At 47.5% G+C, this 230,686-nt stretch carries 176 protein-coding genes, 3 tRNA genes and 1 pseudogene (2 of these 180 cut by a window edge); 110 read left to right on the top strand and 70 right to left on the bottom strand.

Annotated features, from left to right (window positions below):
* The 5 genes from carB to ACESPU_RS05695 all read left to right on the top strand — a co-directional run.
* Positions 1–3,036 carry the 3' portion of a carbamoyl-phosphate synthase (glutamine-hydrolyzing) large subunit gene (gene carB, locus ACESPU_RS05715; protein ID WP_008772472.1) on the top strand. The gene continues 192 nt to the left of window position 1, outside the view, so 3,036 of the gene's 3,228 nt are visible here — the last part of the coding sequence; its start codon lies beyond the left edge, outside the window; the stop codon is at positions 3,034–3,036.
* Positions 3,037–3,108: 72 nt separating this feature from the next.
* Positions 3,109–3,690, top strand: a complete 582-nt coding sequence (locus ACESPU_RS05710) for a Crp/Fnr family transcriptional regulator (RefSeq protein WP_005857857.1) — start codon at positions 3,109–3,111, stop codon at positions 3,688–3,690.
* Positions 3,691–3,751: 61 nt separating this feature from the next.
* Positions 3,752–4,492 carry a (Fe-S)-binding protein gene (locus tag ACESPU_RS05705; RefSeq protein WP_008772470.1) on the top strand — a complete coding sequence of 247 codons (741 nt, stop codon included), beginning with the start codon at positions 3,752–3,754 and terminating at the stop codon, positions 4,490–4,492.
* A complete protein-coding gene (locus ACESPU_RS05700) occupies positions 4,489–5,856 on the top strand; it encodes a lactate utilization protein B (RefSeq protein WP_373133190.1) in 1,368 nt (455 codons plus the stop codon). Before ACESPU_RS05705 ends, ACESPU_RS05700 begins: the two co-directional genes overlap by 4 nt.
* A complete protein-coding gene (locus ACESPU_RS05695) occupies positions 5,856–6,434 on the top strand; it encodes an LUD domain-containing protein (RefSeq protein ID WP_036614996.1) in 579 nt (192 codons plus the stop codon). Before ACESPU_RS05700 ends, ACESPU_RS05695 begins: the two co-directional genes overlap by 1 nt.
* A 58-nt stretch (positions 6,435–6,492) precedes the next feature.
* Here ACESPU_RS05695 and ACESPU_RS05690 read toward each other — a convergent pair whose 3' ends face one another.
* The 8 genes from ACESPU_RS05690 to trpB form a co-directional block, all read right to left on the bottom strand.
* Positions 6,493–7,635 (bottom strand): iron-containing alcohol dehydrogenase, encoded by a 1,143-nt coding sequence (locus tag ACESPU_RS05690; RefSeq protein WP_048928681.1) that lies wholly within the window; start codon positions 7,633–7,635, stop codon positions 6,493–6,495.
* A 42-nt stretch (positions 7,636–7,677) separates the two neighbouring features.
* The gene (gene trpA / locus ACESPU_RS05685) at positions 7,678–8,451 is read right to left on the bottom strand and encodes a tryptophan synthase subunit alpha (protein ID WP_048928682.1); all 774 of its coding nucleotides are present in this window, start codon (positions 8,449–8,451) and stop codon (positions 7,678–7,680) included.
* A 25-nt stretch (positions 8,452–8,476) separates the two neighbouring features.
* On the bottom strand, positions 8,477–9,142 hold the full coding sequence (locus tag ACESPU_RS05680) for a phosphoribosylanthranilate isomerase (protein ID WP_158532511.1): 666 nt from the start codon (positions 9,140–9,142) through the stop codon (positions 8,477–8,479).
* Positions 9,139–9,933, bottom strand: a complete 795-nt coding sequence (gene trpC / locus ACESPU_RS05675) for an indole-3-glycerol phosphate synthase TrpC (protein ID WP_008779672.1) — start codon at positions 9,931–9,933, stop codon at positions 9,139–9,141. Before trpC ends, ACESPU_RS05680 begins: the two co-directional genes overlap by 4 nt.
* 13 nt (positions 9,934–9,946) lie before the next feature.
* A complete protein-coding gene (gene trpD / locus ACESPU_RS05670; protein ID WP_022192169.1) occupies positions 9,947–10,945 on the bottom strand; it encodes an anthranilate phosphoribosyltransferase in 999 nt (332 codons plus the stop codon).
* Between the two features lie 169 nt (positions 10,946–11,114).
* On the bottom strand, positions 11,115–11,681 hold the full coding sequence (locus ACESPU_RS05665; protein ID WP_008772464.1) for an aminodeoxychorismate/anthranilate synthase component II: 567 nt from the start codon (positions 11,679–11,681) through the stop codon (positions 11,115–11,117).
* Between the two features lie 122 nt (positions 11,682–11,803).
* Complete coding sequence (locus ACESPU_RS05660; protein ID WP_122145759.1) at positions 11,804–13,207, bottom strand: anthranilate synthase component I family protein; 1,404 nt, start codon at positions 13,205–13,207, stop codon at positions 11,804–11,806.
* 10 nt (positions 13,208–13,217) lie between these two features.
* Complete coding sequence (gene trpB, locus ACESPU_RS05655) at positions 13,218–14,411, bottom strand: tryptophan synthase subunit beta (protein ID WP_122369237.1); 1,194 nt, start codon at positions 14,409–14,411, stop codon at positions 13,218–13,220.
* 451 nt (positions 14,412–14,862) lie between these two features.
* On the opposite strand from trpB, the gene ACESPU_RS05650 reads away from it, so the two are divergent.
* Together ACESPU_RS05650 and ACESPU_RS05645 are read left to right on the top strand one after the other, a co-directional pair.
* Positions 14,863–16,296 carry an aspartate ammonia-lyase gene (locus ACESPU_RS05650; protein WP_005863095.1) on the top strand — a complete coding sequence of 478 codons (1,434 nt, stop codon included), beginning with the start codon at positions 14,863–14,865 and terminating at the stop codon, positions 16,294–16,296.
* A gap of 118 nt (positions 16,297–16,414) precedes the next feature.
* Complete coding sequence (locus ACESPU_RS05645) at positions 16,415–17,350, top strand: sugar phosphate isomerase/epimerase (protein ID WP_005857832.1); 936 nt, start codon at positions 16,415–16,417, stop codon at positions 17,348–17,350.
* Between the two features lie 50 nt (positions 17,351–17,400).
* Here the strand turns inward: ACESPU_RS05645 and ACESPU_RS05640 are convergent, their stop codons facing one another.
* The 3 genes from ACESPU_RS05640 to ACESPU_RS05630 form a co-directional block, all read right to left on the bottom strand.
* The gene (locus ACESPU_RS05640; protein ID WP_005863093.1) at positions 17,401–17,973 is read right to left on the bottom strand and encodes an RNA polymerase sigma-70 factor; all 573 of its coding nucleotides are present in this window, start codon (positions 17,971–17,973) and stop codon (positions 17,401–17,403) included.
* Between the two features lie 66 nt (positions 17,974–18,039).
* Positions 18,040–18,786, bottom strand: coding sequence for a 2,3-diphosphoglycerate-dependent phosphoglycerate mutase (gene gpmA / locus ACESPU_RS05635; protein WP_005863091.1), 747 nt, complete (start codon positions 18,784–18,786; stop codon positions 18,040–18,042).
* Positions 18,787–18,800: 14 nt separating this feature from the next.
* A complete protein-coding gene (locus tag ACESPU_RS05630) occupies positions 18,801–19,169 on the bottom strand; it encodes a DUF488 domain-containing protein (RefSeq protein WP_005857809.1) in 369 nt (122 codons plus the stop codon).
* 160 nt (positions 19,170–19,329) lie between these two features.
* Between ACESPU_RS05630 and ACESPU_RS05625 the strand changes: the two genes are divergently transcribed.
* The 11 genes from ACESPU_RS05625 to ACESPU_RS05575 all read left to right on the top strand — a co-directional run bounded on the left by ACESPU_RS05625 (position 19,330) and on the right by ACESPU_RS05575 (position 37,289).
* The gene (locus ACESPU_RS05625) at positions 19,330–20,349 is read left to right on the top strand and encodes a FecR family protein (protein WP_036615587.1); all 1,020 of its coding nucleotides are present in this window, start codon (positions 19,330–19,332) and stop codon (positions 20,347–20,349) included.
* A 165-nt stretch (positions 20,350–20,514) separates the two neighbouring features.
* The gene (locus ACESPU_RS05620; protein ID WP_373133189.1) at positions 20,515–23,697 is read left to right on the top strand and encodes a SusC/RagA family TonB-linked outer membrane protein; all 3,183 of its coding nucleotides are present in this window, start codon (positions 20,515–20,517) and stop codon (positions 23,695–23,697) included.
* Positions 23,698–23,726: 29 nt separating this feature from the next.
* Positions 23,727–25,391, top strand: coding sequence for a SusD/RagB family nutrient-binding outer membrane lipoprotein (locus ACESPU_RS05615; protein WP_005863085.1), 1,665 nt, complete (start codon positions 23,727–23,729; stop codon positions 25,389–25,391).
* 172 nt (positions 25,392–25,563) lie between these two features.
* On the top strand, positions 25,564–28,869 hold the full coding sequence (locus ACESPU_RS05610; protein WP_158532514.1) for a SusC/RagA family TonB-linked outer membrane protein: 3,306 nt from the start codon (positions 25,564–25,566) through the stop codon (positions 28,867–28,869).
* A gap of 4 nt (positions 28,870–28,873) precedes the next feature.
* On the top strand, positions 28,874–30,469 hold the full coding sequence (locus ACESPU_RS05605; RefSeq protein ID WP_057326479.1) for a SusD/RagB family nutrient-binding outer membrane lipoprotein: 1,596 nt from the start codon (positions 28,874–28,876) through the stop codon (positions 30,467–30,469).
* Between the two features lie 89 nt (positions 30,470–30,558).
* A complete protein-coding gene (gene nikR, locus ACESPU_RS05600; RefSeq protein ID WP_057326478.1) occupies positions 30,559–30,960 on the top strand; it encodes a nickel-responsive transcriptional regulator NikR in 402 nt (133 codons plus the stop codon).
* Between the two features lie 91 nt (positions 30,961–31,051).
* Entirely contained in the window at positions 31,052–32,935 is a 1,884-nt protein-coding gene (locus tag ACESPU_RS05595; RefSeq protein ID WP_057326477.1) for a TonB-dependent siderophore receptor, read from the top strand.
* A gap of 131 nt (positions 32,936–33,066) precedes the next feature.
* Entirely contained in the window at positions 33,067–33,462 is a 396-nt protein-coding gene (locus ACESPU_RS05590) for a response regulator (RefSeq protein WP_005863076.1), read from the top strand.
* 123 nt (positions 33,463–33,585) lie between these two features.
* Positions 33,586–35,700, top strand: coding sequence for a KamA family radical SAM protein (locus ACESPU_RS05585; RefSeq protein ID WP_057326476.1), 2,115 nt, complete (start codon positions 33,586–33,588; stop codon positions 35,698–35,700).
* Between the two features lie 71 nt (positions 35,701–35,771).
* The gene (locus ACESPU_RS05580) at positions 35,772–36,314 is read left to right on the top strand and encodes a ferredoxin domain-containing protein (protein WP_057326475.1); all 543 of its coding nucleotides are present in this window, start codon (positions 35,772–35,774) and stop codon (positions 36,312–36,314) included.
* A gap of 6 nt (positions 36,315–36,320) precedes the next feature.
* Positions 36,321–37,289: a hypothetical protein gene (locus ACESPU_RS05575; RefSeq protein ID WP_005857787.1), complete on the top strand. Its 969-nt coding sequence runs from the start codon at positions 36,321–36,323 to the stop codon at positions 37,287–37,289.
* 151 nt (positions 37,290–37,440) lie between these two features.
* On the opposite strand, the gene ACESPU_RS05570 is transcribed toward ACESPU_RS05575, so the two are convergent.
* From ACESPU_RS05570 to mfd, 7 genes are all read right to left on the bottom strand, one after another.
* Entirely contained in the window at positions 37,441–38,736 is a 1,296-nt protein-coding gene (locus tag ACESPU_RS05570; RefSeq protein ID WP_005863068.1) for a Na+/H+ antiporter NhaC family protein, read from the bottom strand.
* Between the two features lie 56 nt (positions 38,737–38,792).
* Positions 38,793–41,381 carry a DUF5686 and carboxypeptidase-like regulatory domain-containing protein gene (locus ACESPU_RS05565; RefSeq protein ID WP_170078689.1) on the bottom strand — a complete coding sequence of 863 codons (2,589 nt, stop codon included), beginning with the start codon at positions 41,379–41,381 and terminating at the stop codon, positions 38,793–38,795.
* 179 nt (positions 41,382–41,560) lie between these two features.
* The gene (locus ACESPU_RS05560; protein ID WP_373133188.1) at positions 41,561–42,388 is read right to left on the bottom strand and encodes a DUF6261 family protein; all 828 of its coding nucleotides are present in this window, start codon (positions 42,386–42,388) and stop codon (positions 41,561–41,563) included.
* Between the two features lie 352 nt (positions 42,389–42,740).
* On the bottom strand, positions 42,741–43,355 hold the full coding sequence (locus ACESPU_RS05555; RefSeq protein WP_146374805.1) for a porin family protein: 615 nt from the start codon (positions 43,353–43,355) through the stop codon (positions 42,741–42,743).
* Positions 43,356–43,364: 9 nt separating this feature from the next.
* Positions 43,365–43,964 (bottom strand): hypothetical protein, encoded by a 600-nt coding sequence (locus tag ACESPU_RS05550; protein WP_146374804.1) that lies wholly within the window; start codon positions 43,962–43,964, stop codon positions 43,365–43,367.
* A gap of 191 nt (positions 43,965–44,155) precedes the next feature.
* The gene (locus tag ACESPU_RS05545) at positions 44,156–46,075 is read right to left on the bottom strand and encodes a long-chain fatty acid--CoA ligase (protein WP_373133187.1); all 1,920 of its coding nucleotides are present in this window, start codon (positions 46,073–46,075) and stop codon (positions 44,156–44,158) included.
* 27 nt (positions 46,076–46,102) lie between these two features.
* Positions 46,103–49,465, bottom strand: coding sequence for a transcription-repair coupling factor (mfd, locus tag ACESPU_RS05540; RefSeq protein WP_373133222.1), 3,363 nt, complete (start codon positions 49,463–49,465; stop codon positions 46,103–46,105).
* A gap of 637 nt (positions 49,466–50,102) precedes the next feature.
* On the opposite strand from mfd, the gene ACESPU_RS05535 reads away from it, so the two are divergent.
* The 23 genes from ACESPU_RS05535 to ACESPU_RS05425 all read left to right on the top strand — a co-directional run bounded on the left by ACESPU_RS05535 (position 50,103) and on the right by ACESPU_RS05425 (position 82,476).
* Entirely contained in the window at positions 50,103–50,591 is a 489-nt protein-coding gene (locus ACESPU_RS05535) for a Dps family protein (protein ID WP_005863058.1), read from the top strand.
* A gap of 135 nt (positions 50,592–50,726) precedes the next feature.
* A complete protein-coding gene (locus tag ACESPU_RS05530) occupies positions 50,727–51,410 on the top strand; it encodes an outer membrane beta-barrel protein (RefSeq protein ID WP_034531327.1) in 684 nt (227 codons plus the stop codon).
* Positions 51,411–51,564: 154 nt separating this feature from the next.
* A complete protein-coding gene (locus tag ACESPU_RS05525; RefSeq protein ID WP_008772444.1) occupies positions 51,565–52,053 on the top strand; it encodes a Dps family protein in 489 nt (162 codons plus the stop codon).
* Between the two features lie 165 nt (positions 52,054–52,218).
* Positions 52,219–53,016, top strand: a complete 798-nt coding sequence (locus tag ACESPU_RS05520; protein ID WP_287565336.1) for an IclR family transcriptional regulator — start codon at positions 52,219–52,221, stop codon at positions 53,014–53,016.
* Between the two features lie 17 nt (positions 53,017–53,033).
* Positions 53,034–54,809 carry a YncE family protein gene (locus tag ACESPU_RS05515; RefSeq protein ID WP_122380015.1) on the top strand — a complete coding sequence of 592 codons (1,776 nt, stop codon included), beginning with the start codon at positions 53,034–53,036 and terminating at the stop codon, positions 54,807–54,809.
* An 11-nt stretch (positions 54,810–54,820) separates the two neighbouring features.
* Positions 54,821–55,915 carry an endoribonuclease L-PSP gene (locus ACESPU_RS05510; protein ID WP_122144209.1) on the top strand — a complete coding sequence of 365 codons (1,095 nt, stop codon included), beginning with the start codon at positions 54,821–54,823 and terminating at the stop codon, positions 55,913–55,915.
* A 34-nt stretch (positions 55,916–55,949) separates the two neighbouring features.
* A complete protein-coding gene (locus tag ACESPU_RS05505; protein ID WP_008779695.1) occupies positions 55,950–56,708 on the top strand; it encodes a hypothetical protein in 759 nt (252 codons plus the stop codon).
* 110 nt (positions 56,709–56,818) lie between these two features.
* Positions 56,819–60,805 carry an SUMF1/EgtB/PvdO family nonheme iron enzyme gene (locus ACESPU_RS05500; protein ID WP_022192620.1) on the top strand — a complete coding sequence of 1,329 codons (3,987 nt, stop codon included), beginning with the start codon at positions 56,819–56,821 and terminating at the stop codon, positions 60,803–60,805.
* Positions 60,806–60,921: 116 nt separating this feature from the next.
* Entirely contained in the window at positions 60,922–63,369 is a 2,448-nt protein-coding gene (ccsA, locus tag ACESPU_RS05495) for a cytochrome c biogenesis protein CcsA (RefSeq protein WP_057326469.1), read from the top strand.
* 18 nt (positions 63,370–63,387) lie between these two features.
* Positions 63,388–63,702: a hypothetical protein gene (locus ACESPU_RS05490; RefSeq protein ID WP_373133186.1), complete on the top strand. Its 315-nt coding sequence runs from the start codon at positions 63,388–63,390 to the stop codon at positions 63,700–63,702.
* Positions 63,703–63,743: 41 nt separating this feature from the next.
* A complete protein-coding gene (locus ACESPU_RS05485) occupies positions 63,744–64,760 on the top strand; it encodes a dihydroxyacetone kinase subunit DhaK (RefSeq protein ID WP_057319654.1) in 1,017 nt (338 codons plus the stop codon).
* A gap of 9 nt (positions 64,761–64,769) precedes the next feature.
* Positions 64,770–65,384: a DAK2 domain-containing protein gene (locus ACESPU_RS05480; RefSeq protein WP_005863034.1), complete on the top strand. Its 615-nt coding sequence runs from the start codon at positions 64,770–64,772 to the stop codon at positions 65,382–65,384.
* Positions 65,385–65,452: 68 nt separating this feature from the next.
* The gene (gene lsrF, locus ACESPU_RS05475; RefSeq protein ID WP_005863031.1) at positions 65,453–66,325 is read left to right on the top strand and encodes a 3-hydroxy-5-phosphonooxypentane-2,4-dione thiolase; all 873 of its coding nucleotides are present in this window, start codon (positions 65,453–65,455) and stop codon (positions 66,323–66,325) included.
* 147 nt (positions 66,326–66,472) lie between these two features.
* Positions 66,473–67,357 carry a WD40 repeat domain-containing protein gene (locus tag ACESPU_RS05470; protein ID WP_005863029.1) on the top strand — a complete coding sequence of 295 codons (885 nt, stop codon included), beginning with the start codon at positions 66,473–66,475 and terminating at the stop codon, positions 67,355–67,357.
* 52 nt (positions 67,358–67,409) lie between these two features.
* Positions 67,410–68,729 carry an MFS transporter gene (locus tag ACESPU_RS05465; RefSeq protein WP_373133185.1) on the top strand — a complete coding sequence of 440 codons (1,320 nt, stop codon included), beginning with the start codon at positions 67,410–67,412 and terminating at the stop codon, positions 68,727–68,729.
* Positions 68,730–68,748: 19 nt separating this feature from the next.
* Positions 68,749–69,747 (top strand): glycoside hydrolase family 130 protein, encoded by a 999-nt coding sequence (locus ACESPU_RS05460; protein WP_005857736.1) that lies wholly within the window; start codon positions 68,749–68,751, stop codon positions 69,745–69,747.
* Between the two features lie 119 nt (positions 69,748–69,866).
* Positions 69,867–70,208, top strand: a complete 342-nt coding sequence (locus ACESPU_RS05455) for a hypothetical protein (RefSeq protein ID WP_044544864.1) — start codon at positions 69,867–69,869, stop codon at positions 70,206–70,208.
* A 149-nt stretch (positions 70,209–70,357) separates the two neighbouring features.
* On the top strand, positions 70,358–72,034 hold the full coding sequence (locus ACESPU_RS05450; RefSeq protein ID WP_197735326.1) for a sodium:alanine symporter family protein: 1,677 nt from the start codon (positions 70,358–70,360) through the stop codon (positions 72,032–72,034).
* A gap of 136 nt (positions 72,035–72,170) precedes the next feature.
* Positions 72,171–73,889, top strand: coding sequence for a phosphoethanolamine transferase (locus ACESPU_RS05445; protein ID WP_057326468.1), 1,719 nt, complete (start codon positions 72,171–72,173; stop codon positions 73,887–73,889).
* A 17-nt stretch (positions 73,890–73,906) separates the two neighbouring features.
* Entirely contained in the window at positions 73,907–76,393 is a 2,487-nt protein-coding gene (locus tag ACESPU_RS05440) for an ATP-binding protein (RefSeq protein WP_122144213.1), read from the top strand.
* Between the two features lie 370 nt (positions 76,394–76,763).
* Positions 76,764–77,936: a DUF418 domain-containing protein gene (locus ACESPU_RS05435; RefSeq protein ID WP_373133184.1), complete on the top strand. Its 1,173-nt coding sequence runs from the start codon at positions 76,764–76,766 to the stop codon at positions 77,934–77,936.
* Positions 77,937–77,986: 50 nt separating this feature from the next.
* Entirely contained in the window at positions 77,987–79,306 is a 1,320-nt protein-coding gene (locus tag ACESPU_RS05430; protein WP_373133183.1) for a sigma-54-dependent transcriptional regulator, read from the top strand.
* Between the two features lie 926 nt (positions 79,307–80,232).
* Entirely contained in the window at positions 80,233–82,476 is a 2,244-nt protein-coding gene (locus ACESPU_RS05425; protein ID WP_121961210.1) for an LruC domain-containing protein, read from the top strand.
* Between the two features lie 67 nt (positions 82,477–82,543).
* Here ACESPU_RS05425 and ACESPU_RS05420 read toward each other — a convergent pair whose 3' ends face one another.
* Together ACESPU_RS05420 and ACESPU_RS05415 are read right to left on the bottom strand one after the other, a co-directional pair.
* On the bottom strand, positions 82,544–83,506 hold the full coding sequence (locus ACESPU_RS05420; protein ID WP_122369415.1) for a GNAT family N-acetyltransferase: 963 nt from the start codon (positions 83,504–83,506) through the stop codon (positions 82,544–82,546).
* Between the two features lie 3 nt (positions 83,507–83,509).
* Positions 83,510–84,427 carry a DUF2156 domain-containing protein gene (locus ACESPU_RS05415; RefSeq protein WP_005863009.1) on the bottom strand — a complete coding sequence of 306 codons (918 nt, stop codon included), beginning with the start codon at positions 84,425–84,427 and terminating at the stop codon, positions 83,510–83,512.
* Between the two features lie 376 nt (positions 84,428–84,803).
* Here ACESPU_RS05415 and ACESPU_RS05410 point away from each other — a divergent pair, with 376 nt between their 5' ends.
* From ACESPU_RS05410 to ACESPU_RS05305, 22 genes are all read left to right on the top strand, one after another.
* Positions 84,804–86,183 carry an FAD-dependent oxidoreductase gene (locus ACESPU_RS05410; protein ID WP_373133182.1) on the top strand — a complete coding sequence of 460 codons (1,380 nt, stop codon included), beginning with the start codon at positions 84,804–84,806 and terminating at the stop codon, positions 86,181–86,183.
* A gap of 10 nt (positions 86,184–86,193) precedes the next feature.
* A complete protein-coding gene (gene gnd / locus ACESPU_RS05405; protein WP_008772422.1) occupies positions 86,194–87,654 on the top strand; it encodes a decarboxylating NADP(+)-dependent phosphogluconate dehydrogenase in 1,461 nt (486 codons plus the stop codon).
* Positions 87,655–87,658: 4 nt separating this feature from the next.
* The gene (zwf, locus tag ACESPU_RS05400; RefSeq protein WP_373133181.1) at positions 87,659–89,125 is read left to right on the top strand and encodes a glucose-6-phosphate dehydrogenase; all 1,467 of its coding nucleotides are present in this window, start codon (positions 87,659–87,661) and stop codon (positions 89,123–89,125) included.
* 4 nt (positions 89,126–89,129) lie between these two features.
* Positions 89,130–89,831: a 6-phosphogluconolactonase gene (gene pgl, locus ACESPU_RS05395; RefSeq protein WP_008778414.1), complete on the top strand. Its 702-nt coding sequence runs from the start codon at positions 89,130–89,132 to the stop codon at positions 89,829–89,831.
* A 249-nt stretch (positions 89,832–90,080) separates the two neighbouring features.
* On the top strand, positions 90,081–90,605 hold the full coding sequence (locus tag ACESPU_RS05390; protein ID WP_036615697.1) for a nucleoside 2-deoxyribosyltransferase domain-containing protein: 525 nt from the start codon (positions 90,081–90,083) through the stop codon (positions 90,603–90,605).
* 88 nt (positions 90,606–90,693) lie between these two features.
* Entirely contained in the window at positions 90,694–91,569 is an 876-nt protein-coding gene (gene rfbA / locus ACESPU_RS05385; protein WP_005863000.1) for a glucose-1-phosphate thymidylyltransferase RfbA, read from the top strand.
* A 25-nt stretch (positions 91,570–91,594) separates the two neighbouring features.
* On the top strand, positions 91,595–92,671 hold the full coding sequence (locus tag ACESPU_RS05380; protein WP_008772417.1) for a GDP-L-fucose synthase: 1,077 nt from the start codon (positions 91,595–91,597) through the stop codon (positions 92,669–92,671).
* A 25-nt stretch (positions 92,672–92,696) separates the two neighbouring features.
* Positions 92,697–93,848, top strand: a complete 1,152-nt coding sequence (gene gmd / locus ACESPU_RS05375) for a GDP-mannose 4,6-dehydratase (protein ID WP_005862995.1) — start codon at positions 92,697–92,699, stop codon at positions 93,846–93,848.
* Between the two features lie 107 nt (positions 93,849–93,955).
* Positions 93,956–95,101, top strand: a complete 1,146-nt coding sequence (locus tag ACESPU_RS05370) for an OmpA family protein (RefSeq protein ID WP_005857701.1) — start codon at positions 93,956–93,958, stop codon at positions 95,099–95,101.
* Between the two features lie 96 nt (positions 95,102–95,197).
* Positions 95,198–96,595, top strand: coding sequence for an undecaprenyl-phosphate glucose phosphotransferase (locus tag ACESPU_RS05365; RefSeq protein WP_005857699.1), 1,398 nt, complete (start codon positions 95,198–95,200; stop codon positions 96,593–96,595).
* 69 nt (positions 96,596–96,664) lie between these two features.
* The gene (ruvX, locus tag ACESPU_RS05360) at positions 96,665–97,087 is read left to right on the top strand and encodes a Holliday junction resolvase RuvX (RefSeq protein ID WP_008772415.1); all 423 of its coding nucleotides are present in this window, start codon (positions 96,665–96,667) and stop codon (positions 97,085–97,087) included.
* A gap of 3 nt (positions 97,088–97,090) precedes the next feature.
* Positions 97,091–97,648 carry a peptide deformylase gene (gene def, locus ACESPU_RS05355; protein ID WP_005857695.1) on the top strand — a complete coding sequence of 186 codons (558 nt, stop codon included), beginning with the start codon at positions 97,091–97,093 and terminating at the stop codon, positions 97,646–97,648.
* 20 nt (positions 97,649–97,668) lie between these two features.
* Positions 97,669–99,216: an acyl-CoA carboxylase subunit beta gene (locus ACESPU_RS05350; protein WP_005857693.1), complete on the top strand. Its 1,548-nt coding sequence runs from the start codon at positions 97,669–97,671 to the stop codon at positions 99,214–99,216.
* 12 nt (positions 99,217–99,228) lie between these two features.
* The gene (locus tag ACESPU_RS05345) at positions 99,229–99,561 is read left to right on the top strand and encodes an acetyl-CoA carboxylase biotin carboxyl carrier protein subunit (RefSeq protein WP_005857691.1); all 333 of its coding nucleotides are present in this window, start codon (positions 99,229–99,231) and stop codon (positions 99,559–99,561) included.
* A 41-nt stretch (positions 99,562–99,602) separates the two neighbouring features.
* Positions 99,603–101,726: a tetratricopeptide repeat protein gene (locus tag ACESPU_RS05340; protein ID WP_005862989.1), complete on the top strand. Its 2,124-nt coding sequence runs from the start codon at positions 99,603–99,605 to the stop codon at positions 101,724–101,726.
* A 90-nt stretch (positions 101,727–101,816) separates the two neighbouring features.
* Complete coding sequence (gene thrS / locus ACESPU_RS05335) at positions 101,817–103,772, top strand: threonine--tRNA ligase (RefSeq protein ID WP_005857688.1); 1,956 nt, start codon at positions 101,817–101,819, stop codon at positions 103,770–103,772.
* A gap of 33 nt (positions 103,773–103,805) precedes the next feature.
* Entirely contained in the window at positions 103,806–104,432 is a 627-nt protein-coding gene (infC, locus tag ACESPU_RS05330; protein ID WP_008779711.1) for a translation initiation factor IF-3, read from the top strand.
* A gap of 55 nt (positions 104,433–104,487) precedes the next feature.
* The gene (gene rpmI / locus ACESPU_RS05325) at positions 104,488–104,685 is read left to right on the top strand and encodes a 50S ribosomal protein L35 (RefSeq protein WP_005857684.1); all 198 of its coding nucleotides are present in this window, start codon (positions 104,488–104,490) and stop codon (positions 104,683–104,685) included.
* A gap of 106 nt (positions 104,686–104,791) precedes the next feature.
* Positions 104,792–105,136, top strand: coding sequence for a 50S ribosomal protein L20 (gene rplT / locus ACESPU_RS05320; protein WP_005857682.1), 345 nt, complete (start codon positions 104,792–104,794; stop codon positions 105,134–105,136).
* A 604-nt stretch (positions 105,137–105,740) separates the two neighbouring features.
* Positions 105,741–105,986 (top strand): RNA-binding protein, encoded by a 246-nt coding sequence (locus tag ACESPU_RS05315; RefSeq protein WP_005862983.1) that lies wholly within the window; start codon positions 105,741–105,743, stop codon positions 105,984–105,986.
* A gap of 127 nt (positions 105,987–106,113) precedes the next feature.
* Positions 106,114–108,291 (top strand): family 20 glycosylhydrolase, encoded by a 2,178-nt coding sequence (locus tag ACESPU_RS05310; RefSeq protein ID WP_048928231.1) that lies wholly within the window; start codon positions 106,114–106,116, stop codon positions 108,289–108,291.
* A gap of 40 nt (positions 108,292–108,331) precedes the next feature.
* Positions 108,332–110,575, top strand: coding sequence for a GH92 family glycosyl hydrolase (locus ACESPU_RS05305; RefSeq protein WP_008772411.1), 2,244 nt, complete (start codon positions 108,332–108,334; stop codon positions 110,573–110,575).
* Between the two features lie 94 nt (positions 110,576–110,669).
* On the opposite strand, the gene ACESPU_RS05300 is transcribed toward ACESPU_RS05305, so the two are convergent.
* Both ACESPU_RS05300 and ACESPU_RS05295 read right to left on the bottom strand, forming a co-directional pair.
* Complete coding sequence (locus tag ACESPU_RS05300; RefSeq protein WP_005862977.1) at positions 110,670–111,596, bottom strand: magnesium transporter CorA family protein; 927 nt, start codon at positions 111,594–111,596, stop codon at positions 110,670–110,672.
* A gap of 325 nt (positions 111,597–111,921) precedes the next feature.
* Positions 111,922–113,109, bottom strand: coding sequence for an immunoglobulin-like domain-containing protein (locus ACESPU_RS05295; RefSeq protein WP_373133180.1), 1,188 nt, complete (start codon positions 113,107–113,109; stop codon positions 111,922–111,924).
* 90 nt (positions 113,110–113,199) lie between these two features.
* On the opposite strand from ACESPU_RS05295, the gene dnaB reads away from it, so the two are divergent.
* The gene (gene dnaB / locus ACESPU_RS05290) at positions 113,200–114,717 is read left to right on the top strand and encodes a replicative DNA helicase (protein ID WP_008772408.1); all 1,518 of its coding nucleotides are present in this window, start codon (positions 113,200–113,202) and stop codon (positions 114,715–114,717) included.
* A gap of 129 nt (positions 114,718–114,846) precedes the next feature.
* Positions 114,847–116,844 carry a type I pullulanase gene (gene pulA, locus ACESPU_RS05285; RefSeq protein WP_373133179.1) on the top strand — a complete coding sequence of 666 codons (1,998 nt, stop codon included), beginning with the start codon at positions 114,847–114,849 and terminating at the stop codon, positions 116,842–116,844.
* Positions 116,845–116,935: 91 nt separating this feature from the next.
* Here pulA and pgk read toward each other — a convergent pair whose 3' ends face one another.
* Together pgk and ACESPU_RS05275 are read right to left on the bottom strand one after the other, a co-directional pair.
* Positions 116,936–118,207 (bottom strand): phosphoglycerate kinase, encoded by a 1,272-nt coding sequence (pgk, locus tag ACESPU_RS05280; protein WP_009017258.1) that lies wholly within the window; start codon positions 118,205–118,207, stop codon positions 116,936–116,938.
* Between the two features lie 97 nt (positions 118,208–118,304).
* Positions 118,305–118,766, bottom strand: a complete 462-nt coding sequence (locus ACESPU_RS05275) for a hypothetical protein (protein ID WP_005862967.1) — start codon at positions 118,764–118,766, stop codon at positions 118,305–118,307.
* Positions 118,767–118,866: 100 nt separating this feature from the next.
* On the opposite strand from ACESPU_RS05275, the gene ACESPU_RS05270 reads away from it, so the two are divergent.
* On the top strand, positions 118,867–121,182 hold the full coding sequence (locus tag ACESPU_RS05270; protein WP_373133178.1) for an ATP-binding protein: 2,316 nt from the start codon (positions 118,867–118,869) through the stop codon (positions 121,180–121,182).
* Here the strand turns inward: ACESPU_RS05270 and nrfA are convergent.
* From nrfA to ACESPU_RS05245, 5 genes are all read right to left on the bottom strand, one after another.
* Positions 121,179–122,639: an ammonia-forming cytochrome c nitrite reductase gene (gene nrfA / locus ACESPU_RS05265; RefSeq protein ID WP_373133177.1), complete on the bottom strand. Its 1,461-nt coding sequence runs from the start codon at positions 122,637–122,639 to the stop codon at positions 121,179–121,181. The two genes, ACESPU_RS05270 and nrfA, sit on opposite strands and share 4 nt — an antisense overlap.
* Before the next feature lie 139 nt (positions 122,640–122,778).
* Positions 122,779–122,852: transfer RNA gene (locus ACESPU_RS05260), tRNA-Arg, on the bottom strand.
* A 28-nt stretch (positions 122,853–122,880) separates the two neighbouring features.
* Positions 122,881–122,954, bottom strand: a tRNA-Arg gene (locus ACESPU_RS05255).
* Positions 122,955–122,981: 27 nt separating this feature from the next.
* Positions 122,982–123,058, bottom strand: a tRNA-Arg gene (locus ACESPU_RS05250).
* A gap of 76 nt (positions 123,059–123,134) precedes the next feature.
* On the bottom strand, positions 123,135–125,453 hold the full coding sequence (locus ACESPU_RS05245; protein WP_005857656.1) for a patatin-like phospholipase family protein: 2,319 nt from the start codon (positions 125,451–125,453) through the stop codon (positions 123,135–123,137).
* Between the two features lie 112 nt (positions 125,454–125,565).
* Here ACESPU_RS05245 and ACESPU_RS05240 point away from each other — a divergent pair, with 112 nt between their 5' ends.
* The gene (locus ACESPU_RS05240) at positions 125,566–125,889 is read left to right on the top strand and encodes a co-chaperone YbbN (RefSeq protein ID WP_005857654.1); all 324 of its coding nucleotides are present in this window, start codon (positions 125,566–125,568) and stop codon (positions 125,887–125,889) included.
* Positions 125,890–125,946: 57 nt separating this feature from the next.
* Here the strand turns inward: ACESPU_RS05240 and htpG are convergent, their stop codons facing one another.
* The 11 genes from htpG to ACESPU_RS05185 all read right to left on the bottom strand — a co-directional run bounded on the left by htpG (position 125,947) and on the right by ACESPU_RS05185 (position 139,694).
* Positions 125,947–128,001, bottom strand: coding sequence for a molecular chaperone HtpG (htpG, locus tag ACESPU_RS05235; RefSeq protein WP_122297270.1), 2,055 nt, complete (start codon positions 127,999–128,001; stop codon positions 125,947–125,949).
* 170 nt (positions 128,002–128,171) lie between these two features.
* Complete coding sequence (locus ACESPU_RS05230; RefSeq protein ID WP_250788413.1) at positions 128,172–129,776, bottom strand: MFS transporter; 1,605 nt, start codon at positions 129,774–129,776, stop codon at positions 128,172–128,174.
* Positions 129,773–130,843, bottom strand: coding sequence for an HlyD family secretion protein (locus ACESPU_RS05225; protein WP_057316940.1), 1,071 nt, complete (start codon positions 130,841–130,843; stop codon positions 129,773–129,775). Before ACESPU_RS05225 ends, ACESPU_RS05230 begins: the two co-directional genes overlap by 4 nt.
* A 15-nt stretch (positions 130,844–130,858) precedes the next feature.
* Positions 130,859–132,178: a TolC family protein gene (locus ACESPU_RS05220; RefSeq protein ID WP_195205823.1), complete on the bottom strand. Its 1,320-nt coding sequence runs from the start codon at positions 132,176–132,178 to the stop codon at positions 130,859–130,861.
* Positions 132,159–132,599, bottom strand: coding sequence for a MarR family winged helix-turn-helix transcriptional regulator (locus ACESPU_RS05215; RefSeq protein ID WP_005857644.1), 441 nt, complete (start codon positions 132,597–132,599; stop codon positions 132,159–132,161). The genes ACESPU_RS05220 and ACESPU_RS05215 overlap by 20 nt, the downstream gene beginning before the upstream one ends.
* 324 nt (positions 132,600–132,923) lie before the next feature.
* Positions 132,924–133,427 carry a flavodoxin gene (locus ACESPU_RS05210; protein ID WP_005857641.1) on the bottom strand — a complete coding sequence of 168 codons (504 nt, stop codon included), beginning with the start codon at positions 133,425–133,427 and terminating at the stop codon, positions 132,924–132,926.
* A gap of 33 nt (positions 133,428–133,460) precedes the next feature.
* On the bottom strand, positions 133,461–135,494 hold the full coding sequence (locus tag ACESPU_RS05205) for a thiamine pyrophosphate-dependent enzyme (protein WP_122369407.1): 2,034 nt from the start codon (positions 135,492–135,494) through the stop codon (positions 133,461–133,463).
* Positions 135,495–135,517: 23 nt separating this feature from the next.
* Complete coding sequence (locus ACESPU_RS05200; RefSeq protein WP_005862953.1) at positions 135,518–136,852, bottom strand: dihydrolipoamide acetyltransferase family protein; 1,335 nt, start codon at positions 136,850–136,852, stop codon at positions 135,518–135,520.
* A 103-nt stretch (positions 136,853–136,955) separates the two neighbouring features.
* Positions 136,956–137,699, bottom strand: a complete 744-nt coding sequence (locus ACESPU_RS05195) for a lipoate--protein ligase family protein (RefSeq protein WP_005862951.1) — start codon at positions 137,697–137,699, stop codon at positions 136,956–136,958.
* Positions 137,700–137,727: 28 nt separating this feature from the next.
* The gene (gene lpdA, locus ACESPU_RS05190; protein WP_010183358.1) at positions 137,728–139,077 is read right to left on the bottom strand and encodes a dihydrolipoyl dehydrogenase; all 1,350 of its coding nucleotides are present in this window, start codon (positions 139,075–139,077) and stop codon (positions 137,728–137,730) included.
* A 14-nt stretch (positions 139,078–139,091) separates the two neighbouring features.
* Positions 139,092–139,694, bottom strand: coding sequence for a nitroreductase family protein (locus ACESPU_RS05185; RefSeq protein ID WP_036615787.1), 603 nt, complete (start codon positions 139,692–139,694; stop codon positions 139,092–139,094).
* 234 nt (positions 139,695–139,928) lie between these two features.
* On the opposite strand from ACESPU_RS05185, the gene rpmB reads away from it, so the two are divergent.
* The 10 genes from rpmB to ACESPU_RS05135 all read left to right on the top strand — a co-directional run bounded on the left by rpmB (position 139,929) and on the right by ACESPU_RS05135 (position 148,369).
* Entirely contained in the window at positions 139,929–140,168 is a 240-nt protein-coding gene (gene rpmB, locus ACESPU_RS05180; RefSeq protein WP_005857630.1) for a 50S ribosomal protein L28, read from the top strand.
* 19 nt (positions 140,169–140,187) lie between these two features.
* Positions 140,188–140,376, top strand: a complete 189-nt coding sequence (rpmG, locus tag ACESPU_RS05175; protein ID WP_005857628.1) for a 50S ribosomal protein L33 — start codon at positions 140,188–140,190, stop codon at positions 140,374–140,376.
* Between the two features lie 16 nt (positions 140,377–140,392).
* Positions 140,393–140,545, top strand: a complete 153-nt coding sequence (locus ACESPU_RS05170) for a DUF4295 domain-containing protein (protein ID WP_005638125.1) — start codon at positions 140,393–140,395, stop codon at positions 140,543–140,545.
* Between the two features lie 219 nt (positions 140,546–140,764).
* On the top strand, positions 140,765–141,889 hold the full coding sequence (gene dnaN, locus ACESPU_RS05165; RefSeq protein WP_005857626.1) for a DNA polymerase III subunit beta: 1,125 nt from the start codon (positions 140,765–140,767) through the stop codon (positions 141,887–141,889).
* A 10-nt stretch (positions 141,890–141,899) separates the two neighbouring features.
* On the top strand, positions 141,900–142,670 hold the full coding sequence (locus ACESPU_RS05160; protein WP_005857624.1) for a 3'-5' exonuclease: 771 nt from the start codon (positions 141,900–141,902) through the stop codon (positions 142,668–142,670).
* A 4-nt stretch (positions 142,671–142,674) separates the two neighbouring features.
* Positions 142,675–143,826 (top strand): iron-containing alcohol dehydrogenase, encoded by a 1,152-nt coding sequence (locus ACESPU_RS05155; protein WP_158532524.1) that lies wholly within the window; start codon positions 142,675–142,677, stop codon positions 143,824–143,826.
* Positions 143,827–143,875: 49 nt separating this feature from the next.
* Positions 143,876–145,081: a bifunctional phosphopantothenoylcysteine decarboxylase/phosphopantothenate--cysteine ligase CoaBC gene (coaBC, locus tag ACESPU_RS05150; RefSeq protein ID WP_158532525.1), complete on the top strand. Its 1,206-nt coding sequence runs from the start codon at positions 143,876–143,878 to the stop codon at positions 145,079–145,081.
* Entirely contained in the window at positions 145,078–145,989 is a 912-nt protein-coding gene (locus tag ACESPU_RS05145; protein ID WP_008772391.1) for a DUF4835 family protein, read from the top strand. The genes coaBC and ACESPU_RS05145 overlap by 4 nt, the downstream gene beginning before the upstream one ends.
* 7 nt (positions 145,990–145,996) lie before the next feature.
* Positions 145,997–147,661, top strand: a complete 1,665-nt coding sequence (gene recN, locus ACESPU_RS05140) for a DNA repair protein RecN (RefSeq protein ID WP_057326450.1) — start codon at positions 145,997–145,999, stop codon at positions 147,659–147,661.
* A gap of 75 nt (positions 147,662–147,736) precedes the next feature.
* Positions 147,737–148,369: a hypothetical protein gene (locus tag ACESPU_RS05135; protein WP_005857615.1), complete on the top strand. Its 633-nt coding sequence runs from the start codon at positions 147,737–147,739 to the stop codon at positions 148,367–148,369.
* On the opposite strand, the gene ACESPU_RS05130 is transcribed toward ACESPU_RS05135, so the two are convergent.
* Genes ACESPU_RS05130 through ACESPU_RS05110 form a run of 5 tightly spaced genes read right to left on the bottom strand, consistent with a single transcriptional unit; the run spans position 148,366 to position 155,589 of the window.
* On the bottom strand, positions 148,366–149,145 hold the full coding sequence (locus ACESPU_RS05130; RefSeq protein ID WP_057326449.1) for a LytTR family DNA-binding domain-containing protein: 780 nt from the start codon (positions 149,143–149,145) through the stop codon (positions 148,366–148,368). The genes ACESPU_RS05135 and ACESPU_RS05130 overlap by 4 nt on opposite strands.
* Positions 149,138–150,178, bottom strand: coding sequence for a sensor histidine kinase (locus ACESPU_RS05125; RefSeq protein WP_057326448.1), 1,041 nt, complete (start codon positions 150,176–150,178; stop codon positions 149,138–149,140). Before ACESPU_RS05125 ends, ACESPU_RS05130 begins: the two co-directional genes overlap by 8 nt.
* A gap of 3 nt (positions 150,179–150,181) precedes the next feature.
* Positions 150,182–151,492, bottom strand: coding sequence for a TolC family protein (locus ACESPU_RS05120; RefSeq protein ID WP_044544955.1), 1,311 nt, complete (start codon positions 151,490–151,492; stop codon positions 150,182–150,184).
* Positions 151,493–151,501: 9 nt separating this feature from the next.
* Positions 151,502–154,543, bottom strand: coding sequence for an efflux RND transporter permease subunit (locus ACESPU_RS05115; protein WP_158532526.1), 3,042 nt, complete (start codon positions 154,541–154,543; stop codon positions 151,502–151,504).
* 5 nt (positions 154,544–154,548) lie between these two features.
* Positions 154,549–155,589: an efflux RND transporter periplasmic adaptor subunit gene (locus ACESPU_RS05110; protein ID WP_158532527.1), complete on the bottom strand. Its 1,041-nt coding sequence runs from the start codon at positions 155,587–155,589 to the stop codon at positions 154,549–154,551.
* Between the two features lie 283 nt (positions 155,590–155,872).
* Between ACESPU_RS05110 and ACESPU_RS05105 the strand changes: the two genes are divergently transcribed.
* The 3 genes from ACESPU_RS05105 to ACESPU_RS05095 are packed head-to-tail and all read left to right on the top strand — an operon-like array spanning position 155,873 to position 157,667.
* Positions 155,873–156,463 (top strand): thymidine kinase, encoded by a 591-nt coding sequence (locus ACESPU_RS05105; RefSeq protein ID WP_005857603.1) that lies wholly within the window; start codon positions 155,873–155,875, stop codon positions 156,461–156,463.
* Between the two features lie 49 nt (positions 156,464–156,512).
* Complete coding sequence (rlmB, locus tag ACESPU_RS05100; protein WP_036628747.1) at positions 156,513–157,259, top strand: 23S rRNA (guanosine(2251)-2'-O)-methyltransferase RlmB; 747 nt, start codon at positions 156,513–156,515, stop codon at positions 157,257–157,259.
* A gap of 27 nt (positions 157,260–157,286) precedes the next feature.
* Positions 157,287–157,667 carry a RidA family protein gene (locus tag ACESPU_RS05095; RefSeq protein ID WP_005862903.1) on the top strand — a complete coding sequence of 127 codons (381 nt, stop codon included), beginning with the start codon at positions 157,287–157,289 and terminating at the stop codon, positions 157,665–157,667.
* Positions 157,668–157,793: 126 nt separating this feature from the next.
* Here the strand turns inward: ACESPU_RS05095 and ACESPU_RS05090 are convergent, their stop codons facing one another.
* On the bottom strand, positions 157,794–159,644 hold the full coding sequence (locus tag ACESPU_RS05090) for a YgiQ family radical SAM protein (protein ID WP_122144226.1): 1,851 nt from the start codon (positions 159,642–159,644) through the stop codon (positions 157,794–157,796).
* A 154-nt stretch (positions 159,645–159,798) separates the two neighbouring features.
* Between ACESPU_RS05090 and ACESPU_RS05085 the strand changes: the two genes are divergently transcribed.
* On the top strand, positions 159,799–160,800 hold the full coding sequence (locus ACESPU_RS05085) for a malate dehydrogenase (RefSeq protein ID WP_005862899.1): 1,002 nt from the start codon (positions 159,799–159,801) through the stop codon (positions 160,798–160,800).
* Positions 160,801–160,884: 84 nt separating this feature from the next.
* Here the strand turns inward: ACESPU_RS05085 and ACESPU_RS05080 are convergent, their stop codons facing one another.
* The 7 genes from ACESPU_RS05080 to ACESPU_RS05050 all read right to left on the bottom strand — a co-directional run bounded on the left by ACESPU_RS05080 (position 160,885) and on the right by ACESPU_RS05050 (position 171,322).
* Positions 160,885–162,039, bottom strand: coding sequence for a carboxymuconolactone decarboxylase family protein (locus ACESPU_RS05080; RefSeq protein WP_087345009.1), 1,155 nt, complete (start codon positions 162,037–162,039; stop codon positions 160,885–160,887).
* A gap of 198 nt (positions 162,040–162,237) precedes the next feature.
* Entirely contained in the window at positions 162,238–164,730 is a 2,493-nt protein-coding gene (locus tag ACESPU_RS05075) for a prolyl oligopeptidase family serine peptidase (protein ID WP_158532528.1), read from the bottom strand.
* A gap of 11 nt (positions 164,731–164,741) precedes the next feature.
* Positions 164,742–165,323 (bottom strand): class I SAM-dependent methyltransferase, encoded by a 582-nt coding sequence (locus tag ACESPU_RS05070; RefSeq protein WP_146374881.1) that lies wholly within the window; start codon positions 165,321–165,323, stop codon positions 164,742–164,744.
* Positions 165,320–166,135: a 4-(cytidine 5'-diphospho)-2-C-methyl-D-erythritol kinase gene (gene ispE / locus ACESPU_RS05065; RefSeq protein ID WP_158532529.1), complete on the bottom strand. Its 816-nt coding sequence runs from the start codon at positions 166,133–166,135 to the stop codon at positions 165,320–165,322. Before ispE ends, ACESPU_RS05070 begins: the two co-directional genes overlap by 4 nt.
* A 387-nt stretch (positions 166,136–166,522) precedes the next feature.
* A complete protein-coding gene (locus tag ACESPU_RS05060) occupies positions 166,523–167,776 on the bottom strand; it encodes a DIP1984 family protein (RefSeq protein ID WP_306439183.1) in 1,254 nt (417 codons plus the stop codon).
* 790 nt (positions 167,777–168,566) lie between these two features.
* A complete protein-coding gene (locus tag ACESPU_RS05055) occupies positions 168,567–169,982 on the bottom strand; it encodes a nitrate/nitrite transporter (RefSeq protein ID WP_373133175.1) in 1,416 nt (471 codons plus the stop codon).
* A gap of 23 nt (positions 169,983–170,005) precedes the next feature.
* Positions 170,006–171,322: a folylpolyglutamate synthase/dihydrofolate synthase family protein gene (locus ACESPU_RS05050; protein ID WP_158532530.1), complete on the bottom strand. Its 1,317-nt coding sequence runs from the start codon at positions 171,320–171,322 to the stop codon at positions 170,006–170,008.
* Positions 171,323–171,405: 83 nt separating this feature from the next.
* Here ACESPU_RS05050 and ACESPU_RS05045 point away from each other — a divergent pair, with 83 nt between their 5' ends.
* A complete protein-coding gene (locus ACESPU_RS05045; protein WP_005862879.1) occupies positions 171,406–171,663 on the top strand; it encodes a TIGR03905 family TSCPD domain-containing protein in 258 nt (85 codons plus the stop codon).
* On the opposite strand, the gene ACESPU_RS05040 is transcribed toward ACESPU_RS05045, so the two are convergent.
* The 5 genes and pseudogenes from ACESPU_RS05040 to ACESPU_RS05020 all read right to left on the bottom strand — a co-directional run.
* Positions 171,653–172,336 carry a response regulator transcription factor gene (locus ACESPU_RS05040; RefSeq protein WP_005862877.1) on the bottom strand — a complete coding sequence of 228 codons (684 nt, stop codon included), beginning with the start codon at positions 172,334–172,336 and terminating at the stop codon, positions 171,653–171,655. The two genes, ACESPU_RS05045 and ACESPU_RS05040, sit on opposite strands and share 11 nt — an antisense overlap.
* Positions 172,337–172,360: 24 nt before the next feature.
* On the bottom strand, positions 172,361–173,881 hold the full coding sequence (locus ACESPU_RS05035) for a HAMP domain-containing sensor histidine kinase (RefSeq protein ID WP_347171964.1): 1,521 nt from the start codon (positions 173,879–173,881) through the stop codon (positions 172,361–172,363).
* A gap of 83 nt (positions 173,882–173,964) precedes the next feature.
* Positions 173,965–176,346 carry a response regulator gene (locus ACESPU_RS05030; RefSeq protein ID WP_121962080.1) on the bottom strand — a complete coding sequence of 794 codons (2,382 nt, stop codon included), beginning with the start codon at positions 176,344–176,346 and terminating at the stop codon, positions 173,965–173,967.
* Positions 176,347–176,441: 95 nt separating this feature from the next.
* On the bottom strand, positions 176,442–177,323 hold the full coding sequence (locus ACESPU_RS05025; protein ID WP_036612620.1) for an AraC family transcriptional regulator: 882 nt from the start codon (positions 177,321–177,323) through the stop codon (positions 176,442–176,444).
* A gap of 295 nt (positions 177,324–177,618) precedes the next feature.
* Positions 177,619–177,696, bottom strand: a pseudogene (locus ACESPU_RS05020) (cysteine hydrolase); the annotation flags it as partial.
* A gap of 186 nt (positions 177,697–177,882) precedes the next feature.
* On the opposite strand from ACESPU_RS05020, the gene ACESPU_RS05015 reads away from it, so the two are divergent.
* Positions 177,883–180,249 (top strand): outer membrane beta-barrel family protein, encoded by a 2,367-nt coding sequence (locus ACESPU_RS05015; RefSeq protein ID WP_259009601.1) that lies wholly within the window; start codon positions 177,883–177,885, stop codon positions 180,247–180,249.
* A 76-nt stretch (positions 180,250–180,325) separates the two neighbouring features.
* On the opposite strand, the gene ACESPU_RS05010 is transcribed toward ACESPU_RS05015, so the two are convergent.
* Positions 180,326–180,937 (bottom strand): MarC family protein, encoded by a 612-nt coding sequence (locus ACESPU_RS05010; RefSeq protein ID WP_005862832.1) that lies wholly within the window; start codon positions 180,935–180,937, stop codon positions 180,326–180,328.
* Positions 180,938–181,105: 168 nt separating this feature from the next.
* On the opposite strand from ACESPU_RS05010, the gene ACESPU_RS05005 reads away from it, so the two are divergent.
* A complete protein-coding gene (locus ACESPU_RS05005; RefSeq protein ID WP_005857480.1) occupies positions 181,106–182,431 on the top strand; it encodes a PhoH family protein in 1,326 nt (441 codons plus the stop codon).
* Between the two features lie 74 nt (positions 182,432–182,505).
* Here the strand turns inward: ACESPU_RS05005 and ACESPU_RS05000 are convergent, their stop codons facing one another.
* Positions 182,506–182,895 (bottom strand): putative quinol monooxygenase, encoded by a 390-nt coding sequence (locus ACESPU_RS05000; RefSeq protein ID WP_005857478.1) that lies wholly within the window; start codon positions 182,893–182,895, stop codon positions 182,506–182,508.
* 163 nt (positions 182,896–183,058) lie between these two features.
* Between ACESPU_RS05000 and ACESPU_RS04995 the strand changes: the two genes are divergently transcribed.
* Complete coding sequence (locus ACESPU_RS04995; protein ID WP_005862830.1) at positions 183,059–184,063, top strand: DUF4925 domain-containing protein; 1,005 nt, start codon at positions 183,059–183,061, stop codon at positions 184,061–184,063.
* Positions 184,064–184,154: 91 nt separating this feature from the next.
* Here the strand turns inward: ACESPU_RS04995 and ACESPU_RS04990 are convergent, their stop codons facing one another.
* The 4 genes from ACESPU_RS04990 to ACESPU_RS04975 are packed head-to-tail and all read right to left on the bottom strand — an operon-like array spanning position 184,155 to position 188,957.
* Positions 184,155–185,240, bottom strand: a complete 1,086-nt coding sequence (locus ACESPU_RS04990; protein WP_022192194.1) for an LptF/LptG family permease — start codon at positions 185,238–185,240, stop codon at positions 184,155–184,157.
* A 12-nt stretch (positions 185,241–185,252) separates the two neighbouring features.
* Positions 185,253–186,383, bottom strand: a complete 1,131-nt coding sequence (tgt, locus tag ACESPU_RS04985) for a tRNA guanosine(34) transglycosylase Tgt (RefSeq protein ID WP_005862826.1) — start codon at positions 186,381–186,383, stop codon at positions 185,253–185,255.
* Positions 186,384–186,419: 36 nt separating this feature from the next.
* Positions 186,420–188,018: a 4Fe-4S dicluster domain-containing protein gene (locus ACESPU_RS04980; RefSeq protein ID WP_005862824.1), complete on the bottom strand. Its 1,599-nt coding sequence runs from the start codon at positions 188,016–188,018 to the stop codon at positions 186,420–186,422.
* A gap of 6 nt (positions 188,019–188,024) precedes the next feature.
* Positions 188,025–188,957 carry a DUF362 domain-containing protein gene (locus ACESPU_RS04975; protein ID WP_005862822.1) on the bottom strand — a complete coding sequence of 311 codons (933 nt, stop codon included), beginning with the start codon at positions 188,955–188,957 and terminating at the stop codon, positions 188,025–188,027.
* A 237-nt stretch (positions 188,958–189,194) separates the two neighbouring features.
* Here ACESPU_RS04975 and ACESPU_RS04970 point away from each other — a divergent pair, with 237 nt between their 5' ends.
* Together ACESPU_RS04970 and ACESPU_RS04965 are read left to right on the top strand one after the other, a co-directional pair.
* Entirely contained in the window at positions 189,195–189,974 is a 780-nt protein-coding gene (locus ACESPU_RS04970; protein WP_373133174.1) for a hypothetical protein, read from the top strand.
* A 3-nt stretch (positions 189,975–189,977) separates the two neighbouring features.
* On the top strand, positions 189,978–190,859 hold the full coding sequence (locus ACESPU_RS04965) for an aldose 1-epimerase family protein (protein ID WP_121772626.1): 882 nt from the start codon (positions 189,978–189,980) through the stop codon (positions 190,857–190,859).
* A gap of 69 nt (positions 190,860–190,928) precedes the next feature.
* Here the strand turns inward: ACESPU_RS04965 and ACESPU_RS04960 are convergent, their stop codons facing one another.
* Together ACESPU_RS04960 and ACESPU_RS04955 are read right to left on the bottom strand one after the other, a co-directional pair.
* Entirely contained in the window at positions 190,929–191,615 is a 687-nt protein-coding gene (locus ACESPU_RS04960) for a TrkA family potassium uptake protein (protein WP_005862816.1), read from the bottom strand.
* A gap of 12 nt (positions 191,616–191,627) precedes the next feature.
* Entirely contained in the window at positions 191,628–193,448 is a 1,821-nt protein-coding gene (locus ACESPU_RS04955; protein WP_005857461.1) for a TrkH family potassium uptake protein, read from the bottom strand.
* 240 nt (positions 193,449–193,688) lie between these two features.
* Here ACESPU_RS04955 and ACESPU_RS04950 point away from each other — a divergent pair, with 240 nt between their 5' ends.
* The 4 genes from ACESPU_RS04950 (at position 193,689) to xylE (ending at position 198,934) form a co-directional block, all read left to right on the top strand.
* Entirely contained in the window at positions 193,689–194,429 is a 741-nt protein-coding gene (locus ACESPU_RS04950; RefSeq protein WP_005862814.1) for an NUDIX domain-containing protein, read from the top strand.
* Positions 194,430–194,441: 12 nt separating this feature from the next.
* A complete protein-coding gene (locus ACESPU_RS04945) occupies positions 194,442–195,926 on the top strand; it encodes a xylulokinase (RefSeq protein WP_005862812.1) in 1,485 nt (494 codons plus the stop codon).
* Positions 195,927–195,961: 35 nt separating this feature from the next.
* Complete coding sequence (gene xylA / locus ACESPU_RS04940) at positions 195,962–197,290, top strand: xylose isomerase (RefSeq protein WP_008779754.1); 1,329 nt, start codon at positions 195,962–195,964, stop codon at positions 197,288–197,290.
* 96 nt (positions 197,291–197,386) lie between these two features.
* Positions 197,387–198,934: a D-xylose transporter XylE gene (gene xylE, locus ACESPU_RS04935; protein ID WP_008779755.1), complete on the top strand. Its 1,548-nt coding sequence runs from the start codon at positions 197,387–197,389 to the stop codon at positions 198,932–198,934.
* 74 nt (positions 198,935–199,008) lie between these two features.
* Here the strand turns inward: xylE and ACESPU_RS04930 are convergent, their stop codons facing one another.
* Positions 199,009–201,456, bottom strand: a complete 2,448-nt coding sequence (locus tag ACESPU_RS04930; protein ID WP_373133173.1) for an ABC transporter permease — start codon at positions 201,454–201,456, stop codon at positions 199,009–199,011.
* Positions 201,457–201,801: 345 nt separating this feature from the next.
* Between ACESPU_RS04930 and hypD the strand changes: the two genes are divergently transcribed.
* Together hypD and ACESPU_RS04920 are read left to right on the top strand one after the other, a co-directional pair.
* On the top strand, positions 201,802–204,234 hold the full coding sequence (hypD, locus tag ACESPU_RS04925; RefSeq protein ID WP_195284002.1) for a trans-4-hydroxy-L-proline dehydratase: 2,433 nt from the start codon (positions 201,802–201,804) through the stop codon (positions 204,232–204,234).
* Positions 204,235–204,237: 3 nt separating this feature from the next.
* On the top strand, positions 204,238–205,143 hold the full coding sequence (locus ACESPU_RS04920) for a glycyl-radical enzyme activating protein (protein ID WP_158532539.1): 906 nt from the start codon (positions 204,238–204,240) through the stop codon (positions 205,141–205,143).
* Positions 205,144–205,156: 13 nt separating this feature from the next.
* On the opposite strand, the gene ACESPU_RS04915 is transcribed toward ACESPU_RS04920, so the two are convergent.
* Genes ACESPU_RS04915 through ACESPU_RS04905 form a run of 3 tightly spaced genes read right to left on the bottom strand, consistent with a single transcriptional unit; the run spans position 205,157 to position 206,812 of the window.
* Entirely contained in the window at positions 205,157–205,564 is a 408-nt protein-coding gene (locus tag ACESPU_RS04915) for a HEPN domain-containing protein (RefSeq protein ID WP_005862800.1), read from the bottom strand.
* Positions 205,561–205,875: a nucleotidyltransferase domain-containing protein gene (locus tag ACESPU_RS04910; RefSeq protein WP_005862799.1), complete on the bottom strand. Its 315-nt coding sequence runs from the start codon at positions 205,873–205,875 to the stop codon at positions 205,561–205,563. The genes ACESPU_RS04915 and ACESPU_RS04910 overlap by 4 nt, the downstream gene beginning before the upstream one ends.
* Positions 205,876–205,933: 58 nt before the next feature.
* Positions 205,934–206,812 (bottom strand): AraC family transcriptional regulator, encoded by an 879-nt coding sequence (locus ACESPU_RS04905; protein WP_122379986.1) that lies wholly within the window; start codon positions 206,810–206,812, stop codon positions 205,934–205,936.
* Positions 206,813–206,957: 145 nt separating this feature from the next.
* Between ACESPU_RS04905 and ACESPU_RS04900 the strand changes: the two genes are divergently transcribed.
* From ACESPU_RS04900 to ACESPU_RS04820, 17 genes are all read left to right on the top strand, one after another.
* Positions 206,958–207,989 (top strand): efflux RND transporter periplasmic adaptor subunit, encoded by a 1,032-nt coding sequence (locus ACESPU_RS04900; RefSeq protein WP_121962091.1) that lies wholly within the window; start codon positions 206,958–206,960, stop codon positions 207,987–207,989.
* On the top strand, positions 207,986–211,066 hold the full coding sequence (locus tag ACESPU_RS04895) for an efflux RND transporter permease subunit (RefSeq protein ID WP_373133172.1): 3,081 nt from the start codon (positions 207,986–207,988) through the stop codon (positions 211,064–211,066). The genes ACESPU_RS04900 and ACESPU_RS04895 overlap by 4 nt, the downstream gene beginning before the upstream one ends.
* Positions 211,067–211,108: 42 nt before the next feature.
* Complete coding sequence (locus tag ACESPU_RS04890; RefSeq protein WP_373133171.1) at positions 211,109–212,404, top strand: TolC family protein; 1,296 nt, start codon at positions 211,109–211,111, stop codon at positions 212,402–212,404.
* A 52-nt stretch (positions 212,405–212,456) separates the two neighbouring features.
* Entirely contained in the window at positions 212,457–213,266 is an 810-nt protein-coding gene (gene cysQ, locus ACESPU_RS04885) for a 3'(2'),5'-bisphosphate nucleotidase CysQ (RefSeq protein WP_036612678.1), read from the top strand.
* A 246-nt stretch (positions 213,267–213,512) separates the two neighbouring features.
* Positions 213,513–215,066: an SLC13 family permease gene (locus ACESPU_RS04880; RefSeq protein WP_005862792.1), complete on the top strand. Its 1,554-nt coding sequence runs from the start codon at positions 213,513–213,515 to the stop codon at positions 215,064–215,066.
* Positions 215,054–215,665 carry an adenylyl-sulfate kinase gene (cysC, locus tag ACESPU_RS04875; protein WP_005862790.1) on the top strand — a complete coding sequence of 204 codons (612 nt, stop codon included), beginning with the start codon at positions 215,054–215,056 and terminating at the stop codon, positions 215,663–215,665. The genes ACESPU_RS04880 and cysC overlap by 13 nt, the downstream gene beginning before the upstream one ends.
* Positions 215,666–215,673: 8 nt before the next feature.
* On the top strand, positions 215,674–216,582 hold the full coding sequence (gene cysD / locus ACESPU_RS04870) for a sulfate adenylyltransferase subunit CysD (protein WP_005857432.1): 909 nt from the start codon (positions 215,674–215,676) through the stop codon (positions 216,580–216,582).
* Positions 216,583–216,594: 12 nt separating this feature from the next.
* The gene (gene cysN / locus ACESPU_RS04865; protein WP_005857430.1) at positions 216,595–218,037 is read left to right on the top strand and encodes a sulfate adenylyltransferase subunit CysN; all 1,443 of its coding nucleotides are present in this window, start codon (positions 216,595–216,597) and stop codon (positions 218,035–218,037) included.
* A 3-nt stretch (positions 218,038–218,040) separates the two neighbouring features.
* Positions 218,041–219,144, top strand: a complete 1,104-nt coding sequence (locus ACESPU_RS04860) for a sulfotransferase (RefSeq protein WP_005857428.1) — start codon at positions 218,041–218,043, stop codon at positions 219,142–219,144.
* A 36-nt stretch (positions 219,145–219,180) separates the two neighbouring features.
* Positions 219,181–220,164, top strand: a complete 984-nt coding sequence (locus tag ACESPU_RS04855) for a PCMD domain-containing protein (protein ID WP_008772341.1) — start codon at positions 219,181–219,183, stop codon at positions 220,162–220,164.
* Between the two features lies 1 nt (position 220,165).
* The gene (gene ligA, locus ACESPU_RS04850; protein WP_005857423.1) at positions 220,166–222,160 is read left to right on the top strand and encodes an NAD-dependent DNA ligase LigA; all 1,995 of its coding nucleotides are present in this window, start codon (positions 220,166–220,168) and stop codon (positions 222,158–222,160) included.
* Positions 222,161–222,682, top strand: coding sequence for a hypothetical protein (locus ACESPU_RS04845; protein WP_048928418.1), 522 nt, complete (start codon positions 222,161–222,163; stop codon positions 222,680–222,682).
* 52 nt (positions 222,683–222,734) lie between these two features.
* Positions 222,735–223,628 carry a 4-hydroxy-tetrahydrodipicolinate synthase gene (gene dapA / locus ACESPU_RS04840; protein WP_005857419.1) on the top strand — a complete coding sequence of 298 codons (894 nt, stop codon included), beginning with the start codon at positions 222,735–222,737 and terminating at the stop codon, positions 223,626–223,628.
* Between the two features lie 214 nt (positions 223,629–223,842).
* Positions 223,843–228,153: a CusA/CzcA family heavy metal efflux RND transporter gene (locus ACESPU_RS04835; RefSeq protein WP_373133170.1), complete on the top strand. Its 4,311-nt coding sequence runs from the start codon at positions 223,843–223,845 to the stop codon at positions 228,151–228,153.
* 18 nt (positions 228,154–228,171) lie between these two features.
* Positions 228,172–229,098 (top strand): efflux RND transporter periplasmic adaptor subunit, encoded by a 927-nt coding sequence (locus ACESPU_RS04830; protein WP_158532545.1) that lies wholly within the window; start codon positions 228,172–228,174, stop codon positions 229,096–229,098.
* Positions 229,095–230,156, top strand: coding sequence for a sensor histidine kinase (locus tag ACESPU_RS04825; protein WP_008772336.1), 1,062 nt, complete (start codon positions 229,095–229,097; stop codon positions 230,154–230,156). The genes ACESPU_RS04830 and ACESPU_RS04825 overlap by 4 nt, the downstream gene beginning before the upstream one ends.
* Positions 230,153–230,686: the 5' portion of a LytTR family DNA-binding domain-containing protein gene (locus ACESPU_RS04820; protein WP_009017290.1), read on the top strand. Its footprint extends 231 nt past the window's final position; 534 of the gene's 765 nt are visible here — the first part of the coding sequence; its start codon is at positions 230,153–230,155; its stop codon lies off the right edge, out of view. The genes ACESPU_RS04825 and ACESPU_RS04820 overlap by 4 nt, the downstream gene beginning before the upstream one ends.

The raw sequence follows: 230,686 nt of genomic DNA, 5'->3' as shown, positions 1-230,686 counted from the left end.
CTGCCCGTTACTCCTTTTTTTGTGGAAAAGGTGATCGAGAAGGAACGTCCGGAAGGTATCTTGCTCGCTTTCGGCGGGCAGACGGCGTTGAATTGTGGCGTGGCTCTTTACCAAAGCGGCGTGCTGGAGAAGTATGGCGTGAAGGTATTGGGTACCCCGGTGCAGGCTATCATGGATACCGAGGATCGGGAGTTGTTCGTACGCAAGCTGGATGAGATCGACGTGAAGACGATCAAGAGCGAGGCCGTGGAGAACGCCGCTGACGCTCGTCGTGCGGCCGCTGAGCTGGGGTATCCGGTCATCGTCCGTGCCGCTTATGCGCTGGGGGGCTTGGGTTCCGGTTTCTGCGACAATGAGGAAGAATTGGACGTGTTGGTAGAGAAGGCTTTCTCTTTCTCTCCGCAAGTATTGGTGGAGAAAAGCTTGAAGGGCTGGAAAGAGGTAGAGTACGAGGTGGTGCGCGACCGCTTCGATAACTGCATCACGGTATGTAACATGGAGAATTTCGACCCGCTGGGAATCCATACGGGAGAGTCTATCGTGATTGCCCCCTCGCAGACCTTGAGCAATACGGATTATCATAAATTACGTGAGTTGGCGATCCGTATCATTCGCCATATCGGTATCGTGGGCGAGTGTAACGTGCAATACGCTTACGATCCGGAGAGTGAGGATTACCGGGTGATCGAGGTGAACGCCCGCTTGAGCCGTTCTTCGGCCTTGGCTTCTAAGGCGACCGGTTATCCGTTGGCTTTCGTGGCCGCTAAATTAGGCTTGGGCTACGGTTTGTTCGACTTGAAAAACTCCGTGACGAAAACGACTAGCGCTTTCTTTGAGCCGGCTCTCGATTACGTGGTATGTAAGATCCCTCGCTGGGACTTGGGTAAGTTCCACGGCGTGGCTCGTGAGTTGGGTTCCAGCATGAAGTCGGTTGGCGAGGTGATGGCGATCGGACGTACCTTCGAGGAGGCTATCCAGAAGGGCTTGCGTATGATCGGGCAGGGTATGCACGGTTTCGTGGAGAATAAGGAGTTGGTGATCGAGGATATCGATAAGGCTTTGCATGAGCCTACCGACCGCCGTATCTTCGTTATCTCGAAGGCATTCCGAGCCGGTTATACGGTAGACCAGATTCATGAGCTTACCAAGATAGACCGATGGTTCCTACAGAAACTATATGGAATCATGCAGACCTCCAAGGAGCTTCACGCTTTCGATATGAAGGGGATCCAACGTTGGCGCATCAATCCGGAGTTGATCCGCCGGGCGAAGATACAAGGTTTCTCTGATTTCCAGATCGCCCGTGCGATTGGTCTCGACGGGGATGTGGAGAAGGGTATGATGTTGGTTCGCCAGTTCCGTAAGGAGCATGGCATTCTTCCGGTGGTGAAACAGATCGATACCTTGGCCGCCGAGTATCCGGCGCAGACGAATTACCTGTACCTGACGTATAGCGGTACGGAAAACGACGTGACGTATTTGGGCGATCATCGCTCGATTGTCGTGCTGGGTTCCGGCGCTTACCGCATCGGTAGCTCGGTGGAGTTCGACTGGTGTGGCGTGCAGGCCTTGAATACGATCCGTAAGGAGGGTTACCGCTCCGTGATGATCAACTACAATCCCGAGACGGTATCTACCGACTATGATATGTGCGACCGCCTTTATTTCGACGAGCTTACCTTCGAGCGTGTGATGGATATCCTTGAGCTGGAGAACCCCCACGGCGTGATCGTCTCCACCGGTGGCCAGATCCCGAATAACTTGGCGATGCGTCTGGACGAGCAGCATGTGAATATCTTGGGGACATCCGCCAAGAGCATTGATAATGCCGAGGACCGTGAGAAGTTCTCCGCCATGTTGGATCGTATCGGCGTGGATCAGCCCCGCTGGAAAGAGCTTTCTTCCATGGAGGATATCAATGGTTTCGTGGCGGAGGTAGGCTTCCCCGTATTGGTTCGCCCGAGTTACGTACTGAGTGGCGCCGCCATGAACGTCTGCTCGAATCAAGAGGAGTTGGAGCGTTTCTTGAAATTGGCCGCCAATGTCAGCCAAAAGCATCCGGTGGTGGTAAGCCAGTTCATCGAGCATGCGAAAGAGGTGGAGATGGATGCCGTGGCCGATCATGGCGAGATCGTGATGTATGCCATCAGCGAGCATATCGAGTTTGCCGGGGTTCATTCCGGCGACGCTACGATTCAGTTCCCGGCCCAGAAATTATATGTGGAGACGGTTCGTCGTATCAAGCGTATCAGTAAGCAGATCGCTAAGGAGCTGAATATCTCCGGCCCGTTTAATATCCAATATCTAGCGAAGGGCAATGAGATCAAGGTGATCGAGTGTAACCTTCGTGCCAGCCGTTCTTTCCCGTTCGTGAGCAAGGTGCTGAAGATAAACTTCATCGAGTTGGCTACCCGTGTCATGCTGGGCTTGCCGGTAGAGAAACCGAATAAGAATGAGTTCGATTTGGATTACGTGGGTATTAAGGCCTCTCAATTCTCGTTCAATCGCTTGCAGAAAGCCGATCCGGTATTAGGGGTCGATATGGCTTCCACGGGCGAGGTGGGTTGTCTGGGCGACGATGTATCCGAGGCGGTGTTGACGAGTATGCTCGCTGTCGGGCAACGGGTTCCGGAGAAGAATATCCTCCTGTCCACCGGTACGCCGAAGCAGAAGGTAGCCATGCTGGATGCCGCTAAGATGTTGGCGGCGAAAGGCTACAATCTATTCGCTACGGGAGGTACACACCGTTTCTTGGCGGAGAATGGCATTCCGAGTACGAAGGTGTACTGGCCGAGCGAGAAGGGAGAACCGCAGGCGCTTAAGATGCTTCATGAGAAGCAGATCGATATGGTCGTGAATATCCCTCGTGACCTTTCCGCCGGCGAGCTTGACAACGGCTATAAGATCCGCCGTGCCGCCATCGACCTGAATATCCCGCTAATCACCAACGCCCGTCTGGCCAGCGCTTTCATTCAAGCTTTCTGTACCTTGAGCGTAGATGATATCTGCATCAAGAGTTGGCAAGAATATAAATAAAAGGGGACTTGACGTAAATCAAGTGGTATTTATTTCGTAAGTTTGCGGAAACAAACAAAAACAACCATGAATATGGATACAGCGATATTTATAGCTCGCAGGATCGCGGCGCAATCGATTCTACTCAGTGAGGAAGCCGCCCAGAAACTGGCCTCTATCTTAATCCGGACAGAATTGAAAAAAGGCGCCCTGTTTTTGAGCGAAGGAGAGGTTTGTACGCAACTCGGTTATGTCTATAAGGGAATGGTTCGCCAGTTTTACTTCAAGAATAAGAAAGAGCTGACCGAGCATTTCGCTAGCGAGGACAACATCTTCATTTGCATCGAGAGCTTCTTGCGCCAACGTCCCGCTAATCTGTTGGTGGAGGCCTTGGAGAATACGGTACTGTATGGTATTCCTCATGATCCTTTATTGGCATTGTGCGCCGAGGATTACGAGATCGAGGTCATGTATCGCCGCCTGTTGGAGAATTCGCTGATCCTGTCTCAACGGAAAGCGGATTTCCTTCGTTTCGAGACCGCTAATGAACGTTATGCCCGCTTATTGAAAGAACACCCTGAGATCGTGCAGCGTGCCCCCTTGTCCCATATCGCTTCTTATTTGTTGATGACTCCCGAGACGTTGAGCCGGGTTAGGGCAAATATGCAGTTGTGATGGGCCTTTAGGTGTTAATTATATACGGTGTCGTATATAAGGATATAAAGATATAATTAGTATGAAGGTAGGATTATTTATCCCATGTTACATTAACGCGGTGTATCCCGAAGTGGGTATCGCCTCGTATAAATTGTTGAAGCATGTGGGTGTGGATGTCGATTATCCGATGGACCAGACCTGCTGCGGACAACCCATGGCGAACGCTGGCTTCGAGGATGAGGCGGCTCGCTTGGCCCTCCGGATGGAGGAACAGTTTAAGAACTATGACTACGTGGTAGGCCCCTCGGCCAGTTGCGTAGCCTTCGTAAAAGAGAACCATCCCCATATATTGGGAAAGCGGGATCACGTTTGTATGAACAGTAAGAAGATTTATGATATCTGCGAGTTCTTGCACGACGTGGTGAGACCGGAATCCCTGCCGGCCGTTTTCCCGCATAAGGTGAGTATCCATAATAGTTGCCACGGGGTGCGTGAGTTGCATCTCTCGTCGCCCAGCGAGCGTAATATCCCGTACTATTCCAAGTTACGTGATCTTCTTTCCTTGGTGAAAGGTATCGAGGTGTTCGAGCCGAGGCGGGTGGACGAATGTTGCGGTTTCGGCGGTATGTTCGCCATCGAGGAGCCTGAGGTCTCTACTTGCATGGGACAAGACAAGGTAAAGGATCATATGAGTACCGGCGCCGAGTATATCACCGGTGCGGATAGCTCTTGCCTGATGCATATGGAAGGGGTTATCAAGCGGGAGAAACTTCCGATCAAGACTATTCACATCGTTCAAATATTAGCGTCCGGATTATGAGTACGAAACATGCTATAGCAGCGGCCCGTTTCCTAGAGAATAAGGAGAATGAGGCTTGGCACGACCATACGCTTTGGATGGTACGTACCAAACGGGATAAGATGAGCCATTCGCTTCCCGAGTGGGAGCGGTTGAGGGAGTTGGCCTCGGAGATCAAGCTTTACTCCAACAGCCATCTGGACACGCTTCTGGAGGAGTTCGAGAAAAACGCGATCGCCAACGGGGCTATCGTGCATTGGGCGAAAGATGCCGAGGAGCATAACGAGATCGTCTTGCGGATCTTGCGCCAGCATGATGCCCGGAACCTGATCAAGAGCAAATCGATGCTGACGGAGGAATGCCATATGAATGAGTTCTTGATGTCGAAAGGAATCGATGTGGTGGAGAGCGATTTGGGTGAGCGTATCTTGCAATTGATGCATTTGGCCCCGAGCCATATCGTGATGCCGGCGATCCATATCAAACGGGAGCAGATCAGCGAGATGATGGAGCGTGAGATGGGAACGGAGAAAGGGAATATCGACCCTACCTACCTGACGCATGCCGCCCGTAAGAATCTGCGTGAGAAATTCCTGCATGCCGACGTGGCGATGACGGGCGCTAACTTCGCCGTCGCCTCTACGGGCGAGATCGTGGTTTGTACCAATGAGGGAAACGCCGATATGGGAACCTCCTTCCCGAAGGTGCATATCGCTACGATGGGGATGGAGAAGATCGTACCGAATCTGGAGGCATTGGGCGTATTCATTCGTTTGCTGGCTCGTTCGGGTACGGGGCAACCCATCACGTCTTATACTTCCCATTATCGCCGTCCGTCCGAGGGACAAGAGTTCCATATCATTATCGTGGATAACGGGCGTAGTGATATCTTGGCGAAACCGGATCATATTCGTACGTTGAATTGCATCCGTTGTGGCGAGTGCATGAATACCTGTCCGGTATATCGCAGGAGTGGTGGCTATTCGTATACGTATTTCATTCCGGGACCGATCGGGATCAACTTGGGTATGCTGAGGAATCCGGAGGAATATTCGGATAACGTATCGGCTTGCTCCTTATGTCTTTCTTGCTCGAACGTTTGTCCGGTAAAGATCGATTTGGGCGAGCAGATTTACCGTTGGCGACAAGATTTGGATAAGATCGGTAAGGCGAGCAAGGAGAAGAAAGTGATGTCTTTCGGCATGAAGTTCTTGATGGAACGTCCGGGATTGTTCAATACGGCGTTGAAGTTTGCTCCGGTAGTGAATCATTTGCCCCGTTTCATGGTCTACAATGGCTTGAACGCTTGGGGCAAGGGACGTGAGCTTCCGGCTTTCGCCAAGGAGTCGTTTAATGATATGTGGAAGAATAATAAGGTGAGATAATGAGTAGTAAAGATTCTATATTGGCGAGTATCCGTCGTCATACGGGTGCACGCCACGAGATGCCTGAGCTTACGTTGGAGGCGATTACCTATGCGGATAAGTTGGCTACGTTCTCGGAGGTGTTAGCCGGGGCGGGTGGCAAGGCCATCGAGTTAAAGCCCGGCGAGGATGTGAATGAGGTGATCCGCCGTGAGTTTCCGGAGGCGAAACGTATCGCCTCGAATTTGAAGGAGATTACTTGCGCTACCTTTAACCCGGATGGGCTGACCGATCCCCGGGAGTTGAACGGAACGGACGTATCTGTGGTGGAGGGTAGTTTCGGCGTGGCGGAGAATGCCGCTGTCTGGTTACCCCGTCAGGTACGTTATAAAGGTCTGTACTTTATCTCGAACGCTTTGGTGATCTTGTTGGACAAGACTCAATTGGTTCATACGATGAATGAGGCTTACCGCCGTACTGCCACTATGGATTATGATTACGGAGTCTTCATGTCCGGTCCCTCAAAGACTGCTGACATTGAACAAGCCTTGGTATTCGGGGCGCATGGCCCGATCCAAGTAGTAGTCCTGTTAAGATAAAATCTATACCCTTTTGAGGGGATGAGACGGGGCACGCCCCGTCTCTACAAGTTGTACGTTATTTACAGCTCTCCAATATTTCCCGTGCCACGCTACCCGTTACATTCTTCGCCTCCCCGAAGGCGGCGTTTCGTTCATTGAAGCGATTCTCGATCTCGGTGATTGTCGTATCGCCGATCTTCTCTTGGCTGAGGCGGGTAGATAAACCGAGGCTTTGGAAAAATTGCTCGGTCTTCTCGATGGCTTGGCTTACCCGTTCCTCTGTCGTTCCACTATGGATACCCCATACCCGTTCGCCGTATTGCAGGATCTTGCCCTCTTTCTGCTTGCGTAGGGTGCGTAAGGTTCCGGGGAAGACGATCGCTAAGGTCGCTCCATGCGTCAATCCGTGAAGGGCGGTTAGCTCGTGTCCGATCATATGGGTAGCCCAGTCCTGCGTTACGCCCATAGCGATAAAGCCGTTCAAGCCCATCGTGGCGGATAGCATGAAATCTGCCATCAGGTCGTAATTCCTCGGATCTTCCTTAATCTTCGGGGCGATCTCAACCAAGGTGCTTAAGATGCTTTCCGCCCAATGATCCATCAAGCGGGATTGGTCGGTCGTAGTCATATATTGCTCCATCACGTGGACGAAGGTATCGGCGATACCGCAAGCCACTTGATACGGGGGTAGACTGAAGGTCGTCTCCGGATCCAAGATCGAGAATACGGGGAAATTGCTGTAGAACGGGAATTTCTCTTGCGTCTCTTTCCGGGAGATCACGGCCCCGCTATTCATCTCGGAACCTGTGGCGGGCAGGGTCAGTACGGTACCCATGGGCACGGTATGATAGTAATACCCTTTCTGTACCAATTCCCAAGGATCACCGTCGTACAGGATGCCGGCGGAGATTAGCTTCGTCCCGTCTATGACGGAGCCACCGCCTACCGCCAATAGAAAATCCACCTGCTTGCCTTTCGCTATCTGGATAGCTTCTCGCAAGGTCTCGATGGTGGGGTTAGGCTCGATGCCCCAGAACTCGATATAGTCACGATCCTTTAGCGCCTTGATCACTTGGTCGTACACACCGTTTTGCTTTACGCTACCTCCTCCGAAGGTGATCATGATGCGATGCACCATCGGGATGGCCGTACTCAGTTTCTCAATCATGCCCTTACCGAATAATAAACGGGTTGGGTTGTGAAAAGTGAAGTTATTCATAGGACTATTTACTGTTTTTATATGTAAACATGAATAGGGTTCCTATTGTTTTAGGGCTTCCAGTAACTTATCGACCGCCTCGGCGGGAGTAGCTTCGCTCTTTAGTAACTGGACGAACTTGCTACCGATGATGGCACCGGAAGAATGGGCTGTCGCCGCCTCGAAAGTGGCTTTATTGCTGATGCCGAAACCTACCAAGCGGGGATTCTGTAGGTTCATGGCGTTGATACGACGGAAATAGGCCTGCTTTTGTTCGTTGAAGTCTTGTTGGGCTCCGGTCGTGGCGGCGCTGGATACCATATAGATAAATCCGCTGGTATGGGCATCGATCTGCCGGATTCGTTCCTCGGAGGTCTCTGGGGTGATCAGCATGATCATTTTTAGGTCATGGCGATCGGCGATCTCCTTGTAGTCGGAGATATAATCGGCATAAGGCAGGTCGGGGATGATCATTCCGTCTACGCCGGCCTCTATGCAACTCTCGCAGAATTTCTCGAAACCGTATTGCATGATGGGGTTCAGGTAGCCCATTAGGATGATCGGGATCTGTACTTCGCTCCGGATCTCTTTCAATTGCTCGAATAGGAGGTGCAGTGACATCCCGTTACGCAACGCTTGCGTGGCGGCCTCTTGGATGACAGGGCCGTCTGCCATCGGGTCGGAGAAGGGGATTCCTACTTCTACCATGTGGATACCTTTAGCCTGTAAGGCTTTTAAGATGCTTGCCGTATCGTTTAAGTTCGGATAACCGGCGGTGAAATAGACGGAGAGTATTCCGTCTTTCTGGGTCTGGAATAAGTTTGTGATGCGATTCATTTTGAATTCTATTTTAAAAATACTATCAGACGGTGGGAGACGGGGCACGCCCCGTCTCTACAGCTGGATGTAAAATTTGTTGGATGAAATTCTTTAGTTTGTCGATGTCTTTCAATCCCGGCTCAATCTCGAAGCCACTGTTGAGGTCGATACCTGCGAAACGGGGATGCCGGAAGTTCCGGATCGCCTCCGCGTTTTCCGGACGGATGCCTCCGCTGAGCAAGAAGGGAGTCTCTCCTTCATATTCGGTTAGGATGGACCAATCGAAACGTTTGCCCGAGCCTCCATAGCCCTCGCATCTCGTATCGAAAAGGAAATAATCCACCCGGCCCTCATATTCCCTTGTTTTTTCGAAGTCCTCTTTCGTAGCGATGGGGAAAGCCTTGATCAAGGAATAGCCCCTTTTTTGCAAGGTGTGGCAATCTTCCGGCGATTCGTTACCGTGAAGTTGGAGATAGTCTAGCTTGTAGGCGGAGGCTTTCTCCATCATGGACTCGATGGTAGCGTTGACGAAAACGCCCACTTTCTTAGGGGACAATTGTTCACTGTCCGTTACCTGTTGCTCCGTCGGGCATCGCTCGACAAAGCGCTTGGAACGTTCGTAGAAGATAAAGCCGATCCAGTTGATGGCTAGGGCGGCTACTTCCCGGATATTCTGAGGTTCCCGCATTCCGCAAACTTTGATGATCATGCCAGTCCTCCTATAAAATCGGCTAGGGTATCGCCCGGCCTCTCGGTTTTCATGAAGGTCTCTCCGATCAGGAATCCACGGAAACCGGCCTCACGCAATTGGCGTACGGTATCGGTCTCGGAGATTCCGCTCTCGGACACTAAAAGAGGGGAGAAGCCTCGCATCTTATCGACCAACTTGAATGAGTTGTTTACGTCCGTATGGAAGGTGCCGAGATTGCGGTTGTTCACGCCGAGCATATCGATATCCGCGTTCAGGTATTTGAGCTCGTCCTCGCTATGGACTTCCAGCAAGACTTCCAATTGCAGGCTATGGGCGGTCTCGGCGAGTATCCGGCATTCTTCTTCCGTAAGGGCGGCGGCGATCAACAAGACAGCGTCGGCACCCATCACCCGGGCTTGGAAGAGTTGGTAGGTATCGATGATGAAGTCCTTGCGAAGTAACGGGAGATCCACCAGCTTGCGGGCCTTTTGCAAGTCGCCCAAGGAACCTCCGAAGAAATCCCCGTCCGTAAGGATCGAGCAGGCGGAGGCTCCTCCGGCCTCGTAAGCGGGCACCACGTCGGCGATATTCGCACCCGGATGCAGCCAGCCCTTGGAGGGGCTTTTACGCTTGAACTCGGAGATAATACCGGAGGGGGATGATTCCAGCGCCGCACGCATGGAACGTGTGTCACGCTCCATACGGTCGCTACCTAGAGCCAATAAGGTCTGTAAGCTTACGGCCTGTTTTTGCCGGGCTACCTCGATGCGCTTATTGGCGATAATATCTTGTAAGATGTCCTTTTTCATAGGATATGTTTCTTTATCTTTGGTTCAAAGATATAAATTTACGGAATGTGGCCAATGCTTTTCCGCTTTCCAATGATTCACGTGCCTCGGCGATACATGTCTCGATCTTCTTCTCTGGACAGATCACTTGGATGGCGAAAGCGGAGTTGGCGATCACGCAGCTCTTTTGGGCCTCGGTAGCCCTGTTCCCTAATACGGCGTCGAAGATACGGGCCGCTTCCTCCGGGGTCTCTCCGCCATCGAGGTCCGCTTCCGTGCAACGTTTGAATCCGAGCATCTCCGGGGTATAAAGCTTCTCTTTCTCCGGCATGGCTACCTTGAAATCGGCCGTGAGGGAGATCTCGTCGTAACCGTCCAAGCTATGTACCACGGCGAAACGGGTACCACTCTCTTGATACGTATAATTATATAGGCGGAGTAGCGGGAGGTTATATACGCCTAACAATTGGTAAGTAGGCATGACCGGGTTGACCAGCGGGCCGAGCATATTGAAGAAGCTGCGCACGCCGAGGCTCTTCCGTACCGGAGCTACCGCTTTCAGCGCCGGGTTGAACAAGGGGGCGTGGAGGTAGGCGATATGGCAGGTATCCATGGAGGTACGTAGCTTATCGATATCGTTCGTGAATTTTACGCCGTGTTGCTCCATCACGTTGCTGGCACCGCTCACCGAGGTAGCCCCGTAGTTACCGTGCTTTACGACATGGTAACCGGCACCGGCCACTACGAAACAGGAACAGGTACTGATGTTGAACGTGTTTTTCCCGTCGCCTCCGGTACCTACGATATCGATCGGCTTGTATTCGCTTAAATCTACCGGTACACGCATCTCCAGCAAAGCTTCCCGGAATCCGGTCAATTCCTCTACGGAGATACTGCGCATCAGGAATACGGTGATCAGACTGGCGATCTGGGAATCGTTGTAGCGTCCCTCCGCTATATTCTGGAGGATATTCCGGGCTTCTTCCCGACCTAGATATTGGTGCTCGAATAATCTGTATAATATTTGCTTCATGTCTGTAATGTGTTGAATGATAAAATATTGCAGTTTTGCGATATTTCTTTATCGAAAAACTTTTGTTTCTCTAGGGGAAAACTCTTGTTTCTTGCTTGAGAAACATTAGTTTCACCATAGAGAAACTGATGTTTCGTTAGGAAGAAACTATAAGTGCCTTAGGAGGTAATTAGCGTTTCAGCCAGTTCTCTATAATTGTCTTCCCTTTGGGTGTCAACACGGATTCCGGATGGAATTGGATACCTCGTACATCGTACTCACGATGGCGCAAGCCCATGATCTGTCCTTCTTCCGTATCGACCGCCGTGATTTCCAGACAATCCGGGAAGTTTTCCTTGGAGACCGCCCAAGAATGATAACGCCCAACACGTATACCCGGTTCCAGTCCCTCGAAGATAGGATCTTTAGCGACAATCCGTATATCGGAGCAAACGCCGTGATGCACGTCGGTAAGGTTTATCAATGTGGCGCCGAATGCCTCGCCGATGGCCTGCTCGCCTAGGCAGACACCTAGGATGCTCTTTGTCGGGGCGTACCGGCGGATCAAGGGGAGGAGGATGCCGGCTTCCTCGGGGATGCCCGGTCCCGGGGATAGTAAGATCTTATCGAAACGCTCTATCTCTTCCAAGGAGATCTTGTCGTTGCGGTGTACCTCTACATCCGCACCCAGTTCCTTCAATATATGTAGCAAATTGTAGGTGAAGGAATCGTAATTATCAAATAATAATATCTTCATTTTATATATATTGTTGTTGTTGTAGAGACGGGGCGTGCCCCGTCTCATCCTTTCAAAATGGTAACTTAAAATACTATCAGACTGTGGGAGACGGGGCACGCCCCGTCTCTACAACCGGATAATCAATTGATTAATTTCTCCGCTAGATCTATCGCCTTCTTCAAGGCTCCCAGCTTATTGTTTACCTCTTGTAATTCACGCTCATCGTTGCTCTTAGCCACGATCCCGGCTCCCGCCTGATAGTAAAGTACGTTGCCACGGCTGACGAAGGTACGGATCGTGATCGCTTGGTTCAAATCACCGTCCAGACCGATAAAGCCGATACAGCCGCCGTAAGCGCCCCGGTTATGATGCTCGATGTCGGTGATCAATTGCATGGCCCGTACTTTGGGGGCTCCGCTCAACGTGCCGGCGGGGAAGGTATCGACGTAGGTCTTTACCGGGTCGCTATCGGTGTTGATCTCGCCGTTCACACGGGATACGAGGTGGATGACGTGGCTGTAGTATTGTACCTCCTTATAGAAATCCACTTGCACGTCGTGGGCGTTCCGGCTGAGGTCGTTGCGGGCGAGGTCTACCAGCATCACGTGCTCGGCGTTCTCCTTGGGATCGGCAAGCAGGGCCTCGGTACGCTGCTTGTCTACCTCGATATTACCGGTACGGAAAGCGGTCCCGGCGATCGGGTCGATGCTGGCGTGTCTGCCCGTTACCTTGCAATGCGTCTCGGGGGAAGAGCCGAAGATACGGAAACCTCCGAAATCGAAATAGAACAAATAAGGAGAGGGGTTGATGCTGCGAAGAGCCCGGTACACCTTGAAGTCGTCTCCCTTGAACGGTTGCTCGAAGCGACGGCTCAATACGATCTGGAAGACATCCCCCCTGAGGCAGTGCTTGATGCCTTGGCGGACCATCGCCTTGTATTCCTCGCCGGTGATCGGGGAGGTCTCGGGACCCGCTGTCTGGAAGTTATAGGAGGCGAAGTTACGGTTCTCGATCAATGTCTCGATTTCTTCCAGCCGGCTAGCCTCGTCCTCTTGGAGCATCTCCACTAGGGTCAACTCGTTCTTGAAATGATTGAAGACAAGGATATACTTATATAATATGTATAGCATATCGGGGGCGTCGTTCTCCTCGTGATGAACTTCCATGACCGGGATGTTCTCGAAATAACGGACGGCATCGAAAGCCGTGTAGCCGAATAATCCGCAGACCTTCTTGTCCGCTCCCTCCACCTTGAAGCAGCCGAGGAAAGCGTTCATCGCCTCGGGTACGTTATAGTCTTCGGTGAGCGGGGTAACCTCACGGGTCTCGTCCGGGAAGGTAGCCGTGCATTCTCCGTTGTTGATACCGATGCTCGCCAAGGGGCGGAGCGCTATAAAGGAAAGGCTATTCTCGTTTCCGTGGAAGTCCGAGCTTTCCAACAGGGCCGATTCCGGGTAGATATCCCGCACCTTCAGATAGATGCTTACGGGCGTATGAAGGTCGCCCATCACCTTCTTGCTTATTGTCCTAAAGGTATAATCCATCATATAATTTTCAATTTTCAATTCTCAATTTATAATTAATGTAAGTGTCCATATCTTTATCGCCACGGCCCGAGACAGTCAGTACCACCACGTCTTCCGGCTTGAAGTTTACCTTGGCCAAGGCTCCCAAGGCATGGGCGCTTTCCAAGGCCGGGATGATTCCTTCCAAACGGGTCAACTCGAAAGCAGCCTCCAACGCCTCGTCATCATCGACCGCTAGGATTTGCGCACGGTGCTCTACGGAGAGGTTCGCGTGGATCGGGCCGATGCCCGGGTAATCCAAGCCGGCGGAAACAGAATAAGGTTCCTCGATCTGTCCGTCCTCGTTCTGCATGACCAAGGTACGTGCCCCGTGGATGATGCCCTCTTTACCCAATTGGATCGTGGCGGCGCTCATGCCGGAGTGGATGCCCTTGCCGCCGGCCTCGGCCAAGACGATCTTCACCCGCTCGTCGTCCACGAAATGATAGATCGTACCGGCGGCGTTACTTCCCCCGCCTACGCAGGCGATCAGGTAATCCGGGTGATCCCTTCCTTCCTTCTCCAGCAGTTGCTTCTTGATCTCCTCGCTGATAACGGATTGCAGCCGGGCTACCATATCCGGATAAGGATGGGGTCCTACCGTAGAACCGATAATATAATACGTATCCGAAGGATGACAGCACCAGTCACGAATCGCCTCGTTTGTGGCGTCTTTCAAGGTCATGTTTCCCGAGGTCACGGGCACGACGGTAGCTCCCAGCATCTCCATCTTCTGTACGTTGGCATGTTGGCGTTCCACGTCTGTCTTCCCCATATAAACGATACATTCCATATTCATCAAGGCACATACCGTAGCCGTAGCCACTCCATGCTGTCCGGCACCCGTCTCGGCGATGATACGGGTCTTCCCCATGCGGCGAGCTAGGAGGATCTGTCCGATCGTATTGTTGATCTTATGTGCTCCGGTATGGTTCAAGTCTTCCCGTTTCAAATAGATCTTGCATCCGTACTTCTCGCTCAACCGTTTGGCCAAGTAAAGAGGGGAGGGGCGGCCTACATAATCACGCAATAACTGATCGAACTCTTCCTTGAAGCTATCGCTCTCCAACACTTGCAGATAGGTATTCTGTAAATTTTCCACGCATTGATGAAGGATCTCGGGAACATAGGCCCCGCCGAACTCACCATAGTAACCATTCTTGTCAACTTGATACGTTTTCATCTTTTATCTATTTTAGTTATTTTCCTTTTGAATTTGCCATAAAAAGAAAAGAGGCCTGCCGCAAGTGCGACAGACCTCTTTATATCTTTATGTAGTGTTTATATATACATACGAGTCTTCGTTCCTTACGACCTTTTGAGTTGTACGGAGCGCCACCACCAATATGTATTTACTACGAATGTTCTCATGACTCTGTTTTGTTATTACGGCAGCAAATATATGGAATCTTTGACAAACAGCAAATAAAATCGTACTTTTTTTATGAATGAGATAAAAAAGATCAGAAGGTCTATTAAAACTGCTCTATTGACAAATTGTAATTCATTGAGCCTTGTGTAGACGTGTATTGGCGTTTTTGGTATTTGTTTTTATTATTTCGAAGAATAATTTGCTTTCAAAATAATAGTTTCTACCTTTGCGGAAACAATAAAAAACGATTAATATTTCTAATATGGATACTAAATTAACTGGAAAAACTCGCATAGAGAGCGATTTGATCGGCGCTCGTGAAATCCCCGCCGAAGCATTATACGGAGTTCAAACCTTGAGAGGAATCGAGAATTTCTCAATCAGTAAATTCCGTTTGAGTGAATATCCTTTATTCATTAAAGGATTAGCTATAACAAAAATGGCGGCTGCCATGGCTAACTTTGAATTAGGCTTGCTTACCGTAGAGCAAAAAGACGCTATCATCGCCGCTTGTGGGGAGATTCTCGATGGTAAACATCACGACCAGTTCCCGGTGGATATGATCCAAGGCGGAGCGGGTACCACTACGAATATGAACGCGAATGAGGTGATCGCCAACCGTGCCTTGGAGCTGATGGGGCATGAGCGGGGTGAATACCAATACTGCTCACCGAACGACCATGTGAACTGCTCGCAATCCACGAACGACGCATATCCGACCGCTATCCATATCGGTATGTATTTTAAGCATCTTCAATTGCTTCCCCATTTGGAGGAATTGATCGCCTCTTTCCGTAAGAAAGGAGAGGAGTTCTCGCAAATTATCAAGATGGGACGTACGCAGTTGGAGGATGCCGTACCTATGACGTTGGGGCAGACCTTTAATGGCTTCGCCAGCATCTTGCAGGATGAGATCGCTCACTTGAATGAGGCCGCCGCCGATTTCTTGGTGGTTAATATGGGAGCTACCGCTATCGGTACGGGTATTTGTGCCGAGCCGGGATACGCGGAGAAATGTATCGCGGCTTTACGTGAGATAACCGGATGGGATATCCGTCTCTCCTCCGATTTGGTAGGAGCTACCTCGGATACTTCTTGCTTGGTAGGCTATGCTTCCGCCATGAAGCGGGTTTGCGTGAAGATGAATAAGATATGTAATGACCTTCGCTTGTTGGCAAGCGGCCCTCGTTGCGGTTTGGGTGAGTTTAACTTGCCTGCTATGCAGCCGGGTTCTTCTATCATGCCGGGTAAGGTGAATCCTGTGATCCCGGAGGTGATGAACCAGATCGCTTATAAGGTAATGGGTAATGAATTATGTGTGACCATGGCCGGGGAAGCCGCCCAGATGGAGCTGAACGCCATGGAGCCGGTGATGGCACAATGCTGCTTCGAGTCCGTGGATTTGCTGATCAATGGTTTCGATACCTTGCGTACCCGTTGCGTGGACGGTATTATCGCTAACGAGGATCGTTGCCGTGAGGAGGTACATCATAGCATCGGCGTGGTGACGGCCTTGAATCCGGTAATCGGCTATAAGAACTCGACCAAGATCGCGAAGGAGGCGTTGGAGACCGGTGTTAGCGTTTATCAATTGGTACTGGATCATGGTATCTTGACCAAGGAGGAATTGGATACGATCTTAAGCCCGGAGAATATGATCAAGCCGGTGAAGTTGGATATCAAGCCTCGCCGTTAATCGAGTCCTATTATATAATGTATACCATTTGTGGACCGTATAGGTGGATTTTTCCATCCTATGCGGTCTTTTTTTAGATTATAATCTCTATCTTTGGACTGACTTAATTCTAATAATCATGATAAATAGACGAGATTTTTTAAAGAATGCGTCCCTTTTCACCTTGGGTGGCCTGATGGCCGGAAAGGTCGGGAGCGCAGATGCGGCTAAACCTGTCACTTCTGAAACGATGGCCGCTAAGACAGTTGGTTTACAAATCTATTCTTTAGGCAAGGAACTTTATGCGGATGTACCCGGTGGATTGAAAAAGATCAAGCAAATGGGGTACACGAATCTGGAATTGGCCGGTTACAAGGAAGGTAAGATCGGCGGTGTAGACATGATGGAATTCAAGAAGATGGTGGATGATGCCGGATTGAAGATCACCAGTTCCCACGTGAATCCTCCGGTACGTGAGTACACGAAGGCCAATCGCTCTCAGATCTCCGAGTATTGGAAGAAGACGGCTGATGACCATGCCAAACTAGGCGTGAAGTACTTGATCCAGCCCGGGCAACCGAGTACCCGTAGCACCGAGGAAACCGCTTTCGTCTGCGAGATTTTTAACGAGGCGGGTAAGATCGTGAAAGCGGCCGGTATTCCTTTCGGCTATCACAACCATGAGATGGAGTTCGCCAAGGTAAATCCGGGCAGTACGGAGGCCAAGCTGGGAAGGCGTGTGAAAGGAGATTGCATCTATGAGTTGTTCTTGAAGAATACTGATCCTTCGCTTGTATTTTTCGAGATGGATGTTTATTGGGCCGTGATGGGACAACAAGATCCGATAGAGTGGTTGAAGAAATATCCGAACCGTATCAAGGTATTGCATATCAAGGACCGTGCTATTCTAGGCGAGTCCGGGATGATGAATTTCGAGAATATATTCCGGCAAGCTTACGCGAATGGAATCAAGGATTATTTCGTGGAGTTGGAGGGTATGCCTGACGGACGTTCCCAGTTTGAGGGCGTGAAAGGCTGCGTGGATTATTTATTGAAAGCACCGTTCGTGAAATAAGTCTTTTGACTCATTAAAAAAACGCTCATGGCGGTAGGATGCTTCCTCCGTTATGAGCGTGTTTGTTCGTAAAGCAGCCATACCAATAAAGGGATATAGTCCTTTAATTCCGTCCGTAATATCTTGAGCGCTTGAGAGATGCGGTATGCGATTGTTTTGGGGGATACGCCTGTCCGCTCGGCGATCTCGTTGTAAGTCATTTCCTCGAAACGGTTCATCTCGAATGCCTTACGGTATTCATCCGGGAGCTCCCGGATGGCCTTGGAGGCCAAGGCCATCAGTTCTCCTATATAAAAATCAGGATTCTCGAATTGCTCTTGGAACTTGGCGTACAATCTCTCGTGCACTTGTTGCTTAACCTGTATGTGGCTGATCGTATTGAGGCATTTATTGCGGACAATCGTGAAAAGGAGTGATTTCAGGGACATGTCCGCTACTAGGGATTTTCGGTTTTCCCACAGCCACATCATCACGTCTTGTACGATCTCCTCTGATTCTGGTACTGTTACATATTGGGAGGCGAAGGCGCACAATCCCCGGTAATATTGTTTGTACACGGTGTCGAACGCTTGTTCGTCTCCTGCGATAAGTTCTAGTGAAATTCGTTCTGCGTTCTCGTCCACAATAGTGTTTAAGTTTGTTTGGTTGCAAACTTAATGAATAATTCCGGATAAGAGGCATGAATCCCGCTACTTTTTCTTTCCTTGGTTGGCTACGGCTTCCATGAGTTTCTTGATTTCCTCCGGGTCGCCAAGGAAATAATCATTCACGAGTTTCAAGTCATCATCGAACTCGAACACGTATGGAACGGCTGTCGGGAGATTCAGATGAACGATCTCTTCATCGGAGATGTTTTTTAAATATTTGATGATTCCCCGCAAGCTGTTTCCGTGAGCGGCGACAAGGATCTGGTCGGCGGTCCGGAGCGTCGGGAAGATAACCTCTTTCCAATAAGGGAGAATCCGCTCAACCGTATCTTTCAAGGATTCCGTACGGGGCAACTCTTTATCCGGCACGTCTTTGTAGCGGATATCGAAGCGAGGGTTACGAGGGTCGTCTTCCGATAGGGGAAGCGGGGCTATATCGTAACTGCGACGCCAGATCAAGACTTGCTCGTCTCCATACTTTTGGGCGGTCTCGCTCTTGTTCAACCCTTGTAGCGATCCGTAATGTTTCTCGTTCAGCCTCCAGCTCTTCTCCACCGGGATCCAGTCTTGGTCCATGCGATCCAATACACAATTCAAGGTTTTGACGGCCCGTTTTAAATAAGAGGTATAGGCTTTATTGAACACATATCCTTTTTCTTTCAATAGGTTGCCGGCCCTATAAGCTTCGGCCACGCCTTTTTCTGTCAAATCCACATCGGTCCAACCGGTGAACCGGTTCTCTTTATTCCATACACTTTCGCCGTGGCGAAGCAATACGATACTTTTCATAGGTCTTTTTATTTTTATGATTTGTTTTTCTCGAAATCCTCGATGACTTCTTTTAATATAGGTAGATGACTATGTTGTACATCCTTCGCTGCCGTGAGGAAAGTGACAACCGGATGCTTCTCGATCTCTCGTAAGAAAGGAATGAAATCCGGGTTCTGCTTGATCTCCATCCCGTAGCGACCTTGGAATACTTCCCAATGCCTGTCTTTATCCTCGTGGAACCATTGGCGTAACTCCTTAGATGGAGTGATGTCTTTTCTCCATTCGTCAAACTTCGCATCCTCTTTCTTCAGTCCTCTGGGCCATAGCCTGTCGAGAAGAATGCGATAACCATCCGCCTCACTTGGCTCCTCATAAATCCGTTTTAAAAGAATCTTTACCATAAGAAGTCTCATTTTGTGGTAAAACAGTAGAAAGAGGGATATTGTTGAGCCTTTCTTTAGGAACGGTATTTTTGCCATTATTCAATTTTCTTGAAAAAAATCGTTTTTTTGTTTAGTACATCTTTTGTCTCAACTGTATTAATTATAGAAACAAGAAAAAATGGAAATAAACGAAGACATATTGATCCGATACATCGATGGGATGTTGACCGAGGAGGAAGCTGTGGAGGTGAAAAACTGGCGGGCCGCCTCTCTAGAAAACGAGAAACTGTTGGAGCAGGTCTATTTTACAGCTCAAGTGGCAAGTCGCCTAAAAGTCATGCGGACCGTGAACCCGGACGAGGCGTTGTCTCGTTTTAAATCAAGAATCCATAAGAAAGAGAAAAGATTAGCTTTAAGACAAGTGTTAGGTGTTATTCAACGGGCTGCGGCCGTGTTATTCATTCCAGTCTTTCTTTTATCCGCTTATTTGTTCATACAGCAGGGTCAAGGGAACGTGCGTACGCTAGCCGTACGCACGAATCCTGGGGTGGTTTCGGCATTCGATTTACCTGACGGTTCTAAGGTTTGGCTGAATGCCAATAGCGAATTGAGATATCCTTCGGATTTCAATGCGGATACCCGTACGGTGGAATTAACCGGACAAGGATATTTCGAGGTGACGAAGAATGCCCATAAGCCTTTTATTGTGAAAGCGGATAAAGATTACTCGGTAGAGGTGTTGGGTACTTCTTTCAATGTATCCGCTTACAAAGACGAGAGTATGATAGAGACCACCTTGGTAGAGGGATCGGTAAAGTTGAACGTCGTGTCCGGAGGAAAGCGAATGACACAGATGTTGAAGCCAAACGAGAAAGCTGAGTATCAAAAGGGTGCTGACAAGATCAAGGTGTTCGACGTGAATACCGAATATGACACGGCTTGGAAGAACGGGGAGATTATCTTCAGGAACCATCCGATGGATAAAGTATTGAAAACGCTGGAACGTCATTATCACGTAGTATTCGAGGTAAAAGATAACGAGATACTCAAGTCCATAATAACAGCCCGTTTCAAGGACGAGCAATTGCCTCAAGTATTGGAATACCTGAAATTGGCGTCGGGAATCCAGTATGCGATACATAAACCTACCGTTAAGGACAGTGGATCGGGAACCTCAGTCGTGGAAATATCAAAATGAGAAATAATGTGTAACCTTCTAAAATACGTCTGCCCATGAAGAAAGAATAAACAAGGATTAAAAACATACGGAAGAATATTGGCGTATTCTCCCGTACGAAAAGTCAAGAAGAGCTGTTGGCGCAGCTACAAATAACTTTATTATAAATAGTAACACTACAAAAATATGAATAAAATTGTAACCTTAAATGCTTTAAGGGGGAATAGTTATTCTCTTTTTCGAAAAATTCCGTTAATGATTAACATGGGGGTATGCGCATTCTGTTTGGTACCGGCCATGGTTTTCGCAGAGAACACGCATGAAGTCACAGTCTTAAACGCTCAACAACAGACACGAAAAGCAGTCGGTGTCGTTACGGACAAAACGGGCGAGGCTATTATTGGTGCTAACGTAATTGTTAAAGGAACTACCAACGGTACCATCACGGATATGGATGGCCGTTTCGAGTTGGATGTTCCTAACAATGCGACTTTACAAGTTTCCTATATCGGTTTTAATACGCAAGAGATCGTCTTTACCGGACAACCTTCTATCGAGGTTCAATTGGTCGATGATACGCAAGCCTTGGATGAAGTCGTGGTAACCGCTTTGGGTATCAAGCGAGAGAAAAAGGCTTTGGGATATTCTATGTCTGAATTGAAAGGCGAGTCCCTGACGCAAACCCGTGATGCTAACGTGGCCAACGCTTTGGCTGGTAAGGTAGCAGGTTTGCAGATCAAGCAAAATGGTACCGGTGTCGGTGGTTCCTCTCGTATCGTGATTCGTGGTAATAACTCTATTACTGGTAATAACCAGCCGTTGATCGTTGTGGACGGTGTACCTATCGATAACTTTAGCGGTGGTACGGATGACTATTGGGGTAACGGTAACGTGGATAAAGGTTCCGGTATCTCTGATATCTCCCCGGATGATATCGAGAGTATGTCCGTATTGAAAGGCCCGGCAGCCGCGGCGTTGTATGGTAGCCGTGCAGGTAACGGTGTCGTGATGATCACGACTAAGAAAGGTAGCCAGAATAAAGGTTGGGGCGTAAGTATCAACTCGAATTTCACGGCTGAGAACCCGATGCAAACCCCGAAGTTCCAAGATGTATACGGACAAGGTATCGACGGCGCTTTCGATAATAATAAAGCGACGAGCTGGGGTGCCGCTATGGACGGTTCTTCTAAGGATATGGCGATGGGTTCTTACCAGTATGCGGCGAGAGACAATGATTTATATAAGGATTTCTTGCGCACTGGTACCACTTGGACAAACAGCGTGGATTTGAGCAAGAGTTCCGAGGATATCACTTTCCGTGCCGGCGTGACACGCTTGGATAATAAGGGTGTTGTTCCGAATAGCGGAATGGATCGTACGTCTATCAACTTGCGTTCTACGGCTAAACTGTCTAAATGGTTATCGGCCGACGTGAAGGTTAATTATGTAAGCCAGCATACGAACAACCGTGTGAAATTAGCGGGCGACCCGGATAATATCTTCCTTAACTATTTAAGTATGCCCCGAAGTGTGGGCTTCTCTGACTATGACGCCTATAAAGATAATGATTGGAAACGTGCGGACGGAAAGCCCGCTGGTTATCTGATCGACACGGGAGCCAACGCCAATAACCCGTATTGGTCCGCTTACCGCAATACGAACAAGGATAAGAAAGACCGCTTTATCGGATTCGCGGCCTTGGATTTCACGTTTACGGATTGGTTGAGCTTGAAGCTTCGCTCTGGTATGGATAATTACACCATCCAGTATGAGACAATCCGTGCGACAGGTAACCCGTATTGGGAGAACAACGGTAGCATGACAGCCAATATGGAGAAATTCACCGAGATCAACTCCGATTTCTTATTGACAGCTAAAGGCAACTGGGATCGATTCGGTATCGTAGGTACGGTAGGTGGTAATATGATGTACCGTAATTCTACATGGTACAAGGAATCATCCGGTGAGTTTGTGATTCCCGATTTCCATGCGATCGCCAACGGTAAGACACATGGTGGTGAGTATACTCGCAACCGTAAACAAATCAACTCGCTATATGCTACGGCATCATTGTCTTGGGACGACTATTTGTATTTGGACTTAACTGCTCGTAACGACTGGTCTTCAACACTTCCAAAAGACAATGACTCTTATTTCTACCCGTCGGTAGGTGTTAGCTGGATTTTCACCCAAATGTTGAATAAGATGGGGCATAACACGGGTATTCTTTCTTTCGGTAAGATCCGTGCGTCTTGGGCTCAGGTAGGTAATGATACGGACGCTTATATGTTGCGTGACTATTATAATATCAGTTATGATATTAAAGGGGGTATTTTTAATGCCAGCAACGAGGATTGGATGGCAAATCCAAATTTAAAGAATGAGACGATCAACTCTTGGGAGTTAGGCCTTGAGTTGAAGGCGTTTGAGAATAGGGTTGGTGTCGACGTAGCGTATTATAAGAAGAACGCCAAAGACCAGATCTTAAAGATCGATGTTCCTTCCGCTACAGGGTTCAAGAAAAAGATGATCAACGCCGGTAATATTGAGAATAAGGGTGTAGAGGTTGCGTTTAACGCTACTCCTTATATCTCCGAGAGTGATTTCCAATGGGATACTCAGTTGAACTGGTCAAAGAATATCAACAAGGTAATTTCATTGACAGATGATACGAAAGAGCAGATCCTTAGTGACGCATCAGTAAGTTTCTTGAAGATCGTCGCTCACGAGGGTGGAGCCTATGGAGATATTTACGGTTACGCTTATCAACGGGATGATAACGGCAACATTATTATCGGTGCCGATGGTGTTCCTTTGAGAACGGACGATATGGTATTGTTGGGTAACAACCAGCCGAAATGGATGATGGGTTGGAGCAATACCTTGTCATATAAGAATTTCGTGTTGAACTTCATGTTCGATATGCGTTATGGTGGTGATGTGTATATGGGATCTATCCGTGCGGGTGCTTCATCCGGTAATTTAGAGATGACGTTGGATGGTCGTGATGGTATGGTTGTTCCGGGGGTATTGGCCGATGGTACTCCCAATACGAAGAGTATTACGGCTCAAGCTTATTGGAATGGTCTTTCTAGCAATAACGTGACAGAGGCTTATATGTACGATGCGACAAACATCCGTTTACGTGAGTTGAGTTTGGGTTATAATTTCCCGAGAACGATGTTGGCGAAGACTCCATTTACTTCCGCTCGCTTGAGTTTCGTGGCTCGTAACTTGTTCATGATTTATAGTAAGACAAAGGGATTCGACCCGGAGGCTGCTTATACATCTGGTAACGCCCAAGGTATCGAGTACGGTTCTATGCCTACTATGAGAAGCTTAGGTTTCAATATTAATTTGGCATTTTAATGAAACATAAATCTAAAAATGGAATTATTATGAAAAGTAATATAAAGATATTAGCAGCTTGTTCGTTTATGATGGCGAGTATGGCCAGTTGCGACCTGACAGGTATAAATGATAACCCGGATAAGCCGACGGATGATGTAAATTACAATATGAGCGAACCTCGATTGGCCTCTACGCTACGTGGTGGGATGATTATCGATGGTGATGTGGAACAACGCTTGAAACCTTTGCAAATTGATTTCTACTCTCAAATGTTGGTCGATGGCGGTGGTTGGGCAACTAAGAATTATATCCAAAATGACGAGTGGAACAATTTAACATGGCAAGCGTATCTGACACAGATTTCTTCTATCAATATCGTGATCCGTAGTTTGATGGAAAAAGATAAGGACTTATACGCTAATACGATCGCTTTCGCTCGTATCTGGCGTGTGTATATCCATAGCCTGGCTGCGGATAAGTTTGGTCCGATGCCTTTCCCGGCCTATGCTACCGTAGAAGATAATCCTCCTTATAAATCGGTGAAGGATATCTATTATGAATATTTCACGGAATTGGATGAGGCGTTGAATAGCTTTAGCGATAGCGCTGAGCCTATATTCTCGGATGCAGGTATCGACTTGGTCTATAAGAATGACGTTTCTCTTTGGAAAAAATTTGGAAACTCCTTGCGTCTTCGTTTCGCTGTTCGTCTATCTGAGGTGGATCGAGAGAAATGTGTCGCTGAGGCAAATGCCGCTTTGACATCTCCTTGTGGTTTGATCTCAAGCAAGGCTGATAATGCTTATATGCCTCCAAAAGCGGATGGTTCTTGGGGACAGGACTATAACTATACGATGTTCCAGATTACTTGGAGCGGTCCGATCTGTATGTCTAAGTCATTTGAGAAATTAGTGACTAATATCGGTAATATCGATTGGCCTGCCGGCGTGGTAAACCAGACATCCGGAGTTGCCGTATCGAATGTACATCCCGCTAAGGTAGACCCTCGTGCCCCGAAGATGTTCCAGCCGGGTATTGAGAATGGTGATTGGAAAGGTTTGGTATACGGTGCGAAAGCAGAGGAGGCGAATACTGGTATTTATCAGTCTAAGCAATGTGCAGAGATGGGCTTTATTATTAAAGATGGCGCTCCGTATAAATCTCGTCCTTATGATATGTTCCTTTCTGAGGAAGTTGATTTCTTGAAAGCTGAGTTGTTCGCCCGTAATTTGGTCGCCGGTGATGCTAAAGCTGCTTATGAGGCAGGGGTACGTGCTTCCTTCGAGACTTGGGGTGTATCGGGTGATGTTGAGGAGTATTTGGCTTCCACGGAAAAGAATGAGGCTGGTACCAGCGCGAAATATGACGATCAACAAGGCGCAGGCAATACGGCTTTAGAGAAGATCATCACGCAGAAATATATCGCCGGACTTCCAGATTTGGCGCAGGAAGCTTGGAATGACAAGCGTCGTTTGAACTTGCCTCGTTTGGATGTGGCTGTTTATCGAGATCAAGCTGTATATAATAATAGTGATACAAATATCTTGAATCCTCAAAATTTTATCAAACGTATGAAATACCCGATGAAAGAGCAATTGGTAAATGCTGCTGAATATGAGAAAGGCAAATCCATGTTAGGTGGGAAAGGTGATGTGGTTTCGACCCCGATTTGGTGGGATAAGAATTCCAACTATTGCACATCTTCAAAATAAATAAACAGACAGATTGATTATATTGAGCTTTAACAGAAGCTGATGGTTATTCTCGTTTGGAGATACTTCTCTGTGAAGAACAGTACTCCAAGCGAGAATTTTTTGTCATAATTGAATAGTATTAGATAATAATTCTTACATTTACCCATGATAAATTGTGCGTGTGTAAATTATGAGATTATATATTTATATCTTCATTCTACTATTATTATGTATATTCCCGCTGGGCGCCCAACAGGAACGTTCGGAATCCTATATTCGTATCTCTCCCCCGGTTAGCTTGGCTGGCGCTCTGGATGAGATTGAGAGTCAAACCAATTATTCTTTTATTTATGACGCTCAGGTGATCAATTTATCTGAGAAAGTGCGTAAATCTTTATCCGGACGTACGGTTTTCGAGATTTTAAATTTATTATTTAAGAACACGGAGATCGTCTATACGGTCATGAATGACCAGATCATCTTGAATAAGAAAGAGGCGATAATCCAAATGCAACAAAAGCTGGATGGTAAGGTAAAAGGCATCGTGACCGATCACAAAGGAGAGCCTATTGCCTGCGTGAATGTGGTGGAAAAAGGAACGAGAAACGGTACGATTACGGATATGGATGGCAGCTTTGTATTGGAGCTTCCCGAGGAGGCTACTTTGGTTTTTTCTTATATCGGTTATCGTTCACGGGAAATTGAGTATGAGGGGCAATTGTCATTGAATGTGCAGTTGGAGGATGACGCCCAGATTTTGGACGAGGTAGTTGTTACGGCTCTTGGTATCGAGAAGAAAGAATCTTCCTTGCCTTATGCCACCCAGTTAATCACAGGTGGGGAATTGGTAAGGGCCAAGGATTTTAATTTTATGAGTACGCTTTCCGGAAAGATGGCTGGACTCCAGATTAACCGGACTTCCGCCGGTCTGGGTAGCTCGTCCCGGGTGATTATTCGAGGTAGTCGTTCCGCATCCGGAAATAACCAGCCTTTGTATGTGATAGACGGTGTTCCGATCTTGAGCATTAGCAGTGAGCAAGCCTTGACAACGATCGGTGGTACGGCCGATGCCGGTAACCGGGATGCGGGCGATGGTATCTCTAATCTAAATCCTGATGATATAGAGAGTTTGAGTGTCTTGAAAGGGGCTTCGGCCTCTGCGTTGTATGGGGGACAAGCGGCGAACGGTGTGATCTTGATCAAAACGAAAAAAGGTAAGGCCGGGGTACGGAATATTCATTTCTCCTCGTCGCTGACTGTTGATCAAGCGATCAGTCTCCCCAAGTTTCAGAATGAGTTCGGACGGATGGAAGGGGCGGAAACTTGTTGGGGAGACCGGGCTTCTCTTCCGGTCTATGACCCTGTCGGCGATTTCTTCCGGACGGGTATTACCGCTATTAACTCATTGATATTTACGGCAGGGAATAGCCATGTGCAAAATTATTTTTCGTATGCCAATACGACCGCACGGGGCATCGTTCCTAAGAATAATTTAAGCAAGCATAATTTTAATCTCCGTGAAAGTTCTTCTTTCTTTGATGATCGTTTGATCTTGGAGGGGCAGGTAAACTTGATACTCCAAACAATCAAAGGAAAACCTACGGCCGGGGGATTTTATATGAACCCGTTACAAGGTTTATACACGTTTCCTAGAGGGATGGATATGGCACCTTATAAGGAGAACTTTGAGGTATATAACGAGAAACGGAATATGAACGTCCAGAACTGGTATACTACGATTACTGATTTTGAGCAAAATCCTTATTGGTTGGTCAACCGTACGGAAAACGAGGACAAACGTGCCCGTGTGTTGGCGTTGGCTTCCGCTAGTTTCAAGGTGACAGATTGGCTTACATTACAGGGCCGTGGAAATATCGATTATGTGAATGATAAGTATCAGCAGGAAATATACGCTTCTACCTCTCCGGGTATCGCCGGTGAGAACGGGCGTTACATTTATTACACCTACCAGACTACGTTGCTCTATGGGGATTTGATGGCTAAATTGAATAAGAGCTGGGATGATTTCTCCTTGAACGCCGCTATCGGTACGAGCATAACGGACACACGCACCAGTGCGTTGAGGCTGGATTCGAAAACGGCTTCCTTGTATTATCCGAATGTCTTTACGATCGCTAATATTAACATGTCGTCCAGTGCCTACATCGAGGAGTCGGATGACGCACGCCGGCAAATGCAATCCTTTTTTGCTATGGCGCAGTTGGGATATAAGGAAAGCCTTTACTTAGATGTGACCGCACGTAATGACTGGTCATCTACCCTTGCGTTTACGGAACGTAAATCAAGAGGTTTTTTCTATCCTTCAGTCGGTCTTTCTTGGATTATCCCTAAATCCTTTTCGATGCCTTCCTTGATATCTTTTGGGAAAGTACGGGCTTCTTGGAGTAAGGTGGGTAATGATATACCCTTATTCGTTAGCAATACGGTAGGCCATATCGCTGCGGGCGGGATTCCCCAGCCGAATGATACGGCTCCGTTCGGTACCTTGAAGCCGGAGATGAGCAGTTCTTTTGAGATAGGTACCGAATGGAAATTCTTTGATTATCGTATGGACGTGGATCTTACGTTCTATAAGACCAATACGAAAAATCAACTCTTCTCTTTACCTTCTTCCGCTGGAGCCGCATACAAGTATTATTTTGTGAATGCGGGAAATATACAGAATATGGGAGTGGAATTGACGTTCGGTGCGGTTCCTATCTTAACGAATCAGTTTAAATGGAATACGACACTCAACTTTTCCCGGAATAAAAATGAAGTAAAGAAACTACATGATGATTTGGCTAGCTTTATTCAAGGAGATGAAGGATTCTCCTCTAGCTATACGATGCGTTTGGTGGAAGGTGGCTCGTTTGGTGATATCTATGGGAAAGCTTTTGAGCGGGATAAATATGGTGCGATCGTGTATGGTCGGGACGGCTTGCCCCAAGAGATCGGCAGCGGGAATACGGCTAAGGTGGGGAATTGCAATCCGGCGTTCTTATTGGGTTGGGGAAATAGTTTCACGTATAAGGATTTTTCGTTCTATTTCTTGATTGACGGGCATTTTGGGGGAGATGTGCTGGCCCAGACTCAGGCTGTGCTTGACCAAACGGGAGTGAGTAAGGTTTCCGGAGAGGCCCGTACGATGGGGTATGTGGATTTGGAAGGGCATCATATTTATAACATAAAAGGATTTTATGAGCAGGTGGGAGGACGAAACGGTGTGACTGAATATTATATGTACGATGCTACCAATATCCGTTTGCGGGAGTTATCTTTGGGATATACGCTACCGAAGAGATTGCTGGGGAGAAAACAATTTCTCAAAAAGGCGGAACTGTCTTTTGTCGCCCGGAATCTATTCTTTATTTATAAAAAGGCTCCATTTGATCCGGATGCCGTGCTTTCGGCGAGCAATAGCAATCAAGGGATTGATATATTCGGGATACCGACTACGAGAAGTGTCGGCTTTAATGTGAAACTTTCATTCTAAGCGTATGAAGACGAGATTTCTGAATAAGATGGCAGCTCTGTTGGCTGTATTACTCCTTTTTTCCTGTACGGGTAAATTCGAGGAGTATAATACCGATAATACGGGTTTTACCGATGAGCAGAAAACGTATGATTATAATACGTTCGGTGTCTGGCTAAAGGTAGTCCAGATGGGGATTTATTTTAATTATGATTGGGGGAGTGGCAAGAACTGGCATTTCCAGACGATGCAAAATCTGAATGCGGATATGTTTTCCGGTTATATGCATGATTTTAAACCCTTCAACGCAGGATTGGGGAATACGGTCTATAATTTGCAGGATGGCTGGAATGGTACGATGTGGGATAATACGTATGGATATATCATGACGGAGATAAAGCAGACGGAAGATCATTCCCGTGATAAATATCCGGCTTTCTATGCGATCGCTAAAATACTGAAAGTAGAGATCATGCATCGGATCTCGGATTATTATGGCCCGATTGTGTATACAAAGTTTGGGGAGTCGGATGCCGGGGTAATGCCGGATTCCCAGAAAGACGCTTATTATGCTTTTTTCCAAGATTTGGGGGAGGCTATTCACCTGCTGTCTGAATATGATGGAGAAGAAACCTTTTCTCGTTTCGATATGATTATGCCGGAGAATTACAGGACGTTTGGGGAATGGATGCGTTTCGCCAACTCATTACGTTTGCGCTTGGCGATTCGTATCGCTATGGCTGACCCTGATAAGGCAAGGGATGAGGCGCATAAGTCGCTGACACATCCAGCCGGTTTGCTGGAGGAGGCTTATGAGGTCGTTGCGGTTTCTACCGCCGGAACCGGCTACTCGAATCCGCTGGGGGAGATCAATAAGGCGTGGGGAGAGGTTTTTATGAACGCTAATATGGAATCGATCCTTAAAGGATATAAAGACCCTCGATTATCCCGTTATTTTGAGCCTGCTACCGGACAGGGATATTCCGGGGAGTACCGTGGAATCCGGCAAGGGACAGGATTTAATCATTCCCGCTATAGTGAGCATTCGAGAAGCACGATTACCCAGAAAACGGACGCTATCTTAATGACGCCTGCGGAAGTTTGGTTCTTACGTGCGGAGGCAGCCTTGCGGGGCTGGTCCGGGGAGGACGCCGGGACTTGCTATGAGCAAGGCGTACGATCATCGTTCAATCAATGGAGGGTAGGAGAGGCGAACGCTTATTTACAAAGTGATCATGTAGCCGCCGATTTCGTGGATACGTTTACTCCCGACTATTCTGCGAAGGCGCTTTGCTTGGTGTCTCCGGCATGGGATGAAGAAGCCTCTAGGGAGACCAAGCTGGAGAAGATCATTACCCAAAAATGGATCGCTTGTTACCCCGAGGGCTGTGAGGCTTGGGCGGAGCAGAGGCGTACCGGTTATCCCCGTTTGTTCCCGGTTTTGGTGAATAAAAGCAATGGAAAGATCGATATGCGAACGATGATTCGTCGTTTGAATTTCCCGGTTAGCATTATTTCCGGTAACCCGGCTCAATATTCCGCCTTGTGTGAGTATTTGGGAGGTCCGGATACCGGAGGTACTCGCTTATGGTGGGATACCGGAGTGAATTTTCGTGATTAGCGACTAATTTTTCCTCTTCCTGCCGATAGAATACCGAGATTCTTGAAAAAACACTACCTTTGGCACCGAAAATTATAAAAAAAGGGTTTATGTCTTTAAAACGTTTTGGTGTCTCTTTGGAAGACAATCTGTTGGAATCATTGGATCAATATGTGAATGAGAATGGCTTCGCCAATCGTTCACAGGCGATTCGTTTTCTGATAGAGAAGAATGTAGCCGAACGTAAATGGCAATGCAACCATATCGTAGCCGGGACGATCGTGATCATGTATGACCAAGTCAAGAAAGAGATCTCCTTGAAAATCACGAGTATCCAACAAAATTATAAGGATGTGATCTTGTCGTCTTCCCAGTATTATATCAATCAGAATTTTTGCTTGCATATAGTGACGGTGATGGGAACGGCCCACCGCTTGACGGAATTGTCGGATAAGTTGACGACAATCAAAGGCATTAAGCATGGTAAGTTGGTGATGAGCCGGGCGGATTAATGCTTTTTTTTGCGGGTTTGGTAACACGTTTTTTAGTAGACGTGCTACTAAGGGATGTTTAAAATGATAAATATTATAGATGTAGTAGTATATGAGAAAAGAACTTTTACTGGTTTTCGGACTGTTGATAGGCTCCATGGCATTTGCGATAGATCCGGCAGAGATTGACAGTCTGATCAATTTGAAAGGGGTGGTGGTTTCCGCCAACAAAATCCATGTGAACCGGAACAGTGTGCCGTTATCTATCTCGGTCATCGAACGGGAGGAGATTGAGGCTAGCAGTGAATCGGCGTTGCTTCCTGTATTATCGGAGTATGTGCCGGGATTATTTGTGACACAAAAAGGAATCACAGGATTTGGTGTTTCGGAAGGAGCGGCTGGAACCGTAAATATTCGTGGCGTAGGGAGTGGAAATAAGGTTTTGATGTTGTTTGATGGACAACCGCAATGGGCAGGTGTGTTCGGACATGCATTACCTGATACATATGTTGCTTCGGATGTTGAGCGGGTAGAAGTTATCCGTGGACCGGGTTCTTTATTATATGGCTCAAACGCTATGGGAGGAGTTGTTAATATTATCACTCGTCATCATAAACAAGAAGGAAGGCGTACGCAGGCCCGTGTGATGTATGGTTCCTATAACACACAAAAATATATGGTGAATAATGGTTTTAACGTTGGGAAGTTCAGTAGTTTTGTCTCAATTAACCATGATCGTACTGACGGACATCGTCCGAATTCGGATTTTAATATTACTAATGGTTTTGCTAATTTGGGATATACATTCAATGAACATTATAAGATAACAGGAGATGTTAGCTTAGCTAAATCTAAATTTCAAAATCCAGGGAAGACCTCGGCTCCTGTATTAGATAATAAGATGGATATCCTGCGTGGTACGGCATCTATGGCTTTGGTAAATAATTATGGGAAAATGAGCGGGGCTTTACGTTTGTTTTATAATTGGGGAAATCATAAGATTAATGATGGCTACGATCCGGGAGAGAAACCATTGACTTATTTATTCCGATCTGATGACCACAACGTCGGTGTCTTATTATATGAGTCTTTTCGTTTGTTTAAAGGGAATAACTTTACCGTAGGTATTGATTATAAAAACTGGGGTGGACATGCTTGGAATGATAATAACGATGGCTCTGAAAAAGAATTGGTTGACAAAACTGTGAATGAAACGGCTGGATATGTCATTATGCAACAGGATTTGTTTGATATGTTAAGTTTGAATGCCGGCGTTCGTTATGAGCACAGCAGTACTTATGGTGGAGAATGGGTCCCTCAAGGGGGAGTGACTGTTCGTCCTTTTGAGGGAAATATGATTCGGGCTTCTGTTTCTAAAGGTTTTCGTAGCCCCAATATTCGTGAAATGTATATGTGGGGAGCTGCAAATCCAGATTTGAAACCGGAGAGTATGTTGAATTATGAGGTGGCTGTCGGACAATCTTTTTTGGGTGGTGATTTATATGCTGAGTTAACCGCATTTTTTATTGATGGGAAAGATATGATTTATTCGGTGAGCGTAAATGGGGATAATAGGCCTCCTTTCAAGAATCTAAATACGGGTACCTTTACAAATAAAGGTATTGAGTTTGAAACTCGTTATCAAATTTGTGAGAATTTAAGTATGAACTTAAATTACAGTTATCTGCATATGAGTAAGCCTATTCCTGGTGCCCCCGGTCAAAAATTTTATGTAGGGGCTGTTTATAAACCGGGACGTTTTACTTTAAATGTAAATGTACAATCTATCTTTGATCTATATACCAATGAAGGTTGTACAGAGAAGGAAGATTTTACAACCTTGAATGCGAAGGCAGCCTACCGTTTCGGTACACGTGATAAAGGCTTGAATCTATTTGTCAAAGGAGAGAATTTAACGGCTACCCGTTATTCCATCAACGAAGGATTCCCGATGCCGAAGGCGATATTTATGGGAGGTATAGACGTAACTTTCTAGCATGGGTGGAAAAAGAACTTCCCCGAATACTCATATCTCCTTGAATTTTATGTCTACTTTCTAATATTTGTTTTATCTTTGCTTCATCAGAGTTTATTTGATTTTGATTAAAAGAATAAAACGTTATATATATGGATGTGAAAAATGATTTGAGTGGAGGAAAGCCCACGTTGCTAATCGCGGAGGATGAGGAAAGTAATTATTTACTTCTGAAGACCATTTTACATAAATATTGTAATTTGATCCGTGCTAAAACTGGTTTGGAAGCTTTGGCTCTCTTTAAGGAAAACGAGGTGGACTTGATCTTGATGGATATAAAGATGCCTGAGATGACGGGTATCGAGTCTTTGAAAGAAATCCGTAAGCTATCGAAAGATATCCCCGTAATCATGCAGTCGGCTTATGTATTCGACTCTGATATGGAAGCCGCTAAAGAAGCCGGGGCTTCCGGTTTTATCACGAAGCCGATCAATCTAAAGGTATTGAAAAATACGATATCGCAGTATTGTCCGTCGATCGTATGGTAAGGATTTATTAAGATGTTTTAGATTTGTATAAACGGCATTTTGCCGTATTTTTTGTTATTTTTGTAGAAAATCGTCAAGAGGGCGCTTTACAAATGTATTCTAATCTACAAAAATGACATGCTTATGATAAAAAAAGAACATCTTGTATCCGACATTTCTAAACTAAAAAAAGTATATAATCAGAGCTTCCCTTGGTTGGTGACCTTAGCGGAAGAAAGTGAGAACGCAAAGTATTTTAAGGATGCTTTGCGTTCTCTTATTTTATCCCGGCTCACGGAAAAGGAAAGTACCCAAGAAAACGTAGGAATGGCGGTGGCGAGACGTATCCTTCTTTTGATTGAGCATGATGATACTTTCGTGGACGAGCTGTCTACGGGCGAGCGTCTTCCGGTGCGGACGGTCACTTATCTTTGGCAGTTCCTGATCGGCCATTTGGAAAATGAGGTCTCTCCTGATTTATTCATTGACCTATACCATCAGTTTGATTTATTGGAATATCCGGTTGAGATCCTACCGGACCGGGCATTGGTGAAAAGGCAGATGAGCCGTTGGCCGACCGGGCTTGACCCGGAGGTAATCGCTATCCGTGAGAGGAACAAGGAGCGTATCATCTCTTGCTTGATCAAGAAGATAGAAAGACGCCATAGCCCTTCGTCACGTTTTCAGTTCGCCGAGGGCATCTCCTATGAGGAGAAAGAGGCCCGGGTACGTGAATGGTGGAATACCGCTCGTTTCCATTTGTCGATGGCGATCAAGAGTCCTACGGAATTGAACTTCTTTTTGGGATATTCCCTGTCGGACGAGACGATGAGCTTATTGGCCCGTGCCAAAAAGAAGGGGATGCCCTTTTTTGTGACTCCTTATTATCTTTCCCTATTAAATATAGAACATGAGGGGTATGACGACGCTACGGTGCGATCGTACATCATGTACTCGAACGAGCTGGTAGATACGTATGGAAGCATTAAGGCGTGGGAAAAGGAAGACATGGTCGTTGCCGATGAGCCGAACGCGGCGGGTTGGCTATTGCCGGAGGGACATAATATACACCGGAGGTATCCGGAGGTGGCGATCTTGATCCCCGATTCGATGGGGCGTGCCTGCGGTGGATTGTGCGCTTCTTGCCAGCGCATGTATGATTTCCAGAGCGAGCGGTTGAATTTCGATTTCGAGGCCCTGAAGCCTAAGGAGAGTTGGGACCGGAAGTTACGTCGTCTGATGCGTTATTTCGAGGAAGACGCCCAGCTACGGGATATCCTGATAACGGGCGGGGATGCCTTGATGAGCCAGAACGCTACCTTGCGTAAGATATTGGAGGCGGTATATAAGATGGCGGTGCGGAAACGGAAGGCGAACGAGAGCCGTCCGGAGGGCGAGAAGTACGCCGAGCTGCAACGGGTACGGCTAGGTTCCCGGTTGCTGGCTTATCTTCCGCTGCGTGTGACCGATGAGTTGGTCGGTATATTGAGGGAGTTCAAGGAGAAGGCTTCCGCTATCGGCGTGAGCCAGTTCTATATACAAACGCATTTCCAGTCTCCACTAGAGGTGACACCGGAGGCGAGGCACGCTATCGAGGCGATCTTGGCGGCGGGCTGGACGATCACGAATCAGTTGGTATATACGGTTTCGGCTTCCCGTAAGGGACATACGGCGAAATTACGGCAGACCTTAAACGCCCTTGGGGTGGTTTGCTATTATACGTTCTCCGTGAAAGGATTCCTGGAGAATTATGCGGTTTACACCCCGAATAGCCGCTCGTTGCAAGAGGCTCGTGAGGAGAAGATCTTCGGGCAGGTGCCGGAGGAGAAACAGGCGGAGTTGTATGATATGATCCGTAACCAACGTCCTTTAGGCAAGCGTTTGGTTCGTTTCCTGAAGGAAAACGGGTTGTTGTTCGCAGGTACGGATCGTAATGTATTGAACTTGCCCGCTATTGGTAAGAGCATGACTTTCCATACCATAGGCCTGACTTCCGAGGGAAAGCGGATTCTTAAGTTCGATCACGACGGGAGCCGTCGGCATAGCCCGATTATCGATCAAATGGGTGAGGTTTATATCGTGGAGAATAAATCCGTGGCCGCTTACCTTAGGCAATTGAAGGAGATGGGCGAGGATGTCAATGAGTACCGTACGATCTGGAATTATTGCGAGGGAGAGACGGAGCCTCGCTTCAGTATTTATGAATACCCGGCTTATCCCTTTAAGGCCACGGACCGAATGACTAATCTTGAATTATGAATTCTATCCTCATATGTTTGCCTTGGTTTCGTATATTTTGCTTAATTTTGTTTCACTGAATTTAGAAGGATATGATACAGAACGAAAGAGAAATCAGGCATGAGCTTGTGTTACAGGCCGCACGCCGTATGATGACAGCCGCTCGCACGGCTCCTAAAGGCAAGGGTATTGATATCATAGAGATAGCGATGGTGACGGATGGGGATATCTTGCGCTTGTCCGATGAGATGATCCAGATAGCGGCCGAGACCGGATTCAAGTTCCTGCTCCGTGACGCCGAGAATATAAAGAGTGCCGACGCCGTGGTGATTATCGGTACCTCCCAGAAAGTACAAGGCTTGAACTGCGCCCATTGTGGTTTCGATACCTGCGTGGAGAAGCCGGACTTGGTTCCGTGCGCTATTAATTCCGTCGATCTGGGTATCGCTATCGGCTCGGCTTGCGCTACGGCGGCGGACCTGCGTGTGGATACTCGTGTCATGTTCAGCGCCGGCTTGGCGGCCCAACGACTGGGGCTGTTGGGAGACTGTAAATGCGTGATGGCGATACCGGTCAGCGCCTCGTCGAAGAACCCGTTTTTTGATCGTAAACCGAAAGAAGAACCGAAAAACTAGAAACAAATGAGTGACTCTATTCTAAAATTCGCGAATAAGCTGGAGATACGTTATTCCTTTAATAATAAATCCAATTATATGGATGCCATGACCAAGCACCGGTGTGAGAAGGAGATTCTTACGCTGATACGTTCCTTGGCGGATATGCTGGACGTGAAGCTGACGGTTTACAACGAGCCTTACGATAAGGAGGGTGGTTTCCGTGAGAAGCTGGGCGTGGCCGGGGAGAGTAGCCGCTCTATCTCCATCGTGTTGAACTTGGTGATGCAGATATTGACCCGTCCTTCCTTGTCGGTAGGTGGACAACCGCTGATGGATCGTACGCCGGCGGACGAGGAGGAGATGCAGCGTGAGCTGTTCAAGTTACGCCGTGAACTACGGCTGAAGACTCCGGGGGCTACGCCTTCACACCGCTTGATCGACCTGTTGAACGCCTCGCCCCGTTTCTGTAAGTGTAAGTCTAATTTCTACGAGGCTTTGAAAGGGTATCCGAAGGTGACGAAAATCTCGGTACGTGAGTTGAACGAGAAGGATCGCAACCGTTCCGGTTCGCTGGAGGTGAAACGGGACCAGTTCGATTATTTTATCTTGCGTAGCGACGATCTGCCTACGGTCAAGGATAATAAGGCCACGATAGAGATCATCTCGCCGGTACTGAAAGATAGTAAGTATCGGTGGAAAGGTATCTACAACAAGGGAGGCGAGACGATCGATTTCTATATGCAAGATGAGGATTTCAAGAAACAGATGTTCGAGGACAAGATCTCGTTCACGAGCGGCATGTGCATCGATTGCGTCTTGGAGATCGCCCGCCGTCTGTCGGAGCTAGGAGAGGTGGTCAACGTGAGCTATACCGTGACTACGGTGATACGTACCCGTTTCGATAAGATGGAGATCGTCACCCCTCAAGGCAAGCGGCATCTTCGTAAACTGGAAGCCGCGAAGAAGCAGCTTACGCTGGATTTGTTCGGCTAATCCGACAGCGGTATTCCCATCGCTCCCAAACACTACCGTGTTCCCACCTGAACACAGTAGTATTCATCAGCGAACACAATAGTATTCAATCCCGGACACAATAGTCTTTTTGCTTTGAATACTATTGTGTTTTTTCGTAAGGACGGGCAGCCTATACGAGTGTATATTTCCTCGGGTAATTGAATAAGATCGCCAATAAGGCGCCTGCTCCCAATAGATACGGGTAGTAAAGATATTGCATGATCTCGATAGGGGAGACATGCCCGAGTCCGGCGGCCATCAACATCTGGGCGCCGTAGGGGATGATTCCCTGTACGAAGCAAGAGAAGATATCCAATAGGCTGGCGCTGCGGCGGGGATCTATCTTGAACCGGTCCGCTATATCCTTGGCGATCGGGCCGGCCATGATGAGGGCGATCGTATTGTTGGCCGTGCAGAGGTTGGCGAAGCTCACCAAGGCCGCTATGCTCATCTCGGCCCCCTTGGAGGAATGGATGCGGGAGGTAAGCTTGCGGATGATCCAGTCGATACCCCCGTTATAACGGATCATCTCCAACATGCCTCCTGCCAGAAGCGTCACGATAATCAGCTCGCCCATATTGGTGATACCTAATCCCATGGAGGCGTTCCAGCCCCAGATATCAAAGCTACCGGTCCACAGACCTACTATACCGGACAGGACGATCCCGATGAATAGCACCAGCATGACATTGATCCCGCAAACGGCGGTTACCAATACCACTAGATAAGGGATCACCTTGACCCATTCGATCGGGGCCGGAGCGTAAGCGTTCTCCACGCCGCTTCCCACCAGCACGTATATCAATCCGGTCAGGATCGCTATCGGGAGGGCGATACGGATATTCACCTTGAACTTATCGGACATCTGGCAACCCTGCGTGCGGGTAGCTACGATAGTCGTATCGGATATGAACGACAGGTTATCGCCGAACATGGCGCCGCTCACCACGACACCCAGCATAAGGGCGTCCGGCATCCCCGTCTTGTCCGCTATACCGACGGCTACCGGGGCCAAGGCCACGATCGTGCCCACCGACGTACCTACCGAGATGGATATGAAGCAAGCGGCTAGGAAGATTCCGGCCGCCAACAGGTTACCGGGCAGGATGGACATCGCCAGATTCACGGTAGCGTCTACGGCACCCATCGCCTTGGCGGTCTGCGCGAAGGCACCGGCGAGGATGAAGATCAATACCATCAGCATGATATTGCTGTTGGCCGCCCCCCGGCAGAACTGCTCGATGCGGTTGCTTAATTTGCCTCCCTTGGAGATCGCTATCGCTACGATCGAGGAGATGACGAAGGCTACCGTTATCGGCATTTTATAGAAATCTCCCGCCACGATAGATACCACCAAATAAGTCAATAAGAATACCACCAGCGGTGTCAACGCCCAAGCGTTCGGTCTGCGTTCCAACTCCCCCATTTTTTCTTATCTCTCTTAAATTAACTGTCAACTGTCAATTCTCTACGTCCCTTCTCTTAGAAGGAGAACCGCAGCGCTATACGCACGCCCCCCTTCTTGATATTCGGTTGATCCAGATACGTCAACCGGCGGTAATAATCGATCCGTAATATCTTGAAGATGTTCTCCAGACCTACGCTGGCCTCCAGGTAAGGCGTACGGCCCATCGGCGAGGTTCCCTCGGGGAAACGGTATAGTCCCGTCGGGTCCAAGGCCGGGTTATTCTTATCGGTCAGTCCTCCGTAGAAACCGCTGAACGATATCACCTCACGCAAACGTAGCCACTTCACGCCGGGAATACGGTTTAAGATCCATCCCTTCATATAATACGTGAAGTAGAACGAAACATACTGGTCGCTTACGAACTCCAGCGCACGCATCATGTTGAAGGCTTGCGGCTGGATCGTGATGGACTGGTTGGTATTCGGCATGATGAGTAAGGGGAAAGGAACCTTGTCCCATACCTTGCCCGCCGTCACCAAGGCGTCGATATGTCCGAAGGAAGAGAGCCAGATCCGTTTCTCGGCGCTGATCTCCGTATGGTTGTAGTTGAAGTCGCCCCCCAACACGTTCTTCAATCCCATCTGATGGGATAGCTTGAATACGGGAGCGTCTTTCGAGAGGTTGAAAAGCGAGTTCTTACCCTCTCGTCCGTTATAGGCACGCTCGCCCGGGGCGAAACGAAGCTGGGCCCCTAGCTCCGTGTTGGTGAAACTCTTTAGGTTCGTCAATGTCCCGTCGGCGTTGTAACGGTCGTAGCGGAGCGTTCCGGCCGCCTCGTTGTTCTCGTTCCGCACCCAAGTGGTAAGGGTCAGGCCATTCAGCCATTCCTTCTGGTACTGGAGCATGGTCTTGCGGATGTATTGCATCATGGTGACGGGCTCGCCCACCTTCCATGCCACGAACATATTATCCTTGCTGGTGAAGAGGAAGTCCTGACCGGGCGTATATACGTCGTACTCTTGGATCGCGGAGATGTTGTTCACCGGGCTTTCTCCCTCGTGATATTTCTTCTTGTTCACGCTATACGTCAGCTTGGCGTTATACTTTAGCTTACGGTCGTTTACGCCATAGGCCAGATAACCGCTACCGAACCAGTGCGGGTTGAGGTTTGCCGTCGTCATACCTCCCACACGCATGCGGAAGCCCTCCAGATGGTTGGCGCTGAACGTGGTATTCATCGGTCCGAAATCGAACTTGCTCTTATCCTTGTCCGCCGTGGTCGGGATATAACCGGTGATCAATATCTCGGCGGTCTTGATGATCACGTTGAAAGCCGGTACCTTGCGAAGTTGCGCCAGCAAGTCGTCCAAGGCGCTCTCTTTCTCTTTCAAGGGGACATGGCGGTTGTGTATCCAGAAGGTGTCGGTCTGGGCGGTGGCTTCGGGCAACTCATGGATCGGGCCGAGAAGACCGAAGATCGAGTCGGCGTTCTGCACGTCGAACTGATACTTATCGAAATTCCTTAGCTGGTGGGCGTAGAGCTGTTGCGCCCCTTTTACGATATAGAAATTAACGTAAGTATTCTCATTGGCGAGCACCCAAGTGCTATCCGGCATCCGCTTGAACTCTTGCTCGATCCGGAGCTTGTCCACCCAGTTGAGGTTGATGTTCGCCGGGGTGTTCAAGAGGAATTTCTTGACGGCGTAATTACCGTCCAGCGTGATGTACAAGCGGCCCGTGAAGCCGTAACTCTGGCTGTTTACGGGCACGAAGGCGAGATCCACACATTTATCTCCGGCAACGTCCACCGTATCCATGATATAATATTTGTAATAGGAGACGGCCAGCGTGGAAGACAGCGGGCTCACGAAACGGTTCAACAAGATATTGATATTGTTGTCGAAGATATTGACGCCCTTGAATATCTCCTCAAGGTTGGCGGTGATGGCGCCTCCATCGTCCAAGGTCTTGTCGATACCCTGCTGGCGCTTGGCCTTGGTGATCGTCTTCTCCGCCTTGGGATGTTTGCGGTAGTATTGGTCGGAGATCGTCTCACGGACGGAGATCGTCAGGATCGGTTTCCCGTTGAACTCCGAGGTATCCAGATAGTTCTTGATGAACTTGAATTTCTTCAGGAACTTATTCTTCTCTAGATTGGGGTTGAAGTCGTCCAGCGACATGCTGAGCTTCTCGTACACCTCGCTTTGGTACTCGTCCTTCGCCTCGATGCGGTTGTCGTTCTTATGCTCTATGACTTTCTTGATCAGTTCCACGGCGGGGTTGTCCTTGCGGGAATATTTCTCACGTTTAGGCTTGACGACTACCTCGGCAATCTCGAACGAGGTAGGCCGGAGGAGCACGTTGAGGGCGTTGTTCTTTTGCCCCGCCTTTAGGTTTACGACCTTATTGTCATATCCAAGCGAGGATACGACCAGCCGGGTAAGCCCTTTGTCATTCTGGAGGCTGAAAGCCCCGTCATCGTCGGTCATCGCCCCGATCGTCGAGTTCTCGAACATGACGGATACGTAGGATAGGGGTTCCCCGCTTACGGAGTCTCTCACGATTCCGGATGCGGAAGTTATGCTCTGGGCGTATAGGACGGAAATGCCGGTCACGAATTGTAACAGGACTAGCAAAGTGATATAGCGAATAGATCTTATCATGTAAATGTCTCGTTATTCCTTCACGGATAATACTGTTGGCAAAGGTATGTTTTTTTCGTGGGAGGGAGGGGGGAGAGGCTATTAATAATCATTAATCACCGGGTTTCCCACCGCTCGATGGGAAACCCGGCGGTAGAAAATGCGAGCTTCATTATTTAACGAAAAAGATCTTCATTATTTTATATCTCTGATGGCGAGTCGCTGTCGGTAGCGGGCTTGTCGCCTTCTTGTTTCTTGGCGGCTGCGGCCCTCGCTTGCGCTATGCGTTGGTTGTAGAGGGCGTTCGTCTCGTCGACCAGCGCGTTGAGGCGGTTGATGAAGGCGGCGGTCTCTTGAGTGGGCTTCACCACGCTTTGCGCGAAGGCGTAGGTGGTCATCTCGTCGTATTCCTCGTCCATGCGGAGGCGGATTTTCTTGGCGCTCTCTACGGGGTCGTCCGCCTTGGCGTTGGCGCGTTGCTCGGTGAGCGTGGCGTATTGCTTGTTCTTCTCTTTCAGCGCTGCTACTACCTCGGTGAGGTTGATCGCCGCCAGCGCCTCGGGCATCCCGGCCTTGTCGAGGTCTACCAGCAAGCCCTCGATGGCGGCCGTCTCCTGCAAGTTGGCGAGGCGTGCGGCGCCGATGTAGGGCTTCACGGGAAGGTATAGCTTCTCGGCCGCCGTGCGTTGCGCCGCCAGCGGGCTTTTCGTCATTTGGGTAATAGTGGAAGTAATGAAGATCAAGAGATCATCCCTCTCCTTGTCGAGGGCGGACATCTGCGCGGTCTCCTCGCTGGCCGAGGATTGGTTCACGGCGTCGGTCAGCAGGGCGAAATCGGCGGCGAAGGCCGTACGAAGTTCTTGGGGGATGCCCAGCGGGTCGTTCGGGTCGAAGCTGATCTCGTCGGGAGATTCTGAGTCGCCTCCGCCACCCGCGAGCAGGTTCCCGTAGCGGGCCATGAAGGTTCGGTACTCGGCGTTGTTCAATCTCTGTAAATAAATAATATTCACCTTGGTTATTTTTTCCATATCAGAAAATTTTAGGAGGATCGCTAGATCCGGTTTGCAGTGCTAAAGGTATGATAATTTTGGGATCCAGCCACCAAAAACTATCGCATTTTTCATATATTCGGGCTTACATCGGGCATGAAATGGAATTTCAAGTTTGAAATAGGGCCTACATTGGGTGCGAAACGGAATTTCAATTTTGAAACTGGGCTTGCATTGGACGCGAGGTGGAATTTCAAGTTTGAAATGGGGCTTACATCGGGTGCGAGGTGGAATTTCAAACTTGAACTTAGGCTTACATGGGATGAGAGATGCGATTTAATTTTTTCATACTTACTCAAGAGCAGAAATTGGTTGTAGATTCTGTTAATTTCTAGAAAATATAAGCTAATGAAGTGTTAAATGACAAATCTTTTGGATTGATAGCATTCCATTCTCCTTTTGTCGGCTTTAATAGACTAAAGCTAACTCCCATTCCTATTTGCCAATGGTGGTTGATTTCGATACCTATATTTGCCCCTATCCCATAGTCGAAACGTTTATATACTTGATCAGAAAAAATATTGTTTATGTTAAAATCTTCATAATCTTTCAATGTGCTATTTCCAAAGAGACCTAGGGCGATATATGGCCCGAAACTACCAAAGATGGAAAAATTGTCTTTTATGCTATATTTATAGCCAAAGTGTAAGGGCAGCTCTAAATAATATGCATTACAACTCCATTCTTGCTTATTAGACATTGAATAATAAATATCATCTTTCCATCCTTTCGATATAAATTTTAATTGTAATTCGATAAAGCTTTTATTTGGATTTTCTGAAAGAGAAAAAATACCTTTCATCCCTATATTGAAGCCTATATGAGTATGATAATCCTTAGGATGGGATAATACGACCCCGGAGGTAATGCCATAACTCATATTTTGAGCATATGAGTTATGGCAGAATAGTAATAAAACAAATAAAATTTTGAATGCTTTATTCATAATTACTTTTTACTGAAGATTTATTAAATCGTAATTCCATTTTAAATCTGAAGGTTTGCAAGGATACCATCTGTCATAGTTTCTTCCGGACATATCGGATTTAATATGTGCTATTATCGTAACCATCGTAACAACATCTCCATGGCGCGAGTCGGAATATCCTCTCTTAGCAAGATCGTTTGGATCAAAACCGCAATTGGGAGATGCGGCAGAAGAGTAGAAGCATGTTCTATCTTCAAGACCTTTAATAGTAAGAGTTTGATAACAAGTTACATTCTCTACGATATATATTTGGTTAGGTATACCTAAGGCGCTTGCCCAAATTGGTCCTATAAGGCGTTTATAGTTTCCCCCTCCGGTTTGTGAAGTGCACCCAGTTAATGTAGTAGTAGTTACTGAGCTACGAGTTTGTATCGCATCTTCTATTTTAGGACTAGGAGTCCATGAGGCAAATTTTTCATTGTCAATAGATAATAAACTGTCTACAATTACAACATCTTCGTAGGAATTGATGTTATTTGAGATTTCAGACTCAATAAGATCTTCACTATTGCAACTTGAAAGAAGTGAAAATCCGAATAATAAAGATAAAAAATAATTTAGTTTCATACTACTATGATTTATTGGTTTATTATAATGTTTGGGCAAAAGTATAAAAAAAAATTGACTTGGATACTAAAACGTGAAAATAAATAAAAAATAACAGTTCGTAATACAAACTTCCTTCGGAAAGAATCTGGAGGAAGCATGATTTGAAATGTGATAATTAAGATTTGTGAGAGATTGCTTATTTTAGAACTTTATGAGCCTAAATTTTGATTCAACGCCTCCTTGTTCCACTTGTTCAGCGGGTTCTTCCCCTCGGGGGTATAGAGCTGGGCGATACGGGCGGCGTAGGCTTTCTCTACCTTGCCCCGGACGATCTTCATGGTGCTGTTTACCATGCCGTTTTGCTCGGTGAAAGGCTCGGGGAGGATGGCGAAGGTGGTCGGCAACCAACGATCCGGGAACATACTAGACAGGTCGCCTCCCTTGCGGAAACGGTCGATCTGGCGCTGGATGATACGGATGGCCTCTTCTCGGCCTTGATCGCTCGTAAGGTCCAGATTCTGGTGGGCCAGATGCTTCCTCAACCGTTCTTTGTTAGGGACCAACAGGGCGGTCGTGTACGGACTCTGGTTATTGTACAGGATCAGCTGGTCGATGCAAGAGGAATGCTCTACCAAGGCTTCCTCTATACCCTCCGGACTGTATTTCTCCCCGTCGCTTCCGATCAGCAGGCTCTTGAAACGCCCCAACACATAAAGAAGCCCGTCACGCATATATCCCATATCCCCGGTGTACAGCCAACCCTCCTTTACGGTATCGGCCGTCGATGCCGGGTTCTTCCAGTAGCCGGCCATCACGTTCTCTCCCCGGATGACGATCTCGCCTTTCTCCCCCGGAGGAAGTACGTTGCCGTCCATGTCGCAGATCTTTAGGTCGAGGGGCTGCACCAATACGCCGCTACTGCCGAAGGTATGGCGGCGGGGGCCGTTGGTCGAGATGATCGGTGTCGCCTCGCTCAGCCCGTATCCTTGGTACATCGGGATTCCCAAGGCGTAATAGAACTTCTGCAAGTCCTTATCCAGCAAGGCGCCCCCTCCGATAAAGAACTTCAGCTCGCCCCCGAAGTTCTCACGGACTTTCGCGAACAATAGCTTGTCGAACAAACGGACCAGTGGCTTCAAGAGGACGCGGAAACCTTTTCCTTCCTCCTCGTCGCTATCCCCGTTATAGATATAACCGATCCGTAAGGCTAGGTTGAAAAGGCGGACGGCGTTCTTGCCTCGCGCTCGGATACCTTGCTCGATATTCTTCTTGAAGTTCTTCGCCAAGGCGGGGACGCTCAGTATCAGGTACGGCTTGAACTCCTTTATATTGATAGGGATATTCTTCAAGGTCTCCATACCGGTACGCCCTACCTGCACGGTAGCTACCGAGGCTCCCTTCGACATGAAGATGTAGAATCCTACCACGTGGGCGAAGCAATGGTCCAGCGGGAGTATCACCAACGTACGCCACGTATCGTCTATATCCACGCAAGTGAGCGCTTGCTCCACGTTCGCCGTATAGTTGCGGTGGGTGAGGATCACGCCTTTCGGATCGGCGGTCGTGCCGGAGGTATAGGTGATGGTGGCGTAATCATCGTTGCCCAGCGATTGCCCGATCGCCAAGAACTCCTCTAGCGGATGAATACCCAGATAGACCTTCCCCATCCGGCGTATCTCGGACAGCGGCATCTCACGGTCTTGGTATTCCGCTTGCTCGTCGAGTACGATGATCTTCCGTACGGCGGGGAGCTTATCCTTGATCGCCCGGATTTTCTTGAGTTGCTGGCCCGATACCATGATATATTTTACGTCGGCGTGGACGAGACGGAACAGGAGGTCGTTCGCCTCCTCCAGCTTGATCGATAGGGGCACGTTCGTCGCCCCGGCGTAGAACATGGCCAGCTCGCCGATGATCCACGCGTTGCGCCCTTCGCTCAGTAAAGCCATATTATCCCCCTTTCGCACACCCAGCGATATGAGGCCGGCGCCTTCCTCATAGACGAGGTCGCGAACCTCGGCGTAAGTGGTTGGCTCGAATCGCTTGCCCGTCTTCTCCCATAAAAAAGGATTACTCGGGAATCGCTTGGCTGAACTCTCAAAAAGGTCTATAATCGTTTTCTTTTCCATATCTTTTCGTGTTTGTAAGAGGATGTGTCAAAAGTTGGTTGAGTTTATTTTTTCCATCTCTTGCAGGTAGCCGCATGCCGCTTCCACCGTAGGGACGTTCTTGATCACGATGCTTCGCTTGCCATTCTGCTCCCGGAGGTTGCATTCACGGGGATGCTTTTGGATGAAGCCCAGCAGCTTGCCGAACGCCTCGCTTTGGTAATACGGGCTGTCCGGGTTATTCACCAAGAAGAGGCTCATCTGCCCTTTCTTCAGGATCACCTTCTCCATACCCAGTTTCTTGGCCATGCGACGGAGGCGCACGATCCGGATCAACTCCTTGCCCTCCTTCGGTATCTTGCCAAAGCGGTCTTTCAGGCGCTCCGTAAAGGCGAGGATGTCACGTTCCTCCTCCATATTATCCAACTCCCGGTATAGGGAAATACGTTCCGAGTCGTTGGGGATGTAGGTGGGAGGGAACATCAATTCCAGATCGCTCTCGATATAGGTCTCCCGGACGTACTCGCTGCCCGTATCCCGGTGCCCTTCGGTGTTATCGGCGTAAAGATCGGCGAATTCCTCGCTTTTCAACTCGTCTACCGCCTCCTCCAAGATCTTCTGGTACGTCTCGTAACCCAGATCCGCTATGAAACCGCTTTGCTCAGCCCCCAACATATTGCCGGCCCCCCGGATATCGAGGTCTTGCATGGCGATATGGATACCGCTACCCAGCTCGGAGAAGTTCTCGATCGCCTGCAATCTGCGCCGTGCCTCCTGCGTCAGCGAGGTGAGGGGCGGGGAAAGGAGGTAGCAGAAGGCTTTCCGATTGCTTCGTCCCACCCGTCCGCGTAGCTGATGGAGGTCGCTAAGCCCGAATTGCTGGGCGTTGTTGATGATGATCGTATTGGCGTTAGGCACGTCGATGCCGCTCTCCACGATACTGGTGGCTATCAATACGTCATACTCATAATTCACGAAATCGAGGATGATCTTTTCCAGCTTCTCCGGCTCCATCTGCCCGTGCCCCACGGCTACCCGTGCGTCGGGGACTTCCCGCCGTACCAAGGCTTCCATCTCGTAAATGTTCTGGATACGGTTGTTGATGAAGAATACCTGCCCGTTCCGGCTCATCTCGAAATTGATCGCTTCCCGGATGATATCGGGATTGAAACGCTCCACCTCCGTCTGCACGGGATAACGGTTGGGCGGTGGCGTGGTGATGCTGGAAAGATCCCGGGCCCCCATCAAGGAGAACTGTAGGGTACGGGGGATCGGGGTGGCCGTCATTGTCAAGGTGTCCACGTTCACCTTCAGCTGCCGAAGCTTCTCCTTGACGGATACCCCGAACTTCTGCTCCTCGTCGATGATAAGCAAGCCCAGATCCTTGAAACGTACATCCTTGCCGACGATCCGGTGGGTGCCGATCAAGATATTCACCTCGCCCTCTTTCAGCTCTTTCAAGGTAGCCTTGATTTGCGCGGCCGTACGGGCCCGGCTGATATAATCGATCTTGCAAGGGAAATCCTTCAAGCGCTCACAAAACGTCTGGTAATGCTGGAAAGCCAGTACGGTGGTGGGTACCAACACGGCCACCTGCTTATTGTCCGATACCGCCTTGAATGCCGCGCGGATAGCCACCTCGGTCTTTCCGAAACCAACGTCTCCACAAATCAACCGATCCATCGGACGGGTACTTTCCATATCCGCCTTGACCTCGGCGGTAGCCTTCATCTGGTCCGGCGTGTCCTCATAGATGAAGCTGGCTTCCAGCTCATGCTGCATGAAGCTGTCCGGCGTGTAGGCGAAACCCGTCTCTTGCTTGCGTTTGGAATAGAGGAGGATCAAGTCCCGGGCGATATCCTTCACCTTCGCCTTGGTACGTTCCTTCATCTTTTCCCAAGCGCCTGTGCCGAGCTTACTCAACTTAGGCGGCTCGCCGCTCTCTTTCCCCTTGTATTTCGATAATTTATGCAGGGAATGGATGCTGACGAATATAATATCGTTATTCTGATAAATCAATTTGATGGCCTCTTGCATCTTACCGTTCACCTCGGTGCGTACCAAGCCTCCGAACTGTCCTACGCCATGGTCGATATGTACGATATAATCCCCTTGCGAGAACTGGTTCAGCTCCTTGAGCGAAAGGGTAATCTTTCCGCTTCGTGCCTTATCGCTCTTCAAGTTGAACTTGTGGAAGCGGTCGAACAATTGATGGTCGGTGAAAAAGCAGATGCGTAGCGTATCGTCGGCGAATCCCTCGTGTATCGTGCGGTTTACGGCGGTGAAAGGGATATTGTCGCCCCTATCCTCGAAAATCATCCGGATACGGTTGGCTTGTTTCTCTTGATCGCTCAATATATATAATGTATAGCCCTCGTCGAGGTATTTATGGAACGACTCGCTCACCCGGTCGAAATTCTTATGATAGATCGGCTGCGTTTGCGTAGAGAAATGGATGGTAGCGTCCGCCGTTCCCATCGGCCGTGCCCCGAAATGAATGCGACGGAAATCCAAGACCTCCCGTAGGAAGTCCTCGCCCCGGACTAATTTCTTCCGCATCTGGTCGATATCGGCGAGGGATTCCTCGTCGGCTACCACCGGATCGTCGTTCCATACGCTTCCGATGCGCTCCTTGCACCATGCGAGATCTCTCGCCGCTATGCAGGTGTTCCGGGGAAGGGAGCCTAGCAAGGAAGTACTATCCATGGCGTTCTTGCTCATCTCCGGTACGATATAGATGCTGTCCAGTTTCTCCTTGCTGAGTTGCGTCTCCACGTCGAACGTACGGATGGTCTCCACCTCGTCGCCGAAAAAGTCGATACGGTAGGGAAACTCGTTGGAGAAAGAGAAAACGTCGAGGATACTGCCACGGAGGGCGTACTGCCCCGGCTCATATACATAATCGACCTGCTCGAAGCCATACTCGTCCAGCACGTCGGAGACAAACATATTATCCAGCTTCTCGCCCACGCTGATCTTTAAGGTATTCTCCTTCAATACCTCCCGGGCCACGACTCGTTCCGCCAAGGCGTCCGGATACGTGACGATCACGAAAGAGGCGTCCGGGTCTTGCAACCGGCTGAGTACCTCGGTGCGCAGGATCTCGTTCGCCGGATCGACATGCCCGTACTTGATGGCCCTCCGGTAAGCGGATGGGAAGAAGTATACCTCATTGCTGGCGGTAAGTTGCATCAAGTCGTGATAGAAATAGCCGGCTTCCTCTTGGTCGTTCAACACGCACACATAACTTCCCCTTCCTTTCGTAAAAAGAGAGGCGATCGTCATTGCCGGACCCGAGCCATTCAGTCCCTTTAGGAATATATTGCGGGACGTATCGTTTTTCAGTAAGGTGTCCAGCGCCGTCACTTGCGGGTGAGCGGCATATAGTTTCAATAATTCTTGTACTTCCAAAGCGAAATCTTGTTTCCGCAAAGGTAACCTTTTTGCTTAAGTTTTTATAGGTGTTCGTCCGGTTTCTTTCTTTATCAAGTAACTAATCCTTGATAAAGACGACTATTGATATTGGTAAATCCGTAAATGTGGTAAGAGAATCTGTAAATTTGCTAAGTGGCTATAGAACGGACTCATCTATCTTTGCCATCCTCTGCGCAAGAAATTTTCTGATAGACGGAGGCGCAACGGCTTCATTCTTTTACGGCTCTCTAAAACCACAGCGATAATTCGAGTAGGGGATTTTGGGGGAAATGCTTTTGGGCCCCCTGAAAAAGGGAGACTTATCGTATATTTTTATGTATGTTCTAGTTCCTTGCCGTATGATTCTGTAAAAAGTCGTACGTGTTTCCCGAAAAACATGTACGACTTTTCAAAAAAACACGTACGTGTTTTTCGAAAATGATAATCGTCTTTTTAAAATGTTAGTATCCAATTATTTATGTATTCATGTCATTTGCATACTTATTGTATGGAATAGTTTAATAAATTTCCTCTATCTTGATATAAAAATTATCTGTTTGACAGCTACTTATACTTGCCGTATCTTTGTGGTACAAGAAAAGCAAAAAGTATAACAAATTAAAAAGTAGCAATTATGAGAACATTAGATTATATCCACTTAGACGCATCAGCGGTAAGTAACGTAGTAGCAAGCTTGAAACAATTATTGGCGGACTACCAAGTATTCTATACGAACCTTCGTGGTTTCCACTGGAATATCAAGGGACACGGTTTCTTCGTTCTTCATGGTAAATTCGAGGATATGTACAACAACGCTGCCGAGAAGGTTGACGAGTTGGCGGAACGTATCCTGATGTTGGGAGGCGAGCCGGAGAACAAGTTCAGCGAGTACCTGAAAGTAGCCCGTGTAAAAGAGGTATCAGGCGTATCCTGTGGTGACGAGGCGTTAAAGAATATTCTTGATACGTATGGTCATTTGATCGATGAGGAACGTAAACTTCTTTCCTTGGCATCCGGGGCGGGAGATGAGGCTACGGTCGCTTTGATGAGCGATTATCTGAAAGAACAAGAGAAGTTGGTTTGGATGTTAGTAGCATATTCAACTTGCGATTGCAAGAAGTAAAAAAGGTGATTCATTGCGTTTGGAGAAGGTCGGAAGTGATTCCGGCCTTTTTCTGTTGGTGCCAATAGGGGTTTTTTATTGTTTCATGTCTTATTCATATATGTCGTTCGATTATTTTATCAAAATAAAAAGTATATGAAAAGAGTTGTATTATTTGCGATGGTGTTAATGTTGGGTGTAATATCGGTACAAGCCCAGTGGTCGGTAGTTCCGGAAGCGGGTATGACAGTGATGAAGGCGGGTCCAATGGTTGATTGGAAACCGAGTTGGAAGATTGGGGTAGGAGTGGAATATCAGTTGAAGCCGGAATTTCTCTCTCTGAAGTCAGGTTTGTATTATACGCAAAGGGGATATAGTAATGACAAATTTCCCGGATATGGATATGGGTGTTATTGGTGGGCAGTGCCGGGACCTACTTATGATCCGTATGGATATGCGTATGATTACTCAAATAAGGTGACACGAAATTTCTTGCAATTACCGATTATGGCTAATTTCTCATTCAAATTAGCTGAGGATATTCGTTTGAATGTTGGAGTAGGCCCTTATATAGCCGTAAGCGTATTGGATAAAGGAATGTTCGGGGGATGGTCTGTCGCTTCGGAAGAATCCGCTAAGTTTTATACCCATGATCCCTGTGAAGGGCTTCGTGCTTTTGATTGGGGGATAAGTGCCACTGTAGGTGTGGAAATAAAACAATGCTTTATCAATTTTGGCTATGATGTATCGTTAGGTAAAGAGTATAAGGGAGGATCGATCGAGGCGAATTACCATACTTTGGCTCTTACCGCAGGATATAAGTTTAAATTGGGTAAATAGAAACCCAAGTTCTATCGCAAGTCTTCTTGCTGATCGTTTAAATATAGATTTTATCTATATATATATAGGAATTATCTGTTTGACAGTTGTTTATATTTGCCATATCTTTGCAATATAAGAAAAACGAAAAGTATAACAATTAAAAAATAGCAGTATGAAAACATTAGATTATCTTCATTTAGATGCGTCAGCGGTAAGTAACGTAGTAGCAAGCTTGAAACAATTATTGGCGGATTACCAAGTATTCTATACGAACCTTCGTGGTTTCCACTGGAATATTAAGGGACACGGTTTCTTCGTTCTTCATGGTAAATTCGAGGATATGTACAACAACGCTGCCGAGAAGGTTGACGAGTTGGCGGAACGTATCCTGATGTTGGGAGGCGAGCCGGAGAACAAGTTCAGCGAGTATTTGAAAGTAGCCCGTGTAAAAGAGGTATCAGGCGTATCTTGCGGTGATGAGGCGTTAAAGAATATTCTTGATACATACGGTCATCTGATCGGTGAGGAGCGTAAACTTCTTTCCTTGGCATCTGAGGCAGGCGATGAGGCTACGGTCGCTTTGATGAGCGATTATCTGAAAGAACAGGAGAAGTTGGTCTGGATGTTAGTAGCCTACTCAACTTGCGATTGCAAGAAATAATAATAGTAGATTCATTGCGTTTAAAGAAGGCCGGAAGAGATTCCGGCTTTTTTGTTCTATGATATTTATGCTCTGCAACATACTTAACACCTTTTTACATATTTCGTATCTTGTTTAAATTCATCACTGCTATATTTGATTCAAATCTGAAACGCAATTTCAAATATGGAAAACACGCTACCAAATATGGAAAAAGTGGATGAGAACTATAAAGTGCCTAATTTAGAGAAGGGCATTGCAGTTCTTGAGTACCTTTCCTTGCGGTCGGCGGGGGAAACATTGCAAGATATTAAGTCGGCGCTCGATATATCGCAGACCACGGCTTACCGTATTTTGAATACATTGGTGCGGCTGGAATATCTTAATTTTAGTGAAGACACGAAACGCTATAAACTTTCCCGAAAATTATTGACTCTTGGTTTCAGATCCTTGAATGAACACAATCTTTTAGAGACCGTCTTGCCACATTTGCGTGATTTACGTGATCAAGTGAAAGAGACCGCTTGCTTTGGTGTCTTGGGAGATGAGAAAGGGATTTTTATCGAACAAGCGCAAGGACATCATACGTTCCGCTTCGTCCTGTCGCCGGGAAAGCCGTTTGAGTTGCATTGTTCGGCTCCCGGAAAGGCGATTATGGCTTATTTGCCGAAGACGGTGCGAGATCGCTACCTGTCCTACATGACGTTTACACGGTATAATTCCCGGACGATCACTTCTCGTGAGGCCTATCTGGAGGAATTAGAAAGGGTTGGCAAACTGGGGTATGCCATGGATAATGAGGAGGAGCTGAGCGGCGTGATATGCGTAGGCGCCCCGATCTTTAATTATACGGGATATCCTTGTGGAGCGATTTGGATCTCCGGCCCGAAAGACCGCTTATCGAAAGAGGTGGTGAAAAATACGGTGAAGGTGATCAAGGAGGTTGCCGGGGTGATCTCGAACGAACTAGGATTTAGAAAATAAGGAATACAAAATATACCATGAACACACGAAAATACTTGATAAAAAACTCATTGGTGGCTTGTCTTGTCGGCTGTTGCGTTTCTCTCGCTTCAGCCGGCAACCCACCTTTCTTTACTACGGATGCCGTATTAAACGCGAAGGGGGAGCTATTAATGACACAGAAAGGAACGAGACATCTGGATATCTTTTCAGCGGACGGTAAGAGCTTGCTTCATTCGTTTCCGTTTGATGAGATCCCGACCGGATTGCTTCCGGATGGGGATAAGGTGTATGTGACGACCTTCGAGAAGACTGGCCGTTTACAAGTGCTTTCCTTGGAATCGGGTAGGGTGGAATCGGCCATACCGACAGGATCGGGAGCCTGCCATCCGATGTTCGGACCGGATAAGAAACATATATATGTATGTAATCAGTTCGATAATTCGGTGGTCGAGGTGGATCCGGTGATGCGCAAGGTAGTCCGGAGCGTGAAAGTGTTGCGTGAGCCTAAATCGGCGGTATTCAGCAAGGATGGTAAATACATGTTTGTCACGAATTTCTTGCCCTCGCAGCGGGCGGACGTAGATGTGGTGGCCGCTTGCGTATCGGTAATCGAGATGGATGGGTTTACGAAAGTGAAAGATATCCAATTGGCGAATGGTAGCAATGCCTTACGGGGGATGTGTATCACGCCGGATGGGAAATATATATACGTGTCTCATAACTTGGGACGATTCACGGTACCTACTTCCCAACTTCAACAAGGTTGGATGAACACGAGTGCTTTCAGCGTGATCGATGTGGCGAAGCAGGAATTCGTTGGGGCGGTATTGGTGGACGAGCCGGATCGTGGCGCTGCCGGTATCTGGAGTATCGCTTGCGATGACAAGCATATCTTTATCACGCATAGCGGTACGCATGAGGTAAGCGTGATCGATCATCCGGCGATGTTGGCGAAGTTTGAGTCTTATAAGGATAAGAGCCGTCTGGATTACGACTTGAATTTCTTGTATGGACTTCGTGAGCGAGTTCCCTTACAAGGAAACGGTCCTCGAAATTTTATATTTTCGGGAGATAAGTTGATAATCCCTACTTATTTCGCCGATATTTTGAATATCGTCGATATAAATACATTGGAGGTAACGGCTACCGACATGAATCCGGGTCGTACGGAAACGCCGGAGAACAAGGGCGAGAAATATTTTAACGATGCGAATCATTGTTATCAAGGCTGGCAGAGTTGTAATGGTTGCCATCCGGGGGATGCCCGTACGGACGGGATGAACTGGGACTTGATGAATGATGGAGTTGGTAACTCGAAGAATTGTAAGAGCATGTTGTATTCGCATGTGACTCCCCCAAGTATGATCTCGGGTGTTCGTGAGAGTGCGGAATATGCGGTACGTGCCGGTTTTAAGTTCATCCAGTTTTTTGAGCCAGAAGAGGAAATGGCGAAATGTGTGGACGCTTATATGAAATCCTTGCGTCCGGTGCCTAGTCCGTATTTAGTAAATGGGGAATTATCGGATAAGGCGAAAGAGGGAAGAAAGGTGTTTGAGAAACTGAAATGTGGCGAGTGTCATAGCGGTCCTTATTATACGGATATGAAGATGCACCGTATCGGCGAGGATATCGAATTTGAGAAAGGGTGGGACACTCCTACTTTGATTGAGGTTTGGCGTACGGCTCCTTATCTGTTTGATGGGCGTGCGGCTACCATGGAAGAGGTGTTCGAGGTCCATAAGCATGGTATCGATAAAAAGGTCTCCAAGAAAGATGTCGAGGCATTAACGGAATATGTAAACTCCCTGTAAAATAAAAGGATATGAATTATTGTGAGAAAATACATTATACGATATTAAACACTGAGCCGGCTGAGTTCGCGGTTATGGTGGACGATCTATTGTCTCAATTACCTCAAAACGAGGTGATCATGAGACTGGCCTTTTTCGGTACTCCGGGTACGAATGAGGAATACGTGGCACGCCGGGTTTTGCTGCGGGAGAAAATCCGTCGGTATTATGGGGATTGCGAACCGGCTTTGAGCTATGTCTCCCAACCGCCGCTGAACGCTCCTTTGCTGATGGAGGTACATAGCTATGTGCCCGATGCGCAGGATCGGATTACTTTCCGTCATTATCAAGGTGTTCCTTATGTCTTGTTGGAGAATGTCTCGGGACGTTTCCTTTTTGCCGGCGGTTTTCAAGGGGATGTACTCCATTTTGGTATAGAGCCTCAGTCGGTGGAAGCATTCCGGTTATTGGGGGATGTGCTCCGTCGGGAGGGTTTTCCGTTGAATAGCATTATCCGTCAGTGGAATTATATCGAGCGTATAACAGCTTTCGACGGTCAGGATCAGCATTATCAAGCGTTTAATAACGCCCGGTCTGATTTTTATAGTAAAACGGAATGGACGAATGGTTATCCTGCCGCTACGGGTATCGGGGCGAATCTGGGAGGTATCTTGATTGATGTGGATGCTGCCGTATTTACTACGCCGGACGCTTTCGCTACGCCGATCGATAATAAGTTGCAGGTGGCTGCCCATGCGTATTCGGAACAAGTACTGGAAGTTGCCCGACAAAAGAAGACGACCCCTAAGTTCGAGCGTGCCAAGAGTATGTCTTTTCAGGATCGTAAATTGATTTATATCTCCGGTACAGCCGCTATCCGTGGTGAGGAGAGCTTGAAGGGAGTAGGTCTGGAACGTCAGCTACGGATCACGATGGAAAATATAGCGGAACTGATCGCTGACGCTAAATTGGTTAAGTTACGAGTCTACTTGAAGAATAAATCCGACTACGAGGAGGCTGAGCGTTTGATGAATACCTACGGATTAAATATCCCGATCTCTTATATGTGGGCCGACGTTTGCCGGGATGAGTTATTGATCGAGATCGAGGGAATAGCGATACGTTGAAACAGATAGTACTAACAAATATACACAGAAACAAATGAGAAAAGGTTTGAACATGAAAATGGCGGCTATGGGATTGGCGTTGGCATCTATGGTCGCATGTACGGGAAAGACAACGACAGACGCTACTTGTTGCGCCGCTAACGGGGAGGGTAATTGTCCGGAAGGAACTTGCCGCAAAGAATGCACGAACGCATGTAATACTAACAATCAAAAAAATAAAACAATGGCTTATTCAAAGAAGTACACGAACGCCGATTTTTATAAAGACGGCAAGTTCCAACAAGATGTCGCTATGGAAGCGATGAAAGATATGTTTGCTTTCTACGATGTTCCTTTCACGGAGTTGATGGCGAAAGATATGTGGGTGACAGACTTTGGTTTGGGTGATTTCGAGAATGTAGGTATGGGGGGTATTTTCTGGATCAACGATCCGGAGTATAAGTATTTCGCTCACGCTATCTATTTGTTGCCGGGCCAGATGATTCCGGAACATGCTCACGTAAAGACTGACTTCCCGGCTAAACATGAGTCTTGGATGGTAGAGAAGGGTTGGGTATACAACTTCTCTGAGGTAGGTGACGAGACTCCGAACGCACCGGCTATCCCTGCTGGACACGGACCGATCAAGAGCAAGAATTTCGTGGTTCAGAAGGTCGGCGACGTATTACGTCTGAAGAAATTGGAGACATTCCACTTTATGATGGCAGGTCCGGAAGGCGCTATCGTAGATGAGTGGGCATGCTATCACGACAACGCTGGCTTACGTTTCACGAACCAGAAGGCCGCTTTATAAAAACCTCTAGGGTTATGCTTCGTAATTCTAAGGGTTGCCGATCGTGATCCTTAGGGTTTCAATAAACAACCTTCTAAATTTAAATTTAATACATGAATAAATACTATATAATGGTATCACTCTTGTTGTCGACCTCTCTTCTTGTTTCGGCAGGTCCGAAGCAAAAGAAGGTGGATAACTGGATTGACGCCTCAGTAAAACAAAAGTCTGAGCTTCGTGCCTCTTTGGTGAAGGCGAACATGCCGATCATGTCGGCTTGGATCAAGGCGAAGCAGAAGGCTGTCCCGATGTCCGCCGATTTGACGGGGCTGGATCAGTTGGTGCTTGTTACGGCCGCCGGACCGGATGGTACGGATTGGGATTGGGGTACATGGGCGAATGCCCGTTTAATCAAGGCGGACGGTAGTTCGGTTTGGTTGGATGAGTTAGATCCTGATTATTGGGTTTCTGGCTCGGGCAGTATCCGCAAGAATACGGATTTATACGGGAATCCTTTGTTGATCGGCGGTAAGAAATACGATCATAGTGTATTATGCCATGCCAATGGCGTGATGGTGTACAATATCAATAAGGAATATGTACGCTTCGAGGCTGAGGTGGGTTTGGCCGATCAGTCGACGGTAGGTAGTGTATTCTTCCGTATCATGAATGTTTTCCCGAAGGAGGAGGCCGCACGTTTGCTAGCCGCTTATCCGAAGGAATTGGGGGCCTTAAACGCTAATATCGATGGGTTGGAGAACTGGTTGACTGCCAGTGACGCTTCCGCCGAGCGTGATATTGTCTTGAATCTGGCTTCTCGTCTGAAAGACGCTGCGTATGTAAAGAACGCTGTTAAGCAGATCGAGACGGAAAAAGATATTGATACTCAGATCCGTGAGTATTTGAAACTTTATGAGAAAACTCAACGTATCTGTAATTTGCAGAGCGACTTGAGTTGGTTGAATATGGAGGCGATTCGTTTGGCTTTCAACGATATGAAAAAGTTGAAAGGCTTCGACGCCACTAAATATCAACCGGTTCTGGATGAGTTGGAACAGCAGGTAAAGAAAGGTTTCGATGGCATTTATAGTGGTGATGAGGCCGCTTTGGTTAATGCCGAGAAAGCGATCGCGAATAAACGTACGATCTTGCTGGCGAACCCGTTCTTGGATGGTGATAAAGTCTTGGCTGCCCGCTTTAAATTAGGTGTAAACGCTCATAAGGCAATGGCTCCGGATTTGGGTACGCAGGGTAATAACTGGAGTAACCAAGAGTCCGCCCGCCGTATGGGCTTCGACGCCGATATCGTGGAGTTGAGTAATTTACGCGGGGAGGATGTACAGGTACGGTCGATCTATAAACCGGAAAACGGTTCCTCTGTCGCCGACTTGCGGATGCATTGGGATGGCGATCGTGCTATGTTTACCCAGACGATGCCCGATAAGCGTTGGAACGTATTCGAGGTGAAATTGGATGGCTCGGGCTTTAAGCAATTAATACATAACGAGGAACCGGATCTGGAGTTTTATGATGGAACCTACTTACCGGACGGACGTATCATCGCCAACTCGAATATCGGTTATCAAGGCGTGCCTTGTGTAAGCGGTGATGACCCTGTCGGTAATATGGTACTTTATACGCCGGATACGAAGAACTTGCGCCGTCTGACTTTCGATCAAGACGCAAACTGGAACCCGGTAGTGATGAATAACGGTCGTGTGATGTACACTCGTTGGGAGTACACGGACTTGACGCACTATTATTCCCGTATCGTGATGAACATGAATCCGGATGGTACGGAGCAGAAAGCGCTGTATGGTAGCGGATCGATGTTCCCGAACAGTACGTTCGATATTCAGCCGTTGCCGGGCCACGGTTCCGCTTTCGTGGGAATTATCTCCGGTCACCATGGTATTGCCCGTTCCGGTCGTTTAATCGTGTTCGATCCGGCGAAAGCCCGTAAAGGCGCCGCTGGTATGGTACAGGAGATACCGTATCGTAACCGGCCGATCGTGGAGGAGATTAAGGATGAGTTGGTAAATGGCGTATGGCCGCAGTTTATCAAACCGACTCCGCTGAATGATAAATATTTCTTGGTGGCCGCTAAATTAGATCCACAGGATTTATGGGGTATCTATTTGGTGGACGTATTCGATAACGTGACTTGTTTGCGTAAGGTAGAGGGTGAGGGCTATATCAGTCCGGTTGCCGTACGTAAGACACAGACTCCTCCGGCTATTCCGGACCGTGTGAAATTGAATGACAAAGAGGCTACGGTCTTTATTCAGGATATTTACGAGGGAGAGGGTTTGAGAGGCATTCCCCGGGGTACGGTTAAGTCTCTTCGTCTGCACGCTTATGAGTATGCTTACGTGAAGACTACCTCCGATCATAACTGGCATGGAATCCAGTCCGGTTGGGACATCAAACGTATGTTGGGTACAGTACCGGTAGAAGAGGATGGCTCCGCTATCTTCAAGATTCCGGCGAATACGCCGATCTCTATCCAGCCGTTAGACAAAGACGGAGTGGCTATCCAGTGGATGCGTAGCTGGTTGACCGGTCAGCCGGGCGAGGTGGTATCTTGTATCGGTTGCCATGAGGACCAGAACCAGATTCCTATTCCGAAACGTGTGATGGCTTCGCAGAAAGCCCCGCATGCGTTGACTCCGCCGGAAGGGGGGACCCGTTCGTTCACGTTCGATCTGGAGATCCAACCGATCTTGGATCGCGCTTGTATCGCTTGCCATAATGGTGAGGGCAAGGCTTTCGACTTGCGTGGGGGCAAGAAGGATAAATTAGGTTATGGCACTTCTTACTTGAATCTGCATCCGTATGTACACCGTCAAGGTGGCGAGGGTGATATGGTGGTTCTTCAACCGTATGAATATCATCCGAACACGAGTGAACTGGTTCGTATGTTGAAGAAAGGGCACTTTAACGTGCAACTGACGGATAAAGAGTGGAAAACCCTTTATAACTGGATTGATTACAACGCTCCGGATAAGGGTTATTTCAATGCGAATGTGCTTTCGAAGGATATCATCCCGTATCAAGGCTTCGACCAGATCAAGCGTCGTAAAGAGTTGACGGATAAGTATGCGAATGGCGCAGGCGTGGATTGGAAGAAAGAGATCTCCGATTATGCCGCTTACTTGAAGGGTAAAGGTGAGATCAAACCGGAGATGCCGGAGAAATTGGCTCCTGTCAAGGAAAAAGAGTTGAAGGTGAAAGGTTGGCCATTCGATGCGGACCGTATCAAGGCTATGTTGGCCGACGAGAAGGAAACCCGTAAGGAGATTGAGTTGGCTCCGGGTATCAAGATGACATTTGTTCGCGTTCCGGCCGGACAATTCGTGATGGGTAGCTATCGTGGGCAATCCGATACTCGTCCGACGGCGAAAGTGAAGATTGACAAAGCTTTCTGGATGGGTGAGTTGGAGGTTACGAATCAGCAATTCAACGTGATTTTCCCGGATCACGACAGCCGTTTCGTGGATCAGCAATGGAAGGATCACGTGGTTCAAGGATATCCCGCTAATAAGCCAGAGCAACCGGTAATCCGTGTAAGTTACAATGACGCTATGGATTATTGTAAGAAGCTGAGTGAGAAAACAGGCTTGAACATCACGCTTCCGACCGAGGCGCAATGGGAATGGGCTTGTCGTGCCGGCAGCGATCAAGATTTCTGGTATGGCGATATGAATGCGGACTTCGGCAAAAAGGATAACCTAGCCGACGTAACCACGCTTCTGCTTGCCGTAAGCGGTATCGACCCGCAACCGATGCCTAAGACTTCTTATTGGTACAAGTACTATACTTACTTACCGAAAGAGGAAGGCGTGGATGATGGCAATTTGGTTCAGGTGGGTGGTAAGCAATATGAAGCGAATCCGTTCGGTTTGTATTGCATGCACGGTAACGTGGCGGAATGGACTCGTTCAGATTACTTGCCTTATCCTTACAACGAGAAATCGAAAGAGGTTTCCGAGTATAAGGTGGTTCGTGGCGGTTCTTATATCGAGCGACCGAAATTCTCGACGGCTTATACCCGTAAAGGATATTATCCGTACCAACGTGTATTCAACGTAGGCTTCCGGGTAATTATTGAGGACTAATAGACAAGGTCTATTTATAGATAGATAACATGGATGCGGCAAATTAATCGCCGATTCTTTCAAAAATGATTAATCTGCGTACATTTGTCGCATCAGTGTTATTAATAAATGAGCAAATGAAAACTCTAGAAAGATTTATCTCTTCTTCTGTGACGACTATCGTCCTTCTATTGATCTACGCCTTTGGCTTGGCTATCGCTACTTTTATAGAGAAGTATCATGGTACTGCCGCCGCTAAAGCGATGATTTACTATTCTCCTGTATTTTTCTTACTCCAATTCTTATTGGTAGCCAATTTCGTGGCTATCGTTATCAAGCACCAGTTACTTAAGCGGCGTAGATGGGGATTGATGGTCACCCATGCCGCCTTTATTGTCATCCTTCTGGGTGCCCTTATTTCCCACCTTTTCGGCGAGGAAGGAATCCTTCACCTGCGTGAGGGAGAGGCTAGCGATCGTATCATGATCCGTACCTCGGACCAGACTCTCTATCATACGCTTCCTTTTAGCGTAGAACTCGTGAAATTTACCTTAACCCGCTATCCCGGCTCTGCCAGTCCCTCTGCTTATGAGAGTGAGTTGCTGGTACATGTAGATGGACAGACTCGCCATGCCCGGGTATATATGAATAATGTATTAGACGTGAAAGGCTATCGCTTCTTCCAAGCCTCCTATGACCCGGATGAGCAAGGAACGGTACTTTCCGTGAACCGAGATGTGGCCGGAAGGAATATTACGTATACCGGCTACGTGATTTTAGTGATCGGCTTTATACTTTGCTTGGTAGGTAAAAACTCCCGTTTCATGAAATTAAGCCGACAGTTGAAAGATTTAAGATCGGGCGCTCGTAAAACGACCCTGTTAGTAGCGATTCTTCTTTCCGTAGGGGGCTTGCGGGCGCAAGGTGCGGCCGCTCCCGAGATGAAGGAGGCCATACAGAAATATGCGATAAGTCCGGAACATGCCGCTAAGTTCGGTGCGTTGCCGATCCAATCGGTAAGCGGACGTATGTTGCCGATCAATACATTTTCTTCCGAGGTACTGCGAAAGTTGCATAAATCGGATCAGTTCGGTTCCTTGAACTCTGATCAGTTCTTGTTGAGTGTCTTGGCTATGCCGGATATGTGGGTCCGGGTGCCGTTTATTGCCTTGTCTAATAGTGAGCTGGCTAATTATTACGACCTTACGGATAAGGATTGCGCCTATATAGAGGTATTCGATAGTAACGGACGCTATAAATTGCAAGAGAAGCTGGAAGAGGCCTACAATAAAATGCCAGCGGAGCGTACCCGCTTCGATAAAGACTTGATCAAGCTGGATGAGCAGGTAAATATCTTCCATCAATTGATCAATTACCAGATGTTAAACCTTTTCCCGAAAGAGGACGACCCGGATCACAAATGGTATGCACCGGGCGATGATTTATCGGCGTTTTCCGGAAAGGACTCCATGTTCGTTACCCACATTATGGGCTGGTATTTATCGGAGGTACAGGAAGGATTGAAGAATGGTGATTGGGAGAAAGCGGACGAGGTGATCGGAATGATCCATACGTATCAGCAAGCCAAGAATAAGACGGTAGACATTCGCCCTGAGAAAATACAGGCCGAGATTAAATATAATCAAATGGATGTATTCCGGCAATGTAAGAAAGGGTACTTGATTTTGGGAGGCTTGTTGCTGGTCTTCGCTTTCGTGGCCTTATTCAAGAAGGATAAATGGGTTACCTATACGACTTGGGTATTGAGTCTGGGCATTTTGGCCGTATTCGTTTTCCATATGTATGGGATGGGAATGCGGTGGTATATCGCAGGTTACGCCCCTTGGAGCAATTCGTACGAGACGATGGTTTATGTGGCTTGGGCTACGGTGTTCGCCGGGTTGTTGTTCGTACGCAAGAGTACGCTTACGTTTGCGTTGGCTACTTTATTCGGGGGGATCATCTTGTTCGTGTCCGGCTTGAGTTGGATGGACCCGCAGATCAATCCGTTGGTTCCGGTCTTGAAATCCCCGTGGTTGATGTTCCATGTGGCGGTTATCGTGGGAGCTTACGGTTTCTTCGGTATTAGCTGTCTGATCGGCTTGACGAATCTGGTGATGATGAGCGTAAGCGGGGAGAAGAACAGCGTGATGCTCAAAGAACGGGTACGAGAATTGAGTATCGTGAACGAGATGTCACTTTGGATCGGATTGGCCCTGATGACGATCGGTACTTTCTTGGGAGCGGTCTGGGCGAATGAGTCGTGGGGACGTTATTGGGGCTGGGACCCGAAGGAGACGTGGGCGTTGATTACGATGGTGATATATGCGATCGTGACGCATCTCCGCTTGATACCGAAATGCAATAACCTGTGGTTGTTTAATTTTACGTCTATCTTGGCCTTCTATTCGGTGTTGATGACCTTCTTCGGCGTGAATTATTTCTTGAGTGGCATGCACTCTTATGGCCAGAATGATAACGTGAACGGGATATTTATTTATCTTTATCTGTCGATCATCCTAGTATTGGGGGCTGGCTTTATATCCTATCGGAAGAGAACGAATTTTAATAATATAATTGTCTAACTATAAATTGAATAGATCATGAGAATATTTAATCACGTAGGAATTGTCACTACGGAAAGTAAAGAAGGGGCGGTTTATAACGAAGGCCTGAGTGTATGGTTGACGGATTACAGCAAGAGTCCGAACCGGATCGAGTTCTTGAAATTCGAGAAAGGCAGCTGCCTACCGGAGTTGGTACAGACCAATGGCCATATCGCTTATACGGTTCCTTGTTTGGAAAAAGAGTTGGAAGGTAAGAAGGTAATCTTCGGCCCGGCTGTTTGCGACGAGCACTTGACGATCGCTTTCATCGAGGAAGAAGGTATCGCTATCGAGATCATGGAACTAAAATAATTCGTAAATCAAAATTTATAAATCTAAAGGAGGATAATACCATGTCAGACATCAAGACAAAATTCATAAATGATCCTGAGAATATTACGGCTGAGTTATTGGAAGGCTATGTATTAGCGTATCCGAATCAGGTAAAGTTGGCGGCTGAGAATATCGTCGTACGTGCTAACCCGAAAGGCAATGATAAAGTAGCGATCGTTACCTTAGGCGGTTCCGGTCATGAGCCTGCCTTGAGCGGTTTCGTAGGAGAGGGCATGTTGGATTGCTCCGTCGTGGGTGACGTATTCGCCGCTCCGGGTGCCCAACGTTTGTTTCAGGCACTGCAATTGATGGATCGTGAGGCCGGGATCTTGCTGGTCGTATTGAACCATTCCGGCGACGTGATGAGCGCTAATATGGCTTGCCAGTTGGCTGCTCGTAAGGGTATCAAGGTGAAGAAATTACTTACGCATGATGATATCAGCGCAGGTATCGGGGCGAATGTAGATGATCGCCGTGGCTTGGCCGGTTGTGTTCCTTTGTATAAGATATTAGGTGCCGCCGCCGAGGAAGGGAAGTCTTTAGACGAGTTGATTGAGATAGGTGAACGCTATAATAAGAACGTGGCTACCTTGGCTGTCGCTATGCGTTCTTGTACGCATCCCCAAAATGGAGGTACGATCACGAATCTTCCCGATGGAATCATGGAGATCGGTATGGGCCAGCATGGCGAAGGCGGTGGTGGACAGAAACCGTTGGTATCCGCCGATGATACGGCAGCGGAGATGGTAGACCTACTTTGCCAGCAGTTACAGCCAAAAGCCGGTGATAAGATGTTATTGATCATTAACGGCGTAGGTGCTACTACCCATATGGAATTGAATATCATCTTCCGCAAGGCTTATAAGGAATTAGAGGCTCGTGGCTTGCAGGTTGTGGTAAGCCGTATCCAAGAGATCTTGACCGTACAGGAGCAAGCCGGATTCCAGATGATCATGGCGATCTTGGATGAGGATCATATCGATTATTTGAATAACAAACGTGCGGACGCACCTTATTGGACAACCCTAGGTAAATAAATAATATACATGAAACAACTTACTATCGAGGCCTTCAAGGCCATGTTAGACAATGCGCTGAAACAGATCAAGGCACGTGAGGAGGAATTTTCTAAATTGGATGCCGTAATCGGGGATGGAGATCATGGTACCGCTATCGTTGCCGCTATGACTGCCGTGAATAAAAGCGCTCAGTCTGGAACGGAGTTCAAGCAAATGCTTGGTGATATGGGTATGGACGTGATGATGGAAGTGAGCGGATCGACAAGTACCTTGCTCGGCGCTTTCTTCTTGGGTATGAGCGATCATGCAGAGGGAACCGAGTTGGATGCCGCAGGCGTGAAAGCTATGTTCGCCGGTGGCTTGGCGAATGTGCAACAACAAACCCAAGCGAAACGAGGCGACAAGACGATGATGGATGCCTTGATCCCGGCGGTGGAGGCTATGCAGGCTTGTACGTCGGATGATATCAAGGAAGTCTTGAATGCTGGCGCTAAAGCGGCGCTTGAGGGAGCGGAGGCTACGGTACCGATGAAAGCTAATTTTGGCCGTGCCCGTAATTATGGCGAGCGTTCGATTGGTTTCGCTGATAGCGGGGCTACTTCTTGGAGCTGTATGTTCGCTTCTTTTGCTGAGGCGCTATAAAATAATACACAGCGTGAGACGGGGCGTGCCCCGTCTCTATAAAATATAATAATAAACGAATAATAAATATGGCAGATTTAGATGATTTAAGAGAAGGTGCGGACTTCGGTTTAGGCATCAATTGTGAGAACCAGAGTTTCCATGTGAAGGGAGCCGAGAACTTACCTTGGGGTATGAAAGACCGTTTATCCCGTATCTTCAACCCGAAGACAGGCAAGGCGGTTATGCTTGCTTTTGACCATGGTTTCATCATGGGGCCGACTTCCGGTCTGGAGCGTATCGACTTGAATATCGTTCCTTTGATTGAATATGCGGATTGCTTGATGTGTACCCGTGGTATCCTGCAATCTACGATCCCTGCGAATACGACGAAACCGATTTGTCTTCGTTCGGACGCTGGAACGTCTATCCTTACGGATTTGAACGATAATGTATTGATCGATATAGAGGACGCTATCCGTATGAACGTTTCCGCCATGGCGGTTATGTTGGCTATCGGCGACGAGGCGCATGAGGCTAAGACTGTGGCTAACTTATATAAGGCGGTCGATAAGGCCAGCCGTTACAATATCCCAGTAATGGGTGTTACCGCCGTTGGTAAGCAAATGGCTCGAGACGCTCGTTATTTCGGTCTGGCTTCCCGTATCTGTGCGGAGAATGGCGCTAATATCGTGAAGACCTACTATTGTGAGGGCTTCGAGAAGGTAGCCGCCGCTTGCCCGGTTCCCGTGGTAATCGCCGGTGGTAAGAAATTACCGGAGAAGGAGGCGTTGGAATTATGTTATAATGCGATTAACGACGGTGCGGCCGGCGTGGATATGGGACGTAATGTATTCCAGAGTACTTCTCCTGTCGCCATGATCCAGGCGGTTCATGCGGTCGTGCATCAAGGTATCACGCCTGATCAGGGATATGAGTTGTTCCGTGACTTAGCGAAATAAAGAAGAATGAACCAATGTGTCGTTTCGCTAAATGTGTCAATATGCCAATGCGAATACAACACACATGATCTTTTTTTGCAGGGTGGATCCCATGTGTCCATCCTGCTATAATTGGCATATTATCTAATTAGTACATTATTATATACCATGAAAATCTATACTTTTATATTATCCGCATGCCTGCTACTCGTATGTTCCGCATGTCATGAGGCGTCGCATCATCTTTTATTAGGCGGTTCCGGCTGGGACAAGATCGCCATCGTAAACAAGAACACGAAAGAAATTGAATGGGAGCATCCCTTGGAAAAAGGATGGGAATGTAATTCCGTAGCTGTTACTCCCGATCGGAATATCCTTTTTTCCTATTCGAAAGGGGCGAAGCTAATCACACGGGATCATGAGGAGGTCTGGAATATCTCCGCTCCGGAAGGGTGTGAGATGCAGACAGCCCGTGTACTTTCCAACGGTAATTATTTATTGGCGTGGTGTGGAAACCCGGCTACGATCATGGAAGTGAACGCAAAAGGAGAGATCCTGTCGAAAACAGATTTCGATACCCGAATTGAGCAACCCCATGCACAATTCCGTCAAGTAAACAAGAATAAGCGGGGCAATTATCTAGTGCCCTTGTTCGCTACCTCCGAGATCCGGGAAATATCCCCGTCCGGTCAATTGCTGAAAAGCGTGAAAGTAGACGGTAACCCGTTTAGCGTGGCTGCGTTGGATAACGGTAATTATCTGGTCGCTTGCGGTGATGCCCATTGCTTCATAGAGCTGAATTTCGAGACAGGAGATATCGTTCGCAAGATGAATGCGAACGATATCGAGGGAGCCCAGCTTTTCTTTGTTGCCCAGTTGCTCCCTAAACGGGACGGTGGTTTGTATATCTGTAACTGGCAAGGCCATGACGGAGAGGCTGCGAAAGGACATTACCCGCAGTTGATCGAGATAAACGGAGCCGGAAAGATGGTCTGGGATTTGAATGATAACGCTACCTTCGGGATGATCTCCTCTATTTGTCCGATCGATTAAAGATATATCCGGATTATTAATTATATTTGTACACCTAAATTCTAAATAAAGCATGGAAGAGAAAAACACGAATGCTACTAAACGTCGAAACCCTGTGACTTGGGTCCCTAGTGTCTATTTTGCTATGGGATTGCCTTTTGTAGTGCTGAACATGGTTACCGTACTCATGTTTAAGGGATTGGATATATCGGATGCCCAGATTGCGTTATGGACCTCGGTTATCATGTTACCTTGGACCTTAAAGCCTTTATGGAGCCCGTTTTTGGAAATGTATCGTACTAAGAAATTCTTTGTCGTATTGACCCAGTTGTTATCCGGTTGCTTATTCGGTTTAGTGGCCTTGGCGTTAAACTTGCCGAGTTTCTTTGCTCTATCTATCGCATTATTAGGTATTATAGCGCTTAGCGGGGCTACGCATGACGTGGCAACGGATGGCGTTTATATGAAAGAGCTCTCGCCGGAGGATCAAGCCAAATATATCGGTTGGCAAGGTGCGTTTTACAATTTGGCGAAGATCGTAGCCACGGGTGGTCTGGTTTATCTGGCGGGTTATATGATGCAATATTTTACCGGGATAGGATTGGAGAAAGAGGCCGTGATATACGCTTGGATGATCGTTATGCTGCTTTGCGGTACGATCATGATCCTGCTTGGTTTTTATCATATGAAGATGTTGCCTTCGGGTGGGAAAGCCGCTACCGGAGAACATTCGTTGGAGGAAAGTATGGCTGAGTTATGGCTGGTCTTCAAGGAGTTCTTCACGAAGAAGTATATCGTGTGGTATATCTGTTTCATCATATTGTATCGTTTTGCCGAGGGTTTCGTGATAAAGATCGTACCTTTGTTCTTGAAAGCTCCGATAGCTGATCAAGGATTAGGACTAACGGAGCAAGAAATCGGTTTGTATTATGGTACGTTTGGAGCGGCGGCGTTCGTGCTGGGTTCTTTGCTCGGTGGATATTATATCTCGGCCAAGGGGTTGCGAAAGGTATTGTTTACGCTTTGTTGTTGTTTCAATATACCGTTTTTGGTATACACGTTCTTGGCGTGTTTCCAGCCTGATAATGGTCTCATTATCGCTTCCGCCATCGTATTCGAGTATTTTGGCTATGGATTCGGTTTCGTGGGCTTAATGCTGTTTATGATGCAACAGGTAGCTCCGGGCAAGCATCAGATGGCGCATTATGCGTTCGCTTCAGGTATCATGAACCTTGGCGTAATGCTTCCGGGAATGATGAGCGGTTTCGTGAGCGACTGGCTAGGTTATAAGTATTTCTTTATCGTGACCTTGCTGGCGATGATCCCTTCATTCTTGGTAGCCTATTTCGTACCGTTCACGTATGACGATAAAGGTAATAAGTTAGTACAGTAATATTTTAATAGGATTAGTTATGGATAATTTGAAAATCGTAGGCGCTCCGCTGCCTGATATGCCTTGGGAAGATCGTCCCGAGGGTAGCAAAGAAGTATTGTGGAGATATTCGAAGAACCCGGTGATTCCTCGTGATATCCTTCCGACATCGAACAGCGTGTTCAACAGTGCTGTTGTCCCTTTCAAAGGTGGTTATGCCGGTGTGTTCCGTTGCGACGATACGAATCGCCGGATGCGTTTGCACGTAGGTTTTAGCGCAGATGCCATTCATTGGAGTATCTCCGAGACAAAACTCGAGTTTGAGTGCGACGACAAGGAGATCGGCGAGTTTGTTTACGCCTACGACCCCCGTGTATGTTTTATCGAGGATCGTTATTATGTGACTTGGTGTAACGGTTATCATGGCCCGACGATCGGCGTGGCTTACACGTTCGATTTCGAGACCTTCCATCAGCTGGAGAACGCTTATCTGCCTTTCAACCGTAATGGCGTGATGTTCCCTCGTAAGATTAACGGAAACTTCGCCATGTTAAGCCGTCCGAGCGACAACGGTCATACTCCGTTCGGCGATATATTCTATAGCGAGTCTCCGGATATGTGTTTCTGGGGTAAACATCGCCACGTGATGTCTCCGGCTGCGTTCGAGGATAGCGCTTGGCAGTGTACGAAGATCGGTGCGGGCCCTATCCCTATCGAGACTTCCGAGGGCTGGTTATTGATTTACCACGGCGTGCTTCGTTCTTGCAACGGGTATGTGTATAGCTTCGGTTCCGCTATCTTGGATTTGGAGCAACCTTGGAAAGTGAAATTCCGCTCCGGACCTTATTTGTTATCCCCGCAAAAGGATTACGAGTGCATGGGAGACGTTCCGAACGTAGTCTTTCCCTGTGCCGCCTTGCATGATCCGGAGACGAAACGTATCGCTATCTATTACGGCTGCGCGGATACGGTAACAGGATTGGCTTTTGGCTATATTGATGAGATTTTGGACTTTACGAAGAAGAATTCTATCATTTAACAGACTCGAGAAGAACAATATACTTTTGTTGTCGAAACAATATACTTTTACACACGAAAGTATATTGTTTTAGAACAAAAAGTATATTGTTTTTTTTATTAGGTAAAAGAGTAAGAGTTATGACAAAGATACAACAGTTTTTGGCAGATCTGCCCGAGGAGAAGAAAGCCTTGTTTGTCCCTGTTTTCGGGAGCATGGAGAAATTTTATACGGTAGTTTACTTGATCGCCCGGAATGAGCACGTCACTGATCAGGAGAAGCCAGATCGTTATGAGGATCGTTTACAGGTGATTCGCCAGATACGTAACCGGGTGGAGAAACTAGTTTCCTCGTATGGCTTGGACGGAGGGGAGATCGTAGCCGATATCGCCAGCGACTATTTTGAGGATTATGTCAATTACAAAGAGCCGGAGCTAGACATTACGAATGATGAGTTTATCGCTATCCTCCAGAAAATATAGGAGATAAATATAATTTTATTGTGTGATAGTATCTTTTTGATTGTGAAAAAGCAATCTTGTAAGTCTAAAATGAAAAACAAAAGCTTGTAAGGTTGCTTTTTGTTTTATTATTCTTAACTTGCGGCATCATTATTTAAAAATGTAGGCAGATGATGCAAGAGTTGAATAACTTACTATCCCTTATTGACGCTCATTTTGGAGGATCACAATGGTTTGTTTTTCTATTACTGGGAACCGGATTGTTCTTTACGGTCTATCTTCGGTTTCCGCAATTGCGCTTTTTCGGGCATGCGATCAAGGTCGTGCGGGGGAAGTACGACAATAAGCAAGACATAGGAGATACCTCCCATTTCCAAGCGTTGGCAACTGCTCTTTCGGGTACGGTGGGGACCGGTAATATCGCCGGTGTCGCTCTGGCCATACATCTAGGTGGTCCTTCTGCCTTGTTTTGGATGTTGATGACGGCGTTCTTGGGTATGACTACCAAGATGGTAGAGGTCACCCTTTCCCATAAGTATCGTGAGCAGACGGAAGATGGTACGATTTCCGGCGGTCCGATGTATTATATGAAGCATCGTTTGCATATGCGTTGGTTGGCAGGACTTTTTGCGGTCGCTACTATTTTCTCCTCTTTCGGTACGGGTAGTCTGCCACAGGTAAATAGCATCTCGAACGCCATGTTTTCGGCGTTCGGTATTCAGCAATATATTACCGGGGCGGTTTTATCGGTCTTGCTGGGATTGATCGTGATCGGGGGAATCAAGCGTATAGCGCAGGTTACCGAGAAGTTGGTGCCTTTTATGGCGGTCGTCTATCTGCTCGGTGCCTTCAGCATATTGGCCTATAATTACCAGCATATCCTACCTTCGTTTATCTCTGTTTTCTCGAATATCTTTTCCGGTACGGCGGCTACGGGTGGTTTCTTAGGAGCGACGGTTGTCTGGGCTTTTAACCGAGGTGTGAACCGTGGATTATTCTCGAATGAGGCGGGGCAAGGTTCCGCTCCGATCGCTCATGCGGCAGCCAAGACGGAAGAGCCGGTATCCGAGGGTATGGTCGCTTTATTGGAGCCGTTCATCGATACGATCGTGATTTGTTCGATAACCGGCTTGGTTCTATTGTCATCCGGTACTTGGCTGAAAAAGTTTGAGAATAAGTTTCAGCAGGCGGATACGGTAGTCTTGTCCGGTGCTTATCATGAATCGGACCCGGACGGTAAATCCGCAGTGTCGGAGCATGTACTAGGGAATAAGCCCCTGCCTTTTTATACAGGCTCCTTGGAGGTCCGGAACGGACAGATCCTAAATACGGATATAACGTTACTACACGCACGTTCCTTTGCGGATAGCGTGCGGGTCAAGGAAGGGAAGGAGGTGTTGTTTAGTGGTACGCTCTCTGTACGTGACGGACGTATCGAATTACCTATGAATAAAGAGCGTGCGGTGTATTTAACCGGTAAGTCGCTGCTTCATTCCGCCCCCTTGTCTACGGAGGCGTTTAAGAAAGGTTTTTTAGGGGATTGGGGGCAGTTTATTATTCCGTTTTCCCTGTTGTTGTTTGCGTTTTCTACAACGATAGCATGGTCTTACTACGGTGATCGGGCGGTGACCTACCTTTGGGGAACGAAATATGTCCGTATTTACCACGTAATCTATATTGTCGGATTTTTCTTGGCCTCGTTCACGGATACTACTATTGTTTGGACATTATCCGGTATCACCGTGGCTTTGATGACGCTCCCGAACTTGATTGGTATCTTGCTGTTACATAAGGAAGTGAAAAGCTCTGTCAATGAGTATTGGCGACGGATGAAAGAGAAGTTATGAATGTCAATAACATTTTTTGTGTATAATACGCTTTGTATGTGTTTAATAACGCCTATCTTTGCCAATTGCCGGAATTTCAGGTTCTGGGTATTCGTTGAGAAGAGTAATGATTGAGAGTTGGCAAAGTTTTGATTGAATGAAGTATTTTACAAGGTTAATACGCTGGATATCTTCACAGGAGCATTTATATTTCTTATTTGCCCTGTTATTTATCATCCCAAACTGTGTGTTCTTTTTTACGGAACCGCTTCCCGTCACGGTCGGTATCGCCTCGTTGCTGATACCTTTGGCCTTTTGGATGTGTGTTTTATTAGTGGCCCGTAAACCGGGGATCGTGGTTTGGTGCCTGTTGCCGAAGGTTATATTAGATGGGGGGCAGTTGGTGCTTCTGTATCTTTTCGGACAGTCCGTGATAGCGGTTGATATGTATTTGAACCTTACCAGCTCGAACGCTTCCGAGGCTAGTGAGTTATTGGGGAATATCATTTTGGTGATCGGTTGCGTATTCTTTTTCTATACATTACCTACGCTGGTGCTCGCTTGTCGTTCGATACGGCAGAAAGAGAAACTGCGAAATCCTTTCCGGAAGAAATGGGCCAAGATCAGCCTAGGCATGTTTGTCGTGGGTTTGCTCCTTTGCTTCCTGTCTCCTTCGCAAGATCACCGGTTCTCATGGAAGGACGATGTATATCCGGCTAACGCCCTATACAATTTATATTTCGCCATAAATAAGGCGGAGAGGAACAGCAAGTATCATATTACTTCCGCCGACTTTAAGTTCGACGCCACTAAGCCGGAGCAAGCGGAGGGAAAACGGGAGATCTACGTCTTGGTAGTGGGAGAGACCTCCCGTGCTATGGAATGGAGCCTTTACGGATACGAGCGCAAGACGACTCCCCGTATGGAGGCTTTAGACGGATTGGTGCATTTCACGGATGTGGTGACGCAATCGAATAATACGCATAAAAGTGTCCCCATTATCCTGTCCGCTGCCAGCGCCGAGAATTATGGAGTCCTTTACGACGAGAAAAGTATCGTGACCGCTTTCAAAGAGGCTGGTTTCCGTACGCTCGTGATCGCCAACCAGAAACTAACGACCTCGATGATCGGCGCTTTTTACCGGGAGGCAGATACCTTTATCGATATGAGCGCATTTAATACGGGTTCTACGCTAATCTCCTTGCACGATGCGGCGATCCTGCCTTATCTAAAGAAGGAACTGGATAAAGAGGACGGTAATCTTTTCGTAGTACTTCATACTTATGGCTCGCATTTTAATTACCATGAACGTTATCCGAAGGAGTTCCGTTTCTATACACCGGATAAGGCGGAGGGAATTCGTGCCTCGTATAAAAAGGAGTTACGGAACGCTTATGATAATTCCATCCACTATACGGATTACGTGCTGGGGGAAATCGTGGATATGTTGGCGAAGACAAATGCTCCGGCATCCATGCTTTACTTAAGCGATCATGGAGAGGATATCTTCGATGATTCCAGAGCCCGTTATCTGCATGCTTCTCCGATACCGACCTATTACCAGTTGCATATCCCGTATGTGATCTGGTTCTCGAAGGCTTACCGGGAGTCATATCCCCAGAAATATCTGGAAGCGCAGGCACACGAGACTTATCCGGTTAGCACGAACAGCGTATTCCATACGATGCTTGATATAGCTGGCGTGCGGACTCCGGTGGCCGATTCCACGTTTGCCTTAACGAATCGTGCCTTCAAGGTACGTGACCGTATGTATCTGGGAGACCATGACGACCCGATCCCATTTTGGAAAGTCGGCTTAAAAAAGCAGGATTTTGAGATGATGGATAAATGGGATATCGCTTATGATAGGAATTAGACTGATCTCAACCGTATATGAAAGAGCAAAGCGGACATATTACTAGCAAGGTGATATTAGGCTATATTTTGCTGATTACCATTGCGGTCTGCTCGGTCGCTTACATTTATAATATAGTAGAGAAAGTGGCCGAGGAGGACGAGCCGGATCATCAGGCACGCCGGAAGGTGTACTTGGTCACTAATACGCTCTCCCTGCTCTATGAAAGCGAGGCGTTGGGGCAGTTGGTAGGCATGCCCCAGAACGAGTTCCGCCACTTCAATCGTACGTTGAATAAGGCCCATAATAACATGGATTCGTTGAGGACCTTGGTGACGGACTCCATGCAACTCCTGAAAATAGATACGATCGACATACTGCTGGAGCGTAAGCGATGGAATACCCGTCGTTTGCTTGAGACTTGGCAGGAAGCGAACACGGAGCGTCTTTATACGGAGAATATCGAGAAAATAATTGCCGTCCGGGATACAATCGTAAACGAGGTGCAGGTACAAGAGCGGGTAGAGGTCAAGCAAGATACGGTGGTAGTTCCCCGTAAAAAGAAGGGATTCTTCAAGCGTTTGGCCGACGTGTTCTCTCCCGGCAAGGAAGATACCAGCATCGTGGTGAACACGACCCGGGAGATCGTTACCGATACGTTGGTGAACGCTTATAATCCGACCGATACGATTGTCAGCGTGCTGAAAAGCATCCAAGACAGTGTGGCTTGGCAACGGCAACAACTGATGGATCAGTTGTTGGAAAGGGCCTCTAACTTACGGTATAACAATAGCGTGATTACCCGGGAGATCAACCAGATGCTCCGTAATATAGAGGAGGAGGAGATGGAGGCGTCGCTGGAAAGGGTCTATAAGAAGCAGGTACTATTAAGGGAGACCTCCCATTTGATCGCCGGAATCGCGATCGTCTCCGTGGTAATCGCCTTTCTGTTCCTCTTCTTTATCTCACGGGATATCTCACGAAGTAAATATTACCGTATGCAACTGGAAAAGGCGAAACAGGTCGCCGAGAGCTTATTGCGAAGCCGTGAGAAGCTGATGTTGACGATCAGCCACGATATACGGGCTCCGCTCTCTTCCATCATCGGATATATCGAGCTTTTGCTACGCCGCCATCCAGACGAGCGTCAGCAATATTATCTGGAGAACATGAAAGGTTCCTCGGATCATATCCTTTCCTTGGTGAACGACCTGTTGGATTTCCAGCGGTTGGAGTCCGGCGAGATGGAGGTGCATAGCGTTCCCTTCCGTGTCCCAGTCTTGTTCGATGAGATCTATACCAGCTTCCAGCCGATAGCGGAGGCGAAAGGCTTACGGTTTGTCTTGAACCTGGAACCGGAGGAGACTGGGCAAGTCTATATGGGCGACCCGATCCGTATCCGGCAGGTCGTAGGAAACCTCTTATCCAACGCTATCAAGTTCACGGAAGCGGGACGAGTTGTCCTCCTCGTCTCCCTCCAAAAACTTTCAATTATCAATTATCAATTATCTATTACCGTAAGCGATTCCGGTCCGGGCATCCCGAAAGAGGAACAAGAGCGGATATTCGGGGAGTTTACCCGCCTTGCCGATACGGAAGAGGCGGAAGGTTTCGGTCTGGGCCTCTCCATCACCCGTAAGCTTCTGTCCTTGATGAACGGTACGCTTGCTTTGGATAGTACCCCGGGGAAAGGCAGTGATTTCACGATCTTGCTACCTCTTCCCTTGGCCGATAATCAATCTTTGCCGGACGTAACGGCGGAGGCTCCGGATGCTGGTGAGGCCGAGGCTTTACCCTTGTTTGAGGGGCAAGATGTCTATTGTCTTCTGGTTGATGATGATCCTCTACAACTGGCCTTGACGGAGGAACTCTTGAAGCAGAGTCACGTGCAGGTGGTAGGTTGTACGAATCCGCATAACGTCCTCGAGCTATTGCGGAACACCGTATTCAACGCCATTATCACCGATATACAGATGCCGACGCTGGATGGCTATCATTTACTGGAGCGGATACGTACGTCCGGTATCCCCGGAACGGATGAGATCCCGGTGATCGCCCTATCTGCCAGTATCGCCAAGGAGCACGAGCATTATCTGGAGGCTGGTTTCACGGGTTTCTTGAACAAGCCGTTTACCGCCGCCCAATTAATCTCCTTGCTGAATGAGTTGCTGACACTCCATCTGGAGGCAAGGAGCGAGTTGAATTTCTCTTCGTTGACCGCTTTTGCCGGAGAGGATCCGGAGGCCTCAGCCTCTATACTGAAAACCTTCTCGGAGGAAACCCGCAAGAGCATCGACTTACTTCGGGATGCGTTAGAGGGAAAAGACCGGGAGGAAGCCTCCCGGATATCTCATAAGTTGATTCCCCTGTTCACGATGCTGGGGGCCAATTCTTTGGTACAACACCTGCGGATCTTGGAGAAGAATGATGAGGAACTGACCGATTCCGGCTGGTACCACCTGCTGGGCGAGGTAATCGAGCAAGCGCTTGCTATCGTGAAGGATGCGGAGTCCGCCATCGGGTAATCTTGTGGAATCCGGTGTGGAATAAATACCCATCCGTGGAATGCCTTTCCCCATGCTTTTGAAATAAAATTCCACTTTATAGAAACAAAATTTATCTATTACTTGTTAAAGGATAAGTAGTTAGATATTCATTATCGTGCGTTTCGCTGGCTTTGGCACGATATTCGCTATCTATTTAATGAAATCGCAAGTGGGCGTTTCTACATTTAAACCGTTAAAAACAAAAGTCATGAATTTATTCATGGCGAAAGATTAAGTCCTGAGTATTCAATTTAAGTCTGCAAAAGAAAAAGGCATCCTTTCGAGGATGCTTTTTCTATTTAGTTTCGTTACTTTTGCCACGAAATAATAAAATCTACTGAATCATATCATGGAACACGCACTACAATCCCGACCTCGTATCGAGGTGGTCGACGCATTACGAGGATTTGCCGTTATGGCTATTATCCTATTGCATAATATCGAGCATTTTAACTTGTATAATTTTCCGGAGGCTACTACCGATTTTATGAAAGCCTTGGATAAAGGGGTATGGGATACCTTGTTCTTCCTCTTTTCCGGGAAGGCATACGCTATTTTCGCCCTGCTGTTCGGTTTTAGCTTCTTTATCCAGTTTGATAACCAAGCGAGGAAAGGGAAGGACTTCCGGCTTCGTTTCTTCTGGCGGTTGGTGCTCCTATTCTTTATCGGTTGCTTCAACGCATCGTTCTTCCCGGGGGAGATCTTGGTGCTTTATTCGATCTTGGGTATTGTGTTGATACCGGTTTGCAAGTTGAGTAATAAGGTGGTATTAGCGATCGCCGTGGTCTTGATGCTACAGCCTATGGAGTGGGGTAAATTCATGTATGCCCTGATGCATCCGGAATCTGTGGCATCCAAGGAACAATGGCTGGTGCACTGTATGCGGATCTATCCGTATATGGAAGGTACCAGCTTTTGGGAAATGGTCAAGTCCAATCTGTGGGACGGGCAGCTGTATAGCCTTCTCTGGGCTTGGAGCTATGGACGTTTCTTCCAGACATCGGCTCTCTTTATGCTGGGCATGTTGTTGGGACGCAAGGGATTGTTTGTCGATCTGGAGAAGCACCGGACGTTTTGGACAAGGACCTTTGTTATCGGGGTAGTTTGTTTCATTCCCCTCTATTATCTGTCCCTTTCCCTACCCGGTTTGCTGGAGCGTACCGAAGAGCTTCGCCCGATGAGCACGATCGTGTCTTCCTTGCGTAATTTCTCGTTCATGTGCGTATTGGTATCCTCCTTTATCTTCTTGTGGCAGTGGAAAGCGCCGCATAAGGTGCTTCACGGGCTTGTGCCTTACGGGAAAATGAGCTTGACGAATTACCTCACGCAATCGATGGTAGGCTCTTTCATCTATTTCGGATACGGTTTATCCCTGTATGACGATCTGGGGACGACCGCCAGCTTCGCCGTAGGAATCCTTCTTTTCATTCTCCAGCTAGGTTTTTGCCACTGGTGGTTAGCCCATCATAAACAAGGTCCTTTCGAGGGAGTATGGCGTAAAGCTACGTGGATGTTTTCTTGATTCGTTTTATTTATTTACCTTTGTGGTTACTATAAATAATCTGAGTGGGTATGTTGTCGATTCTAATCGTTGAAGATGATATAACTTTTTCCTTGATGCTTACCACATGGCTGGGTAAGAAAGGGTTTGTCGTAAGATCCTCGTCCTCTGTTTCCGATGCTAAACGGAGGCTGGGGGAGGAAGCGTTCGATTTGGTTATATCGGATTTACGCCTGCCGGATAGTGACGGGATCGACTTATTGAAATGGCTGAAGAATACCCATCCTTCCTTACCCCTTATCATGATGACCAGTTATGCGGAGATACAAACGGCGGTTCAGGCGATGAAGCTGGGAGCGGCGGATTATATCGCTAAGCCGTTGAACCCGGATGAGTTGCTGGGAAAGATCAAGGAACTTGTGTACGTGGAGGAGAAGGCTCCGGCGAGAGTCCCGGTTTCTTCGGCCCCGGATCTTTATATCGAGGGGCAGAGCCAAGCGGCCCGCCAGCTTTATGAGCATGTGCGTTTGGTGGCTCCGACGGATATGTCGGTATTGGTGACCGGCGCTAGCGGTACCGGTAAGGAGTATATCGCCCGTCGGATCCACGAGCAAAGTAATCGTAGCAAGGCTCCGTTTGTCGCCGTGGATTGCGGCGCTATCCCCAAGGAATTGGCGGCTTCCGAGTTCTTCGGCCACGTGAAAGGTTCTTTTACGGGGGCGATCGAGAACAAGACTGGGGCGTTTGTGGCGGCTCAAGGCGGTACGATATTTTTGGATGAGATCGGGAACCTGACGTATGAGGTACAGGTTCAGCTATTGCGTGCCCTACAGGAGCGCAAGGTAAAGCCGATCGGGAGCAATCAGGAGATCGCTATCAACGTGCGCTTGATATCCGCGACGAACGAGAACTTGCGGCAGGCGATCGAGAAAGGAGATTTCCGTGAGGACCTGTACCATCGTATCAATGAGTTCACGATCCGTATCCCGGACTTGAAAGAGCGAAAAGAGGATTTGCTCTTGTTCGCCAACCACTTCCTCGATCTGGCGAATAGCGAGCTCCGTAAGGATATCATCGGTTTCGACAACGATACCATGCAATTGTTCCAATCCTATTCTTGGCCGGGTAACCTGCGGCAGATGAAGAACGTTATCAAGTACGCTACCTTATTGGCGACCGGTCGATACATCACCCGCAAGGAACTTCCGGAGGAACTGACGGAGAACCTCTCTTCGCACACCAACATCCAGCTTAAGAACGTGGAGCATGAACGTGACCTTATCCGTAAGGCCCTCCAAGAGTGCGGCAATAATAAGACTCGTGCGGCCCAGTTATTGGGCATCGACCGGAAGACGCTTTACAATAAGCTGAAGATTTATCAGTTGGATTGAAAATTCCGTGTTTTATGTGAGTGCTTAAGGCGTATTGGGAGCCTCTGGCTTGTATGATGGGTCTGTTGCGAAATAGAAGCTTATTCTGACTATTTGCTTCATATTATACGAATATGTTGACATACCCTTCGTGCGAAAGTGACAAGATAATGAGATAGGCGTGGCAATAAACACGCTTTTTCTTGAAAAAGGGGCCGATTTTGTACACGATAGGTGGCGAAACCTGTTGCGATAGGTCGTATTGCCCAATGCCGATACTCGCGTTAGGCATTATGAGCGGTCGTGCATAGGGTTATGAGTACTCATGAATGGGCATTCTTACCGTGCTATAACCCTATCGTAACACTGCTTTTACCCTTTTCTTGCCTCAAAATATGAGATATGATGAATTAATTTCTCTGGAGCGAAAGGCTATTTTTCAGTATTCGTCTATCAACGAGACGAATGCTGTTTTTTCTTCTCGTATTTGGGAGCAATCCGTACCTTTGCCCGAAAAAATCGATTCTCCGAGACTTTGGTTTTCATTTTGTCAAATTGCCAGATGGCATGTTATTGCCAAGAGAAAATCGCTAGGGGCCTTCTCCACATCGGCACCAACCACCTTTGCCGGGAACAACAGTAACTTTGGCTGATAAGCTGATTGAATGGTTGGAGTAGGGTGAATAGTCTTTTATTGTTCTTTTTTAACATGGCATGAAATAAATATTGTCTATTTATCAAAGGTGTTTTCTTTGGGGCATTATTAATTATAGTTAATTGATGTGATAATATTTGTGCGTTTAAGAACTTCGCATTATAATAAAATCTACCTTTGCTGTTGATAATACTCAATAAGTTGATTAAAATATACAACTTCTTTTTTAAACGGTGTTATAGGGTAATACTTAAATGTTTACAGGATTAGGGAACAATACAACTTTAATAATATGAGAAGAATGATTCAATCAACAATGAAATGTGTCGCTATCGCGCTTTGCGTTCTATTGGCGGCGTGTACTACCGATGTGTACGAACCTAAGCCGGATCCGGTTCCGCCTACTCCGGAGAAGCCGGATCCGTCTTTGCCTAATGATTTCAATCAATCGACAGCTACTATTCGTCAAATGACTTTAACCGTAGAGGTGAATGATGAGTTCAATGGCCAGTATGATTACCAAGTATGGGTATATGACGTGAATCCTTTCTATGCCGATGATGCTAAACCATTATATGGTGGTGTGGCCAACGGGAATAAGCCGTATGTTCGCACGATGACATTGCCCCAAGCTTTAGAAACAATTTACATTATGCAGATTGATCCCCGAAAAGGAAAATCGGTGAAGACCGTATTAGTAGATCCCTCAATGAAGGATCTGGCTTGCGATTTTAAGCCAGCTTCTGCCGTTGGTACAACAACTAAATCTTTATTGAGAAGTGGAGAAGATAATTATAATTCAGGAAAAGCTAGATTGATTTCTGCCCAGGAGTTTTTTAATATGGCTTCTAAGGATAAAGGTTCTATTACTTTGTATGAAGGGGAGTATAAGCTTGTCGGAGAAGGTTATGAGGCAAAGGCCCTTACTCTGGTCGGAAGTGTGACATTATATGTAGAAGGGGCATTGTCTGTCTCAACTCTTATAGGAAGCAGTGGGGCTACTATTGTTTTGGACCAGAAGGGTAGTTTGAAAATCCTTGAAGCTGATGGACAATCACAAGGTAACGGCGCTAGGCTGGTTGTGAAAAGTGGAGCGAAGTTTGGAGAGCCGGATGATAGTTTTAAACCCGCTTACAAATTAGTTGATTATGATCTTGAGAACTATGGAGAAGTAATTCTTTCGGGATATAGATCGAAAAATCATGCTGTTGAGCTAATAAATTATGGTACGATTAAGGCTACTAATATTAATATGACAGCAGAAAATAGTGGCAATGGTGGACGGATAGAGAATCATTGTAAGATTAATGTTGAAGCCGGACTTTCGCTTTACAATGTTGGTATGTTCTTGGGTGCTTCTACTCTGCTTGAAGCAAGATATATGGATGCGAAAGAGATTGAGTGTGAAATGGAAAAATACTCGATTTTCAGAATTACGGATACAGATGATGTGTCAGGGCAGAATTTGGCATCTTTTAAAAGTTGGAACAAGATAGAGTGTAAGGATTCAGATTATGCCTTATTGGATTTCACGCAAATTAATTTATCGGGAGGAACGCTTTCGTTGGATGGGAATTTGGAATTGTTGGGAGACTTATGGAAAGGGAATGAACTTTCGAAAAATCTAACGTTGTCTGGTGGAAGTAAGCAGGTTGATAAAAACGCTTCAATTGCAATTCCTGCGGGCGATTGCACGGGTGATGGTAATCAAGGTTCGACAAATCCTCCTTCTAATCCTAATTATCCGATAGAAGTTCCCAATGGTCCCTACTATACATTCGCCATGGAAGATAATTGGCCTGCTTTTGGTGATTATGATATGAATGATTTGGTGTTGGGCATACAGAGTCAATTGGTTATGGACGGCGCAAACAATGTAGAAAGTATGATCTTAACTGTCAACTTGATTGCGGTAGGAGCTACAAAGACATTGGGAGCAGGTATCCAGTTTGATAGATTAACGACCGCCAAGATAACGAAAGCTTCTGTGCCGAATGGCGTGTTTGCCAATAATGGATATTTTGAATCGGCAAATGAAATAGAGTCGAATCCTTCTGCTGCGGTGCTACCTTTGTTTGATGATGCGCATAGGATTATGGGTAATGTGGATAAGCGAGTGCCCGTGAATACATTTAATAATGCTAACGATTATGGCATAAGAACTTTGCAATATGAGGTCGAATTCAACAGTCCTGTTTCATCAGATGATCTGGATATGTTCTATTTGAATTTCTTTATAGTAAATGGTGGTAATGCCCAGAATCGTTCAGAAGTCCATTTGGCTGGTTATAAACCGACTGATCGGGTTAAAGCTGAGACAAATAATTATGTTGCTAATGACCCTGACAATTCAGATAAGACAATGTGGGGATTTATTATCCCGATGAGTGATTTTAAATATGCGTCAGAAGTCGTTTCTATTGATCAAGCATACCCGGCATTTAAGGAATGGTCTGCTTCATCAGGCACAAGCCAGAAAAATTGGTATATGAATCCGGAAGAGAAATATGTTTATCATAAGCCGGTAAAGAAATAATAGTAGTTATATATTTATATATAAAATCCCCTAGCCAAAAATCGTCTTAGCTAGGGGATTTTCTTTGTCAGTCCAGCATCAAACTCATATAAGCCGTCCTCCCTTGGTACCCCATCAACTGTCGTGTTAGCGTTTGGTTATCCATTTGTTCCAAGTCTTTTTTGGAGACGGGGCTTTCGTGTTGTTTGGATAGCCAGAGGTGGATCATGCGTTTCGTGTCGATGATGCGGGCCATACCCATAGGTAAGGTACCCGGAGGGGTGGGAGGGGTATTGACCGTCGCTTGCGATATGTTATTTTGCAGGGTAAGCTCTTGCAATAGTAATTCCTTGATCTCTTCCGAGTCGTAAAGAAGTTCCTTGATAAAAAGCTTTTTGTCGGACGGCGCTGTACCCGCCTCAAGAGGCAGTGCGAAAGCCATGCCAACCACCTTCTCGTTCTCGTCCAAGGCTGTGTACATTCCTCCGTTATCTAATTGCAGATCCCGGAGTATTGTGATGAAATCATCCTGCGAGTGCAAGATACAGGAAGGGCGTTCACGTAATTTGCGGTTGAAATAAGCGAACAATTCGTCGGTTGTCGGTACCTCCGGTTGGATAACCGTTATCTTCGGGAGTTGAACCGGCGTATTCGGGCGGATATATGTCTCTACGGAATAATCGAATGCCTCGGTATAACCCTGTTCCCTATAATAGTCGAATAACCAAGGATCGGCAGGGATTAAGGCGGAGATAGCGATCTCACGCCGTTCCATTTCCTCGAATGTCTCTTGCAAGAGTTGTCGCATAAGCCCTTGCCCTCTTTCTTCCGGAGTCGTGCATGCCCCAGAGATATAGCCTACCGAGATCTCGGTACCCAAATAAGTCATCGTATAAGGAACTATCTGCAAGGCAGATACTATTTTACCGTCCTTCTCGATGGTCATTGCGTTCTCGTCCTTGTAAACACGATCAAAATAAAGGCTGATAAATGCCTCGGAATCCCCGAAGCAGGTACGCCATAAGTTTACGATTTGTTGTTTCTTGTCCATAATTTATTTAGTTTGCGTAAGTTGCTTTTTTATTGCGGCACTCTTCTCTAATAGTATGGTAGGCTGATAAGAAAGCTTCGCTTGGCGCAACCCCGGTATGCCGAGATCCTCCTCCCGGTTCACGTAAGTATACTGTTCCGGAAGGTGAGAAGCGAACTCTTGGTTAATCACCGTATAGGCACCGTCGAAATTCACATCCGCTTTCTCCACGTGAACCCCGAATGTATTATGGTTGATAGGGGCCCCGAAAGAGAAAGCGATAATCTCGTTATCCACCCGGAGAGCGCCACCGATCAGGCCTAGGCTGTCAAAATGATGCAAGGCATAGGTAAGGGAGCGACGTTCGTCATTAAGCTCTTCCTCGTCATTATCTCCATTATTTGCCTTATACCATTTACATTCCAGTTTCAGGCATTGCGGTACGATATCCGGCGTGATAGGGACATACTCGTACGAATAACGTTTCTTGAAATTATTGATATGATTACGCTTGGATTGATATTTCTTACCCCGTAAGGTAGCTAAATCCTCCCGTAAATAAATATAGTCGAAATAATCCCGCTCCGGGATATAGAAAAAGCTTCCGGGAAGTGCGCCTTCCAGTTGCTCCTTGGCGTCGGGGGTGATACCCAGCATACAGAGCGGATGTCCATATTTTAAGGAATCCTCTTCTAGCAAACGAACGGCACCCGCTAAATCTCCATCCCCGACAGGCATCATATAGGCGAAACGGCTCTTGTCCTCGATCATGAAACGGATTAATAAATAGCCATCCACGATAGCGAATTCGCTGTCATATAAGAAACGCCAACTGCACATGTTCGCGAATGAGAAATCACAATTGCGATAATCGCTGGGAAATGTAAATGAGGTTATGATCTCTTTGTCTTCTAACCTAATCGGTTTAAACGGTATATCCATAAATTTTCTTGTACTGTTTTACAACTGCAAATATAAAACTAAAATGCATGTGCGAATGTTTAGAATGGGAATAATAAAGGTGATATAAATACCATCACGATTCCCATCACGATTTGTAAAGGTAACCCTACCTTTACATAGTCCATAAATGTATATTTTCCGGTGGACTTAACGAGTGCGTTAGGTGGCGTAGAGAAGGATGAGGCGAAGCATATTGTCCGTTATTTTGTTGTTTCGGGAAAAATGGCTAAACTTATAGGTTGAACAGCCATTTTGTAAAATAGGGGCTGGAGCTATTTTTGCAATATGAAATTCGCAACAATTAGGTTAAAACGAATGTTATTTTAATGTCTAACGAAAAGAAGATAAATCAGAGATGAAAAAGTACGATGCGATTATTATTGGTTTTGGGAAAGGTGGAAAAACCTTGGCGGCGGATTTGGCCAACCATGGATGGAATGTAGCTGTGGTGGAGCGTTCGACGGGTATGTACGGAGGTACTTGTATCAATATCGGCTGTATACCGACGAAAGCGCTTGTACATTACGCTCAAGTGACAGGGTATCGCAGACCTTCTACCTTCGAGCAATATGCGGAGGAGTTTAAGCAGGCGATCCTCGCCAAGGAGAAACTGACCTCTTTGCTTCGTGAGAAGAATTTCAAGAATCTGGATGATCGGGAGACCGTAACGGTCTATACCGGAGAGGCTTCTTTTCGTTCCCCTTATGAGATTGTCGTGAAAACGGATACGGACTCTTTCTTGCTGGAAGGCGAGAAGATATTCATCAATACCGGAGCCACGACGATTATTCCTACGATAAGCGGTATCGAGGATAATCCTTACGTATATACAAGTACTTCCATTATGGAATTGGAGAAACTGCCACGGCATCTGGTTATTGTCGGAGGCGGATATATCGGGCTGGAATTCGCTTCCATGTTCGCCGGTTTTGGGTCGAAGGTAACGATCTTGGAGGCAGGGGAGGTGTTCATCCCTCGTGAGGACCGGGACATCGCCGATTCGGTGAAGTCCACGCTAGAGAAAAAAGGGATCACCATTCATTTGAACACGGTTGTGCAGACGATTGAGCAGGATGTTGAGCGGGCTGCGGTGATCTGCCGTAACGCTATCTCGGGAGATACCTTGCGACTGGAAGCCGAGGCGGTGCTTTTGGCTACCGGTCGTAAACCGAATACGGAAAGCCTAAATCTGCAGGCCGCCGGAATACAGACGACTAATCGTGGCGCTATCGAGGTGGATAGTAAGTTGCGTACCAATATCCCTAATATCTGGGCGATCGGGGATGTATATGGCGGATTACAATTCACCTATCTGTCTTTGGATGATTACCGTATTATCCGGGAAGAGCTGTTTGGTAATGGTTTCCGGAGCTTGGACGATCGGGAAGCAGTGGCTTATTCCGTATTCATCGATCCTCCGTTGGCCCATGTCGGGTTGAACGAGACGCAAGCCCGTAAGATGGAGAAAAATATAAAGGTGGCCAGCCTGCCTGCCGCCGCTATGCCTCGTACCCGTACCATCGAGCAGACGGATGGCTTGCTGAAAGCCGTGGTAGATGCGGATACCGGGAAGATCCTAGGATGTACCTTATTCTGCGCCGAGTCCAGCGAAGTCATAAATACGGTTAGCTTGGCGATGCGTCTCGGGCAAGATTACACATTCCTTCGGGATTCGATATTCACCCATCCGTCGATGAGTGAGGCTTTAAATGATTTATTTGGATTAATAAAATAAAAACATAAATATGAAAACATCAAATATTGGATTAATCGGCTTGGCTGTGATGGGCGAGAACCTTGCGTTGAATATGGAAAGTAAGGGGTTCGCCGTATCCGTTTATAATCGTACAGCGCCGGGAGAGGAAGGCGTGGTAGACCGCTTCATGAGCGGTCGTGGAAAAGGAAAGAATTTTATAGGAACCCATACGATACAGGAATTTGTTGAGTCTATCGAGCGTCCTCGCAAGATTATGCTGATGGTAAAAGCGGGTGCCCCGGTGGATGAGCTGATGGCTCAATTGATTCCTTACTTATCACCCGGCGACGTGATTATTGATGGTGGTAACTCGGATTTCCATGATACGGAACGCCGGGTGAAGGAGATGGAGGCGCATGGGATGTACTTCGTAGGTACCGGAATCTCCGGAGGCGAGATCGGAGCCTTGTACGGGCCTTCCGTGATGCCGGGTGGTTCGCCTGCCGCTTGGCCTTTGGTGAAGGATGTCTTGCAAAGCATCGCCGCCAAGCTGGACGACGGGACGCCTTGTTGCCAATGGATTGGTCCGGGTGGAGCCGGCCATTTCGTGAAAATGGTACACAATGGTATCGAGTATGGAGATATGCAGTTGATTTCCGAGGCGTATTCCTTATTGAAGAATCGTCTGGATCTGGACAATGAGGCCTTGGCTCGTATCTTTGAGGATTGGAACACGGGAGAGCTGGATAGCTACCTGATCGGTATTACGGCCGATATTCTCCGCTTCAAGGACGAGGCGGGGGAGGGCTACCTGCTAGATAAGATATTGGATGCCGCCGGCCAGAAGGGTACCGGTAAATGGAGCGCTATCGCCGCTATGGACGAGAATGATCCGCTGACATTGATTACCGAGGCTGTTTATGCCCGTATGCTTTCTTCCATGCAGGAAGAACGGAAAAAAGCGTCCTCGCTTTATCCGAAGAGTGGCGTGCTGGGGCAGACCTTGATCTCGGAGAAAGAGATCAAGCAGGCTTTGTATGCCGCTAAGTTGGTTTCCTATGCGCAGGGATTCTCTTTGTTGTACCAAGCCTCCAAGCGATATGATTGGCAGTTGGATTACGGTACGATCGCCAAGATTTGGCGGAAGGGATGTATCATACGCTCTGTCTTTTTGGAGAAAATTACGCAGGCTTATGAGAAGAACCGGAATCTGGAGAACCTCTTATTCGATGAGTTCTTTATTCAAAAGATCGAGTCTTCCTTGTTGGCTTGGCGGCAAGTGGTAGCCGAGGGTGCCTTGCATGGAGTGGCTTTGCCGGCGATGAGCTCGGGGTTGAGCTATTTCGATGGACTGTCTACCCCGCATTCCGCCGCTAATTTGATTCAGGCCCAGCGGGATTATTTCGGGGCTCATACTTATGAGCGGGTCGATTGGGAGCGTGGTAAGTTTTTCCATACCAACTGGACGGGTGAGGGAGGAAAGACGGTTTCTGGAACTTATAACGTATAAAGACATGAAGAAAGCAGATAATCAATTATTAGTTATATTCGGGGCGTCGGGCGATCTTACCAGTCGCAAGTTGCTTCCCTCTTTGTTCGAGTTATATGTTCGTGGCTTGCTACCCGACCGCTTCTGCATCTTGGGAGCCGCCCGTACCGCTTATGGCGATGAGGAGTTCCGTGCGGAGCAACATACGCATATCTTGGAGGCACAGAAGGGAAAGACCTACGACGAGGGCTTGATCGATGACTTCTTGGAGAATGTTTATTACCTCGCCTTCGATTCCACCAACGCCGATGAATACTACAAATTGCGTGAGCGCATCGAGTTCTTGCAAGAGAAACATGACTTGCCGGATAAGATCATCTATTACTTGGCTACCCCGCCGGTGATGTACGAGATCGTCCCGCAATGTTTGCTGGAGAGTGGTTTGAACAAGACCGAGTCTCCGGATGGTTTCCGGCGGATCATCGTGGAGAAGCCGTTTGGCACCAGCTTGGAGTCTGCCCGCCAGTTGAACGATCATTTACGACATATCTTCCATGAGGAGGAGATTTATCGTATCGACCATTATCTGGGGAAAGAGACCGTGCAGAATATCTTGGTATTGCGTTTCTCGAACGGTATTTTCGAGCCATTGTGGAATCATAATTATATCGATTCCATCGAGATCAGCGCTACTGAGACCTTGGGGGTGGAGAATCGAGGGAAATATTATGATGGAGCCGGGGCGATGCGGGATATGATCCAGAATCACTTAATGCAATTGATGTCGTTTATCGCCATGGAATCTCCCTCTATATTCGAGCCGGAACCGATTCGTGACGAGATCGTGAAAGTATTCCGCTCCATACGCCCGTATACGGTGTTGGATATGGATAAGATGGTTGTCCGTGGACAATATATCGGTTATCGGGAAGAGAAGAACGTAGCTCCCGACTCGAATACCGAGACGTATGTGGCGATGAAATTCTTTATCGATAACTGGCGCTGGAGCGGTGTGCCTTTCTATTTCTATACGGGAAAGAAGTTGCCGGAGAAGTCATCGGAGGTAGTGATCCACTTCAAGTCTACGCCCCATCAACTGTTTGTCGGTCAATGTTCGGGAGGTTCCTGCAATAAATTGACCATCCGTATCCAACCGGACGAGAGTATATCCTTGAAGTTCGGGCTGAAAATGCCGGGAGCCGGTTTCGAGGTGAAGCAAGTCAGCATGGACTTCCGCTACGATTCCCTTTCGAAGAGCTATCTTCCTGACGCTTACGAGCGTCTGTTGCTGGATGCCATGCTGGGCGATTCCACCCTGTATGCTCGTAGCGACGCTTTGGAGGCTAGTTGGAAATTTATCGATCCGATCTTGCTCCATTGGAAAGAGGAGGGTTCGAAGAACTTATTCTTCTATGAGCCGGGCGAGGACGGACCGGAGGAAACTGTTATTTTAGGTGCGGAAAAGAAAGTCTGCGCCTGCCAAAGAAGATAATTTTATGGAAATAAAGAGATATAATGAGATGAAAGAGGCGCTTCGGTCGATGACGGAGGACATGATGGCGATGATTCGCCGAAAAGACTTCGCTCCGTTTAACCTAGCGCTCTCGGGAGGGGAGACGGCGAAGCATATGTTTTCCCTCTGGGTAGATGAGTATAAGGATAAGATTGACTGGAATAACATCCGTTTCTTCTGGGTGGACGAGCGTTGCGTTCCACCAACGAGTCCGGATAGTAATTACGGTCATGCGAATCATTTGCTTTTTAAGCCTTTGTGTATCCCGGCGGATCATATCCACCGGATCAAGGGCGAGAACGAGCCGGGTACCGAGGCGATGCGTTATTCATGGGTCGTAAAGGAATTCTTGCCGTTGTTCAATCAAATGCCTACGTTCGATTGCATCATCCTCGGCGTAGGTGAGGATTCCCATACGGCATCCATTTTCCCTACCACCATGGAGCTATTGTCGGATAGCCGTAACTATGCGGTATCCCAGCAACCTTCTACCGGCCAATACCGGATCACCATGACGGGACCGCTTATCTTGAACGGCGCCCCCTTATTGGTCCCGATACTGGGCACGAACAAGGAACCCGTAATCCAGAGGCTCTCCAAGGGTTATTCTCCTTCAAACGACACGCCTGCCGCTTATATCTTATCGCATGCCGTACAGGCTACGATTTATGGGCTGAACCCATGATTTTGCTACATGCCGAGCCCTTCCCAAAAACATGTACGTGTTTTCGAAAAAACACGTACATATACTCCTCTCCTTGGAGAAGATATACTGCAAGTACCCTAGGAGATATACTTCACCGTCCAAGTAAGTACAACTTCTCGTGATATCCTATTAGTATATACAAGACTGTTGCCCACATTTAAAGTGAATGTATTTGTTGGATTCATGTTTTTTTGCGAAGTTTGTTGCCTGAAAAGTAAGCTTTGAGACATGAATATGAGAAATATTGTACTGTGTATATTATATTTGTTTTTGGTGCCGATGGGAGGGTTTGCCCAATCTGAGGTCGTTGTCTTGTATCCCGATACTGAAAATAAGGATTTGGATGAAGCTGTATACCAAAAAATCTTTTTGGCCGGCACGATCGATATGGGGAAAAGTGTGGATTGGCAGAAGGCTACCTGTGACTGGTTCCGGGCGCTTCCGGAGGGACGGTATCTCTTGTTCAATCCTCGTAGGGATAAAGGGTTGAGCGGGGAAATGTCCGATTTTGAGCATCAAGTGAATTGGGAACTGGAGCATCTGGAGAAAGCCGATCTGATTATCATGAACATTCTGGCGAGCAGCAAATCCCCGATAACTTTATTGGAGATGGGGCTGTTTATGCGCTCCGGAAAGTTGCGGGTGATTTGCGAGCCCGGCTTTTACCGGTATGATAATGTGCGCTTAACTTGTGTGCGCTATGGCGTCCCATTGTATCAGAATATGGACGATTTTTTGAAAACCATGCGCTAATCTATTATTATTTGTTTAACTTTGTATAGTTTTAGGGACGGTGTGGAATCGATCCTAAGCGAATATTGTCGAACAAAATGGAAAGAATATGAAAGGTATAGTTTTAGCCGGAGGATCGGGTACCCGCTTGTATCCGATCACTAAAGGAGTTTCCAAGCAACTTCTACCTATTTATGATAAGCCGATGATTTTTTATCCGGTATCCGTGCTCATGCTGGCGGGGATACGGGAGATTCTTATTATATCGACCCCGCAGGATTTGCCGGGCTTTCGTCGTTTACTGGGCGATGGCTCCGATTATGGCGTTCGTTTTGAATATGCCGAGCAGCCTTCGCCGGACGGATTGGCGCAAGCTTTCATCATTGGAGAGCGCTTTATTGGCGATGACTCCGTTTGCTTGGTGCTTGGCGATAATATCTTTTACGGACAGAGCTTTACCCGTATGTTAAAAGAGGCCGTTGACAAGGCGGAGAACGAACAAAAAGCGACCGTGTTCGGTTACTACGTAAACGATCCGGAACGCTATGGCGTGGCCGAGTTCGACGCGGATGGGAACGTCCTCAGTATCGAGGAGAAACCGAAGGAACCGAAATCGAATTACGCCGTGGTAGGATTGTATTTCTATCCGAACAAGGTGGTGGACGTGGCCAAGAATATCAAGCCTTCCGCCCGTGGAGAGCTGGAGATCACTACCGTGAACCAGTGGTTCTTGAAGGATGGGGAGTTGAAAGTGCAGCTATTGGGACGTGGATTCGCTTGGTTGGATACCGGGACTCACGACTCGTTGTCTGAGGCATCTACTTTCGTGGAGGTGATCGAGAAGAGACAGGGACTGAAGGTGGCTTGTCTGGAGGAGATCGCTTTCAAGCAAGGATGGATTGATGAGAAGCGACTTGAGCAAGTGGCTTTGCCGATGATTAAGAATCAGTACGGCCAGTATTTGATGAGGTTGATTAATAAGTAGAAGTAGTTCAGAATACGAGATATCGATGGAAAAAGACAGTAAAATATTTGTTGCCGGTCACCGGGGCTTGGTAGGCTCCGCCATTCTGAATAATTTGCGTAGCAAAGGGTATACGAACTTTCTGCTTCGTACGCATGCGGAACTGGATCTGACGGATCAAGCCGCTGTGAACGAGTTTTTTGCCGCTGAACGGCCGGACTATGTGTTCTTGTCGGCGGCGCACGTCGGCGGTATCATGGCGAACAGTCTGTACCGTGCCGATTTTATCTACAATAATTTGATGATCCAGAATAATGTCATTCATGCCTCTTGGAAAAACAATGTAAAGAAATTATTATTCTTGGGAAGCACCTGCATCTATCCTCGTGAGGCTCCGCAGCCGATGCCGGAGGATTGCTTGCTGACATCTCCCTTGGAATATTCCAACGAACCTTATGCGATCGCCAAGATAGCGGGTATCAAGATGTGCGAGAGTTACAACCTGCAATACGGTACGAACTATATCGCCGTGATGCCTACTAACCTCTACGGGCCGAATGATAATTTCAATCTGGAGACCTCGCATGTGTTGCCAGCCATGATCCGTAAGATCCATCTGGCGAAATGCCTGCATATGGGAGATTGGGAGGCCTTGCGTAAGGATATGGACATTCGTCCGGTAGAGGGCGTGTCTGGGAAGGCCTCCGAGCCGGAGATACTCTCCGTATTGGATAAACAGGGTATCCGTCCGGGCGAGGTGGAGCTGTGGGGAACCGGCAAGCCGCTTCGTGAGTTTTTATGGAGCGAGGAGATGGCCGACGCTTCTGTTTATATCATGGAACACGTGGATTTCGAGGATGTCCGCCAGAAGGAGGGCGAGGTCCGGAATACACATATTAATATAGGTACGGGTATCGAGCTTTCGATCCGTGAGGTCGCCGAACTGATCCGGCGAGAGATCGGGTTCGAGGGCGAGTTGAGGTTTAACTCGTCCAAGCCGGACGGTACGCTTCGTAAGCTGACGGATGTAAGCAAGTTGCATGCCTTGGGTTGGCGCCATACGATCGAGATCGAGGAGGGCGTGAAGCGACTCTATGAATGGTACTTGGGAATTGAAAAATGAGAATTGAAAATTGAAAATTAGAGAAATGGGCAAAGTAGCGTTAATAACGGGTATTACGGGACAGGATGGGGCTTATCTTACTGAGTTCTTGATTAAGAAAGGATATACGGTACATGGTATCAAGCGTCGTTCTTCCATGTTCAATACGGATCGTATCGATCATTTGTATCAAGACCCGCATGTGGAAAACCGTAATTTGATTCTGCATTATGGCGATTTAACGGATAGTTTGAATCTTACACGTATCATTGGCGAGGTTCAACCGGATGAGATCTATAATCTGGCCGCCATGAGCCATGTAAAAGTAAGTTTCGACACTCCCGAATATACGGCGAATGCGGATGGTTTGGGCGTATTGCGTATCCTAGAGGCGGTCCGCTTGCTGAACTTGATCCCGAAGACGCGTATTTACCAGGCATCTACATCCGAGTTGTATGGCTTGGTGCAAGAGGTGCCGCAGAGGGAGACTACTCCTTTCTATCCGAGAAGCCCTTATGCGGTAGCGAAATTATACGGTTACTGGATTACGGTGAATTACAGGGAAGCCTATCATATGCACGCTTCCAATGGCATCTTGTTTAATCACGAGTCTCCATTAAGGGGAGAAACATTCGTGACCCGTAAGGTAACCCGGGCGGTTTCACGTATCGTTTTGGGTATGCAAAAAAAGGTTTATATGGGTAATCTTTCCTCCAAACGGGATTGGGGACACGCAAAAGATTACGTGCGTGCCATGTACGCTATTTTGCAACAAGATGAACCCTCGGATTATGTCATAGCTACCGGGATTACTACCACGATTCGGGACTTTATCCGTATGGCTTTTGAGGAAATTGGCGTGGGAATCCGCTTTAAAGGAGAAGGGATAGACGAGGTCGCTATCTTAGAGTCGATAGACGAGGGATTGTTCGTCAAGAAGGTTGGTGATGCCTATCTGGAAAACTTTAAGAAACGTGTGGGTGAGGAAGTTGTAGGAGTAGATCCGCAGTATTTCCGCCCTACGGAAGTAGAGTTGCTGATCGGTGACGCTACGAAGGCACGTACTCGTTTAGGGTGGGAACCGGAGTATTCATTAGCGGCTTTAATTGAGGATATGATGAAGAACGATATAAAACTAATGAAGAAGGAGTCTTATCTGAAAGAGGGGGGCTATAAAATTTTGAACTATTTCGAGTGAGTTCGAAACAATTTGAAGATTTTATTTGTTGTAATTACAAAAAGAGTTAATTTTGTGCCAATTTTAAGATATTAGGTAATTGATTGTTTAATTAAAATGTTGAAAATATGAAGACTAAGGTTTTACTTTTAGCTTTGTTATCAGGTTTTGTATTCTCTGTGGCAGCACAGGAATATCAACCGCAGGTGGGGTTCAGCAATGAGGCTGGTTATAAGACTAATTTCAAGAAGAATAAAGCTCGCGACAATTGGTTTATTTCAATTGCGGGTGGAGCCAGCGTATTGTTAGGAGACCAAAATGGAGAGGCTGATTTCAAGAATCGTTTAAACTTCGCTCCACAAGTATCTTTTGGTAAGTGGTTTAATCCGTATTTAGGATTCCGTACCCAGTTAAATGGTGGTATTATCCACGGTTTTGAAGGTGATGGCGCACAGTTTATGCAACATAATAAATATGTAGCCGCTCACGTAGACTTGTTGTGGGATGTTACTAACTTCTGGGCTCCTTACAGAGAATCTAAAGTGTTCCGCTTGATTCCTTGGGTCGGTTTTGGTTATGCGCAGCGTTTCAAGACTACAGAGTCTTATGATCGTCCAAGAACGGAGTCTCCTACGTTGAACGCTGGTATCTTAACCGCTTTCCGTTTGAGCAAACGTGTTGATTTGAACGTTGAGATCCAAGGTTCTTTGTTGAACGAGCAGTTTAACCGTGTCGAGATGAATCACCTGACAGATGGTATCGTTCAGTTGAGCGCTGGTTTGACATTCAAATTGGGTAAGACAGACTTCGAGGTATTGGAGCCGATGGATTACGCTTTGTTGAACGACTTGAACGGCCAGATCAACTCTTTGCGTGCTGCTAACGATGAGTTGAGCAAACGTCCGGTTTCTTGCCCTGAGTGCCAAGAGACAGTTACTGAAGTTGTAAATAACTACGTTGACAATGTGGTTTACTTCCGCATCAACAGCGCTAAGATCGACAAGAACCAGCAGATCAATATCTATAACACAGCTGAGTTCATGAAGAACAACAATGCTCCGATCAAGGTAGTTGGTTACGCTGACAAGAAGACGGGTACTTCTGATTATAACATGGGTCTTTCTGAGAAACGTGCTAGAGCGGTCGCTAAGGAACTTATCGATAAATACGGTATCTCTTCTAGCCAGATCACTATCGAGTGGAGAGGTTCGGACGAACAACCTTATGGCGAAAATAGCTGGAACCGTGTAGTAATTATGAGCGCTAATAATTAATTTACGAATTAATACTTTAAAAAGGCCGTACTTCTAAGTGCGGCCTTTTTTTTGCGCCGAAAAATACTTACTTTTGTGAGAATTTATCGAATTGCTATGATATTGAACAAAAAACATGGTTATTTAATCCAATGGCTGATTGGTGTAGGAGATTTGATCGTATTGAATCTTTTGTTTATGGCCGTTTTTCATCTGCTTGGCCCGAAATACACGGAAGCGATATCCTATAATTTGAGAGAGGTTATTCTGTTATTGAACTTCTGTTATTTCTTCTCTTTATATTTTATCCCGATTCAATTGCATCAGGCGGTCGTGTTTATCGACAAGATCGTGCAACGGGCGTTCGGATTGGTTACCGTACTTATCTTTTTATTCGCTACTTGCTTGATCTTCTTGAATGTAGGGGATATTCTGGCTACCTTCCTCTTGGTCTATTACGGGGTTTCTATCATCTTGTTTTCGCTTTGGCGGGTTTTTGTGCGCTTATCCTTAAAGTTTTATAGGCGAAAAGGCTATAACTTTAAGAAGGTGGTGATTGTGGGTGCGGGAAAGAATGGTATGGAGCTTTACCAAGTTATGAAAGATGATTTGAGCTATGGGTTTAGTGTAAAGGGGTTCTTTGATGACAATGACTCGTTGAAAGACGTTTTACCTAATTATTTGGGTAAGACGAGTGAGGTGGAAGCGTATGTGCTGGAGCATGATATCGATGAGATTTATTGTACCTTGCCGGGTACGAACAACGGAAAGATCGTACGGCTTCTGAATTTCGCCGAGAAGAAGATGGTGCGCTTCTATATCGTGCCCGAGTTTTACCGGGATGTAAAGAAGAGTATGGTGATGGAGGTGATGGAATCGATCCCATTGCTGACGGTCCGCCGAGAGCCTTTGCAATCCGCCTATAACCGGTTCTTGAAACGAACGTTCGATATATTTTTCTCTTTGGTGATTTTGCTCACGATTTATCCGATCCTGTACATCGTGGTCGGTATAATGATCAAGTTAAGCTCACCCGGCCCGATTTTGTTTAAGCAGAAACGTACGGGATTGTATGGGCATGACTTCGAATGTTTTAAATTTCGTACGATGAAGGTGAACGCGCAGGCCGATACCTTGCAGGCCGTCAAGGATGATCCCCGGAAGACCCGGATCGGCGATTTCTTGCGCCGGACGAATTTGGATGAGTTCCCTCAGTTCGTGAACGTCTTGCTGGGCGATATGTCCGTGGTAGGCCCTCGTCCGCATATGCTGAAGCATACCGAGCAGTACTCGGCGTTGATCGATAAGTATATGGTGCGGCATTTGGTGAAACCGGGAGTAACGGGGTGGGCGCAAGTCACCGGTTACCGAGGTGAGACCAAGACGCTGGAGCAGATGGAAGGACGTGTGAAGAGAGATGTGTGGTATATAGAGAATTGGACGTTCTTCCTTGATTTAAAGATTATTGTGGTTACGGTACTGAATATGTTCAAGGGAGAGAAGAATGCATATTGATCCGATTTGTTGCACACTTTTTGCGGATTTGTGTAATCTGTATTTATATTTATGCTATATTCGCGCTCGATGGGAAGAATAATTGCAATAGATTACGGCCGGAAACGTACGGGGATAGCCGCTACGGATATTTTACAAATGATCGCTAACGGCGTGGCGACAGTCCCAAGTGGAGAGGTTGTGAAATACCTGTCGGATTACATATCGCGGGAACCGGTGGATTTATTTGTGGTCGGGCTTCCGAAGCAAATGAACAATGAGCCTTCTGAGAACATGAAGTATGTGGAGGCGTTCGTGACCCATCTGAAAAGGACGATACCAAGTATCCCGGTAACTTATTACGACGAGCGGTTCACGTCGGTCTTAGCTCATAAGGCCATGTTGGAAGGCGGTTTAAAGAAAAAGAAACGGCAAGATAAAGGATTGGTCGATGAGATTAGCGCCGTTATTATTTTGCAAGCTTATTTAGAAAGTAAAAAATATCAGTTATAACTTATGATTTTACCCGTATTTTTATATGGTCAGCCCGTACTAAGAAAAGAGGCTGAGGATGTACCTAAAGATTATCCCGACTTGAAACAGTTGGTTGCCAATATGTTTGAAACGATGTATAATGCTGATGGGGTAGGGCTTGCCGCTCCTCAGGTGGGCTTGTCTATCCGTTTGGTGGTTATAGACGGTGATGTGATGGGAGATGACTTCCCTGAATGCAAGGGTTTCAAGCGTGCGTTGATTAATCCCGAGTTTTTGGAACGTAGCGAGGAGGAAATAGCTATGGAGGAAGGCTGCTTGAGCCTGCCGGGTATACACGAGAAAGTGTCTCGCTCGAAAACGGTTCGTGTGAGATATTGGGATGAGAATTGGGAGGAACACGAGGAAGTGGTGGAAGGTTTCGCCGCCCGTATCGTGCAGCATGAGTGCGAGCATCTGACGGGGCATGTCTTTATCGACAATGTCTCCGCTATTCGCCGTCAATTGAACAAAGGCAAATTAAATAGTATTATTAAAGGGACGGTTCGTTGCTCTTACCGGGCAAAAGCCGTTGGTAAATAATAAATCTATAAATAATCAATATGACAGATTTAAGTAAAAACATTGAGGCCCTCAGGGAAAAGAAAGCCGTTATCGAGATGGGCGGTGGTGAGGCTGCTATCGAAAAGCAAGTGGCGATGGGTAAGCTTACTGCCCGGGAGCGTATCTTGGCTTTGTTGGATAAGAACTCTTTCCATGAGTATGACATGTTCGTGAAACACGATGGCCGTGATTTCGGTATGGAGAAGAAGGTTCTGCCGGGTGATGGTGTGGTTACCGGTACGGGTACGATCTTTGGTGCCCCGGTTTGCATCTATGCACAGGACTTTACGGTTGCCGGTGGTTCGTTAGGTTTGCAGCATGCTCGTAAGATCACCAAGATCATGGATCATGCGTTGAAGATGAAATGTCCGATCATCGGAATCAATGACTCGGGTGGCGCGCGTATCCAAGAAGGTGTTGGTGCTTTGGCTGGTTATGGTGAAATATTCTATCGCAATACGATCGCCTCGGGCGTGATCCCTCAGATTTCCTTGATCCTCGGTCCTTGTGCCGGTGGTGCCGTTTATTCTCCGGCGTTGACGGACTTCGTGTTTGTGGTTGAGAACATCTCTAAGATGTTTATCACGGGACCGAACGTTATCAAGACCGTGCTGGGTGAGGATATCTCTATGGAAGACCTTGGTGGCGCACGTGTTCATGCGGAGACTACAGGTAACGCTCATTTCTATGCCTTGAGCGAGCAAGAATGTTTCGATCAGGTGAAACGTTTGGTTAGCTTCATCCCTTGGAATAATCAGGAGCGTGCGAAAGTGGTTGAGCCGAAAGAGCCGTCCGCTATGCTGAATATCGAGCAAGTAGTTCCGGCGGACCCGAAACAACCGTATGATGTGCGAGACGTTATCAGATGTATCGTCGATGACTCGGACTTCTTGGAGATTCAAGAGTTGTGGGCCGCTAATATTGTGATCGGTTTTGGCCGTATGGCAGGAGAAACGGTAGGTTTCGTTGCCAATCAACCGATGGTTCTGGCTGGCGTGCTTGATTGTGATAGCGCTGACAAGGCCGCTCGTTTCATCCGTTTCTGCGACTCATTCAATATTCCTATCATCACGTTGGAGGATATGCCGGGTTATCTGCCGGGCGTAGATCAAGAGCATGCGGGTGTGATTCGTCATGGGGCTAAGGTTCTGTATGCGTATTCGGAAGCTACTGTTCCTAAGATCACGGTTATCTTGCGCAAGGCGTACGGTGGAGGTTATATAGCTATGAACTCCCGTCACTTGGGCGCTGACTTCATGTTCGCTTGGCCGAGCGCGGAGATCGCTGTTATGGGTCCGGAAGGTGCAGCTAACATCATATTCCGCAAGGAGATCATGGAGGCGGAAGATCAGAACGCTATGCGTCAGGAGAAGGTGAAAGAATATATCGAGAAATTCGCGAACCCGTACGTGGCGGCTTCCAAGGGATTTATCGACTCTGTGATCGAACCGAAAGAAACCCGTTCATTATTGCTACACGCACTGAAGCTTTCCATTCTAAAAGAGGAATACAGACCGGCCAAGAAGCACGGTTTGCCTCCGTTCTAAATTGATGAGAGTATGGAAAAGAAACACCAGCAAGAAGAATATGTAGACTTTGTGGTGACGGCACGTAAATATAAGACGTTGCTGACAGCGAAGTATAAGAGCCGACCGATGTGGCATAAGCCGTCGGCTGGTGACGTGGTTTCTCATCTTCCCGGAACGATTATCAAGATTATGGTAGAAGAAGGACAGGCTGTGGAGGCTGGGCAACTTCTGCTAATCCATGAGGCGATGAAAATGCAGAACCGGGTGGTCGCTCCCATATCGGGAGTCGTTGTCGAGCTCAATGTAAAAGAGGGCGATAAGATAACGAAGAATCATTTAATGGTAAAAATAGAGTCTAAGTAAGATAATTTACTTATTTTTGCCTCTCAATCATTTTTAATAGGATGAAGAAGGCAACACTCTTTTTGATATTACAGATATTTACGATTTCGCTTTTTGCGCAGATTAATACGGACCGTGTATTGGCCATTGGCAGGAACGCCCTTTATTTTGAGGATTATGTTCTTTCCATTCAGTACTTCAATCAAGTTATCAAATCCAAACCTTGGTTGGCGGAACCCTATTTTTACCGTGCGGTGGCGAAGATAAATCTGGACGATTTTAAGGGGGCCGAGGAAGACTGTACTTTATGTCTTCAGCGGAACCCTTTTTTAACGCAAGCGTATTACGCTCGCGGCATCGCCCGTCAAAGTCAGGAGAAATACGACGAGGCGATCGACGATTACCAGAAAGGACTTGAGTTCAAACCCGAGGACCGCCAGATGCTGGTGAATATGGCGGTGGCTTTTATCCAGAAAAAAGACTACAACGGGGCGGAGAAGACATTCGATGATTTAATGACCGCCCATCCGAAATATTCCATGAATTATATGACACGGGGCGCTATGTATCTGGAGAAAGGGGATACGTTGAAAGCCTTGGCCGATTATAATAAGGCGATCGAGATGGATCCTTATTATGCGCCGGCGTATGGCAATCGTGCGATCCTTCATTATCAAATGGATGATTATAAGGACGCTCTGGCCGATTTGAACGAGGCTCTACGTCTGGATACCCGTGAGAGCGGATATTATATTAACCGGGGGCTAGTTCGTTATCAGATGAATGACTTGAGAGGTGCGATGGCCGATTACGATCAGGTGATCAGCATGGATAGCCGGAACTTGATCGCACGGTTTAACCGGGGGTTGCTTCGGTTCCAAGTCGGGGATAATAACCGGGCTATCGAGGACTTCGATGTCGTTATCCAGCAAGAGCCAGATAACTATATGGCTTATTACAACCGTGCGTTGCTCCGTTTCGAGACGGGCGACTACCGGGGGGCCGTGCAGGATTACGACGTGGTCTTGAAGCAATATCCTACTTTCCTGCCAGGCTTTGTGAGCCGTTCGGAAGCAAAGCGTAAGCTAGGTGATAACGTGGGGGCAGACCGTGATTATTGGGCAGCCATAAAGATGGAGGAGCAGGCCAAGAACGGACAGCTCCCGAAGACATCGTCTTCTGGCTCCAATACAGCGGTGAACGGAGATGCCAAGACGGACGATTCGGAGGAGAATACTCGTGAGCAATCCGATAAGAATATCAATAAGTTCAACCGCTTGGTGGTATACGATAAGGAGCAGGAGCGTAAAAGTAAATACCAAAGTGAGGTCCGTGGGCGTGTACAAGACCGGAATGTCCATGTGGATCTGGAACCCCAGTTTGTCTTGACCTATTACGAGAAGGCGGATCCCGTAAAGAAACTTGTTTATTACGACAAGATGGTGGAGGATTACAATGGCCAGATGGTCTTGAAGCGTAAATTGCGTATCACGAACGAGGAGGCCGCTTTGACTGAGGACCAAATCGCCGTGCATTTCGCCTCCATCGACGAGTATTCGGCGGAGATCGAGCGTGATCCGAACAACGCTAACGCTTATTTTGGCCGTGCGATGGACTTCATGTTGGTGCAGGATTTCTCGGAGGCGATCAAGAATTTCTCGGAAGCGATCGAGCGAGACCCGTCGTTCACGATGGCTTATTTCAATCGTGCCGTGGAACGTTATAAGCAATTGATGTACACCCAATCCCAGCAGGCTAGCAAGGATACGTACGACTTGAGTGGCTCGGGAATGAACTTGAATATTGGTAAGTCCGCACAGTCGCAGGTAAACGCCAACACCTCGGTGGACCTCCGGAGCGCTATGCTGAAGGATAATAAGCGAGCCTATGAGCATGAGCAGATCATGAGGGATTACGATATGGTGATCAAGCTGAACCCGGGTTTTGTGTACGCTTACTTTAACCGTGCGAATCTGCGTTGCGCCCAGCGTGATTTCCGTGCCGCTATCGTTGATTACAACGAGGCGATCGAGCGGGACCCTGAATTTGCCGAGGCTTACTACAACCGTGGGTTAGCCCGTCTGTCGCAAGGTGACGTGAACCGGGGCATCGCCGACTTGAGCAAGGCAGGGGAATTGGGTATCTACAACGCCTATAGTATCATCAAGCGAATGACAAGCCGGTGATAACGCAAATTATTCGAGTTAAATGTTTCGCTGATAGAAAAGAAATATTAACTTTGTGGGCTGAATATAAAGAATTTTAGAGAATAGAATATGATAAAGATTACATTTCCGGACAATTCCGTAAGAGAATATGCAAAGGGAACGACTGCTATGCAGATAGCGGAAAGCATTAGTTCTCGTTTGGCACAGGAAGTCCTAGCCGCAAGCGTGAATGGGGAGGTTTGGGACTTAAGCCGTCCTATCAACGACGACGCTACGGTGAAACTTTTGAAGTGGGAAGACGAGGAAGGTAAACATGCGTTCTGGCATTCCAGTGCTCATCTTATGGCAGAGGCTTTGCAGGAATTATATCCGGGTATTAAATTCGGTATCGGTCCGGCGATCGAGAACGGTTTCTATTATGACGTGGATCCGGGTGAGGCCGTGATCAAAGAGGGTGATTTCGCTGCTATCGAGGCTAAGATGCTTGAGCTGGTAGCCAAGAAAGAAGAGATCAAACGTCAGGACATTACCAAGGCGGATGCCATGAAGATGTTCGGCGATAGAGGTGAAGAGTATAAAACAGAGCTTATCAGTGAGTTGGAAGACGGTACGATCACTACCTATACGCAGGGTTCTTTTACGGACTTGTGTAGAGGGCCGCACTTACCGAATACCTCTTATCTGAAAGCTGTCAAGATATTGAGCGTAGCCGGCGCTTATTGGCGTGGCGATGAGAAACGCAAGCAATTGGTTCGTTTGTATGGTATCACTTTCCCGAAAAAGAAGATGTTGGATGAGTATCTGACATTGTTGGAGGAGGCCAAGAAACGTGACCACCGTAAGATCGGTAAGGAGATGGACTTGTTCATGTTCTCCGATACGGTAGGTAAGGGCTTACCGATGTGGTTGCCGAAAGGTACCGCCTTGCGTTTGCGTCTGCAAGAGTTCTTGCGTCGTATCCAAGCTCGTTATAATTATCAAGAGGTAATGTGTCCGCCGATCGGTAATAAATTATTGTATATTACCTCCGGCCACTACGCTAAATACGGAAAGGATTCTTTCCAACCGATCCATACACCTGAGGAGGGTGAGGAATACTTCTTGAAACCGATGAACTGTCCTCATCACTGTATGATCTATAAAAACTCTCCTCGTTCGTATAAGGACCTGCCGTTGCGTCTCGCTGAGTTCGGTACGGTTTGCCGGTATGAACAGAGCGGAGAGTTGCACGGATTGACCCGTGTACGTAGCTTTACGCAGGATGATGCTCATATTTTCTGCCGCCCCGATCAGGTAAAGCAGGAATTCTTGAACGTAATGGACATCATCTCGATCGTATTCAAGACGATGAATTTCGAGAACTTCGAGGCTCAGATCTCCTTGCGTGACAAGGTGAACCGTGAGAAATATATCGGTAGCGACGAGAATTGGGAGAAGGCTGAGCAAGCGATTGTAGAGGCTTGTGAGGAAAAAGGCTTGAAAGCTAAGATCGAATATGGAGAGGCCGCTTTCTACGGTCCGAAACTCGACTTCATGGTGAAAGACGCTATCGGCCGCCGTTGGCAGTTAGGTACGATTCAGGTAGACTATAACTTACCGGAACGTTTCCAATTGGAATATACGGGTGCCGACAACCAGAAGCACCGTCCGGTTATGATTCACCGTGCGCCGTTCGGTTCCATGGAACGGTTCGTTGCCGTATTGATCGAGCACACCGCCGGAAAGTTCCCGTTGTGGTTGACTCCGGAGCAGGTATGTATCATGCCGATCAGCGAGAAGTTTAATGATTACGCTTGGCAAATCGCACGTGAGTTGGGTAATCAGGAAATTCGTGCTATCGTAGATGACCGAAATGAGAAGATCGGTCGTAAAATTCGTGACAATGAATTGAAAAGAATCCCTTATATGCTCATCGTTGGAGAAAAAGAAGCAGAAAATGGTGAAGTTTCTGTAAGAAAACAGGGCGAAGGTGATAAAGGTTCGATGAAAATTGCTACCTTTGCAGCGCTTTTGAATGGCGAGGTAGAGGAAATGATGAATCGCTGGCAAAAAAGTAATGATTAAATAACTAATAACGAGGAGAATAAATCTTTTTGAATGAAGAATGACAATCTGAAAGAACAGTATAGAATCAACGAACGTATTCGTGTTCGTGAAGTTCGTTTAGTAGGTGACAATATTGAGACGGGTGTTTATCCGATCGCTCAAGCGCTGAAAATAGCGGAAGAGCAGGGGATGGATCTAGTCGAGATTTCACCAAATGCTGCGCCCCCCGTTTGTAGAGTAATCGACTACCAGAAATTCCTCTATCAGCAAAAAAAGCGTCAGAAAGAGCAAAAAGCGAAATCTGTGAAAGTGGTCGTGAAGGAGATTCGTTTCGGGCCTCAGACTGATGATCATGATTACAATTTTAAATTGAAGCACGCTAAGGGATTTTTGGAGGAAGGTTCGAAGGTCAAAGCCTACGTGTTCTTTAAAGGCCGTTCTATCCTTTTCAAGGAACAGGGAGAAGTCCTGCTGCTTCGTTTTGCCAACGATTTGGAGGATTATGGAAAAGTAGAGCAGTTGCCGGTATTGGAGGGAAAACGTATGATTATCATGCTTACTCCGAAGAAAGCGGGCACTGGTTCAGCCCCGGCTGCGGCCGCAGCTCCGAAAGTTGTAAAGAAAGTGATCACGACACCTAAGCCTAAAAGCGAGGGTGATAAGAAAACAGAAGAATAAAATCCGTCCCTGATAGAAGGGAGGTTAAGTTTAATAATTAAAATATAATTGGAAAATGCCTAAGATGAAGACTAATTCCGGTGCCAAAAAGAGGTTCGCCCTTACCGGATCAGGAAAGATCAAAAGAAAACACGCTTTTAAGAGTCATATCTTAACAAAGAAGACTAAGAAGCAAAAGAGAAATCTTACTCACACGGGTTTGGTAGCTAGTGTTGACGTAAGCAACGTAAAGCAGATGCTTTGCATGAAGTAATCTTTATTCATTAAGCGAGTTTTATAACGATTTTTATTAACCGAATGCATTTAGCAATCAAGTTCATCCTAAGAGATGACGCTAACATTCAAAACAGATTAGAATTATGCCTAGATCAGTAAATCATGTTGCTTCAAGAGCAAAAAGAAAACGGATTTTAAAACTAACCCGTGGTTATTATGGTGCACGTAAGAACGTTTGGACCGTAGCGAAGAATACATGGGAAAAAGGTTTGACTTATGCTTTCCGCGACCGTCGTAACAAGAAACGCAATTTCCGTGCTTTGTGGATTCAGCGTATCAACGCTGCCGCTCGTATGGAAGGTTTGTCTTACTCTCGCCTAATGGGTGCTTTGCACGCTGCCGGTATCGAGATCAACCGTAAGGTTTTGGCAGACTTGGCCGTTAACCATCCGGAAGCATTCAAGGCTATCGTAGCTAAAGTAAAATAAGATTTTTGCTATATAGTTAATAAAGAGCCTCCCCGAAAAGGAGGCTCTTTTTTTGTTGTTTTTGTTTGGTTATGTCGATACGATTACATATCTTTGTAACAAGAAAAAGATAAACAGGGAATGAGTTAAGCCGCACTTGTTCGATTGGGAAACTCATCAGTTTATTTTAATTCCGAGACATAGCTCTTGTCGCCAATGGCGGGCCGCGCCCTTCGGGGTATGCTTAGCACGGCGGATTACAAAGGTGGCAAAGCACTCAAATCCTGTCATACGGAGTTTGTTCACATCTACAGTGCGGCTTTTTCAAATAGGGAAGAGGATCTTTAATTAGATTCTCTTCTTTTTTATGCGGTTCACGCAGGTAGTCTCGTTAGCTCATATAAGTAGTCTTCTGAGGATAAAGTGAATTATTTTGAAAATAAATTAGGTTTTATAGTTGGTAATCCAAAAAGAATGCTTTCCTTTGTACCAACAAACAAAAGATAGTTTGTCTTGCTCTTTATCTTCGAGTTTCTATTCTCAGTAATGATAATATATTCTTCTAGAAATCGATCTTCACTAACATCACTTGTTTTATTATTAATTTATTTTTAATTTTTTTCGTATGAATATTTACATTGGAAACTTGAGTTATCGAGTAAGAGAGTCTGATTTGCAACAAGTATTAGAAGAGTATGGTGTTGTTGATTCAGTAAAGTTAATTGTTGATCGTGATACTAGACGTTCTAAGGGTTTTGCTTTCGCTGAAATGCCTAACGTAGACGAGGCTCAAAAAGCTATCGAGGAATTAAACCAAGCTGAGTACGAAGGTCGTCAGATGGTTGTAAAAGAAGCAATTCCTAGACGTTAATTTTAGAAGATATACATCTTAAAATAACTCTGAAGCGGGGAGACGATAGTCTTTCCGCTTTTTTGATATTGTCTATTATTGTTGTATATTTACGCACCAAGAATAACACAACTAAAAAATAAGTATTATGACGTTGCCAAAACGGTCTTACATGAAAGTAACCGGACTTGCTCTCGCTTGCTCCTCGCTACTTTTTTCCTGTGTTCCCAAGGAGGTTCCGCAGGTGAATTTAATCCCTAAGCCGGCCCATATCGAGGTGACTGGCGGTTATTTCAAAGTAGATAGTAATCTCATATTCGGGAATGATCAATCGGGTACGATCCGTTACGTGGTCGATGAGTCTTTCAATGGCGGAAATCCGGAGGGATATGCGTTGAACGTGACCAAGAAGGGGATCGAGTTGAGAGCCGCCTCTAAATCCGGATTGTTTTACGGGGAACAAACGTTGCGCCAGCTGTATACGTCGAAAGGGATTCCTTGCGTATCGATCCAAGATAATCCCCGTTTCCCGTATCGTGGCTTGCATCTGGATGTCTCCCGTCATTTCTTCCCGAAAGAGGAGGTGATGAAGTTATTGAACGTCATGTCTTATTATAAATTGAATACGCTTCATATGCATTTGACGGATGCCGGTGGTTGGCGTATCCAGATGGATAAATACCCGAAACTGACTACGGACGTGGCTTTCCGTACGGAATCCGATTGGCAGAAATGGTGGGATGGAAAGGATCGCAAGTATCTGCCGGAAGGAACTCCGGGGGCATATGGCGGTTATTTTACGAAAGAAGATATCCGTGAGATCGTGGATTACGCTACGGCCCGGCATATTAATATAATACCGGAAATCGAATTCCCGGGGCATTCGGACGAGGTGTTCGTGGCGTACCCGGAGTTGAGTTGTGCCGGCAAACCTTATACGACGGGTGATTTCTGCATCGGCAACGAGAAATCGTTTACGTTCATGGAGGATGTATTGTCCGAGGTGATCGAGTTGTTCCCTTCCGAATATATCCATATCGGGGGAGACGAGGCCGGGAAGGGAGCTTGGAAGACCTGCCCGAAATGTCAAGGCTTGATGCGCCGGAATGGGATGAAGGACGTGGATGAGTTGCAGAGCTATATGATTCATCGTGCCGAGGAATTCCTGATTTCCAAAGGCCGCAAATTGATCGGTTGGGATGAGATTCTGGAAGGGGGCTTGGCTCCGGAGGCTACCGTCATGTCTTGGCGGGGCGAGGAAGGGGGAATCAAGTCCGCCCGCATGGGACACGACGTGGTCATGACACCGGGTGGTTATATGTATTTCGATTTCTATCAAGCCGATCCGAAGACACAGCCGTATGCCATCGGCGGTTATACGCCGATCAAGCGGGCGTACAGTTATAATCCAGTGCCTGTGGATTCGTTGACTGCCGAGGAAAGTAAGCATATCCTAGGGGTACAGGCGAATACATGGACGGAGTATATCAAGGATGAGAAACATTTGGAGTATATGATGTTCCCTCGTGCCTTGGCGGTCGCCGAGATCGGATGGACTCCGCAAGAGGATCGTAGTTGGGAGGATTTTAAGCCTCGTATGAACGCGAATATCCCGGTTCTGCAACGGATGGGTATCAATACGTTCACGCTCTCGGACGAGATCGAGACCACGATGGAGGTAGATACCTTGCGGCGAGAGATCAAGGTCATGTTGGATGCGGAGAAATATCCGGCGGAGATACGTTACACGACAGACGGCTCTATTCCCGCCGCCTCTTCCCGGGTCTATAACGGCCCGATCGTGGTGAAAGACTCCGCTGATATCAAGGCCGCTATCTTCCGTGACGGGCAGCTTCAAGGAACGCCTACCGAGAAGAAGGTGGATTATCACCGGGGTATCAATAAGCCTATACATTATAATAGTAAGCTGTATAGCGGTTATATGGCGGGTGGCATGAACGCCTTGCTGGACGGCTACAGGGGAGGCTTGACTTATCTGGACGGTCGTTGGCAGGGTTATTTGAATGACTTGGATTGCGTGGTGGACATGGGCGAGGTGACGGATATCCATAAGGTATCGTCCCGCTTTATGCAATTGATCGGCCCGGGCGTGTACCAACCGGGAGAGGTGGAGTTGCTGACATCGGAAGACGGGGAGAGCTATATCTCGCAGGGAGTTATCCCTACTACGATATCCAATACGGATAAAGACCTGTCTTTTCAGGAATATACGTTTAACGGCGATTGGAAAGCCCGTTATATCCGTATCAAGGCAAAAGAGGCAAATAAGGGTTTCATCTTCACGGATGAGATCGTGATCTGGTAAGTATGAATCAATTAATTATCAACTAAAATACATTTATCAAATGAAGAAACAGTTAATGACCTTCCTGTTGTGTGGCAGTCTGTTCGCTACGGCGCAGCAACCGGTAGATTATGTGAACCCCTTCATCGGTACGAGCAATTACGGTACGACGAATCCCGGTGCGGTTTGTCCACAGGGTATGATGAGCGTGGTTCCTTTCAACGTCATGGGGTCGGAGAAGAACCGTTTTGACAAGGATAGTCAATGGTGGTCTACTCCTTACTCGGCAGACAATAAATTCTTTACGGGATTCGCCCACGGCAGCTTGAGCGGTGTGGGATGCCCGGAGCTGGGAGGTTTGCTATTGATGCCGACGACGGGCGAGTTGAACGTGGACTATAAGGCTTACGGCAGTGAGTACAAGGACGAGGTGGCTCACCCCGGTTATTATAGCAATACCTTGACCAAGTATAATATCAAGGCGGAGGCTACTGCCAGCATGCGTACGGGCTTGAGCCGTTTTACCTTCCCGAAAGGGGAGAGCCATATCCTCTTGAACCTAGGCGAGGGCTTGACGAACGAGACCGGCGCTACGGTACGTATCGTGAATGATACGGAGATCGAGGGGAGTAAGCTTTTAGGTACGTTCTGCTATAATCCACAGGCCGTATTCCCGGTTTACTTCGTGATGAAGGTAAACAAGGCCCCGAAGAAGATGGGTTATTGGAAGAAACAACGTGAGATGAAGGGGGTAGAGGCCGAATGGGATATCTACTCCGGCAAGTATAAGTTATATACCAGTTATACCCGTGAGATGAGCGGAGACGATGTCGGCGTATGGTTCGATTACGATACGGACGAGGGCGAGGCTATCGAGGTGAAGATGGGTATCTCGTACGTGAGCATCGAGAACGCCCGCCTGAACATGAATACGGAGCAGCCCGGCTTCGATTTCGACAAGGTCCGTACGGCGGCTAGTACGATGTGGAACAAGGATCTTTCCAAGGTACAAGTGGAAGGGGGTACGAAAGACGAGAAAACGATATTCTATACCGGTATGTATCATTTGCTGATCCATCCGAATATCCTGCAAGACGTGAACGGCGAGTACCCGATGATGGAGAGCCTGAAAGTAGGCCATACCACCGGAAACCGTTATACGGTCTTCTCCTTGTGGGATACGTACCGTAACGTAAGTACCTTGATGACCTTGCTCTATCCGGAGCGTCAATTGGATATTATCCGTACGATGCTGGATATGTATCGGGAAAACGGTTGGTTACCGAAATGGGAGCTTTACGGACGTGAGACCTTTACGATGGAGGGCGATCCCTCGATCCCGTATATCGTAGACGCATGGATGCGCGGCTTGCGTGACTTTGATGAGCAAACCGCTTATGAGGCGATGCGTAAAGGCGCTACTACCCCGGGAGAGTTCAACCTGCTTCGTCCGGACGCGAACGATTATTTCAGCAAGGGCTATGTTCCTTTGCGTGAGCAATACGATAACTCCGTATCTCATGCGCTGGAATATTATATCGCCGACTGGAACTTGGCTAATTTCGCTCAAGCCTTGGGTAAGAAAGAGGATGCCAAGTTATTCCGTGACCGTTCTTTAGGTTACAAACATTATTATAGCAAGGAGTTCGGAACGCTGCGTCCTATCTTGCCGGATGGCACTTTCTACTCTCCGTTCGATCCGAAACAAGGCGAGAACTTCGAGCCTAGTCCCGGTTTCCATGAAGGCAACGCATGGAATTATACGTTTTATGTTCCTCACGATATCAAGGGACTGGCCAAATTGATGGGAGGCGATAAGAAATTTGTCGATCATTTGCAGAAGGTATTCGATGACGGCAATTATGATCCCGCCAACGAGCCGGATATTGCTTATCCTTATTTGTTTAGCTATTTCAAGGGAGAGGCTTGGCGTACTCAGAAGTTGGTCCGTCAGTTGTTGAAGGATTGCTATCATAACGCCCCGAACGGTGTCCCGGGTAACGAGGATACAGGCACGATGTCCGCTTGGGCTATTTTCTCCATGATGGGCTTCTACCCAGCTTGTCCGGGCGACGTGAACTATGTATTGACTTCCCCGACTTTCGATAAGGTTACGATCCAGCTCGACAAGAAATTCTATCCTAAAGGCGAATTGGTAATCGAGTCTAAGCATAGTAATCCGGAAGCGATCTATATCAAGGACGTTTTCGCCGGCGATAAAAAGCTAAAGGGCTACACCATCTCGCAAGAGGACTTGGTAAATGCCGGAACCTTGCGTTATATCCTCGAGGATACGCATAAGTAAGCCAAGATAAAGATATACCGAATTTGATATTTACCGGACGCAGATGACACCGACAAGCACGGGTGATCTGCGTCCGGTTTATTTATTTGATATCCTAGAACCATTTGATCTTCCTGAATATAAAAAAGGCCGTAGCGGATAGCAAGATCGAGAGCAAGATGATAACCACGAAACCATGCGGCATATCCTCCATGTAGATCGGGACGTTCATCCCGTAGAAGCTAGCGATTAATGTCGGAACCATTAAGATAATGGAAAGTGATGTCATACGTTTCATGATCGTGTTTACGTTGTTGGAGATGATAGAGGCGAAAGCGTCCATCGTACCCGTAAGAATATCGCTATAGATATTTACCGTGTTATGGGCCTGTTTCAACTCGATCTCCACGTCCTCCACCAAATCCTTGTCGATATATTCCGGCTCTTGGAAAATATTCTGGAGCTTGGCCAGCATCACCTCATTCCCGCGGATGGAGGTGTTGAAGAATACCATGCTCTTCTCCAGCTTCATCAACGCTAGCAGATCCTCGTTGCGGATGCTTTTCTCCAACGCCTTTTCCGCCTCGGTGACGGCGTAATTGATTTGTTTCAGGTATTTAAGGAACCATACGGCCGATGAGTGGATCAGCCGGAGGATCAACTCATACTTGTTTTTAATCTGGAGTTCCTTCCGTTGGGTATAACGGATGAAATCGGGGATCAAGTCCGTCTTATGGTAACATACGCTTACGATGATCTCATTGTTCGTGATGATACCGATCGGCACCGTATTGAACGGGATGTCATGATCTTGGTTCTGCAACGGGATACGTAAGATGGTAAGCAACCAATTCCCCTCGTACTCGATACGGGGACGTTCGTCCGTATCGGCTATATCGCTCAAGAATGATTCGGGTACGTTAAATCGATCCATCAAGAATTGAAGATCTTCGGGAGTCGGGCACTCTACGTTTACCCAACTGTTAGGAAGCCATTGGTTCTTCTCCACATAACCGGCCTCACAATAAAGAAATTGTCTCATTATTGCCTCCTTTCGTGTTTAATCCGAGCAGAGGATCAATGAAACCCTCCGCCTCGTTAGTTCATACTCTGTTCTGTTTCTAGCGGGATACTGTCGTCCATAATTTGAAAATTACTTTTTACGGGTGCAAAGATAATACTTTTTTACGTAAGTAAAGTTATGTCGCTGTATGCTGACAGCAATATTGTTGCCAGTTTACGTTAGCATAGGCTTACTTCTCTGAGAGTATTGCGATACTTCTGGTAATAGTACTGGAGTACTTTCATGGAAGTACCCGAGTACTGCCTAAGAAGTACTCCAATACTTCTTAGGCAGTACTGGCCATCTATTCAATCCCGCATTTCCCCTCTTCGTTGAAGTAGAAGAAGAGCCCGGTATCTATGCTGACCGGACCATGGATACGGTTTACGGCGGGTTCCCATGCGGGCATCAACCGGAGTACCCGTAAGGCTTCACCGCGGAACTCATCATAGGTTTTCCCCGTATCGCGAGGATACAGTATATTCTCGGGTAGGCTTACGGGATTCTGTAACATTCCTAAGGAATCGATCGTGAAGGAGTAGAAGAGTCGTACCTTCGTGCCCGTACCTTTATAAGATTCGGGATAACGCAGGTTCTGTTCGAAGAAACGGATCATGGCTTCTCTTCCTCCCTTGAACTCGGCCATGGGGCGAGGCTCGTGGAGCCGGCTGGCGAAGCGTGTGTATTCCTCATAATCTTCCGGGTTATCGGATAGGTAGAACGTGGCGGCCAAAGGATAATGGACGATGCCGGCGCCCTGTCCGGTGATGACGGTCTTGCGCACCCGGTACAATCCCGGAGGGTTTTCCTTGAGCTCTGGCAGTAAGGTGGCCGAGAAATCGTCTCTTGTCTCGTTTGGAAAGATCGGATAGCCGAGATCGACGAAGGCGCAGGGTTGTGGGATTCCTTTCCATGCTTTACCATCAAAATGCTCGATGAAATACGATTCACCTCCCATCCCTTCTAGGTCGGTATGGTTGGTGATGGCGATCTCGATCCGTTCGATGTTGGTTGGGTAGACATTCGGGCTTACTCGCATGGAGAAGTGGGTGGTGTCCATGCTGATAGCTTCCTCGGGTGGCCGGTCGTAAGGGCCTCCGCCGATCCGGATGAGGGGTGAATTGAATACGTAAGTCTTGAAAGCCTCCACATACTCCTTCTCCGCTATGATAAGCTGTAGGAAGACGGAGTCGTCCGTGTTCCAGAGGGAGGTCAGGTTGCCGCGGATCTTCCGTAGATGCGGGGGAAGGGTATCGTATTCCTTGCCGAAGAACAATTCTATGCTGTCCCGTATCTGCTTGGCGGTCCATCCTTCCGTGGAAACTGAAGATGCGGCATGGGTATCAGTCGGTAACGGTAGGGTATCTTGCCGTGCTATGGATTGGGAGTCGGCTGAGTAGTCGCTACTGTTTTCCCCTTTCTTTTGTTTGGTATGGCAGCCGTATAATAGGCAACCTCCCATGATAACTAATCCGATAAAATACGCTTTCATGATTCGACAGGTTTTAATTCCTAAATATAAAGAATCTTTTTCAGAAATGGGTAAAAGATATTACCTTTGACTCCCCAAATAGAAAGAATGATGGCAGAAGGAACAAGAAATACAGGAAGAGGAAGGAAAAAGCCTGTGGAGATGCTCCCCGATATGGGGCGTCTTCAGCCACAGGCCCGTGAGTTAGAGGAGGCTGTGTTGGGTGCGTTGATGCTGGAGAAAGACGCGTACTCGATCGTCAGCGAGATCTTGAAGCCGGAGTGTTTCTATGAGAAAGCGCATGAGAAGATTTATGCCGCTATCGTAGACTTGGCGTTGAGCCAGCGTCCCGTGGATATGCTTACCGTAACGGAGCAATTGAAGAAACGGGGAGAATTGGAGGATGTAGGCGGACCGTTTTATATCTCTCAACTTACCAGCAAGGTGGCCAGTAGCGCCCATATCGAGTATCACGCCCGGATCATTGCCCAGAAATATCTGGCGAGGGAGTTGATCTCTTTCACGGCGATGATCCAAGGAAAGGCATTTGATGAGACGCTCGATGTAGAGGACTTGATGCAAGAGGCGGAGGGTAAGTTGTTCGAGATCTCGCAACGTAACGTAAAGAAGGATGTCACCCAGATCAACCCCGTCATCAAGGACGCTATGGAGATGTTGCAAAAGGCGGCTCTCCAGAAGGAAGGTCTGAGCGGATTGCGCACGGGCTTCGAGGGCTTGGATAAGATGACTTCCGGTTGGCAGAATTCAGACCTTATCATTATCGCCGCCCGTCCGGCCATGGGTAAGACGGCTTTCGTGCTTTCCATGGCGAAGAATATGGCGGTGAATTTCAATACGCCTGTCGCCCTGTTCTCGCTCGAGATGAGTAACGTACAGTTGGTAAACCGTCTGATCGTGAATGTCTGCGAGATACCGGGTGAGAAGATCAAGAGCGGACGCTTGGAGAGCTACGAGTGGGAACAGTTGGACTTTAAGATCAAGGAGCTTTACGACGCCCCGATCTTCGTGGACGATACCCCGAGCTTGTCCGTCTTCGAGCTGCGAACGAAAGCCCGTCGTCTGGTGCGTGAGCATGGCATTAAATGTATCATTATCGACTACCTTCAGTTGATGAACGCTAGCGGTATGAACTTCGGTAGCCGTGAGCAGGAGGTGAGTACGATCTCCCGCTCGTTGAAGGGATTGGCGAAGGAATTGAATATCCCGATCATCGCCTTGTCGCAGTTGAACCGTGGTGTGGAAGCCCGTCAAGGCGTGGAAGGTAAGCGTCCGCAGCTAGCCGACTTGCGTGAGTCCGGAGCTATCGAGCAGGATGCCGATATGGTATGTTTCATCCACCGTCCCGAATATTATAAGATTACGGAAGACGAGCGGGGAAATTCCCTGATCGGCCTCGCCGAGATTATTATCGCCAAGCATCGTAACGGTGCCGTGGGGGATGTCCGGCTGCGCTTTAAGAGCGAGTTCGCCAAGTTTATGAACGTAGAGGAAGATATAGCGGTAAGGGAATTCTCCTCGACCATGAACGGTGGAGACCCGATGCCCCCGATCCCATCGGCGGGAGCTGACTTCTTGAGTCAAGGTAGCAGTAACGAGGTTCCGTTCTAATATAGCATGAATGAGCGAAAGAGGCGAAAACGTTTGCGGTAGATTTTTCGCCTCTTCTTTTCTGTTTCGTTGGCGAATCCGATTCGAAACTTCTATCTTTGTGATTGAAAACAAATTACTGAATCAGCCATGACGAGACACTTAGTTCCGGTATCTATATACCTGTCGCTGTTGCTTAGCTGCAACTCACCGAAAGAATACAAATCCTTTGATGAATACCCTTCCTATGAGGGAGACGATCTGGAGTTGTTCTATTCCCCCACGAGATCCGTGTTCACCCTTTGGGCCCCGACAGCGGAAGAAGCCCGCTTGAATCTTTACGCCTCCGGTGAGGGAGGGGAGCCTATCCGCCAGTTGCCGATGAAATCCTCGGACAAGGGTACGTGGCGTATCTCCGTGAGCGAGGATCTGAAAGGTTCCTTCTATACCTTCCAGATCCGTATCGGCGATAAATGGCTGGATGAGACTCCCGGTATCTGGGCGAAAGCCGTCGGGGTGAATGGAAACCGTGCGGCCGTGATCGATTGGGCGGCTACCGATCCGGAGGGCTGGGAGGCGGATAAATCTCCCGAGTTGAAAAGCTTCTCCGATATTATCATCTACGAGATGCATCATCGGGATTTCTCGATCGCCGCGAACTCCGGCGTGACGCATAAAGGTAAGTTTCTCGCCTTGGCGGAGAACGGCACGAAAGGTCCGGGCGGCGTGGCTACCGGCGTGGATCATCTGAAGGAGTTGGGCGTTACCCATGTCCATATCCTTCCTTCCTATGATTATGGCTCGGTGGACGAGACCCGCTTGCAAGATAATGTGTACAATTGGGGGTATGATCCCAAGAACTATAACGCCCCCGAGGGGAGCTATTCCACCGATCCTTACAATCCCGAGGCTCGTATCCGTGAGTTCAAGGAGATGGTGCAGGGGTTGCACCGGAATGGTATCCGTGTGATCATGGACGTGGTTTACAATCATACCTTCGTGGGGGATGGGTCGAATTTCAGTTTGACCGTTCCCGGTTACTTCTACCGTCATAAACCGGACGGAAGCTATTCGGATGCCTCCGGCTGTGGTAATGAGACCGCTTCGGAGCGGGCGATGGTACGCCGCTATATCGTGGAGTCCGTGAAATATTGGGCCGAGGAATACCATGTGGATGGTTTCCGTTTCGACTTGATGGGCATCCATGACGTAGAGACCATGAACGAGGTAAAAGCCGAGTTAACCAAACTAGATCCTTCCATCTTCGTATACGGCGAGGGCTGGACCGCCAGCGATTCCCCGCTACCGGAGGATCAGAGGGCGATCAAGGTAAACGCCCCGAAACTGAATGATGTGGCCGTATTTAGCGATGACCTGCGGGATGCTTTAAAAGGAAGCGTATTCGAGACTACACAGGCCGGTTTCGCCTCCGGAAAGCCGGAAGGTAACGAGGAGTCTATTAAGTTCGGTATTGTAGGCGCTATCCGCCATCCGCAAATCGACTATAACCAAATATTATATTGCAAAGCGCCTTATGCGAACAAGCCTACGCAAGTGATCAACTATGTCTCTTGCCACGATGATCTTTGTTTGATGGATAAGTTGAAGCTCTCGGCCCCGAAAGACGCTACCCCGGATGAGTTGATACGATTCGGCAAGTTGGCCCAGACCATCATCTTCACCTCGCAAGGAGTACCCTTCATGCGGGCAGGAGAGGAGTTGCTGCACGATAAGAAAGGCGTACATAACAGCTATCAATCGCCCGATTCAATCAATGAGATCGACTGGTCTTTAAAGGCAAAAAACAAGGATGTTTTCAACTATTACAAGGATTTGATCGCCCTTCGTAAGTCGCACCCGGCTTTCCGTATCGCCACGGCCGAGGGAGTGAGGGAGGCCCTTCAATTCCAAGAAGTGAACCAGCCCGGTGTCGTAGCGTATACCTTAGGGGAACATGCGAACGGGGATAGTTGGAAGAAGATTATGGTTATCTTTAACGGGAACCGGAAGGCGGTAACGGTTTCTCTGCCGGAAGGAACATGGATTCCGGTTTGTAAAGACGGTCGGATTTATCTGGACGGTAAAGGTTCCGTACAGGGTAAAACTACCGTAAGCGCCTCTTCCGCCTTGATCTTGAAACAAGATTAATACGGAACTAAATCAAAGAAAATCCCCCGGGACATCTCGATGAATACCGAGCGTCCCGGGGGATTTTTTATTAAATCACTTACTTATCTGATTATTTGTAAGCCTCGCCTTTTACAGCTGCGATACCCGGAAGAACCTTACCTTCTATAGCCTCAAGAAGAGCGCCACCACCTGTAGAAACGTAAGATACGCCGTTAGCCAAACCGAATTTGTTAACGCAAGCAACAGAGTCGCCACCACCTACTAAAGAGAAAGCGCCGTTCTTCGTAGCCTCAACGATAGCCTCGCCAACCGTGCGAGATCCGTGCGTAAAGTTCTCGAACTCGAATACACCCGTAGGACCGTTCCAAAGGATCGTCTTAGAGTTCTTGATAACGTCAGCGTAGATAGCCTCGGTCTTCGGACCTATGTCAAGACCTTCCCAACCATCAGGAATCTGATCTACCGGAGCGAAATCAGTCTTAGCGTCGTTGCTGAAATCGTCAGCGATCTTAGCGTCAACAGCCAATACCAAGTTTACGCCTTTTTCTTTCGCTTTCTTGATCAAATCAAGAGCAAGATCCAGCTTATCGTCCTCGCAGATAGACTTACCGATCTTACCGCCTTGCGCTTTCGTGAAAGTATAAGTCATACCACCCGTGATGATCAAGTTGTCTACCTTGTTCAACAAGTTCTCGATGATCTCGATCTTGGAGGAAACCTTAGAACCACCCATGATAGCGGTGAACGGACGTTGGATGTCGTTCATAACCTTATCGACAGCCTTCACTTCTTTCTCCATCAAATAACCGAACATCTTGTTGTCCGTATCGAAGTAGTCAGCGATCAAAGCCGTAGAAGCGTGAGCACGGTGAGCGGTACCGAACGCGTCGTTTACATAGCAGTCAGCGTAAGAGGCCAATCTCTTCGTGAACTCTTTCTGGCTTTCTTTAACGGCTTTCTTGGCAGCCTTCTTCTCCTCGTCAGAAGCGTCTTCAGCCAAACCTCTTGGTTTGCCTTCTTCCTCAGCGTAGAAACGAAGGTTCTCAAGCAACAAAGCTTCGCCCGGTTGCAAAGCGGCAGCCTTAGCGCCGGCTTCTTCGCCAATACAGTCGTTTGCAAACTGAACATCTACGCCTAACAACTCAGAAAGGTGTTTCAATATGTGTTTCAAGGAGAACTTCTCAGTAACGCCTTTCGGACGGCCTAGGTGAGAACCGATAATTACGCTACCACCATCCGCTAAGATCTTCTTTAATGTAGGAAGAGCGGCACGCATACGAGTGTCGTCGGTGATGTTGAAGTTTTCGTCCAATGGAACGTTAAAGTCAACTCTTACAAATGCCTTTTTGCCGGCAAAATTGAAATTGTCAATTGTTTGCATAACTATTGTATTTAATGTCTGTATTAAAATGTTCCTTTAATCGCTTGCAAACTTACATAAAATATTTTTATTTGACCGTTTGCGCTTGCTTTAAATTTTATACCAATTTGAAACGTAGCCGTAATCTCCCGTCAGCATAGTCGTAATTCAACAGCTTGAAATGTCCGATCTCGGATGTATTCGCCACGTGCGATCCGATACATGCGCAGGCATCGTAATCGCCTATGCGTACGATACGTAATGTGTCGCTGGCATCATCGGGCAATTTACTTAAATCCACGATACCGCCGGCCTTTTCTTTTGGCATGAACTCGATGGTTACGGGCAGGTGCCGGTCGATCACCTCGTTTATCTTCTTCTCAACCTCGGCCATGACCTCCGCGCTGGGCTCTTCTGCCAATAGATAATCGCATTTAGACTTCTTCCTCTCTATGTGTGCGTTCTTGGATCTGGGACATCCGAACATCCGTACCATTGTCTGGTTTAAGATATGTTCCGCCGTGTGCATAGGAGGATACTCTTGCTTGTTGTGTTCGTTCAGTTGGATTTCTTGTTTCATATATTTGATGTTTTGATTGTATTTCGTGAAAAATATGCTCAAATGTACGAAATAAATCTTTAGTTTTGTAAAGTCATAGAAAACACCTTAAAGGAACGATATGCCAGCTAAGCGCTTATTTGGAATAATATCCATCATATTTCTCTTTGTTACCTGTATATCATGTAAATCCTCTACAGACTTATCGGAGGAGAAGCGTATACTCGTGATTCAATCTTACGAAAAACATTTTCCCGCCTATGAGAAGATGAAGGAAATCATGTCGAGTGATTTGCGGAAGAAGGGGATACATGCGAGTGTCTATTCTTTTTATTTGGATTGTGAGCAATATTCGGAGAAGCAACAGCGACAGAAATTATTCAAGAAACTGAATGAGTTATCGACATGGAACCCGGATATTATTCTGGTCAATGACGATCAAGCCTTGAACGCTTTGATAAGTAGCAGGCATCCCCTCGCTAAATCGATCCCGGTCGTGTTTATGGGGGTTAGTTATCCCAATATCCCGATCATCCGGAAATATCCGAATATGATGGGCTTTTATGATAAACCGGATTATAAGAGGAATATAGAATTGATACGGCGGCTTGTTGGTAATTGCATCGTCATAAGAGTCTCGGACGATACCTTTCAGGATAATATGATGCTGGCGGACATGAATGCGCAGATTCAGGATATTTGTGCCGTGAACAATATATATTCCTTGGATCGGGTACGTTTATCCGGAAAGAACGGGATTTCGATATCGGATATACCTAAGATAAAGCCGGATACGATGTATATAAGCACACTCAGTACGAAATCGGCGAATGCCCTGATTAAGGGATTCGGCGAGAATTATTATAATAAAGCGTATCTGGCAACCAAGAGGGATTATATGACAATCTCGTTGGGGCGGCTCAGCGCCTTTCCATGTTTCTCCGTGATCAATGAGTTGATCGGAAATCAGAATGGCGTAGTTGGCGGGTATGTAACTGTCTTTAAGGATGAGGTAGAGGCAGCTGTAAACCGGGTCGTCTCTATCTTGAAAGGAACGCCCCCGTCCGATTTTCCGCAAATCGAAGAGAGTAACAAGGCTTATGTTTTTGATTACGGTGTGTTAGAACGATGGAGCATTGATAGTAGTAAATTGCCGGAAGGAGCTATTATCGCGAATATGCCGTTTGTCGTTCAATATAAATATTATATATGGGCTGCCGGCTTTATTCTGGTGGTGATGTTGCTTCTGCTTTTTAGTTACCAAAGAAAGCGATATATACAGGAGGCTTTACATAAGAAGGATGCGCAGGAGAAGTTAAAAAGGGAGAAGACTTTTCTTTCTTTTGCGTTGGATAGCGGCAACATTTTCGCTTTTCGGTATAGCAAAGGGGTATTCGAGTTTGATAATAGATTCTACCATTACTTAGGTATGCCCTGTGTGCCGATGAAAATCGAGGAGTTTCAGGATGCTATACATCCTGAAGAACTGGATAATTTCCTTCGAGACCGGAATCTGCTGGATAGTGGCTTTCTATCCCGGAAAGTGACGCAACGTCGTTGTAACTTTAATAAGAAGGGGTATGAGTGGTGGGAATTTCGCTATGCCCAAAATAAGAATGAGAAAGATTCGGTTTCCGGTGACGAAGCTGTTGAGGTAAGTGGCTTATGCTTGAATATCCAGCGGATAAAAGACACGGAGAATAGCCTTATAGCCGCCCGCCGGAAAGCGGAGGAATCTGATCGGATGAAATTAGTCTTTCTGGCGAATATGAGCCATGAGATACGTACGCCTCTGAATGCGATCGTAGGCTTCTCTCAATTGCTCAATTCGGATATGCCTTTGGAACCGGAGGAAAAGGCGGAGTTTATAGATCTGATTACCAAAAACAGTGACCTGTTGCTTAAGCTGATCAACGATATCTTGGATCTATCACGCATAGAATCCGGTAGCATGTCTTTCTCTTATGAGAACCTCGATCTGAGTAAACTGATGGGAGATATCTTCCATACGCATCAATTGATGATGCCGGAGGGAGTGGAGTTAAAGATAAGGGTTCCCCATGAACCTCTTATCATCCGTTCGGATCATTTCCGGTTGACGCAGGTTTGTACCAATTTCATTAATAATGCGGTGAAGTTTACCGCTAAGGGATATATCGAGATCGGATACGAACTTAGCGCAGATGGAAAATCGATCCTTATTTCCGTGAAAGATACGGGTAAGGGCATTCCTGATGATAAAAAGGAAAAGGTATTCGAGCGTTTCCAGAAACTGGATGAGTTTGCTCAAGGTACAGGCTTGGGGTTAGCGATCTGCCAGAGTATCGTTCATACGTTTCATGGAAGCATATCGCTGGAATCCGAGGTTGGCGTAGGTAGTAAGTTTACGATCTCGCTACCTTATACCCCGGGATTGGAGCTGGAGGAAAGAATTTAATTACCTTCGATGAATCGTTTATTGGCCCTCGCTTCTTCCTGCCATTGGGGGATGACGGTTTCTAAAAACTTTTGTTTGGCCTGTTGCTCGGCTTCCATATCGAGGCCGATATATTGCTGGGCTTTCGCTTTCGTGGAGATATCCGGCATCGGAACATCTTGGGTATAGCCTAGCTGCGCTAAGACCTTCATGATCTGGATGCGGGCTTGGGTAGCCTTATCGAGTCCGCTGCCCAAGATACGTGTGACTTCTTGGGGCGCGTGGAAAGCCGCCCCATGTGAGGCCACGGCGAAGTCCCAACGCCATTGTGCCTGCCGGAACAGTTTTAATACGTTTTTCATTTGAGATTCCGTAGCGCCTTTGTTCCAAGCGAATTTCGCTTCTATATGGGCTTTTGTCAATTCTTCCTCTACACGCATGCGTATGGCGTAGACTTTGTTTTGCCGTTCATAAACATCCTTGCGTAAGGTCTCCTCACTTTCCCGGTGGCAGGCTTGGCAAGTACGGTCTATCATCGCTAACGGGCTTTTGATATGATGGTTGTTGTACCGGTTCTCATCTTCCCCGACAGCAGGCATATGGCATTCTCCGCAGGAAACGCCTCTTTGCCCGTGAATGCCCATCTGGAATAACTCGAAATCCGGATGTTGCGCCTTTATCAAATGTGCCCGGCTTAATTTATGGGTGAAATCGGTGAAGTTTATGCTATCGTAATAGGCTTCTATATTTTCTACAGTATAACCTTGATCCCAAGGTAAGGTTAGTATACGATCTTCTCCTTGGAAATAATATTCGGCGTGGCATTGGGCGCATACTAGAGATCGCATCTCTTGCTCGGTTACGTCCTCTATACGTAATCCGTTGCGCTTATAGGCACTTTTCAAGAATGAGCGGGTCACGCATAATCCCATGCTCTGCGGCTCATGGCAGTCTGCGCATCCGATTGGATTCACGATCTCGTTGCCTAGCTCCGCCCATTTCTTCTTATATAAGGTCTTGGCATCGGTGGTCGTTAATAAGCGGGGTATGTCCGGACTTTTACATGCCCAGCATGCGGCAGGCTGGGGACCACTCGTCGGGGTCATGGGAGAGCCGGTCCGCAGGCTTTTGTATAGATCTTCTATGGAATACATATGCCCTCTGGGACTTAGATAATCTTTTGAGAAAGCGTATCCTGCCCATAATACCACCATTCCGGGATGTTCGGCCAAGATATCAGCTTGTTGGTTCCCATTAAACAAACTGCGGAAAGTCGTGTCCGAGGTTTGTTTCCAACTTTGGTACTCATTGGAATAACGAAGGTCTATAGAGTCGCTGTTTTGTTGATCTATTGGCTGATCATCGGTATCGTCGATGAATTTGATGCTATCTTGTCCGGTAACAGTGGTACGTAAGATCACTAATACGATAATGACGATTAGACTTATGGCTATAGAAGTTTTATAGTGTGCTTTCAAGTGTTTACCTTTTATCTTAAATAAAATATTCTTTGTATTAACTGCGAATATATGAATAATAATGATACGACCGGTAGAAATTGAAAAAATCCTTATTTCATTGCTTCCGAAGACGCTGGATGAAATAAGGATTCTCAAGTGACTCGCATAGGATTCAAACCTATAACCTTCTGATCCGTAGTCAGATGCTCTATTCAGTTGAGCTAGCGAGCCAATCTGTAAATGAATTTGAATATTCAAGTGACTCCTAAAGGATTCAAACCTTTAACCTTCTGATCCGTAGTCAGATGCTCTATTCAGTTGAGCTAAGGAGCCAAGATATATTCTATTGCTATCTTCGAATGGTGACCGCGACAGGATTCAAACCTGTAACCGGCTGATCCGTAGTCAGCTACTCTATTCAGTTGAGCTACGCGGCCATTGTTTCGTGATTGCGAGTGCAAAGGTACGTTTTTGTTTTAAATATGCAAACGTTTCGACTACTTTTTTGCGAATTTAATCTAACATTTTTGGATTGAAGATCAGATAACCAATGTTTAAGCCAAAGTTGAAATTCTCCTTCGGATAACTGTATCCGTTGGCGTACAGACTGATACATAAGAATGGCAATTGCAATACGACCGCCGCTTCACCCATATAATTAAACGAGTGCAAAAACTTACCATAATGCGGGATTCCGACATACGGGTTGTTTTCCGGCACCGTCTTTTGTATTTCATAGAGTGGAGCGAAGCCATACATATCCAACCGGAAGTGCAGAAGCTTGCTTAACTTCAAGATCGGGGAAAGCCCAAAAGCCACATATTGGTTCGCCCGGAACGCCTCGTTGAATACAATCTCGCTATGGGGTGTCGGGGTAAACGCCGGGGCCTGTAATACGCTAGCCGTATAGTTATTCATGAGGTTCTTGCTGGATATGACCATTTCCGCCAAATAACCTAAGTTGAAACGGTTGCTCAGCGTCTGGTATTGGTTCCAGCGCCCTTTCAGTTGCAGCCAGCTATGCACTTTGCGACCAATCGGGGCTTCCGTCGTGGCGGAAGTGGGGGATGGGGTATACTTCTCCGTACCGGTTACGTATTGGGCGATTAGGAATTGCTGTTTTCCGCTTATCGGGTATTGTTTGGTGTTGAGTGAGTTTTGCTCGATACTTAACGAGCCGCTGAATAAATCGTACCAGCTATGGTCGAAAGAGGCGTTCGGGAAAGGTATCGTGGTGCTCTGCAAATAGAAATCGTTCAACCGTCCGTAGGCGAACCCGATCTCCGCTTTCGCATGGTTGAGGAAGGGGAAGCCTAATTTTAGTTTCATGTACAGTTCTTTCTGCTTAATCATGGCGGGCACTATATCCTCATAAAAGAGGGATTGGCTTTCCGTGTATTTCTTGTCCGAGAAGACTCCTTGCCAATTTAAATAAGTGGGGATTTGCGTTTGCAGGTACATCCGGCCACTCAACATGACACCACTAAAGGAGTTACCCACTTGAAAGTTCGAGTTTACGTCGGCGGCGAACCGTCCCAGATATTGATACCCCAATCCTAGGTATAATTGATTCGCTTGATGAGACGATACGTTTCCACCGAAGCCAACCGTGATCTCTTCTTTCATCTTCACGTCCAGGTAAAGATCGAATTTCTTCTCTTTCCGGTTATAAACGGCATGCGGCATGATTTCCCTAATCTTGGAATAGGTCAGCATCTTGAAATAAGCCCGCTTGAACTCTTCCATGGAGAACTCGTTATTGATATCCCTGTGTAATTGGGCCTCTATGTATTTACGCTGGGCCTCGGATACGCCCGTCACGTAAATATTGCGGAAGATCAGCGGGGGAAGGTTCTCTTTATAGGCTTTTCTTCTTTCGGTAACCTCATTTAAAGGCACTTCCCGGGGAACCCGTTGCTTGATGGAGTCGATCATGGAAAGGGTACGTTTATACCCGATGTCCATAAGCTCCTTACCTTTCTGGAAATCCAATAAGGAGACGGTGGGAAAACTGAATTTAATCATCATGCCATCTTCCTCCGGTACCTCGTAATCGGTCTTTTGCATGATCATGGTCTCGATCTGGTTATAAGGATTCTCCGAAGGCTTTTTATTCCCTCCCGATACCGTCGATCCGAAAATGAAATCCGGGTGGAACGCGTCTTTCATCGGGCCTACCGGGAAATTATCGTAGATACCTCCATCGAATAAAGGAATACTGTCTTTCCATATGGGCTGGAAGAAAAACGGGAAAGTCATGGAGGCACGTACGGCGTCTCCCAGATCCCCATTCTTAAAGATGATCGGCTTTTTAGTATATATATCCGAGGCCACGCAACGGAAAGGGACAAACAGGTTGTCGAAATTCCACCCCGCCTTTGCCGTCGCCTGCGAGAACAAGGCCATGAACGCCTGATTCATCTGTATGGGATTGATCAAGCTTTGCGGTAAGAAGCTAGCCTTGATCTGTAGGGAATCGGACATATCGATGGAGAAATGCGCGAATTCCGGGGTCGGGTAAGGCTCCTTGAAATAATAGGTATATTGCTCCTCCACCGTACCTGTTTGCCAATAGGAGAACTCCTTGGAAAGCATCAGCTCCAGCATCTCCTCGGGGGAATATCCCATGGCGTATAAACTACCGATAATCGCCCCGATGGAGGTACCGGTAATGTAATCAATCGGTATATTATTTTCTTCCAGCGCCTTGATCACTCCGATATGTGCCGCTCCTTTGGCACCGCCGCCACTGAGTACCAACCCTACTTTCTGGGCGGAAACAATCTGAATGGCAGCAAGGAATAAGGCTATGATAACTGTTATTTTCCTCATATGAACCCAATCTGTTTTTCTTCTCCAAATGTAAGAAGTATTTCTTTAGAAACATAAACATTTTGTTTTTTCGTATTGTTGAGTTATCAATACAATTAAAACAGAAGATGTTATGAAAGAGAAAGAATTGAATAGGGAAGAGCGGAATAAGACCGTTATGGAGACCGGTGCTTTGGTCATGGCTGAGTTTTATGCGGATTGGTGCCCTCATTGCCAGAAAATGATGCCGATCGTGAAGGAGTTCAAGGAATTGGAGAAAGGAAAATTAGAAGTGGTACAAATCAATATCGAGGAGGAGAGCGCTCTTGCCGATTTGTATACGGTGGAATCGATTCCTACTTTTATCCTGCTACGGAAAGGGGAGGCTTTGTGGAGACAATCCGGCGAGATGAACTTGGATAGGTTGCGGAAAGTGGTCGAGGATGTCGTGGGCTGAAACTAAAAAAACCGTTCCCCCGAGAAGGAACGGTTTTTTATATATGTGAGGATTGGTTTATCCGATCAGTTCTACGCTACGTTTGATGAATTGGCTTAAGGCCTCTCCCTTCAGCATACCGTTTCCTAACAAAGCAAGGTCGATCAACTGACTAACTGTCTTGTTCGTACCGGCGTACTCGGCGAGAACTTGGTTGCGTTGCTCACGAAGCTCATCCAGCTTATGGTTGGTGTTGGTCATATCCTCTTTCTCTTGCGCCGTGATCTCATCTTCTTTCTTTTTGCTTTGAGCCTCACGTAAGTCGGCTTGACGAGCCTCCCATCCTTTGATATCGCTAAGGATCGGTTTTAACTTCTCGTCGCAAGCTTGCTCCTCTTCAGTTAATACTTTCTTGATCAACGGATGATCCGTATTCAATACGAAGTTGAAGCTATCCGGCATCTCGCCATAGAAAGACATACCCGGTTGCATAGCGGACATCTCACGCATTCTTCGCATATACTCGCTTTGTGTCAACATGACAGGGTTCGCGTTTTCGCCCAATGCCTCGAATGTTACGTAGAACTCGGTCTTGTTCAATTTCGGCATCTGACTCTTGAATACTTCCTGCATGGCCGTTTTCTGCTCCTCGCTCAAGGTTACCTTATTCGAGTCTTCCTTGCGGATCAGGTTATCGATCGTATCGCTATCCACACGAACGAAGCGGCTCTTCTCGAACTTCTGCTCCAATTGTCCGATCAAGTGTACATCCAATTGTCCGTCCATTTCCAAGACGCTGTAACCTTTGTCCTTTGCGGCTTGTATATAGCTGTATTGCTCGTCTTTATTGGTGGTATACAGATAGATTAAGTTACCCTCTTTGTCTGTCTGGTTGTCCTTGATTAAGTTCTTGTATTCCTCGAAAGTGAAGTATTTGCCTTCGACGTCCTTGAATAAGGCGAACTTAACCGCACGGTCGTAGAACTTCTCATCAGTCAACATACCGTATTGGATGAATAGTTTCAAGCTATCCCATTTCTCCTCGAACTGCGGACGGTCGTTCTTGAAGATCTCTTCCAAGCGGTCTGCCACCTTCTTCGTGATGTGGTTGGAGATCTTCTTCACGTTCTGATCGCTTTGCAAATAGGAACGGGATACGTTCAACGGAATATCCGGTGAATCCAATACACCATGTAATAATGTCAAGAACTCAGGAACGATACCCTCTACGGAATCCGTAACGAATACTTGGTTGCAATATAACTGTATCTTGTTACGATGCAAGTCGATGTTGCTCTTGATGCGAGGGAAATATAAGATACCGGTCAAGTTGAACGGATAGTCTACGTTCAAGTGAATCCAGAACAACGGCTCATCCGTCATAGGATATAAGTCACGATAGAACTTCTTGTAATCCTCGTCGGTCATATCGGCCGGTTTGCGAACCCACGCCGGTTTGGTGTCGTTGATTACGTTATCTTCGTCCGTATCTACATATTTGCCATCCTTCCACTCTTGCTTCTTGCCGAACGCGATAGGAACCGGTAAGAAACGGCAGTATTTTGTCAATAAGCCATTGATCTTATCCTTGTTCAAGAAATCTTTATTCTCGTCGTCTATATACAGGATAATATCGGTACCACGATCCTCTTTCGTCGTTTCCTCCAAGGAGTATTCCGGTGTACCGTCGCAGCTCCATTTCATGGGAACAGCGCCTTCTTTGTACGATTTCGTCACGATCTCTACTTTCTTGGAAACCATGAAAGAGGAGTAGAAACCAAGACCGAAGTGACCGATGATAGAAGCGGCGTCGTTCTTGTATTTCTCAACGAACTCCTCGGCGCCAGAGAAAGCGATCTGGTTGATGTACTTATCGATCTCCTCGGCTGTCATACCGATACCCCGGTCAGAGATCGTGATCGTTTTGTCATCGAACTTAACCTGTACGGTCAAATCGCCGAGTTCGCCTTTAAACTCGCCTACGGAAGAAAGCGTTTTTAACTTCTGGGTAGCGTCTACCGCATTAGAAACAAGTTCACGAAGGAAGATTTCGTGATCACTGTATAAGAACTTCTTGATAATCGGAAAGATGTTTTCCGATGTTACTCCGATGTTACCTTGTTTACTGCTCATAGTCTGAATATCTTATTATTTTTATTGTTATTTTGTGCGTATTCCTGATCCTGATCATTCTCAAGATCCGCCTATTCCTATACAAAACGAATGCCAAAATGTTTCGGATAAACTATAAATGACAAAAAGGCAGATGCCGGCTGATAGATTTGCAGCCGGGTATAGTTTGATCAAACCATATCATCTCCTGTCTTGGCGAATGTAACACGGATGGTTTTATGGAATGGGATAAAACGGGATACGATCGCTATGAATAAGGAGATGACTAATAAATACCCCAGTATCTCTTTTAACGCCAATAATAAGCTTTGTTGCTGTAACGTATTATAGAGTGTATTGGTAGCCATTTGCGCTGCCTCGTCGTAGGGATGCCCTTGGGTCAAGGCGTTGCCAAGCGCCTGATTATAGCGTGAGGCGGCTAGAGGATCGGCCAGGGTAACGGTTTCTGATAAGGAATACATATATTTTTGTTCCAAGCGATATAGTATATTACTGTAAAAAGAAGTCGCCATGATAGGGGATAGTACCGAACGGAAAATGATGAGAAAGAAAGCGTTTGACAATAAATATTTAGGATTTAAATCTTCCACGGCAAATAAGGCAAAAGCTATGATAAGAATCATCATGCCCAATCCCCTGAGGAATATAGGAAAGTAGAGCATCTCGTATCTGCTATCCGGTGAGATCCCGAAATAAAGGCTCCCGAAGAACAGGACGAAACAACTCATTCCTCCCGCTATCAAGAAACGAAACCGCCAACGTTGCCACCGGAACCACCAAAAACAGATGAACGCCCCCAAGACATATCCCGGAAGCAAATAAGTATAAAGGGAATAGGTATGGGTACTGTCTACCTTTAAGATACTGGTCAGGTAGCTGGTCAACAAGGTAGTCGAAGTACTGAAAAACATGACAAGCATCATATAGAAATAACCGATAATGGCTTTCGGCTGGTATAAAGGCGCCAGATTCACGTACGGACGTTCCGAATGATATTGATACCAAATAAATAAAGCGATCAATATCGGGGCGATCATGATATAAAGGCAAATCTTGGGGGATGCCATCCAGTCGAGTACTTTCCCGTAATTAATGACATACATAAGCATTAACAATCCGGTGGATATGATGAACATTTCCCGGATGTGTAGATCGGCCAAGGGGATGGACTTGATCGGCCGGTTATGGCGGAAGCAGATGATTACCACTACTATGGCCAATAAAATCATTAGCATCATGAAGTAATACATATATTTCCAGTCGTAATGGTAGGCTAACTGTGCGGTAACAAGCATGGACGCTTGTCCCCCTCCGAAAACAAAAGGATAGAAGTAGGAGTAGAATTGGCTACGTATATTTTTAGGGCTGAATATCTTTTGTGCGTACCGGATAAACCACAGCATGAGAAACCCTTTCAGGAAACCGATCGCGAAACTACAGACGATCAATATGTCGGCGTTCTGGGAGCGGGCACAGATCCAGCTTAAGAAGAACTGGGCGACTAAATTCGCTAACAATAAGAATTTTATAGAGAAGGCTTCTAATATCTTCGGAATAATCGGATAGGATACCGCCATTCCCGCCGCTGCCGCGTAATATCCCATGGTTATATCCTCGGTGTTCGTGCCTAGCGTGTTTGATACCTCCAGCATACTGCCGGTGTACGAACCGTTTAGCATCGTAACCGGAAGGATAACGATGAAGATGCAAATCAATCCTAACCAGTCCGGCACCCATTGGCGGATCGGTGCCCCAAGCTCTTTCATCGTGATCATTTGCGTAAGGCTTCTGTTTCAACCATCATGCCTGCTCTTAAGTATTGCGTATCTTCTTGCGATAGATTTTCCAAGTCTATCCGTACCGGGATACGTTGTTGTACCTTGACGAAGTTTCCGGCGGAATTGTCGGTCGGGACCAATGAGTATTTGGAGCCTGTGGCGTCGGAGATTGCGGTTACCTCCCCGTTGAATATCTTTCCCGGCAACGCGTCTACCTTGATACGTACTTTTTGCCCGATATAGATGTGGGGGATCTGGGTCTCCTTGTAATTGGCCGTGATCCATTTGTCTTTATCTCGTACGAGGTAGGATATCGTTTGTCCGGCTTGCACGTATTGTCCGGGCTCTAAGGTCCGTCTGCCTACATGACCGTCGTAAGGGGCGGTTATAACGGTATAGGAAAGGTTTAACCTCGCTAAATCCAGATCCGCTTCTTTTCGTAAGATCGCCGCCTCGGCTCCTGTTGTCTTCTTGCTGGTTTCGGTGAATTGGGAGAAAGCGGCTTTCTTTTGTTCCACCAACGCCTGATATCGGGCTTGCGCCGCCTCGAAAGCGGCTTTGGATTGCTCGTATTGTTGCTCGGGGACCGATTCTTCTTTCAGCAGCCGCCCAAATCGGTGATAATCCTGTTCCAGTTGCCAAAGCTTGGCTTTAGCCTCGGCGATGTTGGCGTCTTGTACGGCGATGTTCGTATGGGAGGTCTCGATACCGGAACGAAGTACGTCTTGTGATCCTTGGGCATCGATCAATGCGGCCTCTGCCTCTTTTACCTTGATCCGATATTCCCGATCGTCCAGTATGAGAAGTGTGTCCCCTTGGTGAACGTACTGGTGTTCCTTGAAACGGACCTCTTTTATGTAGCCGGAGGCACGTATATTTAGTGGGGCGATATATTGGTCCACAAAGGCATCGTTTGTCACCTCATAATTGATGTAACGCCAGAAATAATTGGCTGTCCACCAAATGCCGGAACCGGCTAAAAGGATACATATGGAGTTTAATACTATATTCCGTGTCCTTACTTTCTTTAGTCTTTGATGTTTCTCTTTTAATTCGTTTGCCATAGTCGTTGTTTCTTTTTAGAGACGGCCGCAAGCCTTCTGTAGTTGATAGTAAGTGTAAATCACGTGGGTACGGGCATTCGTGAGCTGTAGCTCCGCGTTGAGGAGAACCGAGTTCGCGTCGAGTAAGTCGGTTAGGATCGCCAATTGGTTTAAATACCGGTTTTGCATGATCCTATAGTTCTCTTGAGCTTGCCGTACGGATAACTTCAAGGCTTCCACTTCTTGTAGGGCCTCCTTATGACGTAAGAACGCGGTGCGCACTTCTATACGGATTTTCTGCTTTTTCTGTTCCTCCTCGTTTTTATATAACGAGACCATCCATTTGCTTTCCTTTATCTTATGGTTGTTTTTATATAAAGAGGATAAAGGGTAGGAGAGCGACAGCCCTATGTTCCAGTTGTTATTGTACATATCCGCTAATGTTCGGGAGACTGGACGTGCCAATGTGTTCGACGCATATAGCGATAGGCTGGGTAGCGAGGAGGCTTTAGTCAAACGTATATCATTTTGGGCTAACTCTGTTTGTTTCCGGAGTAGACGTATCGCCGGATCATTGGAATAGGCTTGGGCTACATAATCTTCGTAAGTTTCTAAAGATACGGTTTGGTCCAGTAACGTGGTATCTGGTTTGAGCAATAGATTCTCATCGAGACCGATCAGGATATCCAATTGCTGTGATACCAGTATGAGGCTATTATCCGTTTCTTGCAAGGATAGGCGGTCGTTGGTTAATTGCATCTCGCTTCTTAATACGTCGTTATTGGTTATCAGTCCCTCTTTTTTCATACGCCGGATATCTTGCAGGCGGCGTTCCGATTCCTCGATATTACGGGAAAGCACCTCACGTTGTTTAAACAGGCTGAAAAGACCGATGTATTGATTTAATAGACCGAGCTTGATCTCACTCTGGTCTGTGAGCGTTTGTAAAGAGGCGACTTCTTTCTCCAGATCCGCTTTCCGGATGGAATACCGGATTTTACCGCCTTGGTATATCGGTTGGGTAAGGTCGATGGCATAGTTCTGGGACCAATCGGGCGCTTCCGGGCGAGTCGGATGGGCGAGTCCTTGCTCAAAGAGGATCGGTTGCCCTACATATCCACCTTTCAAGCCGATTTGCAGGTCTGGCAATTGTGCGGAACGTGCCGTATGGGTTCTCTCTTGCGCTATCGATTCTTTTAAGACGTCTGCTTGGATCTGCAGACTATGCCGTACGCCTCTCTCGAAAAGCTGGTCGATGGTCAAAAAGAGCGAATCGGTTTGGGCGATTGCCGGAAATGTAGCGACCGTCATACAAAAGAGGCTCAATACGTGCTTTTTATATATTCTCAAGGACATTATGTACTGCTTTTAATTCGGATAACATGGTTTCTACGTTCTCTATTCCGATAATATGCTCCGCATGTACATAAACCTGATCAAGGATCGGGCGAATTTGCTTTTTGAATTCTTCTCCTTCCGGGGTTAGGAAAACCAGTTTGTTCCTCCGGTCCTCGGGATCTTCTTTCCGATGGACGTAGCCTTTCTTCTCTAAATTGTTCATTAGGTTTGTCAGACAAGCCTTATCCTTTGCCGTTCTCTCTGCCAAGACCTGTTGGGTGATACCTTGTTCGTGCCATAGGCAACTCAAGATTTGAAGCATCTCAAATGTTATACCGGCGTTGTTCTTTTTCAGCGTTCGTTGCATAGACCGACGAAATGCCATGCGTGTGCGGACAACTTGTAACATAAGTTCCCGGAATTCTTTACCTTCTACCATTACTTATAATTCTTTTAAACTTGCTGGGCGCGAAGATAGCGTTTTTTCTCGGATTAGTCAAATGTTTAACTAATTAGTGTCTCGCTAATAAAGTATGTTTGCCATCTAGGTGGCACAGCTTTGCCATCGGCGTGGCACGGGCTTGCCATCACTATGGCACGGGTATGCCATCAGCGTGGCACAGCTGTGCCAAGGCGATGGCAGATGTTGGCACAGTATGTGCATGAAAGACAGGTGTATAGAATGAAGGCGTAACAAACCCGTGGAGTGATTCGTTACGCTTTCTGTTTAGTTCTCGTTTACGAGTTTAAGATGCATTCTTCTTTATCCAAACGCCTCCTTCAATTGCTTCACCCATCGCTCGATTCGTTTGTCGGTTTGATCCGGTTGGTTTTCCAAATCGAGGACTAAGCCTAGTAGTTTGCCATTTTTCAAGGCTTTGGAGGCATTAAAGAAATAATCATCCGAAGAGGTCTCGCCTACTAAAGTCGCTCCACAGGAGGTGAAAGCGTCCGCCAATATGCCGACTCCATCGGCGAAATTATCCGGATAATTCGTTTGATCTCCAAGACCGAAAATAGCGACCTTCTTATTTTTAAGGTCTAAAGTGACCAGTTCCGGGATGATCTCGTCCCAATAGGTGGGAAGCTCGCCATCGAACCAAGTAGAGGTTCCTGCGATTATATGGTCGTAAGCCTCGAAATCTCTTTTCCATGCGCTTTCAATAGGGATGATATCGATCTGATCCTCCCCGAAAGCTTTTCTTATTTTATTGGCGACAAAGGTTGTTTTCTCTGTGCCCGTTCCGTAAAATAATCCTGTTTTCATTGTGATGCTTTTAAAGATTTAACGAATGTGGATCTAATAAAGCAGCAGTTCTTTTGCCGCATGATAGATGGTCTCCTCGTTGGGGAGGATGGCCCGTTCCAAGACCGGATGGAAACCAACCGGAGTGAATAGGGAACCTACCCGTTGGATCGGAGCATCCAAGTACTGGAATAGTTCCGAGCCGATGATACCGGCAATTTCCGCTCCGAAGCCAGAGAAGACCTTGTCCTCATGTACGATCAATACTTTACTGGTTTTCTTCACCGAGTTGAAGATCGCCTCTTTATCCAATGGTATCAAGGTACGAAGATCGATAACCTCCAGTTCCCAGCCTTTCTCCTTGTAAAGAAGCTCGGCTACGTTGAGGCAAAGATGGGTCGTATTGCCATAAGTGATGATTGTCAGATCTTTTCCCGGACGGCGGATACGGGCTTTCCCAAACGGAACCTCGAAATCCTCGGGGACAAAGGTGGAGGCTTCTACCGCGTTGTAGAGCGCTTTCGGTTCCAGATAGAGCGTAAAGCCTTTAGAACGCATACTCGTCCGCAACAGTCCGGCGGCATCATCCGCGAAAGAGGGATAAACAATCCGGGCACCGGGTAATGAGGTCAATGCGCCCTCAATGGTCTGGGAATGATAAAGCCCTCCTCCGATATAGCCTCCGGAGGCTAGGCGCAAAGTGATGTTTGGGGTAAATTGCCCGTTGCTGCGCCAATACTCATGCGTACATTCCACGTATTGCTCGACGGCCGGCCAGAAGTAATCGGCGAATTCCGCGCCCTCGATCACTACATGGATCTTCGGGTCAAAGCGGCACATACCGTTCGCTGTCCCTACGATATAATCCTCGGCGATAGGGGCGTTGAAGACTCGCTCGATACCGAATTCTTGCTGCATGCCTTTGGTGATGTTGAATACGCCACCCTTTTCTTTATTGGCTACATCCTGTCCCCAGATAAATGTATCCGGGTTGTGCCGGAACTCCGCTTTCAACGTCTTGTTGATCGCCGTAACTAGCGTTTCTTTCTCTCCTTCCTTGTTTTGAACACCTTCTTTGTATTTCTGAGGTTGATAAGGTTCCGGGAGGACGTAATCCTTGACGGTAGACGGATCGGGATCGGGGGCGGCCATCGCTTTCCGATTGGCGGCTTTCAGGTCTTTAGCCGCTAGATCCGCGATCTCTTTCAATTCTTCCTCGGTGAAACGTCCGTAACGAATCAGCATGCGATGGAATTTGTATAAAGGATCGGCGGATTTTACATAGGTAAGCTCGTTCTCATCACGATACAAGGTATGTTTATCAGAGTTTGAGTGGGAGCCTATCCGTACGCAATTGGCCTGAACGATTACGGGAGTCCGGTTGGCGATTGCGTACTCCTTGGCCTCGGTCATGGCATTCATGGAATCGAACACGTCTTTTCCATTGCAATGGATAATACGTAAATTCTTGAAGCCAGAGAAGTTATCGGCAACTTTACGATTGGCCGTCTGGTCCTTTTTGGGGACAGAGATACCATATCCATTGTCTTGGAAGACAAAGATAACCGGCAGTCGCTCATTGCTGGCGCCATTGATTGCCTCATACACATAGCCTTCGGAAGCGGCCGATTCACCGTGCGAGGTAATCGCTACGCCTTTCTGTCCATAGTAAACCATCGCCCGTGCCACGCCGGCGGCATGGAGATCGTGAGTCGCCGTAGCGGAAGAAACGTTCTCGATATGCCATTCCATCTTAGAGAAGTGGTTAGACATGTGGCGGCCACCACTGGTCAGGTCGGTCGCCTTGGAGATACCATTCAGGATGATCTCCTCGGCAGTCATTCCCGCCGAGAGAACCGTCAACATATCCCGGTAATAGGGGAAGAGAAAGTCCGTATCCTTATCGAATACTTGTCCCATGGCGAGTTGTATCCCGTCGTGCCCGGCATACGGGGCATGATAAGACCAGCCGAGAGATTGCAATAAATAGGAGGGAGCCTTCTCATCGATCGCCCTTCCGAGCGTCATAAGGTAAAACCATTTCCTGAGAGTCTCCTTATCTGTTGTTTTTATATCATACTTTTTCATGTTGTTCTATTATATATAATGTATTAAGCGTTCCAATTCTCTAGTTCGTCGGCGATGGAACGTAAAAAGGCTCCCGCCAAAGCTCCGTCCACGATACGATGATCGTAGGAGAGTGAGAGGTACATCTTGTGACGGATAGCGATCGTATCTCCCTCGGGCGTCTCTACTACCGCAGGCTTCTTCTCGATATAACCGACGGCTAGGATCGCTACTTGAGGCTGATTGATGATCGGGGTGCCGAACAGACTCTTGAAGGTTCCGAAATTCGTAATCGTGAACGTTCCACCTTGGATGCTATCCGGGGCGAGCTTATTCTCACGGGCTTTAGCCGCCAAGGTATCTATTTGTGAGGCGAGGCCACTTAGGTTCAACTTATCGGCATCGTGTATAACCGGGACAATTAAATTTCCGTCGTTTAAGGAAACCGCTATACCTATATTAATAGGCTTCTTTAGGATGATATTGTAACCGTCCACGGATGAATTTACTAATGGATAGGCTTTCAACGCTTTGGCGGTCGCTTCGGTAATAGCCGGCATATAAGTTAGGTTGATGCCTTCTTGCTTGAAGAATTGATCCTTCACTTTTTTACGCCAGTTAACCAGTCGGGTCACGTCTACCTCGATAACCGACGTCACATGCGGAGATACTTTTTTCGATAATACCATATGGTCCGCAATGATCTTACGTACACGATCCATTTCTCTCACCTCGTCTCCTTGGGCGAGTGGAGCAGATGGAGTGGCCGCTGTCATAGGCATGGAAGGAGCGGTCGGCGGCGCTACCGTAATTGTTGGCGTGCTCGTAGCCGTTTGCTGCATGGAAGAAACAGGAGCCTGTTTCGGCTTCGGCATTTCCGTACCTTTATTTTTGTGATCGATATACGTTTGAATATCTTTCTTACTGAGACGTCCCAGATATCCGGTACCCGGAATATGATCCAGTTCATCTTGCGACACACCGGCAGCTTTCGCTAATTGCAATACGACGGGAGAATACCAACGATCTTCCTCTTGGGAATTCTTTGATAATTCCTCTGGGACGGGAGCGGGGACTTGTTCTTTCGGTTGAGTAGCCTCCGAGGTTTCCGGCTGAACTCCGTTATCCTCTCCTTCACCTTCGATCTCAAGGATCGCTACGACTGTACCGACCGCTACGGTGTCTCCCTCATTAAAAAGAAGTTGTTTTACTTTTCCCTCAACGGGGGATGGAATCTCAGCGCTTACTTTCGCTGTGCTTACTTCGAAAAGGACATCATCTTCCTCTACGGTATCACCTACCTTTACCGACCATGAGATGATGGTTCCTTCTGTAATACTTTCGCCCAACTTAGGCATCTTTATCTCAAATGTAGCCATATTTTGATTTTTTAATTACTGTTATATAGTGGGAGACGGGGCGTGCCCCGTCTCTACAAACGGTATATAATAAGAACAAAGATCAAGAAGGTAAGTTTCTGTATTATAGTGTATAAGTGTTAAAGTTCCAGCTGGCTGTAGCATATTTCTGCTCTTTAAGCCGATAGATGGCTTCCAAGTCTGCTTGCGTGAAATAATAATCTTGAATGCCGGGATTGTTGATCGTGAAATAGTAAAGAAGCGCTTTCTTAAAATGCTGGATGGAGATAGAAGCCGGAAGATGGGCGCTGATATTCGTGACCGGACTCCGTACAGATTTAACGAATGTCGATCGTTTACCTCCTGTTTTCTCTGGTGCTTGACGGGATGTACTTTTCAAGGAGGTGACGAGCCTATCCAGATCGGTGGAAAACAATAAGGTAGCATGGTGCATATACCGATTCTTATGGATACTCTGTGCGCTACCCGATATTTTAAATCCTCCGATAGTTAATCCTTTCCGTTCATCCACCTCGACATGTACTCCCAATGTCTTGAGAAAATTCATGATCTGGATGGTATATTTATCAGTCTGCATAATCTGGCCGGTCTCTATAAATGTAAGATTCAGGTTTCCCGGATCATGGTAAACGGCACCACCACCGGAAAACCTGCGTGCTATCTTGATTTGTTGGTCTTGTACGAATTTGAGATTTACCTCGGCCCATACATCCTGATGCTTACCGATCACGATTGATGGTTCATTCTGCCAAAGCATGAAAATATTCTCTTTGAAATTCTTGAGCAGATACTCTTCGGCGGCCAAATTGAAGTATGGATCCGTTTGTGTATTGTGAATGCAAAGCATCAGGAAACTGTTTTAGTTAGGCGTTTTATTAGATATATAAACTTTCGTGGAGGATCTCACTGACTGTCGGATGCGGGAAAATATTTTTCTTAAATTCATCGACTGTATAACCATTCTCGACAGCGATTCCGGCGGTGACGATAATCTCGGATGCCGGATTCCCTAGTAGATGGCAACCGATGATACGATCCTCGTCGTCCGTGATCAGTTTACATAAACCATTACCATTCTCGTTCTCTGCGACGAAACGTCCGGAATAGGTCATCGGGATCTTTTGAACACGAAAACTTTCCCCATTCGCTACCAATTCCTCTTCTGTCTTACCCACGCTCGCTAATTCCGGATTCGTATAAACTACCGCCGGAATGGCTTTATAGCTCATCTCGTCCGGTATGCCTAGGATATGGTGTATGGCAACTTCCGCTTCCCGGTAAGCCGTATGTGCCAGCAGGGAAAAACCGGTAATATCTCCAGCCGCATATACATGTGGATGGGAAGTCAGCATATGTTCGTTTACCTTTACACCGGCCCCTTGTATTTCGATCGCTAGATTTTCGAGTCCCAGACTCTTTGTAATCGGACGGCGGCCCACGCTCACCAATATTTTATCGGCTTCAATCGTGTCTGCCTTGCCGTTTTTCTCAACAAAGACTTTCTCTGCCGATACCTCTGTAACTTTGGTATTCAAGAAAAACTCTACGCCTTTTTTCTTATACTCGGATCGAAGCATCGCTGAGGTTTCTTTATCCATATTCCCTAATATCTCGGGTAGCATCTCGATTACCTTCACCTTTACGCCCATACTGTTAAAGAATGAGGCGAACTCCATTCCGATCACGCCACCACCGATAATCGCTAACGATTTTGGCAAATCGTTGAGATCAAGGGCTTCCCGGGAAGTCCAATACTTGACCTCTGATAACCCTTTGATAGGAGGGATCACGGTTTCAGAGCCTGTGCATACTAACACATTCTTCACTAAATACTCTTTTCCATCGCAGTGAATCCGTATATTTCCAAACTCCTCTCCGGTGATTCGTGCCTCTCCTTCTACGATGGTGACGCCGTTACCCGTAAGCCGGGCTTTTACCCCGAGCGTAAGTTTACGGACGGTCTTGTTCTTCCGGTCGATAATCTTTGCCAAGTCGAAACTTGGGTCTTTCATCGCCACTATACCATATTTGGAGGCACTTTTGATACTGTCTAGTATCTTGGCGGAGTATAAAAGAGTTTTTGTCGGGATACATCCCTCGTTTAGGCAGACGCCACCGATAGCGTTCTTCTCGAAAAGGATCGTTTTTAATCCATTCTCCGAAGCCCTTTCGGCGGCGGTGTAACCCGCAGGTCCACCGCCTATGATTGCTATGTCATATTCCATATACATTATTATAATTATTTGAATACTAAAATTCGTTCCTCTAATGGGGCGAATTGTTTTTCTCCCGGTTCCTGGGTAGAGGTTCCGAACGGCATCTCGGCGATCAGTTTCCAGTTCGGATTGATATGCCATTGTTTAGCGACCGCCTCGTCGATCAACGGGTTGTAATGTTGCAAAGAAGCGCCGAAGCCGGCGTCTTCCAGCATAGTCCATACCGCGAATTGATGCATAGCCGATGTCTGTTGGGACCATACCGGGAAATTCTCTTTATAAGAAGGAAATTGCTTCTGTAAGCCTTCTACTACCGCTGTATCCTCGAAAAAGAGGACCGTGCCATAGCCAGCCTCGAAAGAATTATCTATCTTTGCCTCGGTAGCCTTATAGGCTTCGGCGGGGACGATTTTACGAAGCGTGTCTTTTACGATTTCCCAAAGCTTCTTGTGGCTTTCACCCAGTAGCAGTACGATTCTCGTAGACTGCGAATTGAATGCGGAGGGAACGTGAGTGACCGCTGTCTTAATAATCTCATGAATCTCGTTGTCGGAAATGGGAGAGTTGTTACCTATTCCATAATGTGTCCGGCGATGCTGGATCGCTTCTTTAAAACTTCTTGCCATAATGAATATCATGTTATGTTGTTATATACCTATAACTAATTTAAGACATGATTTGTTGAGGAAAAAATATTTGAGAATTCTTGCGGATAAATCAAAATAATTCTTACCTTTGCACCCTGTAAAGATAAGACTCTATTAGAATCTTCGTTTTTGTTCATGATGCTAGTTCAGAAAGGGAAGACACATAGCAGGAGTTGACTTAAATTTCGTATAATTTAAAAGAACAGATTAGAAATGTCTAAAATTTGTCAAATTACTGGAAAGAGAGCAATGGTTGGAAACAACGTTTCTCACTCAAAGAGAAGAACGAAACGTAAGTTCAATGTCAACCTGTTTACGAAGAAGTTCTACTGGGTAGAGCAGGATTGCTGGGTTAGCTTGAATATATCTGCGGCTGGCTTACGTACAATCAATAAGTTAGGTTTGGATGCGGCTATCAAGATGGCGGCTGAAAAAGGTTATTTGAACGCATAATTTGTGGAGGATATAGAAAATGGCAAAAAAAGCAAAAGGAAATAGAGTACAGGTAATCCTTGAGTGTACAGAGCACAAGGAAAGTGGAATGCCGGGTATGTCTCGCTATATCACTACGAAGAATAGAAAGAATACTACTCAGAGATTGGAATTGATGAAATACAATCCGGTTTTGAAGAAGATGACGTTACACAAAGAAATTAAGTAATAGGAGATTTTAAACGATGGCAAAAAAAGCAGTTGCAACATTTAAGAAAGGTGACGGTCGTACTTATTCCAAAGTGATTAAAATGGTTAAGTCTCCGAAAACAGGTGCATACATCTTCCAAGAAGAAATGATTCCTAACGAAGCAGTAAAAGATTATTTCGCTAAATAATTAAGTAGCGAATAATAAAGAATATAAGAGGCTTCTCTCCGATAAAGCGGAGGGAAGCTTTTTTTGTACCCTAAACTTTTGAAAGTATAGTTGGTTACAAATAAAATATTTTCTTAATTTTGTTGGGTTAATTTGTAGAGATGAGGCATGCCGTGTCTCTTCCCATCCAAATGGTAGTTTGTGTGAAATAATAATATAACAAGATAAAATATTAAAGCTATGAGATTCGATGTATCCAGCACTGCGCTATTATCACGTTTACAGTCTATAAGCAAGGTTATCGCTTCCAAGAACTCTTTACCGATTCTGGACAGCTTCCTTTTTAACCTAGAAGGAAATACGCTTACGGTGACAGCTTCCGATGCCGAGACCCGGTTGGTGACTTCCGTAGACGTCATGAATGCCCAAGGTGCCGGACTCTTTGCGGTTTCCGCCAAGATACTGCTCGATCCGCTGAAAGAGCTTCCCGAACAACCGCTTACTTTTGATATCAATGATGAGAATTTGGAGATTTTCATTCATTTCCAGAATGGTAAGTATAATTTTATCGGTCAGAAAGGGGACACATATCCGCAGCAGAAGCCGTTGAATGATAACGCTATCTCTATCTCGATGGATGCCCAGATGCTGTTAAACGGCATCAGTCGTTCCTTGTTCGCCACGGCCGATGATGAGCTTCGCCCTGTAATGAATGGTGTCTATTTCGATATCCATACGGATGATTTGACGTTCGTGGCATCAGACGGACATAAATTGGTTCGCTTGCGTAACTTGGCGGTGAAATCCCCGGAACGGGCTTCTTTCATTTTGCCGAAGAAGCCGGCTAATTTATTGAAGAATTTGTTGGCGAAGGAGTCGGAGCAAGTATTGATTAAGTTTGATGATAACAATGCGTATATTACTTGCACGAACTTCGAGATGGTTTGTCGTTTGATCGAGGGGCGTTACCCGAACTATAATAGTGTGATTCCTCAAGAAAACCCGTTTAAGGTAACGATCGATCGTATCTCTTTCTTGAATGCTTTAAAGCGTGTTTCTGTCTTTTCTAATCCGGCGAGCAGCTTGGTGAAGTTGCACTTGAAGGATAGCTTGATTACGGTTTCCGCCCAAGATATCGATTTCTCCACTTCTGCGGAAGAGCGTATTGTTTGTCAGTTTGACGGGACGGAGTTAAGCATCGGTTTTAAGGCTACATATCTGATCGAGATCCTTGGAAATATCAGCTCGGAAGAGGTTGTATTAGAATTAGCGGACCCTTCACGTGCCGGCTTGATCGTTCCTTCTGAGAATGATGAGGACGAGGACTTGCTCATGTTGCTGATGCCGATGATGTTGAATGACTAATAAATAAATAATGCAGTTAAACTTAAGGAACCCGCTGGTCTTTTTTGATTTAGAGACCACGGGTATAAATATCGTAAAGGACCGTATCGTAGAGATTTCCTACGTGAAGGTTTTCCCAAATGGGAAAGAAGAAACGAAGACACGCCGGATAAATCCCGGTATGCCTATTCCCCCCGAATCTACCGCTATTCATGGCATAACCGATGAAGATGTAAAAGATTGTCCGACCTTTAAGGAGATCGCTAAATCTTTGGCAACCCAGATCGAGGGTTGTGATTTGGCCGGATATAATTCCAACCGTTTTGATATACCCATGCTTGCCGAGGAGTTCCTGCGTGCGGGTGTGGATATCGATTTGAACCGGCGCAAATTTATCGATGTACAGACGATTTTCCATAAGATGGAGCAACGTACGTTATCTGCCGCTTATAAATTCTATTGCAATAAAAGCTTGGAGAACGCTCATACGGCTGAGGCTGATACGTTGGCTACGTATGAGGTGTTGAAAGCGCAGCTGGATCGCTATCCGGATTTGAAGAATGACGTAGCTTTCCTTTCCCAATATTCCTGCTACTCGAATAATGTGGATTTCGCCGGACGTATGGTTTACAACGATAAAGGCGAGGAGGTTATTAACTTCGGTAAGTATAAAGGCCGTTTGGTAACGGAGATCTTGAAGTCGGATCCGGGTTATTATTCTTGGATCATGAATGGCGATTTCCCGTTGAATACGAAGAAAATGTTGACAGAGATCCGTTTGAGAGACTTTAATTCAAAATAAGGCGATGAATAATTTTGAGTTTTGCAATCCTGTAAAGGTTGTGTTCGGCAAAGGAAGTATTGCCCGTTTGTCTGCGTTAATTCCAGAAGGAAGTAAGGTTCTGGTGGTATACGGTGGCGGTAGCATTAAGAAAAATGGCATTTATGAGCAGGTGACGGCAGCTTTGAAAGACTTCTATACCTATGAGTTTGGTGGTATTGAGGCGAATCCCCGTTATGAGACTTGTATGAAGGCTGTTGAGTTGGTGAAGGGGGAGAATATCGATTTCTTGCTGGCGGTAGGCGGCGGATCAGTGATCGACGCTACGAAATTTATCGCTTCGGCTACGTTTTTCGAGGGAGATCCTTGGGATATCTTGTCGAAAGGTGGCGTGATAAAGAAAGCGCTTCCTTTAGGAGTAGTGCTGACTTTGGCCGCTACCGGTTCGGAAATGAATGAACGGGCGGTAATTTCCCGGGAATCTGTCCATGAGAAATTGAATTTCATGTCTCCGTTGGTGTTCCCTAAGTTCGCTATCTTAGATCCGCAGGTAACTTATTCTTTACCAGAGCGACAGGTGGCTAACGGTGTCGTTGACTCGTTTATCCATGTGGTCGAGCAATACCTGACTTATCCGGTGAACGCTAAGGTTCAAGATTATTTTGCCGAAGGATTGATGAAGACAATCGTGGAAGAAGGCCGCAAGGTCTTGCAAAACCCGAATGATTATGATATTCGTGCTAATTTGATGTGGGCGGCTACGAATGCCTTGAACTGTTGGATCGGCCAAGGAGTACCCCAAGACTGGTCCTCACACCGTATGGGATATGCATTGACAGCGCAGTTTGGCTTGGATCATGCCCAGACTTTGGCGGTTATCTTGCCGGGTGTCATGACCTATATGCGTAAGGAGAAAGCGGCGAAACTGATCTGGATGGGAGAGGTCGTATTTGGTATTACCGAAGGATCTGCCGATGAAAAGGCGCAAAAGTCAATAGAGGCTACGGAAGATTTTTTCCATTTCATGGGATTAAAGACCCGTCTTTCCGACTATGGGATCAAGGAGTCCGACTTGGATGCTTTGGTGGAACCTATCGATCGAATGGGATGGAAACTTGGCGAATATGGCAATATAAACTCAAAAGTAGCCAAAGAGATTCTTTTGTTGAGGTTGTAGAGACGCAACGTGCTACGTCTCTACTGGCAAAGATAAATTGATTCGATATATGACATTGAAAGATAAACATATTATATTAGGAATTACGGGGAGTATAGCAGCATACAAAGCCGCTTATATCATCCGGGGATTGGTGAAAAAAGGAGTCGAGGTACAAGTGGTTATCACGCCGGCGGGAAAAGAGTTTATCACTCCGCTTACGTTATCGACGTTGAGTAGCCACCCTGTAATCAGCGAGTTTTTTTCCAATAGGGATGGTACATGGAATAGTCATGTGGATCTGGGGCTTTGGGCGGATGCCATGTTGATTGCTCCGGCTACCGCTTCCACGATCGGTAAGATGGCGAACGGAATCGCCGATAATATGCTGATAACTACTTATCTTTCTTGCAAATCCCCTGTATTCGTGGCTCCGGCCATGGATTTGGATATGTTCGCTCATCCGAGTACCCAACAGAATCTGGAGCGCTTGCGTTCATTCGGTAACCGGATTATCGAACCTGCCGAGGGGGAATTGGCGAGCCATTTGGTTGGTAAAGGCCGGATGGAAGAACCCGATAAGATTATCGAGGTTTTGGAAGACTTCTTTTCCGCTCAAAAAGATCTTGAAAAAAAAAAGATCTTAATAACAGCAGGTCCGACATATGAAAAGATAGATCCCGTACGTTTTATAGGTAATTACTCTTCCGGTAAGATGGGGTTCGCTTTAGCGGAAGCTTGTGCGGAGAGAGGGGCGGAGGTGACTTTGGTCGCTGGTCCAGTCTCTTTAAAAACACATCATCCGGCTATTAAACGAATCGATGTTGAGTCTGCCGGGGAAATGTACCAAGCGGCGATAACCGCATTCCCGAGTAGCGATGCTGCCATATTATGTGCCGCTGTCGCCGATTACCGTCCGGAGAATGCTTCCGAGCAGAAGATCAAACGGGAAACAGAGGGAGAGATGACGCTTCATTTGGTTCCGAACCCGGATATCGCCGCCTCTTTGGGTGCGATCAAGCGGGAAGGACAGGTCATGGTGGGGTTCGCCCTGGAGACGAACGACGAGGCCACTCATGCCGAAGGTAAACTGAAGCGGAAGAATCTCGATTTCATCGTCTTGAATTCTTTACGAGACCAAGGTGCCGGTTTCCGTTGCGATACCAATAAGATCACGATTATTGACAATGCCGGAGGAGTAACGAGCTATCCGCTCAAAACGAAGCGGGAGGTAGCCTCTGATATCGTAAATAAGTTGGTAACATTATTGAAATGAGAAAAGTAAGAAGACTGTTTTATCTATTCATGCTTTGCGCCGCTCCTTTTTGTGGGAAGGCGCAAGAGTTGAACGCCCGTATCACGGTAAACGGAGACAAGATTGCGACCGCTAACAAGCAAATCTTCACGACCTTGCAGAACTCCTTGACTGAGTTCGTGAATAACCGGAAATGGACGGATGCCACGTTTGCCGTCAATGAGAAGATCGATTGTACGATGACGATTATCGTGAATGAATTGGATGAGACGAACTTCAAGAGCGAGATCCAGATACAAGCCCGCCGTCCGGTCTATAATTCCAGTTATACAACTACTCTTCTGAATTTCAGGGATCAACAGTTGGATTTTGAATATACGGAGGGAGAGCCATTGGACTATAACTCAAATACGCTGACCAGCAATCTTACGGCCACTATCGTGTTTTACGTCTATGTGATCTTGGGGCTTGATTTCGATAGTTTCGCCCCGAAAGGTGGAACTACCTATATACAACAAGCCCAGCAAATCGTGAACATGGCCCAGTCCGAGATGTCGTGGACGGGCTGGAAAGCTTTTGATAGCAACCAGAACCGCCATGCCGTAGCGACGGCTTTGCAAGATAACGCATCCGACGCTTTCCGGGAAATGTGGTACACGTATCACCGGAAAGGACTCGATGAAATGGCGGCAAATCCGGATCGCGGACGTACGACGATCATCGGTGCGCTTCCCGCCTTGCAGGAAGTAAAGAAAGCCCGGCCTACTTCTGTGCTTCTACAAATGTTCGCCGACGCTAAATTAGATGAGATTATCGCGATTTATTCGAAAGCGACCACACAAGAGCGGCAAGAGGGCTATAAGATGCTGTTCGAGATCTATCCGGCACAATCCACTCGCTTGGAAGAGCTTCAAAAACCAGTAAGGTAAAATAGTTATGTTGAAATCCTTATTTATACAGAACTTTGTCTTGATAGACAATTTGGATATCCGCTTTGATAAAGGCTTCTCGGTGATAACGGGTGAGACCGGAGCGGGAAAATCTATTATATTAGGAGCCTTGTCATTGGTGCTGGGACAACGTGCGGATGGCAAGAGTATAAAGAAAGGTTCGGATAAATGTGTGATCGAGGCCGTATTTGATGTCTCAAAATATCAGTTGGAGCCTTTCTTCCTAAGTAACGATCTTGAGTACGATGCGGATAGCTGTATCTTGCGTCGGGAGCTTTATGCCTCCGGCAAATCCCGTGCCTTCGTCAATGATTCTCCGGTTTCCCTTACGATCTTAAAAGAGTTGGGAAGCCGCTTGATCGATATCCATTCGCAGCATCAGAACCTATTGTTGGGCGATAACCGTTTCCAGCTGAAAGTGATCGATGTAATGGCCGAAAATGAGATCTTGCTCATTCTTTATAAGAAGGAATTTACCCGTTATCAGGCGTTGCGAAGGGAACTGAAAGATTTGAGGGACAAAGCGGCTCAAAGCAAGCAGGAGGAAGACTATATCCGTTTTCAATTGGAACAATTGGACGAAGCCAACCTTCAACCGGATGAGCAGGATGAGTTGGAGCAAGAGCAAGAAACTCTCTCGCATGCGGAGGAGATCAAAAGCTCTTTATATAAGGTAACCGAACTCTTGGACGGCGAGGAGCAAGGAGCCATCCAAATACTCAAGGAAGCCCTTTCCACCGTGGATTCCTTAGAAAGATATTTCCCGAAAGCCAAGGAGATCTCCGAGCGAATCCGCTCGGCTTATATCGACTTGAATGATCTGGCTTCCGAGACAGACGTTTTAAAGGAAGATGTAGAGTTCAACCCGGAACGATTGGAATGGGTGAATGAACGCTTGAATATCCTTTATACACTTCAGCAAAAACACCGTGTCTCCACCGTGGATGAATTGATTGCTATACGGGATCAATACCAAGAGCAATTGCGTGCGATCGATTCTTTCGATGAGCAAATCGGTTTGTTAGAAAGTCAATTGGATGCCTCGTATAAAGAGTTGCTTCAACAAGCCTCCGTGCTTAGCGAGCAGCGTAAAGTCGCTTCCACGGCGATGGCCTCGCAATTGGTCAAGATGATTATTCCGTTGGGGATGCCGAATACCCGTTTCCGTGTGGACATCCTTCCTCGCAAAGAGCCGGAGAGCGATGGAATGGACGATATCCGATTTATGTTCTCCGCCAATAAGAGCGCGGAATTGCAGCCGGTAGCCCAAACCGCTTCCGGAGGTGAGATCTCCCGGTTGATGCTCTGCATTAAGGCTATGATTGCCGGGTTCACCGCTTTACCTACTATTATCTTTGATGAGGTAGATACGGGGGTATCGGGTGATATCGCCGATAAAATGGGGGATATCATGCAAGAACTTGGAACAAAGATGCAAGTTTTCGCTATCACCCACTTACCTCAGATAGCGGCGAAGGGGCAAGCTCATTATTTTGTTTATAAGAAGGATACCAAAGACCGTACGCTGACCCGTATCAAGCAATTAGAGGGGGAGGAACGTGTGAACGAGGTGGCCCGTATGTTGAGTGGGGCTTCGTTGACAGAGGCTTCTCTTGCCAATGCGAAAGATTTGTTGGGTATCAAGGATTAAACCTTTCTGAAGTAGGGCAGTCTTAGATAAAAGAACAAACGATTCGCTTTATTATTAACTTAAAATTGAAAAGACATGAAACGATTCAGCTTACTATGTGTGTTGGCTATATTGTGCAGTTTACCCGCTTACAGCCAGTTTTGGATCAGTTTTGGGTGGAATGAACCGCATTGTCAAAATTGTCTTTGGATGGAGCAAGCGATGCATTTGCCCGCTCGCCAAGCAGCGGAATACCATAAGATCATCCATAAGTACGGACAGAAAATAGAGAAGGAGGCCCGCCGTGACTATCGGTATTGGGACCGTGCGGCCCGCCGTATTTACGATTTGCGTATGGAAAGGGATCGTAAGATCCAACGTATATTGACTCCGGCCCAGTTCAATCTATATGTCCGTTTTGTAAGGGAGCATCCGCAACGTATCCATGATTATCGGGGATGGTATGCGAATCCGAGATATCCGGATCGCCGCCCGTCCCATGACTGCCGTCGCTATGAGGATAACTATTGGAATTACCGCTGGGGTACCATTCACCATGACAATCATTGGAGAGACGACCGGCATGACTCAGATAGACATTGGGATCGTGACAATCATCGTCATGACTATCGGAAACCAGCGAAACCGGATAAGCCCAAACCTAAAAAGAATAAGAAGGATCGGGACGATAGAAAAGAACGGTATTATAGCAATGGGCGAAAGGTCTAATAATTCAACCATAGCTTGAAAGAGGCCCATTTTTCTTTGCTGACCAATATTCTCTCTTTATGTTCCGGCTTTATGTGGACAATGACCTTATTCTGAAAATAGGGCTCTATTTTCACGATGGATTCGATATTTATGATCGTCTGCCGGTTCGTCCGGAAAAATTTATCGGGATCTAATTGTTCCATGAGTTTATCCAGCGGGAAATCGATTATGTACTCCTTTTTTTGGCGTGTGACAGCGAAGGTGATCTTGTTTAATGAATAAAAGTAGGCGATATCCTCCACCTGTAAAGTGATCAGTTTCTCGTTGCCGGAAATAAGGAAACGGGTCCTGTATTTCTTGCCGGGATACGTGAGGGAATGGAGTACTTCCAATAAATCATTTTGCTCTAAGAGCTTCTGGTTGTACTTAGACGTGACATGCTCGAATTTCTGGATGGCTTCCTCCAATCTCTCTTGTCGTATCGGTTTGAGTAGATAATCAATACTGTTTACCGTAAAGGCTCGGACCGCATATTCATCGTAAGCGGTCGTAAAGATAATGAGACTTGTAGGACAAACCTGTTCTATAAATAAAAAAGAATTTCCATCCGACAACTGGATATCCAGAAAAACGATATCCGGATGCGGATGGGAAGCGAACCAAGCCACGGATGATTCGATGCTTCCGGGTATCTTGATGATATCCCATTGCGGGCGTAATTTCTTTATCATACCTTCCAGTAACCGGGCGGCCGGTTTCTCATCTTCGATAATGGCTACTTGAATATTATTCATAAATAAGTGGGATTGATACGGTGAATTGGTGATCATTTTTACGGATTTGGATATCCTGCTTACATAGTAATTGATAACGCTCCGACAAATTCTTTAATCCTTTACCGGATGCGTTTGAGACTTTTTTAGGTCGTAATGTATTGCTGACGCATAGATATCGACCGTTCTTTTCAGTATATACTCGTATGGTCATCGGGTTAAAATCGTCGATATAATTATGTTTCACGACATTCTCGGCAAGTAGTTGCAGTGTCAGTGGGGGCAATTGATGGTCAATGACGTTGTCGGGAAGATCGCATTCCAACGACAAACAATCTCCCAGCCGGACTTGATGGAGGAATATATAGGAATCCAGAAAATCAAGCTCCTCTTTTAAAGAGACGATCTGGCACTGTTGCTGGCGGAGCACGTAACGGTATACCTCGGATAGATGCTGCGTAAACTTGACCGCCGTAGATGGATCATACTCTATCTCCGCTATCAATGTATTCAAGCTATTAAACAGGAAATGAGGATTTAGCTGGCTTTGGAGAGCGGTATATTTAGCTTGTATAGATTCTGCTTCCAATCTTTGTTTCTCCTTATATAAATTCAATGTATAACGCATCGAATAATTAATCAAGAGAAGGCTGAAAATGATCATCTCCACGAACCAGACGGCTATTACTAAACCGGCCCCTTTTGCCCGGATCACGAAAGGATCGCCAATGCTTGTGATCCATTTCAACGAGATAAACAGGGTACAATTCATAAGTAGCAATAGGATCGCTACCAGCAGATAATGCCATAACATCCGGCTCTTATCGATATAATACAATGGGTAATTGGTAGCCATCCAATTACTGCTGACCAGTAAACTGAAACCGAACAGGTTGAATACCGCTATCGTGATGGACAAAGCGATCAATGAAATTTTTATATCGGGGATGCGCTCTTGTAGCTCCGTATGATATAACAGCAAGAAATAGGAAAAGACCCCTAATGCCGAAAACAAAAGGATACATGCCGATTTCCCGTATGATATTTCTTTCATGACCTATTCTTTTTCGCGAAGATAATAAATTGCCCGTTCGAAATCCGTCTTCGCCATCTGTGCGTTTAGTTTGGATTGTATATAATTAACCTGAGCTTGCTGATGATATAGTTGAGCGTTGATAACCTCGACGATGGAAACATTCCCCTCCTTATAACGCTCCATGGCCATTTGTTCACTTTCGGATGCTTTTGATAATGAACTCTCGGTTAGTTTGACTTTATCGATAGCTTGCTTATAGTTGTAATGGGCGGTTTGTATTTCCAGCCGGATCTTATCTTGCGCCTTGCTGAGATTCTGTTGAGCCATATTGATGGCGTACGAGGAAGCGTTGCGGGTACTCTTACGTTTTCCCCATTCGAAGAGCGGGATACTGAACTTGGCGTAGATCGCATAGTTCGGATCTAGGTCGGATTTGAAGTTATAGCCCGGTGAGGAATAACTTCCATCTACTCCAATATGGAATTGGGGTAAGAAACGGGCATCTGCTATTTTCCGGGATGATTCCTGTAACTCGATCTTGTTTTGGGCGATCCGGTATTCCGGCCTGCTGGTTATCGCGTTATCTATCTCATCCGATAAAGGGATAAATTGTTTGAGGGCGATTACGGAATGATCGATCGGCAAGGTATCGCTCGGGTTTACACCAGCGAAAGAATTAAGGGCTAAACGTGCGATCTCGGCGTTATCACGAGTTTGCAATAACTGGAAATCTGCGTCGTTTAGTTTTACCTCCGCCATAAGAAGGTCGTTTCGATCGATATATTCGACTTCTACCCGGTGGCGTACGACCTCTACCAGTTGCTGTATAGATGTACGAAATGCCTGTGCCTCGAAAACCAGCTCGTGTTGGGCTACTGCGTTCCAATAGTAGATATCGGCGTCGTGTAGGGTATTGCTTTTTATACGATTGGATTCATTGGATGCCAACTCTTTTTCCTTCCGTGCTTTTTGGTAGTTGGCACGAATGCCGCCTCCGGTATAAATCGGTTGTGATAGGGAGAGAGTCGCCCCATATTTCAGATCTTTACCTTGAAAATAAAGGGGGGAACTCATAGATGGCAAATCAATCGATAATTCTAGCGGATTACCGGTATAATTGAAATTACCTCCCGCCGAGAGTTTCGGTTTGAAATCCGCACGGGCCGATTTTATCATTTCCTGTTTCATGGCCTCGTTGTATCCCGCTGCTTTCAAGTCTTGGTTGTATTCCAAGACTTTTTCCCTATATTGCGCTTGATAATCGCTGTTTTGTGCGATTAACGGGAAGGATAGGAAGGATAAGAGACCGCTGATAATATATACTTTGTCCATTTTTATCGTTTATTTGTGAGGTGAATGAATCCGGTAAAACAATGCGTATAACGTCGGGGTTACGAATAACGTAAGTAAGGTGGCGAAGGTGAGTCCGAAGATAATAGTCGCCGCCATTCCACCGAACGCTACGTCGAAAAGTAAAGGCACCATTCCTAGAATAGTCGTGGTAGCCGCCATCAAGACCGGGCGAGTCCTTGAGATGGTTGCCTCTATGATCGAGTCGTATGGAGAGATACCGTTACGACGTTGCGTGTTAATCTCGTCTAATAATACGATTACGTTTTTGATAATCATACCCAAGAGTCCCAACCATCCGGCGATCGGGAAAAAGCCGAAATCGAACCCGGTAAGTAACATACCGATCGCTACCCCGATTAAGGAGAGAGGGAGCACGCAAAGGATGATTATCGGTTGACGGAAATTGGAGAATAAAGCGACCAATATAACAACCAACATCAAGAAAGCCAACGGGAAGAATTTGACAAGGGCTTGCAATCCCTCTGTCTGGTCTTTGTATTGTGAATCCCAGAAGAAGCTATATCCTTGGGGCAGGTTCATTTTCTCGATCTCTTCCCGAATCTCACCGTGTACCTCAGACATGGTGTAACCGTTTTTCACGCCACACATCGCTGCCATAGACAATTGTCGGTTGTAGGTTTTGATCTGCGGATATTCCCATGTAGAGGTTACTTGTTGGGTTACTTGCGACAAAGGAGCGGATTTCTCTCCATTCCAGACCGAGAAATCGCCTAATGAATGGGGATCATTGATTCCGCTCGTCTCCGATTTCAATAAGACCGGGACTTTCTTTTCCTCATCCCGGTAAATCCCGATAACCGCACCTTCCTCGATGGATTTGACGGATTCCATCAAATTGGCCTTGGTGATACCTAAGGAACTGGCTTTTACCGGATCATATACCGGGCGTATCATATAGGTCATATTACCCCATTCATTCCGGGCATCGGCTACTTTCGGGTTCCTTCGCATAATGTCGATAGCTACTCCAGCCAAAGAGTCCAATATCGCCGGGTCCGGTCCGAGGAAACGGGCTTCTATCAAGGCTTCCGTAAGCGGGCTTAACTCAAACTTGTTCACCTTGATGAGCGGTTCCGGATATTTTAAGCGAATAGAGTCTTGTAGCAAGGCATGCAATTCCCGGGCCTCTCCGGATGTCTTACATTTTACCAATAATTGGGCATAGTTTGGTTGGGGACCGAAGCTAACGTTCGATAGATAATAACGGGGCGGTGTCCGTCCGATATAAGAGGAAACCATTTCCGTCTGCGAATATTCTTGGATGGATTCGGCCATATCAGTAGCGTATCGATCAGTTTCCTCGATGGCTGTACCTTCCGGTAGCCACATATCTAAAGTGAAATACTGCTTATCGAGCGAGGGCACGAACACTTTCGGGATAAACAGGAAACTCCATGCGGAGATAACCAATAGAACGGTTAAGATACCTACTGTAGCGTATCGGTATTTGATGACAAGGCGTAGGGAAGACCGAAAATAATCATAGTATTTTCCGGAGAATAATTCCCCTGTTAACTCGTCCGGTCTGGGGCGCCGTACAAACTCTTGGATGAAGAGTGGGGTTTGCGTAAGCGCGAACACCCAGCTGAACATCAAGGATACTCCGATCACGATCACTAAGGATGAAAGTAATTCGCCCGTGATATGCGGTGAATAGTAAATGGGCAAGAACGTGAGGATCGCGATAGCCGTAGCCGCCAGTAGAGGCAGGGCGGTGGATGAGCAAGCCCTCATGATCGCGATACGTTTGCGCATGCCTCGTTGCATATTTACCAAGGCAGAGTCCGATACTACGATGGCGTTATCTACCAACATACCCATCGCGATGATGATAGCGGCAAGAGACATTCGTTGCAAGGCGATCCCGTTGGCGAACATGACAATTAAAGTGGCGAAGATGGAGAAAACCAATCCGCTACCGATCAAAAGGCCGTTTTTGAAACCGATAAAGAACAATAAGATTGCTACTACGGTCACGACGGAGATGATCAAGTTCAAGATAAATCCTTGGTTGGCCACGGCAGACTCATATCCTTGGTCGTATATGGAGGTGAGCTCAAAACCCTTGGGCATGGTCTCCGAAAATGATTGAATACGCTTTTTCACGGCCTTGGCCATATCGACCACGTTCCCGGTCGGTATGGTAGAGATAGCGATACCGACCGCTTGCTTGTTATTGATGCGCATGAAGTTTTGGGGCGGAGTCTGGTAACCCTCTTCGATACGGGCGATATCGCCTAGCCGGAAATGCTCGCCGGAATGAGATACGATCGTAAGGTTACGGATATCATCCAAGGAGTAAAAATTACCGGTGGATTCGATACGTATGCGAGTCTCCCCGTTGCGAATACTCCCGGCGTCTACCACTTTATTCTGTCCGTCGAACGCCCGTTTGATATCAGCTGTCGTAATACCCCGATTGGATAAGATCGTGGGGTTTATCCGGATATCGATTACGGGAGTTTGTATGCCGTAGATCTCTACCTTTGCCACGTCTTTTACTTTCAGTAAATCGTCTTTGATCAGTTTGGCTTGATCCTCCAGTTCCCGATAGGTATAAGATTCTCCGGTCAATCCGTAGAAAACACCCAATACATCGCCAAAATCATCATTGACGATGGAGGTTCCCGCTCCGGAAGGTAATTTGCCTTGTACGTCGTTTACCTTTCGGCGTAGTTTATCCCATAACTGCTGCATCTCGTCGGCCCGGATTTCCTTTTTCACGTAGACCGTGATCTTGGAAAGTCCAGCCCGGTTCTCTGTCTTCAGATAGTATAACTCGCCTAAGGATTGAATGGCTTCTTCCAGCACATCCGTCACTTGGGACTGAACTTCCGAGGGGGAGGCGCCGGGATAAGGGGTAAGTACCAAGGCTTGCTTGATCGTAAACGGGGCATCTTCCAGTTTTCCCATCTTTGCGTAAGAGAACAGTCCCCCTGCCAAGATCAGGACTAGCAGGAGCCATGTAACCGCTTTGTTTTTCAGGAAATATTTGATGAATTTTTGCATCTTACTTATTTTTGGATGGTTACGGTACTATTTTCGGAAAGGAAACGTTGCCTTGTCAATACGACAAGGTCATTTTCCGTGATTCCTTCCACGATCTCTATCTGGTTATTTCTTTGCTCACCGAGTTTGACGGGAACGGAGTTTACCTTGTCTCCTTTGACCACCCATACATAATCTCCTTTTTGGGGGCGATGGCAGATAGCCGTTAAGGGAAGCCATAGATTTTGAGACCGCTCTTCTTTGGGTAGGTCGATCGAGAGGATTCCACTCATTCCACCCAGCCATTCCATATCTGGATTAGGGACAATGGCAGTCAGCAGATAAGAGAGGTTATTGTTTGTCGTACTTTTAGACACATATAAATCGGAAGGGGTGATTGTCCGTTCGGGAGCCGTATCGAAATGGATTCCTATTTGACATAGCTTCTGTTTTTCTTTATCATATAAGTGTAAGGCGACTTCCTCTGGTATATAGGTCTCGATCTTGAGCCTGTCCAGTTCTATGAAGGTAAGGATTGGCTCGGTCGCTTTCACGTTTTGGAAAGGTTCGATATGGATATTTTGGATATATCCGTCGTAAGGGGCGGACAGATGGGTATCGCTTAGGGCGTTGACGGCGGTCTCGTAATTGGATTTGGCAACAAGGAAATCCGCTTTCGCCTTCTCATAATTACTTCCGGAGATGTTATTCTTTTTGTAAAGGGCCTCGATCCGTTTATACTCTTGGTTGGTTTGCGAATAGAGCGCCTCTGTTTGCTGCTTGCGAATCAAGAAGTCACGGTTATCGATCGAGAGGATCGTGCTGCCTTTGGAGAACGCTTGTCCGGGCCGTAAGTCGAAATTCAAGACGGGGCCATTGATGCGGAAAGATAGGACCGTCTCATTGTAGGGCCTTGATAAAAAGGTGTATTCACGACTTCTGCCGATCTCTGTCTTTTTTATTGGAGAGATCACCTCGACAGGTAAGTTCGTGCCTTCGGACTTTGTGTTCTTTTGGCATGCCGATAAAAGGATGCCCAGAAGCAGGATGTATGAAATTCTTCTCATAAGATATACCTAGTTATTTGTTACCGGGCAAAAATAGAGGCAATGGATGAAGGAATAAGGCGGATTTTTACTGAACCGGAAGATACCGTCGCTCAACTGGAAAATAGACCAGCCCAACCTTAATTTATAACGAGGCGGACGATGGATGCCTTACACCGTGTATCACTATAGGCAGTGCCCACTGCAACGCCTGTGCAGTGACAATTAGAACCGGTGATACGGTGAGTAAACTTCCGCGGTTCCGCTTTTTTATGTACTTTTGCCGGCAAAAAAGGAGAAAGTAATGACATTGCCTTCAGAAGAACATATATTCCAGTATCCGGGACAAGGGCGGATCGAGGTGATTTGCGGTTCCATGTTTTCCGGTAAGACGGAGGAGCTTATCCGCCGTTTGAAACGGGCTAAATTCGCCAAGCAGCGGGTGGAGATTTTCAAGCCTGCGATCGATACCCGTTATTCGCAGGATAACGTGGTCTCGCACGATAGTAATTCGATTCCTTCTACTCCGGTGGATTCTTCCTCCAGTATCCTATTGTTCACTTCCGAGATCGATGTGGTGGGGATAGACGAGGCCCAGTTTTTCGATGAGGGATTGGTAAACGTGTGCAATCAATTGGCCGCTAACGGTATCCGGGTGATCGTGGCTGGGTTGGACATGGACTATAAGGGAGTTCCTTTCGGTCCTATGCCGGAGCTATGCGCTATCGCCGATGAGGTGACGAAAGTGCATGCCATCTGCGTGAAATGCGGACGTTTGGCTTACGTATCCCATCGTATCGTGGGAAATGATAAACGGGTCTTCTTAGGGGAACAATCCGAATACGAGCCTTTATGCCGGGAATGCTATGCGAAGGCTGAAGGTTTGAAGAATTGATTATTTATCCCTACATTTGTGAAATTAATAGTTTTGCGTTATATAAAGTATGAAAGAAAACGAGATGGTGTTCGGCATTCGTGCCGTGATTGAGGCTATACAGGCTGATAAGGAGGTAGATAAGATCCTTGTGAAAAGGGATTTACAAGGGGATCTATCCAAAGAGTTATTTGAGGTACTGAGAGGCCGTGAGATACCGGTACAACGTGTTCCGGCTGAACGCTTGGATCGTTTGACTCGAAAGAATCATCAGGGGGTGATCGCTTTTATGTCGGCGGTTACCTACCAGAGCTTGGAAGATATCATTCCTTTTGTGTATGAGCAAGGAAAAGATCCTTTCATCGTATTGCTGGATGGGGTTACGGACGTGCGTAATTTCGGCGCTATTGCCCGTACCTGCGAGTGTGCGGGAGTCGATGCGATCGTGATTCCGGCAAAAGGAAGCGTTTCGGTAAACGCCGATGCGATCAAGACCTCTGCCGGCGCCTTGCATGTATTGCCGGTTTGTAAGGAGAAGAGTATCAACCAAGCGATCCGTTTCTTGCAGCAAAGCGGGGTGAAGGTATTTGCCGCCAGCGAGAAAGCGGCGGAGAATTATACGGCGGTGAAGTATGAAGGACCGGTAGCGATCGTGATGGGAGCGGAGGATACGGGTGTGTCTCAGGAGAACTTGCGCATCTGCGATAATATGGTAAAGATTCCGCAATTCGGAACGATCGGCTCCTTGAATGTATCTGTAGCCACTTCCATTCTGGTGTACGAAGTGGTTCGCCAACGTATGAACGAGCAACAATAATAATATGTATATAAACTAAAGAAGAAAATGAAGAAAGTTATCGCTACAAAAAACGCTCCCGCCGCTATCGGTCCGTATAGCCAAGCGGTGCAAGTAGGCAATATGCTGTTCGCTTCCGGACAGCTGGGTATCGATCCTGCTACGGGACTTTTCGTTGAGGGATCCGTAAAGGAACAAACCGCCCAAGCGTTCAAGAATGTTCACGCTATCTTGGCAGAGGCAGGTTATAGCATCAATGATGTCGTAAAAACAACCGTATTTTTAGCGGATATGGGCGACTTCGCCGTTATGAACGAGGTATACGCCTCTCAGTTCGAAGGTGCGTTTCCCGCACGTTCGGCGGTAGCCGTTAAGACACTGCCGAAGAATGGTTTGGTAGAGATCGAGGTGATCGCCGTGAAAGAATAATCATAAGGAATAACGAGAGTAGTCTCATCACTTGTCGAGACTACTCTCGTTATCCATCAAGACTACTCCCGTGATACGATGCGACTACTCTCGTAATTCATCGATACAGCTAATCTCAAAAGCCTATTATCTTCTTTTTCTGGGAGCGGGATTCATGTCACCCCTCTGTCCGAATAATTTCTCAATCAAATCCTTTCGTCCCATCTTTTGCAATACTTGCATGATCTGACGGCGTGACTCGGGTTTATACCAGAAGAAGAACTGGCGTTGTGCCAACTTTTGTTCTTTTGAGCGGGCCGTATATACTTTCTCCAACGTATAAGGATGATATCCGGTATAATACATCTCCGTAGCCAATGTCATCGGCGTAGGCGTGAAGTCTTGTACTTGCTCCAACTGGAAATGCAAGCTCTTGGTGATCACTGCCAGTTCCGCCATATCCGCCTCGGTACATCCCGGATGGCTGGAAATGAAATAGGGGATGAGTTGCTGGTTCAACCCGTATTGCCGGTTTACCTTATCGAATATCTTCTTGAACTGTCCGAATTGCGAGAAAGACGGTTTACGCATTTGTTTCAACACCTCGTCTTGCGTATGCTCCGGGGCCACTTTCAAACGGCCGGATACGTGGCGGGCGATTAATTCCTCGGTATAGGTTTGAGCTGCCTTGTTTAAAGACTCATCCGCATAACGGTGCAATAAGAGGTCATAGCGTACGCCGCTTCCGATAAACGATTTCTTGATCCCGGGAAGTCTATCTACCGCTTTGTAGATATCCAGTAGCGGCGTATGGTCCGCGTTCAAGTTCTTGCAAACGACGGGGGAGATGCAAGACGGTTTCTTGCATTTGGCGCAAATCCGCTCATCTTTCCCCTTCATACGGTACATATTGGCGGAAGGGCCTCCCAAATCGCTTAGATATCCCTTGAAATCCGGCATTTCGGTAATCGCTTTCACTTCCTTCAAGATCGATTCCTTGCTTCGGGAGGCGATGAACTTCCCTTGATGCGCCGATATGGTACAGAACGCACATCCTCCGAAACAACCCCGGTGGATATTCACCGAGAACTTGATCATCTCGAAAGCCGGTATCACTTTCCCTTTATATTTGGGATGCGGCAAGCGGGTGTAGGGAAGGTCGTAGGAGGCATCTATCTCCGCTTCCGTCATTGGAGGGAAGGGAGGATTCACCACAATCACTTGCTTTCCTACCTTTTGCAAGATACGTGAGGCATTGTATTTGTTGGATTCCTCTTCGATATACCGGAAATTCTTCGCTTGTTTCAATTTATCTTTTAGGCATTCCTCGTGTGAGAAGAGCACGATATCATCGTCTTTCGCATCCTCTTTGTCTGCCAGATAAACCGTTTGGCGGATGTCCTTGATCTCGTTGAAAGGAATGCCGGACTTTAGGCGGCGCACCAACTCCTTGATAGGCTTCTCGCCCATGCCGTAAATCAATAAATCGGCCGGGCTACTGGCAAGGATTCCCGGTAATAGCTTATCTTGCCAATAATCGTAATGCGTAAGCCGGCGTAATGAGGCCTCGATGCTACCCAATACGACGGGGACATCCGGATACAATTCTTTCAGTATTTTAGTATAGACAATGCTCGGATAATCCGGGCGCATTCCCGGACGTTGGTCCGGCGTATAGGCGTCGTCGCTGCGTAATCGCTTATTGGCAGTATAATGGTTGATCATTGAATCCATGGCACCGGCGGATACACCGAAGAAAAGCCGGGGAACGCCGAGCTTCTTGAAATCCCGGTAATCTCCCCGCCAATCCGGTTGCGGTACGATCGCTACCCGTAATCCTTCCGCTTCCAATACACGACCGATCACGGCCGCCCCGAAAGAGGGGTGATCCACATAGGCGTCTCCCGAGAAAAGGATCACGTCGAGGTAATCCCATCCCCGTGCCTCGACTTCTTTCTTCGTTGTGGGCAACCAATTGTCTAGTTTAAATGTTTTCATAATGCAAAGGTACGTGATAATCTTGGAATAATCATAGAGACGCTATTCATAACTTTTATTTATGGGGGATTCGTTTTTATGATTAGGACAAGAGTTCTCAATCTCGTATCTTTGTGTCGAAAAGAAAAATAAACATTTAAAAACAAGGTTTCTTATGAAAACACTCACAGACGAGAAGCTGACGATTGTCGGCGCAGCAGGTATGATCGGTTCTAATATGGCACAGACCGCTATTATGATGGGACTAACTTCCAACATTTGTTTGTACGACCCTTACGCACCGGGTTTGGAGGGAGTTGCCGAGGAATTATTCCATTGTGGTTTCGAGGGTGTAAACATCACTTTTACCTCAGACATCAAGGAGGCTTTGACTGGCGCTAAATATATCGTTAACTCCGGTGGTGCCGCAAGAAAGGCAGGTATGACCCGTGAGGATCTCCTAAAAGGAAACGCCGCTATCGCCGAGGAGTTCGGCAAGAACGTAAAGGCTTATTGCCCGGACGTAAAGCATATCGTGGTTATCTTTAACCCGGCGGATATTACCGGTTTGATTACCTTATTGTATTCCGGCTTGAAACCTTCTCAGGTTACGACGTTGGCCGCATTGGATTCTACTCGTTTACGCAGTGAGTTGGCAAAACATTTCGGTATCTCTATGGATCAGGTTGAGAATTGCCGTACGTATGGTGGCCATGGCGAGCAAATGGCTGTTTTCGCCTCTACCGCTAAAGTGGATGGTAAACCTTTAACTGAGCTTATCGGTACGGATGCCTTGACGAAAGATCAATGGGCGGAGATACAGACAAAGGTTACGAAGGGTGGCGCGAACATTATCGCCTTGCGTGGCCGTTCTTCCTTCCAAAGCCCGTCGTATGTATCTATCGAGATGATCGCTGCGGCAATGGGTGGTAAACCGTTCCGTTGGCCGGCTGGCGCTTATGTATCAAACGGTAAGTTCGATCATATCATGATGGCTTGGGAGACCTCGATTACGAAAGACGGCGTAACGTTGAAAGAGGTGCATGGTACACCGGAAGAAGAGGCTGCCTTGGAGAAGAGCTACAAGCACCTTTGCGCTTTACGTGACGAGGTGATCGCTATGGGCGTGCTTCCCGCTATTTCCGAATGGCATAAATTGAATCCGAATATCAAATGATCGAATAACAAGTAATTTAGATTTTCATGGATATATGGAATCCCCGCTTAGATGGCTTCGTGCCGGAAAGCGGGGATTCTTGTTTTATTTTATCTTTAGTCCGGGGATCAGGGGCGTGCTATCTACCAGTTCCAACTCTTGCACCATCTGTAATGTTCCTTGTTTGTATTTCTGGAAATGGGGCGTTTGGATATGGCTTTTATAAGCGTCTTGATCCGCGTAAATCTCTAGGATGGTTACTTTATGCGGATCTTCTTTCTCCGATACGGCATACAGTGTAAGAACACCCGGCTCTAGACGCATGGAAGCCTCGATCTCTTCTTTCAGAAAGGCGTTATAACGTTCCAACTGGGCGGGATCGACCGTGATCTTGGATAGGCGGACTAAGTTCTTCTCAGGGGCGGGCTGAGAGGACTCCTTAATGATCTTCAACGCTTTGATAGCGGAAGGGAAGCCGATATAAGGAAGACATTGTATAACCGCCGCCGTTAAGGTCTCCTTGCTATTGCCGGCCAGTAAGTTCCCTTCGAGATGCGAGTGTAGTTGGCTTTCGGCTTCAAGGGTCGTTAGTATGCAATAAGCCAGTAACTCCCGGGTTTTGAGGTCTAGCCCGTTGCGAGTATAGATATCTCCGAAGCAGAATTCGGTGAGGAATCGCTCTACTTCCGGACCCATATTTCCCGGGACGTTCCTCATGGCCTCTTTGATTCCCTCGCCGTAAAGCCGGCTTTGTATGGCTTGTCCTTTCTCGTGGCGATCTTCTTCCGTAACGGTAGCTTGTCTCTCCAGAGGCAAAGCGATGCCTTGTTGCTTAAAGACTTCATTGATGGTATTTAAGGCATTCAATGTCTTCGGGAAACCGATGAACGGGGCACATAGATATATTGCCTCCCGTAGCTCGATGGGAGTGACGCCTACGTTTAGCGCCGCTTTGGCGTGGGCGTTCAGTTGGGGCAAGGTTTGCATCGTGGCTAATATGGTGCAAGTGATAAGCTCCCGGGTCTTTTTATCAAGATCTCCTGTGCGGAATACCTCCCCGAAGATGAATTTCTGGAGAATGTCCATCATTTCCGGATCTGTTCCTTGTCCGGTCAATGCCTCGCCTCCGAATAGCTCGGTGTAATTCTTTTTACAGCGTTCGATTCTGTCCATATTTTGTTCTGTTTTAGAAGTTGGGATATCTTGTGCGAAGGCTGGTATGAAGCCTAGCAGGAAGAGTGCGATTGCTTTTGTTTTCATGAGGATATCGTTATTGTTTGACATCACAAAGATATTCGGATTTATCTCAAGTATATGTATATATATTACGGATCTTTGTATCAAAATTACCGTTCGTAAACGGAGCTGATCCGGATGACAGCCGGGGTTGAGCAAACGAATAAAGCGCCTGCGATTCCCTTGCGGGAGACACAGACGCTTTCGTTCAAATAAATATTCTTATAAAGTACGATCCGGATATAAGGCTTTCCACCATTCCGGCTCGTCTTTCAGCCATTTGGCGAACCATGCGTAGATGGTATTTTGCCAGCCTATACGTTTCTGATAGCCTACGATACCATGATTCTCGCCATCCACCTGCACGAATTCCACGGTTTTCCCTAGGATCTTCAAGGCGGCGAACATCTGGATACTTTCCCCGATGGGTACGTTCGTATCGGCGTTGCCGTGAAGCAACAGGAGCGGGGTCTTGATCTTATCGGCGTTGAACAACGGGCTTTGCTTGGTAAAGAACTCCGGGGCGTTCCAAGGATAAGTCCCGGCATTCGCTACGGAGCAATAGCCATATCCCCAATAACCTTCTCCCCAATAGCTACTCAATGCGCTAATACCGGCATGGCTGATAGCGGCGGCGAAAATGTCCGTACGGGTTTGTAGGTATTGTGTCATGAATCCGCCGTAGCTGGCACCGATGCAACCGATCTTCTTCTCGTTCACGAAAGAATGCTCCTTGCAGAACAGCTTGGTACCTTGGATGATCTCATCGGCGGTCTTCAGGCCCCATGCGTTCACGTGGCGGGCGGCGAATTCCTGTCCGAAGCCCGTCGTTCCGCTAGGGTTCAAGGTGTAGATCACGTATCCGAGAGCGGCGTACATATGCATGGAATAACGCATCTCCAGCGCACGGTTCGTCGGGGAAGTACCGCCATAGTAATAAACGATCATCGGATATTTCTTATTCGGATCGAAATGAGGCGGTAGGTAATAACGACCTTGGATCGTCGTACCGTCATCCGACTTGAAGTTCCAGTCGTGTACCTCGCCTAAGGCGATATCTTTTAATTTATCTTGCGAGAGATCATACACCAAGCGGTTCTTTCCACCTTTCAGGTCGTAAGCGTAAAGGCGGTTGGCGTTGGACGCGCTCTGTCCGTAATAGAAGAGAACCGGAGCGTTGTCGGCCAACGCATACGACATGATAATATCCTCGGAGGCGGCTACTTGCTTGATCTTCCCGTTTGCCGGGTCGCACGTATAAATCCGTTGGTAATCCTCATCCTCACAGAGGATATAGATTTGCCCGTTGAAGCGGTTCCATACGGCATCGATCACGTTCGGATTGAAATCCTTGGTGAGAGGGGAGGCTTTACGGCTTGCCAGATCGTATAGGAATAACTGCCCGTCGTACGAGTTGGAGATCTGTCCTTGCTTGATATTTCGTCCGATTCCGTCGAAAGCGTCGCCTGCCCCAGCTACCAATAACTGTTTACCGTCGGGCGAGAAGGCGGCTTGGTTTACGTACGGGGCTTTCTCCCAGATCGTATCGATCGCCATGGTCTGCAAATCCAATTTATAAAGGGAGTTGCGGGAGTGCGGCAAGGAGGTGTACACCCGGTCGCTGGTGCTGAACAATAGATAGCGGCTATCAGCGCTGATATCATTGATATAAGTGTCCGTATGCCCGAAAGTAAGTTGCTCGTACAAACCTGTTTTTAAGTCATACCGCCAGATAAAGGAGCGGTCACGGAAACCCGGGATACGGTCTGCCGGCTCTAATACACGGATCAAGTCCGTCCCTTCCTTGGGACCTTCCTCTTCTACGGTATAGAGAAGCGTGGACTCATCGGGGGTGAATACGAACCGCCCTTTCGGAAGGTTCGGGACTAATACCGTTTGTTGGTAGGTAGACGGATCTACGGTTACCAACTCCGTACCGTCCAGACCGGTGCGGGTGTAATACAATCGATTGCTTTTAGGCATCCATTTGGCGGTTGTCAAGAAACCTCCGTCTTGCAATAAGACCCGTCCCGTAGCGGCATCCATCAATTGCCCGTACGATTCGCTCTTGCCCTCCGGGTATCGATTGACGTATTTTACCAAGGCATACTTCCCGTTCGGGGAGACACTTACGCCTTGGAAATCCTTTCCTTCTAGGATATTCAGAAGGGTGTAGCGTTTCTCCGGGTTCAAGGAAGCTACGACTTTCGCTTCCGCCTCGCTCTTGAAGGTAGCCTTTAGGCTGGGAGGACAAGTGTCTGTTTCCGCTGTCAGGTATTTAACGACTACTTGATAGCGGCGGGGTTCCATCACCAACTCGGAAGAGGCTCCGACTGGTTTATCATTGACGAATACTTCGAACGCCCCGGGACCCGATATATCGAGCGTGCCTTTTACGTACCGGTCGCTGTTCAAGAAGAAAGAGAATAGATGCAAGGCATATCCCTTTTGCGGGGCGGCGAAGGTGATCGCGCCTGCCGTGTCAGCGTCGAGTACCGTGGCGTTCGCAAGCGTTTGCTCGAACGGTAAGGTCGCTTTTAATAGATTCTTCGCCTCGAAAGGCTTGCCGTTTACGTTGAGGCTGTCCGCTAGGATCGGCTTGTTGACCGTGAACGGGCCTGCGTGCTGGAATTGCGTTACTTTCACGTCTTCCATGGCGTAAAGCGAAAGGGCGGAAAGAAGCAATGCCGGAATTAAGTTAGTTTTTCTGTTCATATATAATTAGTTTAGGATAAACGTTTTCCGCAAACGATGTAAAGCTGTTCGGTATCCTCTACGACGAGCGGAAGAAGATAAGGCTCCATCAATGCCGCCACCTCTCGGGCCGGGGGCAAAGGCAACGATAATCGATCGGCGTGCCGATGGTGGTGCGTATTGATCTTTTCCTTGCTCTCGCTGTGGCAGATAACCAATTTACCGCCGGGCACGAGCAAGTCGCTCATATGCTCGATCAACCGTTCCGGCCGCATGAAATGCGGGTAGGCGCTATACAGGATAATATAGTCGAATCCTTTCCCCTCGTAGCTCATAGCGTCCTCTTGGAGGAACTCGATGAGCGGATGATCCGGATATTTCACGCGTGCTTTCTCGATCATTTGGCCCGCTATATCGATCGCTACGATTTGCCGGGGCTCGTACGGCAGCAGGTAACTTTCCAATATCCCCGTGCCGCAACCGACATCGAGGATGCGGGCGTTCTGCCGCAGGTTGGTACGATCCAATATCGTCCGGATTTTTCCCGGATCATGTACGCAGACAGCGTCCCAGCGTTCCGCCATCGTATCAAAAAAAGTCTCTATTTGATTCATGATAATTGTCCTTCCCATAGAAAACAATCGCTGAACAGGGATTGTTCCTTGAAATGGGTTGGTTTTTCGAACAAACCGAACACGGACGATCCGGAGCCGGACATGGCGGCATATAAGGCGCCTCCCTCGTATAAGGTATCCTTGATCCGCTCGATCACGGGATGTTTCGGGAATACGCTCCGCTCGAAATCGTTCACCATCCGCTCTTTCCATTCGGATACCGGTAGCCGGATGATCTCTTTCAAGGAGGTCTCGGGCGTGGCGGGTGTTACCATCGAATAGGCTTCGGGGGTGGAGACGGCTACATCCGGTTTTACCAAGCATAGATAATAATCCTTCAAGGATAAGTCCACGGGCTCGAATTGGTTTCCCGTGCCGGTCGCGAATACCGGCGTGTTACGGATAAAGAACGGGCAATCGGCTCCGATGGTGGACGCTATCGCCTCCAACTCATCCGGGTGAATATCCAAACCGCAGAAATCATTGACCAGCTTCAACATAAAAGCGGCATCGGTGGAACCTCCTCCAAGCCCGGCGCCAAAAGGTATCGCTTTCAACAAATGGATCTCTAGCGGGGGAATCTCGTATCTCGTCTTTAGGGCGTTCAGCGCTTTTATGACGAGGTTCTTCTCTTGGGGAGCGTCTACCGGGATTCCGGTCCCGGTGAAACTGGGCTGATCCGAGGCGACGATCTCGAGGGCATCCTTCACGGGGATCGGATAGAAGATGGTCTCTATATTATGATAACCGTCCGGACGTTTGCTTACCACGTTCAGACCTAGGTTTATCTTGGCATTCGGGAAACAGATCATAGTATTTAATGTTTGTTTTATATGATACGCGAAGATAATGTTTACCGATCAGAATTACCTTAATCTGATGGGCAAATAGGATAATCACACCAAAATTTCTCCATAAGTGTCATACCGCCAGCGACCTGTTTCTCCATATCCATTAGGATGCCCATAATTAAATGCCTGCTTAAAAGAAAATCCCTCCGACCCGCCCTCATTCTCTTTATAGTCAGTATGCGGTAGTAACAATGCAACCTGTGGCTTGAGCTTGTAACAATACTGAGCATTACGATTCTTTTTGCGCTATGCTCCGCTCTCGCTTCCATTCGCAGTAGGTTCGACAATTCATTCTCAATTGCCAGAGATATACTCGCCCTATTTAAAAAGAACTACCTAAATTATGCTTTATATCAGTTCCGTCAACCAATTTAGCTGTTGGATCTTCACGTCCAATTCACGTAATTGCTTGGAATATGAATCTATTTCTTTTTGTAAATCTGCCACATTTATTGTGCGGACATAACGGATTTCATTTGCCGAATAACGTTCTAAACTGCCCGTTGCCGATTGCGTGACGGAACGAAGGACGGAGATGCGCAATGCTAAGATATCTTTCTTTGCGATCATTTCCGTAAGGCTTGTACCTTCTGCAAGGGTAGCCATGTTGGTTCGGTTGATTCTGAAAATCAGTGTCTCCAAATCATTCAGATTATTATTCAACTCATCCATAAGCCCCCGTGGATCTTCTGCGGGCTCTTCACCTTCTTGAATCCGGGCATTGTTTTTTAGCCGGACTTCCAGTTGTGATATTCTTTTTTGTAAATCAGCTCGTAAGCTGAGAGCTTCTGCTAATTTCATAATTCGGTATGTTTTTAATGTTTGCTGTTCTTGCTCTTTTGGAATTGCATACCCGATCATGAAGAGGGCTGCTTCCAGAGAACGCATGTCTTTAAATTGGCATTCTGGGAAGTTTAATACTTCTTTTAATAGCCAATTGGCTTTAAGGTTGCATTCAATATGGATTTTTCCTCGATCAAGTTTAGAGAATTTGTAAATGTCGCTGTTAGGATTCCGATTAACCTCCGGATTTCGGGCATCACCATAGGCGAATTTTAATGAAGAAGGGACACCGCCTTGTTTCTGCTCTATACAATATAGTTTCACCAAATAGCATAAAGCGGCTCCTACACGACTATCGTAGATGATAAAATCATTTATATATAAAGAATAAATCTTGGTGAATCCTGAGTTCATAATAATTATCTCATCCTTTATATCTAAAGAGTCACGGGTTAAGACCCCTTCTGCCTTCATTAGATAATTCACAAGGTTGGTTTGTGCCTTGATCCTTTCTTGATTTTCCCGTATAACGCCTCCCCATTTTAATATATCGAGGCAAGCATCTTGGCAAGCTTCGTTGTCATTATTTCGGATACTCGCTTTAAGTCGTTTGGCATAACTTTCCAATAAGGCATTGTTTTCCTCCCAATTTAGACCTCCCCATTTATATTTGTGGCAAGCATCATAAAAAGAGGTACATTGCCATTCCTCCTTCTCTTTCTGATTGTAATATGAATGGGTGAAATTAGATAGTTTATCACGAAGCCACTGGATAAATCCAGATACATACTGATCGTTTAGGAATTGTTCTTTTGTCATAACAACAGATTTTGTGTAAAAATAAACATTTTATTATATATAATAATGTTGTAAGTATATTATTTGAATTTGATTTTACTTTTCTTCTTACGGACATAGTCGTAGGCATCACGTGTAAAAGAGGAGGATTGACGTTTTGACATTCTGTTATCTGAACTCCCGGAGAAGCGTTTTTTCCGGGCTAAGGTACGCCTTACTTCCGAAAATGGGATAGAATAATAGCATTTAATTGTCTTGTAGTGCTTTATGGAAATAGGCCCTTTCATTCTAGCGAGATTAATTCATCGTATCTCATACTCTTAGGTGAAAATAGCCATTTTATACGAGTGTATCGATTGATTCTATAGGATGCGAGGGCTGTTTCTTCCTTATGTATCGCCTAATACATACGGTTGCGTTACCTAATGCATACGGTTGTGTTGCCTAATACAGCCTTTTGTGTTACCTAACTCTATTACTTTTGGGTCTAAACAGGGGTGTTTATGTAAAGAAATGAGGGAAAACGTATGATTTCATCATAGGTTTCTCCCTCATTTCCTCTATTCGTAAAAAGGTCTTGACATCGTTATTCTGTTATTTTGATCATAATGTCAAGATTATAGTGTTTTAGCTTACGGTCCCTATCTTATTAGTCTTTCCAACTGGCTACAATTTGTAGTTGTTTCGCTACTCCTCTTTTTCAAACGAACTTTTTGTGTGTTCCAATGACGATGGTTTTCAGTCATCAAAAAGACAGGCGCGGTAAATCAAGTTTACAGCGCCTTCCATTTATTTAGGGTTATGAGCTTTATTAAGGCTCCGCGATCATCTCTTTAGCGATTATCTCGGCCTCGGCTTTATCGGCGTCCTTTTGGATGTTCGGCAATTCAAGGCCGTAGCCTTTGATCCGGTCCTCACGTTTCAACATCAAGGCGATGAAGAGGGCGAGTACACCGAAGCAGGTGAAGACTGCCATCGGTATCGTATAGTCGTAAGCCGGTTTGCCCGTACCATTGTCTATTTTGCAATACGTATCCAATATCCAGCCGATTAATAAAGGAACCATACTCAGACCGATATTCTGTACCCAGAAAATCAAGGCATAAGCCGTGCCTAATTGCTTCTCCGGGATAATCTTCGGAACAGATGGCCACATCGCCGATGGAACCAAGGAGAAAGCGATACCCAATACGATCATCACGATTGTCGCGAACCACCACTGATTCAAGATCGGAAGTGTGAATAATAAATGCACGCCGATCAACATCAAGGCACCATAGATCATGATCGTCGCCCCTTTACCCTTGCGGTCGTATAAGTTACCGAAGAACGGAGTCAGAAGAATCGTGCCGAAAGGTAAGATAGCCGGGATGTTTCCCGCCAACTCCGGATCTACGTTATATTTATTGACCATCAAGTCCGTAGCGTATTTCAAGAAGGGGAATACGGCCGAATAGAATAATATGCAAAGCAGAGCGATCAACCAGAAACCCTTATTGGTAACGATCAATAAGATATCTTTCAAACGGAAAGGCTCTTCCTCCTCGGCTTGCTCGATAGCGTCCATCGAAGCGTCCAGCTTGCGATCCATCACGCAAAATACGAGGAAGGCGATCAAACCGATACACAACATACAAAGACAAAGCAAGATAGGAGCGGAGATACTACCGAAGTACTTGGCGGCGGGAACCGTGATAGATAAAGCCAAGGCCGTACCCAAACGAGCCGTAGCCATCTCCAAGCCCATAGCCAACGCCATCTCTTTTCCCTTGAACCACCGTACGATAATCTTAGATACCGTGATACCGGCGGTCTCCACGCCGACACCGAAGATCGCGTATCCGAGGGCGGCCACCATCACTTGCGCTTTCCATCCGAAAAGCTCTCCTTCCATCGTAAACGCGTCCGAGATGGCGTAATATTTAATGGAACAACCGATAATCATCAAGATACAGGAGGCGACACCCGTGAAACGGACACCCATCTTATCCAGAACGATACCACCAATAATCAACATGAAAAGAAATACGTTGAACCAACCGTAAGCGCTGGTGAACCAACCATATTCCGTACTCGTCCAGCTTAGCTGTTCTTCCAACATCGGTTTAAGCGGAGCCATTACATCCGTAAGGAAGTATCCGCAAAGCATCGTGAATGCCGCCAAAGCGAGTACACTCCAGCGTGCGACTTTCGAGTCGCTTAGTTTCTGATGAATTTTTTCTATCATGATATTTGTTTTATAGAGTTATATTATTTGTATTCGTCTTCTTTCATGAACAAGGGGAGAGCGTCCGCTACGATAAAGGTGCTTCCGCCGATAAAGATCAAGTCATCCTTGTCGGCACTTTTTAACGCTTTCTCGACCGCCTCTTTCACCGTTTCGCAAAGGACTCCGGGCAGTCCCTTCCGCATGGCTTTCATGGCGAAATCCTTTACGGGCATCGCTCTCTCCACGGAGGCTTGCGTGAAGAAATAAGAAGCATCTGGTGGCATCAAGGATAATACGCCGTCGATATCCTTGTCGTTCACCATACCGACGATCATATAAATTTCGCGGAAACGGCTTCTCATGGCATTCAGGTGTTCCGCTATGTGTTTCCATCCACCCACGTTGTGCCCGGTGTCGCAAATGACGGTCGGTTTTGTCCGCAAGGTTTGCCAGCGGCCCATCAAACCCGTCAGTTGGGTCACGTGCCCGAACCCTTCATGGACGGCCTCGGGCAGGATGTCAACGCCGCACTTCTCGCGGAGCAGGTGCAGGGCGGAGAACACCGTGATGGCGTTGGCTTGTTGTACCTCTCCGGCAAGCTCGCCGATCACCTCGCCGTATTCTATGGAGGGGAACTTCCAGTGTACCATCGACAACCCTCCGGTCCCCTCCAGCATTCCCATGCTCAAGGCGTAGTGGAAGGGTGCTCCTGCCTTTCTCGCCTCGTTCTGGAAGAGGTCGAAAACGGAGCGTTTCTCTGCCTCCCCCAGAAGGACGGGTACGCCTTTCTTGATAATGCCGGCTTTCTCCGCCGCTATCTTCTCCTCCGTATCTCCCAAGAATTGCGTATGATCCAGACTGATATTCGTGATGATACTCAAGATCGGGGTGATGATGTTCGTACTGTCCAAACGACCGCCAAGCCCGACCTCGATAACCGCGTAATCTACCTGCTGGTCGCGGAAATACTCAAAAGCCATACTGGACGTCAGCTCGAAGAAAGAAGGATGGAGAGGCTCGAAGAAAGAACGATGACGCTCGACGAAATCGACCACGTAATCTTGGGAGATCTTTTTCCCGTTCACCCGGATGCGTTCCCGGAAGTCCACTAAGTGGGGAGAGGTATAAAGCCCGACCTTGAAACCGGATTGCCGGAGAATGGCCGCCAATAGATGGCTGACCGAGCCTTTGCCGTTTGTCCCGGCTACATGGATGGTCTTATAGGCTTTATGGGGATTTCCCAGATAATCATCTAGGGCGATACTTGTACCAAGACCGGGTTTGTAAGCGGAAGCTCCGCTGTGTTGGAAGACCGGGATGCTGGTATATAGATAGTGTAGCGTTTCCTCGTATGTCATGTTTTTGTAAATTAGATGCTACAAATGTAGTTAAATTTATTTATACCTTTGCGACTCGTTTATAAAAAGGAGAGAAAAAGAAAATGGAAACACGACGTATAACCTATACGCCTCAAGGAGGCGTTTGTTCTAAGTTGATGGTGATCGATGCGAAGGAGGACGTGATCGAGAATGTGCAGATTGTAGGAGGTTGCCACGGTAACGGGCAAGGCATGTGCGCCTTATTGAAAGGTATGCGCATCGAAGACGCTATCGGCCGTTTGTCTGGCATCGATTGTCATGGAAGGGGAACTTCATGCCCGGACCAGATGGCACAGGCATTGAAGCAATTCAATCGATGATCAGCTTATATCCGATTCCCCGGATATTCAAAATCTTGATAGACTCGTCTTTCGATAACTTATGACGTAGCTTGGTGATAAAGACATGCAGGCTGCGTGCGTTGAAGAAAGAATCATCTCCCCAAAGGTCTATCAAGATCTCTTTCATCGGTAATACTTGGTCCTTATTGTCGCAAAGGCGCTTCAATATCTCGGATTCCCGGTTGCTGAGGAGTTGTTTCTCTCCCCGGTAGACCAATGTCTGCGTGATGGAATCGAACGTATAAAGCCCGATACGGAAAGAGGTGGCTTCCGGTCTTTGGACGGACACCTTATGCAGTAACGCCTTGATGCGTACGATCAATTCCGCCATGCCGAAAGGCTTTTTCAGGTAATCGTTGCCGCCTGTCTCGAAGCCCTCTACCACGTCGTTGGCTGCGGAACGGGCTGATAGGAATAGGACAGGGGTGTGCGTATCCGTCTTACGGATCAATTTGACCATCGTGAAACCATCCATCTTGGGCATCATGATATCCGCTACGATAATGTCCGGGTTGATCTCCGCATAACGGGAGAGGCCCTCCTCGCCATTCGCCGCTAGGGTGATATCGAACTCGTTCCCATCCAGCGTATCCTTGATGATCATGGCCAATGTAGGCTCGTCTTCTACTAGTAGTACTTTTATCTTTTCCATATTTGATACTTGATTTTCGGATTATTATTTAAAATGCAGGGTAAAGGTGGAGCCTTTGCCGGGGACGCTTTCCACACGGGCTGTTCCTCCATGTTTACCCATCATGTCTTTTACGTAATATAATCCTAGGCCATAACCTTTCACGTTGTGGATATTCCCGCTGGGAACCCGGAAGAACTTGTCGAATATCTGCCGCTGGTTGGCTTCGCTGATACCCGGGCCGTTATCGGTTATGGAGATTGTCGTTTCGTGATCGTCTTGCCGGGCTGTCGCTTCGATGCGGCAAGGTTCCTTGTCGGCGTATTTGATCGCGTTATCGATAAGGTTGCTCAACATATTATATAGGTGGGTACGATCGGCCACCAATTCTATATCCTCGGGGATGGAGCAAGTAAACTCCACGGGTTTGCTCGCTTTCAGTTTGTATTGCTCGATGAGGGAGTTCACCAACTCGTTTAATGAGATGGTTTCGGGGCGCAAGCGGAAGGTACTGCGGTTCTCTACGGCGAGTGTCAAGATTTGTTCCACCAATCCGGTAAGATGGATAAGTTGGTCTTTAACGATCGTCAGGTATTTCTTCTGTTTCTCGTTGACGGGATCGCTAAAGTTCAATAATGCGTCTACGGCGGCATAGCTGACGCTGATCGGGGTTTTCAGCTCATGCGTCATATTGTTGGTGAAATCGGTCTTCAATTCTTCCACGGTCTTTTGCTTTAAGATGGTGCGGAGTAAGTATATGAAAGCGCAAATGATCAGCAAAAGCAATAGGAAGGAGGAGATCAGGATGCCTTTCATCTGGGTGAGTATCACGCTAGCCGGCGATTTGAGGAACAGGCGATATTGTAACGTGCTCTCGTTATGGAGCGGGTAATCGAAATGCACGGGGTTTTTCCACGTAGTGAATCGTTCTGGCTTGTCCAGATGCATCCAACCCTTCTCGTCCCCGTTGTTTGGTTTATAAATCGTTACCAGCTCATGTTCCGTTACGATATTTCTTGCCTCCAGCTCCGAGGTTAATAATTTGTTGTAGGTCTTGAAATCAATTGGTTTTATAGAATCTATATTCGCGTGCATCGCTTGCTGCACCATGTCCTCCACCTCGCCGATTACATATAGGTAATCCGTTAGGGTAGAGTCTATCGAGCTAAAGTCCTCCTCATCCCCGTAATCGATATGTAGTTTCATGTGTGAGTCGGGATTTGCCGTCTTGAAGATATCTTCCCGGTTAAGGTCAGGATCTTCTTTCTGCGGAAGGATCGAAGCTTTTGCGTCCATCTTCTGCTTATTAGACGGATCTAGCTCTGAGCTGAAGTACACATCTTGGGTTTGAGGTCCCAGCGCTCCCTGTTCTTTTTTGATAGATCGGATGCGCAGGAACAACTCCTTATAGTCGGCGATCTTCATCGCTTCCTCTATATTGATCTCCATCTGTTTATATAATGTATCATATAAACCTTTCAGCCAGTATCCTTGGAAAACCAAAAGCCCGGCCAGCGATAGGACGATCAACAAAGCGATTAACTTAAAACGAAGTCTGATGTTCATGAAGTCTCTTTATGCTTATAATCGAATTGATCGCTAAAAATAGACAATTTTATTACATGAACTTTTAATACGCAAGATAAACTTTATGCGGGCGCTTGTAAATATTTACTAAGGATGCCCATCAACGCCCCAATATCAATCGGTTTAGCCAAATGATAATTCATGCCCGCTTTGATAGCGTTTGTCACGTCTTCGGAAAAAGCGTTGGCGGTCATGGCTATAATTGGCATATGTGCGATATCCCTTCGTTGGAGGGAACGAATCTGCCGGGTCGCCTCATAACCGTCCATGATAGGCATCTGGATATCCATCAGTATTATCTGGTAAAATCCTTCTTCCGATTGGGCGACTTTATGTACGGCGTCGAGCCCATTTATCGCCGTATCGATAGTGATACCGGTGCTGCCGATGATCTCTACGGCGATCTCACGATTTAACTCGTTATCCTCCACCAGCAAGATGCGCTTGCCGGAATAATCGACGTTTGATAACTTGAATGGGCGGATCGGTTCCGGCTGGTCTCCTTCGTCAAGGAAAGATCTCAATACTTGGAGTAGCTTGGACTTATAGAGAGGCTTGGTGATGAATCCATTGGCCTTAACCTCCTTAGCCTCTGCCTCATATTCCTCAAGATCGTATGCGGAGAGAATGATGATCGGTACGTCCGCTCCCACGAAACGTCTGATTTGCCGGGTTGTTTCAATGCCGTTCATTTGAGGCATCTTCAAGTCAATGATCACGGCGAAATACTCTTTCTCCGCTAAATGATGCTGTCGTACTTTTTCTATAGCTTCGCTACCTGAGTATACGCATTCACTGTTTATCCCGATCTCTTGCAAACAGCTAGACGTGTTTAGACAAGCGATCTTATCATCATCTACCACAAGAACCTCTAAACCTTCTACCTCTATCTTATCATCGGGCTTCTGATCCCGGCAAACCAATGGCATGTCGATGGTGAAGCGGGAACCTTTGCCATATTCACTCTCCACCTTGATATCTCCTCCCATCATCTGAATGATCTTATGGCTGATCGACATCCCGAGGCCAGTGCCTTGTATCCTCTTGATCTCATCATCGCTCGCACGCTCGAAAGGCTCGAAAATCTTATCCAGAAACTCCGGTTTCATACCTCTTCCGTTATCCTCAAACACGAATTGATAATTTCCGATGCCATTATGAGGGTCCTTCTCGTAGATTTCTATCGTGATTCGCCCATTCTCCGGCGTATACTTAATTGCGTTCGAGAGGATATTCATCAATACCTGTTTGATACGCTGCGTATCGCCTTTTACATTCTCATGCCTAAGGTTCTTGACGTGTATATTTAAAGTTTGTTGTTTGTTTTTGATCTCTGGTTGCATCATAACGACCAAGTCTTGCAAGAGCTCACCCACATTGAACTCATCCTCCGAAAGAATTAACCTGCCACTTTCGATCTTGGACATATCGAGAACCTCATTAATCAGACTCAATAATAATTTAGAGGCTCCATTGATTTTTTCCATACAATCTAGTATTCTTTCATGTTCATCTACATGGGCTTTGGCTATAGTCGCCATTCCCATGATGGCGTTCATGGGTGTACGGATATCGTGACTCATGCGGGCGAGAAAATCAGATTTGGCTTGGTTGGCTTGTTCCGCCGACTTTAGTGCTTCTTTAAGTTGCTTTGACTGTTTCTCCAGTTTCTTTTGCAACTCCCTCTGTTCGGTAATGTCGGTGATATTGATGTAAACGATAAGATAGATAGGCTCGTCGCCTTCCCAGCCGATACATTCCCCGTTCAACTGTAGCCAAGCGCCGTTGCCGTTTTTGTCTTTCGACTGGATAACGAAATGTACAGGTTCCCCTTTTAGCATACAGGGGATATGTGCGTTCATCGTATTACGACTTGTTTCATCTAAACGGGAGAAAGGACTGAAAGATAAAAAAGAATTTTTATCGATACCAGAGAAGTCCATATATTTATCATTTGCCTCCAGCAATGTAAAACTGCCGTCTTTATGTACTTTATGCTTGGATATGAAGCCGGGGATATTATCATAAGTGATCGTTTGCTCGATCCGCCTTCGCATTACGTCCTCTACATCGGTCATTACCGTATAGGAGATAGGGATGCCGTCTTGTAGTTGGTCGGTAAACGTTGAGGTGATTTTAGTCCATCTTTTTCCTTTTCTCGTTGGCATCTGGATAACGGTTTCGTAACCGCTGGCTTTATTAGCTATCGTCTCGTAAACATTCTTGGATAATATATTCCAAGCTTCATCATAACCTTTAAAATACAAATCGGGTTTATTGTGGAAAAGAGCTTCATATTCTTCTTTGGGGTAACCTATCATATCGTAATAGAAGTCATTTGCCCATAAAAGTGTAAAATGCTCATCCAATAAATGTTTGCTAACGCTAGCTCCCGTAAGCCCCATCAATAAGTTGTATTCTAGATCCGTCTCTCGCCCTTCCATCGTATGTCTTTTTATATTATCCTACAAAAGTAAAAATTATAAAAGGTACCCTTGAAATTCTTCTTTTTGATAATATGTTCCGTTTTTGCTTTCAGCTAGTCGGATGTTTTCTGGTAACAAGAATAGGTATACGATTTACCCCTGTATTCTTGTGGAGTCATGCCTACATTTCGACGGAAGAACTTATTAAAGAACGATAGATTATTAAAGCCGAGGTCCATCGCTATGTTCTTGATTTCTCGGTTGGTCCCTTTCAACTGAGCCTTAGCGTCTATGATTATTGTTTGCGTGAGGATCTCTTGAGGAGTCTCTCCAATCGCTTTTTTGATGGATGTCGAGAAATAAGAGAACGTGAGGCCCAACTTCTCGGCATAAAACGATACGTTATGCTCTTTCGTATAGTATCTCAATACCATATTTAGGAACTCTTGATAGATTTGTAACGGACGTGTAAGTTCCTGTTTCTCTAATGGGTAATTTTTACTGTATATTTCTATGATACCTTGACTACACATCATGAAAATGGCCTTTATCATCTCTTTATTGTTCAAGATATCGGGATATACGGCATATTGATAGAGAAGCTCGTAGAAGTTCGTGATCAGGTTGGCCCTGTTTTGGGATATTTTTATAATCGGATACCTGTAAATCATCAGTAGATAACCCATCGTGCTCTTGATAAAATTGGTGTAACACATAAAATCGAAAGAGAACGCTATGAAATAGATCAAGATGTCGGGGGATATCTCATGTATTTGTATGCGACTATTGGGCAATAGCGTTACAACATTGAGTTTCGAAGTGGTCAATTCTGACATATTGATAGTTGAGCGTATTTGCCCTTCCATGCAAAGGATAAAGACCCCAGCTTTTATCTTACAAGGAATATTTATAAACTCCTTGAGTTCATCGGCGGATATGTATTTACCAACCATAAAGTCCGTAGGTGAATCAAGGCAGAGGAACTGTTTATCCATATTGTAAGATTTTTGACGTCAAATATAAATATTAATTGAAACTCAAATGTTGTAAAAGGAAATATGGAACATATTATCCCAAAAAATAGTTAGCCAAGACTAAATAAGATCCTTTACACCCATAAACTTGAACGGTTGCGCCGGTTTAAAGTCTTGTGCGACCAGTCGCTACCATCCCGTTTGTTCCCGAATAAACTACTCTTGTACACATGATTTTCAACTTTTAATAGGTTATCTTCAAATATTTGATTGATATATCAACAGTTAGAACCTCTTAATGTTCAGTTTACGTTTTTGCGTCAAAGAGTACGGCGGCCTTGAAACCTTTTTCCTGCAATTCCCTTAGGTGAGATTTAGCACAAAGGATACCACTCGTACTACTTTTCCGAAGGTGTTTTCTAGATTACCTTGTTCCTCTTTGTTGGGGTTGATAAATGGCGATAAGACTAAATAACATTCCTGATAAGACAAGGTAAGACTTCGTAAGTGAGTGGTAACATAGTTTCTTTTAAGAATACGTTTCTTTTGTATGAACGAAAAATGATAAAAACAAACCGATATGAAACGTACTATTTACTACATGATTTTATGCTTGCTGATGAGTCTCGGTGAGATGATGGCACAAGGTATTTCCGGGAAGGTGATGGATGGCAAGGAACAGCCGGTAGATGGAGTGGCGGTGATTTTACAGACCCTCGACTCTGTATATGTGGATGCCGTGGTTACCGATACGCTTGGGGATTTTCGATTGAATCATCCGCTAGACCAGTCGTATCGACTTATTTTCCAACACATCTTATATAATATGGTAGAGAAAGAGATAACTACCGCCAACGTAGGTACGGTGGTGCTGGAGGAGAAAGATTATCAGTTGGCCGAGATTACCGTAAAGGGAGAACGCCCGCAAGTGAAACTGGAGGGAGGCAAGCTGACGTATGATGTCCCTCAACTGATGAAGGATAAGACTGCCACGAACGCTTTTGAGATCATCAAGGACTTACCGGGGCTTATCGAGCGGAATGATAATCTGGAGCTGGTAGGGGCCAGTCGTTTGAATATAATCTTGAATGGGCAGTTGACGACAATGTCGGCAGATCAATTAATCCAGTTACTGAAAACTATGCCGGCCTCAAGGGTCGAAAAGGCTGAGGTGATGTATAACGCTCCAGCTAAATATAATGTCAAGGGGGCGTTACTCAATGTCGTATTGAGTAAGAATGAGTCCGAGATTCCTTCTTGGCAAGGTGAAACGGGTGTGGATTACACCCAATATCGCCATGCGGGGGGAGATGCGCATGTGAATTTACTTTATACGAATAAGGGCTTTAGCATAGATTTCCTGTTGAATGGTAATAAGAGACGGGATGTGATGGGGGAGGATATGTTGGCCCGCCATACATTAAATAGTGGTATGACGGAAATAAGCCAACATAATCGGGCCCTTGTCCATGTAAATAGAGGAACGGTTCGTCTGGGAATGGATTATACGTTCGCGAATGAGGATAAACTCTCTTTGGCATATTATCTGAAGGGAGATAAAGTCTTATCGGACCGTGATGCCTTTACCTCATATCTGGATCTGTCGAAGCCGGAAAATAAAAGTGAGAGTACGAGCTTGGTCCGTGATGACGGGCACTCCGCTATTCATAATATACGTTTACAGTATGACGGACATGCCGGGATATCGGCAGGAGCGGATTTCACCCGTTATCATTCGCCCTCGGTACTTGATTACCAGGATACGAATACGAATGGTTCCCGGACTGATATGATAAATAATACGAGACAGGATGTATCCCGCTGGTCCGTATTCCTAAATAAGACACATAGTTTCGCTTCCGGGTGGGGATTGAATTACGGCGTGCATGGAGGTTACGCCTCGTCGAAAAACTATTCGGAGTATTTATATGAGCAAGGTGCTGGCTATGAGATGGACGAGGAAGCGTTGGAGGATAATACACAAAAGGAATACATCGCTGATATTTTCGCCGAGGTATCGAAAAACTTCGGAGAGCGTTTCTCTGCTACGGTCGGGCTGAAAGGGGAGTATTTTAAGTCTGACTACGCCTCTAGCCGGGAAAATATGAACCTATGGAATGAGGGGGCGTTGTTTCCCACCGTATCCCTGAGCTATACGTTTTCTCCCCGACATATTTTACAGTTCGATATAAGTAGCGATAAGACCTATCCCGGTTATTGGCAAGTCTCCCCGCAAGTAACGCCTCTAAACTCTTACTCGGAGGTGGCGGGAAATCCCTTGTTGAAACCTTATCGCACGTATGAGGGGCAGATGGTCTATATCTTCCGCCAAAAGTATATGCTGGTAGCGTTCTGTGAATACACGCCGGATTATTTCGCCCAACTTCTTTATCAAAGCGATACGGAACTGAAGACCGTTTTTCGTTTCGAGAATATGGATTATAGTCTGGAAGCGGGATTGGCGGTGATCATTCCTTTTAATGTGGGTCGTTTTTGGAATAGCCGCATCACACTGCGAGGTTGGAGGATGCAAGAGAAGAATGATAACTTCCACGGCATCTCATATAACCGTGAGGCTTATCTCGGGTTAGCGCATATGAGTAACACATTTAACCTATGTGATAAACCGAATTTAAAAATGACGATAGACGGCCAATACGTGACTCCCGGTGCCATCCAAGGTATATACGACTTGGGTTCCATGTATGAGATATCCGCTGGATTAAAATGGACTTTCTTGAATGACCGTGCCAGCTTGACACTTAAAGGAGACGATATTTTCGCCAGCAGCATTCCACGTACCATCAAGATAAACCAAGGCAATCAATGGAGCCGGATGAGGAAATTGAATGATGAGAGATGTCTGAAATTATCTTTTGTCTGGAAGTTTGGTGGTTACAAGGAGAGGGAACATGATTCGATAGACACATCTCGTTTCGGAAAATAATAGATACCTTGTAGTTTCATCCTAATGAACTCTTTGTTTCAATAGGATGAAACTGGATGCTCTTCTAAAGGAAATCCTATATTGCTTTCGTACTCGCTTCTATCTGTTCCATTAGCAGGGTGATATTGCTCATGAATAGCTTGACGGAGATCGCCAGCAGGATGATACCGAAGAATTTACGGATCAGGTATATGCCACCTTTCCCCAAGACTTTCTCTACCTTGCGTGTCATGCGGACAACAAAGTAGACCCATAGCATATTCAGTACCAAGGCTACGATAATATTCACGCTGGCATATTCCGCACGGAGCGACAACAAAGTGGTGAACGATCCCGCTCCGGCTAGCAACGGGAATACCAGCGGCACCAACGTAGCTTCCTTGATCGGCCCTTGGTTCTTGAAAATCTCTATGTCGAGAATCATCTCCAAAGATAGGAGGAAGATCACAAAAGCGCCGGCCACGGCAAACGACTCGATGTCCACATGGAAAAGCCTGAGTAATATATCCCCGGCGTAGAAGAACCCTAATAACAATAGAAAGGAGATTAGGGTTGCCTTCAACGCATTGACATCCTTGCCTTTATCCTTTAGGTCTATGATGATGGGAATAGCTCCGATTATATCGATAACAGCGAATAATACGATGAATGCGCTAAGTATTTGTTGGAAATTGAAATTTGTGAACATGACGTTACCCTCCTCTATTTTTTAATCCTCGTAAAGATACATATTTTTCCTTGAATTGGTCAATATGACGAAATTATTGGTGTGTGTAACTAATTTTAGCAGGCCTGAACTATCAACGTGTCAGAATTGTTCTTATATTAGAAGCAATAATCATTAAATCGAAAGGCCATGGGAGCAAAGAAGAATTTTGTGTTGGACACGAATGTCATATTACATGACTATAAGTGCATCGAGAACTTTCAGGAAAATGATATCTATCTACCCATCGTGGTATTAGAAGAGTTGGACAAGTTCAAGAAGGGGAGTGAGCAGATCAATTATAATGCCCGTGAGTTTGTTCGGGAGCTAGACTTATTGACCAGTAATGACCTGTTCTTGAAAGGCGCCTCACTAGGACCGGGAAAAGGTACACTCTATATCGTGACCGGTGATAAGTACCAGGAGAAAATAGCGCATTCTTTTCCGGATAAAACGCCAGATCACCGTATCTTGTCTTGTGCGTTGACGATCGCCGAGAAGAATCCGAAGATCAAGACAACCTTGGTCAGCAAGGATGTGAACCTTCGTATGAAGGCTCGTTCTTTGGGTATTCCCGTTGAGGATTATATCACGGATAAGGTCGTGAATGTAGATATTTTCGAGCGTGCGCAAGAGACCTATGAGAATATAGACCCCGATTTGATCGACAAGATCTACAGCTCTCCGGAAGGCGTGGACGCAGATTCGTTGGATATCAAGTCTAAGCTCGACCCGAACGAATGCTTTATCTTGAAAAGCGTACGTAATAGTGTATTGGCTCGCTACAATCCGTTTACGGATAAGATCAAGAAGGTGGATAAAGGCACGAACTTTGGTATCCAGCCCCGTAATGCCGAGCAGAGTTTCGCTTTCGAGGTGTTGAACGATCCGAATATCAAGCTGGTGGGGCTGACCGGAAAGGCCGGTACCGGAAAGACGTTGTTGGCGTTGGCCTCTGCCTTGAAACAAGCCGGCACGTATAAACAGATACTTTTGGCCCGTCCGATCGTCGCTTTGGCGAATAAGGATCTCGGTTTCCTTCCGGGTGACGAGAAGCAAAAGGTCGCTCCTTATATGCAACCTCTATTCGATAACCTGAACGTGATCAAGACTCAGTTTGCCCCGGGTAATCCCGATGTCCGTAAGATCGACGATATGCAGAAGAACAACCAGTTGGTGATCGAGGCGTTGGCCTTTATCCGGGGTCGTAGCTTGTCCGAGACTTATTGTATCATCGATGAGGCCCAGAACCTCACGCCGCATGAGATCAAGACGATTATCACCCGTGCGGGAGAGGGAACGAAGATGGTCTTCACGGGAGATATCCAACAGATTGACTCCCCATATCTAGACGCCCAAAGTAATGGCTTGGCCTATATGATCGACAAGATGAAAGGACAGGACTTGTTCGCCCATATCAACTTGATAAAAGGCGAGCGAAGCGAGTTATCTGAGTTAGCGTCAGATCTTTTGTAATTAAATATAGGGAATTGAAGATTGAAAATAAACGCTTATGTGAAGCTTGATTTTTAATCTTCAATTCTTAATGATTAGTCATTTACACTCGGGCAGACATAAATCTTCCGGAAACTACCTTTATAGGAAGGGTCTCCCATATCTTTGATCTCATTCAGATGTTGTTTAAGATGGGCGGTTTCGCCGTGCTTTTGTAATTCCCCGTCGTTTTTCCAAGTTTCGGCGATAAAGAATTCGGTGCTATCGGTGAGGGACTGGTACATGCCGTAGTCGATACATCCCGGTTCTAGCAACGTGCTTTCCTTGCATTTCAAGAATGATTCCTTTAAGGCGGAGACACATTCGGGTTTTACTTTCCGTTTGATATTCAGTACGACTTCCATGGATTCTTTATTGCTTCCTCCATTCGTGCAACCGGATAGAGCGATTAATACGCAGGCCATTGAGATAAACACTTTCTTCATGATAGATTGTTTTTAAGTATTTGATACGACAAAAGTAGTGAATTTTTGATCTAAACACAGGAATCGAACATCTGATATTAAATTATTGTTGTTAGTGGAAGTTGGAATGGATATATTTGTGATAATATTAATAGCTATTTATGTTAAATTTAAAACAAGAGTCATGAGAAAGAGTTTGTTGTATGTATTTGCCGTGATTTGCACGATGGGTTTTTTTACGGCATGTGGTGATGATGACGATTCAAGTTCTTCCGGTAACTGGCAAGACCTGTCGAAAACATACGAGGGTAAGAGCGTAAATCTGGTAATGGGTGAAGTGACAATCCCTGTTGACGGTAAATCGGTCGTGATTGCCGCTTCTTCTGCGGAGAAGGCATCAGTAACCTTGAACAATATCATCCCCGAAAATAAGTCGGTCGCTATTGATGCCGCATTGAAGGAAGCGGACGGCACTTATACGTTTACCGGCGAGAGTACGGTTGGCGATTGCGTGGTATCGGTAAATGGTACGGTGAAAGGGGGCGTAGCTTCTGTTGTTTATACTCGTAAATTAACTTCTTCTATCGTAGGTAATTGGAGCTTGAAAGCGGGCGTGGAAGCTATCTATGCGAATATCGTTACCGGAAATTCTACGATCGATGATCTCGTGCGTATGATAAAGCCAGTTATCAGTAACTTGATTTGGGGCAAAGTAAGCGTTGTAAATGTTAACTTACCGGAAGATGGAATCTTCGATGTTTCTTGGAGACCTATAGGGGCTTCTGAGGATAAAGGAATCGGTGAGATCACGAAAATGGCAAGTATCCAATATTGTGTGGTAGACGGGAAATTTATGGTGGCTGTGGATAAAAATTATGTGACAGTCTTGACTACTTTATTACAACAGGCTGCTGGTGACAAATTGGAGGCCGCTGGTATCTCTATTGACGAGATCATGAAGCTTTTGGTTGATTTAGGAGGTTATTATGGTCTACCTCTTAACATGAAGGTGGATGGAAGTGAGGCTACTTTTTATGCGGATAAGGATTTAATCGTACCGGTTTTGACCATGATAGCTCCTATCTTGAAACCGATGGTTCCGGAGAATTATCAGCAAATGGTAGATATGGTATTGCAACTACTTCCGAACGCAAAAACGTTAGAGTTTGGACTTAATTTCACGAAATAATTGAAAATCCTAGGTTGTAGAGACGGGGCACACCCCGTCTCTACAACTGGATGAAATTTGGCAGAGTTATACCAATATAGGAGTTAATCAATTACCTTGGTGCTTTCTGATATAAGAATATCGCTATAAATGTATAAACTATATTCGGTATCCAGGCCGCTACGGCAGGACTCACATAACCATTAATAGCGAAGGTGGAAGTAACCGTCATAAACAGGATGTAAGAAAAACTCAACGCCAATCCGATACCAATATTCATACCCATACCTCCCTTTATTTTCCGGGAAGACAACGACGCTCCGATAGAAGTCAAGATAAACGCCGCCATGATCGTGGCGAAGCGCTTATGATACTCGATCTGGAAGGTCTGTATATTCCCGATACCTCTTTTTTTCTGTCGGTTGATATACGTATTTAGCTCGGGCGTTGTCATCGTCTCGCAATCATTCACGGAAATCAGGAAGTCCGAGGGCACGATGGTCAAGGTCGTATCCTTACGGGAGCCTTGGGAAATATGTTCCCGCATGCCATCGAAATCACGGATCATATAATCGATAACGGTCCATTGATAAAGCGAGTCGTATTTGATTGACTTGGCGGTCAGACGGGAGATCAATTTCTTATCCTCGAAATGCTCCAGAGAGAAACGGTATCCCATGTTCGAGCGAGCGTCATAGCTATCGAAATAAGCGATAATACCCGGCTCGATCTCCAATTGGGCGTTCTTTACGTAGTCCACCTTCTTGTTGCGGATATACTTGTTCTGGAAATCGATACGAGTCTCATTCGCCGGGGGAATGATGTAAGCGTTTAGGATAAACGTCACGATAGCGATAATCGTAGCCGAGACTGCGTAAGGAAGCATTAACCTACGGAAACTCATACCGCTGGCAAGCATCGCTATGATCTCCGAACGATCCGCTAGCTTCGACGTGAAGAAGATCACGGCGATAAATGTGAACAACGGACTGAACAAATTGGCGAAGTAGGGGATAAAGTTCAAGTAATAATCCACGATGATCGCCTTCAAGGGGACATCCGGATTCAAGAACTTATCGATCTTCTCGTTTATATCGAAAACGACGGAGATAGAGATAATCAAGGCGATAGCGAACACGTACGTGCCCAGAAACTGCTTGATGATATACCAATCGATCCGTTTTAGTTTAAATTTCATCTGTCTCGTTTTTTATAACCGGTTCGCTAATTGACGGACCATACCACTTTTCCATGTAGTAAAATCGCCAGCGATGATATGTGCCCTCGCTTCTTTCACCAACCATAGGTAGAAAGCGAGGTTATGGATAGAAGCGATCTGTAAGCCAAGCATTTCTTTCGCCTTGATCAAGTGGTGCAGATAAGCCTTGCTATATAAGGTATCCACGTAGGAATGTCCGTCCGGATCGACTGGCGAGAAATCGTTCTCCCATTTCTTGTTACGCATATTGATAGTACCGAAGCGGGTGAAGAGTTGGCCGTTGCGTCCGTTACGGGTCGGCATGATGCAGTCGAACATATCGATGCCTCGTTCGATCCCTTCCAGCAGATTGATCGGGGTTCCTACGCCCATCAAGTAACGAGGCTTATCTTTCGGCAAGATCTCGTTCACGACCTCGATCATCTCGTACATCTTATCGGTAGGCTCACCAACGGCCAATCCCCCGATAGCGTTTCCATCGGCGCCTTTTCGGGCCACGTTCTCCGCCGCCCTCTGCCGCAAGTCCGTATAGACGCATCCCTGTACGATCGGGAAGAGACTTTGCCGGTAGCCGTATTTCGGCTCCGTGCTGTTGAAGCGGGCGAAACAACGATCCAGCCAACGCTCGGTCAGGCCCAGTGATTGCTTGGCGTAATTGTAGTCGGCATCTCCCGGGCAACACTCATCGAAGGCCATGATGATATCCGCACCGATAGAGCGTTCGATATCCATCACCTTCTCCGGCGTGAACATATGCTTGGAGCCGTCGAGATGCGAGCGGAACTCGGCTCCCTCTTCATGCAGCTTACGATTGTCGGAAAGGGAGAATACCTGAAACCCCCCGCTATCGGTCAATATCGGGCGATCCCATGTATTAAACTTATGCAAGCCTCCGGCCTGCTCCAAGATCTGGATACCGGGACGAAGATACAGATGGTACGTATTCCCCAAGATGATTTGTGCTTTGGTATCTTCCTTTAGCTCGGTCATATGTACACCCTTTACCGTACCTTGCGTACCCACGGGCATAAAAATAGGCGTCTCGATTACCCCGTGATCGGTGGTAATCAAGCCCGCCCTAGCGTTCGATTTCGTATCGTTATACTGTAATTCAAATGTCATGTATCAAAAATTTGTGACAAAGGTAGCATTTTTCTCTTAGAATCCGAAGTCATCTATTTCTACCTTTTTCACCTCTTCCTCTTTGGGCTTCTCCACGAACTTGTGAACCTCGTTCGCCTTAATGATGATCGCTCTCATCGGGCGTACGGGACAGATCGATTCGCAGCCGCCACAACCGATGCAAAGATCCGGGTTTACTTGCGGGATGGTAAGCGTGCCCTCGTAAGGAACCATATGCACGGCTTGGGTAGGGCAGTGCTCCGAGCAGGCCCCGCAGTCCGTCCCCTCCGTCTTTACGATACAGCGGTTGATGAAGAAGGTGGCGATGCCCACTTGCGTAGTAGCTTTCTCTTCCTTAGTAAGCGGTTTTATAGCGTGCGTGGGGCAAACCTCCGAGCAGACCGTGCATTCGTAGTTGCAATAACTGTCGATGTAAGCGATACGGGGTTTCAACATATAATCAAAGCCGTACTCCAGTCCCGTGGGACGTAGTACATGACTCGGGCATTGAGTCACGCAAATCTGGCATCCGGTACATACATCCTTGAAACGCTCTAAGCTGATCGCTCCCGGCGGTACGATAGGGGGCCATTTCTTGCCGTGCTTACCTTGCCCGTGCTGCCCTTTGCCATGCCCTTTTTCCATTCCTTGGGCAATGGTGGATACGATCGGGAGGGAGGCCGCGGCGGTAGCCCCTGCCGAGAGAAATGTACGGCGGCTGTTCGGAGCGGTAGCCTGTTGGATCACGTCCGTTTGTATGCGAGCTGTTTCGGCTTCTTTCTTGAAGGAAGGCTTGAAACGATATTGCAATCCTCCTTTAGCGCACGAGGACACGCAGTTGAAGCAATTTACGCAACGGGAGGTATCTACGGTGAGGTTCTTGCTGTCGATCGCCTCCGCCTTACAAGTATGCTCGCAATTACCACAATGCGTACAGGCTTCTTTGTCAAAGGAGATCCGGAAAAACGAATACCGGGAGATCAGGCTCAACAGCGTTCCTACCGGGCAAAGCGTATTGCAGAACAACCTTCCCCGGAATACGACCATGATGATGAATACGAGTAGCGCAACCAAAGCGGATATCACGCCGAATACCGTCACGTTGCTAATCGTGACGTGATAAAGCGTATAGTTATCCATCCGTGCCAATCCGTCGGCCAGCAGGTTATTGACCCACATGACGACCGGACGGAACAGGTTGTTCGCTATACGGCCGAAGTTACTGTACGGATCTAGCAACGTACATAATTCGATCATCCCGAAAACAGCCAGTACGAATGTAAGCCCGAGAATAGAGTACCGTAAGATATTCATGGGCTTATGATAGCTGAACCTGCGTACTCCTTTCTTTTTCTTCTTTCCGATACAGAAAACCCGGTTGATAATATCTTGCAATACGCCCGCCGGGCAAATAACCGAGCAATAGATCCGGCCGAACAATAAAGCCAATACGAATTGGAAGACTACCAACCCCGCCATTCCCCCTAAAATAGCGGGCATGATCTGGAGATGCAACAACGTGTGCAGGTTGTCCGGCAATACATCGGCGAAATCAACGAAGAATAAAAGTATGGGTACGAAAATGAGGATCGCGAGTACGACCCGCAATCCTTTTAAGTAATTAGGCTTCTTCATCCTCGATTATATCTTAATACGTTTGATCGTGACATTATCCAGATTCGTTGTACCCAGCTTTAAAGCCTCGCCTTTACCGATATGACCTACGGCGGCCATATCCAGCTTCTTCACTTGGTTGAACAGGCGAAGGGCGGCGGTGTCTATAGCGACGATATTGGTGGAGGCGATCAAGGATTTCAAGGTAGCCACATCGGCCGCGCTCTTTCCTTGCGGGCCGTTTTGGTGCATGATGCGATAAGCGTCCACGATGTTCAATACCGGTTTCTTTTGCCAAGTGCAAATATCGGCGATACATTGTTGCAAATCATTTTGATGGAAGAAACGGCGATCCCATACGATTCCCATATAGTTCTTCATGGCGCAAGTCATCTTCGCCCCACCATGGTTCTTCAATACGGGGACGTTGATCCATGCGTCCGCCTCGATCAGGGCCTCATGGATCTTGGCGCTTTTCAGGTTCACGCCACCCGGAATGGATACTTCCTTAAAATATTTCTCATCGTTGGCAGGCATGATGATACCTCCGGCCTCTTTTACGGCCTCGGCGATCCCGCTCGTCTCATAGCATTTCTGCCAGTTATCGCAGGTGTGGTCGAATACGGTCACTTTAGAGGCGCCGGCCTCCAAGCATTTCTTGACCAAGGCTTTCACTAATTTGGGGTTCGTATTACCGGCCAATTCAGGAGAGCGGTCCCAACCGATATTCGGCTTGATTACGATCTTTTGTCCTTTCTTTACGAAGTTTCCGATACCGCCAAGGGCTTCCAAGGCTTTATCTAGCATCACCTCCGGCTCTCCACCCATAACGGCTACCATATCGGGAGCCTTCTCTACGGCTACGGTGTTCGTGGAAAGGGCCGCTTGCAGACCTTCAAAATTTAAGGATAGAGCCGCGCTAGCGATGACACTGGTCTTTAAAAAATCACGACGTTTCATAATTGTATACTATATTGGTTTATACTTGATTTACGGTACGGTCTTTTTTTACTCGCTTGTTATTCCGAACAAAGATAATGATTATTTTGATATGCGAGTCAACTCCTTTTACAAAGTAGAACTGCTTTTTACTGCAACCCGGGTTGCAGTGATCTTGCGTAATAAGATAAATTCTTGTCGGAAGGCATATCGGTTCTGATAATATTTTTCTACCTTGCGAGGCAAAAAACAGATTGTATGGTTTTATATTGTAGAGTATCATTGAACGCTTTTGTCGAAAGCTTTCGGACTACCTCGGGGCCTGATTCCTTTTTCACGCTTCCGGCGAAGGGGTTGATGCATATCGTGCCGCAAGAGGAGATCGAGTATGGGCTTTCCTTGCTTAGGGAGTCTATCGGCTTGTATGAGGAACGCAAAGGGATACCTGTGGAAAAGAGCAAGAAAGCGATGCCCTTTTTCAGACAGGACAGCCGGATGCTGGTGGGGCCGGAGATAGGCATGTACGTGATCCCTTTGTATGAGAAACCCGGTGAGCCGGCCCAGTCTGCCGAGCCTTCTCTGGTCCTTGAGCTGGACTATCAGTCGTTGGGCGAGCTTTGCCTGTTCGAGAATTATTCCCTGTTGTCCTGCAAGTATGAGAAGGAGCCTATCTTGAACCATTTTACGGCACAATTGGAAAAGGAATACGATACCTTCTTTTTTGATGAGGAGCACACGGGCTTTACGCCTGATTCCCGCTTTTTCTCGATGCTGTGTAACGCCTGTCTGGAGGTGAAGCAGCCTTCCTCGGTGGGGGATAAGGAATGGCGGTTGGCCTCGCTGCAAGCTACGGATGAGGTGCTCTATCGTTATGAGCATGGAAACTTGATCCCATACGTTCCGATATCGATGCCGGTAGACTGCCTGAAACGGGTTTATCTGGAAGATTTCCGGCGACAGCCCTTATTATTCGGGACTTTGAACGGTTTCTTGAAAAGCAAGGGACTTCCCGCCGAACAATTACTAAACTTATCATAAGGAATGAAGACAGTATCAAATCAAGAACTAACGATCCGTGTCTCCGAACATGGAGCGGAGTTGAGTAGTATCGTAGCGAACGCTACGGGAAAGGAGTATCTCTGGCAAGCGGACCCCGCTTTCTGGAAACGTCATTCCCCGGTATTGTTCCCGATCGTCGGGAGCGTATGGAAGGCCGAGTATCGGAACGAGGGAACCGTGTATCCGCTGTCGCAGCACGGCTTTGCACGGGATATGGATTTTACGTTGATCGATGAGGCGGAGAACGAGTTGCGTTTCGCGCTGGAAAGTACCCCGGACACGCTGAGAGCCTATCCGTTCCCTTTCCTTCTGGAGATCGGGTATCGTTTGGAGGGCAATAAGGTGGAGGTGCTTTGGCGTGTGAAGAATACGGGAGATAAGACGATGCATTTCCAGATCGGCGCTCATCCGGCTTTCCTGTACCCGAATTATGAGGTGGATCAACCGGATCGAGGGTATTTCGCTTTCGATGTGAAAAAAGATCTCGTATACCGTGCGCTGGTGGAGAAAGGGTGCGTAGGGGACGTGGTTCGTCCGGTACCTTTGGATGCGGACGGCTTGCTGCCGTTGAATATCCATACGTTCGATATCGATACGTTTATCTTGGAGGACAGCCAGATTAAGCGGGTGGACTTATTGGATGTGGAGAAACGTCCGTACCTTTCGCTCACCTTTACGGCTCCGGTGGTAGGCTTATGGTCTCCGCCTACGAAAAACGCTCCGTTTGTCTGTATCGAACCTTGGTATGGGCGTTGCGACCGGGTGGATTATACGGGTGAGTATAAAGACCGGGATTGGGCATGGCATTTGGAACCGGGAGAGGTCTTCGATGCCTCCTATACGATAGAGATAGCGGGGGCTTGATCGCTTCGTTGATATTAGCCGTAGGCAGACGACGCTGATTATATCGTGATCGTCTGCCTATGTTTTGTTTTAGATGTTGGCTATTTTATTTAATAGCTCCATCTTCCCGAATAAGATCAGTAGATCATCAGCCTCGATCACCAATTCCTCGCTGATGCGGCTGATAACCTTGTATTCTGTTTGTGTGAGTCCGATCAGGTTCTTTTTCTCGTAAGGACGTTCGATCGCTACCAGATGGATGCCGAAATTCTCCTCGAAATCAATATTTTTGATCGTTTGCCCGACAAGAGTGGCCGGTGTCTTGATCTTATAGAGATGTTCCGTATCGGTTACTTTATACCAATGCCTGAACAGGCCGCCTAAAGACGCTTGGGAGGTATACATCGTAGAGAAATCCTCTTCCGGTGTGATAATCTCGCTTACCCCGATCGCACGGATCACAGTCTCATGGATCGATGAGATCGCCCGCACGATCAGTTTGCCCGCATCCAGACTCTTCAATAAAGCGACGGTCTGAACGGAAGTCCCGAAATCCTTACCGAATGTTACGATAATGGCATCCATCTCGCTCAATGGCAGGGTGCTCAATGCCTCTTTGTCCGTGGAGTCCAAGGCGATCGCCCCCGCTATGTCGTTCTTTAGCATATCGACACGATGCAGATCCATGTCTACGCCGATCACCTCATTGCCGACACGTGTCAAGTCCTTCGCTATCGCACGTCCTAAATTCCCTAATCCGATTACTAAATATTTCATGCTATCTTATTTTTACATTAATATATTTTCTTGTGGATATGTATAGTCCTTTTTCGTGTATTCCTTGCAGAAACTTACGAGGAAGGCCAATACCCCGATACGTCCGACCAGCATCGTGCTGATAATGATGATTTTCCCGATAGGGGTGAGGTGAGGGGTATAATCGATACTCAAGCCTACGGTACTCAAGGCGGAAACAACCTCGAACAATAGGGAGAACAGCGGCGCCCCTTTTTCCGTATAGGATAATACCCACGTAGCGATCGCCACCCACATGAAGTACATCATGATGATAGCGAATGCCCGGCGGATAGCGAATGGGGCGATCTCCCGTTTTCTCACTTCCACTTTATCTTTCTCACGTGCGGCGTTCAAGGTCGTAACCAGAGCTACGAAAACGGTGGTCACTTTCAAGCCGCCGCCGGTGGACATAGGGGCGGCTCCGATTACCATAAGGATCAACGTCAGCATTAAGGTCGGAGGGGCCAATGTAGCCATATCCGCTACGTTGAATCCTGCCGTTCTAGGCGTGACGGCGCCTAAGAACGCATTTGCCAGTTTCCCCCGCAGGGGAAGGTCGCCCAAGGTATTGTCATACTCGAAAAAGAGGTAGAAAGCCGTTCCGGTAATTAACAGGATCAAGGTAGATATAACAACAATGTACGTATGTACATTAATAATACGGGGCGTATGGATATAATGCTTTTGCTTACCGATCAATATCTTGATACCATTCATCAGCAAGTGATGCAAGAGTTTCAGGTAATTGAAGACGATCGGGAAGCCCAAGCCTCCGAATATAATCAGCATGGCTATCCAGAAATGGAGGTTGTACTTATCCGCCACTAACGGATCGTACATATTGCCGCTCAAGGTAGAGATCCCTGCGTTACAAAAAGCGGACACGGCATGAAACATTGCGTAGAATAATTCCTGCTGCGTACCTCCCGGCAGGCTTCCCCGTACGTCCATATAAATAAAATAGGCGCCGATCCCCTCGATAAACAAGGTCACGAAAAGAATGTTTAAGATGACCCGGAACAACCCTCCCGTCCGATCCTCGTTCAACATATCTTTCAGCATCATCTTGCTCGTAAAAGAGGATTTCCCCATGAAGGAGAGGGCGAAGAAAGAGGTAAATGTCATGACCCCGATACCGCCGATCTGTATTAAAATCATGATGATAATATGCCCGATATGCGTGAAACTAGTGGCTACGTCGACGGTGGTTAGTCCGGTTACGCATACCGAGGTCGTGGAGATAAACAAAGCGTCGATAAACGGAATCCGGTGCGTAGTGGCGTTCGGCAACGATAGCAACCCGGCCCCGACCAATATCACGAACACGAAACTGAGCAAGAAAAGCAACGAGGGCTTGATCCGTGTCTGCATCAGCGTGAACGTCTGCCGGGATAAGTGAATCGTGCTAAGCAGCAATAATAAGACATATACGAAGAGAGGTTTCGTAAGGAAAGACAAATAAGGCAAAGAGTGCGCTATGGCATCCTTGAAAAATATCTTGCTGGATAATACGGCGAATAAAAGGAAATAGATGCTGATATCGAGATACAACATTTTCTCCTGTATGATTTCTTGGAACCTCACCACGTACCGGAGTGTTATGCCCGTGAAAAAAGCTAGCAGGATGAATGGGCGGGAGCGCTCTAGGATATGGACGGAATCGGGTGTCTGTACAAAGCCGAATTGGTAGATCAATACGAAGAAAGAGGCTAAGGAGGCGAGTAGGATAATCGCTTCCGCTATCCCGTTCAATAATCCCTTCATTTTACCCCAATAAATCAGCCAAGAGAAGTATATGTTTTTTAGATTCATGTCCGATGTTTTATAAATATAACAAATGTAGGAAATAAAAGTTAGAGGTACGTGAAAGCGCCTTCATTATTTGTTCTCATACTAATTGTTTTACTTACATTATGTGTTGTATAGCATATTGTATGATGTACGATACTGAAATATCAGAAAAATAATCAATTAGGAGGTGCAAAAAAGACCTTTTGTAATTGCTTTGTTTAGAAAAATACTTATATTTGCGCAAATCTAATTACTGATATCATGGATACACAAAACGAGAATAGAGAGATGCTTTCCCCCTATGTTTCCGTAGACTGCGTTCTTCTCGGCATCAATGATGACAAGCTCACCGTGCTGTTGGCGGAGCGGAAAAGTGAGGAAGGCGAGTTGATCGGCTATAAATTACCCGGCAGCCTGATCTATGAGAACGAGGATTTAGATGACGCCGCCTATCGGATACTGAATGATTCGACCGGCTTGAAGCGTGTCCAATTGAAACAATTCCGTTGTTTCGGTTCTCCCGCCCGTACCTCGAACCGGTTGGACGTGATGTGGCTGGAGGCGACTTCCAAGGTGAAGATCGGACGGTTGATCACGGTCGCTTATCTCGCCTTGTGCAAGAATAGCAGGAAGACGTGTCCGGCCGATAAATCCGACTCGATCCGTTGGTGCCCTATCGACGATCTTCCTCGCTTGCCATTCGATCATAAAGAGATTATCGAGGCTGCCATACAGGAGATCCGTAATTGGGTAGAGAAGGAACCCGCCATCATTTTCGACTATATGCCGATGAAGTTCACGGCGTTCCAGCTCAGGCGCACGTACGAGGTGATCTATAACCGTGAGATGGACGTGCGTAATTTTCATAAGAAGATGAATTCCTTGGATTACGTGGTACCCACGGAGGATATGCAAGATGGGGTCGCCCATCGTGCCGCCCGGTATTATCGGTTTGATAAGGTGAAATATAATCAACAACGTTCGAAGTTTAATAAGATATAAAACCATACGATTATGTGTTTGTTAGGATGTGATATTGGAAGTTCTTCCATCAAGGTCTCTATCGTCGATGAGGAGACCGGGTTAACAATAGGTGCGGATTTTTATCCCAAAGAAGAGGCCCCGATCAAGGCGTTGCGTCCGGGGTGGGCGGAGCAAAATCCGGAGGATTGGTGGTCGTACGTGAAGATCGCTATGAAAGGTGCCATGAGCAAGGCGAAGGTGAAAGGCGAGGATATCAAGGCGATCGGTATCTCGTACCAGATGCATGGCTTGGTGGTGGTGGACAAGAAGATGGAGGTGCTTCGTCCATCTATTATCTGGTGCGATAGCCGTGCTGTTCCTTATGGCGAGCGTGCGTTTAAGAATATAGGCGAGAAGCGATGCCTTTCCCACCTATTGAACTCGCCGGGTAATTTTACCGCTTCTAAGCTGGCTTGGATCAAGGAGTACGAGCCGGATATCTACGACCGTATCCATAAGATCATGTTGCCGGGAGATTTCATCGCTATGCGCCTGACGGGGGATATCGTGACTACGGTTTCCGGTTTGTCGGAGGGGATTTTCTGGGACTTCAAGAATAATGCCTTATCGGAGGATTTGATGAATTATTATGGATTCAGTAAGGATCTGATTGCCGATATCCGTCCGACGTTCGGTTTGCAGGGCGAGGTTACCGCCTCGGTCGCGGCCGAGTTGGGACTGAAGAAAGGTACGCCGGTTACCTATCGTGCGGGCGACCAACCGAATAACGCATTATCATTGAATGTATTGAATCCGGGCGAGATAGCGGCTACCGGCGGGACTTCCGGAGTGGTGTATGGTGTGAACGGCAAGGTGAATTACGATACGCTTTCCCGTGTGAATACGTTCGCCCACGTGAACCATACGACGGAGCAGACCCGCTTGGGTGTCTTGTTGTGCATCAACGGGGTCGGTATCCTTAATTCTTGGATCAAACGGAATATAGCGCCGGAAGGTATCAACTATAATGAGTTGAATGATTTGGCGGCTACGGTTCCTATCGGCTGCGACGGCCTTTCGATCTTGCCGTTCGGAAACGGGGCGGAGCGTATGTTGCAGAATAAGCAGATCGATTGCTCGGTTCATGGATTGAACTTCAACATACATACCAAGGCCCATATGGCTAGGGCGGCGCAAGAAGGTATCGTGTTCGCCTTTAAATACGGTATGGATATCATGAATGAGATGGGGATCGATATTCAGGTAATCCGTGCGGGGAACGCGAACTTGTTCTTAAGCCCGATCTTCCGGGATGCCTTGGCGGGCGTGACGGGTACGGTGATCGAACTGTATGATACGAATGGTGCGGTAGGCGCGGCCAAGGGGGCCGGTATTGGCGCCGGTATCTACAAGAACGCAGAAGAAGCGTTCGCTTCCTTGAAGAAGATCAACGTGATCGAGCCGGACGGTTTCAAGGCGAATGCTTATTGCGGGGCGTTCGAGACGTGGAAAGAACGCTTGGAACAATCTATTTAACGGCTGAATTATTTACATTTTTAATATATATTATTATGAGTTACTTTAAAGGAGAGAAAGAATTTTTCCCGGGAATCGGACAGATTCAGTTTGAGGGACGTGAGTCAAAAAATCCGTTGGCATTTCATTATTATGACGCGGATAAGGTAGTTATGGGTAAAACACTAAAGGATCATTTGCGCTTCGCTATGGCTTATTGGCATACCTTATGTGCTGAGGGAGGTGATCAGTTTGGTGGTGGAACAAAATCATTCCCTTGGAATGACAGTGCGGACGCTATCACCCGTGCGAAGTACAAGATGGACGCCGCTTTCGAGTTTATGACCAAATGTAATATTCCTTACTATTGCTTCCACGACGTGGACGTGGTGGACGAGGCTCCTACGCTAAGCGAGTTCGAGAAACGTTTGCAGACGATGGTGGAACATGCCAAGGAGCATCAAGCCGCTACCGGAAAGAAGCTTCTATGGTCTACCGCAAACGTCTTCAGCAATAAGCGTTATATGAACGGCGCCGCTACGAACCCTTATTTCCCGACCGTGGCATGCGCCGGCACGCAGATCAAGAACGCTATCGACGCTTGTATCGCTTTAGGGGGCGAGAACTATGTATTCTGGGGCGGCCGTGAGGGTTATATGAGCCTATTGAACACGAACATGAAACGAGAGAAGGATCATTTAGCCATGATGTTGACGATGGCCCGTGATTATGGCCGTAAGAACGGTTTCAAGGGTACGTTCCTGATCGAGCCGAAACCGATGGAACCGACGAAACATCAATATGACGTGGATTCGGAGACCGTGATCGGTTTCCTTCGCCATTATGGATTGGACAAGGATTTCGCCTTGAATATCGAGGTAAACCACGCTACCTTGGCCGGACATACATTCGAGCATGAGTTGCAAGCCGCCGCCGATGCCGGCATGTTGTGCAGTATTGACGCGAACCGTGGCGATTACCAGAATGGTTGGGATACGGATCAATTCCCGATGGATATCTATGAGCTGGCACAGGCTTGGCTGGTCATCCTTGAGGGAGGTGGCTTGACTACCGGAGGTACGAACTTCGACGCCAAGACCCGCCGTAATTCTACGGACTTGGAGGATATCTTCATCGCTCATATCGGTGGTATGGACGCTTTCGCCCGTGCCTTGATGATCGCCGCCGATATCCTTGAGCACTCAGATTACCGCAAGATGCGTGCCGAGCGCTACGCTAGTTTCGATGCCGGTGAGGGCAAGGCATTCGAGGATGGCAAGCTTACGCTGGAAGATCTTCGTACGATCGCTTTGCGTGACGGCGAGCCGAAACAGATCAGCGGTAAGCAGGAGTTATACGAGATGATTGTAAATCTGCACATCTAAATAATTGAAAATTGAGAATTGAAAATTGAAAATTATCGTGCGTAAGCCCTAGTTTTCAGCTCTCAATTCTCGGTTTTTCACTTATAAATCTATTCCATGAAAAATAACAACACTTATATTTTCGCTCTAACCTTGGTTGCTACCTTGGGAGGTTTACTGTTCGGGTATGACACGGCGGTGATCTCCGGTACGGTGGAATCTTTGCGTAAGTTTTTCATCGAGCCGCAAGGATTTCCGTTGGATCAGGCGAACGCTTTGGAGGGCTTCGTGGTAAGTAGTGCGTTGATCGGATGTATCCTCGGCGCCTCGTTCGCCGGGTGGATCAGCCAGCGTTACGGCAGGAAGCCTACGTTGATACTGGCCGCTATCCTTTTCTTGCTTTCCGCTATCGGCTCGGCTTGGCCGGAGCTGTTTATCGGCATGCCCGGAAGTGGCGATCATACGTTTATGTATGCGTTCGTGGCTTATCGTATTCTGGGAGGTATCGGTGTGGGGCTGGCCTCCATGGTATCGCCGATGTATATCGCCGAGGTGGCTCCGGCCGATCGCCGGGGGAATCTGGTGGCATGGAACCAGTTTGCCATTATCTTTGGTATGCTGGTGGTATATTTCGTGAATTATACGATCGCCCTTCAAGGAGATGCCGCTTGGCTGAATACGATCGGCTGGCGTTGGATGTTCGCTTCCGAGATTATTCCGGCGGTATTGTTCCTCTCGTTCTTGATGTTCGTGCCGGAGACGCCTCGTTATCTCGTGATGCGTGGGCGTACGGAGAAGGCGTTGGGCGTCTTGAGCCATTTGATGGATCAGGCGGACGCTGGCCGTGAGCTGGAGGATATACGGAATAGTTTCAAGGAGAAAGCTCCGTCGATGAAGCCTTACTTCCGGTTTATGGGGACTTGGCTGGCGCTGTTCTTGGCCGGCTACGGGTTGTTGTCGTGGGCAGGTAATACGAATGCGTTGGAGATCGCCTTGTTGGCTAGTTTCTGTATCGCCTTGCTGTTCCCGATCCGGTCGTTTGGCGTGCTGATCATCTTGGTGGGCGTGTTGCTCTCCGGTTTCCAGCAATTCGTGGGGATCAACGTGGTGCTTTACTATGCCCCGGAGATCTTCAAGACGATGGGAGCGGCCACGGACGCCGCCCTTTTGCAACAGATCGTGGTAGGGGCGGTGAACCTGTCGTTTACCGTATTGGCTATTTTCACGGTGGATAAGTTCGGACGCCGTCCGTTGATGATTATCGGGGCGCTCGTCATGGCGGTATCTATGTTGATCTTGGGAACTACTTTCTATACGCGTTCGGTGGGTATGGGATCATTGGTCTGCATGCTGGTTTATACGGCGGGATTCGCTATGTCGTGGGGCCCGGTCTGCTGGGTGCTGCTGGCCGAGATCTTCCCGAACTCGATCCGCTCCACGGTGATGAGTATCGCCGTAGCGGCGCAGTGGATTGCCAACTTCTTGGTATCATGGACATTCCCAATGCTGGATAAGAATCAATACTTGACCGATACGTTCAATCACGGTATGGCCTATTGGATCTATGGCGTGATGGGTATATTGGCGGCGTTGTTCATCTGGAAATTTGTCCCCGAGACGAAAGGAAAGACGCTGGAGGAGATGGAAGGTTATTGGAAACGGTAACCAAACCTGAGACAAGATAATATATGAGTAAAAAAGGACGGATCAATCTACCCGTCCTTTTTTCGTAATGAACCTTAATGCCCCAATTTAGACGCCGGATTTGCCATCGCCGCCCGATAGCTCTGGAAAGTGACCGTAGATACGGTCAGTGTCATTATGATTACCAAAGCCACTAAAAATACCCATACGTAGATCGGCGTTTTATAAGCGAAGCTTCGTAGCCAAACATTCACCCCGTAATAAGCAAGCGGGATCGAGATAATAAAACAGACGAGCGTGATCCGGAGGAAAGACGAGTTCAGCATCCAAAGGATCTGCCGGACCGTGGACCCATGTACTTTCCGCACGGCTATCTCCTTTTCCCGTCCCTGTAGCTCAAAGATAACCAGTCCGAATACTCCCACGAGGGATAAAAAGACGGCCATCAGGCAAAGGGCGGTAATCAGCGTTCCCTGCCGCCCACTTTTACTGTAAAGCTCCTCCAGCGCCGTATCAAAGAAATGGATATCGGCCGGATAACCCGGGATCAATTCATCCGTTACCTTCCGGATATGCTCGATAGCCGTCCGGGGATTTCCGCCGGCGATCTTGACATAAGCGTATCTTTCCGGCACCGAACGGCGGTAATGATTCTTAGCCGAGGTCCAAAGCCCCATCGGGCGTAACTCTTTATACAGGGATTCATAATGGACATCCTCAAAGATACCGACAATCCGTACCGGTATATCATTATCCGTGATGCTTGTTCCTACCAAGTCCGATAGGTCGTCCGGTTTCTCGGGGGAAACACCCGAGGCGATCTCTCTCGCTGCCGTCTCGCTAAGGAGGCAAACAGCCTGCGTGTTATTTGCCGCCTCATCCGTCGGCCGGAACTTCCTTCCGGCGATCATCTTTACCTCCATTAGCTCCGGGAAATTGGCGGATACTCCCAGCCAGCTCATATAATAATGTTGGCCTTTGTAATTATACCCGATGAAAGAACGTGATTCGTCCGAGACAAATTTGAACTCACTAAAGGAAACATCACGGATAGCGGGGCTTTCCAAGAGACGTGCCTTGAACAATTCGCCCTTTTTCAAGGCCGCCCCCATGCTTAGTCTTACCTCCAGTACGTTTTCTTTATTGAATCCCAAGTCCACGTTTCCTATATATCTGTTTTGCAAGGAGACGAACAACGCTGCGACAATCAGCGTGATCGAGATAACGAACTGGAACCCTATAAGTAACTTGCGAGTGTTCTTGGCCCGGTCGCTAAGGGTAAAAGACTTATTCAGCGCTATGACAGGAGGAAACGAGGTGATATAGAAAGCGGGATACAAACCGGCCAGTATACCGCCGCCTGCGACAAGGAAGAATGTGTATGCCGGAATCTTCCAGTTGGCATACAGATCCAACGGATGCCCCACCATATTCGTGACCCATTGCACGTTATTCAAAAATAACAGGAAAAGCAAGGCGAGGAAGAAGGCGACAACCGAGATTCCCAAGGACTCCAAGACCAGATACTTCCGTAGCGTGGCGTCCGAGCTTCCCAGCACTTTCTGGATGGTGATCGACTTGGTGCGTATCGGCGCCAAGGCTATCGACAGGTTGATATAATTGACCAAGGCGATACCTATGATCAGGATGGCGATAAAGAATAACATATTCGTCCGTAGCTTATTACCGATGGGAGCGGCGTCCGCTCGGACCGGCTGGCCGAAATAGAGATCAGACAAGGGCCGGAGGCGCATATCCTCGATCGTGAAACTTTTCAGGAAAGCCCGGCTATCGGCCATATAGGTCTCGGTAGTGACAGAGGCGGATTCCGGCGTCGACATCAGCAGATAACAATAGTAAAGGCCGGTATGCCAGTTTTCCATCATCTCTTTCTCCATGATCGGGATATACAGGGCATTCTTCACCCGGGTGTTTTCCGGGAAATCGCGAAAGACGCCTCCCACGATATATGCCGGCTCAAAACTAAGCCCATATATAATCGAGCCTTCGGCCCCGGCGAACTCCGACAGATAAACCGGCTTCCCGATAGGATTTTCCTCGCCGAAGAGTTTCCGGGCCATGCTCTCCGGGATCAGCGTCCCTTCCGGACGTTTCAGGCAATCCGTATCGCCGGCCACCAGCTCGAAGCCAAAGACCTTGGTATATCCCGGGGTGATCCGTTCCACCTGCTCCATATAGCTCCGTGCGTCGGGTCCTTCACTGGCTGATATCCCAAAACGTACGGAGGAGTAAACAAGGTTGTTTGTGATAGCGGCCGCTTCTATATAAGGGGAGGCGGCGATGAAACGCTCGAGTTGTGGACGTGCGAAATTAGCCTCCCATATCCCGTCATCCCGCTTGTTTTCTAACTGAAAAATCCTTTCCCTGTTCAAGAGGGAAGCGTCGAAGCTATATTCATGACCGACATGTATGCTTATTAGCATGAATAACAGGAAAGCGAAGCTAAGTCCTAAAAGATTAGTGACCGTCGCTAATTTATAATGTCTCAAGACATAAAGCAGGTTCTTGAATGTACTTTGCATGGTATAAGTTCTTTTAATTTTAAACCCTTTGATCTGGAAATACAAAGCAAAGCTATTCCTTTATTTACGTTCCTGTGTTATTTTTTTGACAAACGGTTACTTTCTGTTGATGAATTGTGATATTATCAATAATTTCCTTATTTTTGCCATCATACTTCAAAAAGAAACAAGCGCTATGTTACACAAAGGCTATCGGATGCTTTTCAACTGCCTGATGTTTTATCTCTAGCAGATACTCTCCCTATATAAACTCATGGGGGCGGGGATGCCCGTCCTGTGTAACAATAAAAAATAACCTTGATGAGGGCGGATAGATCCTACCTCTACGATAAAACATATAATTTTATGAATACAACCCATCACACACATTCATGCGTACATGATACCGTCTCTTCCGTAGGAGCGAACAATTTCGGGATGAACGACCGTATCAAACGTCTGCGCCGGCAGACCTTCGAGGCCCAACCTTCCCTCTCCATCGAGCGGGCCTTGATCGAGACCCGTTTCTATCAGGAGAATTACGGGAAGTATCCGATCCCTATCCTGCGTGCCCTGAACTTCCTTGAGATCTGCAAGCGGAAGACGATCTATATCGGCGAGGACGAGTTGATCGTCGGCGAGCGGGGGCCCCGCCCCAAAGCCGTGCCTACCTTCCCGGAACTTACCTGCCATAGCGTGGAGGACTTGCATATATTGAATACCCGGGAGCTGCAACGTTACACCATCAGTCAAGAAGATATCGATACCTACGAGCGGGAGGTGATCCCGTACTGGAAAGGCCGTACCCAGCGGGAACGCATCTTCAGCCACGTCCCCAAGGAATGGAAAGAGGCGTACGAGGTGGGTATGTTCACCGAGTTCATGGAGCAACGTGCCCCCGGGCATACCGCTTTGGACGGCAAGGTCTACCAATATGGCCTGCTGGACTTGAAGAAACGTATCGAGGGGGAACTAAGCGCCTTGGATTTCATGAACGACCCCGAGGCCACGGACAAGCAGGAGGAACTGACGGCCATGTCTATCTCCTGCGACGCCGCTATCCTGCTGGCCGAGCGACACGCGGACTTGGCTGACGAGATGTCTCTCACCGAGAAAGATCCCCGCCGTGCCGCCGAGCTGAGGAAGATCGCCGAGGTATGCCGCCGGGTTCCCGCCCACGCTCCCCGTACCTATTGGGAAGCGATCCAGATGTACTGGTTTGTCCACCTCGGTACGATCACGGAGCTGAATGGTTGGGATGCCATGAACCCCGGTCATTTCGACCAGCATCTGGCGCCTTTCTACGAGAAAGAAATCGCCGCCGGAACCTTGACCCGTGACGAGGCGAAAGAGTTGATGTCTTGCTTCTTCATCAAGGTAAACAATCATACCGCCCCGCCGAAAGTGGGTATCACGGCGAAGGAGAGCGGAACCTATAACGATTTCACGAACCTGAACATCGGCGGCATCCGGGCGGACGGTAGCGATGGCGTAAGCGAGGTCTCCTATATCATGTTGGAGACGATCGAGGAGCTGCATATCCTCCAGCCCGGCAGCGCCATCCACGTCAGTGCCCGTACGCCGGAGCGTTTCCTTCGTGCCGGGTGCAAGGTGATCCGCCAAGGCCATGGCTACCCGTCGGTATTCAACCCGGATGTGTACGTGCAGGAGTTGATGCGGCAAGGCAAGTCGCTGCGTGATGCCCGCGAGGGAGGTTGCAGCGGTTGCATCGAGGTGGGCGCTTTCGGGAAGGAGGCGTACGTGCTGACCGGTTACCTGAACGTGCCGAAGATATTGGAGGTGACCCTGCATAACGGCGTAGATCCGGTAAGCGGTCGCAAGGTCGGTCTGGAGACCGGCGATCCCCGTGGTTTCCGGACGTATGAGGAGCTTTATGCGGCGTTCATGCGCCAGATCCATTATTTCGTGGACATGAAGGTGCGGGTCAGCAACTATATCGACCGCATGTTCGCCAAGTACGCCCCCGCCACGTTCCTCTCCCTGTTTATCGATGATTGTATCGCGAAGGGTAAGGATTACTACAATTGCGGGCCTCGTTACAATACCACTTATATCCAGTGTACCGGATTAGGCACGATAACCGATAGCCTTTCCTCTTTGCGGAAACACGTCTTCGAGGATAAGACCTTCACGATGGAAGCCTTGTTGGATGCGATGGCGGATAATTTCGAGGGACATGAACCGATGCGCCAAATGATCCTGAACCGTACGCCTTTCTTTGGCAACGATGATCCGTACGCCGACCAGATCGCCGTCCGTGTCTTCGACGATTTATATGACGCGATCGAGGGCAAGCCGAATACGAAAGGGGAGTGTTTCCATTTGAATATGTTATCCACCACTTGCCACGTCTACTTCGGCAAGGTGATGGGAGCCACTCCGAACGGCCGCTTGGCCGGGCGTGCCATCTCCGACGGTACCTCGCCCTCGCACGGAGCCGATACCCACGGGCCGTCCGCCGTTGTCAAGTCCCTCGGCAAGCTGGATCAGGTGAAGAGCGGCGGCACGCTGCTGAACCAACGCTTCCTGCCCAGCCTGCTCCGGCGGGAGGAGGATATCTCGAAGCTGGCCTCCTTGATCCGTAGCTACTTCGCCTTGGGTGGCCATCATATCCAATTTAATATCGTGGATACGGAAACGCTTTACGCCGCCCAGAAGTGTCCGGAGGACTACCGGGATCTGCTGGTCCGTGTAGCGGGCTATAGCGACTATTTCAACGATATGAACGCCGATTTGCAAGCGGACGTGATCGCACGTACGGAGCAAGAGACTTTCTGAGCCATGCTGTTATTCGATATCAAACGATACGCTATAAACGACGGGCCGGGCATCCGTGTCACGATCTTCATGAAAGGATGCCCGCTTGCCTGCGTATGGTGCCATAACCCGGAAGGCATCTCGCCCCGGGCGGAGAAGCTGTATACGAGAAAGAAGTGCATAGGTTGCGGGGCCTGCGTGAATGCCTGCCCCGTCGGGGCGTTGACCTTGACGCAAGCGGGCATCGTCACGGATCGCTCTCTGTGCCGCACATGCGGTAGATGCGCCGAGGTTTGTCCCACTTTGGCGATGGAGATGTCCGGCCGTGAGTATTCTATCGACGAGGTCATGCGTGAGATCGAGAAAGAGACGGTCTTTATGGATCGCTCCGAGGGAGGCGTTACCTTCTGCGGGGGAGAGCCGTTGTCGCGTCCGTCGGACTTGATCGCTCTGCTGGATCGTTGCGGAGCGTTGGGAATCCATCGTGCGGTGGATACGACCTTGTTCGCCTCGCCGGATACCGTCCGTAGCGTAATGGAGCGCACGGATCTTTTTCTGGTGGATTTAAAGCTTATGGATTCCGGTAGCCATCGTCGTTTCACGGGTGTCCCGAACGAGCGTATCCTCTCCAATCTTCGGATGATCGCCGAGGCCGGCATAGACTTCCTCATTCGCGTCCCCTTGATCGAGGGCGTCAATGCGGACGAGGAGAATATATTCCGCTCTGCCACCTTCCTAGCCTCCTTGCCGTGGAAACGCAAAGTCGTCAATCTCCTCCCGTACCACGACATCGGAAAAGGTAAGCACGATAAGCGAGGAACCCTCTACAACCCCGGGCACCTTCCGCTATCCACCCCTTCCGAGGCAGTCCTGCAAAGGTGTATCGATCAATTCGCCTCTTGCGGGATAACTGCGTTGATCGGAGGATAGTTCTCTTTGGGAACTATTCTTCTTTCAATAATTGGTTGATTGTATGAATGAATAATTCGGCTTGCGGATATAAGTTATCCAACATTTCCTTATCACAATAAACAAAATCGTCATAATCTCCACTATGTCTTTTCTCAAATAAAGTCGAGAATATTTTCCCGATTTTTATAGGAAGCTTTCCGGTAGAGATAAAATGTAATCCAAGCATAGTCTTAACTCCATTATGTGTTTGTGGTTGGTGGTCATATTTTAATAGCAGGGAAACCGCTGCGTAATAGCATGCATAATAGAGGCGATTAACGGCAGCATTATAGAAAGACTCACGCATCATCACTTGAGCTTCTTTCAATGTCTCATAAGCACGTTGGATTCGATAGTTAATCAATGCGTTCTTACTTTCTTCATCTAGGATCTCTTTCATAATATAATACCTTCGTTTATAACATTAATATAGAAAGGAGTTTTAAAGGGACGGTTTTCCCAGAGTTTTCTTAACATGACGATGGGGCTGATATTTACGCCAGTCTTTAGTTCCAGCTCATACAAGGGTAAAGTAATTTCTTCCTCTCGTTCCAAAGTCATTTTCTCTCCGTCTATCAAGATGAGTAAGTCGATATCGCTATCAATCCGAGCGTCTCCACGTGCTTCCGAACCGAATAAGATAGTTTGTGCCGTGGGAGCTATCCGGCGCATGATATCTTTTATCTGATCTATAATTTCTGTTCGTTTCATTTTATCTTTTCATTAAATGACTTCTGTCGTGAGACAAAGATAATTATTTTTCTGATTATTACCATTTCTTCCGATACTCCGTAGGCGATATCCCGACGTGTTGCTTGAAGTATTTACCGAAGAAGGATTGGTTGGCGAAGTTTAGCCGGTCTGATATCTCTTGGATGGAAAGGGTGGAGGAGGATAATAACGCCTTCGCCTCCAAGACAACGTAATTATCGATCCATTCCCCGGCTGTACGGTTGCTGACGTTCTTTACCAAAAGAGATAAATATTTGGGAGTCACACATAATTTCCCGGCGTAGAAAGCTACCGATCGTTCCTGCTTATGATGTAAGGCGAGCGTTTGTATGAACGCTGCGAACAACTCCTCTTGCCGGCTCTTCTTCACCTCGATCGGCATATGATTCTTAAACATGCCGTAAACCTCGTGGAATACCGCCAACAATAAGCTCTGGGCAATCTCTTTCCGGTAAGGATGCCCTTTCGCTTTCACTTTCTTCCAGAGGAAAGAATGATATTCCTTGATACAACCTATCTCCTCGGTATTCAACTCGGTGACCGGATGCTCCTTGATGTAGAAGAACGCCGGCAAGGTATTCTGTATATGAGGAATGATCTCCTCCATGAAATTCTTGGAGATGACGATGAAGATCCCGGCCACGTCCTCGCTACGTTCCACGTGTTGGATGATCTGATCAGGCAAGGACAATACGAGATGGTTTTCCCCTACGACATATTCCTCCATATTGATCCGTATACGCATGAAGCCTTTCGTACAAAGCGCGAATACGACGGCGTCTATTCGCATCGGATGGTCGAGCGAGGGAATATCGTCGATGTTATCGAATATGGCGAAATCCTCGTCGATAAAGTCTATGCCGGGTACGTTCTCGATAAGAGAGATACAAGCTTGAGGTAGATCTGTTACGTTCATAATTTATTCTTGTTTGGGCGATAAAATTAGTGAAATAATAGAATAATCCAATTGAAATGTGTCAAATAGGACAATTTGGTTGCAAAACGGAACTTCTTTGGAGTGGATAAACTCATCATCTTCGCGGTATAATAAATCATAGGATATGAAAAGGATGAAAGGCATTGTTTATGGAGGATTATTATCCGTCGTGTTCGTGATGTCCGGATGCTCGGGCAGTCAAAAAGAGGGACGGGATAGCAAAGAGATCCCGGTGGAGATCGTGAAGGTAGCGAAGACCGTTCCGGCGGATACAAGGAATTACGTGGGAACGGTAGAGGAGGTCGTATCCTCCTCGATTAGTTTTCAGGTGATGGGTAATGTAGAGCGAGTATTGGTGGGCGAGGGGCAGAAGGTCCGTGAGGGCCAACTACTAGCGGTGTTAGACAAGGCGACGCTGGAAAACGCCTATAATGCCTCGGCCGCTTCCTTGCGACAAGCGGAGGATGCCTATGCCCGCATGAGAACCTTGCACGAGAATAAGAGCCTGCCGGATATGAAATGGGTAGAGGTGGAGAGCAAATTGGAACAGGCCCGTTCCATGGAGCGAATCTCGAGGAAAAACCTTGAGGACCGGAACCTGTATGCCCCGTTCGGCGGCGTTATCGGCAAGCGCATGGTTGAGGCGGGAGAGAACGTGCAGCCCGGGCAACCGGTTTTCTCCTTGTTAAGGATAGAGACGGTAAACGTGAAGATCGCCGTTCCGGAGAATGAGGTCGCCACGCTCGGCGATCAAGCCGCTATGATAAAGGTAGCCGCTCTGGGCGGACAATGTTTTGAGGGGAAAGTGACGGAGAAAGGCATCGTGGCCAACCCTATCTCCCATACTTACGAGGCGAAGATCCGGCTGGAGAACCCGTCTGGCGCTTTGTTGCCCGGCATGGTTTGCGATGTACGCCTGTCGGGAGAGGAATCCGTGCCGGCTATCGCCTTGCCGAACAACGCCGTGCTGATAGCGAACGACGGGGGGCGTTTCGTCTGGAAGATCGTAGACGGAGAGGCGAAAGCTACGCCCGTACGGACGGGCGACTTGACGGAGCAAGGCTTGTTTATTCTGGAAGGGTTGAACGAGGGGGATATCGTCGTGATAGGCGGTTACCAGAAAATCAGTGAGGGCATGAGAGTGCGTGCGTTATGAGAGAACGTAAAAACGGAGTGATCGAATGGACCATGCGTCATTACCAGATCACGTTGCTGGTGATTACCGTGCTGGTCGGGTTGGGTATTTGGGGCTTGGTGGACATGCCGAAACAGGAATTCCCGGAGTTCACCATCCGCCAAGGCGTGGTCGTGGGTGTTTACCCCGGGGCGACTTCCGGAGAGGTGGAGGAGCAGTTGGCCAAGCCTTTGGAGAGATACCTGTTTACCTTCAAGGAGGTAAAGAAGAAAAAGACGTACTCCATGTCAAGGGATGGAATGGTGTACGTGATGGTGGAGCTGAACGACGACGTGAACAATAAAGACGAGGTCTGGTCGAAGATCAAGCTCGGCTTGCAGAACTTCAAGTCGCAACTGCCCTCGGGCGTACTCGCCGTCATCGCGAATGATGATTTCGGCGATACTTCCGCCTTATTGATCACCTTGGAATCGGAAGACAAGACCTACCGGGAATTGCAGCGATACATGGAGACGCTGGAAGACCGCCTGCGCCGGATCGAGTCCGTATCCAACCTGCGCCGTTACGGGGTACAAAACGAGCAGATCTCGGTCTACTTGGATCCAGACAAGCTAGCCGCTTACGGCCTAGATACCCGTATGCTGATGACAACCTTGTTCACCCAAGGCTTTACCACCGCCTCCGGCTCCTTGGAGAATGGCGGCTTGGACATTCCCATCCACCTTTCCGTGACTTATCCCTCGGAGCGGGAGGTAGGCGAGCAGATCCTGCTGGCCGATGCCGACGGGCATATGATCCGCTTGAAAGACGTGGCCCGTATCGTGCGGGAATATCCCGAGCCGGATAGCTATATAACGAACAACGGCAAGAAAGCGATCATCCTTTCCATGGAGATGCGTGAGGGCCATAATATCGTACGATACGGAAAGGAGGTAGACGAGGTATTGCACGCTTTCGAGCGGGATCTTCCCGAGAGTGTCTCGATCCGCCGGATCGCCGACCAGCCGAAGGTGGTGGGAGACTCGGTAAGTTCCTTCGTGCGGGATTTGTTCGTGTCCATCGTGGTCGTGATCTTGGTGATGATGGTACTCTTCCCGTTCCGCTCGGCATTGGTGGCGGCTACCTCCATCCCGATCAGTGTCTTTATCTCGATCGGTGTCATGTACGCTTGCGGCATCCCGCTGAATACGGTGACGCTGGCCGCCTTGATCGTGGTATTGGGCATGATCGTGGATAACTCCATCATCGTGATAGACGCCTATCTGGAATATCTGGACAAGGGCTATTCCCGTTGGTACGCCGCCGTCTATAGCGCCAAGAACTATTTCAGCTCGATCTTGTTGGCTACGCTGTGTATCTGCGTGATCTTTTTCCCGTTGCTTTTCACGATGACGGGGCAGATGTTGGATTTCGTGACCTTCTTCCCTTGGACACTTTCCATCTCCCTCATGGTGTCGCTGGCGGTGGCGATGGTCTTTATCCCGCTGCTGGAGCGGGTCTTGATCAAGAAGGGATTGAAGTCCGGGCGGGAGAATACGGGCAAGAAGAGGTTCAATCTGCTGGATACCGTACAGGCCGTCTATACGAGGGCACTGACGTGGACTTTCCGTTTCCCGAAAACCACGATCGGTCTGGGCGTCTTGACGGTTGCCTTGGCGATCCTAATGATCACCCAACTGAGCCAGCGTATGATGCCGATAGCCGACCGGGATCAGTTTGCCGTCGAGATCTATCTCCCGCAGGGAACCTCGCTGGACCGTACCGCCGCCGTGAGCGATAGCCTCTATAAACTGTTGTCGGAAGATGAGCGCATCCTGTCCGTCACCTCCTTTATCGGAACTTCCTCGCCCCGTTTCCAAGCTACCTACGCCCCGAACTTGGCCGGGAAGAATTACGCCCAGTTCATTGTCAACACCGCCTCGATAGAGGCCACCCGTAGCGTGTTGGATGATTATACGGACCGATACGCCGATTATTTCCCCGACGCCTACGTGAAGTTTAAGCAACTGGATTACCAAAACGTATCCTCTCCTTTAGAGATCCGTTTCATGGGAGACGATATCGCCCGGTTGAAGCAGGCTGGGGATTCCTTGATGGCCGTGTTGCGTGAGATGGACGGCTTGGTCTGGGTACACACCAATTACGAGGAGGCCTTGCCCGACGTACGGGCTCGATTGGACCCGGTGGAAGCCTCCCGCCTCGGGATCACGAAGGCGATGGCCTCGGCCGATCTGGCGATCCGTTACGACGGCCTCTCGGTTGGCTCCCTCTGGGAAGGCGATTACGCTTTGCCGATCCAGCTGAGATCCGATAAGAAAGGGGAGGGTGACGCGTTCGATAAGGTCGGCGACCAGTATCTTCCCACCATCGTCCCCGGCGTGAGCGTCCCGCTCCGGCAAGTCTCCACGATCGAGGGAGGCTGGAATGAGGGGCAGATCGTCCGTCGCAACGGCGTGCGTACCTTGAGCGTCTTCGCCGAGGTAACCCGGGGGACCAACCAGAACGCTATGCAGAAACGGATCGAGCGAGTCATGGAAAGCCGTATTATCCCGACCTTGCCCGAGGGCGTGACGTACGAGTACGGTGGAGCCAAGGAGCTGGATTTCGAGACGATGAACCCGCTGATGCAGGGCTTGGCGATCGCCGTGATCATTGTTTTCTTCTTCCTGTTGGTCAATTTCAAGAAGATCGGCTTGGCGTTGGCGGCCCTGTCCTCGTTGCTGCTCACCTTGTTCGGGGCGGCGCTGGGCTTGTGGGCGTTCCATATCGATTTCAGCTTGACGTGCGTCTTGGGCGTTATCAGCTTGATCGGTATCGTGGTGCGAAACGCTATCTTGATATTCGAGCATGCGCAAGACTTGCGGCTTCATAAGCATTATAGCCCGAGGGATGCCGCCTTCGACGCCGGCCGGCGACGCATGCTCCCGATCTTCCTGACCTCGGCTACAACGGCCGTGGGCGTGGTTCCCATGATCATCAGCGGCAGTTCCCTTTGGATGCCGATGGGTGTGGTGATCTGCTCGGGAACGGTCTTCTCGATGATCTTGGCGGTCATCATCCTGCCTGTTTTCTATTGGAAGATATTCGGGAATAAATGAATGATACGGATGTGGATTAGGATATAATATAGGAATGAATATATGCGGAAAAAAGAGATGATAAAAAGATGGATATATGGCATCGTCGGTTCCCTCGTCTTATGCGTGGGGACCGTGAGCGCCCAGCGGACATTATCGCTGGAAGAATGCCGGGAAATGGCTTTGGAGAATAACGCGAAGATGAAGAACGCCCGTTTGGACGTAGAAGGGGCGAGGGAAGGAAAAAAGGAGGCCTTTACGAAATACTTCCCGAATGTCAGCGCCGTGGGAACGGCATTCAAGGCGAACCACGGGATGATGGATATGAGCGTGATACCGGGCCTTCTCGAGTTGTCGATGATGGATGACGGCTTGCTGGGTGGGGTGACCGCTATCCAGCCCGTGTTCGCCGGCGGACAGATCGTGAACGGCAATAAGCTGGCCGACTTGGCGCTCGAGGTGAGCCGTTACCAGATGCGCCAATCCGAGGATGAGGTAGCCCTGACGGTGGAGCGGTATTACTGGCAATGGATCTCCCTTCACGAGAAATTAAGGACGATCGAGATCGTGGAATCCTTGGTGGGGAGTCTTTATAAGGATGTGGAGGTAGCGGTCGGCGCCGGCGTGACGACTCGTAATGACCTACTGCAAGTCCAGTTGAAAAAGAACGGCGTGGCGAGCGACCGCCTGCGGGTGGAGAACGGCTTGCGCCTCTCCAAGATGGTGCTGGCTCAATATATCGGTATCGGGGAAGATGATTTCGAGATCGATTTCACGCTGCCCGCCGAGGTGCCCTCCCCGGAGCTTTACCGGGTGAGCCATGAGGAGGCGCTCCCTACGACACTCTCTTATAAATTGCTGGAGAAGAACGTGGAGGCTGCCCGTCTTCAACAAAAGCTGAAGGTTGGGCAATACTTGCCCACCGTGGGGATCGGAGCCGGGTATATGTATCACAACTTACTGGATAAGGACCGTCCGTTCGGCATGGTTTTCGCTACCGTAGCGATTCCGATCAGTGATTGGTGGGGCGGCTCGCACGCCATCCGGAAGCAAAAGCTTCAGGTGAAGGCGGCCGAGTATTCCCGCCAAAACGCCAATGAGCTTCTGTTGGTACAAATGCGGAAGCTTTGGAACGAGCTGGAGGAGTCTTATAAGCAAGTCAAGCTCTCGGAGGAGTCCATAGCGACGGTCGAGGAGAATGTCCGCCTTAATACGGACTATTATAAGGCGGGCACGGTAACGCTGAGCGATCTTCTGGACGCCCAATCGCTCCTCCAGCAAAGCCGTGACCAATATACGGGCGATTATACGGCTTATTTGATCAAACGTACGGAATATTTACAGGCGACAGGGCGTTAATTTGTTTTTTTTCCATATATTTGCTTATTAACAAATAATAAAACGAGAAGTGATGATGAGCTACGCCAATTATCTTTACATAGCGATCCGTGCCGCGGTAGACGCAGGCAAGTCGATCATGGATATTTATAACGACCCCGAATCAGACTTCGGGATAGAGAGAAAAGCAGACAACTCGCCGTTGACAAAGGCGGATAAGGCGGCCCATCGATTGATAACAAACGCTTTGTCCGTTACCCCGTTTCCGGTCTTAAGCGAGGAAGGAAAGGAGATCCCGTTCAAGGAGCGCTCCAAATGGGAGACGCTGTGGATCGTGGACCCGCTGGACGGTACCAAGGAGTTTATCAAGAAAAACGGGGAGTTTACCGTGAATATCGCCTTGGTGGAGAAGGGTGTGCCCGTGTTGGGCGTCATTTATGTGCCCGTCCGGAAGGAGTTGTATTTCGCCTCCTCCTCTGTGGGTGCTTATAAGTTTACGGGAATCGATAGCAGTAGCCAGCCCTCGATGGACGAGATGAAGCAGCGGGCGATACATTTGCCGATGGCGCTGGCGCATCAAGGAGTCGTGGTAGTGGCGTCCCGGTCTCACCAAACGGAGGAGACCACCGCTTTCATCGATAATCTCCGCAAGCAGGGAAAGCCCGTTACGTTGATCAGTAGCGGCAGCAGCCTGAAGATTTGTCTGGTAGCGGAAGGCTCGGCCGATATCTATCCCCGTTTCGCCCCGACGATGGAGTGGGATACCGCCGCCGGCCACGCCATCGCCAAGTCTGCCGGTTGCGACATATATCATATCGACGGCAAGACCCCGCTTCGCTATAACAAGGAAGATTTGCATAATCCGTGGTTTATCGTGAAGTGAGGGGGATGTGTATTTTAAGTTATTGTCAGCGGTGGGAGACGGAGCATGCTCCGTCTCTACAAGCCGTACAATGCATTCTTGTTTATTTGGTTATGAACGAAATTTAGAAGACTACCTTGTAAGAATATAAGTTGGCCCAGAATCAATCATTATTGGTCTATATCCCATATAATCCTAAAAATAGGTTAGCGAAAGGAGTGCGCACTTGAGTATTCTTATTATTTTTGCGCTCTTAAAAGTAAATACATGAATTTTGATATAGTGTTTGTGTTGCTGGCCCTGATCGGCATGATCGCAGCCTTGGTATGGGATAAGATGCGGCCGGGAATGGTTCTTCTGACAGTGGTCGTGTTTTTTCTCTGCGTAGGCATTCTTACTCCCAAGGAGATGCTGGAGGGCTTTAGCAATAAAGGGATGATAACCGTAGCCATGCTCTTCCTTGTCAGTGAGGGAGTGCGGCAGAGCGGGGCTTTAGGCCAATTGATCAAGAAACTGCTTCCCGAGGGGAAGACCACCGTCTTCAAGGCGCAGGCGAGGATGCTCCCGCCCGTGGCTTTCGTGTCGGCGTTCCTGAATAATACGCCGGTGGTGGTTATTTTTGCCCCGATCATCAAGCGATGGGCGGAGGCGGTGAGGCTTCCGGCCACGAAATTCTTGATCCCTCTCTCGTATGTCACGATATTGGGCGGTATATGTACCTTGATCGGTACTTCTACGAATCTGGTGGTGCACGGCATGATTCTGGAGGCGGGATATGAGGGCTTTACGATGTTTGAGCTGGGGAAAGTCGGTATTTTTATCGCTATCGCCGGTATTTTATATTTGTTCGCTTTCTCGAATAAACTGCTTCCGGACTCGAGGACGGATACGGTATCCGAAGACGGGGAGGATGAGAATCCCGGGAATTTCCACCGGGTGGAGGCCGTGCTGGGCGCACGCTTCCCGGGTATCAACAAGACCTTGGGAGAGTTTAACTTTACCCGCCATTACGGGGCGATCGTGAAAGAGGTGAAAAGCGGCGGACAGCGTTTTACCCGTAATCTGGATACGGTGGTGTTGCATGAGGGCGATACCTTGGTGTTGTGGGCGGACGATTCTTTTATCCCTACATGGGGTGAGTCTAGTGTCTTCTTGATGTTGGCGAATGGTAATGAGGCAACGGAGCCGGTATCGAGGAAGAAACGTTGGCTGGCTTTAGGACTGTTGATCTTTATGATTACGGGGGCGACGGTAGGAGAGTTGCCAGTCGTGAAAGAGGCCGTTCCAAGTATGCGCTTGGATATGTTCTTCTTTGTCTGCATTACGACAATCATCATGGCGTGGACTAAGATCTTCCCGCCGAAGAAATACACGAAATACATCTCTTGGGATATCTTGATAACGATCGCTTGTGCCTTCGCTATCAGCAAGGCCATGGAGAATTCCGGCTTTGCCTCCATGATAGCCCGCCATATAATTAGTATGGCCGACGATTTAGGACCGTATGCGTTGCTGGCGATTATATTTATTATTACCAATATATTTACGGAGTTGATCACGAACAACGCCGCGGCGGCATTGAGTTTCCCGATCGCCTTGTCGGTGGCTACGCAATTAGGCGTTGATCCGACCCCATTCTTTGTCGTGATCTGTATGGCGGCGTCGGCTAGTTTCAGTACGCCGATCGGCTACCAGACCAACCTGATCGTACAAGGCGTGGGAGGCTATAAGTTCACGGATTTCGTGAAGGTGGGCCTGCCCTTGAACTTGATCACGTTCTTGATCTCCGTGTTTGTAATACCTATGATATGGAAGTTTTAGAAAATAATATCTATCCGATTTTCGACCGTATGCTGGGTCGTGAGGATAAAGAGGCGCTTCTGGGGCAAAGGGGAGTGATGGTGTGGTTCACGGGTTTGAGTGGCTCGGGGAAAAGCACGATCGCTATCGCCTTGGAGCGTGAGTTGCATAAACGGGGATTGCTTTGCCGCATCCTCGACGGGGATAATATCCGTAGTGGTATCAACAATAATCTCGGGTTCTCGCCGGAGGACCGGGTGGAGAATATACGCCGGATCGCCGAGGTGGGTAAACTGTTTGTCGATACGGGTGTTATAACCATAGCGGCTTTTATCAGCCCGAACAACGAGTTGAGAGAGATGGCGTCCGCTATCATCGGTAAAGCGGATTTCTTGGAGGTTTACGTAAGTACGCCGCTCGCCGAGTGCGAACGCCGTGACGTGAAAGGCCTGTATGCCAAGGCCCGGAAAGGCGAGATCAAGGAGTTTACCGGGGTTTCCGCCCCGTTCGAGGCGCCGGAGCGTCCGGACCTGTCCTTGGATACCTCCGTATTGAGCGTGGAGCAATCCGTGAGCCGGTTGTTGGAGTTGATCATACCGAAAGTAGAAATTAAACACTGAAAAAAGATATGTCTGATTACAAGTTAAGTCATTTACAGGAGCTGGAGGCCGAGTCTATCCACATCATCCGTGAGGTAGCCGCCGAGTTCGAGAATCCTGTTATGCTTTATTCCATCGGGAAGGATTCTTCCGTGATGGTCCGTCTGGCCGAGAAGGCTTTCGCTCCGGGTAAGGTTCCTTTCCCGTTGATGCACATCGATTCGAAATGGAAGTTTAAGGAGATGATAGAGTTCCGTGATTCTTATGCGAAGAAATTCGGCTGGAACTTGATCGTGGAGTCTAATATGGAGGCTTTCCACGCGGGCGTGGGCCCGTTCACGCATGGAAGCAAGGTGCATACGGACTTGATGAAGACGCAGGCTTTGCTTCATGCCTTGGATAAATATAAGTTCGACGCCGCTTTCGGCGGCGCCCGCCGTGACGAGGAGAAGAGCCGTGCGAAAGAACGTATCTTCTCGTTCCGCGATAAGTTCCATCAATGGGACCCGAAGAACCAGCGCCCGGAGTTGTGGGATATCTATAACGCCCGTGTGCATAAGGGCGAGAGCATCCGTGTATTTCCGCTATCGAACTGGACGGAGCTGGATATCTGGCAATATATCCGTCTGGAGAATATCCCGATCGTTCCCCTGTATTTCGCCAAGGAGCGTCCGTGCGTGGAGATCGACGGTAATTTGATCATGGCGGACGACGACCGCTTGCCGGAGCAATACCGGGACCAGATCCGTATGCGTATGGTCCGTTTCCGTACGTTGGGCTGCTGGCCGCTGACCGGCGCCGTGGAGAGCGAGGCGGATACGATCGAGAAAATCGTGGAGGAGATGATGACCACGACGAAGAGCGAGCGTACGACCCGTGTGATCGACTTCGATCAAGACGCTAGTATGGAGCAGAAGAAACGGGAAGGGTATTTTTAACACAGAAGAGACATGGCAGATACAAAATTAAATATAAAGGAATTCCTAGATAAGGACGAGCAGAAGGACCTGCTGAGATTCTTGACCGCCGGCTCGGTGGATGATGGCAAATCGACCTTGATAGGCCGATTGCTGTTTGATAGTAAGAAAATATACGAGGATCAGTTGGATGCCTTGGAGCGTGACAGCAAGCGTATGGGCAACGCCGGCGAGCATATCGACTACGCTTTGTTGCTGGATGGCTTGAAGGCCGAGCGTGAGCAAGGTATCACGATCGATGTGGCTTACCGCTATTTCAGCACGAACAACCGTAAGTTCATCATCGCCGACACCCCGGGGCACGAGCAGTACACCCGGAATATGATCACGGGTGGTTCCACGGCGAATCTGGCGATCATCTTGGTGGATGCCCGCACGGGCGTGATCACGCAAACCTGCCGTCACACCTATCTGGTATCTTTGCTGGGGATCAAACATGTGGTACTGGCCGTGAATAAGATGGACTTGGTGGACTTCGACAAGGATACGTTCGACCGGATCGTGGCGGATTATAAACGTTTCGTGGAGCCGCTGGATATCCCGGATATCACGTATATCCCCTTATCGGCCTTGGATGGCGATAACGTGGTGGAGAAGAGTGATCGTACGCCTTGGTACGAGGGTACGTCTTTATTGGATTATCTGGAGAACGTGCCTATCGACTTGGATCGTAACTACGAGGACTTCCGTTATCCGGTGCAATACGTGTTGCGCCCGAATCTGGATTTCCGTGGGTTTAGCGGCAAGGTGGCTAGCGGTATCGTGCGTAAGGGAGATACGGTGATGGCGTTGCCTTCCGGGAAGACCTCGAAGGTAAAGAGCATCGTCACCTACGAGGGTGAGTTGGAGCAGGCTTTCCCGCCTCAATGTATTACGATCACCTTGGAGGACGAGATCGATATCTCCCGTGGGGAGATGCTGGTGCACCCGGATAACTTGCCGATCCGCGACCGTAATTTCGAGGCCATGCTGGTGTGGATGGATGAGGAAGCCATGGACGTGAACAAGCAGTTCTACATCAAGCAGACCACTCATACGACACGTGCCCGTGTGGATAGTATCCGCTATAAGGTGAACGTGAACACGATGGAGCAGTCTTCCGTGGATCATCTGGAGCTGAACGAGATCGGCCGTGTGGTATTTACTACCGGCAAGGAGTTGTTCTTCGATCCGTATAGGAGGAATAAGCAGACCGGCTCGTTTATCTTGATCGATCCGATTACGAATAATACGTCCGCCGTGGGTATGATCATCGACCGTGTGGACGCTAAAGATATGGTGACGGAAGACGCTTTGGCTACCTTGAACCTCCCGGAGATGGGAATCGGAGAGGAGCATTATGAGGCGATCCGTAAGGTTTGTGAGGAGTTGGGCCGGCAGGGCGTATCTGTGAAATGTATAACGGAAAAACGATAGGATATGGGATTGTTGGAGTTTGATAAGCTACCGATCAATACGTTGGTCGGGGCGGATTGGGATACGTTCAGGAAGGTGACGGCCCGGCAGCAGATAGACAAGGGCTTTAAGGGTAAGTATCGCCTTACGACCGGTGTTTGCCGCCTGTTGAGCGCCTTGAAGCCGATCGAGGATAGCCGGTTCAAGAAATTGGCCGATAAGCCGCTCGAGATGGACCCCTTGTTTATCTTGGGGCATTGGCGGAGTGGTACGACTTTTGTTCATAACATCTTCGCCTGCGATAAGCATTTCGGTTATACCACGACGTACCAGACGGTATTCCCGCACCTGATGCTCTGGGGGCAGCCTTTCTTCAAGAAGAACATGGCTTTCTTGATGCCGGATAAGCGTCCGACCGATAATATGGAGTTGAAGGTGGATCTTCCGCAAGAGGAGGAGTTCGCCTTGTCGAACATGATGCCTTATACATATTATAATTTCTGGTTCTTCCCGAAACGCTGGATGGAGTATTGCGATCGTTACTTATTGTTTAACGATATCACGGAGGAGGAGCGGCGGATCTTCATGGATACTTTCATGCGTCTGGTTAAGGTTTCCCTCTGGAATACGAACGGTACGCAGTATTTGAGCAAGAACCCACCGCATACGGGGCGTGTGAAGACATTGCTGGAGATGTTCCCGAACGCTAAGTTCATCTACTTGAAGCGAAATCCGTATACGGTATTCGAGAGTACCCGCAGTTTCTTTACGAATACGATCCAGCCATTGCGTTTGCAGGATATCACGAACGAGCAGATCGAGGCGAACTTCATCGAGGTATATCGCCGTCTTTTCTACAAGTACGAGGAAGAGAAGCACCTGATACCGGAAGGCAATCTGGTGGAAGTGAAGTTCGAGGATTTCGAGAAAGACGCTTTCGCCATGACGGAAAATATTTACGGGTCATTAAACTTACCCGGCTTTAAGGAGTCTAAGGCGGATATAGAGAAGTATCTGGGCAAGAAGAAGGGCTACAAGAAGAACCAATACAAGTACGAGGATCGTACGGTCCGGCTCGTAGAGGAAAATTGGGGCATGGCCTTGAAGGAATGGGGCTATAGCTTATAAATAAAAGGGTTAGATAGGTATTAAATTGATAGAGGGATGGGTTTGAGTTTAAGAAAGAAAGCGTTATTTTTGGCAATCGCTTGTATGCCTTTGTCCGTGGTTCTCGCGGACGGGGATGGGGTGACATCGGAGAATGTGGTGCCCTTCGCTTATGGAGACATGGATAATTGGATTGTCCGTGAGATTCATGAGTCTGGCATTATCGGGGGAAATACGAAATGGCTTTATGAGCTGGGGCCCTCGGATACGATTGTCGGTAATACGGCGTTTCGTAATATGGGCGGTTCTCCGTGGGCTACTTCCAACGTGATGGCGAAAGTGGCGGGAGTGGTGAAAACCAATACGTCTGTTTTCCCGGAGAAACGGGGGGATGGGATGTGCGCCCGCATGGAGACCCGTTATGAGAGCGTGAAGGTTTTCGGTTTGGTGGATATCGAGGTGATCGCCGCCGGCTCCGTTTTCTTGGGTACGGTGCATGAGCCGATCAAGGGAACAAAAAACCCTCAAGCGATGTTACAATCAGGAGTGCCTTTCTCCAAGAAGCCGAAAGCGTTGCGGTTTGATTATAAGGTGAAAGCCGCTCCCGAGAAGAATCGGGTACGTAGTACGGGGTTCAGCCGTAAGAGTACGGTGGCCGGGCAGGATTCCTTGGCGGTGATCTTGTTGTTGCAGAAACGATGGGAAGACGCGGAAGGGAATGTTTATTCCAAGCGGGTCGGTACGATGGTGCAACGCTATACGGAATCTACCCCTGATTGGGTAAATGACGCTACTTACCCGATCCTTTATGGAAATATAACATCCAAACCCGAATATAAACCGTATATGCGTATACAAGTAGAGGAACGTTATACGTTAAATAGTAAAGGAAAAAGCGTTCCTATCCAAGAGGTAGGCTGGGCGGAGCCGGGCGAGGCACCTACGCATATGGTGTTGCAGTTCACCTCCAGCCACGGAGGGGCCTATATCGGCTCTCCGGGAAATACGTTTTGGATAGACAACGTAGAATTAATATACTAATATGGTCGAAGCAAAGATAAAAGCCCTGCGTGATGAGCTGGAGCGGCATAATTATAATTATTATGTGCTTTCGGCACCGACAATATCAGACTTTGAGTTTGATAAGATGATGAAAGAGTTGCAGGAACTGGAGGCGGCGCATCCCGAGTTCGCCGATCCGGATTCCCCGACCCGGAGGGTGGGGAGCGACCTCTCGAAAGAGTTTGAGCAAGTGGTACATAAATATCCGATGCTTTCGTTGGGTAATACGTACTCCGAGGATGAGATCCGAGATTTTTATGATCGTACGGTCCGCTCCTTGAATGAGCCTTTCGAGATTGTGGCGGAGCTTAAATATGATGGTACTTCTATCTCTTTGACCTATGAGAAAGGACGCTTGACGCGTGCCGTGACCCGTGGCGACGGCACTCGTGGTGATGACGTGACGGCGAATATCAAGACCATCCGTTCGGTTCCATTAAGACTCCGGGGTTCTGATTTTCCGGAGGAGTTCGAGATCCGTGGCGAGGTATTGCTGCCTTGGGCGGAGTTCGATCGCTTGAATAAGGAGCGGGAGGAGCAGGAGGAACCCTTGTTCGCCAATCCTCGCAACGCCGCTTCCGGTACGTTGAAACAGCAGAATCCGGCTATCGTGGCCTCCCGTAAGCTGGATGCTTATTTCTATTATTTATTGGGTGAGAACCTGCCGGCCGAAGGGCATTATGAGAATTTGCAGGCGGCTCGCGCATGGGGTTTTAAGATTCCGGACGTGATCCGTAAATGCCAGAGCCTACAGGATATATTCGATTATATCGCATATTGGGATGTGGAACGTAAGAACCTGCCCGTGGCGACGGATGGAATCGTGTTGAAGGTAAACTCGCTTCGTCAGCAGAGGAACTTAGGTTTTACGTCGAAAAGCCCTCGCTGGGCGATCGCTTATAAGTTTCAGGCGGAGCGTGCCGAGACTCGCTTGAACTCGGTCTCTTTCCAAGTGGGACGGACGGGGACGGTCACTCCGGTGGCGAACCTCGAGCCCGTATTGTTGGCGGGGACGGTGGTGAAGCGGGCTTCCTTGCATAACGCCGATATTATCGAGGGGCTTGACTTGCATATCGGCGACCAAGTGTATGTGGAGAAAGGCGGGGAGATCATCCCGAAGATCGTGGGAGTGAACGTGGAGGCTCGTTCGATGCTGATGGGGGATAAGGTCCGCTTTATCCGTGTGTGTCCGGAGTGCGGGACTCCTTTGGTGCGTCCGGAGGGAGAGGCGGCACATTACTGTCCGAACGAGTCGGGCTGTCCTCCTCAGATCAAGGGGCGTATAGAGCATTTCGTGACCCGGAAGGCGATGAATATCAATATAGGCCCGGAAACGGTGGAGGATTTGTACAACGCCGGTTATGTAAAAGACTCGGCGGACTTATATACGTTGACGGTTGCCGATTTATTGCGTCTGGAACGGTGGGCGGAGAAGAGCGCCCAGAATCTGATGTCGAGTCTGGAGGAATCCAAGCAAGTTCCTTTTGAGAGGGTCTTGTTCGGTCTGGGGATTCGTTTCGTGGGAGAGACGGTCGCTAAACGCTTGGTCTCGGCTTTCCACTCGATCGAGGCATTGGAGCAGGCGTCTTTAGAGGATTTGGTAGCCGTGGACGAGATCGGCGAGCGGATCGCCCAAAGTGTATTGAGTTATTTCTCGGACGAGAAGAACCGTACGTTGGTGAACCGATTAAAGGAACAGGGCTTGCGGATGGCGGTTTCCGAGGAGCAATTGGCGAACCGTTCCGAGAAGTTGAAAGGATTGACGATCGTGATCAGCGGGACATTTTCCAAGCATTCACGTGACGAGTATAAGGCGATGATTGAGCAACATGGCGGCAAGAATAGCGGCTCCGTCTCAGGGAAGACCGATTATATCCTTGCCGGCGAGAATATGGGACCGGCCAAGCTGGAGAAAGCGGCGAAGCTGGGTGTGAAGATTATCAACGAGGATGCGTTCTTAAATATGCTGGAATAAATGTTTACGAATTATTTTATCAAGAAGAAGATACAGGCTTTAGTGTCGGACGCTGCCAAGCGTCCACATCGTTCCCTTTCCTTGGATGAGGCACGTTCGCTTTTGGTCTTGTATAATATAGAGGATCACGAGGACGTCATGAGGGCCTTGGAGCCTTTGCGCAAGGCGAAGAAGGACATCAAGACGTGTGTATATGTGCCGTCCGGAGGAGCGGATATTCCTTTCGACGATTCCAATATTCCTGTACATATAAAGAACGATCTCAATGCGTGGGGATTCCCTTCCGATAGTGTCTTGGAAAAGGTGGGCGCTCTCAAGGCGGATATCTTGATCGATATCACCCGGCCGGGTTGTTATGCCTTGCAATACATCGCTCTCCGGCATCCATCCGCCTTCAAGGTCGGGATTAAGTATCCGGGCCAAGAATGGTACGACTTAGGCTTGACTGTAACAGATAAGGACGATATTCAGTATTTATTCGGACAGATATTATTTTATTTGCGTTCCATCCGTGCTAAATGATATAATTTCCTTATTTTTGCAGTGCTAAATAACAAAAAGGAATATTTTCCCCATGGCAGACATAAATTTAAAAGGAATGGGTGTGGCGTTGATCACGCCATTCAAGGAAGATGAGAGTGTAGATTACGAGGCGTTAGGCAAGCTGGTGGATTATCAGGTGCAGAACGGTACGGATTATTTGGTAGTGCTGGGAACTACAGCGGAAACCCCTACACTTACGGAAGAAGAAAAGAAAAACATTATAAGCTTGGTAGTGACTCGTGTACGGGGCCGTATCCCTATCGTATTAGGCGTGGGAGGTAATTGTACACGGTCGGTTGTCGAGAAGTTGAAGACCGATAATTTCGAGGGTATCGACGCTATCCTCTCGGTCGTACCTTATTATAATAAGCCTTCCCAAGAAGGGATTTACCAGCATTACAAGGCGATCGCCAACGCTACTCATTTACCGATCGTACTCTATAACGTACCGGGGCGTACGGGCGTGAACATGACGGCCGAGACTACGCTTCGTATCGCCCGTGAGTTCGATAACGTGATCGCCGTGAAAGAGGCTTCCGGCAATATCACCCAGATGGATGATATCATCAAGAACAAGCCGGCCCGTTTCAACGTGATCTCCGGTGACGATGGCATTACTTTCCCTTTAATGACATTAGGTGCGGTGGGAGTGATCTCCGTGATCGGTAACGCCTTCCCTCGTGAGTTTAGCCGTATGGTACGTCTGGCCTTGGCGGGTGATTATGATAGCGCACGTACGATCCATCACAGCTTCACGGAGCTGTTCAGCCTGTTGTTCGTGGATGGAAATCCTGCCGGAGCGAAGAGTATGCTGAATATGATGGGCTTTATCGAGAATAAGCTTCGTTTGCCTTTGGTTCCTACACGTATCGTCACGTATGAGAAGATCCGTGAGGTGTTGCGACAGTTGAGCATTAAGTGCTGATCCGCTTTTAACGGCAACGATTCTTATTATTTATATAGAATAACAAAAGGGGCTTCATGTGTCATAGAGGGCATGTGAAGCCTTTTTCTATAGATATGCTCCAACTTCTCATACCGATACTTCAACCTTGATTTCGGTCACTTCATTATTTTATACGGGGCAGGCAAACGCTTACCTTTTATTTTTGTAACTATTATATTAAATAAATGAAGTGATGTTTAAAGCGATTGTCCATTTTTCTATTCAGAAGAAACTATTCGTTGGGTTGACAACCTTGTTTCTGCTTCTGGGAGGAATCTATGCCATGATGACTTTACCGATAGATGCCGTACCGGATATAACGAACAATCAAGTGCAAATCGTGACGGTATCGCCAACCTTGGCCCCGCAAGAGGTAGAGCAATTGATCACCATGCCTATCGAGATAGCGATGAGTAATATCATGAACGTGGAAGAGATCCGCTCCGTTTCCCGCTTTGGCCTGTCATTGGTGACGGTCGTATTTAAGGAAAGCGTACCTACCTTGGATGCCCGCCAACTTATAAACGAGCAGATACAAACCGTGGCGGGAGAAATCCCCACGGAACTGGGTACGCCGGAGCTGATGCCTATCACGACCGGCTTGGGCGAGATTTATCAATATGTATTGAGCGTGGAGCCCGGTTATGAGGAGAAATACGACGCCATGGAACTCCGTACCATTCAGGACTGGATCGTGAAACGGCAACTGAGCGGTATACCGGGTATCGTGGAGATCAATAGCTTTGGCGGCTATCTGAAACAGTATGAGGTAGCGGTAGATCCGGATGCCCTTTATTCCTTGAATATTACGATCGGCGAGGTGTTCGAGGCGCTCAACCGGAATAACCAGAATACAGGCGGCAGTTATATCGAGAAAATCAATAAGGCTTACTACATCCGTAGCGAGGGAATGATCGGCAAGATAAAGGACATCGAGCGCATTGTGATCACGAACCGTGGAGGGATACCGATTCATATAAGCGATGTCGGCTCGGTTCGCTTTGGTTCCGCCAAGCGTTTTGGCGCCATGACAAAGGATGGCGAGGGAGAGTGCGTGGGCGGTATCGCCATGATGTTGAAGGGGGCGAACGCCAATGTCGTGACCAAGGAACTGGAGGCACGGGTCGAAAGGGTACAGAAAATGTTGCCGGAAGGTGTTCGTGTAGAACCTTATTTGAATCGTTCCGAATTGGTAGACCGAAATATATCCACCGTGATCCGTAACTTGATAGAGGGAGCATTGATCGTCTTTATCGTATTGATCATCTTCTTGGGGAATGTGCGGGCCGGTTTGATCGTGGCTTCCGTGATCCCGTTGGCGATGCTTTTCGCTTTTATCTTGATGCGTGTTTTCGGGGTCTCCGCCAATTTGATGAGTTTGGGGGCCATCGATTTCGGTATCGTGGTCGATGGATCGATCGTTATATTGGAGGGGATATTGGCGCATATCTATTCGAGGCGGTTGATGGGGCGTACGCTCTCTGCCGAGGAGATGGACCGGGAGGTCGAGGCCGGAGCCGGTCATGTCGCCCGGAGCGCTACCTTTGCCGTATTGATCATTTTGATCGTCTTCTTCCCGCTACTTACGCTGACCGGGATAGAGGGCAAATATTTTACCCCCATGGCGAAGACCTTGGTGTTTTGTATTATCGGGGCTTTGATCCTTTCGCTCACCTACGTGCCGATGATGGCCTCCCTGTTCCTAAAGCGTACGATCTCTTCGAAGCCTACATTCGCCGATCGTTTCTTCGGGAAATTAAACGGGGTTTACAGGCGTACGCTTCATTTCTGTCTGCGTCATATCTGGGGAACGATCGCTTGTTCTTTTGCGGCTCTGGCTGTGTCCCTTTTCTTATTCACGAGGTTAGGGGCGGAGTTTATCCCTACGCTGGATGAGGGGGATTTCGCCATGCAGATGACGCTTCCCGCCGGTAGTTCCCTGACGCATAGTATCGAGCTATCGAAGCAAGCGGAAGAGACCTTGATGAAGAATTTCCCGGAGATCAAGCATGTGGTAGCCAAGATCGGAACGGCCGAGGTTCCGACCGACCCGATGGCGGTGGAAGACGCGGATATCATGATCGTGATGAAACCTTTCAAGGAATGGACCTCGGCCTCCAGCCGTGCGGAGATGGTGGAGAAGATGAAGGCCTCCTTGGAACCGATTACGGGGGCGGAGTTTAATTTCAGCCAGCCGATCCAGCTTCGCTTCAATGAATTGATGACGGGGGCCAAGGCGGATATCGCGATCAAGCTATATGGAGAGGATATGGCGGAGCTTTATAAGAAGGCGAAGGAAGCCTCTCTTTTCGTGGAGCAAGTACCGGGAGCCGCCGATGTGATCGTGGAGCAGGCGATGGGGCTGCCGCAATTGGTCGTACACTACGATCGTGCCAAGATCGCCCGTTACGGGATGAATATAGAGGAGTTGAACACGATCATCCGTACGGCTTATGCGGGAGAGGCGGCGGGTGTCGTTTTTGAGAATGAGCGACGTTTCGACTTGGTGCTTCGTCTGGATAACGATAAAGTGGCGGATCTGAATTTGGATAAGCTCTTTGTACGGACTGCCGAGGGAATCCAGATCCCGGTTAGCGAGGTCGCTACGATCGAGTTGGTCAACGGGCCTCTACAGATTAACCGGGATGCCACGAAACGCCGTATCGTGATCGGGGTGAATGTCCGTGACGCTGATATCCAGAAAGTCGTGCGTACTATCCAAGAAACCCTTGACAAGCATATCAAGCTGAAACCGGGATACTACTTTGAGTATGGCGGCCAGTTCGAGAACTTGCAGAATGCGATCGATACGCTTACGATCGTGATACCGGTCGCCTTGTCATTGATCTTATTGCTATTGTTCTTTGCCTTTAAGAGTGTTACCTACTCGCTGGTGGTATTTTCTACCGTCCCGTTATCCTTGATAGGGGGTATTCTGGCCCTTTGGTTACGAGGGTTGCCTTTCAGTATATCGGCGGGGGTCGGTTTTATCGCCTTGTTTGGCGTAGCGGTCTTGAATGGTATATTAATGATTAATCATTTTAATAACTTACGAAAACAAACTAAATATCAAATGACAACGAATCGTATCCTCGCGAAAGGATGTCCGCATCTACTTCGCCCCGTATTCTTGACCGGCTTGGTAGCTTCTCTAGGATTCGTGCCGATGGCGATAGCGAAGTCCGCGGGTGCGGAGGTGCAACGTCCGTTAGCGACGGTCGTGATCGGAGGCTTGATTGTCTCCACGATCTTGACGTTGATTATTATCCCGGTATTTTATCGGTTGGTAAATAGCTCGGCCGCTTGGAAGCGCCAACGCTGGTTGAAGCGCCTATTGCCGTTTCTTCTTTTTTTAGGTATCTTATTCCCCACGCATGCCCAACAGACGGTGTCGTTGGAAGAAGCCGTGACGATCGCCTTGGAGAATCATCCTCGCCTGAAGACTGCCACGGCATCCATTGAACGTAGTCGTGCTTCACGGGGAGAGAGCTGGGAGGTGTCACCGACCACCTTTAATTATTCATGGGGACAGATCAACGGTGAGACACGAAACGACAATCAGATGGAGATCACGCAATCCTTGGGCTCTCTATTGACCCCATTTTATAAGAACGCCTTGGTGAACCGTCAAGTCGCCACGGGAGAATATTACCGGGACTTGGTGAAGAAGGAGATTACGGCCGAGGTAAAACGGGCATGGGCTTATTATCAATATGCCTTTCATCTATGTGCCTTGTATAAAGAGCAGATCGAGTGGGCCGGACGTTTGCGAAAGGCAAGTCAGTTGCGTTATGAGCAAGGGGATATCACGCTATTGGAGCGGAATATGTCATCTACCTTGGTCGCCGATCTACAGACCCGTTTGTCGCAGGCGGAGGAGGAGTTGCAATTGGCTACCCGTCGTTTCTCTTGGACTTGTTATTCAGATTCCCCATTGCTGCCTATGGATACGACATTGGTTTTATTCCCCGCTCGCGTAGCCGAGATCGCTCCGTCCGATATCCATCTGAATTACTTCCGGAGCGTGGCCGATGAGAAGAAAGCCATGCTTCGTATCGAACGGAGCCGTTTCTTCCCGGAACTATCGGTAGGATATGTACGTCAGAAAATAGCCCCGTTGAGCGGTCTGGACTCTTGGATGGTCGGGATCTCGTTCCCGGTATTGTTCTTCCCGCAGCATAGCCGGATAAGGCAAGCGAAGATCGATTCCTATATCGCCCGTACGGAAGCGGAGAGCAACATCCGTCAATTGAACAATAAGGTGGAGGAGTTGAGCGTCGCGCTTCGTAAGGAAGGAGAGCATATCCGCTATTATACGACCGGCGCTTTACCGGAAGCGGATGCTTTGTTGAAGAGCGCGACGGTACAGTTCAAAGAGAGCGAGACAGATATCACGCAGTTTGTTCAAAGCCTGAACGCCGCCCGGGAGATCCGGCGGGGATATATCGAGGCCGTATATGCCTATAATATATCAGCGCTTGAGTTGGAGTTGTATAGTAGATAACCAGAAAAATAGTATAAGATGAAAAAGATATGGATTCCTGCGGCTCTTATGGCATTGGCCGCATGCAGTATGACAAACAACGCGGAGAAAGGACAGGTCGATTCGCAAGACATAACTACCCGGCCCGCTATTACTCAAGTAGCAGAAAACGTACCGTCCGAACCATCCGTGGATAGCGTAGAGGTGGATGGGATTTCCTCGGCTACGGCCCTTCCGAATCACTCCTCTTTCAACGGGATCATGGTAGTTCCCCCGCAGCGGCAGGCTACGGTTACGTTGACGATGGGAGGCACGGTTCATGCTACTACGTTGCTTCCGGGCGATTATGTGAAGAAGGGCTCGGTGATCGTCAGCTTGGAGAATCCGGATTTTATCACGTTGCAACAGACCTATTTGGATGCCCATGCCCAAACGGAATACTTAGAGGCTGAGTATAAAAGGCAACAGCGTTTGAGCGAGCAAGAAGCGGCCTCGCAAAAACGTTTCCAGCAAAGCAAGGCGGATTATCTTTCCATGAAGAGCCGTCAAGATGCCGCCGCTGCGCAACTCGCTATCCTAGGTGTCTCCGCCGGCGATCTTCTGGAAGACGGTATCCAACCTTATTTGGAGGTAAAAGCGCCACTGAGCGGTTATGTCGCCGGGCTGTCCATTAATCTCGGTAAATACGTGAACGCGGGCGAACCGATCTGTGATGTGATCGATAAAGGCGAGACTCTTCTTTGCCTGACCGCTTATGAGAAGGATTTAGCGGACTTATCCATTGGGAACCAAGTGCAGTTCCGGGTGAATGGAATGGGGAAGGAGACCTTCCATGCGGTCTTGATCTCGATCGGACAGGAGGTGGACGAGACGAGCCGTTCCTTGGAAATGTACGCTCGGGTAAAAGAGACAAATCCTCGTTTTCGTCCCGGTATGTATGTTTCCGCACGGGTAGAGAAGAAATGACTATCTTTGCCTTCATGAAGAAAATGAATATAAAGAATAAATATGTGTTCTCGTTGGTCATCATATCGATCATGGTGGCCTTCTTGATCCATTTCCCGGAATTGGTGTCGTTGTTTGACGTTACCGGGCAGAACGCTCTTTTTCCGGATATGTCGGTATTGGATGTAGCGAATGAGGTCTTTTTCACCTTCGTGTCCCTCTTACTGTTATTTGCGATGAACACGTATGTCTTTGGTTTCAATCGGCAGAAAGCGCGTATCTCTTGGCAGAAGGTCCTTCTCTCGTTCGTAATGACTTGGTGCGTGAATAATTTATTAGGAAAAGGTTTCGTGTTCTTGCACCATCAGTTTGATATCCCGGCGATCGACGCCTTGGTACATCATTATCTGCATCCGTTGAGGGATTTTATCATGTCGTGCGTCGTTACGGGTAGTTGCTATATGATTTACCTGATTCGTCAAAGCCAGCAAGTACAGGTCGAGAACCAGCAATTGCGGGCGGAGAATCTATTGAACCAATATGAGGCCTTGAAGAGCCAGCTTAATCCTCATATGTTATTTAATTCCTTGAATACGCTCCGTTCCTTGATCCGGGAGACTCCCGGGAAGGCACAAGAATATTTGCAGGAGTTATCCCGTGTCTTACGTTATACCTTGCAAGAGAATGAGTGCCGTAGTGTTACTTTACGGGAGGAGATGGATTTCGTGAACGCTTATATCTTCCTTTTGAAAATGCGCTATGAGGATAATCTGGTCTTCGATATAGACTTAGGGAAGGAGCACGAGTCTAAGCAACTGCCTCCTATGTCGGTGCAGCTTTTGATCGAGAACGCCGTGAAGCATAACGAGATCAGCAACCGTCATTCATTGACCATTTCCGTTCGTTCTGACCATGATTCCTTGACGGTTAGCAATCCCATCCAACCGAAATTGACACATAGCGGAGGCACCGGTATTGGCTTGGTGAACCTGAGTAAACGTTATAACCTCTTGTATAAGAAAGATATTTCCATAAAAGAAGATGCTAGTATATTCAGCGTAACAATCCCTTTGGTATGAAAGCTTTGATAATAGAAGACGAGAAAGCGGCTGTCCGTAATTTGATGGCATTGCTGGGAGAGGTTGATCCGGATATCGAGGTGATCGATGTCCTAGATAGTATTACGGATAGTGTTGAATGGTTTCAATCGCATCCAATGCCGGAACTTATCTTTCTGGATATCCATTTGGCGGATGGTTCGGCTTTCGAGATCTTCGGTCATGTAGATATCTCTTGCCCGATCATTTTCACGACAGCCTATGATGAATATGCGCTGAAAGCGTTTAAAGTGAATAGCGTAGATTATCTGCTGAAACCGATCGACGCGGATGATATACGGAAAGCTTTGGATAAGTTGTCACGGTTACAATCGACGGCTGTGGAGAAAGAAGCGATCGATTATTCCGCTGTCATGCAAGCCTTGAAGCGGGTGGAAGGATATAAAACGCATTTCTTGATCCCTGTGAAAGGGGATAAGCTGCTACCTGTTTCCGTGGATATGATCTTATTTTTCTATATAGCGGACGGAAATGTAAAGGCGGTGATGACG

Origin of the sequence: Parabacteroides sp. 20_3 (assembly GCF_964238835.1) — a bacterium.
GTDB lineage: Bacteria > Bacteroidota > Bacteroidia > Bacteroidales > Tannerellaceae > Parabacteroides > Parabacteroides distasonis.
Note: the sequence above shows the minus strand (reverse complement) of the source record. Positions and strands in the feature narration are given on the sequence as shown.

What these genes read in the sequence shown, in the direction of transcription:
- ACESPU_RS05710 (WP_005857857.1), top strand. Translation starts at nt 3,109, where the DNA reads ATGGATACAGCGATATTTATAGCTCGCAGGATCGCGGCGCAATCGATT.
- ACESPU_RS05705 (WP_008772470.1), top strand. Translation starts at nt 3,752, where the DNA reads ATGAAGGTAGGATTATTTATCCCATGTTACATTAACGCGGTGTATCCC.
- ACESPU_RS05700 (WP_373133190.1), top strand. Translation starts at nt 4,489, where the DNA reads ATGAGTACGAAACATGCTATAGCAGCGGCCCGTTTCCTAGAGAATAAG.
- ACESPU_RS05695 (WP_036614996.1), top strand. Translation starts at nt 5,856, where the DNA reads ATGAGTAGTAAAGATTCTATATTGGCGAGTATCCGTCGTCATACGGGT.
- ACESPU_RS05690 (WP_048928681.1), bottom strand. Translation starts at nt 7,635, where the DNA reads ATGAATAACTTCACTTTTCACAACCCAACCCGTTTATTATTCGGTAAG.
- trpA (WP_048928682.1), bottom strand. Translation starts at nt 8,451, where the DNA reads ATGAATCGCATCACAAACTTATTCCAGACCCAGAAAGACGGAATACTC.
- ACESPU_RS05680 (WP_158532511.1), bottom strand. Translation starts at nt 9,142, where the DNA reads ATGATCATCAAAGTTTGCGGAATGCGGGAACCTCAGAATATCCGGGAA.
- trpC (WP_008779672.1), bottom strand. Translation starts at nt 9,933, where the DNA reads ATGAAAAAGGACATCTTACAAGATATTATCGCCAATAAGCGCATCGAG.
- trpD (WP_022192169.1), bottom strand. Translation starts at nt 10,945, where the DNA reads ATGAAGCAAATATTATACAGATTATTCGAGCACCAATATCTAGGTCGG.
- ACESPU_RS05665 (WP_008772464.1), bottom strand. Translation starts at nt 11,681, where the DNA reads ATGAAGATATTATTATTTGATAATTACGATTCCTTCACCTACAATTTG.
- ACESPU_RS05660 (WP_122145759.1), bottom strand. Translation starts at nt 13,207, where the DNA reads ATGGATTATACCTTTAGGACAATAAGCAAGAAGGTGATGGGCGACCTT.
- trpB (WP_122369237.1), bottom strand. Translation starts at nt 14,411, where the DNA reads ATGAAAACGTATCAAGTTGACAAGAATGGTTACTATGGTGAGTTCGGC.
- ACESPU_RS05650 (WP_005863095.1), top strand. Translation starts at nt 14,863, where the DNA reads ATGGATACTAAATTAACTGGAAAAACTCGCATAGAGAGCGATTTGATC.
- ACESPU_RS05645 (WP_005857832.1), top strand. Translation starts at nt 16,415, where the DNA reads ATGATAAATAGACGAGATTTTTTAAAGAATGCGTCCCTTTTCACCTTG.
- gpmA (WP_005863091.1), bottom strand. Translation starts at nt 18,786, where the DNA reads ATGAAAAGTATCGTATTGCTTCGCCACGGCGAAAGTGTATGGAATAAA.
- ACESPU_RS05630 (WP_005857809.1), bottom strand. Translation starts at nt 19,169, where the DNA reads ATGGTAAAGATTCTTTTAAAACGGATTTATGAGGAGCCAAGTGAGGCG.
- ACESPU_RS05625 (WP_036615587.1), top strand. Translation starts at nt 19,330, where the DNA reads ATGGAAATAAACGAAGACATATTGATCCGATACATCGATGGGATGTTG.
- ACESPU_RS05620 (WP_373133189.1), top strand. Translation starts at nt 20,515, where the DNA reads ATGAATAAAATTGTAACCTTAAATGCTTTAAGGGGGAATAGTTATTCT.
- ACESPU_RS05615 (WP_005863085.1), top strand. Translation starts at nt 23,727, where the DNA reads ATGAAAAGTAATATAAAGATATTAGCAGCTTGTTCGTTTATGATGGCG.
- ACESPU_RS05610 (WP_158532514.1), top strand. Translation starts at nt 25,564, where the DNA reads ATGAGATTATATATTTATATCTTCATTCTACTATTATTATGTATATTC.
- ACESPU_RS05605 (WP_057326479.1), top strand. Translation starts at nt 28,874, where the DNA reads ATGAAGACGAGATTTCTGAATAAGATGGCAGCTCTGTTGGCTGTATTA.
- nikR (WP_057326478.1), top strand. Translation starts at nt 30,559, where the DNA reads ATGTCTTTAAAACGTTTTGGTGTCTCTTTGGAAGACAATCTGTTGGAA.
- ACESPU_RS05595 (WP_057326477.1), top strand. Translation starts at nt 31,052, where the DNA reads ATGAGAAAAGAACTTTTACTGGTTTTCGGACTGTTGATAGGCTCCATG.
- ACESPU_RS05590 (WP_005863076.1), top strand. Translation starts at nt 33,067, where the DNA reads ATGGATGTGAAAAATGATTTGAGTGGAGGAAAGCCCACGTTGCTAATC.
- ACESPU_RS05585 (WP_057326476.1), top strand. Translation starts at nt 33,586, where the DNA reads ATGATAAAAAAAGAACATCTTGTATCCGACATTTCTAAACTAAAAAAA.
- ACESPU_RS05580 (WP_057326475.1), top strand. Translation starts at nt 35,772, where the DNA reads ATGATACAGAACGAAAGAGAAATCAGGCATGAGCTTGTGTTACAGGCC.
- ACESPU_RS05575 (WP_005857787.1), top strand. Translation starts at nt 36,321, where the DNA reads ATGAGTGACTCTATTCTAAAATTCGCGAATAAGCTGGAGATACGTTAT.
- ACESPU_RS05570 (WP_005863068.1), bottom strand. Translation starts at nt 38,736, where the DNA reads ATGGGGGAGTTGGAACGCAGACCGAACGCTTGGGCGTTGACACCGCTG.
- ACESPU_RS05565 (WP_170078689.1), bottom strand. Translation starts at nt 41,381, where the DNA reads ATGATAAGATCTATTCGCTATATCACTTTGCTAGTCCTGTTACAATTC.
- ACESPU_RS05560 (WP_373133188.1), bottom strand. Translation starts at nt 42,388, where the DNA reads ATGGAAAAAATAACCAAGGTGAATATTATTTATTTACAGAGATTGAAC.
- ACESPU_RS05555 (WP_146374805.1), bottom strand. Translation starts at nt 43,355, where the DNA reads ATGAATAAAGCATTCAAAATTTTATTTGTTTTATTACTATTCTGCCAT.
- ACESPU_RS05550 (WP_146374804.1), bottom strand. Translation starts at nt 43,964, where the DNA reads ATGAAACTAAATTATTTTTTATCTTTATTATTCGGATTTTCACTTCTT.
- ACESPU_RS05545 (WP_373133187.1), bottom strand. Translation starts at nt 46,075, where the DNA reads ATGGAAAAGAAAACGATTATAGACCTTTTTGAGAGTTCAGCCAAGCGA.
- ACESPU_RS05535 (WP_005863058.1), top strand. Translation starts at nt 50,103, where the DNA reads ATGAGAACATTAGATTATATCCACTTAGACGCATCAGCGGTAAGTAAC.
- ACESPU_RS05530 (WP_034531327.1), top strand. Translation starts at nt 50,727, where the DNA reads ATGAAAAGAGTTGTATTATTTGCGATGGTGTTAATGTTGGGTGTAATA.
- ACESPU_RS05525 (WP_008772444.1), top strand. Translation starts at nt 51,565, where the DNA reads ATGAAAACATTAGATTATCTTCATTTAGATGCGTCAGCGGTAAGTAAC.
- ACESPU_RS05520 (WP_287565336.1), top strand. Translation starts at nt 52,219, where the DNA reads ATGGAAAACACGCTACCAAATATGGAAAAAGTGGATGAGAACTATAAA.
- ACESPU_RS05515 (WP_122380015.1), top strand. Translation starts at nt 53,034, where the DNA reads ATGAACACACGAAAATACTTGATAAAAAACTCATTGGTGGCTTGTCTT.
- ACESPU_RS05510 (WP_122144209.1), top strand. Translation starts at nt 54,821, where the DNA reads ATGAATTATTGTGAGAAAATACATTATACGATATTAAACACTGAGCCG.
- ACESPU_RS05505 (WP_008779695.1), top strand. Translation starts at nt 55,950, where the DNA reads ATGAGAAAAGGTTTGAACATGAAAATGGCGGCTATGGGATTGGCGTTG.
- ACESPU_RS05500 (WP_022192620.1), top strand. Translation starts at nt 56,819, where the DNA reads ATGGTATCACTCTTGTTGTCGACCTCTCTTCTTGTTTCGGCAGGTCCG.
- ccsA (WP_057326469.1), top strand. Translation starts at nt 60,922, where the DNA reads ATGAAAACTCTAGAAAGATTTATCTCTTCTTCTGTGACGACTATCGTC.
- ACESPU_RS05490 (WP_373133186.1), top strand. Translation starts at nt 63,388, where the DNA reads ATGAGAATATTTAATCACGTAGGAATTGTCACTACGGAAAGTAAAGAA.
- ACESPU_RS05485 (WP_057319654.1), top strand. Translation starts at nt 63,744, where the DNA reads ATGTCAGACATCAAGACAAAATTCATAAATGATCCTGAGAATATTACG.
- ACESPU_RS05480 (WP_005863034.1), top strand. Translation starts at nt 64,770, where the DNA reads ATGAAACAACTTACTATCGAGGCCTTCAAGGCCATGTTAGACAATGCG.
- lsrF (WP_005863031.1), top strand. Translation starts at nt 65,453, where the DNA reads ATGGCAGATTTAGATGATTTAAGAGAAGGTGCGGACTTCGGTTTAGGC.
- ACESPU_RS05470 (WP_005863029.1), top strand. Translation starts at nt 66,473, where the DNA reads ATGAAAATCTATACTTTTATATTATCCGCATGCCTGCTACTCGTATGT.
- ACESPU_RS05465 (WP_373133185.1), top strand. Translation starts at nt 67,410, where the DNA reads ATGGAAGAGAAAAACACGAATGCTACTAAACGTCGAAACCCTGTGACT.
- ACESPU_RS05460 (WP_005857736.1), top strand. Translation starts at nt 68,749, where the DNA reads ATGGATAATTTGAAAATCGTAGGCGCTCCGCTGCCTGATATGCCTTGG.
- ACESPU_RS05455 (WP_044544864.1), top strand. Translation starts at nt 69,867, where the DNA reads ATGACAAAGATACAACAGTTTTTGGCAGATCTGCCCGAGGAGAAGAAA.
- ACESPU_RS05450 (WP_197735326.1), top strand. Translation starts at nt 70,358, where the DNA reads ATGATGCAAGAGTTGAATAACTTACTATCCCTTATTGACGCTCATTTT.
- ACESPU_RS05445 (WP_057326468.1), top strand. Translation starts at nt 72,171, where the DNA reads ATGAAGTATTTTACAAGGTTAATACGCTGGATATCTTCACAGGAGCAT.
- ACESPU_RS05440 (WP_122144213.1), top strand. Translation starts at nt 73,907, where the DNA reads ATGAAAGAGCAAAGCGGACATATTACTAGCAAGGTGATATTAGGCTAT.
- ACESPU_RS05435 (WP_373133184.1), top strand. Translation starts at nt 76,764, where the DNA reads ATGGAACACGCACTACAATCCCGACCTCGTATCGAGGTGGTCGACGCA.
- ACESPU_RS05430 (WP_373133183.1), top strand. Translation starts at nt 77,987, where the DNA reads ATGTTGTCGATTCTAATCGTTGAAGATGATATAACTTTTTCCTTGATG.
- ACESPU_RS05425 (WP_121961210.1), top strand. Translation starts at nt 80,233, where the DNA reads ATGAGAAGAATGATTCAATCAACAATGAAATGTGTCGCTATCGCGCTT.
- ACESPU_RS05420 (WP_122369415.1), bottom strand. Translation starts at nt 83,506, where the DNA reads ATGGACAAGAAACAACAAATCGTAAACTTATGGCGTACCTGCTTCGGG.
- ACESPU_RS05415 (WP_005863009.1), bottom strand. Translation starts at nt 84,427, where the DNA reads ATGGATATACCGTTTAAACCGATTAGGTTAGAAGACAAAGAGATCATA.
- ACESPU_RS05410 (WP_373133182.1), top strand. Translation starts at nt 84,804, where the DNA reads ATGAAAAAGTACGATGCGATTATTATTGGTTTTGGGAAAGGTGGAAAA.
- gnd (WP_008772422.1), top strand. Translation starts at nt 86,194, where the DNA reads ATGAAAACATCAAATATTGGATTAATCGGCTTGGCTGTGATGGGCGAG.
- zwf (WP_373133181.1), top strand. Translation starts at nt 87,659, where the DNA reads ATGAAGAAAGCAGATAATCAATTATTAGTTATATTCGGGGCGTCGGGC.
- pgl (WP_008778414.1), top strand. Translation starts at nt 89,130, where the DNA reads ATGGAAATAAAGAGATATAATGAGATGAAAGAGGCGCTTCGGTCGATG.
- ACESPU_RS05390 (WP_036615697.1), top strand. Translation starts at nt 90,081, where the DNA reads ATGAATATGAGAAATATTGTACTGTGTATATTATATTTGTTTTTGGTG.
- rfbA (WP_005863000.1), top strand. Translation starts at nt 90,694, where the DNA reads ATGAAAGGTATAGTTTTAGCCGGAGGATCGGGTACCCGCTTGTATCCG.
- ACESPU_RS05380 (WP_008772417.1), top strand. Translation starts at nt 91,595, where the DNA reads ATGGAAAAAGACAGTAAAATATTTGTTGCCGGTCACCGGGGCTTGGTA.
- gmd (WP_005862995.1), top strand. Translation starts at nt 92,697, where the DNA reads ATGGGCAAAGTAGCGTTAATAACGGGTATTACGGGACAGGATGGGGCT.
- ACESPU_RS05370 (WP_005857701.1), top strand. Translation starts at nt 93,956, where the DNA reads ATGAAGACTAAGGTTTTACTTTTAGCTTTGTTATCAGGTTTTGTATTC.
- ACESPU_RS05365 (WP_005857699.1), top strand. Translation starts at nt 95,198, where the DNA reads ATGATATTGAACAAAAAACATGGTTATTTAATCCAATGGCTGATTGGT.
- ruvX (WP_008772415.1), top strand. Translation starts at nt 96,665, where the DNA reads ATGGGAAGAATAATTGCAATAGATTACGGCCGGAAACGTACGGGGATA.
- def (WP_005857695.1), top strand. Translation starts at nt 97,091, where the DNA reads ATGATTTTACCCGTATTTTTATATGGTCAGCCCGTACTAAGAAAAGAG.
- ACESPU_RS05350 (WP_005857693.1), top strand. Translation starts at nt 97,669, where the DNA reads ATGACAGATTTAAGTAAAAACATTGAGGCCCTCAGGGAAAAGAAAGCC.
- ACESPU_RS05345 (WP_005857691.1), top strand. Translation starts at nt 99,229, where the DNA reads ATGGAAAAGAAACACCAGCAAGAAGAATATGTAGACTTTGTGGTGACG.
- ACESPU_RS05340 (WP_005862989.1), top strand. Translation starts at nt 99,603, where the DNA reads ATGAAGAAGGCAACACTCTTTTTGATATTACAGATATTTACGATTTCG.
- thrS (WP_005857688.1), top strand. Translation starts at nt 101,817, where the DNA reads ATGATAAAGATTACATTTCCGGACAATTCCGTAAGAGAATATGCAAAG.
- infC (WP_008779711.1), top strand. Translation starts at nt 103,806, where the DNA reads ATGAAGAATGACAATCTGAAAGAACAGTATAGAATCAACGAACGTATT.
- rpmI (WP_005857684.1), top strand. Translation starts at nt 104,488, where the DNA reads ATGCCTAAGATGAAGACTAATTCCGGTGCCAAAAAGAGGTTCGCCCTT.
- rplT (WP_005857682.1), top strand. Translation starts at nt 104,792, where the DNA reads ATGCCTAGATCAGTAAATCATGTTGCTTCAAGAGCAAAAAGAAAACGG.
- ACESPU_RS05315 (WP_005862983.1), top strand. Translation starts at nt 105,741, where the DNA reads ATGAATATTTACATTGGAAACTTGAGTTATCGAGTAAGAGAGTCTGAT.
- ACESPU_RS05310 (WP_048928231.1), top strand. Translation starts at nt 106,114, where the DNA reads ATGACGTTGCCAAAACGGTCTTACATGAAAGTAACCGGACTTGCTCTC.
- ACESPU_RS05305 (WP_008772411.1), top strand. Translation starts at nt 108,332, where the DNA reads ATGAAGAAACAGTTAATGACCTTCCTGTTGTGTGGCAGTCTGTTCGCT.
- ACESPU_RS05300 (WP_005862977.1), bottom strand. Translation starts at nt 111,596, where the DNA reads ATGAGACAATTTCTTTATTGTGAGGCCGGTTATGTGGAGAAGAACCAA.
- ACESPU_RS05295 (WP_373133180.1), bottom strand. Translation starts at nt 113,109, where the DNA reads ATGAAAGCGTATTTTATCGGATTAGTTATCATGGGAGGTTGCCTATTA.
- dnaB (WP_008772408.1), top strand. Translation starts at nt 113,200, where the DNA reads ATGGCAGAAGGAACAAGAAATACAGGAAGAGGAAGGAAAAAGCCTGTG.
- pulA (WP_373133179.1), top strand. Translation starts at nt 114,847, where the DNA reads ATGACGAGACACTTAGTTCCGGTATCTATATACCTGTCGCTGTTGCTT.
- pgk (WP_009017258.1), bottom strand. Translation starts at nt 118,207, where the DNA reads ATGCAAACAATTGACAATTTCAATTTTGCCGGCAAAAAGGCATTTGTA.
- ACESPU_RS05275 (WP_005862967.1), bottom strand. Translation starts at nt 118,766, where the DNA reads ATGAAACAAGAAATCCAACTGAACGAACACAACAAGCAAGAGTATCCT.
- ACESPU_RS05270 (WP_373133178.1), top strand. Translation starts at nt 118,867, where the DNA reads ATGCCAGCTAAGCGCTTATTTGGAATAATATCCATCATATTTCTCTTT.
- ACESPU_RS05245 (WP_005857656.1), bottom strand. Translation starts at nt 125,453, where the DNA reads ATGAGGAAAATAACAGTTATCATAGCCTTATTCCTTGCTGCCATTCAG.
- ACESPU_RS05240 (WP_005857654.1), top strand. Translation starts at nt 125,566, where the DNA reads ATGAAAGAGAAAGAATTGAATAGGGAAGAGCGGAATAAGACCGTTATG.
- htpG (WP_122297270.1), bottom strand. Translation starts at nt 128,001, where the DNA reads ATGAGCAGTAAACAAGGTAACATCGGAGTAACATCGGAAAACATCTTT.
- ACESPU_RS05230 (WP_250788413.1), bottom strand. Translation starts at nt 129,776, where the DNA reads ATGATCACGATGAAAGAGCTTGGGGCACCGATCCGCCAATGGGTGCCG.
- ACESPU_RS05225 (WP_057316940.1), bottom strand. Translation starts at nt 130,843, where the DNA reads ATGGCAAACGAATTAAAAGAGAAACATCAAAGACTAAAGAAAGTAAGG.
- ACESPU_RS05220 (WP_195205823.1), bottom strand. Translation starts at nt 132,178, where the DNA reads ATGTCCTTGAGAATATATAAAAAGCACGTATTGAGCCTCTTTTGTATG.
- ACESPU_RS05215 (WP_005857644.1), bottom strand. Translation starts at nt 132,599, where the DNA reads ATGGTAGAAGGTAAAGAATTCCGGGAACTTATGTTACAAGTTGTCCGC.
- ACESPU_RS05210 (WP_005857641.1), bottom strand. Translation starts at nt 133,427, where the DNA reads ATGAAAACAGGATTATTTTACGGAACGGGCACAGAGAAAACAACCTTT.
- ACESPU_RS05205 (WP_122369407.1), bottom strand. Translation starts at nt 135,494, where the DNA reads ATGAAAAAGTATGATATAAAAACAACAGATAAGGAGACTCTCAGGAAA.
- ACESPU_RS05200 (WP_005862953.1), bottom strand. Translation starts at nt 136,852, where the DNA reads ATGGCTACATTTGAGATAAAGATGCCTAAGTTGGGCGAAAGTATTACA.
- ACESPU_RS05195 (WP_005862951.1), bottom strand. Translation starts at nt 137,699, where the DNA reads ATGCTTTGCATTCACAATACACAAACGGATCCATACTTCAATTTGGCC.
- lpdA (WP_010183358.1), bottom strand. Translation starts at nt 139,077, where the DNA reads ATGGAATATGACATAGCAATCATAGGCGGTGGACCTGCGGGTTACACC.
- ACESPU_RS05185 (WP_036615787.1), bottom strand. Translation starts at nt 139,694, where the DNA reads ATGGCAAGAAGTTTTAAAGAAGCGATCCAGCATCGCCGGACACATTAT.
- rpmB (WP_005857630.1), top strand. Translation starts at nt 139,929, where the DNA reads ATGTCTAAAATTTGTCAAATTACTGGAAAGAGAGCAATGGTTGGAAAC.
- rpmG (WP_005857628.1), top strand. Translation starts at nt 140,188, where the DNA reads ATGGCAAAAAAAGCAAAAGGAAATAGAGTACAGGTAATCCTTGAGTGT.
- ACESPU_RS05170 (WP_005638125.1), top strand. Translation starts at nt 140,393, where the DNA reads ATGGCAAAAAAAGCAGTTGCAACATTTAAGAAAGGTGACGGTCGTACT.
- dnaN (WP_005857626.1), top strand. Translation starts at nt 140,765, where the DNA reads ATGAGATTCGATGTATCCAGCACTGCGCTATTATCACGTTTACAGTCT.
- ACESPU_RS05160 (WP_005857624.1), top strand. Translation starts at nt 141,900, where the DNA reads ATGCAGTTAAACTTAAGGAACCCGCTGGTCTTTTTTGATTTAGAGACC.
- ACESPU_RS05155 (WP_158532524.1), top strand. Translation starts at nt 142,675, where the DNA reads ATGAATAATTTTGAGTTTTGCAATCCTGTAAAGGTTGTGTTCGGCAAA.
- coaBC (WP_158532525.1), top strand. Translation starts at nt 143,876, where the DNA reads ATGACATTGAAAGATAAACATATTATATTAGGAATTACGGGGAGTATA.
- ACESPU_RS05145 (WP_008772391.1), top strand. Translation starts at nt 145,078, where the DNA reads ATGAGAAAAGTAAGAAGACTGTTTTATCTATTCATGCTTTGCGCCGCT.
- recN (WP_057326450.1), top strand. Translation starts at nt 145,997, where the DNA reads ATGTTGAAATCCTTATTTATACAGAACTTTGTCTTGATAGACAATTTG.
- ACESPU_RS05135 (WP_005857615.1), top strand. Translation starts at nt 147,737, where the DNA reads ATGAAACGATTCAGCTTACTATGTGTGTTGGCTATATTGTGCAGTTTA.
- ACESPU_RS05130 (WP_057326449.1), bottom strand. Translation starts at nt 149,145, where the DNA reads ATGAATAATATTCAAGTAGCCATTATCGAAGATGAGAAACCGGCCGCC.
- ACESPU_RS05125 (WP_057326448.1), bottom strand. Translation starts at nt 150,178, where the DNA reads ATGAAAGAAATATCATACGGGAAATCGGCATGTATCCTTTTGTTTTCG.
- ACESPU_RS05120 (WP_044544955.1), bottom strand. Translation starts at nt 151,492, where the DNA reads ATGGACAAAGTATATATTATCAGCGGTCTCTTATCCTTCCTATCCTTC.
- ACESPU_RS05115 (WP_158532526.1), bottom strand. Translation starts at nt 154,543, where the DNA reads ATGCAAAAATTCATCAAATATTTCCTGAAAAACAAAGCGGTTACATGG.
- ACESPU_RS05110 (WP_158532527.1), bottom strand. Translation starts at nt 155,589, where the DNA reads ATGAGAAGAATTTCATACATCCTGCTTCTGGGCATCCTTTTATCGGCA.
- ACESPU_RS05105 (WP_005857603.1), top strand. Translation starts at nt 155,873, where the DNA reads ATGACATTGCCTTCAGAAGAACATATATTCCAGTATCCGGGACAAGGG.
- rlmB (WP_036628747.1), top strand. Translation starts at nt 156,513, where the DNA reads ATGAAAGAAAACGAGATGGTGTTCGGCATTCGTGCCGTGATTGAGGCT.
- ACESPU_RS05095 (WP_005862903.1), top strand. Translation starts at nt 157,287, where the DNA reads ATGAAGAAAGTTATCGCTACAAAAAACGCTCCCGCCGCTATCGGTCCG.
- ACESPU_RS05090 (WP_122144226.1), bottom strand. Translation starts at nt 159,644, where the DNA reads ATGAAAACATTTAAACTAGACAATTGGTTGCCCACAACGAAGAAAGAA.
- ACESPU_RS05085 (WP_005862899.1), top strand. Translation starts at nt 159,799, where the DNA reads ATGAAAACACTCACAGACGAGAAGCTGACGATTGTCGGCGCAGCAGGT.
- ACESPU_RS05080 (WP_087345009.1), bottom strand. Translation starts at nt 162,039, where the DNA reads ATGAAAACAAAAGCAATCGCACTCTTCCTGCTAGGCTTCATACCAGCC.
- ACESPU_RS05075 (WP_158532528.1), bottom strand. Translation starts at nt 164,730, where the DNA reads ATGAACAGAAAAACTAACTTAATTCCGGCATTGCTTCTTTCCGCCCTT.
- ACESPU_RS05070 (WP_146374881.1), bottom strand. Translation starts at nt 165,323, where the DNA reads ATGAATCAAATAGAGACTTTTTTTGATACGATGGCGGAACGCTGGGAC.
- ispE (WP_158532529.1), bottom strand. Translation starts at nt 166,135, where the DNA reads ATGATCTGTTTCCCGAATGCCAAGATAAACCTAGGTCTGAACGTGGTA.
- ACESPU_RS05060 (WP_306439183.1), bottom strand. Translation starts at nt 167,776, where the DNA reads ATGACAAAAGAACAATTCCTAAACGATCAGTATGTATCTGGATTTATC.
- ACESPU_RS05055 (WP_373133175.1), bottom strand. Translation starts at nt 169,982, where the DNA reads ATGATAGAAAAAATTCATCAGAAACTAAGCGACTCGAAAGTCGCACGC.
- ACESPU_RS05050 (WP_158532530.1), bottom strand. Translation starts at nt 171,322, where the DNA reads ATGACATACGAGGAAACGCTACACTATCTATATACCAGCATCCCGGTC.
- ACESPU_RS05045 (WP_005862879.1), top strand. Translation starts at nt 171,406, where the DNA reads ATGGAAACACGACGTATAACCTATACGCCTCAAGGAGGCGTTTGTTCT.
- ACESPU_RS05040 (WP_005862877.1), bottom strand. Translation starts at nt 172,336, where the DNA reads ATGGAAAAGATAAAAGTACTACTAGTAGAAGACGAGCCTACATTGGCC.
- ACESPU_RS05035 (WP_347171964.1), bottom strand. Translation starts at nt 173,881, where the DNA reads ATGAACATCAGACTTCGTTTTAAGTTAATCGCTTTGTTGATCGTCCTA.
- ACESPU_RS05030 (WP_121962080.1), bottom strand. Translation starts at nt 176,346, where the DNA reads ATGGAAGGGCGAGAGACGGATCTAGAATACAACTTATTGATGGGGCTT.
- ACESPU_RS05025 (WP_036612620.1), bottom strand. Translation starts at nt 177,323, where the DNA reads ATGGATAAACAGTTCCTCTGCCTTGATTCACCTACGGACTTTATGGTT.
- ACESPU_RS05015 (WP_259009601.1), top strand. Translation starts at nt 177,883, where the DNA reads ATGAAACGTACTATTTACTACATGATTTTATGCTTGCTGATGAGTCTC.
- ACESPU_RS05010 (WP_005862832.1), bottom strand. Translation starts at nt 180,937, where the DNA reads ATGTTCACAAATTTCAATTTCCAACAAATACTTAGCGCATTCATCGTA.
- ACESPU_RS05005 (WP_005857480.1), top strand. Translation starts at nt 181,106, where the DNA reads ATGGGAGCAAAGAAGAATTTTGTGTTGGACACGAATGTCATATTACAT.
- ACESPU_RS05000 (WP_005857478.1), bottom strand. Translation starts at nt 182,895, where the DNA reads ATGAAGAAAGTGTTTATCTCAATGGCCTGCGTATTAATCGCTCTATCC.
- ACESPU_RS04995 (WP_005862830.1), top strand. Translation starts at nt 183,059, where the DNA reads ATGAGAAAGAGTTTGTTGTATGTATTTGCCGTGATTTGCACGATGGGT.
- ACESPU_RS04990 (WP_022192194.1), bottom strand. Translation starts at nt 185,240, where the DNA reads ATGAAATTTAAACTAAAACGGATCGATTGGTATATCATCAAGCAGTTT.
- tgt (WP_005862826.1), bottom strand. Translation starts at nt 186,383, where the DNA reads ATGACATTTGAATTACAGTATAACGATACGAAATCGAACGCTAGGGCG.
- ACESPU_RS04980 (WP_005862824.1), bottom strand. Translation starts at nt 188,018, where the DNA reads ATGAAGAAGCCTAATTACTTAAAAGGATTGCGGGTCGTACTCGCGATC.
- ACESPU_RS04975 (WP_005862822.1), bottom strand. Translation starts at nt 188,957, where the DNA reads ATGAAACGTCGTGATTTTTTAAAGACCAGTGTCATCGCTAGCGCGGCT.
- ACESPU_RS04970 (WP_373133174.1), top strand. Translation starts at nt 189,195, where the DNA reads ATGGTTTTATATTGTAGAGTATCATTGAACGCTTTTGTCGAAAGCTTT.
- ACESPU_RS04965 (WP_121772626.1), top strand. Translation starts at nt 189,978, where the DNA reads ATGAAGACAGTATCAAATCAAGAACTAACGATCCGTGTCTCCGAACAT.
- ACESPU_RS04960 (WP_005862816.1), bottom strand. Translation starts at nt 191,615, where the DNA reads ATGAAATATTTAGTAATCGGATTAGGGAATTTAGGACGTGCGATAGCG.
- ACESPU_RS04955 (WP_005857461.1), bottom strand. Translation starts at nt 193,448, where the DNA reads ATGAATCTAAAAAACATATACTTCTCTTGGCTGATTTATTGGGGTAAA.
- ACESPU_RS04950 (WP_005862814.1), top strand. Translation starts at nt 193,689, where the DNA reads ATGGATACACAAAACGAGAATAGAGAGATGCTTTCCCCCTATGTTTCC.
- ACESPU_RS04945 (WP_005862812.1), top strand. Translation starts at nt 194,442, where the DNA reads ATGTGTTTGTTAGGATGTGATATTGGAAGTTCTTCCATCAAGGTCTCT.
- xylA (WP_008779754.1), top strand. Translation starts at nt 195,962, where the DNA reads ATGAGTTACTTTAAAGGAGAGAAAGAATTTTTCCCGGGAATCGGACAG.
- xylE (WP_008779755.1), top strand. Translation starts at nt 197,387, where the DNA reads ATGAAAAATAACAACACTTATATTTTCGCTCTAACCTTGGTTGCTACC.
- ACESPU_RS04930 (WP_373133173.1), bottom strand. Translation starts at nt 201,456, where the DNA reads ATGCAAAGTACATTCAAGAACCTGCTTTATGTCTTGAGACATTATAAA.
- hypD (WP_195284002.1), top strand. Translation starts at nt 201,802, where the DNA reads ATGAATACAACCCATCACACACATTCATGCGTACATGATACCGTCTCT.
- ACESPU_RS04920 (WP_158532539.1), top strand. Translation starts at nt 204,238, where the DNA reads ATGCTGTTATTCGATATCAAACGATACGCTATAAACGACGGGCCGGGC.
- ACESPU_RS04915 (WP_005862800.1), bottom strand. Translation starts at nt 205,564, where the DNA reads ATGAAAGAGATCCTAGATGAAGAAAGTAAGAACGCATTGATTAACTAT.
- ACESPU_RS04910 (WP_005862799.1), bottom strand. Translation starts at nt 205,875, where the DNA reads ATGAAACGAACAGAAATTATAGATCAGATAAAAGATATCATGCGCCGG.
- ACESPU_RS04905 (WP_122379986.1), bottom strand. Translation starts at nt 206,812, where the DNA reads ATGAACGTAACAGATCTACCTCAAGCTTGTATCTCTCTTATCGAGAAC.
- ACESPU_RS04900 (WP_121962091.1), top strand. Translation starts at nt 206,958, where the DNA reads ATGAAAAGGATGAAAGGCATTGTTTATGGAGGATTATTATCCGTCGTG.
- ACESPU_RS04895 (WP_373133172.1), top strand. Translation starts at nt 207,986, where the DNA reads ATGAGAGAACGTAAAAACGGAGTGATCGAATGGACCATGCGTCATTAC.
- ACESPU_RS04890 (WP_373133171.1), top strand. Translation starts at nt 211,109, where the DNA reads ATGCGGAAAAAAGAGATGATAAAAAGATGGATATATGGCATCGTCGGT.
- cysQ (WP_036612678.1), top strand. Translation starts at nt 212,457, where the DNA reads ATGATGAGCTACGCCAATTATCTTTACATAGCGATCCGTGCCGCGGTA.
- ACESPU_RS04880 (WP_005862792.1), top strand. Translation starts at nt 213,513, where the DNA reads ATGAATTTTGATATAGTGTTTGTGTTGCTGGCCCTGATCGGCATGATC.
- cysC (WP_005862790.1), top strand. Translation starts at nt 215,054, where the DNA reads ATGGAAGTTTTAGAAAATAATATCTATCCGATTTTCGACCGTATGCTG.
- cysD (WP_005857432.1), top strand. Translation starts at nt 215,674, where the DNA reads ATGTCTGATTACAAGTTAAGTCATTTACAGGAGCTGGAGGCCGAGTCT.
- cysN (WP_005857430.1), top strand. Translation starts at nt 216,595, where the DNA reads ATGGCAGATACAAAATTAAATATAAAGGAATTCCTAGATAAGGACGAG.
- ACESPU_RS04860 (WP_005857428.1), top strand. Translation starts at nt 218,041, where the DNA reads ATGGGATTGTTGGAGTTTGATAAGCTACCGATCAATACGTTGGTCGGG.
- ACESPU_RS04855 (WP_008772341.1), top strand. Translation starts at nt 219,181, where the DNA reads ATGGGTTTGAGTTTAAGAAAGAAAGCGTTATTTTTGGCAATCGCTTGT.
- ligA (WP_005857423.1), top strand. Translation starts at nt 220,166, where the DNA reads ATGGTCGAAGCAAAGATAAAAGCCCTGCGTGATGAGCTGGAGCGGCAT.
- ACESPU_RS04845 (WP_048928418.1), top strand. Translation starts at nt 222,161, where the DNA reads ATGTTTACGAATTATTTTATCAAGAAGAAGATACAGGCTTTAGTGTCG.
- dapA (WP_005857419.1), top strand. Translation starts at nt 222,735, where the DNA reads ATGGCAGACATAAATTTAAAAGGAATGGGTGTGGCGTTGATCACGCCA.
- ACESPU_RS04835 (WP_373133170.1), top strand. Translation starts at nt 223,843, where the DNA reads ATGTTTAAAGCGATTGTCCATTTTTCTATTCAGAAGAAACTATTCGTT.
- ACESPU_RS04830 (WP_158532545.1), top strand. Translation starts at nt 228,172, where the DNA reads ATGAAAAAGATATGGATTCCTGCGGCTCTTATGGCATTGGCCGCATGC.
- ACESPU_RS04825 (WP_008772336.1), top strand. Translation starts at nt 229,095, where the DNA reads ATGACTATCTTTGCCTTCATGAAGAAAATGAATATAAAGAATAAATAT.